209 protein-coding genes and 3 tRNA genes (2 of these 212 running past the window's edge) are annotated in these 229,648 nt (G+C 65.4%); 127 read left to right on the top strand and 85 right to left on the bottom strand.

The window, feature by feature from the left end; all coding sequences use genetic code 11:
- Both JQ617_RS23270 and JQ617_RS23265 read left to right on the top strand, forming a co-directional pair.
- Nucleotides 1–538: part of an ABC transporter substrate-binding protein coding region (locus tag JQ617_RS23270; protein ID WP_212028292.1), annotated on the top strand (this coding region is incomplete at its 5' end). Its footprint begins 500 nt before the window's first position; the window shows 538 of its 1,038 annotated nt.
- 181 nt (nt 539–719) lie between these two features.
- Nucleotides 720–1,946 (top strand): ABC transporter substrate-binding protein, encoded by a 1,227-nt coding sequence (locus JQ617_RS23265; protein ID WP_212028291.1) that lies wholly within the window; start codon nt 720–722, stop codon nt 1,944–1,946.
- 164 nt (nt 1,947–2,110) lie between these two features.
- Here JQ617_RS23265 and JQ617_RS23260 read toward each other — a convergent pair whose 3' ends face one another.
- Complete coding sequence (locus JQ617_RS23260; RefSeq protein WP_142252093.1) at nt 2,111–2,536, bottom strand: DUF1330 domain-containing protein; 426 nt, start codon at nt 2,534–2,536, stop codon at nt 2,111–2,113.
- A 166-nt stretch (nt 2,537–2,702) separates the two neighbouring features.
- Between JQ617_RS23260 and JQ617_RS23255 the strand changes: the two genes are divergently transcribed.
- The 3 genes from JQ617_RS23255 (at nt 2,703) to JQ617_RS23245 (ending at nt 7,240) form a co-directional block, all read left to right on the top strand.
- Nucleotides 2,703–4,925: a transglycosylase domain-containing protein gene (locus JQ617_RS23255; protein ID WP_212028290.1), complete on the top strand. Its 2,223-nt coding sequence runs from the start codon at nt 2,703–2,705 to the stop codon at nt 4,923–4,925.
- Between the two features lie 514 nt (nt 4,926–5,439).
- Entirely contained in the window at nt 5,440–6,105 is a 666-nt protein-coding gene (locus tag JQ617_RS23250; RefSeq protein WP_212028289.1) for a hypothetical protein, read from the top strand.
- 376 nt (nt 6,106–6,481) lie between these two features.
- Nucleotides 6,482–7,240: a calcium-binding protein gene (locus JQ617_RS23245; RefSeq protein WP_212028288.1), complete on the top strand. Its 759-nt coding sequence runs from the start codon at nt 6,482–6,484 to the stop codon at nt 7,238–7,240.
- A gap of 196 nt (nt 7,241–7,436) precedes the next feature.
- On the opposite strand, the gene JQ617_RS23240 is transcribed toward JQ617_RS23245, so the two are convergent.
- From JQ617_RS23240 to JQ617_RS23225, 4 genes are all read right to left on the bottom strand, one after another.
- Nucleotides 7,437–8,276 (bottom strand): M48 family metallopeptidase, encoded by an 840-nt coding sequence (locus tag JQ617_RS23240; protein ID WP_212028287.1) that lies wholly within the window; start codon nt 8,274–8,276, stop codon nt 7,437–7,439.
- 216 nt (nt 8,277–8,492) lie between these two features.
- Nucleotides 8,493–9,821: a polyhydroxyalkanoate depolymerase gene (locus JQ617_RS23235; protein WP_212028286.1), complete on the bottom strand. Its 1,329-nt coding sequence runs from the start codon at nt 9,819–9,821 to the stop codon at nt 8,493–8,495.
- Between the two features lie 121 nt (nt 9,822–9,942).
- Nucleotides 9,943–10,761 carry an ABC transporter permease gene (locus tag JQ617_RS23230; protein ID WP_212028285.1) on the bottom strand — a complete coding sequence of 273 codons (819 nt, stop codon included), beginning with the start codon at nt 10,759–10,761 and terminating at the stop codon, nt 9,943–9,945.
- A 130-nt stretch (nt 10,762–10,891) separates the two neighbouring features.
- Nucleotides 10,892–11,695 (bottom strand): ABC transporter ATP-binding protein, encoded by an 804-nt coding sequence (locus JQ617_RS23225; protein WP_212028284.1) that lies wholly within the window; start codon nt 11,693–11,695, stop codon nt 10,892–10,894.
- Nucleotides 11,696–11,801: 106 nt separating this feature from the next.
- On the opposite strand from JQ617_RS23225, the gene JQ617_RS23220 reads away from it, so the two are divergent.
- Nucleotides 11,802–13,121: an ActS/PrrB/RegB family redox-sensitive histidine kinase gene (locus JQ617_RS23220; RefSeq protein ID WP_212028283.1), complete on the top strand. Its 1,320-nt coding sequence runs from the start codon at nt 11,802–11,804 to the stop codon at nt 13,119–13,121.
- Between the two features lie 103 nt (nt 13,122–13,224).
- Nucleotides 13,225–13,779 carry an ActR/PrrA/RegA family redox response regulator transcription factor gene (locus JQ617_RS23215; protein ID WP_008141807.1) on the top strand — a complete coding sequence of 185 codons (555 nt, stop codon included), beginning with the start codon at nt 13,225–13,227 and terminating at the stop codon, nt 13,777–13,779.
- Nucleotides 13,780–14,067: 288 nt separating this feature from the next.
- Here JQ617_RS23215 and JQ617_RS23210 read toward each other — a convergent pair whose 3' ends face one another.
- Entirely contained in the window at nt 14,068–14,559 is a 492-nt protein-coding gene (locus tag JQ617_RS23210; RefSeq protein WP_212028282.1) for an MmcB family DNA repair protein, read from the bottom strand.
- Nucleotides 14,560–14,687: 128 nt separating this feature from the next.
- Here JQ617_RS23210 and JQ617_RS23205 point away from each other — a divergent pair, with 128 nt between their 5' ends.
- Entirely contained in the window at nt 14,688–16,385 is a 1,698-nt protein-coding gene (locus tag JQ617_RS23205) for an alpha-amylase family protein (protein ID WP_212028281.1), read from the top strand.
- A 168-nt stretch (nt 16,386–16,553) separates the two neighbouring features.
- Here JQ617_RS23205 and JQ617_RS23200 read toward each other — a convergent pair whose 3' ends face one another.
- Nucleotides 16,554–18,155 (bottom strand): alpha-amylase family glycosyl hydrolase, encoded by a 1,602-nt coding sequence (locus tag JQ617_RS23200; protein ID WP_212028280.1) that lies wholly within the window; start codon nt 18,153–18,155, stop codon nt 16,554–16,556.
- A gap of 268 nt (nt 18,156–18,423) precedes the next feature.
- Between JQ617_RS23200 and JQ617_RS23195 the strand changes: the two genes are divergently transcribed.
- Both JQ617_RS23195 and JQ617_RS23190 read left to right on the top strand, forming a co-directional pair.
- Complete coding sequence (locus JQ617_RS23195) at nt 18,424–19,542, top strand: vWA domain-containing protein (RefSeq protein ID WP_212028279.1); 1,119 nt, start codon at nt 18,424–18,426, stop codon at nt 19,540–19,542.
- 97 nt (nt 19,543–19,639) lie between these two features.
- Nucleotides 19,640–20,308, top strand: a complete 669-nt coding sequence (locus tag JQ617_RS23190) for an MBL fold metallo-hydrolase (protein ID WP_145657320.1) — start codon at nt 19,640–19,642, stop codon at nt 20,306–20,308.
- A gap of 61 nt (nt 20,309–20,369) precedes the next feature.
- Here JQ617_RS23190 and JQ617_RS23185 read toward each other — a convergent pair whose 3' ends face one another.
- Nucleotides 20,370–20,738 carry a winged helix-turn-helix transcriptional regulator gene (locus JQ617_RS23185; protein ID WP_145657322.1) on the bottom strand — a complete coding sequence of 123 codons (369 nt, stop codon included), beginning with the start codon at nt 20,736–20,738 and terminating at the stop codon, nt 20,370–20,372.
- A gap of 140 nt (nt 20,739–20,878) precedes the next feature.
- Here JQ617_RS23185 and JQ617_RS23180 point away from each other — a divergent pair, with 140 nt between their 5' ends.
- Nucleotides 20,879–21,184 carry a hypothetical protein gene (locus tag JQ617_RS23180; protein WP_249157374.1) on the top strand — a complete coding sequence of 102 codons (306 nt, stop codon included), beginning with the start codon at nt 20,879–20,881 and terminating at the stop codon, nt 21,182–21,184.
- 183 nt (nt 21,185–21,367) lie between these two features.
- Here JQ617_RS23180 and JQ617_RS23175 read toward each other — a convergent pair whose 3' ends face one another.
- Nucleotides 21,368–22,540 carry an extracellular catalytic domain type 1 short-chain-length polyhydroxyalkanoate depolymerase gene (locus tag JQ617_RS23175; RefSeq protein ID WP_212028277.1) on the bottom strand — a complete coding sequence of 391 codons (1,173 nt, stop codon included), beginning with the start codon at nt 22,538–22,540 and terminating at the stop codon, nt 21,368–21,370.
- 141 nt (nt 22,541–22,681) lie between these two features.
- On the bottom strand, nt 22,682–24,094 hold the full coding sequence (locus JQ617_RS23170; protein WP_212028276.1) for an MFS transporter: 1,413 nt from the start codon (nt 24,092–24,094) through the stop codon (nt 22,682–22,684).
- A gap of 149 nt (nt 24,095–24,243) precedes the next feature.
- Here JQ617_RS23170 and sthA point away from each other — a divergent pair, with 149 nt between their 5' ends.
- The 3 genes from sthA (at nt 24,244) to JQ617_RS23155 (ending at nt 28,976) form a co-directional block, all read left to right on the top strand.
- A complete protein-coding gene (gene sthA, locus JQ617_RS23165) occupies nt 24,244–25,635 on the top strand; it encodes a Si-specific NAD(P)(+) transhydrogenase (RefSeq protein ID WP_212028275.1) in 1,392 nt (463 codons plus the stop codon).
- Between the two features lie 595 nt (nt 25,636–26,230).
- Complete coding sequence (locus tag JQ617_RS23160; RefSeq protein WP_212028274.1) at nt 26,231–27,463, top strand: LLM class flavin-dependent oxidoreductase; 1,233 nt, start codon at nt 26,231–26,233, stop codon at nt 27,461–27,463.
- A 139-nt stretch (nt 27,464–27,602) separates the two neighbouring features.
- The gene (locus JQ617_RS23155; RefSeq protein ID WP_212028273.1) at nt 27,603–28,976 is read left to right on the top strand and encodes a cytochrome P450; all 1,374 of its coding nucleotides are present in this window, start codon (nt 27,603–27,605) and stop codon (nt 28,974–28,976) included.
- Nucleotides 28,977–29,280: 304 nt separating this feature from the next.
- On the opposite strand, the gene JQ617_RS23150 is transcribed toward JQ617_RS23155, so the two are convergent.
- The gene (locus tag JQ617_RS23150) at nt 29,281–30,120 is read right to left on the bottom strand and encodes an SDR family NAD(P)-dependent oxidoreductase (RefSeq protein WP_212028272.1); all 840 of its coding nucleotides are present in this window, start codon (nt 30,118–30,120) and stop codon (nt 29,281–29,283) included.
- A gap of 179 nt (nt 30,121–30,299) precedes the next feature.
- Here JQ617_RS23150 and JQ617_RS23145 point away from each other — a divergent pair, with 179 nt between their 5' ends.
- The 14 genes from JQ617_RS23145 to JQ617_RS23080 all read left to right on the top strand — a co-directional run bounded on the left by JQ617_RS23145 (nt 30,300) and on the right by JQ617_RS23080 (nt 49,309).
- Nucleotides 30,300–31,265, top strand: coding sequence for a sensor histidine kinase (locus JQ617_RS23145; protein WP_212028271.1), 966 nt, complete (start codon nt 30,300–30,302; stop codon nt 31,263–31,265).
- Nucleotides 31,266–31,608: 343 nt separating this feature from the next.
- Complete coding sequence (locus JQ617_RS23140) at nt 31,609–33,345, top strand: putative bifunctional diguanylate cyclase/phosphodiesterase (RefSeq protein ID WP_212028270.1); 1,737 nt, start codon at nt 31,609–31,611, stop codon at nt 33,343–33,345.
- 286 nt (nt 33,346–33,631) lie between these two features.
- Entirely contained in the window at nt 33,632–35,071 is a 1,440-nt protein-coding gene (locus tag JQ617_RS23135; RefSeq protein ID WP_212028269.1) for a sigma-54 interaction domain-containing protein, read from the top strand.
- A gap of 195 nt (nt 35,072–35,266) precedes the next feature.
- Nucleotides 35,267–36,577, top strand: a complete 1,311-nt coding sequence (locus JQ617_RS23130; protein ID WP_249157372.1) for an MFS transporter — start codon at nt 35,267–35,269, stop codon at nt 36,575–36,577.
- A 109-nt stretch (nt 36,578–36,686) separates the two neighbouring features.
- Nucleotides 36,687–38,723 carry an acyl CoA:acetate/3-ketoacid CoA transferase gene (locus JQ617_RS23125; RefSeq protein ID WP_212028267.1) on the top strand — a complete coding sequence of 679 codons (2,037 nt, stop codon included), beginning with the start codon at nt 36,687–36,689 and terminating at the stop codon, nt 38,721–38,723.
- A gap of 105 nt (nt 38,724–38,828) precedes the next feature.
- Nucleotides 38,829–40,013 carry a substrate-binding domain-containing protein gene (locus JQ617_RS23120; protein WP_212028266.1) on the top strand — a complete coding sequence of 395 codons (1,185 nt, stop codon included), beginning with the start codon at nt 38,829–38,831 and terminating at the stop codon, nt 40,011–40,013.
- Between the two features lie 171 nt (nt 40,014–40,184).
- Nucleotides 40,185–40,949 carry an ABC transporter ATP-binding protein gene (locus JQ617_RS23115; RefSeq protein ID WP_145657346.1) on the top strand — a complete coding sequence of 255 codons (765 nt, stop codon included), beginning with the start codon at nt 40,185–40,187 and terminating at the stop codon, nt 40,947–40,949.
- Nucleotides 40,946–41,668 carry an ABC transporter ATP-binding protein gene (locus tag JQ617_RS23110; RefSeq protein WP_212028265.1) on the top strand — a complete coding sequence of 241 codons (723 nt, stop codon included), beginning with the start codon at nt 40,946–40,948 and terminating at the stop codon, nt 41,666–41,668. The genes JQ617_RS23115 and JQ617_RS23110 overlap by 4 nt, the downstream gene beginning before the upstream one ends.
- Nucleotides 41,665–42,675: a branched-chain amino acid ABC transporter permease gene (locus tag JQ617_RS23105; RefSeq protein WP_212028264.1), complete on the top strand. Its 1,011-nt coding sequence runs from the start codon at nt 41,665–41,667 to the stop codon at nt 42,673–42,675. Before JQ617_RS23110 ends, JQ617_RS23105 begins: the two co-directional genes overlap by 4 nt.
- On the top strand, nt 42,672–43,757 hold the full coding sequence (locus tag JQ617_RS23100; protein ID WP_208608612.1) for a branched-chain amino acid ABC transporter permease: 1,086 nt from the start codon (nt 42,672–42,674) through the stop codon (nt 43,755–43,757). The genes JQ617_RS23105 and JQ617_RS23100 overlap by 4 nt, the downstream gene beginning before the upstream one ends.
- A 175-nt stretch (nt 43,758–43,932) precedes the next feature.
- Nucleotides 43,933–47,043 carry a bifunctional diguanylate cyclase/phosphodiesterase gene (locus tag JQ617_RS23095; protein WP_212028263.1) on the top strand — a complete coding sequence of 1,037 codons (3,111 nt, stop codon included), beginning with the start codon at nt 43,933–43,935 and terminating at the stop codon, nt 47,041–47,043.
- Nucleotides 47,043–48,098 (top strand): sensor domain-containing diguanylate cyclase, encoded by a 1,056-nt coding sequence (locus JQ617_RS23090; RefSeq protein WP_212028262.1) that lies wholly within the window; start codon nt 47,043–47,045, stop codon nt 48,096–48,098. The genes JQ617_RS23095 and JQ617_RS23090 overlap by 1 nt, the downstream gene beginning before the upstream one ends.
- Nucleotides 48,099–48,157: 59 nt before the next feature.
- A tRNA-Arg gene (locus tag JQ617_RS23085) sits at nt 48,158–48,234 on the top strand.
- Between the two features lie 292 nt (nt 48,235–48,526).
- The gene (locus JQ617_RS23080) at nt 48,527–49,309 is read left to right on the top strand and encodes an alpha/beta fold hydrolase (protein WP_212028261.1); all 783 of its coding nucleotides are present in this window, start codon (nt 48,527–48,529) and stop codon (nt 49,307–49,309) included.
- Between the two features lie 160 nt (nt 49,310–49,469).
- Here JQ617_RS23080 and JQ617_RS23075 read toward each other — a convergent pair whose 3' ends face one another.
- Together JQ617_RS23075 and JQ617_RS23070 are read right to left on the bottom strand one after the other, a co-directional pair.
- Nucleotides 49,470–49,679, bottom strand: coding sequence for a hypothetical protein (locus JQ617_RS23075; protein WP_063685958.1), 210 nt, complete (start codon nt 49,677–49,679; stop codon nt 49,470–49,472).
- A 94-nt stretch (nt 49,680–49,773) separates the two neighbouring features.
- Nucleotides 49,774–50,217 carry a TspO/MBR family protein gene (locus JQ617_RS23070; RefSeq protein ID WP_212028260.1) on the bottom strand — a complete coding sequence of 148 codons (444 nt, stop codon included), beginning with the start codon at nt 50,215–50,217 and terminating at the stop codon, nt 49,774–49,776.
- A gap of 43 nt (nt 50,218–50,260) precedes the next feature.
- Between JQ617_RS23070 and dinB the strand changes: the two genes are divergently transcribed.
- Nucleotides 50,261–51,361, top strand: a complete 1,101-nt coding sequence (dinB, locus tag JQ617_RS23065) for a DNA polymerase IV (protein ID WP_212028259.1) — start codon at nt 50,261–50,263, stop codon at nt 51,359–51,361.
- A 106-nt stretch (nt 51,362–51,467) separates the two neighbouring features.
- Complete coding sequence (locus JQ617_RS23060) at nt 51,468–52,880, top strand: sensor histidine kinase (protein ID WP_212028258.1); 1,413 nt, start codon at nt 51,468–51,470, stop codon at nt 52,878–52,880.
- 53 nt (nt 52,881–52,933) lie between these two features.
- Here JQ617_RS23060 and JQ617_RS23055 read toward each other — a convergent pair whose 3' ends face one another.
- From JQ617_RS23055 to JQ617_RS23045, 3 genes are all read right to left on the bottom strand, one after another.
- Entirely contained in the window at nt 52,934–53,227 is a 294-nt protein-coding gene (locus JQ617_RS23055; protein WP_063685952.1) for a hypothetical protein, read from the bottom strand.
- Between the two features lie 205 nt (nt 53,228–53,432).
- Complete coding sequence (locus JQ617_RS23050) at nt 53,433–53,726, bottom strand: DUF1330 domain-containing protein (protein ID WP_063685950.1); 294 nt, start codon at nt 53,724–53,726, stop codon at nt 53,433–53,435.
- Nucleotides 53,727–53,751: 25 nt separating this feature from the next.
- Nucleotides 53,752–54,441, bottom strand: a complete 690-nt coding sequence (locus tag JQ617_RS23045) for a DNA-3-methyladenine glycosylase I (protein ID WP_212028257.1) — start codon at nt 54,439–54,441, stop codon at nt 53,752–53,754.
- A gap of 214 nt (nt 54,442–54,655) precedes the next feature.
- Here JQ617_RS23045 and JQ617_RS23040 point away from each other — a divergent pair, with 214 nt between their 5' ends.
- Nucleotides 54,656–55,483 (top strand): metallophosphoesterase family protein, encoded by an 828-nt coding sequence (locus tag JQ617_RS23040; RefSeq protein WP_063685946.1) that lies wholly within the window; start codon nt 54,656–54,658, stop codon nt 55,481–55,483.
- Here JQ617_RS23040 and JQ617_RS23035 read toward each other — a convergent pair.
- The 5 genes from JQ617_RS23035 to JQ617_RS23015 form a co-directional block, all read right to left on the bottom strand.
- Nucleotides 55,422–55,907 carry a Crp/Fnr family transcriptional regulator gene (locus JQ617_RS23035; protein WP_063685944.1) on the bottom strand — a complete coding sequence of 162 codons (486 nt, stop codon included), beginning with the start codon at nt 55,905–55,907 and terminating at the stop codon, nt 55,422–55,424. The two genes, JQ617_RS23040 and JQ617_RS23035, sit on opposite strands and share 62 nt — an antisense overlap.
- 78 nt (nt 55,908–55,985) lie before the next feature.
- Nucleotides 55,986–56,528, bottom strand: coding sequence for a GNAT family N-acetyltransferase (locus JQ617_RS23030; RefSeq protein ID WP_212028256.1), 543 nt, complete (start codon nt 56,526–56,528; stop codon nt 55,986–55,988).
- A 121-nt stretch (nt 56,529–56,649) separates the two neighbouring features.
- Nucleotides 56,650–57,390 carry a di-trans,poly-cis-decaprenylcistransferase gene (locus tag JQ617_RS23025; protein ID WP_212028255.1) on the bottom strand — a complete coding sequence of 247 codons (741 nt, stop codon included), beginning with the start codon at nt 57,388–57,390 and terminating at the stop codon, nt 56,650–56,652.
- Nucleotides 57,391–57,420: 30 nt separating this feature from the next.
- Entirely contained in the window at nt 57,421–57,795 is a 375-nt protein-coding gene (locus tag JQ617_RS23020; RefSeq protein ID WP_063685938.1) for a winged helix-turn-helix domain-containing protein, read from the bottom strand.
- Nucleotides 57,782–58,399, bottom strand: coding sequence for a hypothetical protein (locus JQ617_RS23015; RefSeq protein ID WP_063685936.1), 618 nt, complete (start codon nt 58,397–58,399; stop codon nt 57,782–57,784). The genes JQ617_RS23020 and JQ617_RS23015 overlap by 14 nt, the downstream gene beginning before the upstream one ends.
- A 199-nt stretch (nt 58,400–58,598) precedes the next feature.
- Between JQ617_RS23015 and JQ617_RS23010 the strand changes: the two genes are divergently transcribed.
- The gene (locus tag JQ617_RS23010) at nt 58,599–59,843 is read left to right on the top strand and encodes a S1C family serine protease (protein ID WP_212028254.1); all 1,245 of its coding nucleotides are present in this window, start codon (nt 58,599–58,601) and stop codon (nt 59,841–59,843) included.
- A gap of 200 nt (nt 59,844–60,043) precedes the next feature.
- Here the strand turns inward: JQ617_RS23010 and JQ617_RS23005 are convergent, their stop codons facing one another.
- From JQ617_RS23005 to JQ617_RS22980, 6 genes are all read right to left on the bottom strand, one after another.
- Nucleotides 60,044–60,781, bottom strand: a complete 738-nt coding sequence (locus JQ617_RS23005; protein ID WP_212028253.1) for a DUF899 domain-containing protein — start codon at nt 60,779–60,781, stop codon at nt 60,044–60,046.
- Between the two features lie 19 nt (nt 60,782–60,800).
- Nucleotides 60,801–61,145: an SRPBCC family protein gene (locus JQ617_RS23000; protein ID WP_249157370.1), complete on the bottom strand. Its 345-nt coding sequence runs from the start codon at nt 61,143–61,145 to the stop codon at nt 60,801–60,803.
- Nucleotides 61,145–61,597: an ArsR/SmtB family transcription factor gene (locus JQ617_RS22995; protein WP_249157369.1), complete on the bottom strand. Its 453-nt coding sequence runs from the start codon at nt 61,595–61,597 to the stop codon at nt 61,145–61,147. The genes JQ617_RS23000 and JQ617_RS22995 overlap by 1 nt, the downstream gene beginning before the upstream one ends.
- Nucleotides 61,598–61,697: 100 nt before the next feature.
- Entirely contained in the window at nt 61,698–61,952 is a 255-nt protein-coding gene (locus JQ617_RS22990) for a DUF3551 domain-containing protein (RefSeq protein ID WP_212028251.1), read from the bottom strand.
- Between the two features lie 124 nt (nt 61,953–62,076).
- Nucleotides 62,077–62,349: a DUF3551 domain-containing protein gene (locus tag JQ617_RS22985; RefSeq protein ID WP_212028250.1), complete on the bottom strand. Its 273-nt coding sequence runs from the start codon at nt 62,347–62,349 to the stop codon at nt 62,077–62,079.
- Nucleotides 62,350–62,497: 148 nt separating this feature from the next.
- Nucleotides 62,498–63,472 carry a Bug family tripartite tricarboxylate transporter substrate binding protein gene (locus tag JQ617_RS22980; protein ID WP_212028249.1) on the bottom strand — a complete coding sequence of 325 codons (975 nt, stop codon included), beginning with the start codon at nt 63,470–63,472 and terminating at the stop codon, nt 62,498–62,500.
- Between the two features lie 124 nt (nt 63,473–63,596).
- On the opposite strand from JQ617_RS22980, the gene JQ617_RS22975 reads away from it, so the two are divergent.
- Both JQ617_RS22975 and JQ617_RS22970 read left to right on the top strand, forming a co-directional pair.
- Nucleotides 63,597–64,007, top strand: a complete 411-nt coding sequence (locus tag JQ617_RS22975; RefSeq protein WP_212028248.1) for a VOC family protein — start codon at nt 63,597–63,599, stop codon at nt 64,005–64,007.
- A gap of 232 nt (nt 64,008–64,239) precedes the next feature.
- The gene (locus JQ617_RS22970; RefSeq protein WP_212028247.1) at nt 64,240–65,817 is read left to right on the top strand and encodes an AMP-binding protein; all 1,578 of its coding nucleotides are present in this window, start codon (nt 64,240–64,242) and stop codon (nt 65,815–65,817) included.
- A gap of 128 nt (nt 65,818–65,945) precedes the next feature.
- On the opposite strand, the gene JQ617_RS22965 is transcribed toward JQ617_RS22970, so the two are convergent.
- Entirely contained in the window at nt 65,946–67,040 is a 1,095-nt protein-coding gene (locus tag JQ617_RS22965) for an HD-GYP domain-containing protein (protein WP_212028246.1), read from the bottom strand.
- 321 nt (nt 67,041–67,361) lie between these two features.
- On the opposite strand from JQ617_RS22965, the gene JQ617_RS22960 reads away from it, so the two are divergent.
- The 4 genes from JQ617_RS22960 (at nt 67,362) to JQ617_RS22945 (ending at nt 70,046) form a co-directional block, all read left to right on the top strand.
- Complete coding sequence (locus JQ617_RS22960; protein WP_212028245.1) at nt 67,362–68,126, top strand: alpha/beta fold hydrolase; 765 nt, start codon at nt 67,362–67,364, stop codon at nt 68,124–68,126.
- Between the two features lie 18 nt (nt 68,127–68,144).
- Nucleotides 68,145–68,480 (top strand): hypothetical protein, encoded by a 336-nt coding sequence (locus tag JQ617_RS22955; RefSeq protein ID WP_212028244.1) that lies wholly within the window; start codon nt 68,145–68,147, stop codon nt 68,478–68,480.
- 240 nt (nt 68,481–68,720) lie between these two features.
- On the top strand, nt 68,721–69,395 hold the full coding sequence (locus tag JQ617_RS22950) for a dienelactone hydrolase family protein (protein ID WP_212028243.1): 675 nt from the start codon (nt 68,721–68,723) through the stop codon (nt 69,393–69,395).
- Between the two features lie 171 nt (nt 69,396–69,566).
- The gene (locus JQ617_RS22945) at nt 69,567–70,046 is read left to right on the top strand and encodes a hypothetical protein (RefSeq protein WP_212028242.1); all 480 of its coding nucleotides are present in this window, start codon (nt 69,567–69,569) and stop codon (nt 70,044–70,046) included.
- 1 nt (nt 70,047) lies between these two features.
- On the opposite strand, the gene JQ617_RS22940 is transcribed toward JQ617_RS22945, so the two are convergent.
- From JQ617_RS22940 to JQ617_RS22930, 3 genes are all read right to left on the bottom strand, one after another.
- Nucleotides 70,048–70,782, bottom strand: coding sequence for a polysaccharide biosynthesis/export family protein (locus JQ617_RS22940; protein ID WP_212028241.1), 735 nt, complete (start codon nt 70,780–70,782; stop codon nt 70,048–70,050).
- Nucleotides 70,783–71,016: 234 nt separating this feature from the next.
- The gene (msrA, locus tag JQ617_RS22935; protein WP_212028240.1) at nt 71,017–71,673 is read right to left on the bottom strand and encodes a peptide-methionine (S)-S-oxide reductase MsrA; all 657 of its coding nucleotides are present in this window, start codon (nt 71,671–71,673) and stop codon (nt 71,017–71,019) included.
- A gap of 175 nt (nt 71,674–71,848) precedes the next feature.
- A complete protein-coding gene (locus JQ617_RS22930; RefSeq protein WP_063685908.1) occupies nt 71,849–72,166 on the bottom strand; it encodes a hypothetical protein in 318 nt (105 codons plus the stop codon).
- A gap of 361 nt (nt 72,167–72,527) precedes the next feature.
- Here JQ617_RS22930 and rpsT point away from each other — a divergent pair, with 361 nt between their 5' ends.
- The 16 genes from rpsT to JQ617_RS22850 all read left to right on the top strand — a co-directional run bounded on the left by rpsT (nt 72,528) and on the right by JQ617_RS22850 (nt 92,640).
- The gene (rpsT, locus tag JQ617_RS22925; protein ID WP_027563963.1) at nt 72,528–72,794 is read left to right on the top strand and encodes a 30S ribosomal protein S20; all 267 of its coding nucleotides are present in this window, start codon (nt 72,528–72,530) and stop codon (nt 72,792–72,794) included.
- Between the two features lie 1,245 nt (nt 72,795–74,039).
- Nucleotides 74,040–75,452, top strand: coding sequence for a chromosomal replication initiator protein DnaA (dnaA, locus tag JQ617_RS22920; protein WP_063685906.1), 1,413 nt, complete (start codon nt 74,040–74,042; stop codon nt 75,450–75,452).
- A 268-nt stretch (nt 75,453–75,720) separates the two neighbouring features.
- Nucleotides 75,721–76,839: a DNA polymerase III subunit beta gene (gene dnaN, locus JQ617_RS22915; RefSeq protein ID WP_063685904.1), complete on the top strand. Its 1,119-nt coding sequence runs from the start codon at nt 75,721–75,723 to the stop codon at nt 76,837–76,839.
- A 54-nt stretch (nt 76,840–76,893) separates the two neighbouring features.
- Nucleotides 76,894–77,181: a GIY-YIG nuclease family protein gene (locus JQ617_RS22910; RefSeq protein ID WP_212028239.1), complete on the top strand. Its 288-nt coding sequence runs from the start codon at nt 76,894–76,896 to the stop codon at nt 77,179–77,181.
- 46 nt (nt 77,182–77,227) lie between these two features.
- Nucleotides 77,228–78,364: a DNA replication/repair protein RecF gene (gene recF / locus JQ617_RS22905; RefSeq protein ID WP_212028238.1), complete on the top strand. Its 1,137-nt coding sequence runs from the start codon at nt 77,228–77,230 to the stop codon at nt 78,362–78,364.
- A gap of 119 nt (nt 78,365–78,483) precedes the next feature.
- Entirely contained in the window at nt 78,484–79,227 is a 744-nt protein-coding gene (locus tag JQ617_RS22900) for a hypothetical protein (RefSeq protein ID WP_212028237.1), read from the top strand.
- 136 nt (nt 79,228–79,363) lie between these two features.
- Nucleotides 79,364–81,523, top strand: coding sequence for a hypothetical protein (locus tag JQ617_RS22895; protein ID WP_212028236.1), 2,160 nt, complete (start codon nt 79,364–79,366; stop codon nt 81,521–81,523).
- 135 nt (nt 81,524–81,658) lie between these two features.
- The gene (locus JQ617_RS22890; RefSeq protein WP_212028235.1) at nt 81,659–82,354 is read left to right on the top strand and encodes a hypothetical protein; all 696 of its coding nucleotides are present in this window, start codon (nt 81,659–81,661) and stop codon (nt 82,352–82,354) included.
- A 274-nt stretch (nt 82,355–82,628) separates the two neighbouring features.
- A complete protein-coding gene (gene gyrB / locus JQ617_RS22885; RefSeq protein ID WP_063685894.1) occupies nt 82,629–85,064 on the top strand; it encodes a DNA topoisomerase (ATP-hydrolyzing) subunit B in 2,436 nt (811 codons plus the stop codon).
- A 275-nt stretch (nt 85,065–85,339) separates the two neighbouring features.
- Nucleotides 85,340–85,978, top strand: coding sequence for a phospholipid scramblase-related protein (locus JQ617_RS22880; protein WP_145657403.1), 639 nt, complete (start codon nt 85,340–85,342; stop codon nt 85,976–85,978).
- A 104-nt stretch (nt 85,979–86,082) separates the two neighbouring features.
- Nucleotides 86,083–86,550, top strand: coding sequence for an inner membrane protein YidI (yidI, locus tag JQ617_RS22875; RefSeq protein WP_212028234.1), 468 nt, complete (start codon nt 86,083–86,085; stop codon nt 86,548–86,550).
- A 219-nt stretch (nt 86,551–86,769) separates the two neighbouring features.
- Nucleotides 86,770–88,065, top strand: coding sequence for a UDP-N-acetylglucosamine 1-carboxyvinyltransferase (gene murA, locus JQ617_RS22870; RefSeq protein ID WP_212028233.1), 1,296 nt, complete (start codon nt 86,770–86,772; stop codon nt 88,063–88,065).
- A 621-nt stretch (nt 88,066–88,686) separates the two neighbouring features.
- The gene (locus JQ617_RS22865) at nt 88,687–90,081 is read left to right on the top strand and encodes an MATE family efflux transporter (RefSeq protein ID WP_212028232.1); all 1,395 of its coding nucleotides are present in this window, start codon (nt 88,687–88,689) and stop codon (nt 90,079–90,081) included.
- The gene (locus JQ617_RS22860; RefSeq protein WP_212028231.1) at nt 90,078–90,566 is read left to right on the top strand and encodes a DUF2867 domain-containing protein; all 489 of its coding nucleotides are present in this window, start codon (nt 90,078–90,080) and stop codon (nt 90,564–90,566) included. Before JQ617_RS22865 ends, JQ617_RS22860 begins: the two co-directional genes overlap by 4 nt.
- Nucleotides 90,563–91,213 carry a 2-hydroxychromene-2-carboxylate isomerase gene (locus JQ617_RS22855; protein ID WP_212028230.1) on the top strand — a complete coding sequence of 217 codons (651 nt, stop codon included), beginning with the start codon at nt 90,563–90,565 and terminating at the stop codon, nt 91,211–91,213. Before JQ617_RS22860 ends, JQ617_RS22855 begins: the two co-directional genes overlap by 4 nt.
- A gap of 107 nt (nt 91,214–91,320) precedes the next feature.
- Nucleotides 91,321–92,640 carry an SMI1/KNR4 family protein gene (locus JQ617_RS22850; RefSeq protein WP_212028229.1) on the top strand — a complete coding sequence of 440 codons (1,320 nt, stop codon included), beginning with the start codon at nt 91,321–91,323 and terminating at the stop codon, nt 92,638–92,640.
- A 245-nt stretch (nt 92,641–92,885) separates the two neighbouring features.
- On the opposite strand, the gene JQ617_RS22845 is transcribed toward JQ617_RS22850, so the two are convergent.
- Nucleotides 92,886–94,001 (bottom strand): FUSC family protein, encoded by a 1,116-nt coding sequence (locus JQ617_RS22845; RefSeq protein WP_212028228.1) that lies wholly within the window; start codon nt 93,999–94,001, stop codon nt 92,886–92,888.
- A 119-nt stretch (nt 94,002–94,120) separates the two neighbouring features.
- Here JQ617_RS22845 and JQ617_RS22840 point away from each other — a divergent pair, with 119 nt between their 5' ends.
- Nucleotides 94,121–95,488 carry an MmgE/PrpD family protein gene (locus tag JQ617_RS22840; RefSeq protein WP_212028227.1) on the top strand — a complete coding sequence of 456 codons (1,368 nt, stop codon included), beginning with the start codon at nt 94,121–94,123 and terminating at the stop codon, nt 95,486–95,488.
- Nucleotides 95,489–95,684: 196 nt separating this feature from the next.
- Here the strand turns inward: JQ617_RS22840 and JQ617_RS22835 are convergent, their stop codons facing one another.
- From JQ617_RS22835 to JQ617_RS22825, 3 genes are all read right to left on the bottom strand, one after another.
- Nucleotides 95,685–97,112, bottom strand: coding sequence for a serine hydrolase domain-containing protein (locus JQ617_RS22835; RefSeq protein ID WP_212028226.1), 1,428 nt, complete (start codon nt 97,110–97,112; stop codon nt 95,685–95,687).
- A gap of 147 nt (nt 97,113–97,259) precedes the next feature.
- Nucleotides 97,260–98,321 carry a helix-turn-helix domain-containing protein gene (locus tag JQ617_RS22830; RefSeq protein ID WP_212028225.1) on the bottom strand — a complete coding sequence of 354 codons (1,062 nt, stop codon included), beginning with the start codon at nt 98,319–98,321 and terminating at the stop codon, nt 97,260–97,262.
- Between the two features lie 57 nt (nt 98,322–98,378).
- Nucleotides 98,379–98,945 carry a GNAT family N-acetyltransferase gene (locus JQ617_RS22825; protein WP_212028224.1) on the bottom strand — a complete coding sequence of 189 codons (567 nt, stop codon included), beginning with the start codon at nt 98,943–98,945 and terminating at the stop codon, nt 98,379–98,381.
- Nucleotides 98,946–99,010: 65 nt separating this feature from the next.
- Here JQ617_RS22825 and JQ617_RS22820 point away from each other — a divergent pair, with 65 nt between their 5' ends.
- From JQ617_RS22820 to JQ617_RS22810, 3 genes are all read left to right on the top strand, one after another.
- A complete protein-coding gene (locus JQ617_RS22820) occupies nt 99,011–99,928 on the top strand; it encodes a pirin family protein (RefSeq protein WP_145657422.1) in 918 nt (305 codons plus the stop codon).
- Nucleotides 99,929–99,991: 63 nt separating this feature from the next.
- Nucleotides 99,992–100,906 carry a phosphoribosylaminoimidazolesuccinocarboxamide synthase gene (locus JQ617_RS22815; RefSeq protein ID WP_212028223.1) on the top strand — a complete coding sequence of 305 codons (915 nt, stop codon included), beginning with the start codon at nt 99,992–99,994 and terminating at the stop codon, nt 100,904–100,906.
- A 257-nt stretch (nt 100,907–101,163) separates the two neighbouring features.
- Entirely contained in the window at nt 101,164–103,380 is a 2,217-nt protein-coding gene (locus JQ617_RS22810; protein ID WP_212028309.1) for an SLC26A/SulP transporter family protein, read from the top strand.
- A 9-nt stretch (nt 103,381–103,389) separates the two neighbouring features.
- On the opposite strand, the gene JQ617_RS22805 is transcribed toward JQ617_RS22810, so the two are convergent.
- From JQ617_RS22805 to JQ617_RS22795, 3 genes are all read right to left on the bottom strand, one after another.
- Complete coding sequence (locus JQ617_RS22805; RefSeq protein WP_212028222.1) at nt 103,390–104,955, bottom strand: winged helix-turn-helix domain-containing tetratricopeptide repeat protein; 1,566 nt, start codon at nt 104,953–104,955, stop codon at nt 103,390–103,392.
- A gap of 156 nt (nt 104,956–105,111) precedes the next feature.
- The gene (locus tag JQ617_RS22800) at nt 105,112–106,605 is read right to left on the bottom strand and encodes an NAD-dependent succinate-semialdehyde dehydrogenase (RefSeq protein ID WP_212028221.1); all 1,494 of its coding nucleotides are present in this window, start codon (nt 106,603–106,605) and stop codon (nt 105,112–105,114) included.
- Between the two features lie 106 nt (nt 106,606–106,711).
- A complete protein-coding gene (locus tag JQ617_RS22795) occupies nt 106,712–107,032 on the bottom strand; it encodes a hypothetical protein (RefSeq protein ID WP_063685845.1) in 321 nt (106 codons plus the stop codon).
- Between the two features lie 345 nt (nt 107,033–107,377).
- Here JQ617_RS22795 and JQ617_RS22790 point away from each other — a divergent pair, with 345 nt between their 5' ends.
- Both JQ617_RS22790 and JQ617_RS22785 read left to right on the top strand, forming a co-directional pair.
- Entirely contained in the window at nt 107,378–108,571 is a 1,194-nt protein-coding gene (locus tag JQ617_RS22790) for a serine hydrolase domain-containing protein (RefSeq protein WP_212028220.1), read from the top strand.
- A 93-nt stretch (nt 108,572–108,664) separates the two neighbouring features.
- Nucleotides 108,665–110,359 (top strand): AMP-binding protein, encoded by a 1,695-nt coding sequence (locus tag JQ617_RS22785; RefSeq protein ID WP_212028219.1) that lies wholly within the window; start codon nt 108,665–108,667, stop codon nt 110,357–110,359.
- A 176-nt stretch (nt 110,360–110,535) separates the two neighbouring features.
- Here the strand turns inward: JQ617_RS22785 and JQ617_RS22780 are convergent, their stop codons facing one another.
- A complete protein-coding gene (locus JQ617_RS22780; RefSeq protein ID WP_212028218.1) occupies nt 110,536–111,537 on the bottom strand; it encodes an adenosine kinase in 1,002 nt (333 codons plus the stop codon).
- 125 nt (nt 111,538–111,662) lie between these two features.
- On the opposite strand from JQ617_RS22780, the gene murJ reads away from it, so the two are divergent.
- The 17 genes from murJ (at nt 111,663) to trmB (ending at nt 127,161) form a co-directional block, all read left to right on the top strand.
- Entirely contained in the window at nt 111,663–113,195 is a 1,533-nt protein-coding gene (gene murJ / locus JQ617_RS22775; protein ID WP_212028308.1) for a murein biosynthesis integral membrane protein MurJ, read from the top strand.
- 81 nt (nt 113,196–113,276) lie between these two features.
- Complete coding sequence (gene trpS, locus JQ617_RS22770; protein WP_212028217.1) at nt 113,277–114,329, top strand: tryptophan--tRNA ligase; 1,053 nt, start codon at nt 113,277–113,279, stop codon at nt 114,327–114,329.
- A gap of 13 nt (nt 114,330–114,342) precedes the next feature.
- Nucleotides 114,343–114,738, top strand: coding sequence for a hypothetical protein (locus JQ617_RS22765; protein ID WP_212028216.1), 396 nt, complete (start codon nt 114,343–114,345; stop codon nt 114,736–114,738).
- 76 nt (nt 114,739–114,814) lie between these two features.
- Nucleotides 114,815–115,309, top strand: coding sequence for a universal stress protein (locus JQ617_RS22760; protein WP_212028215.1), 495 nt, complete (start codon nt 114,815–114,817; stop codon nt 115,307–115,309).
- Between the two features lie 181 nt (nt 115,310–115,490).
- Nucleotides 115,491–116,060: a NifU family protein gene (locus JQ617_RS22755; RefSeq protein ID WP_212028214.1), complete on the top strand. Its 570-nt coding sequence runs from the start codon at nt 115,491–115,493 to the stop codon at nt 116,058–116,060.
- A 143-nt stretch (nt 116,061–116,203) separates the two neighbouring features.
- On the top strand, nt 116,204–116,896 hold the full coding sequence (gene tsaB / locus JQ617_RS22750; protein WP_212028213.1) for a tRNA (adenosine(37)-N6)-threonylcarbamoyltransferase complex dimerization subunit type 1 TsaB: 693 nt from the start codon (nt 116,204–116,206) through the stop codon (nt 116,894–116,896).
- Nucleotides 116,893–117,378, top strand: a complete 486-nt coding sequence (gene rimI, locus JQ617_RS22745; protein ID WP_212028212.1) for a ribosomal protein S18-alanine N-acetyltransferase — start codon at nt 116,893–116,895, stop codon at nt 117,376–117,378. Before tsaB ends, rimI begins: the two co-directional genes overlap by 4 nt.
- 38 nt (nt 117,379–117,416) lie before the next feature.
- Entirely contained in the window at nt 117,417–117,872 is a 456-nt protein-coding gene (locus JQ617_RS22740) for a Fur family transcriptional regulator (RefSeq protein WP_011083619.1), read from the top strand.
- A gap of 79 nt (nt 117,873–117,951) precedes the next feature.
- On the top strand, nt 117,952–118,632 hold the full coding sequence (locus tag JQ617_RS22735) for an HAD family hydrolase (protein ID WP_212028211.1): 681 nt from the start codon (nt 117,952–117,954) through the stop codon (nt 118,630–118,632).
- 190 nt (nt 118,633–118,822) lie between these two features.
- Complete coding sequence (gene miaB / locus JQ617_RS22730; RefSeq protein WP_212028210.1) at nt 118,823–120,217, top strand: tRNA (N6-isopentenyl adenosine(37)-C2)-methylthiotransferase MiaB; 1,395 nt, start codon at nt 118,823–118,825, stop codon at nt 120,215–120,217.
- A gap of 64 nt (nt 120,218–120,281) precedes the next feature.
- Complete coding sequence (locus JQ617_RS22725) at nt 120,282–121,277, top strand: PhoH family protein (protein WP_212028209.1); 996 nt, start codon at nt 120,282–120,284, stop codon at nt 121,275–121,277.
- A gap of 82 nt (nt 121,278–121,359) precedes the next feature.
- Nucleotides 121,360–121,848 (top strand): rRNA maturation RNase YbeY, encoded by a 489-nt coding sequence (gene ybeY, locus JQ617_RS22720; RefSeq protein WP_502754889.1) that lies wholly within the window; start codon nt 121,360–121,362, stop codon nt 121,846–121,848.
- A gap of 1 nt (nt 121,849) precedes the next feature.
- Nucleotides 121,850–122,968: a hemolysin family protein gene (locus JQ617_RS22715; RefSeq protein WP_249157367.1), complete on the top strand. Its 1,119-nt coding sequence runs from the start codon at nt 121,850–121,852 to the stop codon at nt 122,966–122,968.
- Nucleotides 122,965–124,578: an apolipoprotein N-acyltransferase gene (gene lnt / locus JQ617_RS22710; protein WP_212028206.1), complete on the top strand. Its 1,614-nt coding sequence runs from the start codon at nt 122,965–122,967 to the stop codon at nt 124,576–124,578. Before JQ617_RS22715 ends, lnt begins: the two co-directional genes overlap by 4 nt.
- Before the next feature lie 219 nt (nt 124,579–124,797).
- Nucleotides 124,798–125,211, top strand: coding sequence for a helix-turn-helix domain-containing protein (locus JQ617_RS22705; protein WP_008131807.1), 414 nt, complete (start codon nt 124,798–124,800; stop codon nt 125,209–125,211).
- 85 nt (nt 125,212–125,296) lie between these two features.
- Entirely contained in the window at nt 125,297–126,454 is a 1,158-nt protein-coding gene (locus tag JQ617_RS22700; protein WP_212028205.1) for a M20 family metallopeptidase, read from the top strand.
- A complete protein-coding gene (gene trmB, locus JQ617_RS22695) occupies nt 126,451–127,161 on the top strand; it encodes a tRNA (guanosine(46)-N7)-methyltransferase TrmB (protein WP_212028204.1) in 711 nt (236 codons plus the stop codon). The genes JQ617_RS22700 and trmB overlap by 4 nt, the downstream gene beginning before the upstream one ends.
- Before the next feature lie 130 nt (nt 127,162–127,291).
- Here the strand turns inward: trmB and JQ617_RS22690 are convergent, their stop codons facing one another.
- Entirely contained in the window at nt 127,292–128,374 is a 1,083-nt protein-coding gene (locus tag JQ617_RS22690; RefSeq protein WP_212028203.1) for a DUF2336 domain-containing protein, read from the bottom strand.
- Between the two features lie 385 nt (nt 128,375–128,759).
- On the opposite strand from JQ617_RS22690, the gene rimP reads away from it, so the two are divergent.
- From rimP to infB, 4 genes are all read left to right on the top strand, one after another.
- The gene (gene rimP / locus JQ617_RS22685; protein WP_212028202.1) at nt 128,760–129,515 is read left to right on the top strand and encodes a ribosome maturation factor RimP; all 756 of its coding nucleotides are present in this window, start codon (nt 128,760–128,762) and stop codon (nt 129,513–129,515) included.
- Between the two features lie 2 nt (nt 129,516–129,517).
- Entirely contained in the window at nt 129,518–131,128 is a 1,611-nt protein-coding gene (gene nusA / locus JQ617_RS22680) for a transcription termination factor NusA (RefSeq protein WP_212028201.1), read from the top strand.
- Between the two features lie 23 nt (nt 131,129–131,151).
- Entirely contained in the window at nt 131,152–131,835 is a 684-nt protein-coding gene (locus JQ617_RS22675; protein ID WP_212028200.1) for an RNA-binding protein, read from the top strand.
- 69 nt (nt 131,836–131,904) lie between these two features.
- On the top strand, nt 131,905–134,619 hold the full coding sequence (gene infB, locus JQ617_RS22670) for a translation initiation factor IF-2 (RefSeq protein WP_212028199.1): 2,715 nt from the start codon (nt 131,905–131,907) through the stop codon (nt 134,617–134,619).
- Nucleotides 134,620–134,628: 9 nt separating this feature from the next.
- Here the strand turns inward: infB and JQ617_RS22665 are convergent, their stop codons facing one another.
- Nucleotides 134,629–134,856: a hypothetical protein gene (locus tag JQ617_RS22665; RefSeq protein ID WP_212028311.1), complete on the bottom strand. Its 228-nt coding sequence runs from the start codon at nt 134,854–134,856 to the stop codon at nt 134,629–134,631.
- Here JQ617_RS22665 and rbfA point away from each other — a divergent pair.
- The 4 genes from rbfA (at nt 134,776) to pnp (ending at nt 139,135) form a co-directional block, all read left to right on the top strand.
- The gene (rbfA, locus tag JQ617_RS22660; RefSeq protein WP_212028198.1) at nt 134,776–135,207 is read left to right on the top strand and encodes a 30S ribosome-binding factor RbfA; all 432 of its coding nucleotides are present in this window, start codon (nt 134,776–134,778) and stop codon (nt 135,205–135,207) included. The two genes, JQ617_RS22665 and rbfA, sit on opposite strands and share 81 nt — an antisense overlap.
- Nucleotides 135,204–136,322: a tRNA pseudouridine(55) synthase TruB gene (truB, locus tag JQ617_RS22655; protein ID WP_212028197.1), complete on the top strand. Its 1,119-nt coding sequence runs from the start codon at nt 135,204–135,206 to the stop codon at nt 136,320–136,322. Before rbfA ends, truB begins: the two co-directional genes overlap by 4 nt.
- Nucleotides 136,323–136,324: 2 nt before the next feature.
- The gene (gene rpsO / locus JQ617_RS22650) at nt 136,325–136,594 is read left to right on the top strand and encodes a 30S ribosomal protein S15 (RefSeq protein WP_018644188.1); all 270 of its coding nucleotides are present in this window, start codon (nt 136,325–136,327) and stop codon (nt 136,592–136,594) included.
- Between the two features lie 378 nt (nt 136,595–136,972).
- Nucleotides 136,973–139,135 (top strand): polyribonucleotide nucleotidyltransferase, encoded by a 2,163-nt coding sequence (gene pnp, locus JQ617_RS22645; RefSeq protein WP_063685795.1) that lies wholly within the window; start codon nt 136,973–136,975, stop codon nt 139,133–139,135.
- Between the two features lie 115 nt (nt 139,136–139,250).
- Here the strand turns inward: pnp and katG are convergent, their stop codons facing one another.
- Complete coding sequence (gene katG / locus JQ617_RS22640; protein WP_212028196.1) at nt 139,251–141,413, bottom strand: catalase/peroxidase HPI; 2,163 nt, start codon at nt 141,411–141,413, stop codon at nt 139,251–139,253.
- A gap of 113 nt (nt 141,414–141,526) precedes the next feature.
- Here katG and JQ617_RS22635 point away from each other — a divergent pair, with 113 nt between their 5' ends.
- The 5 genes from JQ617_RS22635 (at nt 141,527) to JQ617_RS22615 (ending at nt 145,535) form a co-directional block, all read left to right on the top strand.
- A complete protein-coding gene (locus JQ617_RS22635; protein ID WP_063685791.1) occupies nt 141,527–142,453 on the top strand; it encodes a hydrogen peroxide-inducible genes activator in 927 nt (308 codons plus the stop codon).
- 14 nt (nt 142,454–142,467) lie between these two features.
- Complete coding sequence (locus tag JQ617_RS22630) at nt 142,468–142,929, top strand: GNAT family N-acetyltransferase (protein ID WP_212028195.1); 462 nt, start codon at nt 142,468–142,470, stop codon at nt 142,927–142,929.
- 91 nt (nt 142,930–143,020) lie between these two features.
- Nucleotides 143,021–143,857, top strand: a complete 837-nt coding sequence (locus JQ617_RS22625) for a hypothetical protein (RefSeq protein WP_212028194.1) — start codon at nt 143,021–143,023, stop codon at nt 143,855–143,857.
- 6 nt (nt 143,858–143,863) lie between these two features.
- Nucleotides 143,864–144,823: a hypothetical protein gene (locus JQ617_RS22620; protein ID WP_249157366.1), complete on the top strand. Its 960-nt coding sequence runs from the start codon at nt 143,864–143,866 to the stop codon at nt 144,821–144,823.
- A gap of 115 nt (nt 144,824–144,938) precedes the next feature.
- Nucleotides 144,939–145,535, top strand: a complete 597-nt coding sequence (locus tag JQ617_RS22615; protein WP_212028193.1) for a glutathione S-transferase family protein — start codon at nt 144,939–144,941, stop codon at nt 145,533–145,535.
- 118 nt (nt 145,536–145,653) lie between these two features.
- Here the strand turns inward: JQ617_RS22615 and fabI are convergent, their stop codons facing one another.
- The 3 genes from fabI to fabA form a co-directional block, all read right to left on the bottom strand.
- Nucleotides 145,654–146,451, bottom strand: coding sequence for an enoyl-ACP reductase FabI (gene fabI / locus JQ617_RS22610; protein ID WP_212028192.1), 798 nt, complete (start codon nt 146,449–146,451; stop codon nt 145,654–145,656).
- Between the two features lie 138 nt (nt 146,452–146,589).
- Entirely contained in the window at nt 146,590–147,813 is a 1,224-nt protein-coding gene (fabB, locus tag JQ617_RS22605; protein ID WP_212028191.1) for a beta-ketoacyl-ACP synthase I, read from the bottom strand.
- A gap of 41 nt (nt 147,814–147,854) precedes the next feature.
- Nucleotides 147,855–148,376, bottom strand: a complete 522-nt coding sequence (fabA, locus tag JQ617_RS22600) for a bifunctional 3-hydroxydecanoyl-ACP dehydratase/trans-2-decenoyl-ACP isomerase (protein ID WP_212028190.1) — start codon at nt 148,374–148,376, stop codon at nt 147,855–147,857.
- Between the two features lie 345 nt (nt 148,377–148,721).
- Between fabA and irrA the strand changes: the two genes are divergently transcribed.
- Nucleotides 148,722–149,213 (top strand): iron response transcriptional regulator IrrA, encoded by a 492-nt coding sequence (irrA, locus tag JQ617_RS22595; RefSeq protein ID WP_063685778.1) that lies wholly within the window; start codon nt 148,722–148,724, stop codon nt 149,211–149,213.
- Nucleotides 149,214–149,394: 181 nt separating this feature from the next.
- Here irrA and JQ617_RS22590 read toward each other — a convergent pair whose 3' ends face one another.
- Nucleotides 149,395–149,925 carry an SH3 domain-containing protein gene (locus JQ617_RS22590; protein ID WP_212028189.1) on the bottom strand — a complete coding sequence of 177 codons (531 nt, stop codon included), beginning with the start codon at nt 149,923–149,925 and terminating at the stop codon, nt 149,395–149,397.
- Nucleotides 149,926–150,253: 328 nt separating this feature from the next.
- On the opposite strand from JQ617_RS22590, the gene JQ617_RS22585 reads away from it, so the two are divergent.
- Complete coding sequence (locus JQ617_RS22585) at nt 150,254–151,255, top strand: 2-hydroxyacid dehydrogenase (protein WP_212028188.1); 1,002 nt, start codon at nt 150,254–150,256, stop codon at nt 151,253–151,255.
- 47 nt (nt 151,256–151,302) lie between these two features.
- Here the strand turns inward: JQ617_RS22585 and JQ617_RS22580 are convergent, their stop codons facing one another.
- Entirely contained in the window at nt 151,303–152,214 is a 912-nt protein-coding gene (locus JQ617_RS22580; protein ID WP_212028187.1) for a LysR family transcriptional regulator, read from the bottom strand.
- A gap of 117 nt (nt 152,215–152,331) precedes the next feature.
- Here JQ617_RS22580 and JQ617_RS22575 point away from each other — a divergent pair, with 117 nt between their 5' ends.
- Entirely contained in the window at nt 152,332–153,339 is a 1,008-nt protein-coding gene (locus JQ617_RS22575) for an aldo/keto reductase (RefSeq protein WP_212028186.1), read from the top strand.
- Nucleotides 153,340–153,348: 9 nt separating this feature from the next.
- Here the strand turns inward: JQ617_RS22575 and JQ617_RS22570 are convergent, their stop codons facing one another.
- A complete protein-coding gene (locus JQ617_RS22570; RefSeq protein ID WP_212028185.1) occupies nt 153,349–154,152 on the bottom strand; it encodes a HesA/MoeB/ThiF family protein in 804 nt (267 codons plus the stop codon).
- A 229-nt stretch (nt 154,153–154,381) separates the two neighbouring features.
- On the opposite strand from JQ617_RS22570, the gene JQ617_RS22565 reads away from it, so the two are divergent.
- Nucleotides 154,382–155,740, top strand: a complete 1,359-nt coding sequence (locus tag JQ617_RS22565) for a serine protease (protein ID WP_212028184.1) — start codon at nt 154,382–154,384, stop codon at nt 155,738–155,740.
- Between the two features lie 186 nt (nt 155,741–155,926).
- Here the strand turns inward: JQ617_RS22565 and ggt are convergent, their stop codons facing one another.
- Nucleotides 155,927–157,606 (bottom strand): gamma-glutamyltransferase, encoded by a 1,680-nt coding sequence (ggt, locus tag JQ617_RS22560; RefSeq protein WP_212028183.1) that lies wholly within the window; start codon nt 157,604–157,606, stop codon nt 155,927–155,929.
- A gap of 244 nt (nt 157,607–157,850) precedes the next feature.
- Here ggt and JQ617_RS22555 point away from each other — a divergent pair, with 244 nt between their 5' ends.
- A complete protein-coding gene (locus tag JQ617_RS22555) occupies nt 157,851–158,591 on the top strand; it encodes a nucleotide-binding protein (protein WP_212028182.1) in 741 nt (246 codons plus the stop codon).
- Between the two features lie 467 nt (nt 158,592–159,058).
- On the opposite strand, the gene JQ617_RS22550 is transcribed toward JQ617_RS22555, so the two are convergent.
- Nucleotides 159,059–159,613 (bottom strand): GNAT family N-acetyltransferase, encoded by a 555-nt coding sequence (locus JQ617_RS22550; protein WP_212028181.1) that lies wholly within the window; start codon nt 159,611–159,613, stop codon nt 159,059–159,061.
- A 6-nt stretch (nt 159,614–159,619) separates the two neighbouring features.
- Nucleotides 159,620–160,501 carry a bifunctional DNA-formamidopyrimidine glycosylase/DNA-(apurinic or apyrimidinic site) lyase gene (gene mutM / locus JQ617_RS22545; RefSeq protein ID WP_212028180.1) on the bottom strand — a complete coding sequence of 294 codons (882 nt, stop codon included), beginning with the start codon at nt 160,499–160,501 and terminating at the stop codon, nt 159,620–159,622.
- An 81-nt stretch (nt 160,502–160,582) separates the two neighbouring features.
- Here mutM and ubiE point away from each other — a divergent pair, with 81 nt between their 5' ends.
- The 11 genes from ubiE to trxA all read left to right on the top strand — a co-directional run bounded on the left by ubiE (nt 160,583) and on the right by trxA (nt 177,873).
- Nucleotides 160,583–161,344, top strand: coding sequence for a bifunctional demethylmenaquinone methyltransferase/2-methoxy-6-polyprenyl-1,4-benzoquinol methylase UbiE (ubiE, locus tag JQ617_RS22540; protein ID WP_212028179.1), 762 nt, complete (start codon nt 160,583–160,585; stop codon nt 161,342–161,344).
- Nucleotides 161,341–162,915, top strand: coding sequence for a 2-polyprenylphenol 6-hydroxylase (ubiB, locus tag JQ617_RS22535; protein ID WP_212028178.1), 1,575 nt, complete (start codon nt 161,341–161,343; stop codon nt 162,913–162,915). Before ubiE ends, ubiB begins: the two co-directional genes overlap by 4 nt.
- 56 nt (nt 162,916–162,971) lie before the next feature.
- Complete coding sequence (coaBC, locus tag JQ617_RS22530; protein WP_212028177.1) at nt 162,972–164,423, top strand: bifunctional phosphopantothenoylcysteine decarboxylase/phosphopantothenate--cysteine ligase CoaBC; 1,452 nt, start codon at nt 162,972–162,974, stop codon at nt 164,421–164,423.
- Nucleotides 164,420–164,878 (top strand): dUTP diphosphatase, encoded by a 459-nt coding sequence (gene dut, locus JQ617_RS22525; RefSeq protein ID WP_063685751.1) that lies wholly within the window; start codon nt 164,420–164,422, stop codon nt 164,876–164,878. Before coaBC ends, dut begins: the two co-directional genes overlap by 4 nt.
- A gap of 373 nt (nt 164,879–165,251) precedes the next feature.
- Nucleotides 165,252–167,756: a sensor histidine kinase gene (locus JQ617_RS22520; RefSeq protein ID WP_212028176.1), complete on the top strand. Its 2,505-nt coding sequence runs from the start codon at nt 165,252–165,254 to the stop codon at nt 167,754–167,756.
- Nucleotides 167,753–169,276, top strand: a complete 1,524-nt coding sequence (gene tsaE, locus JQ617_RS22515) for a tRNA (adenosine(37)-N6)-threonylcarbamoyltransferase complex ATPase subunit type 1 TsaE (protein WP_212028175.1) — start codon at nt 167,753–167,755, stop codon at nt 169,274–169,276. The genes JQ617_RS22520 and tsaE overlap by 4 nt, the downstream gene beginning before the upstream one ends.
- 86 nt (nt 169,277–169,362) lie before the next feature.
- Nucleotides 169,363–169,680 (top strand): PilZ domain-containing protein, encoded by a 318-nt coding sequence (locus JQ617_RS22510; RefSeq protein WP_063685744.1) that lies wholly within the window; start codon nt 169,363–169,365, stop codon nt 169,678–169,680.
- A 141-nt stretch (nt 169,681–169,821) separates the two neighbouring features.
- Nucleotides 169,822–170,544 (top strand): nucleotidyltransferase family protein, encoded by a 723-nt coding sequence (locus tag JQ617_RS22505; protein WP_212028174.1) that lies wholly within the window; start codon nt 169,822–169,824, stop codon nt 170,542–170,544.
- A 289-nt stretch (nt 170,545–170,833) separates the two neighbouring features.
- A complete protein-coding gene (gene addB / locus JQ617_RS22500; RefSeq protein WP_212028173.1) occupies nt 170,834–173,980 on the top strand; it encodes a double-strand break repair protein AddB in 3,147 nt (1,048 codons plus the stop codon).
- Entirely contained in the window at nt 173,974–177,483 is a 3,510-nt protein-coding gene (gene addA, locus JQ617_RS22495) for a double-strand break repair helicase AddA (protein ID WP_212028172.1), read from the top strand. Before addB ends, addA begins: the two co-directional genes overlap by 7 nt.
- A 69-nt stretch (nt 177,484–177,552) precedes the next feature.
- The gene (gene trxA, locus JQ617_RS22490; RefSeq protein WP_008540017.1) at nt 177,553–177,873 is read left to right on the top strand and encodes a thioredoxin; all 321 of its coding nucleotides are present in this window, start codon (nt 177,553–177,555) and stop codon (nt 177,871–177,873) included.
- 74 nt (nt 177,874–177,947) lie between these two features.
- Here the strand turns inward: trxA and JQ617_RS22485 are convergent, their stop codons facing one another.
- The 13 genes from JQ617_RS22485 to aroA form a co-directional block, all read right to left on the bottom strand.
- On the bottom strand, nt 177,948–178,361 hold the full coding sequence (locus JQ617_RS22485; protein WP_212028171.1) for an SRPBCC family protein: 414 nt from the start codon (nt 178,359–178,361) through the stop codon (nt 177,948–177,950).
- 112 nt (nt 178,362–178,473) lie between these two features.
- Nucleotides 178,474–179,214 (bottom strand): metallophosphoesterase family protein, encoded by a 741-nt coding sequence (locus JQ617_RS22480; RefSeq protein WP_212028170.1) that lies wholly within the window; start codon nt 179,212–179,214, stop codon nt 178,474–178,476.
- Between the two features lie 102 nt (nt 179,215–179,316).
- Nucleotides 179,317–180,660, bottom strand: coding sequence for a bifunctional folylpolyglutamate synthase/dihydrofolate synthase (locus JQ617_RS22475; protein WP_212028169.1), 1,344 nt, complete (start codon nt 180,658–180,660; stop codon nt 179,317–179,319).
- Nucleotides 180,657–181,598, bottom strand: coding sequence for an acetyl-CoA carboxylase, carboxyltransferase subunit beta (gene accD, locus JQ617_RS22470; RefSeq protein WP_063685730.1), 942 nt, complete (start codon nt 181,596–181,598; stop codon nt 180,657–180,659). Before accD ends, JQ617_RS22475 begins: the two co-directional genes overlap by 4 nt.
- A gap of 89 nt (nt 181,599–181,687) precedes the next feature.
- Nucleotides 181,688–182,524 (bottom strand): tryptophan synthase subunit alpha, encoded by an 837-nt coding sequence (gene trpA / locus JQ617_RS22465; protein WP_212028168.1) that lies wholly within the window; start codon nt 182,522–182,524, stop codon nt 181,688–181,690.
- Nucleotides 182,521–183,735 (bottom strand): tryptophan synthase subunit beta, encoded by a 1,215-nt coding sequence (gene trpB / locus JQ617_RS22460; RefSeq protein ID WP_212028167.1) that lies wholly within the window; start codon nt 183,733–183,735, stop codon nt 182,521–182,523. Before trpB ends, trpA begins: the two co-directional genes overlap by 4 nt.
- Nucleotides 183,732–184,391, bottom strand: coding sequence for a phosphoribosylanthranilate isomerase (locus tag JQ617_RS22455; protein WP_212028166.1), 660 nt, complete (start codon nt 184,389–184,391; stop codon nt 183,732–183,734). Before JQ617_RS22455 ends, trpB begins: the two co-directional genes overlap by 4 nt.
- Before the next feature lie 65 nt (nt 184,392–184,456).
- Nucleotides 184,457–184,849, bottom strand: a complete 393-nt coding sequence (locus JQ617_RS22450) for a lipopolysaccharide assembly protein LapA domain-containing protein (protein ID WP_063685723.1) — start codon at nt 184,847–184,849, stop codon at nt 184,457–184,459.
- Nucleotides 184,850–184,920: 71 nt separating this feature from the next.
- Entirely contained in the window at nt 184,921–185,226 is a 306-nt protein-coding gene (locus JQ617_RS22445; RefSeq protein ID WP_007598410.1) for an integration host factor subunit beta, read from the bottom strand.
- A gap of 170 nt (nt 185,227–185,396) precedes the next feature.
- Nucleotides 185,397–186,377, bottom strand: coding sequence for a signal peptide peptidase SppA (gene sppA / locus JQ617_RS22440; protein WP_212028165.1), 981 nt, complete (start codon nt 186,375–186,377; stop codon nt 185,397–185,399).
- Between the two features lie 293 nt (nt 186,378–186,670).
- Nucleotides 186,671–188,377 carry a 30S ribosomal protein S1 gene (gene rpsA / locus JQ617_RS22435; RefSeq protein ID WP_027561579.1) on the bottom strand — a complete coding sequence of 569 codons (1,707 nt, stop codon included), beginning with the start codon at nt 188,375–188,377 and terminating at the stop codon, nt 186,671–186,673.
- Nucleotides 188,378–188,645: 268 nt separating this feature from the next.
- Nucleotides 188,646–189,284: a (d)CMP kinase gene (gene cmk, locus JQ617_RS22430; RefSeq protein WP_063685720.1), complete on the bottom strand. Its 639-nt coding sequence runs from the start codon at nt 189,282–189,284 to the stop codon at nt 188,646–188,648.
- Nucleotides 189,281–190,654, bottom strand: a complete 1,374-nt coding sequence (aroA, locus tag JQ617_RS22425) for a 3-phosphoshikimate 1-carboxyvinyltransferase (RefSeq protein ID WP_212028306.1) — start codon at nt 190,652–190,654, stop codon at nt 189,281–189,283. The genes cmk and aroA overlap by 4 nt, the downstream gene beginning before the upstream one ends.
- A 134-nt stretch (nt 190,655–190,788) precedes the next feature.
- Here aroA and JQ617_RS22420 point away from each other — a divergent pair, with 134 nt between their 5' ends.
- A complete protein-coding gene (locus JQ617_RS22420; protein ID WP_063685718.1) occupies nt 190,789–191,196 on the top strand; it encodes a TIGR02300 family protein in 408 nt (135 codons plus the stop codon).
- Between the two features lie 97 nt (nt 191,197–191,293).
- Nucleotides 191,294–191,369 (top strand) — tRNA-Ala (locus JQ617_RS22415).
- A gap of 123 nt (nt 191,370–191,492) precedes the next feature.
- Here the strand turns inward: JQ617_RS22415 and JQ617_RS22410 are convergent.
- A complete protein-coding gene (locus tag JQ617_RS22410; protein ID WP_212028164.1) occupies nt 191,493–191,951 on the bottom strand; it encodes a MarR family winged helix-turn-helix transcriptional regulator in 459 nt (152 codons plus the stop codon).
- A 155-nt stretch (nt 191,952–192,106) separates the two neighbouring features.
- Here JQ617_RS22410 and JQ617_RS22405 point away from each other — a divergent pair, with 155 nt between their 5' ends.
- The 8 genes from JQ617_RS22405 to JQ617_RS22370 all read left to right on the top strand — a co-directional run bounded on the left by JQ617_RS22405 (nt 192,107) and on the right by JQ617_RS22370 (nt 199,544).
- Nucleotides 192,107–192,532 (top strand): organic hydroperoxide resistance protein, encoded by a 426-nt coding sequence (locus JQ617_RS22405; RefSeq protein WP_212028163.1) that lies wholly within the window; start codon nt 192,107–192,109, stop codon nt 192,530–192,532.
- A 174-nt stretch (nt 192,533–192,706) separates the two neighbouring features.
- Complete coding sequence (locus tag JQ617_RS22400; protein ID WP_212028162.1) at nt 192,707–193,909, top strand: CaiB/BaiF CoA transferase family protein; 1,203 nt, start codon at nt 192,707–192,709, stop codon at nt 193,907–193,909.
- 396 nt (nt 193,910–194,305) lie between these two features.
- Nucleotides 194,306–195,622, top strand: a complete 1,317-nt coding sequence (ugpB, locus tag JQ617_RS22395; RefSeq protein WP_212028161.1) for a sn-glycerol-3-phosphate ABC transporter substrate-binding protein UgpB — start codon at nt 194,306–194,308, stop codon at nt 195,620–195,622.
- A 48-nt stretch (nt 195,623–195,670) separates the two neighbouring features.
- Entirely contained in the window at nt 195,671–196,552 is an 882-nt protein-coding gene (gene ugpA, locus JQ617_RS22390) for a sn-glycerol-3-phosphate ABC transporter permease UgpA (protein ID WP_212028160.1), read from the top strand.
- On the top strand, nt 196,552–197,400 hold the full coding sequence (gene ugpE, locus JQ617_RS22385) for a sn-glycerol-3-phosphate ABC transporter permease UgpE (RefSeq protein WP_212028159.1): 849 nt from the start codon (nt 196,552–196,554) through the stop codon (nt 197,398–197,400). The genes ugpA and ugpE overlap by 1 nt, the downstream gene beginning before the upstream one ends.
- A gap of 13 nt (nt 197,401–197,413) precedes the next feature.
- A complete protein-coding gene (locus JQ617_RS22380; RefSeq protein ID WP_212028158.1) occupies nt 197,414–198,499 on the top strand; it encodes a sn-glycerol-3-phosphate import ATP-binding protein UgpC in 1,086 nt (361 codons plus the stop codon).
- Between the two features lie 296 nt (nt 198,500–198,795).
- Nucleotides 198,796–199,221, top strand: a complete 426-nt coding sequence (locus JQ617_RS22375; RefSeq protein WP_063685702.1) for an Hsp20 family protein — start codon at nt 198,796–198,798, stop codon at nt 199,219–199,221.
- Between the two features lie 50 nt (nt 199,222–199,271).
- Nucleotides 199,272–199,544 carry a BQ00720 family protein gene (locus tag JQ617_RS22370; RefSeq protein ID WP_063685700.1) on the top strand — a complete coding sequence of 91 codons (273 nt, stop codon included), beginning with the start codon at nt 199,272–199,274 and terminating at the stop codon, nt 199,542–199,544.
- A 162-nt stretch (nt 199,545–199,706) separates the two neighbouring features.
- Here the strand turns inward: JQ617_RS22370 and JQ617_RS22365 are convergent, their stop codons facing one another.
- The 10 genes from JQ617_RS22365 to JQ617_RS22320 form a co-directional block, all read right to left on the bottom strand.
- On the bottom strand, nt 199,707–202,823 hold the full coding sequence (locus JQ617_RS22365; RefSeq protein WP_212028157.1) for an autotransporter outer membrane beta-barrel domain-containing protein: 3,117 nt from the start codon (nt 202,821–202,823) through the stop codon (nt 199,707–199,709).
- A 793-nt stretch (nt 202,824–203,616) separates the two neighbouring features.
- Nucleotides 203,617–204,729 carry a tetratricopeptide repeat protein gene (locus JQ617_RS22360; protein WP_212028156.1) on the bottom strand — a complete coding sequence of 371 codons (1,113 nt, stop codon included), beginning with the start codon at nt 204,727–204,729 and terminating at the stop codon, nt 203,617–203,619.
- 137 nt (nt 204,730–204,866) lie between these two features.
- Nucleotides 204,867–205,328 carry a PTS IIA-like nitrogen regulatory protein PtsN gene (gene ptsN, locus JQ617_RS22355; RefSeq protein WP_063681444.1) on the bottom strand — a complete coding sequence of 154 codons (462 nt, stop codon included), beginning with the start codon at nt 205,326–205,328 and terminating at the stop codon, nt 204,867–204,869.
- A 232-nt stretch (nt 205,329–205,560) separates the two neighbouring features.
- Nucleotides 205,561–206,172: a ribosome hibernation-promoting factor, HPF/YfiA family gene (hpf, locus tag JQ617_RS22350; RefSeq protein ID WP_063685693.1), complete on the bottom strand. Its 612-nt coding sequence runs from the start codon at nt 206,170–206,172 to the stop codon at nt 205,561–205,563.
- 168 nt (nt 206,173–206,340) lie between these two features.
- Nucleotides 206,341–207,966: an RNA polymerase factor sigma-54 gene (gene rpoN / locus JQ617_RS22345; RefSeq protein WP_212028155.1), complete on the bottom strand. Its 1,626-nt coding sequence runs from the start codon at nt 207,964–207,966 to the stop codon at nt 206,341–206,343.
- Between the two features lie 89 nt (nt 207,967–208,055).
- The gene (gene lptB / locus JQ617_RS22340) at nt 208,056–209,078 is read right to left on the bottom strand and encodes an LPS export ABC transporter ATP-binding protein (RefSeq protein ID WP_212028154.1); all 1,023 of its coding nucleotides are present in this window, start codon (nt 209,076–209,078) and stop codon (nt 208,056–208,058) included.
- Nucleotides 209,079–209,288: 210 nt separating this feature from the next.
- Nucleotides 209,289–210,029, bottom strand: coding sequence for an LptA/OstA family protein (locus tag JQ617_RS22335; RefSeq protein WP_212028153.1), 741 nt, complete (start codon nt 210,027–210,029; stop codon nt 209,289–209,291).
- 5 nt (nt 210,030–210,034) lie between these two features.
- Complete coding sequence (lptC, locus tag JQ617_RS22330; protein ID WP_212028152.1) at nt 210,035–210,766, bottom strand: LPS export ABC transporter periplasmic protein LptC; 732 nt, start codon at nt 210,764–210,766, stop codon at nt 210,035–210,037.
- Between the two features lie 143 nt (nt 210,767–210,909).
- Nucleotides 210,910–211,524: a ribonuclease D gene (locus JQ617_RS22325; RefSeq protein WP_145657532.1), complete on the bottom strand. Its 615-nt coding sequence runs from the start codon at nt 211,522–211,524 to the stop codon at nt 210,910–210,912.
- Between the two features lie 101 nt (nt 211,525–211,625).
- On the bottom strand, nt 211,626–212,951 hold the full coding sequence (locus JQ617_RS22320) for a UbiA family prenyltransferase (protein ID WP_212028151.1): 1,326 nt from the start codon (nt 212,949–212,951) through the stop codon (nt 211,626–211,628).
- A 278-nt stretch (nt 212,952–213,229) separates the two neighbouring features.
- Here JQ617_RS22320 and JQ617_RS22315 point away from each other — a divergent pair, with 278 nt between their 5' ends.
- On the top strand, nt 213,230–214,501 hold the full coding sequence (locus JQ617_RS22315; protein ID WP_212028150.1) for an MFS transporter: 1,272 nt from the start codon (nt 213,230–213,232) through the stop codon (nt 214,499–214,501).
- Nucleotides 214,502–214,534: 33 nt separating this feature from the next.
- On the opposite strand, the gene JQ617_RS22310 is transcribed toward JQ617_RS22315, so the two are convergent.
- The 3 genes from JQ617_RS22310 to JQ617_RS22300 form a co-directional block, all read right to left on the bottom strand.
- Nucleotides 214,535–214,828, bottom strand: coding sequence for a type II toxin-antitoxin system RelE/ParE family toxin (locus JQ617_RS22310; protein ID WP_212028149.1), 294 nt, complete (start codon nt 214,826–214,828; stop codon nt 214,535–214,537).
- Nucleotides 214,829–215,038, bottom strand: a complete 210-nt coding sequence (locus JQ617_RS22305) for an addiction module protein (RefSeq protein ID WP_212028148.1) — start codon at nt 215,036–215,038, stop codon at nt 214,829–214,831.
- Nucleotides 215,039–215,268: 230 nt separating this feature from the next.
- A tRNA-Leu gene (locus JQ617_RS22300) sits at nt 215,269–215,355 on the bottom strand.
- A 149-nt stretch (nt 215,356–215,504) separates the two neighbouring features.
- Between JQ617_RS22300 and JQ617_RS22295 the strand changes: the two genes are divergently transcribed.
- Nucleotides 215,505–216,470, top strand: a complete 966-nt coding sequence (locus JQ617_RS22295; RefSeq protein ID WP_212028147.1) for a complex I NDUFA9 subunit family protein — start codon at nt 215,505–215,507, stop codon at nt 216,468–216,470.
- A 155-nt stretch (nt 216,471–216,625) separates the two neighbouring features.
- Here the strand turns inward: JQ617_RS22295 and JQ617_RS22290 are convergent, their stop codons facing one another.
- The 3 genes from JQ617_RS22290 to JQ617_RS22280 all read right to left on the bottom strand — a co-directional run bounded on the left by JQ617_RS22290 (nt 216,626) and on the right by JQ617_RS22280 (nt 219,735).
- Nucleotides 216,626–217,366: an SDR family oxidoreductase gene (locus JQ617_RS22290; RefSeq protein WP_212028146.1), complete on the bottom strand. Its 741-nt coding sequence runs from the start codon at nt 217,364–217,366 to the stop codon at nt 216,626–216,628.
- Nucleotides 217,367–217,369: 3 nt separating this feature from the next.
- Complete coding sequence (locus JQ617_RS22285; protein ID WP_212028145.1) at nt 217,370–218,695, bottom strand: FAD-binding oxidoreductase; 1,326 nt, start codon at nt 218,693–218,695, stop codon at nt 217,370–217,372.
- A 233-nt stretch (nt 218,696–218,928) separates the two neighbouring features.
- Complete coding sequence (locus tag JQ617_RS22280) at nt 218,929–219,735, bottom strand: undecaprenyl-diphosphate phosphatase (protein WP_212028144.1); 807 nt, start codon at nt 219,733–219,735, stop codon at nt 218,929–218,931.
- A gap of 169 nt (nt 219,736–219,904) precedes the next feature.
- On the opposite strand from JQ617_RS22280, the gene JQ617_RS22275 reads away from it, so the two are divergent.
- The 3 genes from JQ617_RS22275 (at nt 219,905) to JQ617_RS22265 (ending at nt 222,848) form a co-directional block, all read left to right on the top strand.
- Nucleotides 219,905–220,597: a glutathione S-transferase family protein gene (locus JQ617_RS22275; RefSeq protein WP_212028143.1), complete on the top strand. Its 693-nt coding sequence runs from the start codon at nt 219,905–219,907 to the stop codon at nt 220,595–220,597.
- Nucleotides 220,598–220,693: 96 nt separating this feature from the next.
- Entirely contained in the window at nt 220,694–221,851 is a 1,158-nt protein-coding gene (gene queG, locus JQ617_RS22270) for a tRNA epoxyqueuosine(34) reductase QueG (RefSeq protein ID WP_249157365.1), read from the top strand.
- A gap of 208 nt (nt 221,852–222,059) precedes the next feature.
- Complete coding sequence (locus JQ617_RS22265; protein WP_212028141.1) at nt 222,060–222,848, top strand: acyl-CoA thioesterase domain-containing protein; 789 nt, start codon at nt 222,060–222,062, stop codon at nt 222,846–222,848.
- Nucleotides 222,849–223,006: 158 nt separating this feature from the next.
- Here the strand turns inward: JQ617_RS22265 and JQ617_RS22260 are convergent, their stop codons facing one another.
- Both JQ617_RS22260 and JQ617_RS22255 read right to left on the bottom strand, forming a co-directional pair.
- Nucleotides 223,007–223,474: a nuclear transport factor 2 family protein gene (locus JQ617_RS22260; RefSeq protein ID WP_212028140.1), complete on the bottom strand. Its 468-nt coding sequence runs from the start codon at nt 223,472–223,474 to the stop codon at nt 223,007–223,009.
- Between the two features lie 200 nt (nt 223,475–223,674).
- Nucleotides 223,675–224,475, bottom strand: a complete 801-nt coding sequence (locus tag JQ617_RS22255; RefSeq protein WP_212028139.1) for an alpha/beta hydrolase — start codon at nt 224,473–224,475, stop codon at nt 223,675–223,677.
- A 246-nt stretch (nt 224,476–224,721) separates the two neighbouring features.
- Between JQ617_RS22255 and infC the strand changes: the two genes are divergently transcribed.
- The gene (infC, locus tag JQ617_RS22250; RefSeq protein WP_082884999.1) at nt 224,722–225,261 is read left to right on the top strand and encodes a translation initiation factor IF-3; all 540 of its coding nucleotides are present in this window, start codon (nt 224,722–224,724) and stop codon (nt 225,259–225,261) included.
- Nucleotides 225,262–225,502: 241 nt separating this feature from the next.
- On the opposite strand, the gene JQ617_RS22245 is transcribed toward infC, so the two are convergent.
- The gene (locus JQ617_RS22245; protein ID WP_063685651.1) at nt 225,503–225,907 is read right to left on the bottom strand and encodes a hypothetical protein; all 405 of its coding nucleotides are present in this window, start codon (nt 225,905–225,907) and stop codon (nt 225,503–225,505) included.
- A 274-nt stretch (nt 225,908–226,181) separates the two neighbouring features.
- Between JQ617_RS22245 and rpmI the strand changes: the two genes are divergently transcribed.
- Together rpmI and rplT are read left to right on the top strand one after the other, a co-directional pair.
- Nucleotides 226,182–226,382: a 50S ribosomal protein L35 gene (gene rpmI / locus JQ617_RS22240; protein ID WP_008539890.1), complete on the top strand. Its 201-nt coding sequence runs from the start codon at nt 226,182–226,184 to the stop codon at nt 226,380–226,382.
- Between the two features lie 79 nt (nt 226,383–226,461).
- Nucleotides 226,462–226,821 (top strand): 50S ribosomal protein L20, encoded by a 360-nt coding sequence (gene rplT, locus JQ617_RS22235; RefSeq protein ID WP_063685649.1) that lies wholly within the window; start codon nt 226,462–226,464, stop codon nt 226,819–226,821.
- Between the two features lie 8 nt (nt 226,822–226,829).
- Here rplT and JQ617_RS22230 read toward each other — a convergent pair whose 3' ends face one another.
- A complete protein-coding gene (locus JQ617_RS22230) occupies nt 226,830–227,243 on the bottom strand; it encodes a hypothetical protein (RefSeq protein ID WP_212028305.1) in 414 nt (137 codons plus the stop codon).
- A 151-nt stretch (nt 227,244–227,394) separates the two neighbouring features.
- Between JQ617_RS22230 and pheS the strand changes: the two genes are divergently transcribed.
- The 3 genes from pheS to pheT all read left to right on the top strand — a co-directional run.
- On the top strand, nt 227,395–228,477 hold the full coding sequence (gene pheS, locus JQ617_RS22225; RefSeq protein ID WP_212028138.1) for a phenylalanine--tRNA ligase subunit alpha: 1,083 nt from the start codon (nt 227,395–227,397) through the stop codon (nt 228,475–228,477).
- 131 nt (nt 228,478–228,608) lie between these two features.
- Complete coding sequence (locus JQ617_RS22220; protein ID WP_349630639.1) at nt 228,609–229,058, top strand: endonuclease domain-containing protein; 450 nt, start codon at nt 228,609–228,611, stop codon at nt 229,056–229,058.
- Nucleotides 229,055–229,648: the beginning of a phenylalanine--tRNA ligase subunit beta gene (pheT, locus tag JQ617_RS22215; protein ID WP_212028136.1), read on the top strand. Its footprint extends 1,815 nt past the window's final position; the window shows 594 of its 2,409 coding nt (coding positions 1–594); the start codon lies at nt 229,055–229,057; the stop codon falls past the right edge of the window. Before JQ617_RS22220 ends, pheT begins: the two co-directional genes overlap by 4 nt.

The following is a 229,648-nucleotide window of genomic DNA, read 5'->3' as shown; positions in this document are numbered from 1 at the left end:
CGCCGATCTTTTCTACGATGCCTCGACACCGAAGTTCGCGGCGCAAGCCATCAAGAAGGTGGCCGAGCTCGGCTGGAACCCCGTGCATATCCTCGACATCAATGCGAGCCCGATCTCGGCAACGCTCAAGCCGGCCGGCCTCGACATCTCCAAGGGCATCATCTCGACCCAGTACGGCAAGGAGCCTGGCGATCCCCAGTGGAAGGACGATCCCGGCGTGAAGGCCTTCTTCGCCTTCATGGACAAGTATTTTCCCGAAGGCGACAAGCTCAACACGGTCAACACCTACGCCTATTCGGTCGCCGAACTGCTGACGCAGGTGCTGAAGCAATGCGGCGACGACCTGTCGCGTGAGAACGTGATGAAGCAGGTCGCCAACATCAAGGGCTACAGCCCGAGCCTCGCGCTGCCAGGCATCAAGATCAACACCGGACCGAACGACTACCGCGTCAACAAGCAGATGCAGTTGATGAAGTTCAACGGCGAGCGCTGGGAGCTGTTCGGACCGATCATCGAGGACACCGGCCCGTCGGGCTAGTTAAGACTTCGTAGGGTGGGTTAGACGCGTCTGCGCGAAGCGCCGGCGCCGGCGTCACCCACCCTACGAACGCCCACCTTGCGTCGCAGCAACGCCTCCTCCACACTCGCCCTCAGCGATGGCATCGGACGCACAATGCGCCCGCAAGACCATCTGCAATAACAGACTGAGGGAATTGCGAATGAGGAATGGAATGCTGCATCTGGCCATGGCAACGGCGCTGACCCTGGCGCTGTCGATCTCTGCGGCCAATGCCCAGAAAAAATACGATCCGGGCGCCAGCGACACCGAGATCAAGGTCGGACAGACCATGCCGTTCTCGGGACCGGCGTCGGCCTATTCGTCGATCGGCAAGACGCAGGCCGCCTATTTCAAGATGATCAACGATCAGGGCGGCATCAACGGCCGCAAGATCAATTTGATCCAGTATGACGACGCCTATTCGCCGCCCAAGGCGGTGGAGCAGATTCGCAAGCTGGTCGAGAGCGACGAGGTGCTGCTGACCTTCCAGATTATCGGCACGCCCGTGAATGCTGCGGTCCAGAAATATCTCAACGCCAAGAAGGTGCCGCAGCTGTTCGCGGCGACGGGCGCCTCCAGGTTCACCGATCCGAAGAACTTCCCGTGGACCATGGGCTTCAATCCCAATTACTTCGTCGAAGGCCGGATCTACGGCCAGTACATCCTGAAGGAGCATCCGAACGCCAAGATCGGCGTGCTCTATCAGAACGACGACCTCGGCAAGGACTATCTGAACGGCCTCAAGGCCGGCCTCGGCGACAAGGCCGCCAAGATGATCGTGACCGAAGCGTCCTACGAAGTCTCCGATCCGACCGTCGATTCGCAGGTCCTCAAGATCAAGGACGCCGGCGCCGATCTGTTCTACAGCGCGACGACGCCGAAGCAGGCCGCGCAGGCGATCAAGAAGATCGCCGAGATGGGCTGGCATCCGGTGCAGATCGTCGACATCAACGCGACCTCGGTCGGCGCGGTGCTGAAGCCAGCCGGCTTTGACGCCGCCAAGGGCCTGATCAGCGTCAATTACGGCAAGGAGCCGCTCGATCCGACCTGGAAGGACGACGCCGGCATGAAGCGGTATTTCGACTTCATGGCGAAGTATTATCCTGACGGCGACAAGGACTCGAACTTCAACACCTACGGCTACAGCACCGCGCAGCTTCTGGTGCATGTGCTGAAGCAGTGCGGTGACGACCTGACGCGCGAGAACGTCATGAAGCAGGCGGCCTCGGTGAAGGACTTCGCCACCGACACCGCGCTGCCCGGCATCAAGGTCAACACCTCGCCAACCGACTACCGCGTCAACAAGCAGCTTCAGATGATGAAGTTCAACGGCGAGCGCTGGGAGCTGTTCGGCCCGATCCTGGAGGATGCGGGTCCGGCGGGTTAGTTCTCTCGCCGTCATTCCGGGGCGATGCTCCAGCATCGAACCCGGAATCTCGAGATTCCGGGTTCGGCTCTGCGAGCCGCCCCGGAATGACTGAGCAAGAAGGCGTGGATGGCCGGGTCAAGCCCGGCCATGACGAGGGAGGGAGAGCGGCGCGCCTTTGCCCCCTACTCCGGTATCTCCCCAAAGTTCTTCCCCACCGGCAGCACGGCGTGCCGGATCAGCCGCGAGTCCTCCACCGCGGCCTGCCGATGCTTCACGGCTTCGCGGTAGACCGGGTCGCGGATCATCTCGACGAAGGCCGCGACGCTCGGATACTCCGCGATGAAGCAATGGTCCCAGCGCTCGTCCTGCGGGCCGATCAGCATCAGCTCGAATTTGCCCTGCCAGACGATGCGGCCGCCCAGGCGTTCGAACACCGGGCCGCTCTCGCGGCCATAGGCGGCATAGGCCTCCGCGCCGCTGGCCTTGCGGCCGTCGGGATAGGCCGCCTCTTTGCGCAGGCGCACCAGGTTGAGCATGTGGATCGGGCCCGGGCGGTCGTTCTCCCGGAACTGCGCAAAAATCTCCTTGGTCGGATCGATATGGCCCATGTGCGCTCCCTCATTTTATGCCCGCGATCCTAGTCCTGCGGCCGGCGAAGCGGAACTGCGGCGGGCGAATGCCGCATCTCCTAATCGCGCGTTAACGCCGGGGTAACCCGGCCTTAAACAGCGACCGCTAGCGTGCGGCGGGGCGGGCTGACCGGGCGTTTTGCGTATGGCGTGGGGAAAGAAGAAGGCTGGGCGGAAGGAGCCGTTGTTCGGCTTGCCTGCTGCGCTCGCCGATCTGCGCCTGACGGCCGCGGACCGCGTTCCCGGCGGCGGCGACGACAAGCCGAAGAAGCCAGCGAAATCATCCGCCAAGCGCAAGAGCGAGGAGGCCGGCGACGAACCGCCGCCGCGCGAGCGCAAGGCACAAGCCAGCCGCAGCGGCGCCAAGCGGCGCGCGAAATCCGGTGGCGGGTTCGGCCTCGGCCGCCTCGTCTATTGGGGCGCGGTGCTGAGCCTGTGGGGCGTCATCGCCGTGATCGGCGTCGTGATCTATGTCGGCGCCCACCTGCCGCCGATCCAGTCGCTGGAAATTCCAAAGCGTCCGCCGACGATCCAGATCGTCGGCATCGACGGCAGCATGCTGGCGCAGCGCGGCGAGATGGCCGGCGCCAATATCGCGCTGAAGGATCTGCCGCCTTATCTGCCGAAGGCCTTCATCGCCATCGAGGACCGCCGCTTCTATTCGCATTTCGGCATCGATCCCGTCGGCATCCTGCGCGCCCTCGTCACCAACGTCATGCATCGCGGCGTGTCGCAGGGCGGCTCGACCCTGACGCAGCAGCTCGCGAAAAACCTGTTCCTGACCCAGGAGCGGACCATGCAGCGCAAGCTGCAGGAGGCGGAGCTGGCGATCTGGCTGGAGCGCAAGCACTCCAAGGACGAGATCCTTGAGCTCTATCTCAACCGCGTCTATTTCGGCTCCGGCGCCTACGGCGTCGAAGCCGCCGCGCAAAAGTATTTCGGCAAGTCGGCGAGGAGCGTCACCGTCGCGGAGGCCGCGATGCTGGCCGGCCTCGTCAAATCGCCCTCGCGCCTTGCGCCGAACCGCAATCCCGAAGGCGCCGAGGCGCGCGCGCAGATCGTGCTCGCGGCGATGGCGGATGCGAAGTTCATCACGGACGCGCAGGCGCAGGCCTCGATCGGCCATCCCTCCTACAATGTGAAGCCGGCCGGCGCCGGCACGGTCAATTATGTCGCCGACTGGATCGGCGAGGTGCTGGACGATCTGGTCGGCCAGATCGACGAGAGCATCAAGGTCGAGACCACGATCGATCCGAAGCTGCAGGGCGTGGCGGAAGCCGCCATCATCGACGAGCTCGCGGCCAAGAGCGTGAAGTTCAACGTCAGCCAGGGCGCGCTGGTGGCGATGACGCCCGATGGCGCGGTGCGCGCCATGGTCGGCGGGCGGAACTATTCCGAGAGCCAGTATAACCGCGCGGTCACGGCGAGGCGCCAGCCGGGCTCCTCGTTCAAGCCGTTCGTGTACCTGACTGCGCTCGAGCAGGGCCTGACGCCCGACACCATGCGCCAGGACGCGCCGATCGAGGTCAAGGGCTGGAAGCCCGAGAACTACACCCATGAATATTTCGGCGCGGTGACGCTGACCCAGGCGCTGGCGATGTCGCTCAACACCGTCGCGATCCGCCTCGGCCTCGAGGTCGGGCCGAAGAACGTGGTGCGCACCGCGCATCGGCTCGGCATCTCCTCCAAGCTCGAGCCCAACGCCTCGATCGCGCTCGGCACGTCCGAAGTCTCGGTGGTCGAGCTGGTCGGCGCCTATGCACCCTTCGCCAATGGCGGCTTCGCGGTGGCGCCGCATGTCGTGACGCGGATCAGGACGCTCAGCGGCAAGCTGCTCTACATGCGCCAGCCCGAGGAGCGCAGCCAGGTCATCGACCCCCGCTATGTCGGCATGATGAACACGATGATGCGGGAGACGCTTATCTCGGGCACCGCCAAGAAAGCGGAGATCCCCGGCTGGCCGGCGGCCGGCAAGACCGGCACCAGCCAGGATTACCGCGACGCCTGGTTCATCGGCTACACCGCCAACCTCGTCACCGGCGTCTGGCTCGGCAATGACGACAACTCGCCGACCAAGAAGGCCACCGGCGGCGGCCTGCCCGTGGAAGTCTGGTCGCGCTTCATGAAGACGGCGCATGAGGGCGTGCCGGTGGCGAACCTGCCGAGCTCGCCCGGCGGCTGGGGCCTGTCGAACCTCGCGCAGGCGGCCTCGCAGGTGTCGCCGCCGACGCCGGCCGCGCCCGGACCGGCACCGGTCGGCAATGGCGGCTATCGCCCGCCGCCGCCCACGCGCGCCAATGTGCGGCCGGAGCCTGCGGCGGGTCTCGACGGTTGGCTGATGGACCGGCTGTTCGGCGGGAATCGGTAAGCGTTGATGTGAGGTCCGAGAGGCCTCAAAACAAAACTGCGAAAACAACCCCATGCACAGTAGACGGTGATCGCCGGCGCGATGCGCGGCTGATGGTGCGAAGCGTTTGATACGGCGATGCTAATCGAGCGAGACGCGCAATCGTCGCGAAGTGTGGCGAAAATCGAGCGAAGCGTTGGACGCAGCGCCACCCGCCACCGTCATTCCCCGCGAAGGCGGGGAATCCAGTACGCCGCAGCTTCTCGGCTAAGCAACAACTGTCTCTGGAATACCGGATTGCCCGCCCCAATGCGCAAGTGCGCACAAGGCGAGCAATGACACCGCGTGTTGGGCTAGCACCCGCATCCCTCGCACCACCGCTTCGGCAAATCCTGCCTAGCGCGGCAAGAATCTCCGCGGCCGGAACATCACCGAACGCCAAAACATCAGTCTCTTCAAGCTTCCGACACCGGCCCGGGATTTGCTCTCCTAGGTTGAGTCCCGAACATTCGGGTTTAGTGGGAAGGAGCGTTCCATGATTACAGGCCTGTCCAGCGCGGCGTTGCCCCATCTTCGTCCTGCATCGACGTCCGGTTCCAATGCGGCATCGACGCCGGGTCTCCAACCGTTGGAGCCGACTGCAACGGATGATGCGACCGGCAACCCCGGAATAAACGTCTCCCAACTGAAACCACTGCAAGGTGCCAAGCCGATATCGGTGGCGGACAATCCGGTCCTGCGCGACCTCATGGCAACGAACTGGCTGACCACCCACGGCGCGAGCGCCGGTCAACCTTCCGTCTCGGACGATGCGCCTGAGAACACCTATGCTCAGGTCAAGGTCGGCGGCAAGGTGGTCGCCACGCTCTACAATGGCGGGTCTTCGACGATGACCAACGAGGCCGCCGCGAAGATCGGCAAGCTGGAGGATCCTCCAGGTCTGGGAGGACCGGATCTGGCGCAGTGGCGGGCCGATCAATACGCCGCACGGCTTGGCGGCACCGTCGAAAAGGCGTCCACCGCGATCACGCAATCGCAATGGACGCCGCGCCAAAGCAGCTCTGCGACCTATAGCCGCGAGCAACTCGATGCCGCCTTTCAGGCGATGCTGGCCGAGGGCCAGAAGAGCGCCATGCAACTGCAATCGTCCTATCTCGCCGCACGCTCGCAGCCGGGGACAAGCGCAGATATCAGCGCCTGAGCTGCGCCGAGGCATGATCCGGAAAGCCTGAAGCGGTTTTCGAAAAGATCGTGCCTGGGCAACGACCTGACGCGCGATGGCGATTCATTTTTCGAATCTCATCGCGCTGTCGCGGCTTCAACGCGCACGCAGTGACTCGCGATATGATCTGCTCGCCAACACCTTCCGGAACGCGCTGGAACGACACTGACGGCAATACCCATTGCCCGCCTCGACTCAATGACGTGCATATAATTGAATAAACTACTTTTAGTTGACTCCCTCTTTGCTCGTGAATACCGATGATGCGCGCTGTAGTGGATGGACACGAACATGTCGCCGGATCGGGCACTTGCAAGTGCCAGCCGCTGCACGGTCACTCGCAAATGAGGATCACATGGCAGTCTGGAATGGCAGTAGCGGCAACGATCTCATCGACTGGAGCACGCATCCACTCGACGGAACCGGCGATACCGGGCACTCGATGAACGGTTTTGGCGGCGACGATCAGATCAAGGGAAGCAATACCCTTTCGAACATCATCGACGGCGGGACCGGCAACGATCGCGTCACCGGCGGCAATGTTTCCGACATCCTGCTCGGCGGCGACGGTAACGACACGCTGATCGGCAATGGCGGCAACGACAACCTGACCGGCGGGATCGGCAACGACATCCTTTATGGCGGGGCCGGTGCGGACGTCGTCCGCGGCAATCAGGGCGACGACGAGTACCAGATCCGGATCAGCGATGCGGGCATCGACACCGCCGCCGATGACCTCAGCGCCTCCAATTCCACCGGCTTTGGCGGCGGTACGTCGGACTATATCCACGTGCTGGACAGCGCGGGATCGACCCTGATGCTCTACCATATCGGCAACGACCTGCTGGTCACCAACGCGGCCGATGTCGCCGATGGTGTCATCAACAGCGGCGTATCGATCTACAATTTCTTCCTGGGCGGCAACAACGTGATCGAATACGCCATCGGCAGCGACGGCGCCGGCTACAACCTGACGACGCTGCTCTCGCCGTCGCCGCTGGCCAAGGCGGCGGAGTTGGATGCAACCCTGGCGGACCACGCCCCGGTGACGTTCGCAGGCCAGGAGGTGCAGCAAGTGCACGCGCTGCCGCTCCAGCACGATCTTCTGGTCTAGCTCCGAAACCACGATTTGCCGAATGCCGGCGACCGGCCGATCACTCCGATCGGCCGGTCGTTGGCGCTTCAGCGCAGTTCGCGAGCGGGGAATCCGGTGCGCCGTGGCGTCTCGGCTCGACAACAACCGGCTCTGGAATACTGGGTCGCCCGGTCAAGCCGGGCGACGACAGTGAGTGTGGAGTTGGCCGCCCGGCCTAATCCTCGACGCCGTAGCGGTGCAGGTCGTTGCCGTGGGTGTCGAGCCACTTCTTGGCGCGCTCCATCGAGGGACACACCTTGCCGCAGACGCGCCAGAAGCGCGCCGAGTGGTTCATCTCGACGAGATGGGCGACCTCGTGGGCGGCGAGGTAGTCGAGCACGAAGGGCGGCGCGAGGATCAGGCGCCAGGAGAACGACAGCGAGCCGGCCGAGGTGCAGGAGCCCCAGCGGCTGGACTGGTCGCGGATCGAGAGGCGCTTGACCCTGACGCCGAGCTCGCCCGCATAGGCTTCCGCCGAACGCTGCAGGTCCTTGCGCGCCTCGCGCTTGAGGAAGTCGCTGACACGGCGATCGACATGATCGAGACCGCCGGCGACGCAGAGAATCTTCTCGCCGCTGTCGCGCGTCTCGGTCCACACCGTGCCGCGGGTACCCGCGCGATGAACGATGCGATGCGGCGTGCCGCGAAGCGGTATCACTGTGCCAGGCTGAAACGGCGCGGCCTTCGGCAGACGGCCGAGACGCGCAGCGATCCACGCACCGTGACGCGACGCGAAGTCCTTGGCTTCGGCGAGCGTGCCGCGCGGGGGGATCGTCAGAATGGCTTCGCGATCGCTCGGATGGATTCTGAGCGTGTAACGCCGCGCTCGGCGGTGTCTTCGCAGGCGAATCGCAAAGAATTGCGATCCATGAGTGATGACGAGGGTCTTCGGTTCGTGGGGCCGCCGATAAAGGAGCGCGCGTGTGGCCATGTCTGTCAGTCCGGGAAGCAGGAGTTCGCCCGGATTCTGCCATAACCGCCGCCAGGGAAAGCGCTCGGCGCAAAAACAAATCATTTGCCCAATATACAGGGGTCAGGCGTCCGGGAGACCCTACAGACTGGGGTTGGAACCGGCTTTTTTCGCCCCCGCTGGACGCATGCAACACCCCCAAGGGCTGAGGGATGACTCACTCCTAGATCGCTACCCAGATACCTCGAATCTGGCGGGAACCAGGCCCTCCGGAACCTGCCGGAAGGCCTGAATTTTCGACGGAAAAGCCGAAACCGAAGCTTATTCGGCTGCGAGAGCCTGCAACGAACTCGGATTCGCAGCGGAGACCATGAAGTCGTGAATCCGCGGCACGATCTCCGACTTGAAACGCGATCCGTTGAACACGCCGTAATGTCCAACGCCCTTCTGGACGTAATGAACGCGGCGATGATCGGGAATCGAGCTGCACAGACCGTGCGTTGCTTCGGTCTGACCGAGGCCCGAGATGTCGTCGTTCTCGCCTTCGACCGTCATCAATGCAACGCGCGTGACCTTGGAAGGATCGACGCGGGTTCCACGATGGGTCATCTCGCCCTTCGGCAGCGAGTGCTTCACGAACACGGTGTCGACGGTCTGCAGGTAATACTCGGCGGAGAGATCCATCACCGCGAGATATTCGTCGTAGAAGTCGCGATGCTTGTCCACGAGGTCGCCGTCGCCCTTCACCAGATTGGCGAACAGCTGCTTGTGGGCGTCCATATGCCGATCGAGGTTCATGCTGATGAACCCGTTGAGCTGCAGGAAGCCGGGATAGACGTCGCGCATCATGCCCGGATGCGGGAACGGCACCTTGGTGATGACGTGGTTGCGGAACCAGTCGATGCCGCGCTCCTGGGCGAGGTTGTTCACGCCGGTCGGATTGCGGCGGGTATCGATCGGGCCGCCCATCAGCGTCATCGAGGTCGGCACGAAGGGATCGCGCCGCGCTTCCATGATGGAGACGGCGGCGACGACGGGCACGGAGGGCTGGCACACCGCCATGACATGGGTGTTGCCGCCGAGGACGTGCAGCATCTCGATGACGTAGTCGATGTAATCGTCGAGATCGAAGCGGCCTTCGCTGAGCGGCACCATGCGGGCATCGGCCCAATCGGTGATGTAGACCTCATGCGCGGGGAGGAATGCCTCGACCGTGCCACGCAGCAGCGTCGCATAGTGGCCGGACATCGGCGCCACGATCAGCACGCGCGGCTGCGGGCTGCGCAGCGGACGGGCGAACTTGCGATCGAAGTAGAGCAGTTTGCAGAACGGCTTTTCCCAGACCGGGCGGACCTCGACGGGGACGCGGATGCCGTTGACCTCGGTGTCGTTGAGGCCCCATTCCGGCTTGCCGTAGCGGCGCGTGGTGCGCTCGAACAGTTCGCAGGCCGCGGCAACCGATTTGCCGACTTCGGTGCGGGCCCAGGGATTGAGGGGATTCTGAAACAGCAGCTTGGTCGCGTCGGTGACGGCACGTGCCGGATTGAGGGAGGCCTGGGCCATCTCGTACATCCAGTACATCGGCGTCGTCAGGACCGGACTGCCTTCTGCAGCCAGGGGCGGCGCGCCGCCAAACTCACCAATAGGCATCGTTATATTCCTCTTCGCATCGCAGCATACTGCCGAATGCGTAATATTGCGTCAATGCACGGTTCCGTACATCTACGTGGTGGAGACGGTTAAATCGGGCTGAATCCACGGGAAAGTGACGTTATTCGCCACCCGACAGCAGCGAGCCGTGCCTCCTGGCGCTGCGCAAAAGGGCAAGGAATGCCCAAAAAGAAGCGGCCAAAAGTACGGCATTGATCGCTAACGCCTGCAGCATCAGATCGATCCTGAAGGTGTTCTCGATCAGCAGCGCGCGCATGCCCTCGAACACGTAGGTCGGCGGCAGCGCCCAGGCGGCATATTGCAGCCAGACCGGCAGCACGCTGACGGGATAGTAGATGCAGGCCAGCGGCATGACCGCGAACATCAGCGTCCAGACGATGCTCTCGGCGCCCAGACCGTTCCGCAGCACCAGCCCCGACACGAAGATGCCGACCGACCAGCTGGTGAAGATCAGATTGCAGAAGAAGGCGATCAACGGCAGGCCGAGCGCATAGACGTTGAAGTGAAACAGCAGCAGCGCGATCAGCGTCATCGGGATGACGCCGATGGCGAGCCGGATCAGGCTCATGACCATCAGCGACAGCAGAAACTCGATCGGCTTCAACGGGCTCATCATGAGGTTGCCGAGGTTGCGCGCCCACATCTCCTCCAGGAAGGAGATGGAGAAGCCGAGCTGGCCGCGGAACAGGATGTCCCAGAGGATGACGGCGCCGATCAGCGTGCCGCCGGCACGCGCGAAGAAGCTGGCGTTTTCCGCGATGTAATACTGAATGAAACCCCAGGTGATGACCTGCAGCGCCGGCCAGTACAGCAGCTCGAGCAGCCGCGGCCAGGACGACAGCAGCAGGTACCAGTAGCGCAGGATCATCGCACCAATGCGGTGCGGGGCGATGCCGCGGTGGAGGGAGATGTCGGTCATGGCTGCGATCCGTAGCTCGGATGGGACCTGTAGCCCGGATGGAGCGCAGCGCAATCCGGGATTCGTGCCACAAGCGACGGGGGTCCCGGATTGCGCTGCGCTCCATCCGGGCTACGTCCACGGCTACGGTTCATTTCGCCGCCTCCGTCGCACCGTTCGCCCGGCCGCGGGCAACATCCAAAAACACCTCTTCCAGCGTGGTGCGGTTGTAGCGGGCCATGATCGCGTCCGGCGTGTCGTCGTCCTCGATGCGGCCGCGCTTCATGATAATGACGCGGTCGCAGAGCCGCTCGACCTCGAGCATGTTGTGCGAGGCGAGCAGAATGGTGGCGTTGTGGTCGCGGCGGTAACGCTCCAGATGGCCCCGCACCCAATCGGCGGTGTCGGGGTCGAGCGAAGCCGTCGGCTCGTCCAGCAGCAGCAATTCCGGCTGGTTGATCAGCGCTTTCGCCAGCGCGACGCGGGTCTTTTGTCCCGCGGAGAGCTTTCCGTTGGCGCGGTCGATGAAATCGGTGAGGTCGAGATCGTCGGCGAGCTCGGCGATGCGGCTTGCGAGGTTCTTCACCGCGTAGAGCTTGCCGAAGATGGTGAGATTTTGCCGCACCGTCAGCCGCATCGGCATGTCGACATAGGGGCTCTCGAAATTCATCCGCCCCAGCACGGCCGCGCTCTCCTCGGGCATGCGATGCCCGAGCACCCGCACGCGGCCGGAGGTCGGCAGCACCAGGCCCATGATCATCGCGATGGTCGTGGTCTTGCCGGCACCGTTGCCGCCGAGCAGCCCGGTAATGCTGCCGCGCGGCAGCGAAAAGGAGATATCGTCGACCGCGCGGGTCTGCTTGTAGACCTTGACGAGATGATCGACCGCGATCGCCGCGGAGGAAGTGTGCTCCGCGACAGTCGGCCGACTTGAAGCCTGCTCATTCTCGGTCATGCTGGGCGTTCTTCTGCTATTGCAGCTGATAGCGCAAGGCTTGTAATCGGGGTGGTTCCGCGAGCCCAGCGTTTGTGATCCAGAAGGCACCGCCACATTGGCCGATATGACTGAAATTGCCGCTTCCGACTTCCGCCCTGCGCAGCGGCATATCCGCCTCGACACCATCCTGCGGCTGCGCTGGCTCGCGGTGCTGGGCCAGCTCGCCGCGATCTTCATCGTGGCGCAGGGGCTGGAGTTCAACGTCGAGATCGTCCCCTGCGTCAGCATCATCGCGCTGTCGGCCGCGCTCAATCTGGGCCTGCAGACCGCGGCCAATCCGATGCACCGGCTGGAGCCGATGCAGGCGGCCGGCCTGCTGGCGCTGAACATCGTGGAGCTGGCCGCCCTGCTGTTCTTCACCGGGGGCCTGCAGAACCCATTCTCGTTCCTGTTCCTCGCGCCCGTGCTGATCTCGGCCACGGCGCTGCCGGCCCGCTTCACCTTCGGCCTCGGCGTGCTGGCCGTCGCCTGCGCCTCGATCCTGTTCTTCTTCCACCTGCCGCTGCCCTGGGATTCCGACGATCCCCTGGTGCTGCCGCCGATCTATCTCGTCGGCGTCTGGCTCTCGATCGTGCTCGCGATCGGCGTCACCAGCCTCTACTCCTTCCAGGTGACCGAGGAGGCGCGCAAGCTCGCGGACGCGCTGGCCGCGACCGAGCTGGTGCTGACGCGCGAGCAGCATCTGACCCAGCTCGACGGCCTCGCCGCCGCGGCCGCGCACGAGCTCGGCACGCCGCTCGCGACGATCTTCCTGATCTCGCGCGAGCTGGAGAAGACGGTGAAGGATCCGAGCTTTGCCGCCGACCTGAAGACACTGCGCGAGCAGACCCAGCGCTGCCGCGACATCCTCAGCAAGATCACCCAGCTCTCCACCGACGCGCCGTTCGACCGCATGAAGCTGTCGGAGCTGATCGAGGAGGTGGTGGCCCCGCACCGCGATTTCGGCGTCGAGATCAAGGTGCGGATCGCGGTCGCCGCCGCCGCCGAGCCGGTCGGATCGCGCAATCCGGCGATCCTCTACGGCGTCGGCAACATCGTCGAGAACGCGGTCGATTTCGCCCACACCACCGTCGAGGTGAACGCCTGGTGGAACAAGGACACGATGGAGCTCTTGATCTCCGACGACGGCCCCGGCATTCCCCCTGATATCCTCAACCGGATCGGCGAGCCTTATCTGTCGCGGCGGCGCACCCTGGATGACGGCGGCGGCGAGCGGCGCGGCCTCGGATTGGGCGTGTTCATCGCCCGCACCCTGCTCGAGCGCACCGGCGCCAAGGTCTCGTTTACCAACCGGATCTTCCCGGAACACGGCGCGGTGGTGCAGATCACGTGGCCCAGGCAGCGTTTTGAGGCTATCGAGACCCTCGAAGAAACAATAGGATAGACCGCGACCTTGCGTCGCACGAAGGCCCCGATCGACTATAGGCGGCCTTGGCGGCGCCCGATTGCGGCGCCATATGTAGATGTGCAGGAGAGAGGACAACACCTTGAACGCCATCGCCGAACTGAACGAACAGACCGACCGCTCGCTTCTCATCGTGGAGGACGACAAGCCGTTTCTGGAGCGCTTGTCGCGCGCGATGGAGACACGCGGCTTCGCGGTGACATCGTGCGACACCGTCTCGGACGGCCTCGCGCAGATCGGCAAGGCAGCGCCCGCATTCGCGGTGGTGGACCTCAGGCTCGGTGACGGCAACGGCCTCGACGTGGTCTCGGCGCTGAAGAAGAAGCGCCCGGATGCACGCGCGATCGTGCTGACCGGCTACGGCAACATCGCAACCGCGGTGACCGCGGTGAAGATGGGCGCGATCGACTATCTCTCGAAGCCCGCGGATGCCGACGACGTCGTCGCCGCGTTGCTGTCGACCAGCGCGGAGAAATCCGAGCTGCCGACCAACCCGATGTCGGCCGACCGCGTCCGCTGGGAGCACATCCAGCGCATCTACGAGATGTGCAACCGCAACGTCTCGGAAACCGCGCGTCGCCTGAACATGCACCGCAGGACCCTGCAGCGCATCCTGGCCAAGCGCGCGCCGCGTTAAGTTTTCGCCGGCTCTCTTGCCCCGGACGCAGCGCAGCACGAAGTGATGCGCTGCTGAGCCGGGGCCCATTCTTCTTGGAGAGCGAGAAGCTGCGTCAGCGTACTGGGTCCCGGCTCTGCGCAGCAGCGTAAGAACGCTGCAGCGCGTCCGGGACACGAGAGCATCCTATCGCGGTTTCGTAGGGTGGGCAAAGGCGCGAAGCGCCGTGCCCACGATGTGCCTCGATAGATAGAGGTGGTGGGCACGCTTCGCTTTACCCACCCTACGGCACCTGCGTTCGCGGCGCCGCTACTCCCAGAAATCCGCGTGGCCTTGCGGATCGACCAGGCGGTTGATCCTGAGCGCGGCCGCCATCGCGAAACGCACCGTCATCTGCTTGCGCGTCGGCGCGGGCAGCTTGTGCTCGGGCGCCTCGCACTGCAGGTGCGCGCCGTAGGCGTCGGCGATGATCAAGCCGGTGTCTTGCGGAAAGATCTCGCAGGGCAGATCCTGCGTGAAGGCAAAGAACAGCCGGTCGCAATGGGCGCGGTATTCGTGCCATTTCTGGTCGGCGCGCAGATCCTCCACCGACGACTTGATCTCGACGATCCAGATCTCGCCGCGCTCGTTCAGCGCCACCAGGTCGGCGCGCCGGCCCGACGGCAGCGGCAATTCGCTGATGCAGGAAAAGCCGAGCGAGCGCAGCAGCCGCGAGGTTCCGCGCGCGATGGCGAGCGCCGTCTCCGACTGGCGCCGATCCGGCGGCGGCACGAGGGCGATGTTGCGGGCGGTGTTGTCCATGGCGGGGAGGATAGCCGATTCCGGTGGCCTCGTCATTCCGGGGCGAGCATGTCGGCCCGCGGAACCTCCCCTCCCCCAATCGCTTATCACGCAGCCGCCGCACCTCGGCGGAACCACCGAGGCTGCGCATGATCGATGATCTCTGGTACAAGAACAGCGTGATCTACTGCCTGTCCGTCGGCTCCTACATGGACGCCAACGGCGACGGCGTCGGCGACTTCAAGGGCCTGCTCCGCCGGCTCGATTATCTGCACGGGCTCGGCATCACCACGATCTGGCTGATGCCGTTCCAGACCTCGCCCGGCCGCGACGATGGCTACGACATCGCCGATTATTACAGCGTCGATGCCCGCTACGGCACGCTCGGCGATTTCGTCGAGTTCACCCATGGCTGCCAACAGCGCGGTATCCGCGTCATCATCGACCTCGTGGTCAATCACACCTCCGACCAGCACCACTGGTTCAAAGAGGCGCGGCGCGACAAGAACTCACCCTATCGCGACTGGTATGTGTGGTCGGACAAGAAGCCGGCCGGCGCCAACAAGGGCATGGTGTTTCCCGGCGTGCAGAAATCGACCTGGTCGCGGGACAAGGAAGCTGGCGCGTATTACTTCCACCGCTTCTACGATTTCCAGCCCGACCTCAACACTTCGAACCCGCATGTGCAGGCGGAAATTCTCAAGATCATGGGCTTCTGGATCCAGCTCGGCGTGTCCGGCTTCCGCATGGATGCCGTCCCCTTCGTGATCTCCACCAAGGGCGCCAAGGTGAAGAAGCCGGTCGAGCAATACGACATGCTGCGCGCGTTCCGCGAATTCCTGCAATGGCGGCAGGGCGACGCCATCATTCTCGCCGAAGCCAACGTGCTGCCGGAAACCGACATGGAATATTTCGGCAGGGATGCCGACCGCATGCACATGATGTTCAACTTCCACGTCAACCAGCATCTGTTCTATGCGCTGGCGTCGGCGGATTCCCGTCCCCTCGCCAAGGCGTTGAAGGCGACGAAGCCGCGGCCGGCCACGGCGCAATGGGGCCTGTTCCTGCGCAATCACGACGAGCTCGATCTCGGGCGGCTGACCAAGGCGCAGCGCGACACCGTGTTCAAATCGTTCGGCCCCGACAAGGACATGCAGCTCTACGACCGCGGCATCCGCCGCCGCCTCGCGCCGATGCTGGGCGGCGACCGCAGGCGGCTGGAGCTTGCCTACAGCCTGATGTGCACGCTGCCGGGAACGCCCGTGATCCGCTACGGCGACGAGATCGCGATGGGTGACGATCTCTCGCTGCCCGAGCGCAATTGCGCGCGGACGCCGATGCAATGGTCGACCGAGCCGCATGGCGGCTTCACCAAGAGCGACAAGCCGGCCTGCCCCGTCATCGACAAGGGACCGTACGGCTATCCGCACGTCAATGTCGCCAAGCAGCGGCGCGATCCCAACTCGATGCTGAACTGGACCGAGCGCATCGTGCGCATGCGCAAGGAAGTGCCGGAGATCGGCTGGGGCGATTTCACGGTCATCCCGACGCGCGATCCCGCCGTGTTCATCATGCGCTACGACTGGCGCAACAATTCCGTGCTGTTCGTGCACAATCTCGACGAGAAGCCCCGCGAGACCGCGTTCTCGACGGGGCTGTCGGGCGAGGCCGGCGCGCACCTGATCAACCTGCTCGCGGAAGACCACAGCCACGCCGACAAGCGCGGCCAGCATCGCGTCGTGCTTGAGCCCTACGGCTACCGCTGGTACCGCGTCGGCGGGCTGGACTATCTGCTGAAGCGGGGCGACATCGACGAGAGCAGGGCGGGGAACAAGCATCCGGGGTGATGTCGAGATGCCGCAGTTTGCTCCGCCGTTCAACGATCGTCATTGCGAGCGCAGCGAAGCAATCCAGAATCTTTCCGCGGTGACAGTCTGGATTGCTTCGCTGCGCTCGCAATGACGGGGAGATAGCGGCGGCTTTCTCCTCCGCCGTCCTTTTGGCGAAGGCGACGGCTAGGTTGCCGGCTGCACAATCACCCCCTCATTGCCGCGCAGATCCAGCACGCCCTCGAGCTTCTCGCCCTCGCGATCGAGGAACGTCGACAGCAAGATCTCGCTGCCGAACCTGATCGCGCTGGTGGTCACCGCGATCGGGTCGGGCCCGAGATTGAGCACTGCGATCACCGACTTGCCTGCGGCCTCGCGGCGATAGATCAGGAGGTCGCCTTGCGCCGAGATCGGGTGATAATCGCCCGCGACCAGCGGCGGGCAATCGCGCCGCAGCGCGATCAGGCGCTTGTAGAGATTGAGGATCGAGCGCGGATCGGCTTCGAGATGGGCGACGTTCTCGCGGATGTGATCCTCGGGCAGCGGCAGCCATGGCCTCGCCTGCGAGAAGCCGGCGAAGTTCGAGCCGTCCCATTGCATCGGCGTGCGGCAGCCGTCGCGCCCGACGCCGATGCCGGGCACGTTCTTCTCGAAGGGATCGCGTACGTCCTCGGGCGCGATCGCGAGCTGGTGCATGCCGATCTCGTCGCCGTAATAGAGCGTCGGCGTGCCGCGCAAGGTCAGCAGCAGCATGGCGGCGACACGCGCCTGCTCGGGCCCGACGCGGCTCGCCACGCGCGGCCGATCGTGGTTGCCGAGCACCCAGTTCGGCCAGGCGCCTTTCGGCAGCGCCTTCTCGTAGTCCTCGACGATCTTCTCGATCGAGCGCGCGCTCCAGAAGGTCGAGAGCAGCGCGAAGTTGAACGGCATCTGCGCGCCGGTGAGGTCGTTGCCGTAATAGGCCATGAGCCGATGCAGCGGCAGATAGATCTCGCCGATCAAAACGCGGGCGGAATACGCATCCGTGACGCGCCGCATCTCGGCGATGACGTCGTGCACCTCGTCCTGGTCGGTGGAGTATTGCGTCAGGATCTTCTCGTTCGGCGGCCGGCCCTCGACGTAATGCGGGTTCGGCGGGTTGTCGCGGAAGTCGGCGTCCTTGATCAGGTGCCAGATCACGTCGACGCGAAAGCCGTCGACGCCCTTGTCGAGCCAGAACCGCATCGCATCGTAGATCGCGGCGCGGACGTCGGGATTGCGCCAGTTGAGATCCGGCTGCTGGGCGAGGAAGGCGTGGTAATAATATTGGCCCGTGGTCTCGTCGAATTGCCAGGCGCTGCCGCCGAACTCGGACAGCCAGTTGTTCGGCACGCCGCCATCGGGCGCCGGATCGCGCCAGATGTACCAGTCGCGTTTGGGATTGTCGCGCGAAGACCGGCTCTCGACGAACCAGGGATGCTGGTCGGAGGTGTGGTTCGGCACGAGGTCGAGGATCAGCTTCAGACCGTTGTCATGCGCGGCGGCGAGCAGCGCGTCGAAATCGTCCATCGTGCCGAACAGCGGCTCGATGCCGGTATAGTCGGAGATGTCGTAGCCGAAATCGGCCATCGGCGAGGGAAAGATCGGCGACAGCCAGATCGCGTCGACGCCGAGCGACCTGACGTAAGGCAGACGCTGCAGGATGCCGGCGAGATCGCCGACACCGTCGCCGTCGCTATCCTGATAGGAGCGCGGATAGATCTGATAGAAGATGCCGTCGCGCCACCAATTGTCGTCGCTCTGAGCCAAGATCGTCCCCCGAATGCGCCTCGCGCCGGAAGCAACGCGGGATCGCGCCAACGGTTCACACAAAAGTTCCCGCCGGGGATCGAGACCAACAGGGCTTTGGGACGGCTCTGTGACGTGCGCGGCGGCGATCATGTCGCCCGGGTCCGCAAAGCGCGATTCCGCCCGGAAAGGCCGCAATACCGGGCGAGTCCGGCCATTGTTCCGGCTTCAGCCGACCGCGATGCCAGTGGAACCTCGGTTCCGAGGGACGAAACCACTGGAGGGACCCATGAGGTCACGCATCACATTGTGCTCGCTCGCCTTCGCTCTCGCCGCCCTGCCGCTCTCGGCCGGCCTCTCCCCCGCCACCGCCAAGCCGACCGTCGAAGTCGCCTTCGTGCTCGACACCACCGGTTCGATGGCGCGCCTGATCGAAGGCGCCAAGCGCAAGATCTGGTCGATCGCCACCGCGATCGTCGATTCCAACCCGGACGCCGACATCCGCATGGGCCTCGTCGCCTATCGCGACATCGGCGATGACTACGTCACGTCGAAGATCGAGCTCACCCGCGACATCCAGGATCTCTACGCCAACCTGCTGGAGCTGAAGGCGCGCGGCGGCGGCGACTGGCCCGAAAGCGTCAACGAGGCGCTCGACGTCGCCGTCAACAAGCTGCAATGGACGCCGGGCGGCGACGTCAGGCACATCGTGTTCCTGGTCGGCGATGCGCCGCCGCACATGGACTATACGCAGGACACCAAATATCCGACGACGCTCAGCGTCGCCCGGCAGAAGGACATCATCGTCAACGCCGTGCTCGCCGGCGATGCCCGCGATACCGAGCGGGTGTGGCGCGACATCGCGCAGATCGGCCAGGGCCGCTTCATCCCGATCCCGCAGGACGGCGGCCAGATCGTGGTGATCGAGACCCCGTACGACCAGGACATCATCATCCTGCAGCAGCAGCTCAACGGCACCGTGATTCCGTACGGCCCGCGCGAGATGCAGAAGCGGACCGAGATGAAGGTGCAGCAGCAGGCGAGCGTAGCGGCGTCCGCACCGTCAACGGCCACCGACATGGCGAGCTATATCAGCAAGCGATCTGCATCGACCTCGGAAGCCGTCACCGGCGGCGGCGATCTCGTCGCCGATGCCGCCAAGGGCAAGACCAGCGTCGCCACTGTGGCCGACGCCGACCTGCCCGAAAAGCTGCGCGCCATGAAGCCGGAGCAGCGCGAGGCCGAGGTCGCCAAACAGGTCGAGCAGCGCAAGGCGCTGAGCGAGAAGCTCGCCGCGCTGGTCGCCAAGCGTGACAAGTACATCGCCGATCAGGCCGTGAAGTCCCCCAAGACGTCCTCTTTCGACGGGGTCGTCCGGGAGACGCTGAAGGCGCAGATCACGCGGTAACAGGAACGCCCGGGAACGGTCCGTTTCGAACGGGCCGCTCCCGGCCTCGCACGAATCTTTTGCTTGGCGGCATGGCAAAAATCGGCATTGTGGCGCCATGACCGAGCAAAATGACAATCAACCCAAGGCGGGCGCGATCATCGTTCCCGTGACGCTGTTCGAGCAGAACTGCACCATCATCTGGGACGAGCCCAGCAAGAAGGCCGTGGTGATCGATCCCGGCGGCGACGTGCCGAAGATTCTGGAGGCGATCAAGCAGACCGGCGTCACCGTGGAGAAGATCTGGCTGACCCACGGCCATATCGACCATGTCGGCGGCGCTGCCGACTTGCGCGATGCGTTGAAGGTGCCGATCGAGGGCCCGCATCAGGCCGACAAGTTCCTGCTCGACAACGTGGTCGAGAGCGGCGCGCGCTTCGGCATGACCGGGGTGCGCAATTTCGCGCCGGACCGCTGGCTCGAGGAAGGCGAGACCGTGTCGATCGGCGATCTCACGTTCGACATCTTCCACTGCCCGGGCCATTCGCCCGGCAGCGTGGTGTTCTTCAACAAGGATCTGCGCTTTGCCCATGTCGGCGACGTCCTGTTCGCGGGCTCGGTGGGACGCACGGACCTGCCCGGCGGCAGTCACGCGACGCTGATCAACTCGATCCTGACAAAACTGCTGCCGCTCGGCGACGATGTCGGCTTCATCTGCGGCCACGGTGCCGGCTCGAGCATCGGCCAGGAGCGGATGACCAATCCGTTCATCACCGGCGAGATGTAGGACTTTATTGTTTGAGCATGATCTGATCAGAAAACCGCTTCACACTTTTCCGGATCATGCTCTATTCGGCGGCGTCTGCGAACGCCGCCGTCTCGCTCAGATTACGCTCGCCCCATTCGCGGATCGCCGCGACGACGGGCACGAAGCTCTTGCCCTTGCGGGTCAGGCGATACTCGACCTTCGGCGGTACCTCGCCGAAATCCTTGCGGTCGATCAGGCCGCTCTCCGTCAGCGCCTTCAATTCGCGGCTGAGCACGCGCGGGGTGATTTCCGCACTGCCGCTCGCGCCGCGCAGCAGGCCGCTCCTGATCTCGCCATAGCGGCGCGGGCCGTCTTTCAAGTCCCAGACGATGCGGAGCTTGTACTTGCCGCTGATCATCTTCTGAAACGCCGCGACCGGACAGGTGCGCTGCCGAATTGCCTTCGCCATGTCGTCTCCTCCACGAGCAACCAGCAAGCGAAGAGGATAGGAGCAGCAGCGAGAAAGTCCATACTATCAATTTTGTCCATACTTGCAGGATCGCCCGCAAGGCGCAGATGATGACGCACATGACGAACAGGGAGCGTCACATGAAGCACTTCATGATCCGATACGAGTTCAAGGACGGCACGACGGAGGAATGGCACCGGGAGATCGGCCGCTTCATCAAGGCGATCGACGGCGATCCGGAACTGAAGGGACGGATCTCCTACCGCGTCCTGAAGGTCCGCGACGGCGGCAGCTATTTCCACCTCGCCGGCGCCGCCGACGAGGACGCGCAAAAGACGCTGCAATCGCGGGAGTTCTTTAGGAATTATCAGGCGATGACGCGGAAGGTCGCCGGCGGCGAGGTGACGGTGACGCCGATCGAGGTGATCGACGCGACTTCAAGCTAGGGACCGAGCGGGCAACCGCGAACTCCCCCTTACCTCTCCCGCTTGCGGGGGAGGTCGGCGCGAAGCGCCGGGTGGGGGCTCTATCCTCATCGGGAGTGTCCCATTGCGGAGCCACCCTCTCCCCGGCCCTCCCCCGCAGGCGGGGGAGGGAGCGCACCGCTCGCGCCGCGAGCGCTTGCCCTCTTACTTCATCAACCCCGCGGCGGTGAGCGCGCGGGTGATGATCTGGCCGAGGTCGAAGCCGCGAGCTTCCGGCTTCGGCTCGGCGGGATCGGCGACCTTCGCGCGGATCGAGCGGGCGAGATGCGGGGCGGGCGAGCGCGACGGCTTTCCGGCTGCGGCCGGCTTTGCCTCGGCCTTCTTCGCGGCGTCCGGAATCCATCCGGTCAGGCCGAAGAACTTTGCGATGTGGTAGGACGAGGAGATACCGGCCTCGATCAGGAACGCGCCTTCCATGCCGTAGCGCTGATCGTTGTCGGCAAGGCCGAGCGGGGTACCGTGCGCCATGTCGGTGATGGCGTAGGACTCGACCAGCGTCTCGCCGTCCTTGTTCCACCAGGCCTGACGCGGATAGCCGTCGACATTGGTCTCCGCCATCGGTACGGCGGGCAGATCATGCAGGTCGAGCCATTGCTTGACGATCTCGTTGGCATTGCCGGGATTGACGGTGCGGTCGGCGCTGCCGTGCCACACCGAGACCTTCGGCCATGGCCCGCGATGATCGGAGGCGCGCCGCACGAAATCGCCGAGCTCGCGCTCGGGCCGCTGCGGCGAATGAAACATGCCGTCGAGCGCCTCGCGCAGATTCGACGCGATGCCGTAGGGCAGGCCGGCGATGATCGCGCCGGCGGCGAAAACTTCCGGATAGGTCGCGAGCATCACCGACGTCATGCCGCCGCCCGCGGACAGGCCGGTGATGAAGACGCGCTTGGGATCGATGCGATGCGCGTCCGCCATATGCGCGATCATCTCGCGGATCGAGCGCGCTTCGCCGCTGTCACGCGCGGTGTCTTCCGGATTGAACCAGTTGAAGCAGGTGTTGCCGTTGTTGATGCGCTGCTGCTCGGGCATCAGCAGCGCGAAACCGTAGTGCCGCGCGAGCGTCGACCAGCCGGCGCCGAGATCGTAACCGGCCGCCGTCTGTCCGCAGCCATGCAGCACGACGACGAGCGCGCGCGGCTTCTGCAGCTGCGCCGGCACGAACGCGAACATGCGCAGATTGCCGGGATTGTCGCCGAAGCCCGTGACCTCTTCCAGCGGGCTGGATGAATCGGGGCTGCGGCCGAACTCGGCAAGGCGCAGACCGTCCAGCTTCGGCAGACGTCTCAACAGATCGACATTTCTGGCTAACGACACGGCAAGTTCCTGGTGGGCGGCTTTCAACGTTAAGCACCACCAGATAGTTGCTGCGTTGCAAAATAAAAAGACCGTGCGCTGTCGATCTCGCGAAAATCACTGGAAATTCAGCGGAAATCCGCACGTATTAACCGCAATGCCTCAACTTGATGCAGATGCGCGGCGCATCCACGTCAGAAATGCGATGCATGTCATGATTAACGTCACAAACAGCGCGAGCGAGACGAGAAATCCTGCGCGCGCTGATTGCAACGACTCGATCGCGAAGAATACCGCGCCGATTGCGGCCACTCCGGCCGCATTTCCGATCTGCGCCGTGGTGCCGTACATGCCGGAGGCAGAGCCCGCAGCGACAGGTTTGACAGTCGCGAGCACCGCACCGGAGAGCGGCGCCATCACCAGACCTTGCCCGTATCCGAAGATGCCCATGGTCAGCGCGAGCGCCATCGGCGTCGGCGCTTCCACATAGAACGCAAGACCCGCGAGCGCCGCGAGGCCCACGATCTGCAACGCGCAGCCTTCGATCAGGACCTTGGTGCCGCGATGCCGCGCGCGTGCGCCGCTGTGGCGTGACGCCACGACGAATGCGACGGCAAGTGGAATGCAGGCGAGGCCGGCCGTGAGCGGCGGAATCTTCAGCCCGCGCTGCATGAACAGCGTCATGACCAGATAGAACGAGAGATTGGCAAGGAAGAAAAAGAACGCAGCGCCGAGCCCGCGCAGGAAGGCGGCATCGGACATCAGCGAGAGATCGATCAGCGGCATGCCGCCGGCGCGCGCCACCTTATGCTCGAGCCTTGGGAATGCGACGAGGATCACAGCCCCGACCACCATCACGGCCCACAACCACGGCGCCCAGCCGACATCGTGGCCGAACAGCAGCGGCCCGATCAGGCACAGCAATCCCGCGAACAGCACGACGCTGCCCTTGACGTCGAGCCTGGTCCCGGCCCGTCGCGGCACCGACGGCATGATGCACCAGGCAGCAAGCGCGATGACGAGGCCGCAGGGCACGTTGACGAAGAACACCGAGCGCCAGCTGCTGCCGGCGAGATCGAGCGTCACCAGAAGCCCGCCGAGCAGGAAGCCCGCGGCCCCGGCAAGCCCGAGCACGATGCCGTAGACGGCGAAGGCGCGGTTGCGCGTCTCGTCGGTGAACAGCAGGTGCAGCGTTGCCAGCACCTGCGGCACCATCAGCGCCGCGGTCGCGCCCTGCGCTAGCCGCGCGACGATCAGCTCGACGCCGGACTGCGCAAGGCCGCACCACAGCGAGGTCGCCGTGAAGCCGAGCACGCCGGCCAGAAAGACGTTCCTGGTGCCGTGGATGTCGCCGAGCCGCCCGCCGGTGACGACCAGCGTCGCATAGGCGATCAGATAGATCGCGATGACGGATTCGATCTGCGCCGGGGTCGCGTGCAGGTCGACGGCGATGGTGGGAATGGCGACGTTCACGATGAAGGCGTCGACGCCGAACATGAACTGGGCGGCGACGACGGTCGCGAGCACCCACCAGCGGCGGGTCGAATCGATTGGTTTTGTGACGGTTTGATGCATTTTCGCACGAGCCTTCCGCGATATATTTGCGCGCAAGGCTCGCAGATCGGCGTCATCCGCGCGATTACCTCGGAGGTAGGACTTGCTGCATTGGCCCGATTGCTGCATGGCAATTCCTGCTGGTTTCTGCGGGCTCGGAAGTCTTCCGGATGTACGACTACGACATGGTGGTGATCGGCTCGGGCCCGTCGGGGCGCCGGGCCGCGGTGCAATGTGCCAAGCTCGGCAAGTCCGTGCTGGTGGTGGAGAAAGGCCGGCGGGTCGGCGGCGTCTCGGTCCACACCGGCACCATTCCGTCGAAGACGCTGCGCGAGACCGTGCTCAACCTCTCCGGCTGGCGCGAGCGCGGCTTCTACGGCCGCTCCTACCGGGTGAAGCAGGATATCGCGGCCAGCGACCTCATGACCCGGCTGCAGAAGACGCTCGATCACGAGGTCGAGGTTCTCGAGCACCAGTTCAGCCGTAACCTCGTGCGCACGGCCAATGGCGAGGCGCGCCTCGTCTCGCCGCACGAGGTCGAGATCACGAGCTCAATCGGCGAGACCAGGACCGTGTCCGCCGCCTTCATCCTGATCGCGTGCGGCACGCGCCCGTTCCGGCCCGACTATGTGCCGTTCGACGGCACCACCGTGCTCGACAGCGACGAGATCATCGAGCTGCCGAAGCTGCCACGCAGCCTGGCCGTGATCGGCGCCGGCGTGATCGGCGTCGAATATGCCACCATCTTCAGCGCGCTCGACGTGCCCGTGACCCTGATCGAGCCGCGGCCGACCTTCCTCGATTTCATCGACAAGGAATTGATCGACGAATTCATGCACGAGCTGCGCGACCGCAACGTCGCGCTGCGGCTCGGCTCCAAGGTGACGTCGATCGAGAAGAATGCGCAGGGCCACATCGTCACGCATCTGTCGGACGGCCGGCACGTCACCACGGAGATGCTGCTGTTCGCAGCCGGCCGCGTCGGCGCCACCGACCGGCTCAACCTCGAAGCCGCCGGCATCGCCGTCGACCATCGCGGCCGCATCAATGTCGATCCCGTGACCCTGCAGACCAGCGTGCCGCACATCTACGCCGCCGGCGACGTGATCGGCTTTCCGAGCCTTGCTTCGACCTCGATGGAGCAGGGCCGCGTCGCCGCCTGCCACGCGCTCGGCATGGAGCCGCTGGCGCCGCCGGAATTTTTTCCCTACGGCATCTATTCGGTGCCGGAGATCTCGACCGCCGGCCTCACGGAAGAGGAGGTGCGCGCGCGCGGCATTCCCTACGAGGTCGGCATCGCCCGCTTCCGCGAGACCTCGCGCGGCCACATCATGGGGCTGAACAGCGGCATGATGAAGATGATCTTCTCGACCAAGACCCGCCGCCTGCTCGGCGTGCACATCCTCGGCGAAGGCGCCACCGAGCTGATCCATATCGGCCAGGCCGTGCTCAACCTCAAAGGCACGATCGACTATTTCATCCAGAACACGTTCAACTATCCTACGCTGGCCGAGGCGTACAAGATCGCCGGCCTGGATGCGTGGAACAGGATGACGCGGTAGGGGGCGGGCTTTCGCCTCTCCCCGCACGCGGGGAGAGGCCGGAATTCAAACGCCGTTTGAATTCCGGGTGAGGGGGACTCTCCGCGAGTCGCGCTGTCCATTGCGACGGTGCTCTCTCAACACGTCATTGCGAGCGCAGCGAAGCAATCCAGAATCCCTCCGCGGAAACACACTGGATTGCTTCGCTGCGCTCGCAATGACGGCGTGGGGGACATCTCGCGAAGCCAACGATCTCTGTTCCCGCGGAGACAGGCCCCTCACCCCAACCCTCTCCCCGAAAGAACGGGGAGAGGGAGAAGAGACACCACCGCGCTCGCCTCTCGTCATGCCCGGGCATAGCCGTCCGAAGGACGGCGTCGCTTCGCTCGCCTATGTCCCGGGCATCCACGTTCTTGGCACCGCGACACAGGTCGTGGATGGCCGGGACAAGCCCGGCCATGACGGTGTGGAAGCGTCTGCACGCAAGTCTGCGTGAGGGAGAAGCATCACGCATGCCTGCATTCCGCTGCGCGGGACATCGCGTGATTGCGTTCGTGCGATCGGGCACGTAGCTTTGCGCCACCAACAAACAGAAAATTCAGCCGGAGAGAACGCCATGGCGCGCCTGAAGTTCGGAGCCTTTCTTGCCCCGCATCACCCGATCGGGGAGCATCCGATGCTCCAGTTCCGGCGCGATCTGGATCTCGTCGAGCAGCTCGACGCGCTCGGCTATGACGAGTTCTGGTGCGGCGAGCACCATTCCTCCGGCTGGGAGATGATCGCCTCGCCCGAGATGTTTCTGGCCGCGGCCGGCGAGCGCACCAAGCGGATCAAGCTCGGCACCGGCGTGGTGTCGCTGCCCTACCACCACCCGTTCAACGTCGCCCAGCGCATGGTGCAGCTCGACCACATGACCGGCGGCCGCGCCATCTTCGGCTCCGGTCCCGGCGCGCTGGCTTCCGACGCGCACACGCTCGGCATCGACCCGATGACGCAGCGCGACCGCCAGGACGAGGCGATCGGCGTGATCCGCCGCCTGTTCAACGGCGAGCGCGTCACGGCGAAGAGCGACTGGTTCACCATGAACGACGCCGCGCTGCAGATCCTGCCGCTGCAGGAGGAGATGCCGTTCGTGGTGGCCTCGCAGATCTCGCCCTCGGGCATGACGCTCGCCGGCAAATACGGTTGCGGCATCATCTCGCTGGGATCGATGACGACGCAGGGCCTGATGTCGCTGCAGCAGCAATGGCAGTTCGCCGAGGATTCCGCCAAGAAGCACGGCACCAAGGTCAACCGCGCCGACTGGCGCGTGCTGCTGACCTTCCACGTCGCCGAGACCCGCGAGCAGGCCCGCCGCGAGGCCGGCGCCGGGCTGATGCGCTGGCACAACGAATATAATGTCGGCACGCTGCAGCGGCCGGGCCTCACCGCGTTCTCCTCGCCGGACGAAGCCGTGGACAAGACCGCCTTCGTCGAGGGCGCCGCGTCCACCATCGGCACGCCCGACGATCTCGTCAAAACCATCAAGAACGTGATGGAGGTGTCCGGCGGCGTCGGCGCCATCATCGGCTTCGTGCACGACTGGGCCAATCCGGAAAATACGCGCCGGAGCTGGGACATGGTGGCGCGCTACGTCGTGCCGGAGATCAACGGCTATATCGACGGCCTGCGCAGGTCGCAAAAATTCGTGATCGAGAACCGCGCGATCTTCGAGCGCGCGGGACAGGCCGTGATGGCCAAGATCATGGAGAACGAGAAGGCCGCCGAGGCGCTGAAGGTCACCGGCCCCGGCCGCGTCGCCATTCCCGCCGTCAACGCGCCGGATCTGCAGAAGGCGGCGAAGGGATAGGTCGCCGAATTATCTCCGCGAGTCGTCCCGGCGAAGGCCGGGACGACAAAAGCCTGACGATTTTGTGCGCGGGACGGCCGCAGCGTCATCGTGACAGGATGTGCTATGCTGTCCGGGACAGCCTACCGGAGCAATCGTCATGTCGATGCAGAATGTCGCCCCTGCGCTTCCGTTCACCGCGCCCCGGCGTAACGAGCTGACGCACATCCCCGGCGACGAGGGCTGGCCGGTCATCGGCAAGACCTTCCAGGTGCTGGCCGACCCCAAGGGACATATCGAGGCCAATGGCGCCAAGTACGGCCCGGTCTATCGCACCCATGTGTTCGGCGAGACCAATGTCGTGATGCTCGGGCCCGAGGCCAACGAGCTCGTGATGTTCGACCAGCAAAAGCTGTTCTCGTCGACGCATGGCTGGAACAAGGTGCTTGGCCTGTTGTTTCCGCGCGGACTGATGCTGCTCGATTTCGACGAGCACCGGCTGCACCGCAAGACGTTGTCGGTCGCGTTCAAGTCCGGACCGATGAAGTCCTATCTCAGCGATCTCGATCGGGGCATCTCCGCGCGCGTCGCGCAGTGGAAGGCGCACCCCGGCGAGATGCAGCTTTATCCGGCGATGAAGCAGCTCACGCTCGATCTGGCCGCCGCATCCTTCCTCGACGCCGACATCGGGCCGGAGGTCGACGAGATCAACCGCGCCTTCGTCGACATGGTCGCGGCCGCCGTCGCCCCGATCCGCAAGCCCCTGCCCGGCACGCAGATGGCCGCGGGCGTGAGAGGGCGCAAGCGCATCGTCGCCTATTTCCGCGAGCAGATCCCGCTCCGCCGCGGCAATCACGGCGGCGACGATCTGTTCTCGCAGCTCTGCCGCGCCACCCACGAGGACGGCGCGCTGCTGTCCGAGCAGGACATCATCGACCATATGAGCTTCCTGATGATGGCCGCGCACGACACGCTGACCTCGTCGCTGACGTCTTTCATCGGCGAGCTCGCCGCAAATCCCGACTGGCAGGACAGGCTGCGCGCCGAGGTCCTGGCACTCGGGCTCGCCCCGGATGCGCCCACCACCTTCGACGACCTCGCCAAGATGCCGCTGTCGGAAATGGCGTTCAAGGAAGCGCTGCGGATCAAGCCGCCGGTGCCCTCGATGCCGCGCCGCGCGATGCGCGATTTCACCTTCAAGGGATTCACGATCCCCGCCGGTACCGCGGTCGGCGTCAATCCGCTCTATACGCATCACATGAAGGACATCTGGCCGGAGCCGGACCGCTTCGATCCCATGCGCTTCACCGAAGAGGCGCAACGCAACCGCCACCGCTTCGCCTGGGTCCCGTTCGGCGGCGGCGCGCATATGTGCCTCGGCCTGCACTTCGCCTATATGCAGGCGAAATGCTTTGCCCGTCACTTCCTGCAGAACATCGAGGTGTCGCTGGCGCCGGGCTACAAGCCGGACTGGCAGATGTGGCCGATCCCGAAGCCTCGGGATGGGCTGAAGGTGATGATGAAGGCGGTTTAGCGGCGGCTTTCGTGTCCCGGACGCGCTGCAACGCGGAGCGTTGCTGCGCAGAGCCGGGACCCAGGATCTTGCGACACTTTCAGTTCGGAGAGATGGGCCCCGGCTCTGCAGCGCATCGCTGCACCGGACGATGCTTGGCATCGCCGGGGAAGCGCTGCGCTGCGTCCGGGGCACGAGACCTCACCGGGATCGCAGGTCTCGTAGGGTGGGCAAAGGCGCGTAGCGCCGTGCCCACGATCTCGCGCGATGAGAAGCAGTGGTGGGCACGCTTCGCTTTGCCCACCCTACGGCACCGTCCCCGCCGCTACGCCCCCTGATCGAACGCGTTGCGCAAGGCGGCCAGGCCCTGCTGCTGCTGGGTCCAGTTGCGGCCGCTGGTCATGGCGCCGTCGATGACGAGGTCGTGGCCGTTGATGAAGCTGGATTCGTCGCTGGCCAGGAACACCGCCGCATGGGCGATGTCGTCGGGCAGGCCCGCGCGCGGGATCGGCTGGGCGGTCTTGTAGACATCGCGCATCACTGCCGGCGTCTTCTCGGCGGCTTCGGTCGACAGGCCCAGCGCCTTGCCGAAAATGCCGGTCGCGATCGCGCCGGGCGAGATCGAGTTGACGCGGACGTTGGACTCGCCGAGTTCCATCGCCACGCATTTGGTGAGATGGATCACCGCGGCCTTGGCCGCACCGTACACCACCGATGACGAGAAGCCGGCAAGACGGCCTGCGATGCTGCCATTGTTGATGATGCTGCCGGATCCCTGCTTCTTCATGTAGGGCGCGGCGTGCTTCATGCCGAGCATGACGCTGCGCACCAGGGTCGCCATGGCCGCGTCGAAGCGCTCGACCTCGAGGCCTTCGATGCCGCCGGTCTGCGCCGGGCCGCCGGCATTGTTGAACAGGCAGTCGATGCGGCCGAATTTTTCCACCGCCAGCGCGATCAGCGCCTGCATCTGGGCTTCGACCGTCACGTCGGTCTGGCGGAAGACGCAGGCGGCCCCGAGCTGCTTCGCCAGCGCCTCGCCTTCCGGTATGCGCCGCCCGGCGATCACAATTTTGGCACCTTCGGCAACGAAGACTTCCGCAGTCCGCAATCCGATGCCGCTCGTCGCGCCCGTGATCACCGCCACCTTGCCGTCAAGCCTGCCCATTTGATGCCCCTGCTTTCGAACCCTTCGCTGCCAAGCGGCGCACACCGATCCATGACGGTGCTGTTACAGCCGGCGCCGCGACGGCCACTATTCCTGCCGGCTTCCGACAAGGCAAGCTTTGCTTGCGCGCCCGAGATGCGTAACATTCAGGGCGAACGCACGTCGCAACCGGGCCGTTCATGGAGAAATTGATCGAGGAGTTTCGCAAGGGCTGGCAGGGCGTGGCACCGCCATCGCTCGGCCTGAGCATCGGCTTTGCGGCCGCCTGCCTGCTGGTTGCGACGCTGGCGCGCTGGGGCCTCGCGCATGTCCGGCCCGACGTCTATTTCACCCCGTATTTCCCGGCCGTGTTCTTTGCGGCCGCGTTCGGCGGCTTCCGCATCGGCATCATCACGGCGATCGTCGGCGGGGTGCTCGGCGTCGTCGTCAATTTCAGCGATATCGTCGCCGATAACGCGCGATTCGCCCTGCTGGCGCTCTATTGGGCGGTCTGCGCGCTCACCATCTGGGGCGTCGAGCACTATCGCTCGCTCCTCGTCGAGCAGCGGCGGATCTCGAAACGCCTGATCGAGGAGGAAGACTATCGCAAGCTGCTGGTCGACGAGCTGCAGCACCGGCTGAAGAACAAGCTCTCGACCGTGCACGCCGTGATCCATCAGGTGCTGCACGACCAGCCGCAGGTCTGGGCCCGGATCGATCCACGGCTGCGGTCGCTGGCCACGACCGACGATCTGATCTCGCGGATCGACAAGGCGGGCTGCGACATCCGCGATCTCCTGATCTCCGAGCTCGGGCCCTACGGCCATGTCCGCTTCACCCTCAATGGCGACCGGCTGTTCCTGCCGCCGAAGCTGGCGGTCACGCTGTCATTGATGTTTCACGAGCTCGCCACCAACGCCGGCAAATACGGCGCGTTCTCCGCCCCGCGCGGGCTGCTGCAGGTGTCATGGACCGTCAGCGACGATCGCCTGACCATCACCTGGGACGAAACCGAAGGGCCGAGCGTCGACAAGGTCTCCGAGCCCGGCTTCGGCACCAAGCTGCTGAAGTCGGCGCTCTCGGCTTTCGACGGCAGGACCGAGATCTCGTACCTGAAGACGGGACTCCATTGCATCATGCAGTGCCGGATCCCGAAGAACGGCTAGTTCATGACGAGGTTCACCTCTCCCGCTTGCGGGAGAGGTCGGCGCAACGCGCCGGGGGAGGGAGCACACCTCTCAAGTCGCTACATTTGCCGACCTTGCCACCTTTCGATTCAGTGCAAGCTCGTCCTGAACGCGACTCGAAACAAGCGAAAGCCACACGCGCGCTGGCTGCGCAGTTTCGCTTGCCGCGTTGACCCTCTGTTAATGACGATTTTCTGCGCGCGTCGGATCGACGCAAAACACCCCCGTATTTCTCCGGACCCCTTAACCAAACTTAAGAGGGAACTGCGCATGATCGCGTGCATTGCAAAGGCGCGCTGAAACAACAAGATTCATGACTTCTATGAACGACAACAAATATTCCGGCGCGAGCGAAGCCGAACTCGGATTCCTCAAGGAAATCGTTAGAATGCTGCCTGCCGGCCTGACCGTGCAGGATGCGCAAGGACAGCTTCTGCTGGTTAACGATGCCGCCGCCGCCCAACTCGGCATGGACGGCAGCCGTCCCTCGCCGGATCTGGCGCCGCGCCGCGAAGCCTGCCGCCAGGCGCTGAGCGCCGGCCAGGCCGTCGTCACCGAGGAAGCCCTGCACGAGGGCGCCGCGCGCCAGGTGCTGCTCACCACCCATCGTCCGGTCAGCCTCGGCGGACGCGAGCTCCTGATCTCGGCCTCCTCCGACATCACCGAGCAGAAGAACTTCGAGGACCAGCTGTTTCGCTCGGCCTATTTCGACGAGCTGACCGGCCTGCCCTCGCGCCGCGTGATCGAGCATCGCGCAAACAGCCTGCTGGCGCGCGATGGCGGCAGCGAGCCCTTCGCGCTCGCCTTTCTCGACGTCGACAATTTCAAGCACATCAACGACTATTACGGCCACGCCGTCGGGGACGCGCTGCTCGTCGAGCTGTCGAAGCGGCTCGGGCGGGACCTGCGTGATTCCGACATGCTGTCGCGCATCTCCGGCGACGAATTCCTGCTGCTGCTCTCGCCGATCCAGAGCCAGGAGGAAGTGGCCGAGTTCATGCAATCGACGCTGGAGCGGCTGACCGCGCCGTTCTTCATCGATCATTCGGAAGTCTTCGCCTCGACCTCGGTCGGCATCAGCCTCTATCCCGACCACGGCCGCAGCTTCGAGACGCTGCGGCAGAACGCCGACATCGCGATGTATCGCATCAAGAACAACGGCAAGGGACTGGCCGCGTTCTTCGACGCCAGCATGGAGCGCGAGGCGCTGGCGCGCACCAAGATCGAGCAGTCTCTGCGGCTCGCCATCCTGGAGAAGCGCTTCTGCTGCGCGTTCCAGTCCAAGGTCGACATCCGCACCCAGGCCGTGAAGGGTATCGAGGCCCTGGTGCGCCTGCGCGACGACGAAGGCGTGATCCAGGCGCCCGGCTCGTTCATCAACCTCGCCGGCGAACTTGGGCTGATCGACGAGCTGACTCATCTGGTGCTCGCCGAGATCGTCAAGTCGATCGACCTGATCAACGGCACCTTCGGCGCGGAAGCGACCATCAGCATCAACGTCGCCGCCAAGCAGGCCGGCAATCCCGAGTTCATGCGCAGCTTCGCGCAGGCGCTGGACCATACCGGCTTTCCGCAGCGTTTCATGATCGAGTTGACCGAGGACGCCTTCGTCGCCAAGAATCATTTCCAGTCCGAGATCCTGCCGATGTTCCGCAAGCTCGGCGTCGGCATCTCGATCGACGATTTCGGCACCGGCTATTCCTCGCTCTCCGCGCTCGCCGACATCACCGCCGACGAGATCAAGATCGACCGCTCCTTCATCACCGACATCCATAAGCGCCCGCGCAGCCAGGGCATTTTGCGCGCGATCGAATCCCTGAGCGAGGCGCTCGGCATGACCGTGATCGCCGAAGGCCTCGAATCCTACGAGGAGCTGGCCTACCTGCAGGCCGCGACCAAGATCCGCTACGCGCAGGGCTATTATTTCTCGCGGCCGATCTTCCTGGAGGAGCTGAAGCTGGCAACGCCGGTCTCCAGCGAATCCCGCCCCGGCGTCGCCAGCCGCCCGATGCAGCAGAACCGCCAGGGCTATTCGCGCGCGAGCGCGTATCGCAGGTAGGCAGGCTCCAAAATCTACGTTCCGTCATCCCCGCGCGAGCGCGTAGCGCTCGTCGCTGGAGGCGCGAGTGGCGCGATGCAAAGCATCGCGCCGGGAGCCTCGAAGGATGTACGGCCGAGATGCCGGCCGGGCCGTCGCCCTTCGAGGCTCGCTGCGCTCGCACCTCAGGGTGACGGGGATGGATTACGGGCGACAAGATACCGGCATTAACTCCATCGTGTTGATTCCCCCTTTGAAATCGCTGCCCTTTTGGTAATACACAGGCGGGCTTCCCGCGAGGCACGCCATGTCGATCCCTTCCTCCATCAGCGATCCCGCCTATCTCCGTGCGCGCGCGATGGAGACGCTGTTCGAACGGCTGGAGAACCTCTGCGAGGGCGCGATCGCGATCGACCGCGGTGGGCGCGTCGTCTACGTCAACGAGAAATATCTTTCCTCGCTGGGCCTCACGCACACCGCGGAAGCGCTCGGCCGGCCGATCGAGGAGATCATCCCGAACAGCCTGATGCGGAAGGTCGCCGAGACCGGCGAGCCGATCCTGCTCGACATCATGGAGCTCGGCGGCGAGCAGCTCGTGGTGACGCGCATGCCGATCGAGGACGAGAACCGAAAGGTCATCGGCGCGATCGGCTTCACGCTCTACGACCATCTGGAGAGCCTGAAGCCGCTGCTCGCCCGCGTCACCCAGCTCGAGAGCGATCTGCGGCTGGCGCGGCGGCAACTGTCCAACGCCCGCGCGGCGCGCTTCACCTTCGCCGATTTCGTCGGCACCACGCCCGCCATCGCGCAAGCCAAGGAGCTCGCCGGCCGCGCGGCGCGGCAGAGCGTCACCGTGCTGCTCACCGGCGAGACCGGCACGGGCAAGGAGATGCTGGCGCAGGCGATCCACAATGCCTCCTCGCGCGCGGACAAGCCGTTCGTCAGCGTCAACGTCGCTGCGATCCCCGAGACCTTGATCGAGTCCGAATTCTTCGGAACCGCGCCCGGCGCCTATACCGGCGCCGACCGCAGGGGGCGCGAGGGAAAATTCCGCATCGCCGACGGCGGCACGCTGTTCCTCGACGAGATCGGCGAGATGCCGCTGCAGCTCCAGGCCAAGCTGCTCCGCGTGCTGCAGGAGCGCGAGATCGAGCCGCTCGGCTCGGACAAGATCAGCAAGGTCGACGTCCGTGTCATCGCCGCGACCAATGTCGATTTGCGCAAGCGCGTCAGCGACGGCGCATTCCGGCCGGATCTCTATTACCGCCTCAACGTGCTCTCGGTGGACCTGCCGCCGCTGCGCCAGTGCCTGGACGATCTCCCCGACATCTGCACCCGGCTGCTCGACGACATCAGCGCCTCCGGCGACTATTTCAAGGCGAAGATCACGCCGAGCGCGCTGGCCGCGCTCGCCCGCTACGACTGGCCGGGCAATGTCCGCGAGCTCCGCAACATCCTCGAGCGCGCGCTGATCCTCAGCGATTCCGGACGGCTGACCGGCGACGATTTCGTCCGCATCCTCCCCGTCGGCACCGACATCAGGCCGGCGGCACCGGTGCGGCCGGCCGGTCTCGTCGTGCCCTATGCCGAGGCGGAGGCCGAGTTCGAGAAGCACACGCTCGAGCAGGCGCTCGCCGCCAGCAACGGCCAGATCACCGAGGCCGCCAGGATGCTGCAGATCTCGCGCGCCACCTTCTACAAGAAGCTCGCCAAGTTCGGCCTCGCCGCGGGACCCGCCGCCGTCTGAGTTTCGAGACTCGAACTGTCCGGAGTCTCGGATTCCTGACACGGCATTTTGCGCGTCGTCGCGCGCCGTTTCGCTGAATCTGCTGTGTTTTCCGGCATTTTGCGCAAACCCGTGGCATCTGGCGCGGAGCTTGCTCTTCGCTTTGCACAATGACGCGTGCTGCACACGCGCATTCGCAACCAGGGAGGACGCAAGATGAGTGAAGCGATCTCGGTCCATCAGCTTCAGACGAGACAGCCCTCGCACGTCACGGTCGCCACCGCGAGCCTGATCGGCACGGCGATCGAGTGGTACGACTTCTTCCTCTACGGCACCGCCGCGGCGCTGATCTTCAACAAGCTGTTCTTTCCGACCTTCGACCCCATGATGGGAACGCTGCTGGCGTTCGCGACCTACGCGCTCGGCTTCATCGCGCGCCCGCTCGGCGGCGTCGTGTTCGGTCACTACGGCGACAAGATCGGCCGCAAGACCATGCTCTATCTGACGCTGCTGATCATGGGCGCGGCGACCGCGGCGATCGGCTTCCTGCCGACATATGAAACCGCCGGCATCTGGGCCGCGATCCTGCTTGTCGCCTGCCGGCTGATCCAGGGCTTCGGCCTCGGCGGCGAATGGGGCGGCGCGGTGCTGATGGCGGTCGAGCACGCGCCCGCGGACAAGAAAGGCTTCTACGGCAGCTGGCCGCAGCTCGGGGCGCCGCTCGGCCTCGTGCTCGGAACGCTGGTGTTCTCGGTGGTGTCGGCGATGCTGACCGACGCGCAGCTCTACGCCTGGGGCTGGCGTATCCCGTTCCTGTTCTCGATCGCGCTGGTGCTGGTCGGCCTGTGGATCCGCTTCACCATCGCGGAATCGCCGGAGTTCCAGAAGGTCAAGGACACCAAGCAGGAGGTGAAGATGCCGATCCTCGAGGCGATCAGGATGTATCCCAAGAACATCCTGCTCGCGATGGGCGCGCGCTTCGCCGAGAACGGCTTCTTCTACATCTACGCGACCTTCGTGCTCGCCTATGCCACGCAGTCGCTCGGCATGAACAAGCAGGACATGCTCAACGGCGTGCTGATCGGCGCGGCGATCGAGACATTCACCATCCCCGCTTTCGGCGCGCTCTCCGACAAGGTCGGGCGGCGGCCGGTCTACATCTTCGGCGCGGTGTTCTCGGCGCTGATGTCGTTCCCGCTGTTCATGCTGCTTGCGACCAAGAACCCGCAATATGCCTGGATCGCGATCGTGCTGGGCCTCGCCATCGGCCATGCCGCGATGTACGGGCCGCAGGCGAGCTTCCTGTCGGAGCTGTTCGGCACCAAGGTGCGCTATAGCGGCGTCTCGCTCGGCTACAACCTCGCCTCGATCTTCGCCGGCGCGCTGTCGCCGCTGATCGCGACGGGCCTGATGACGGCCTATGCGCCGGCGACCTGGCCGATCTCGCTCTACATGATCGCGCTCGCGATCATCACCATCGTGTCGGTCTATTTCGCCACGGAAACACGCAAGATAGTGCAGTCCTGACTGTCCTGATGCTGCACCCAATCGCGAGGAGCAACCTGTTCCAGGGCCGCTCCTCGCGATATGATCGACGACAACAACGGCATGCGGTCCAGGGATCGGGAGGAACGCCGTGAGCCAGCACCCAGCTCTGCCTTACTTGCGGAACTCCGAGAAGGGCAAGGTCGTCTCGGCGGCCGAGGCCGTCATGCTGATCCGCGACGGCGACACGGTGGCGACCGGCGGCTTCGTCGGCATCGGCTTTGCCGAGGAGATCGCGATCGCGCTGGAGGAGCTCTATCTCTCCAACGAGGGCGATGCGCCCTACACGCAAGGCAAGCCGCGCAATTTGACGCTGGTCTATGCGGCGGGCCAGGGCGACGGCAAGCACCGCGGCCTCAATCATTTCGCGCATGAGGGCCTGGTCCGCCGCGTGATCGGCGGGCATTGGGGCCTTGCGCCGAAACTGCAGCAGCTCGCGATCGCCAACCAGATCGAGGCCTATAATCTGCCGCAGGGCGTGATCACGCATCTGTTCCGCGACATCGCGGCACGCCGGCCCGGCCACATCACCCGCGTCGGCATGGGCACCTTCGTCGATCCCCGGCACGGCGGCGGCAAGCTGAACGCGCGCACCACCGAGGACATGGTCGAGCTGATCACGCTGCGCGGCGAGGAGTGCCTGCTCTACAGGACGTTCCCGATCCAGGTCGGGATCATCCGCGCCACGACCGGCGATCCCGACGGCAATCTCACCATGGAGAAGGAGGCGCTGACGCTGGAGGCGCTCGCCATCGCCATGGCGGCGCATAATTCCGGCGGCATCGTCATCGCCCAGGTCGAGCGCGTCGCCGAGAGCGGCAGCCTCAATCCGCGCCAGGTCAAGATTCCCGGCATCCTCGTCGATTGCGTCGTGGTGGCGAGGCCCGAGAACCACTGGCAGACCTTCGGCACACAATATAATCCGGCCTTCAGCAGCGAGATCCGCGTCCGCGCAGCTTCCCTGCCCGTGATGCCGGTCAGCGAGCGCAAGATCATCGCCCGTCGCGCCGCTCTCGAGCTCAAGGCCAACAGCGTCGTCAATCTCGGCATCGGCATGCCCGAGGGCATCGCCTCGGTCGCCAACGAAGAGCGGATCATCGACCTCATCACCTTGACGGCGGAGCCGGGGGTGATCGGCGGCATCCCGGCGAGCGGCATCGATTTCGGCGCGGCGATCAACACCCAGGCGGTGATCGACCAGCCCTACCAGTTCGACTTCTACGACGGCGGCGGCCTCGATGCCGCTTTCCTCGGGCTCGCCCAGGTCGACCGCGCCGGCAACCTCAATGTCAGCAAGTTCGGGCCCAAGCTTGCGGGCGCCGGCGGCTTCATCAACATCAGCCAGAATGCCAAGGAGGTCGTCTTCGTCGGCACCTTCGGCGCGGGCCGTCAGCGCATCGCAGTGAATGACGGCAAGCTCGTCATTCTCGACGAGGCGAAATCGCGCAAATTCGTCGACAAGGTCGAACACGTCACCTTCAGCGGACCGTTCGCCGCCGCGCGCCGGCAGCGCACGCTCTATGTCACGGAGCGCTGCGTGTTCGAACTCAGGCCCGACGGGCTCGAGCTCACGGAGATCGCGCCTGGCATCGACATCGAGCGCGACATCCTGCGCCTGATGGATTTCAAGCCGCTGATCCCGCGCGATCCCGCGCTGATGGACGCCCGCATCTTCGGCGACGGCCTGATGGAGCTGCGCGAGCGCCTGCTCACCATCCCGCTCGACCAGCGCTTCACGCTGGACGAGCAGCAGAACATGTTCTTCGTCAATCTGGAACGCTATCCGCTGCGCAGCAAGGCGGAGATCGACACCATCGCTGAGATCGTCGAGGCAAAGCTCGCGCCGCTCGGCCGCAGGGTCTACGCCATCGTCAATTATGACAACTTCACGATCCTGCCGGAACTGATGGACGATTACTCGGCCATGGTGCGCAGCCTGGTCGACCGCTTCTATTCCGGCGTCTCGCGCTACACCACGTCGGGCTTCCTGCGCATCAAGCTCGGCGAAGCCCTGGAGAGGCGCGGCGTCGCGCCGCATATCTTCGAGAGCGCGGAGGAAGCGCAGTCGGATCGGCGTCAGGCCGAGGGAGCCGACGTATCGCGCACCACGCGGCAAGCCCAAAAATGATGCATGCTCGAAAGGCCGACTCGTTCGGCCGGAGGTTCAATTGCAATGTTCGTAGCGTTGTGCAAATCGCTGTTGCCGAGAAACTTTGAATCAGGAGGGACCATCGTGCGTCGATCATTCATCATAACAACAACCATCCTCGCCCTCGCCGCGAGCACCTCCGCGCGGGCCGACGACCTCAAGGTCGCGCTGATCTACGGCAAGACCGGCCCGCTGGAAGCCTACGCCAAGCAGACCGAGACCGGCCTGCAGATGGGCTTCGAATACGCCACCAAGGGCACCATGACGCTCGACGGCCGCAAGATCGTCGTCATCACCAAGGACGACCAGGGCAAGCCGGACCTGTCGAAGGCCGCGCTCGCCGAAGCGTATCAGGACGACAAGGCCGACATCGCGATCGGCACGACCTCGTCGGCCGCGGCGCTGGCGATCCTCCCCGTCGCCGAAGAGAACAAGAAGATCCTGATCGTCGAGCCCGCGGTCGCGGACCAGATTACCGGCGAGAAGTGGAATCGCTACATCTTCCGTACCGCGCGCAACTCGTCGCAGGACGCGATCTCCAACGCGGTCGCGATCGGCAAGCAGGGCGTCACCGTCGCGACGCTGGCGCAGGACTATGCGTTCGGCCGCGACGGCGTCGCCGCGTTCAAGGACGCGCTCGCCAAGACCGGCGCGACGCTCGCTGCGGAAGAATATGCCCCGACCTCGACCACCGACTTCACCGCCGTCGGCCAGCGCCTGTTCGACGCGCTGAAGGAGAAGCCCGGCCGCAAGGTGATCTGGGTGATCTGGGCCGGCGCCGGCAATCCGCTGGCAAAACTCCAGGACATGGACCCGAAGCGTTACGGCATCGAGCTTTCCACCGGCGGCAACATCCTGCCGGCGCTCGCAGCCTACAAGGGCCTGCCCGGCATGGAAGGCGCGACCTACTACTACTATGACATTCCGAAGAACCCGGTGAACGACTGGTTCGTCGCCGAGCACCAGAAGCGCTTCAACGCGCCGCCGGACTTCTTCACCGCGGGCGGCTTCGCCGCTGCGATGTCCGTCGTCGCCGCCGTCACCAAGGCGAAGTCGACCGACACCGAGAAGCTGATCACCGCGATGGAGGGCATGGAGTTCGATACGCCGAAGGGCAAGATGGTGTTCCGGAAAGAGGACCATCAGGCGCTGCAGAGCATGTATCACTTCAAGGTCAAGGTCGATCCGAACGTCGCCTGGGCCGTGCTCGAGCCGGTGCGCGAGCTGAAGATCGAGGACATGGACGTTCCCGTCAAGAACAAGCGGTAGGTGCCTTGCTTCACCTCTCCCGCTTGCGGGAGAGGCCGGGAGAGGGCTCTCACCTCTTGGGGGCTCTCGCCGGCGGAGACACCCTCTCCCCTACCCTCCCCCGCAAGCGGGGGAGGGGGCGCAGCTTGATCCGCGGATACATCTTCCTCTCATCAATTTACTCGACCTCCCATGACGCTCACCCTCGAAACCCGCGACCTCACCATCCGCTTCGGCGGCCATGTCGCGGTCAACAACGTCACCTGCACGTTCCGCCCGGGCGAGCTCACCGCCATCGTCGGGCCGAACGGCGCCGGCAAGACCACCTATTTCAACCTGATCTCGGGCCAGCTGCGCGCTTCACACGGCAGCATCCTGTTCGACGGTACCGACATCACCCAGCACTCCGCGCCGCTGCGGACTCGTGCGGGCCTCGGACGCGCGTTCCAGCTGACGAATCTCTTCCCGAACCTGACGGTCGAAGAGAACGTCCGCCTCGCGGTGCAGGCGGCTGATGGCACCCATTACGACATGCTGCGGCCGTGGATGGTCCGACGCGACCTGATCGCGCGCGCCGACGCCATCCTCGACCAGGTCGCGCTCGGCAATCGCCGCGGCGTCGCCGCGACCGCGCTGTCGCACGGCGACCAGCGCAAGCTCGAGGTCGCCCTGATGATCGCGCTGGAGCCGAAGGTCTTCATGTTCGACGAGCCGACCGCCGGCATGAGCATCGACGAGGTCCCTGTTGTCCTCAACCTGATCGCACAGCTCAAGCAGGACAGGAGCAAGATCATCCTTCTGGTCGAGCACAAGATGGATGTGGTGCGCTCGCTCGCCGACCGCATCATCGTGCTGCATAACGGGCAACTCGTCGCCGACGGCCCGCCGGCCGAGGTGATCGCCTCGCCGATCGTGCAGGAAGCCTATCTCGGCGTCGCACCGAAGAGTGCCGCATGACCGATCTCCTGAAGCTCTCCGGCGTACACACCCATATCGGCCGCTATCACATCCTCCAGGGCATCGACCTCGCAGTCCCCCAGGGACAGGTCACGATGCTGCTCGGCCGCAACGGGGCCGGCAAGACCACCACGCTGCGCACCATCATGGGCCTGTGGCAGGCCTCGTCGGGCGAGATCAGCCTCGCAGGCGAGCGCATCGAAAGCCGCGCCACGCCCGACATCGCCCGGCTCGGCGTCGGCTATGTGCCGGAGAGCATGGCGGTGTTCTCCGACCTCACGGTGAAGGAGAACCTCGTCCTCGCCGCCCGCGACGCGCCGATGGACGACAAGCAGCTGGAATGGATTTTTGGTTTCTTCCCGGCGCTGCGCCGGTTCTGGCTGTCGCGCGCGGGAAGCCTCTCGGGCGGACAGAAGCAGATGCTGTCCATCGCCCGCGCGATCGTCGAACCGCGAAAACTGCTGCTGATCGACGAGCCGACCAAGGGCCTGGCACCCGCCATCGTGATGGCTCTGATCGAGTGCCTGAAGGAGATCAAGCGCAAGGGCGCCACGATCCTCCTGGTCGAGCAGAATTTCTTTGCCGCCCGCGAGCTCGGCGACAACGTGCTCGTCATGGACAACGGAAAAATCGTCCACCGCGGCGAGATGGCGGCGCTCGCCGCCGACGTGCCGCTGCAAGAGCGGCTGCTCGGCCTGAGCCTGGAGGCGCATCAGTGACTGAAATCGCCGCAAACGATCCGCTGCCGAAGCCGAAGCGCGATATCGCGCCGATCCTGCTGCCGATCGCGGTCGCGCTGCTGATGATCCCGCTGATCGGATCGACCTCCTCCTGGCTGACGCTGACCGCGGCGAGCCTCGCGATGGGCATGATGATCTTCATCATGGCCTCGGGCCTGACGCTGGTGTTCGGCCTGATGGACGTGCTGAATTTCGGCCACGGCGCCTTCATCGCCGTCGGCGCCTATGTCGCGACGCTGGTGCTGGCGCCGTTCGCGGCCTCCATCCAGGCGGATTCGCTCTGGATGAATCTCGCGGTATTGGCCCCGGCCGCGCTGCTGTCGATGGCCGTGTCGGGCGCGCTTGGCCTGGTCGTCGAGCGCGTGCTGATCCTGCCGGTCTACGGCCAGCACCTGAAGCAGATCCTGATGACGACGGGCGGGCTCATCGTCGCCGAGCAGACGCTCTATGCGCTGTGGGGACCGCAGATCATCCCGATGCCGCTGCCGGCCTCGCTGCGCGGCTCGTTCATCCTCGGCGACGTCGCGATCGCCAAATACCGCGTGCTGGCGATGCTGATCGGGCTCGCCGTCTTCATCGCGATCCAGCTCGTGCTCAACCGCACCAAGCTCGGCCTTTTGATCCGCGCCGGCGTCGAGAACCGCGAGATGGTCGAGGCGCTCGGCTATCGCATCCGCCGGCTGTTCCTCGGCGTGTTCATGACGGGCTCGGCGCTCGCCGGCCTCGGCGGCGTAATGTGGGCGCTCTATCGCGAGCAGGTCCACGCCTCCATGAGCGACGACCTCACCGTGCTGATCTTCATCGTCGTCATCATCGGCGGCCTCGGCTCGATCGGCGGCTGCTTCATCGGCGCGATCCTCGTCGCCATGGTCGCCAATTACGGCGGCTTCCTGGTGCCGAAACTCGCCCTCGTCTCCAACATCCTGCTGATGGTCGCCATTCTGATGTGGCGGCCGCGCGGCCTCTATGCGGTGACCAGTCGATGATGATTCTTTCGGGCGATCCGCCGAAGAGCCGCGTCCTCACGCTTGTTCTCCTCGTCATCATCCTGGCGCTGGCGGCGACGCCGTTCCTGTTTCCGGGCGCCAAGGCGCTGAACGTCGCGGCCAAGATCTGCGTCTTCGCCGCGCTGGTCGCGTCCTACGACCTGCTGCTCGGCTACACCGGCTCGGTGTCGTTCGCGCACACCATGTTCTACGGCATCGGCAGCTACGCCATCGCGATCGCGCTGTACGGCATGGGGCCGAACTGGGCGGCGGTCGCAACCGGCATCGTCGCCGGCCTGCCGCTCGCCGCGCTGCTTGCGCTCGCCATCGGCCTGTTCTCGCTGCGCGTCGCCGCGATCTTCTTTGCCATGATCACGCTCGCGGTCGCCTCCGCCTTCCAGGTGCTGGCCTCGCAGCTGTCCTGGCTGACCGGCGGCGAGGACGGCCGCAGCTTCCAGCTGCCCGAACTGCTCCGCCCCGGCACGGTGCTGATTTCCAAGAACCTGTTCGGCTTCGAGATCAACGGCCGCATCCTGACCTTCTACCTGGTGTTCGCGATCTCGGCGCTGATGATCCTCGGTTTGCTGCGCGTCGTGAACTCGCCGTTCGGACGCGTGCTGCAGGCGATCCGCGAGAATCGTTTTCGCGCCGAGGCGCTCGGCTTTCGCACCGTGTTCCACCTGACCTACGCCAATTGCCTCGCGGCGCTGGTTGCCGCCGGCGCCGGCATCCTGAATGCATTGTGGCTGCGCTATGCGGGTCCCGACACCTCGCTGAGCTTCTCCATCATGCTGGACATCCTGCTGATGGTCGTGATCGGCGGCATGGGCACGATCTATGGCGCCATCATCGGCGCCACCATCTTCATCCTCGCGCAGAACTATCTGCAGTCGCTGATGGGCGTCGCCTCGAAGGCGGCGAGCGAAGCCGGCCTACCGCTGCTGCCGGGGCTGCTGCATCCCGATCGCTGGCTGCTGTGGCTCGGGCTGCTCTTCATCGCCAGCGTCTACTTCTTTCCGACCGGCGTGGTCGGCCGCCTGCGCAGTGGCGGCGGCGACAAGAGCAAGGGCGCCTCGCATTAAGCTCCGGTTAACGATGCAATGCAGCGATCACTGCACGCATCGCACAACCGGCGCGTGATTCCCGCCCCGCTGCATAAGCGCGTCCCCGTGCAACCGGATTAATGCTTAGGTAACTGGTTTTCCTAAGGTTTGCGCCATTTGTGGGGTGTATTCATGTCCCTCCAGGGAGGGGGGAATGCGTCGGGTCTTTGCAAGGATCGCAGCGGGAATATCCCTAGTCGCCAGAGGCGGCTGGGAGGCAGCGATTCGCCGTGGACCCGTGCTGTGGCTGACCCTCTGCGGCGTGCTGCTGGTCGCCGGGATCTTCGCCGTGACCGCCATGGCCGTCGGCGAGTTTCGCGAGCGTACGCTGACCAATCGCGAGCGGGAGCTGGAAAACACGGTGCAGCTGATCGCGCGGCACTTCGACCAGCAGTTCGTCGATTCCGACGTCGTCGCCGCCGACCTGATCGGGCAGATGAACCTGCCGGAGATCACCTCGGCCCAGATGTTCCGCGAGCGCATGTCGGGGCCGGCCGCGAACCAGATGCTGCGCAGCAAGATCAGCTCCGTCTCCTACCTCGGCGACATCGCGATCTACGACGCCGACGGCGAGTTGATCAACTGGTCGCGGAGCCAGCCGCTGCCCAAGATCAGCGTGTCCTCACGCACCTACTTCCAGACACTCAAGTCCGACCCGATGTCCGAGCCGGTGCTGCTGGAGTCCGTCCGCAGCTTCATCATCGGCAAATGGACCACGATCGTCGCGCGGCGGCTGAGCGGTGCCGACGGCACCTTCCTCGGCGCGATGGTCCGGCGGATCGATCCGGACAGCTACCAGAGCTACTTCGCATCCGTGGCGCTTGCCGAGGGCACGGCGATCTCGCTGTTCGACCGCGAAGGCAAGATGCTGGCGCGCTACCCGCATGTCGAAGAGCTGATCGGCAGGAATTTCAAGGACGCGCCGCTCATGCGCAAGATGCTGAGCGACGGCGGCCGGCACACGCTCCGCGTCAAGGGACCGATCGACGGCGAGGATCGCCTCGGCTCGGCCGCCTCGCTGAAGCATTTCCCCCTCATCATCGTCGCCACCAACAAAACGGATGCCGCGCTTGCCGACTGGCGGCAGCAGACCGGCTTCATGGTCACGACGGCCGCGCTCTCGGCCACGGTGATCGCGCTGATCCTCTATCTGATCATCCGGCAGATCCACCGGCAGAACCGCGAGGCCCAGCAGCGGATCGAGGCGGAGCGCCTGCGGCTCGACACCGCCCTCAACAACATGTCGCAGGGCCTGATCCTGTACGACGCGAACGGCTACATCGTCACCTGCAATCGCCGCTATGCCGACATGTTCGGCCTGTCCCATGACGTCATCAAGCCCGGCTGCCATATCCGCGAGGCCATGCAGCATCGCAAGGACCGCGACGCGTTCGGCGGCGACGTCGAATCGTTCTGCGCCGACGTGATGCGCGTCGTCGCCGAGGGCACGGTCTCCACCAGGATCCACGAGCTGCCCAACGGCCGCGCCTTCCAGGTCATCAACACCCCGCTCGCGCAGGGCGGATGGGTCGCCACGATCGAGGAGATCACCGAGCGGCGCAATCTGGAGCAGGAACGCGACCGCAACTACATGTTCCTGCGCGAGATCATCGATCACATTCCCTCGCAGATCACGGTGAAGGACGCCCGGACGCGGCAATATCTGCTGGTCAACCGGACCGCCGAGGAGCAGTTCGGCCAATCGCGCGAGGACATCGTCGGCAAGACCCCTTCCGAGATGTACCCGGCGGACGCCGCCAGGATCGTCAACGAGGACGACAGCCGGGCGCTGCAAGCCACGAACGGGCTGTTCATGGACGAGCATGCCTGGCAGAGCCAGACCAAGGGGCTGCGCTACATCACCTCGACCCGGATCGGGATCCCCGACAAGTCGGGCGAGCCGCGCTACCTCATCAGCGTCGTCGAGGACGTCACCGAACGGCGGCGCGCGCACGAGAAGATCGCGCACATGGCGCATTACGATGCGCTGACCGACCTGCCGAACCGCACGCTGTTCCGCGAGCAGATCGAGCGCGAGCTGGCGAAGGTCGCGGGCGGCGAGCAATTCGCGCTGCTCTATATCGACGTGGACGAGTTCAAGGGTATCAACGATTCGCTCGGCCATCACGTCGGCGACGAGCTGCTGAAGGCGATCGCGACCCGCCTGCGCGGCTGCCTCAAATCGGGCGACCTGATCGCACGGCTCGGCGGCGACGAATTCGCGGTGATCCAGACCGGGGTGCGGTCCTCCGCCGACGTGCTGTCCTTTGTCACGCGCATCTACGAGGCGATCCGCCAGCCCTATCATTGTCTCGGCCACCAGCTCTCCACCGACGCCAGCATCGGCATCGCGCTGGCGCCGCAGGACGGCGCCGATCTCGACCAGCTCATCAAGAACGCCGACCTTGCGATGTACGGCGCCAAGGCTTCGGGCCGCCGCACCCACCGCTTCTTCGAGCCCGAGATGGACGCGAGCGCCAAGGCGCGCCTGACCCTGGAGCAGGATCTGCGCCAGGCGCTGGTCAATGGCGGCTTCGAGATCCACTATCAGCCGCTGGTCGATCTGCGCTCCGGCGAGGTCTCCGGCTGCGAAGCGCTGCTGCGCTGGCGCCATCCCGAGCGCGGCATGGTCTCACCGGTCGAGTTCATTCCGATCGCCGAGGACACCGGCCTGATCAACGAGCTCGGCGACTGGGTGCTGCGCACCGCCTGCAACGAGGCCGCGACCTGGCCGGCGCATATCCGCGTCGCGGTCAACGTCTCGCCGGTGCAGCTCAAATGCGACACGCTGGCATTGCGGATCGCGGGCGCGCTCGCCGCCTCCGGGCTTGACCCGCGCCGGCTCGAGCTCGAGATCACCGAGGCCGTGCTGATCCGCGACGACGAGGCGGCGCTCTCGATCCTGCACCAGCTTCGCGCGATCGGCGTGCGCATCGCGCTCGACGATTTCGGCACCGGCTATTCCTCGCTGAGCTATCTGAAGCGCTTCCCGTTCGACAAGATCAAGATCGACCGCTGCTTCGTCGCCGACATCGCCGAGACGAGCGGCGCGCCCGTGATCGTGCAGGCGGTGGTGAACATCGCCGCCGCCAGCAACATGACCACGGTCGCCGAGGGCGTCGAGACCGAGGCGCAGCGCGAGCTGCTGCGCAGCCTCGGCTGCACGGAGATGCAGGGCTATCTGTTCAGCGCGCCGAAGCCGGCCGCCGAGGTGCGCAAGCTGTTCGGCGCGGGCGGCACCGTGCCGGTGGCGGCGGTGGCCTGATGGCAAAGCCAGGCAAGATCGCGGCGAAAGCCGTCGACGTCGCGGACTCCTACGCCGTGCGGCTGATGCAGCACCTGGTGGTGCCGACCTTCGTGATCGATCCGAAGCGGCGCGTCGTGATCTGGAACAGGGCCTGCGAGCGGCTGACCGGCGTTGCGGCCTCCGAGGTGATCGGCACCAGCAAGCACTGGCAGGCCTTCTACGAGACCAAGCGCCCCTGCCTTGCCGATCTGGTCGCGCTCGATCGTCCCGAGCAGCTGCCGGAATTCTATTCGGAATATGCCGCGCGCGGCCATAACGGGCTCGGCTTCTCCGCGGAGAACTGGTGCGTGATGCCGAAGCTCGGCAGCCAGCTCTATCTCGCCATCGACGCCGGCCCCATCCACGACGAGGCCGGAAACCTGATCGCGGTGGTGGAGACGCTGCGCGACCTCACCGACCAGAAGCGCGCCGAGATGGCGCTGAAGGAGCTCGCCACCAAGGACGGGCTCACCGGCCTTGCGAACCGCCGCGCCTTCGACCAGCAGCTGATGAGCGAATGGGAGCGCGCGCAGCGCACGCAGAAGCCGATGGCGCTGCTGTTCGTCGACGTCGATCATTTCAAGCTGTTCAACGACCGCCACGGCCACCAGAGCGGCGACGAGTGCCTGCGCGCGGTCGCCACCGTCGTCAGCGGCCATGCGGTTCGCCCGCTCGACCTCGCCAGCCGCTATGGCGGCGAGGAGTTCGCGCTGATCCTGCCGGAGATGGACTGCGACGCCGCCTGCGCCATCGCCGACGAGATCCGCATCGCGGTCATGGCCTTGAGGATCGCCCATGGCGCGAGCGGGGCCGGCGACCACGTCACCCTCAGCGTCGGCGTTGCCAGCCACATTCCCGGCGAAGCCGACGGCAGCCCCGACCGGCTGCTCGGCGCGGCCGACCAGGCCCTCTATGCGGCCAAACGGCTCGGCCGCAACCGCGTCATCTGCACCGAGCGCCTGCTCGCCGAATTCGCCGGCCTCGGAAGGGATATCGCGCAGGTTCCTGGCCGGACGGCCCGCAAATCAGCCTGACCGAAGCCGCCGGAAGCGGTTGCCCGCCCCCCGCCAATCGGCTAAATGAACCCTCGACTGCACCCGTAGCTCAGCTGGATAGAGCGTTGCCCTCCGAAGGCAAAGGTCACACGTTCGAATCGTGTCGGGTGCGCCACTTCGGTCCGAAACCGGGCACTCCAAAAAACTTCCCAATTCTGCGTCGGGCGACGTCGGTCGCACCGCGGCTCGTTATTCGTCACCGCATAGCCTAGAGCAGGGAAGACCTTTCCGGCCAGCCTCGGCGCAGCAAAGAACCGCATCGTATCTCCGGCAGGAATGCTTCGTGGGCCGCAGCATGATCGCACCGCGGCGAACCCGTCGTGCCCATCTTTATCAGTCGCGCGGCGCCGGTTAGATTGAGCCTCGTCAGAGACGCCTGGACGTGTCCGTGAATATGGAGATGACCCATGAAGCTCGCGCATGACGGCATCCAGCTCTCCTTCGACATCGCCGGCGCGGGACCGCTTCAATTCCTGTTCGTCCATGGCCTTGGTGGGGATCGCACGCATTTCGCGCCGCAGATGGAGTATTTCGCCGGTCAAGGTCGGGCGTTGAATGCCGAGCTGCGGGGGCATGGCGAGAGCGACAAGCCTCAACAGGCGTATTCGATCGAAGGCTTCGCCGATGATCTCGTCTTTCTCTGCAACAGCCAGCAGATTACAAAGCCGGTCATCGTGGGGCAGAGCATGGGTGGCAACATGGCGCTCGAAATCGCCGCCCGCTATCCGGACTTTCCTGCAGGCCTGGTGCTGCTCGATTCAGGAGTGCTCTTCCCTGCTTCGGCAGGAACGGTGTTCGCCGAGTATCTGGAGGGTTTGAAGGGCGCGAATTTTACGGACGAGGTGCGGAGAATTGTAGCGGACTCCTGTCTGCCAACCGACCGATGCCGCCCGCATGTCGAACAGACTTTTCTGGCGACGCCACAGCACGTGCTGGTGTCCACGTTCACAAGTCTATTCCCATGGGATGTGCATCGGGCGCGTGAGTGCGCCGAGGCGTGCCCGGTCCCGGTGCTCTACATCGAAGCGGCCCACCGGCTCGCGGATCTCGATCGTTTCGCGGCGCTTTGCCCGCAACTGGTCACGGCTAAGGCCGTCGGCTCCGGGCATTTCCTGTCGCTGGAGGTGCCGGAGCAGATCAATCCGATGATCGACCGGTTCATCTCGCTCTACGTGAGGGGCGGCCAGTAAGCTTTGTCGTGGCCGGGCAGTGAACGGCAATTGGCGGTCCGACGTGCGTGCGGACATGTTCGCGTGTCGCCGAGTGCCATATCATGGTGCCACGGAAGCATTGGGGCCTATCTTCGACGTCCGTGGCGCGCCAGTCCTCTCGCAATATTCACACCGGCATCTATGTCAGCATCGAGATGATCGTCTGGATCTGGTCGGTGGCAACCGTCACCAGTCCGTCATATGACGTGTGGCCATGCGCGGCAGCGTTCAGGATGCATTCGGCGACGGCCGCTTTCAGGCCGAACACCGATTGATGGGCCGGTACGCTCGCCATCACGGTCTCGAGGGCCTGGCGCATCGTCTGAACGAGTTCGGAGCTGTATTGCATGGTCTGTCCTCCGCACACTCATATGGCGCTGCACGCGTGGACCTGCCACTCACAAGCCTGAGACTGTGCTTTGAACCCATCGAAACTCGAAGCCTCAATTCAAACGCCAGATCGCCGCATTGAGGGTGCCGGCGAAGGCGACCCACGCTGCGTAGGGCACGAACAACGCGGCGGCCAGTTTGTCGCGTGACGTCTCGATTACGATGTAGGCCACGATCGTCATGAACAGCCCGACGAGGATGACGAGCGCGGCTCCGATCTGGTGCATCGTGAACATCACCGGAGACCAGGCGAAATTGAGCGCGAGCTGTGCGAACCAGACCAGCATCGCCTTGCCCGATGGGTCGCGGCGGAAGGTCCGCCAGCCCGCAACGGCGATCATGATGTAGAGGATCGTCCATGCCACCGGAAACGCCCAGTTCGGCGGCACGAAGCCCGGCTTGGCGAGGCTCGCATACCACGCCCCGGGAAGATTGGTCGCCCCGATCAGCCAGCCGATGCCGACCACGCCCACCACGAAGACCAGCAACTGAACCATCCATCACCTCGCGCATCTCGTTGCACAATTGTATCATCATTCCATGAGCGATTCCGGCACGGTCACGGGCGACGCCGCGCCCGTGCGCAAGATCATCCATATCGACATGGATGCCTTCTATGCGTCCGTGGAACAACGCGACAATCCGGAGCTGCGCGGCAAGCCGGTCGCAGTCGGCGGCTCGGCGGAACGCGGCGTCGTCGCGGCGGCCAGCTACGAGGCCCGCAAGTTCGGCGTCCGCTCGGCGATGCCGTCAGTCACGGCGAAGCGGCAATGCCCCGAGCTGATCTTCGTCAGGCCGCGCTTCGAGGTCTACAAGGCGATCTCCAGGCAAATCCGCGAGATCTTCGCCGAGCACACGCCTGTCATCGAGCCGCTGTCGCTGGACGAAGCCTATCTCGACGTGACGGAGAACCTGCAAGGCATCCCGCTGGCGCGGGACGTCGCATTGCGCATCCGGGAGAAGATCAAGGCCGAGACAGGCCTCAACGCCTCGGCCGGCATCTCCTACAACAAGTTTCTGGCAAAGCTCGCCTCCGATCACCGCAAGCCCAACGGCCAGTTCGTGATCTCGCCGGAGATGGGGCCCGCCTTCGTCGAGACGCTGCCGGTCGGCAAGTTTCACGGCATCGGCCCGGCGACGGCCGCGAAGATGAATGCGCTCGGCCTGTTCACCGGCCTCGACATCCGCAACCAGACGCTGGAGTTCATGAACGCGAATTTCGGCAAGTCGGGTGCCTATTATTACTGGATCTCGCGCGGCGTCGACGAGCGGCCGGTCCGGGCCAACCGGATCCGCAAGTCGATCGGCGCGGAGACGACATTCTCGATGGACCTCGACGCCTTCGACGCGCTGGCGGCCGAGCTCAGGCCTCTCGTCGACAAGGTCTGGCGCCATTGCGAGACCACCGGCAACCGCGGCCGCACCGTCACGCTGAAGATCAAGTTCGCCGATTTCGAGATCATCACGCGGAGCAGGTCCGCTACCTCCGCAGTCGCAGGCCGGGACGAGCTGGAGCGGCTGGCCGCCGGCCTGCTCGAAATCGAGATGCCGTTGCCCAAGCGCGTCAGGCTGCTCGGCGTATCGCTGTCCTCCCTGCAGGACGGGGACGATACGGAACCTCAGCTGACGCTGGGCATTTGAACCGGCCTCCGCCGGCCCCGGCAAACGCGACATCTTTGTCCGCGACGCGGGCCGCCGACCTGTCGTAGAGACAGCGGATACCTTTTCTTTTGCCATCGATGCTGGAATGCTTGCCTTATTGATACGCTTGGGATTGCGCTTCGAGGACCGGATCGAGGAGCGGCGGTTCGTCGACCAGTATGTCCGGGGCAGCCTCGGGTGGACGCAGATCGCGATGCTGCTCGGCGCCGCCACCTATGCCGGCTACACGCTGTGGGATTGGGTGCTCTACCCCGAAGTGGTCCCGACCACGCTTGCGATCCGCGGCGGCACCGCCCTGTTCATCCTGCTGCCGCTGACCGCGCTATTGTCGCGGCGGTGGATGAAGCCGTGGGCGGAGACGATCTTCCTCGTCTATTGCGTCATTCCCGGCTGCATCCTGCCCAGCATCTACCTGGTGCTGCCGTCCGGCTTCACCTTCGCCGCGCCCGGCATGATGATGATCATCCTGTTCGTCTCGACCATGCTGCCGTTGCGGATCGGCTCGCTGGCGATCTTCTGCCTGCTGTCCTGGGTGGCGCTGATCGTCGCCGAGACGTTCGCGCCGACCCTGCCGATGGGCCTGCGGTTCATCAACCATTCCCTGGTTGGCAACGCCTACGCACTGTCCCTCTATGCGGTCGCGGCGCGCGAATACCGGGCGCGGAAGCAGTTCCGGACATCCGAGGCGCTGCAACGGGAAAAGGAGCGCTCGGAGAAATCGCTGCGCGATCTGCGCGCGACCCAGGAGCACCTCGTTCAGGCCGAAAAGCTCGCCTCGCTCGGGCAATTGGTGGCGGGTGTCGCCCACGAGGTCAGCACCCCGCTCGGGCTCGCACTGACGACCTCGACGACGATGCAGACCGACCTGCAGGCCATGGCCGACGCATTGAACGGAACGTCGGTGCGGCGGTCCGATCTCACCAGGGGAATTGACCGGCTGAGGCAGGGGCTCGACCTGACCTTCGACAATCTGCACCGCGCATCCGAGATGGTGCACAGCTTCAGGCAGGTCGCAGTCAACCAGGCCGACGAGGACCGGCGCACGTTCGAGCTCAAGGATTGGCTGTCGGAGCTGATGTCCAAATTGGGACCGCTGCTGTCGCACCATGCCCTGGCGGTCGACGTCGCGTGTCCGCCGGGGATCAGGCTCAACAGCTATCCGGGTGCGCTCGCGCAGGTCATCAGCAACCTCGCGCTCAATACCGCCGGGCACGCCTACCCGGACAAGCAAGGCGGCCGGTTTGCGATCGCGGTCAGCCAGCCTGAACCGAATTCGGTTCGCCTCCTCTGCACCGATGACGGCATCGGCATCCCCGACGAGCTGCAGGCGCACATCTTCGATCCGTTCGTCACGACGAGCCGCGAACGCGGCAATGCGGGCCTTGGTCTGCACATCGCGTTCAATCTGGTCGCGTCATCGCTCAACGGCCGCCTGCGGCTGGAGAGCAAGACCGGGCCGGGAACTCGGATCGCCATCGAGATCCCGGTCGATGCGTGACGGCGACGGGCTGCAAGCCCGCCGCCGATGACAGTCCGGTCCTGCTGGGCCGCTCAATGCTTCATATGCTCGAACACCACGATCACGCCGGTCGGCTCGGGCTCATGCGCCATCAGGCGCGTCAAATCCGCATCACTCCAGTCGGCGAGACTGACGACCTCGCCGCTCTGGCGATCCACGCCCGGCGAAGGGGTTGGCTCGAGGACCTTCAGTCCCATCTCGTCGACGAAGAAGGTGTGCTCGCCGAACATGCTGTGAAGCTGGGGCATCGCCGGATGCTCGTCGGGCAGCACCTGGGCGCCGAGCTGGTTGACGGTCTGCTTGACCTGTTCGGATGTAAGCTTCATGCGCTGCTCCGTTGCTGTCGTATCGGGTTTCATTGAGATGAGCCGGAGCGAGCGTTCCCTGCGCCCGTGTTCGCCTGGCTCAACTCCCGAACGGGTGCTGCGCACAAATGTTCCTGTGAAATGTTTTTCGTGATCGCGCGTTGCATCTGCCGCGCTCGCGGCACGAGATCGCCACACGAAGTGCACGATCTCGCGCCGGATGGCGCTATTCGGCGGCTTCGACGATCCGGATGTCGCGGTCGGCGCCGTCGCCGAGCAGATCGTGCGCGGCTTTGTAGGCCGGGCTCTCATAGGCCGCCCTGGCGCTCGCGACGCTGTCGAACTCGATGAGCACGACGCGTTCCATCTGGCCGTGCTCGAAAGCAGCCGCCGGCATGCCGCGCGCGAGCACGCGGCCGCCAGCCGCTTCGATCGCCGGACGTGACAGTTTTGCGTAGGCCGCCATGGCATCGGGATTCTTGATCGCGCGGTAGGTGGCAACCCAATAGGCTTTGGCCATTATTGTTCTCCTGGTTTTTCGTGGCTTAGTGTTCGCTGCGGTTCTCGCCGACCGACAACGCGCAGATCCGTGACAGATAGGTGTAGGGCAGACCGGTCTCCTCCGCCCAGGCGTTGAATTGCGCCTGCACTTTCGCGAGGTCGCCCTTGGACTTCACCTCTTCGGCGATATCGAGGCCGGCATCGCGCAGGCAGGCAACGACATCCCTGGAGGTGACGAAACCGTCCCAGCCGACGAAGCGCAGCAGCATCTGGCCGGTATTGCCGCCCAAGCGACTGCCGCGCTTGGTGAGGAGGTCGAGCAGGCCGACCTCGTTGGAGGCCGGCCATTGCGCCAGAAACCTGCCGAACGTGCCGTGCTCTTTGGCAATCTCCTGAATGAAGGCGGCGTTGTCGCGCACCGACATGATCTTGGCGCCGTTGCGCACGATGCGGGCGTCGCGCAGCAGGCCTTCCCAATAATCCTCGGGCTGGAAAGTCAGCTTGGCCGGCTGGAAACGCAGGAAGGCCGCTTCGAAGCCGTCCCATTTCGAATCGATCACGCTCCAGGCGAAGCCCGCGCAAAACACCCGCTTCGTCATCTCGGCGAGGATCCGGTCGTCGCCGAGCTTCGCCAGACGCTTCAGGTCAGGCTTGTCGGGCATCAGCTTTTCCAGCGCCTTGGGCCCGCCCTTGCGCTTCTCGGCACGGGCACGAATGGTCTTGAAGGAGGTCATGTGGACACGGCTGTTGAGGAGCGGTCACGACAGCAGAATTCGGCGATCTGGTCCAGCCTTCGCGGTTGCCCGGCCCCTCTTGCGCTCCACGACGCGCCGCAGCATGCTGCCGCCCGTTGGATTGACGTGATGGGGCAGCCGGGCTGGTCTGCTTCTTGCTTTATGTCGTTTGGAATTCCCTGACATTTTTTGATCTCTCGCCAACGGATTTCCAATGCGCTGCCTGGTCGTCGCCGACCTGCACTATTCATTGCCGCAGCTCGACTGGCTGGTCAGCGCGGCACCGCAATTCGACCTCCTGATCTTCGCCGGCGATGCGCTCGACATCGGCTCGATGGTCGATTTTCGCGCGCAGATCGTGGTGGTGAAAAAATACCTCGCGCTACTGGCTGCAAAGACCCGCGTGATCCTCTGCTCCGGCAATCACGACCTCGACGAGCGCAATGCCGAGGGCGAGAAGATCTCGCGTTGGATCTCGGAAGTGCGCGACCTCGGCATCGCCTGCGATGGCGACAGCGTCACCATCGGCGACACCCTGTTCACGGTCTGCCCGTGGTGGGACGGGCCGCTGGTGAAGCAGCGCCTCGTCGAGCAGTTGCGCGAGGCCGCAGCCATCCGGCCGCCGCGCTGGATCTGGGCCCATCATGCGCCGCCGGCGGAATCACCGACGAGCTGGGGCGGCAAGCGCTTCTTCGGCGATGTCGAGCTGGTGCAGTGGATCATGCAGTACCAGCCGTCGATGGTGATCTCGGGCCATGTGCATCAATCGCCCTTCATCGCCAATGGATCGTGGTTCGACCGGCTGGGCCAGAGCTGGGTCTTCAACACCGGTCTGCAACCCGGCCGTCCCCCGACCTACATCGTGCTGGATCTCGATGCGGACAAGGCGTTCTGGCTGGCGGCAGGCGAAGCGCAATGGATCGACCTTGCCGCGCCGCTGAAGCGGCCCGCCGCTCCGATCGAGACGCCGCCCGACTGGCTCACATCCTTGGATCAGATTGCCGATCCGAGCCTGGCGAGACCTCAAGTGGCGGCAGGTTGATCATGCTCTGAAGCACCTCACCGACCATGGCCAGGTGCGTGCCATGTCCGGCATATTGCCGCTTGAGATCGGCAAGATAGGTGTTGGCGACGTTGAGCCGCTGCGCCAGCATTTTGGCGATCAGCAGCGCGATGCCCGGCTCGCGCTTGAGGAACGAGGCCGCGTCCTCGAACTCATAGATGACGGCATCGGAGCAGGCGCGCACCGTCGCGGTATGCGGCTGGCCCAGCAGCACGGACATCTCGCCGAGGATAGCGCCGGGCTCGGTGACGGTGGCGACCACCATTTCGCCCTTGAGGACCTCGAGCTTGCCCTGCATCAGCACATAGAGATGGCCGCTGGTGCCGCCCTCTGTGACGATGAGCGTGCCGGCTGCGACCTGCCGTTCCGTTCCGCCGGTGCAATAATCCAGGACTGCGCGCATCTCGCGAAAGCTCCAATCGCCGGGGATACCCAGCATAGAACTAGAGCACGATCCGTGCCAGGCGGCAAATCAACACCGCTACGGCCGGAGCGAGAGGCGCTTGGCGAGATGAACCGACTGCCAGTCGCCGAGCCCGGTATCGCTGAATCCGGCTTTCCTCGCGAGGCCGCGCATCTCGGCATTGGTCCGCGCCGTCTCGCCGGCGATCATCTCGTGGCCGAGATCGATCGCCCGCGTCTCCATCGCATTCAGCATCTGCAAGCCGAAGCCCATGCGCTGGAAGGCATCGGCGACCGAGATGGCAAACTCGCCGTGCCGCGCGGCGGCATCGTAGGCATAGTGGGTTTCGCCGATGATCGTGCACCGTCCCGCCTGCCTGAACTCGGCGAACAGCGTGAAATGATCGGTACGATCGGTCTTCGCCAGGCATTGAGCCGCAACGACGGCGAGATCGGCACGCGCGCCCATGAAACGCTTGTTACGCGATGTCGGGGAAAGGCCGGTGAAATAAACCGACAGGCTCTCCAGATCGGAGCTACTCGCGGGCCTGATGCAGACCACGCCGTCCGCTTCGGCCAGTTCAACCGGCCGGGCGACGGCCTCGGGAAACTGCTGGGACATGCATGACGCTCTCGGCAGGTTGCGTGGACCGCACACCTAACCGAGACCGCGCACTGCCGGCTTGGACATCGCTGCCAATCATGCGGCCGGAAACGAACAGATCGCTTCCCTGTGCCGTGCGTCACACACGGGAGAGCGACGGCACCTCGTCCGGCAGGATGGCCTGCAGGCCACCGAAGCGGCGCTCGCGATTGTGGAAGGCGGCGAGCGCCTCTGCGAGATCGCCGCCATCGAATTCGGGCCACATCCGCTCGGTGAAGTGCAGCTCGGCGTAAGCGCCTTCCCAGAGCAGGAAGTCGGACAGACGCTTTTCGCCCGAGGTGCGGATGATGAGATCGACATCGCGCAAGCCAGGCTCGCCGGTGACGAGTTGCGAGAACGCCTCGCGGGTCAGGCTGGTCAGCGCCGCCGCCTTCGCCGCGGCGTTGAGGATGGCGTCGCGCGCGGAATAGTCGACGGCGATGCGCACATGCAGCGTGTTGCCCTGCGCTGTCGCCTCTTCGGCGCGCGCGATCGCATTGGCGATGCCGTCTGGCAGGCGGTCGCGGCGCCCGATCACGGAGAGACGCACGCCGTTCCTGACGAGGCTCTGCACTTCGTTGGCGAGATAGAAGCGCAGCAGGGTCATCAGCGCGGCGACCTCGGCCTTGGGCCTGCGCCAATTGTCGGTGGAGAAGGCATAGAGCGTCAGCGTGCCGATGCCCTGCTTGGGCGCGGCCTCGACGATGCGGCGGATGGTTTCGACCCCGGCCTCGTGGCCGCGCACGCGCGACAGGCCGCGCCGCGTGGCCCATCTGCCGTTGCCGTCCATGATGATGCCGACATGAAGCTTCTCGTTGCGGGACGTGATGTCACTTTGCATTGCAAAGTCTCCGGTCAAAAAAGGGGAAGATCAGGTCGAGACGATGCCGAGGCGGCCGAGCGGCGGCGCCTCGCGGCCGGCGGCCTTGGCGGCGTCGCGCACCAGCCGTTCGAGCACGGCGAGATAATCGAGGAAGCGGCGGCGGCCGGCCTTGGTCAGGCGGCAGGTGGTGTGCGGGCGATTGCCCTCATAGCCCTTGGTGACCTCGACGAGACCGGCCTCCTGCAGCACGGCGAGATGCCGGCTGAGATTGCCGTCGGTGAGGCCGCAGAGCTGCTTGAGGTCGGCAAATGCCAGCCCCTTGGGATGGGCCATCAGCGAGGTCAGGAGCCCGAGCCTCGCCTTCTCGTGGATCACGCGGTCGAGCCCCTCGTAGGAGAAAGGTGCGCTCTCAGTCTTCGACATCGTTGTCTCCGGACGCGAAAAACAGAATGCCCGCCATCACCGACTGCCCGATCACGAAAGGCAGCCCCATGGTCCATGGCGACAGCGTGTGGGTGCGGCTCGCGAGCACGACGACCGCAAAACCGGACACGAAATACCAGGCTCCGGCGAGCGCGACGGTGCGCGGCAGCGAACGGACCGAGGCGAAGATGCCGAGCGACACCAGGATCTGCCAGAGCCCGGGCAACAGCCACAGCGTCTCGCTCGCGAATTTCCACATCACCACCGCAAGCAGCACGCCGGCAACGCCCGCGGGCAGGAACTGCTCGACGGCCTGGTGGATCATGGCGTCGGCGAGGCCGGAATGATGACGGCGCGAGCGCGCGCGCATCTCGATCCCGATCATCAGGCCGGACAGCACGGCGGCGACGAGCCAGCCGAAGAAGAAGCCGACCGGCTCGCTGGTGGGGTCGCCGAGCAACCAGAATTGCAGACTCGCGGTGAGCAGCGCGACGGCGCCGGTGGCCGCCATCGTGGCCGGGCCATAACCGCGAAACGCGGTGCCGGCCGCGATCTGGCTGCGGATCGCCACGATGTCAGCCAGTGCCTTGTCGAGATCGCGCATCGGCAACGCCAAAACCTCGCTCCGCCACGTTTTCGGGATCGCTTGCCCCGTCACTTTGTATCGCAAAGTATATAGGATTGCAAAGTAATGGCAAGCCGGAAAGTCGCGACGAGGAGCCCCGGCCCGGCCAGACAACTGTCGGTTGCGCTGCCGCACCCACCGCGGATAAGATGTGTCCCAAAGCGTTCCGGGGGGAAGTATGTGGCTTAAGTCATTGGTTGTTGCGTCTTTGTTGCAGGTGGGCGTCGCCGGCATCGCGCATGCGAAAGGACCGTTCGGCAGCGTCAATGTCGGCAATTGGATCGGCGGCGCTTTCAGCAATGACGAGACCGGCGCCTTCTCTCATTGCGCCGCGACGACGCCCTACGCCAACGGCGTCATCCTCGTCGTGAGCCAGAATTCCGCCGGCACATGGTCGCTCGCCTTTGCCAGTCCCAGCTACCGCTTCAACAAGGGCGAGAACGCCGCGATCGACGTGACCTTTGACGGGCAGGAGCAAGCCAGGCTGTACGCCACGGCGTATCAATCCAACATGCTCACGGCCGTCATGCCGCTGAATGTCGTGCGTACGTTTCAGAAGGCGAGCCTGATGGTGGCGACGGCCGGCCGCGCCGTTCTGAATTTCGATCTGACCTCGACCGGGCCGGTGATCGCCGCATTGGCCAATTGCGTGACCAAGGTGAAAGCCGACGGGCTCGACAAGGCCGGCGACTTCACCAAGGGCGCGGCCAAGCCGGCGGCGGCAGCGGAGAAGCAGGCGTCTCCGCCGGCCCGCAGCAAACCTGCCAGGGCCAGCAGCGGCACCGGCTTCGTGGTGAGCGGCAGCGGACACATCGTCACCAACCACCATGTGATCGACGGCTGCGTCGGTGACATCAAGGGCAATCTCACCGGCGAGGCTGCGATGGTGCTGCGCGTCGTGTCGAGCGATGCCAACAACGACCTCGCTCTCTTGCAGGCGCCATCGACGACGACCTTCAAGGACTTCGCCCGGATCCGCGACCGCTCGATCCGCTCCGGCGATTCCGTCATCGCGATCGGTTTTCCCTTCCATGGCCTTCTGAGCTCGGATTTCACCGTGACCACCGGCATCGTCAGCTCGCTCAGCGGCATGCGCAACGATTCGCGTTTCCTGCAGATCAGCGCGCCGGTGCAGCCGGGCAACAGCGGCGGGCCGCTGTTCGACGCCGCCGGGCAGATCGTGGGCGTGGTCACCGGAAAAATTCCGGCGCTGCGCATCGCGGCTGCGACCGGCAACATTCCCGAGAACATCAACTTCGCCATCAAGACTGGTGTGCTGCGCGACTTCCTCGACAATTCCGTGGTGCCCTATCAGACCGCCGAGCCGAAGGCCGAGCTCAAGACCACCGACATCGCCGGCAACGCGCGGCCGTACACGATGCTGATCTCGTGCAACGCGACGGAGCAGGACGCGAAAAAATAGGGAGCTGGGGTGCAGCTCGCCCCGTCGCCCTCCGCTGTCATTCCCCGCCACCGGGTCTCGCCTTCGGCGAGCCCGATGACAGGCTCCAGCGGGGAATCCAGTACGCCGCGGCCTCTCGATTCATCACGGCCGGCTCGGAGTACTGGATCGCCCGGTCAAGCCGGGCGATGACACCTTTGATGGGGCTGCAGTGTGCCCCCTCACCCGTGGCAGCACGCAGCCTTCGTCGCCTGCGGCTCATACTGGTCGCGCAGGCGGACCCAGTCCATCGGATAGGGCAGGCCCTCCTCGTGACGGCCGAGCGGCGTCAGGTCGAGATATTGATAGGCGGCGTTCATCATGTCGAGGCCGCGGGCGAAGCAGGAATAGGTGTGGAAGATCTCGCCGGCCTCATTGCGATAGAACACGCTGATGCCGGGCAGCTCGGGCCCATAGATCGGCGTCGTGCCGAAATTGTACATCGGCTGTCCGGTCGCGATCTCGTCGGATGAGAACGTCACGCCGTAGTCGCGGTTGAAATCGTTGCCGCCCGAGGAGACCCAGTCGAAGGTCCAGCCCATCCGCGTCTTGAAGGCTTCGAGCTTTGCGCTGGGTGCCAGCGAGACCGCGGCCATGGACGTGTCCCGCGCAGCCAGATGCGGCACCATCCGCTCGTAACCGTCTGCCCAGAACGAACAGCTCTTGCAGGCCGCGTCCCAGTCGGGCGCGAACATCACATGCTGGACGACGAGCTGCGGACGCCCCCTGAAGAGATCGCCGAGCGTCACCTTGCCGTCCGGTCCGTCAAACACATAATTCTTGTCGACCTTGACCCAGGGCAATGCGCGGCGTTCGTCGGCAAGCCGTTCGCGGACCTGCGTCAACTCCTTCTCATGGGCGAGAAGCGCCTTGCGCGCGGCGATCCATTGCTCGCGCGAAACGATCTGATGTTGCGGCATCGCATGCTCCTTTCGGGATTCAGGCAACGAAGGCATCGAGCTTGTCGAGGAACGAACTCCAGCCGCGCTGATGGTTGTCGCGCGCGGTCTCGTCGGCGAACTGGGCATGGTGGAACACCATCAAGGTGCCGGCACTGTCCGGCTTGAACGAGATCGTCACCAGCGATTCACGTTCCGGCGTCGAATGCCAGGCCCAGGTGAAGACCAGACGCTCGTTCGGGACGACCTCGCGATAGAGGCCGCCGGCCTCGAAATACTCGCCGTCATCGCCGACGAAGCTGATGCGAAAGCGGCCGCCGGTGCGGACGTCGAGCTCGGCCTGAACGCTCGCGGGCTTCATGTTCGGCGGCCCGAACCACTGCATCAGCTGTTCGGCTTGCGTCCAGGCGGCGAAGACTTTTTCCGGCCGCGCGCGGAGCCGGCGCGTGAGCGTGAGGCTCGGGCGCTCCGCGGCTCGTTCAGTGGCGTTGACGGCTGGGTTGGCCATGGCTCTTCCTCCACAAAGGCGGCAAGACGGTCGAGATTGTCGGACCAGAACTGGGCGTAGCGATTGAGCCAGTTCATCGCCTGCTCCATCGGCTGCGCGGTGAGCCGGCAGGTGACCGTGCGTCCGGTCTTCTCCCGCACGATCAGGCCCGCATCCGTCAGCACATCGAGATGCTTCATGATCGCCGGCAACGAGACCGGGAACGGTGCGGCCAGCTCGCTGACCGACAGGCCGTCCCGCTCACCGAGACGCGCGAGCAAGGCCCGCCGCGTCGGGTCGGACAGTGCCGCAAAGGTGCGGTCGAGCGTCTCGTCTCTATACTTAACCATATGGTTTAGTATAGGCGCGAACGCAAATGCGTCAAGCCGGAACCCGCGCGCTCGGGGCCGCACGACTGCGTGATCGGGACGGAAGGCTACCGGCGGCGGCTTAAGAGGGTGGAACGTGCCGGCCGCGCAGCGCTGGCGCAGGCGGCGGTCGCGCGATCGCGGCAGGGTTCGGTCCGCAAAAACCTTTACGGCCGGATGCGCTCAGCTGGCATTGCTCGCGGGTCTGATAGGAGCAGTCGCCGGGATAGCCGTATTCCGAATCCTGAATGCACCACGCGTAATCCGCGCGCGCCGGACTGCCGCCGGCGAGCCATACGAGAACTATGATCCCGAGTACGAATTGCGCCTTCCGCATGACCGATCTCCCAGGTTCGCCGCGCGACATGCGACCTCACAGAGAGAAAGGCTTGCGGAGCCGATTTATTCCGGAGCGGCCACGCGAAAAGGCGCTGCTGCGGTTTCGTGGCGTTCGCGCCTGGCTAGTACGGTGCGACGGGCCGCTTGCGCCGGTGCGGCCGCGGTTGCGGCTCCGGCTGCAGGCCGTAGGCAAGGCGCGGATTGCGGTCGCAGAACAGCAGGCGGCCGGACACGCTGGCCTGGCACTGCTCCAAGGTGCTGTAGGCGCATTCGCCGGGATAGTCGTATTCACCGCCCTGGGCGCACCATGGATAGTCGCGGGCCGCCGCCGGCGTGACGGTGACGAAGCCGGCGAGGACGCCCAGCGTCAGGAGCGCCAATTGCGTCTTGCGCATGATCCGAACTCCTTTTCACGGCGCGTAGCCAAGGCACCATTTACATCAGGTTTCGTGGCGCCGTTTTATTCCAGATCGAGCCGGCAGCGTAGCAAAGAAAAAGCCCTGCCGAACGGCAGGGCTCCACTCTCGGGTCATCACAAGATCGCTACTCGACCTTCAGGCCGGCGAACTCGACGACCTTCTTCCACTTCTCGGTTTCGGCCTTGATCTCCTCGCCGAACGCCTCGGGCGTCTGCACGCGCGGCTCGCCGCCGAGCTCGACCAGACGCTTGGTCATGTCGGGCTCCTTCATCAGCGTGTTGATCTCGCTGTTGAGCTTGGCGATGATCTCCTTCGGCGTGTTCTTCGGCGCACCCATGCCGAACAGCGCGCTGGCCTCGTAGCCCTTCACGGTGTCGGCGATCGGCTGCACGTCGGGCAGCTGCGACGAGCGCTCCGCGGTGGTGACGCCGATCGCGCGCAGCGAGCCGGAACGGATGTGCTGGATGATCGAAGGCATGTTGTCGAAAATCACCTGCACCTGGCCGCCGAGCATGTCGGTGATCGCGGGCGCAGCCCCACGATAGGGCACGTGCTGCATCTTGCAGCCGGTCATCGCCATGAACATCTCGCCGGACAGATGCACCGAGGTGCCGTTGCCGGACGAGGCCATGTTCACCTTGCCGGGATTGGCCTTCACGTATTCGATGAACTCGGCGACGTTCTTGGCCGGCACGTCCTTGTTGACGGTCATCACGTTCGGCACGCGCTGGAACGATGCGACCGGCGCGATGTCGCGCACGAAGTTGAACTTGAGGTTGGTGTAGAGCGAGGCGTTGATGAAGTTGGCCGGATTGACCAGCTGCAGCGTATAGCCGTCGGGCTCGGCGTTGACGACCGATTCGGTTCCGATGTTGTTGCCGGCGCCCGGCTTGTTCTCGATCACGAATTGCTGGCCGAGCTTCTCCGACAGACGCTGGCCGATCAGCCGCGCCAGGATGTCGGTGGCGCCGCCCGGCGGATAGCCGACCACCCATTTCACCGGCCGGGACGGATAGTCGGCGGCAAAGGCCTTCGACAGCGGGGTGGCTGCAAGCGGACTGGCGGCGAGCAGGCCCAGCGCGGTACGGCGAGTGATCATCTCAAGGGTTCTCCCAGTGTTGTTCTTGAAGGCCGGATAGCTTGAAAGTGGCGTCGGCGTGGTTGTAACAAAGCTTGCGGAGCGCGGAAAGTGCAGCTGGCGCATCACGACGAAAGGATGAGGCATGCCGGTCAAGGTCGAAGCCCTCGATCATCTCGTGATCAATGTCACCGACGTTGCCGTGACCGCCGAGTGGTACCGCAGGATTCTCGGCATGGAAGTCAAGGTGTTCGACCCCGGCGGCGGCAAAGCGCCGCGGACTTCCCTTCAATTCGGTAACCAGAAGATCAACGTCCGGCCGCGCGATGCCGACAAGGTCGAGTGGTTCACCGCGGATCATCAGACCGCCGGCAGCGAGGATCTGTGCTTCCTCACCTCGGCGACGCCCGACGAGGTGGTGGCGCATCTGAGGGCACACGGCGTCGCCATCGAGGAAGGCCCGGTTCCCAAGCAGGGCGCCCGCGGGACGCTGCGCTCGGTCTATTGCCGGGATCCCGATGGGAGCCTGATCGAGATATCGTCGTACGAGGCTTGAGGCCGGAAGCGCCACGCTGCCAGCCCCATCGTCATTGCGAGCAAAGCGAAGCAATCCAGACCGCCTCCGCGGTTGCAGTCTGGATTGCTTCGTCGCAAGGGCTCCTCGCAATGACGGGGAGAGAGCGCGGACTGCCCTCCCCCCGATTTGCGCCCCGCGTCCTCCGATGGCAGGAAGACGCAATAAACAAAACGCAGCCGCCAGCAAGATGCAGGCTGCAACGGGGGGAGCCATGCCAGTTCATCAGACCGCAGCCGGAATCGTGGGTCCGTTCGACGGGCTCGACGTGCCCTGGCTCCTGCAGATGCGCGCCGAGATCCGGCGTGATCATCCGTTCCTGATCTGGGCACCGTTCGACGCGCCGGCGCGGCGCTGGAGCTATGGCGAGTTTCACGAGCGGGTCGGCGCGCTCGCGGCGGGGCTGGCCAAGCGCGGCGTGAAGCCGGGCGAGTACGTGCTCATTCACCTCGACAATTGCATCGAGGCGCTGCTGGCCTGGTTCGCCTGCGTCGAGCTCGGCGCCATCGCGGTCACCACCAACACGCGCTCGGCACCGGCCGAGGTCGCCTATTTCGCCGATCATTGCGGCGCCGTCGCCGCGATCACGCAGCCGGCCTATGCGGAGATCGTCGCGCAGAACTGCTGTAACATTCGCTGGATGGCGGTGACCTCGCATGATGCCGGCGCGACTGCGCAAGCGGTCTCGCGCGGCGACAGCTTTGAATCGTTATTCGCAGACAGCGCCGATCGCCCGCGGCGCGCGACCGATCCGCTGGCGCCGTGCAGCGTGCAATACACTTCGGGCACGACGTCGCGCCCCAAGGCGGTGCTGTGGACCCACGCCAACGCGCTCTGGGGCGCCAAGATCAACGCCGCGCATGAGAACCTGCATGCGAGCGACGTGCACCAGGCGTATCTGCCGCTGTTCCACACCAACGCCCTCGCCTATTCCATGCTGGCGACGCTGTGGGTCGGCGCCACCTGCGTGATCCAGCCGCGCTTCTCCGCGAGCCGGTTCTGGGGCGTCGCGCGCGAGCACGGCGCGACCTGGACCTCGACGATTCCGTTCTGCATGAAGGCGCTGCTCGAGCAGGAGATCCCGAAGGACCATAAGTTTCGCCTGTGGGGCACCGCGATCAACGAGCCGCCGGCCTTCGCGGCGTTCGGCGTCAAGATGATCGGCTGGTGGGGCATGACCGAGACCATCACCCACGGCATCGTCGGCGAGGTCGACCAGCCCAACATCCCCATGTCGATCGGCCGCGCCGCGCCCGAATACGAGATCCGCATCACCGATGACGACGGACGGCCGACCGAAATCGGCGGCACCGGCAACCTTGCAATCAAGGGCATTCCCGGCCTGTCGCTGTTCGCCGAATATCTGCACAACGAGAAGGCGACGCGCGAAAGCTTCGACGAGCACGGCTTCTTCCTCACCGGAGACCGCGTCGACCGACTGCAGAACGGCTTCATCAAGTTCGGCGACCGCGCCAAGGACATGCTGAAGGTCGGCGGCGAGAACGTCGCGGCGTCCGAGATCGAGCAGGTGATCGCAGTGGTGCCGGGCGTGCGCGAGGCCGCCGTCGTGGCGAAGAAGCATCCGATGCTGGACGAGGTGCCGGTCGTGTTCATCATCCCGCATGGCGGCGTCGCGGCTGCGCCGCTCGATTTCCATGACCGCGTGATGGAAGCCTGCCGCGCCGGTCTCGCCGACTTCAAGCTGCCGCGCGAGATCCATCTCGTCGACGACATGCCGCGCTCGACGCTGGAGAAGGTGGCGAAGGCGGAGCTGCGGAAGATGGTGGGGTGAGTTCGTAGGGTGGGTTAGCCGAAGGCGTAACCCACCGGCTTCGTTCGGCAGACGCTGAGGCATGGTGGGTTACGCCTAGCGTCCGCGCTTCGCGCAGTCGCGAGGCTAACCCACCCTACAGCATCAACTCAGAACGACCCCAGCGCAACCGGGCGGAAGGCCTGCAGCAGCTGCTGGTCCAGCTTGCCACCCATGCCTTCCATCATCGTGAACGCACGCGAGTGCGTGAACGGCATGCGGTAGGCGCGCTTCTCCACCAGTGCGGCGTAGATGTCGACGATGGTCGTCAGGCGCACGATGTCGCTGATCTGGTTCGACGACAGGCCATTGGGATAGCCGCTGCCGTCGAGGAATTCGTGGTGGTGCAGCACGACGTCGAGCATCTCCGGCGGGAAGCCGCCTTGCGCGGCGAGCGCGTCATAGCCGCGGCGCGGATGCTCGCGGACCTCGGCCATCTCCTCGTCGTTGAGCTTGCCGGGCTTGTCGAGCAGGTTCGAGGGAACGAAGGCCTTGCCGACATCGTGCAATAGCGCGGCACGGGTCAGGCGGCGCTGGTCGTCCTCGCGCATGCCGAGATGCTGCGCGAAGGCGACCGCAAAGCCGGTGACGAAGAGACAATGGCGGTAGCTGCCGACGTGATGGCAGCCGACCGTGGTGAGCCATTCGCGCAGCGAGGAGTGCTTGATCGCCTTCAGGATCTTGCTCTCGGCGGCGATGACGTCGTCGAAGGTCAGAGGCACGCCGAGCGGCAGCTTCTCGAACATCTTCGCCAGCACCGCATGCGCCGCCTCGACGCCGCGGTTGAGCGTCTTGCCGCGATCGGTCGCGTCATAGGTCGCGGTGTCCGGGAACGCAGCGCGGATGCGCTGCAGGATGTCCTCGGGCCGAAGCGGCCGCGAGATCGTGTCGGTGGCGCCGAGCGCCCAGGCCTGCATGGTGCCGTGATGCAGGGCATCCGCAAGCACGAACAGGCGCGGCATCGAACGATAGGCGTCGCCGCGCAGCTTGTTGCGCACCCTCTGCACGCTCTCGGGCGAGCGCAGGTTGATATCGACGACGAGGCCGGAGAGATCGCGCGACGGCTGCTCGGGGATGTCCTGCGTCGTCACCGTCGAGACATCGCCGACCGCCTTCAGGATGCTGGCGAGCTCGGTGCTCTCGTCGCTCCGGTCGGAGGCGAGCAGAAGCCGGCGTTTGGCGGCGGATTTGACAGAGGCGTTCATGGCTTCCCCAAAGCACTGAGGGCACGGGTCGGGATTTGGCATCAGCCTAAGCCGGATCAGGTTCTCCGGGCCTTAAGAGGCGTACTCAATGGAACCCTTCGGAACCGCACGCAATTTTAGGGATTTCGGCCTGCACGGCCGGAATAGCAAAGTGCGAAAACAACCCCATGCACAGTAGGCCGAGCATTGTAATTGCTGGGGTTTTTCGAGCGCGAGGAACGGCCAAGGCCATCAAGCCTCATCCGGCCCATGCGCCGGGGCCAGTCGCGCCATCGAAACGATCCCGGCTAGAATGAAAGCGAAAACAAGAAGGGTGGAAACATGCCAAGGGTCGATCGGGACGGCGTCAGCATCTATTACGAGGTCCATGGCGAGGGCCCGCCATTGCTGCTCACCCACGGCTACTCCTCGACCTCGGCGATGTGGCACGGCCAGGTCGATGCGCTCGCGAGAGGTCACAAGCTGATCCTCTGGGACATGCGCGGCCACGGGCAGTCCGACTACCCCGACGATCCCGCGGCTTACAGCGAAGAGCTGACCGTCGGCGACATCGCGGCGATCCTCGACGCGGTCGGCGCGCCGCGCGCCATCATCGGCGGCCTCTCGCTCGGGGGTTACATGTCGCTCGCCTTCTATCGCGCGCACCCGGCGCGTACCCGCGCGCTGCTGATCATCGACACCGGCCCCGGCTTCAAGAAAGACGATGCGCGCGAGGCCTGGAACGCGCGGGCGCTGACCACCGCGGGCAAGCTCGACCAGGAAGGGCTCGCGATGCTGAAATCCGCGACGCGCGAGCGCGCCACCGCGAGCCATCGCAACGCCAAGGGGCTGGCGCTGGCCGCACGCGGCATGCTGACCCAGCGCGATGCGCGCGTGATCGAGCTGTTGCCCGACATCGGGGTGCCCAGCCTGATCGTGGTCGGCGCCGACGACACGCCGTTCCTCGCCGCGTCCGACTACATGGCGGCAAAAATTCCCGGCGCACAAAAGGTCGTGATTCCCGCCGCCGGACACGCCGTCAACATCGATCAGCCGCAGGCTTTTGTTGACGCGGTGGTGCCTTTCCTGAAGAACTTGCCGGCATAGGCAGAAGGATCCCAGGCAATGAAGCGTGCGATGGTGGTTGCGGGCACAATGTTGCTGTCGATGTCCGCGCAGGCCGAGCCGTTCGGTGCGCCGCCAGCGCGCCAGCCCTTCGTCACGACCTTGTCGAACAACACGCCGCTCGCCTTCGGCATGGATGCCGAGCAGACCTCGCGCGCCCTGGGGCAGACGCTGCAATATGTGCGTGGACGCCCCGGCAACGAGATCTATCTCGCGCTCCGCAACATCGGCGGCAGCGGGCTGATCCCCTACCGCCACCGCCTGTTCCTGCAGTTCCGCCACGGACGGCTGGCGGGATGGAAGGAGGATTACGGCGAGAACTGGATGTGGGAGTAGTGGTGGCTGTTCATGACGCAAAGAGACCGTATCCGCGTTGTCGTGCACTGAAGTTGCCACGTCGTCATGGCCGGGCTTGTCCCGGCCATCCATGATCTTTCGCGCGACACCGAGAACGTGGATGCCCGGGACATAGGCGAGCGAAGCGACGCCGTCCTTCAGACGGCTATGCCCGGGCATGACGAGTTCGCGGAGCCGACAGAATTCTCAGTCGACAACCAACCAAGAAGGACAACCCGCGTGGGACAAGACATCAAGCTGACGGCTTCCGACAATTTCCAGCTCAGCGCCTATCGCGCCGATCCCGTGGGCACGCCGAAGGGCGCGGTGGTGGTGATCCAGGAGATCTTCGGGGTCAATCACCACATCCGCTCGGTCTGCGACCGCCTCGCCAAAGAAGGCTATGTCGCGATCGCGCCGTCGATCTTCGACCGCACCACTCCGAACTTCCAGTCCGGCTATACGCCCGACGAGATCGCCGAGGCACGCAAGTTCGTCGCCAATCCGGACTGGGCCGCGATGCTGCGCGACACCCAGGCCGCGATCGATGCGGTGAAGACCGTCGGCCCGGTCGGCATCATCGGCTTCTGTCTCGGCGGCAGCGTCGCTTTCGTCGCCGCGACGCGATTGACCGGCCTGAAGGCCGCGATCGGCTATTACGGCGGCGCCGTCGTGCGCTTTGCCGATGAAAAGCCGAAAGTGCCGACGCAGCTGCATTTCGGCGAGAAGGACGCCGGCATCCCGCTGACCGATGTCGAGACGGTCAAGGCGAAGCGACCGGACGTCGAGGTCTTCGTCTATCCCGGCGCCCAGCACGGCTTCCATTGCGACGAGCGGCCGAGCTACGACAAGGCGAGTTCCGACATCGCCTGGCCGCGCAGCATGGAATTTTTCGCGAAGCATTTGCAGAAGTAGCGCCTGACGTCATGCGCGGGCTTGACCCGCGCATCCATCAAGCGAAGCTTTGCCCATGTCGATGGATTGCCGGGTCAAGCCCGGCAATGACACCTCGGAAATCGGGTGGCTGCAGCCTGACACCCGGCGATAGAGCTGGCCGAACACGCCAACTCACGCCGGGAGATTGTCATGCAGCAGGCCAATACGAACATCGTCATCCGCAATCCGTTCGGAACCATGGACGTTCCGGCGCCGAACGATCGAGACGTCATGGACTATGCCGCAACGGCAACGCTTGCCGGCGATGCGGCCGATCTCAACGCGGCGGCGTGGGCTTCCATCGCGACGCCGTCCGATCGGCTCGAAGGCGTCTGGGCCAGCCGCTGGAATGGCGGTGCGGATCCGACGATCGCCGGCGATACGCCGGAAGCCTGGAAGGACGGACGCGCGGACGTGCGGGTTGCCGGCGAGCGAATCTATCTGCGCTTTGACTGGGACCATGGCCGCCGGCACGGGCTGATCGACGCTGCGCGCGAGGGCTCGCGGCTGGTCGGCAAATACATCAACCTGACCAATCCCGCGATCATGCGGCCGTGGGTCGGGCGCGTGGTCGATGCCGACAGGATCGACGGATGTTTTCCGAACGGGCGGCTGGATTTCAGGCGGTGAGCTAGAACCAGCGCTCGCCGACGAACACGGTGTCGCCCGGCGCCAGGGGAGTGCCGAGCGGCACGACGGCGCGCATGGAGCCGCCGTTCTCGGTGTGCGTGACGGTGACCACATCGCGCTTGGCGCGCGGCGAGAAGCCGCCGGCGATGGCGACGGCGCTTTCGACCGTCATGTTCGGCACGTAGGGATATTGGCCGGGCGCGGAGACTTCGCCGAGGATGAAGAACGGACGGTAGGTGTCGATCTCGACGGCGACCGAGGGTTCGCGGATGTAGCCGTTGCGCAGGCGCGCGGCGATCTCGCCGGCGAGCCCTGCGGTGGTGCGGCCGCGCGCAGGCACCGCGCCGATCAGCGGCATGGTGATGGAGCCGCCGGCATCGATGGCGTAGCTGTTGGTGAGACCTTCCTGGCCGTAGACCACGACGCGGAGCTTGTCGCCGGCATCGAGGTGGTAGGACGCGTCGTAGCGCACCGGCCCCGCCATCGGCCCGGCGTAGCCGACCGGCATCGGCGCGGGCGCAGAGGCGAAGGAGTTGCTGAGCGCGGCGATGGCACCGCCGCCGCTGTTGGCAACGACGACGGGCGGCGCTCCGTAGGGCTGGCCATAGGCCATGGAGTCGAGATCGGGGCGGGGCTGGACCATCGCGACAGGGCCGGCGGTCTGCATGCAGCCGCCCAGGGCCAGCGCGGCGGACGCTGCCAAGATCGACCATCGAAACGCGCGTGCAACCGGCACAGGACCCATCCCTCGAAACGAGATGCCCCAGTGATGCACCGGTTATGGTTAATAAAGGGTTGAGGGGCGATAAGGCGCGGTGCGCCCCTCTCCCGCTTGCGGGAGAGGGCTGGGGAGAGGGTATTTCCGCGATGGGATACTCGCCCAGAGGATAGAACCCTCACCCGCATTGCATCTCCGATGCAATGCGACCTCTCCCGCAAGCGGGAGAGGTGCACCGAGTTCGTGGCGAGTTTACGCGCTCACGCCGACGCCGATGGGACAGGACACGCCGGTGCCGCCGAGGCCGCAATAGCCGGCGGGATTCTTCGCCAGATATTGCTGATGGTAATCCTCGGCGAAATAGAACTCGCCGGCCGGCGCGACCTCGGTGGTGATGGCGCCGAGACGTTTCGCTGCAAGCGCCTTCTGATAGAGCGCCTTCGACTCCTCGGCAGCCTTCTTCTGCGCATCGCCATAAGTGTAGATCGCGCTTCGATACTGCGTGCCGACGTCGTTGCCCTGGCGCATGCCCTGCGTCGGATTGTGGCTCTCCCAGAACGTCTTCAACAGGCGCTCATAGGAGATCTTCTTCGGATCGAACACGACCAGCACCACTTCGGTGTGGCCGGTGCGGCCCGAACAAGTCTCTTCATAGGTCGGGTTCGGCGTGTGACCGCCGGCATAGCCGACGGCGGTCGTATAGATGCCGTCGCCGAGCTCCCAGAACTTGCGCTCGGCGCCCCAGAAGCAGCCGAGGCCGAACACCGCCTGCTCGAGGCCGGCAGGATAAGGCGGCTTCAACGTGTTGCCGTTGACGAAATGGAAGGTCGCGGTCGGAATGGCTTGCGCACGGCCCGGCAGCGCTTCCGCTGCGCTCGGCAATGCGGTGGTCTTGCGCATGAACAGCATGATGGGTCTCCGCAACGAGCGGTTCGTCGCGTGAGCCAGTTGCTCAGGCGGCGCGCTCGCGATCAGGTGGGAATATAGGTGTCTACGCAGGAACCGGCAGCGTTGTTACGCCGCGCTCGGCGCGATGCTCAATCCCGGCGGGAATTGAATGGTCAATCCCGGCGGGAATTGAAGGTCAATCCCGGGAATAGCCGATCAGCGGCTTGCGCGGCCGGAACAGCAGCATCAGCAGAATGCCGAGAATGCCGAGGACGGCGAACACCGGCTGGTCCAGCACGAGGCGGATCACCGAGGTCCAGAGCCAGGGCGCCTTGGCCTCGACCCAGGTCCGGAACGCGGTCTGGCTGGCCTGGTTGATGTCGTTCCAGAATTGGCCGAACCGGGTGAATTTGAGGGTCTGGTCGGCAACCCAGCGGGCGCCGTCATAGACCATGAAGATGAACCCGCCGGCCAGCAGCAACAGCCCGATCAGTCGAAAAAAGCCGCGGATCATGCCCCACCCTATACGGCCGTCCGATCGGACGCGCCCTGGAAATGCCGTCAGCCAATAGCCGCAAGGCGGCAGAAATTCAACCTCTTCAGGACGTTACGGCGCCCGTCCAGCCCGCTAAAGGGCGGTTTTCCAGCCCGGAAAGCGTTGACGGTGCCACAGACCCTCTCTATAAGGGCGCCAACTGGCGGCGGGCGCAATCCTGCCGCCGCTGTTCTTTGAGCAGTTGCAGGCTGTTTAGGCCTCATGTTCCGGGGACGGCCCAGCAACCGAACACCCTAAATCCGAGCGTCGATTCCGCGGTCAAGCAAGCCGGCGCTACCCGACCAAGACGCGACCGGTACCCGCAAAGGATATTGAGACCATGGCCAATACCACTTCCGCCAAGAAAGCGACGCGCAAGATCGCCCGCCGCACCGCCGTCAACAAGTCGCGCCGCACCCAGATGCGCGGCGCCGTGCGCACTGTCGAGGAAGCCATCGCGACCGGCGACCGCGCTGCCGCCGTCAAGGCGCTGGCGAATGCCGAGCCCGCGCTGATGCGTGCCGCGCAGCGCAACATCATTCACAAGAACAACGCCAGCCGCAAAGTCTCGCGCCTCACCGCGCAGATCGCCAAGCTCGCCAAGTAAGTTGCGACATCATCTGATCGGTTGATCCGGTCAGCACGACAAAGAGCCCGGCATCGCGCCGGGCTTTTTTGTTGCCCGTCATATTCACGCAACCATCCATCCGCGTCGCAATCTCCACGTGGAAGAATTGCCTCGTCCGCATTATGATGCGCTCCGTAGTTTTACTGCGGGAGTTTTTGCAACAGCGGAAACCCTCACACTGCGTTGCGAAAAACCCCTGCGGCGCGGGGCTAAGATGAATCCTGGCGGGCAGAAGTTCTGCACACCGTAGATTCACCGGAACACTACTGCCGGTGGAGTTACCCTCCGAAACGAGACTCAAAAAGCGATGTCTCGCTAATCACTTATCGACATAGCGATCACAAGCATTTGGAAAATTCCCCGGCGCGTCGCGCGCGTGACGCTTTTGTAAAAAATTTTTGGCGGCGAGCGAGAATTGTCACATGAGACGCGCCGTTTTCGAATCTGTGCACGAATCCAAAAACTTGCTTCGTAACCTGTGAACAAGTCCCGCGCGGCGTTAACGCTGGTCAAGTTTTTAGATGCCTCAAGTGTGAATCAATTTCGTTGCGAGTCTTTCCGCATAGTGTATTCCTTAAGTCGTCAGCGGCGCCCACGATCTTGAGACCAGCGCGGTATCGGAAACGGGGCGAGCGTGCAAATCGGCGGCGGTGTGCACGTTGGCGACGCATCAACAAGCGATAGTCGGTTCACAACCCACATCACGTGGGAACGGTAGATCTTTGTCTGAATGTCTCCAAGCAGGATGTTTCGCATCCTGCTCGCGCCAGGCGCAAACGAGAGACGTCGCGAAGCTACCCCGGCACGCATGAGGGCGAAGTCGAGCGGACGACACGTACACGGGCAGGCATCCGCGAGATCAATACGCCGCGGGTGACTTATGGACACGCAGGACCTTGTCGTGAGCAATCACGGCAGGACGGGGAGGTATCATGTCTTACGGACTCAACGCGGTATTGAAACACGTCTCCTACTCGAACGATGCCGGTTTAGATCAGTCCGACCTCCAGCCTCCCGCGTGTGACGGAGCGCAGAGTACGCGCTGACCTCGCGAACCCTCCATCTCTGACATCGCTGACCGGACGCGGCGTTCTCGCCGAACGGTCGAGCCATGCCTGACGATGGGGCTCGCTCTGAGGTCGCACCATGCCAGAAACCCTGATGGCAGGAACTCTGCATGGCGCTCACCACGCAACTAAATCTCTCAAGAGAAGTTTTTTGACGATGAATACATCGGAACAGGATCGCTGGTCGCGCGTGAAGAACCGGCTGCGCTCGAACGTTGGCGAAGACGTCTATACGAGCTGGTTTGCCCGCATGGATCTGGAAGGCGTGCAGGACGAGAGCGTGCGGCTCTCGGTTCCCACGCGCTTCCTGAAGAGCTGGATCCAGGCTCATTATGCCGAGCGCGTGCTGTCGTGCTGGCAGGCCGAGATGCCCGAAGTGCACCGCATCGACCTCACCGTTCGCTCCGCGGTGCGCCCGGTGGTGCAGCCGAAGGAAGCGCCCGCGCCGGTCGAGGCACGCCGCGTGCCGGCCCCCGAGCTGCGCTCCACCGCGACCGCGCCGGTCTCGGCCAATCATGATGCGCTCGGCGGCTCGCCGCTCGATCCGCGCCTGACCTTTGCGAGCTTCGTCGTCGGCCGCTCCAACACGCTGGCCCATGCGGCCGCGCGTCAGGTCGCCGAGGGTCGCCGCGGCGATCCCGTCATGTTCAACCCGCTCTACATCCATGCCGGCGTCGGCCTCGGCAAGACGCATCTGCTCCAGGCCGTGACCTGGGCCGGCAATTCCGGCAACGAACGCAAGGTGCTGTATCTCACCGCCGAGAAGTTCATGTACGGCTTCGTCGCCGCGCTGAAGACGCAGACGGCGCTCGCCTTCAAGGAAGCGCTGCGCGGCATCGACGTGCTCGTCATCGACGACCTGCAGTTCCTGCAGGGCAAGTCGACGCAGGCCGAGTTCTGTCACACGCTGAACGCGCTGATCGACGCCGGCCGCCAGGTCGTGATCGCGGCCGATCGCCCGCCGTCCGATCTCGAGAGCCTGGACGATCGCGTCCGCTCGCGGCTTGCCGGCGGCCTCGTGGTCGAGATGGGCTCGCTCGGCGAGGAGCTGCGCCACGGCATTCTCAAGTCGCGCGTCGCAGCCGCCCGCGCCCACCATGCAACCTTCGACGTGCCGGAGGAGGTGCTGCATTATCTCGCCCGCACCATCACCCATAACGGCCGCGATCTCGAAGGCGCCATCAACCGCCTGCTGGCGCATTCCAAGCTCAACAACCAGCCGGTGACGCTGGAGATGGCCGAGCGCGAGGTGCGCGACCTGGTCCGGCCGCAGGAGCCGAAGCGGATCAAGATCGAGGACATCCAGCGCGTCGTGGCACGGCAGTACAATGTCAGCCGCTCCGACCTGCTCTCCTCGCGCCGCACCGCCAACGTGGTCCGCCCGCGCCAGGTGGCGATGTACCTCGCCAAGACGCTGACCCTGCGCTCGCTGCCGGAGATCGGCCGCCGCTTCGGCGGACGCGACCACACCACGGTGCTGCACGCGGTCCGCAAGATCGAAGCGCTGGTCTCCAAGGACACCGCGCTGTCGGAGGAAGTGGAATCGCTGAAGCGCCAGCTTCAGGAATAAAGGCCTAGGCCTCCTGCCATTCTCCCGCCGCCCCGGCCACGCCTGGGCGGCGGTTTTCGTTCGGGCGGTAAATCGTGGGAATCGTGCGGAACTGCCCCCCGATCCCTTGAATCCGGGGGCCATCCGAGCCACCTTGCGCGACCCTGACGGCTTTGGTCATATCGGCTGGATGATCCGGCCTGTCGGGGTCATCGGTGCCGCGGCGGGCTTTTTGGGGCGCCCGGCTTTTCCAACGTTAGGTTTCCTTGGGGATCGGGCGAGTAGTGCAATGAAGGTTACGGTCGAACGCGCGCAACTCCTGAAGTCATTGGGCCATGTCCACCGCGTGGTCGAGCGCCGCAACACGATCCCGATCCTCGGCAACGTGCTGGTGCGGGCCGAGAATGCCAAATTGTCGCTGAAGGCGACCGACCTCGACCTCGAGGTGACCGAAACGCTGGCGGCGGAAACCGCGACCGCCGGGTCCACCACCGTGCCGGCGCACATGTTCTACGACATCGTGCGCAAGCTGCCCGACGGCTCGCAGATCGTGCTGGAAGCCGACGGCGACCGCGCCGTGCTGGCGATCCGCGCCGGCCGCTCGCGCTTCACGCTGCAGACGCTGCCGGAGAACGATTTCCCGGACCTGGCCGCCGGCGACATGTCGCATTCGTTCTCGCTCGCCGCCAAGGACATCAAGCGGCTGATCGACCGCACCCAGTTCGCGATCTCGACGGAAGAGACGCGCTACTATCTCAACGGCATCTATCTGCACGCCGCCGGCACCGCGAAGGCCGCGACCCTGCGCGGCGTTGCCACCGACGGCCATCGCCTCGCCCAGCTCGACCTCGTGCAGCCCAAGGGCGCCGAGGGCATGCCCGGCGTGATCGTGCCGCGCAAGACGGTCGGCGAGGTGCAGCGCCTGATCGAGGACACCGACGCCGAGATGACGATCGAGCTGTCGCAGGCCAAGATCCGCTTCACCATCGGCAACGTCGTGCTGACCTCGAAGCTGATCGACGGCACCTTCCCGGACTACGGCCGCGTCATTCCGCAGGGCAACGACAAGGAGCTCGTCGTCGACAAGAAGGATTTCGAGAACGCGGTCGATCGCGTCTCCACCATCTCCAGCGAGCGCGGCCGTGCGGTAAAACTGTCGCTGTCGGCGGGCAAGCTGGTGCTGTCGGTGACTAACCCGGATTCCGGCAGCGCGACCGAAGAGCTCGAGGTCGAATACGCCTCCGACGCCCTCGATATCGGCTTCAACTCCCGCTATCTGCTCGACATCGCCGCCCAGATCGAAGGCGACGTCGCAACGCTCAGGCTCGCCGATCCCGGCTCGCCGACCCTGGTGCAGGACAAGGACGACAAGAGCGCACTGTACGTGCTGATGCCGATGCGGGTGTGACGATATTTCTCCTCTCGTCATGGCCGGGCTTGACCCGGCCATCCATCGAACCAGATGACCTATTGGGTGTACATCCTAGCCAGCAAGCCCGGTGGAACACTCTACATTGGCGTCACCAATAATCTGATCAGACGCGTCTACGAGCACCGTGAAGGCCTGGCGGACGGCTTCACCAAACGCTACGGGGTGAAGACCCTGGTTTATTTCGAGGCACACGACACGATCGCCGCTGCCATCCAGCGCGAAAAGAACATGAAGCACTGGTCGCGCGAGTGGAAGATCGATCTGATCGTGAAGAGCAATCCCGCGTGGCAAGACTTATATGATGAAATTGCCCGCTGACGCGGGCGATGGATTGCCGGGTCAAGCCCGGCAATGACAAGGCAACATGACCCCCTCCCGCATTCATCGCCTGACGCTGACGCATTTTCGCAATTATCGGGCGGCGGGGCTCGAGACGGCGGCTGACATGGTGGCACTGGTCGGGCCGAACGGGGCGGGCAAGACCAATTGCATCGAGGCGATCTCGTTCCTGTCGCCGGGCCGGGGCCTGCGGCGCGCCACGCTGGAGGACGTCGCGGACAACCAGGGCGACGGCTCCTGGGCGGTGTCGGCGCAGGTCGAGGGCGCGCTGGGGCTGGCGACGCTCGGCACCGGCATCGAGCCGCCGCGCGCGGACAGCCCGGTGAGCCGGCGCGTCCGCATCGACCGCGAGCCCGTGAATTCCGCGGCCAGCTTCGGCGACCACATCCGCATGGTGTGGCTGACGCCGGCGATGGACGGGCTGTTCATGGGCACGGCCTCCGAGCGGCGGCGCTTCTTCGACCGCCTGGTGCTTGCCATCGACAGCGATCATTCCAGCCGCATCAACGCGCTCGAACGCTCCCTGCGCTCGCGCAACCGCCTGCTTGAGACCCGCAATTACGACGACCATTGGTGCGACGCGATCGAGCGCGAGACCGCCGAGCTTGCCGTCGCGGTCGCCGCCACACGCGGCCAGACCGCCGCGCGCCTGACCGGCATGCTCAACGCGCGCGCGCAAGCCTCCGCGTTTCCGTCCGCGCACATCGCGCTCGACGGCTGGATGGAGAACGCGCTGCTGAGCGAGACCGCGACGTCGGTCGAGGACCGCTACCGCCAGATCCTGCGCGACAACCGCGCGCGCGATGCGATCGCCGGCCGCACCACCGACGGCCCGCATCTCACCGATCTCCAGGTCGTCTATGCGCCGAAGAGCATGCCCGCGCGCGACGCGTCCACCGGCGAGCAGAAGGCGCTGCTGATCGGCCTCGTGCTGGCGCACGCCACGCTGGTCGCGGAGATGACCGGCATCGTGCCGCTGCTGCTGCTCGACGAGGTCGTCGCCCATCTCGATCCCAACAGGCGCGCTGCGCTGTTCGACGAGCTGCGCAAGCTCGGCGCGCAGGTGTGGCTGACCGGCGCGGACCCGGCTGCGTTTGCCGAGATCGGCGCGGGCGGCGAAGTCTTTGACGTCGAGAGCGGACGGGTTTCGGCGCGGCGCTAGACTTCGCATTGAACCCGAGCGTTTTCCGTCGCGACTAGCTGCCAGAGGCCGCGCCGACGGTGTCGCAGCCGTTGCTATCGCGACGTCCTTGAAGCGCGCGATTCCCTTGGAGAGTGACAATGCGAACGGTAAGGACCGGGGCGCACGCCCCGGCACGATGGCGGGCGTTTGCGTGCGGCCTCGCTTTCCTCGGCATCTGCATGTTCGCGGCAAGCAGCAGCGCCCTGGCGCCGCATCTGTCGGCGCTATTCTCGGGCGAGCTCACGCCGGATCCCGAGGCCAAGCTGCCCGCGCCGACCCGTTTCAGCTACAGGGGCACCCACACCACCGTGGTGAGCGGCATCGAGGCTCCGCTCCGCACGAGGCTCGAGGCCACCGTGCCGGCCGAGCTCGGCGACGTGCTCGCCTTCTACCGCACCCAACTCGGCAAGCTCGGCTGGCAGGAGACGCATGACGGCGCGGTGATCGCCGCCGACCGCGTGCAGCTCGCGTTCGCCTCGCCGCTGGGACCGGCGCTGCTGGAGCTCCAGCGCAAGGACGGCAGCACCGCGGTCGAGCTCGTGCAGAAGAATGCGGACACGGCGACGAAGGCGAACGTCATGCCCGAACCCGGCCAGGCCAAGGTGGTGTTCAGCAATATCGCCGAGACGGACGCCGTGCTCACGATCGATGCGCGGACCGTCACGCGGGCCCGCGGCACCAATGCCGTCGCGCTGGATCTGCCGCCCGGCAAATATCCTTACGAGGTGACCGTGCCGGGCCATCCGGCCCAGGCCAACACCCTCGTCATTGCCGCCGGCGATACCTGGGAGCTCACGGTGGGACGCGACGGCGACGCGTGGTCACCGCTTCACCTGTATTGAGCCTCCCGCGACCGCCCCCTACCCGGTTGAACCTGCCCGGTTCCTGCCGCGACTTCTGATCTGAGGCCGCGCCGACGGTGTCGCTGCCTGCGAATGCGCGAGGGATCGACCCCGCGCGAAATCCAGGAGTTTTGCGATGGCGATGATCAAGCGCGGGACGCAGGTCCCGGCTCGCTGGCGGCTGCTTGCCTGCGGGCTTTTCCTGATGGCGAGCTGCTCGATTGCGGCCGCCGCGGACGAGGGCATCGTCGACGTCCATGCGCTGCCGCAGCTCGAGGGCGCCGTGGAGGACACCTCGCGCCCCGATCCCTATCGCGTCGAATATCGCATGCCGACGCCGGAATCGGTGACGTCGCCCGCGGTGAAGAAGATGCTCAGCGCGGCCGGCTGGGTGCCCTATCTGCGCCCGCTGGAGGAGAAGAGCACCACGCTGAATTTCAAGAAGGGACGACAGGGCCTGTCCGTGCATTTCACGCAAGCGCTCGGCCGGCCCGACCAGTCCGTGGTCTATTACTCGACCGACCGGATCTACGGCAACGTGCCGTTCCCCGACGGCGCGAGCGAGATCATGTTCGACGGCACGCGGCCCTATCTCGGCTGCATCGCCGCGACCGCGCTCGATGCGACGGCGGACTTCTACAAGAGCCAGATGGATGCGATCGGCTGGCAGAAGCTCACGCCGGACACGGCGGCGCGCTGGACCACGAGCCTGGACGAGACCGTCCCGAACGGCGTGCGCGCGTTCTACGCCCATCCCGACAGCGAGGTCACCGGCTTCTACAGGCAGAAGCCCGTCATGCTGACGCTGACGCGCCGAGACGACGGCCGCACCAATGTCGACATCCGCGTCGCGCCCTTCGCGTTGCCCGCCGACCTCAAGGCCGACAGCGATCTGGCCGGCCTGCCGCGGCCGAATCCGACCAAGTCGGCCAAAAGCCTCGGCGGCGCGTCGTCCGCCAAGCGCGAAATGTCGGCCGCGGTGATGGCCGATCTGCCCGCCGTGCTCGCCTTCTACCATCGTGAGCTCGCTGCGCGCGGCTGGCAGGAGAACGGCAGCGTACCGCTCGCCGCCGGCGACGAGGTCGCCATCAAGGTCTCCAACGCCGAGGAAACCGGCGTGCTGCGGATCGGCCGCAAATATGATTTCACCATGGTCAGCATGGCGACCCAGCTGACGGAAGCCGCGCTTGCGGCCCGGCTCAAGGCCAAGAAGGAAGCCGACGAGCGTTTCTTCAAGGACGCCGAGATCGCGGCCAAGCAGGTCATCGCTGCCGACGAGGCACGCCGCAAGGTGCAGGCAGCCGCGCTGTCCGATGCGCCGCTCAATGCGCTCGCCGACAGCAAGACCCCGGTGCCGCTGCCGGAGAACGCCGAAGGCGTGAAGTTCGAAGGCGGCGACGGCAGCCTCGAATTCTCGTCCGCCTCGAGCGTGAAGGCGCTGACCGCGTTCTACCGGGCCTCGCTGAAGCCGATGGGCTGGAACGAGCGGCCCTCGGTCATCAACCAGCCCAACATGGCGATGCTGGAGTTTGCCAAGAGCGGCAAATCGATCTCCTTCACGGTGATGCAGATGGGCCCCAAGGTGCGGGTCAGCGCCGAGGGATCGGGCCTCAAAATGGCCGTCGCCAAGCCTGCGGTCGACAAGCCTGCGGAGGTGCAGGCCAAATCGTCCGAACCGCTCAAGCCCGACACAGAGTCCCAATTGCCCGTGCCGACGCAGCGCTCGTCCACCTCGCTCGCCACCACCAAGCTGCCGGGCACGGAGATGCCGTTCCGCCGCGAGCTGGAAGCGAGCGTCCCGGCACCGCTCGGCGATGTGCTGGCGTTCTACCGCACCGAGCTCGGAAAGCTCGGCTGGCAGGAAAAGACCGACGGCGCGGCCGTGTCCGCGGAGCGCGCGCAGATCGACTTCACTTCGCCGCAAGGCCCGGCCGTGCTCAAGCTCGGCCGCGCGAAGGGCGAGACCACGGTCAACCTCGCACAGAAGAATCCGGAGGCCGCGACCAAGGCCGACATCATGCCGAAGCCCGGCCAGGCCCGGGTGATGTTCGGCAATATCGGGCCGAAGGAAGCCTCGCTCACGATCAACAAGCAGACCATCAAGATCGCGGCCGGCGCCGGCGGGCCGCAATCGCCGAAAGGCCCGATGCTCGACCTCGCGCCCGGCACCTACCAGTACGCGCTGCGCACGCCCGGACGTCCGGCCCGCAGCGAGACCCTCACGGTCGCCGCCGGCGATGCCTGGGGCCTGATGGTGGGCCCGAGCGGCGACGTGCTGCCGTTGCAGATGTACTGAACCCGCCGACTGTGCCTGTACCGGCCAGGTTGAACCTGTCCGGTTCGCGGGGCGACTAGTGATGGCGGCGGCGACCGTGTCGCAGCCACTGCCTTGCGCGAGGAGCGCGAGGCGCGACATCCCTGGAGAGTGGATATGACGACGGCAAGGCTCGGGACGAAGGTCCCGGCGCGATGGCGGCTGTTGGCGTGCGGCCTCTTGCTTCTTGCAAGCTGCTCGCAGGAGCCGCTGACCGCAGCAGACCCCCACGCCGACATGCCGGTGCCGAAGCGATCCAGCCACGGAAATTTCGGCACCACCAAGGTGGACGGCATCGAAGTCCCGCTCCGGCTCGAAGTCAAAGCCCAGGTGCCCGCAGAGCTCAGCGACGTACTCGCCTTCTACCGCGCAGAGCTCGGAAAGCGCGGGTGGCAGGAACAGCCTGAGGGCGCGATGGTCGCCGCCGATCGCGCTCGGCTCACCTTCGCCTCCCCAAAGGGGCCGGGCACGCTGAAGCTTGGCCGCGCCAAGGGCGAGACCACGATCGAGCTGGTGCAGCGGAATACCGAGGCCGCGGCCAAGGCCAACTTCCTGCCGATGCCAGGACAGGCGCGGCTGATCTTCGGCTATCTTGTGCCTGATGTGGCCTCGCTGACGATCAACGATCAAACCATCGAGATCGCAGGCGGCGTCAATCACCCGCAGATGCTGGATCTGCCGCCCGGCACATATCCCTATGCGCTGCAGGTGTCCGGCCATCGGCTGCGCTCCGACACCATCACCGTGGCCGCAGGCGAGACCTGGTCGCTCAGGTTCGATGACGACGACAGGAAATCGGACCAGATCTACTGAGCCCGGCGCCCTGTTTCCGGGCACTCCGGAACAGCCCTCCGCACCCCGCAAAATCCACGCCTTCGAGGAGGCGAAACTGCCTCTCGAATCGGCCTTTTTGCAGGGCCCGAAATCGGCCTCCGGACGCCTTGAAAACCGGCCCAAAAACCCCATTTAGTCAAAGGGTTGCTGGGAGATACTTTGCGCTAGGCGCAAGCCCTCTTTCGTGGCACAAATAGCTCGCAAATCAGCGCCTTTTGCGCCGTTGATTCGGGCGACATTTCGAAGGCCTCTCATGACAGAACCTGCTCGGCAGCCCGCTGCCGAAAACGAGCCCTCCAATCCGAGCGAATACGGTGCGGAATCGATCCGCGTGCTCAAGGGTCTCGATGCCGTCCGCAAGCGCCCCGGCATGTATATCGGCGACACCGACGACGGCTCGGGCCTGCACCACATGGTGTACGAGGTCGTCGACAACGCGATCGACGAAGCGCTGGCGGGCCACGCCACGCGCGTCGATGTCGTGCTCAACGCCGACAATTCCGTCACCGTGCGCGACGACGGCCGCGGCATTCCCGTCGACATCCACAAGGGCGAAGGCATCTCGGCGGCCGAGGTCATCATGACCCAACTCCACGCCGGCGGTAAGTTCGACCAGAACTCCTACAAGGTTTCCGGCGGTCTGCACGGCGTCGGCGTCTCCGTCGTCAACGCGCTGTCGAGCAAGCTCGGCTTGCGCATCTGGCGCGACGACAAGGAGCACTACATCGAGTTCGCCCATGGCGATGCGGTCGCACCGCTGAAGGTGGTCGGCGACGCGCCGGGCCGGCGCGGCACCGAGGTGACGTTCCTCGCCTCGACCGAGACGTTCAAGAACGTCGAATATGATTTCGCCACGCTCGAGCATCGCCTGCGCGAGCTCGCCTTCCTCAATTCCGGCGTCAACATCATCCTCTCCGACATGCGCCATGCGGTCGAGAAGCGCGAGGAGATGCACTATTCCGGCGGCGTCGAGGAGTTCGTCAAATATCTCGACCGCAACAAGAAGGCGCTGGTGCCCGCGCCGATCATGGTGCGATCGGAAGCCAACGGCATCGGCGTCGAGGCCGCTCTGTGGTGGAACGACAGCTACCACGAGAACGTGCTGTGCTTCACCAACAACATCCCGCAGCGTGACGGCGGCACCCATCTCGCCGGCTTCCGCGGCGCGCTGACGCGCCAGGTCAACGGCTACGCCGAGGCCAACGCGAAGAAGGAAAAGATCGCGCTGACCGGCGACGATTGCCGCGAAGGCCTGACGGCCGTGCTGTCGGTGAAGGTGCCGGACCCGAAGTTTTCGTCGCAGACCAAGGACAAGCTGGTGTCCTCGGAAGTGCGTCCCGTGGTCGAGAACGTCCTCAACGAGGCGCTCCAGGCCTGGTTCGAGGAGCACCCGAGCGAAGCCAAGATGATCGTCGGCAAGGTGATCCAGGCCGCCGCCGCCCGCGAAGCCGCCCGAAAGGCACGCGAGCTGACGCGCAAGAGCCCGCTCTCGGTCTCCTCGCTGCCCGGCAAGCTCGCCGACTGCCAGGAAAAGGATCCGGCCAAGTCAGAACTCTTCATCGTCGAGGGTGACTCGGCAGGCGGCAGCGCCAAGCAGGGCCGCAACCGCGAATTCCAGGCCGTGCTGCCGCTGCGCGGCAAGATCCTCAACGTCGAGCGCGTCCGCCCGGACAAGATGCTGTCGTCCGAGCAGATCGGCACGCTGATCACCGCGCTCGGCACCGGCATCAGCGATGAGTTCTCGGTCGACAAGCTGCGTTATCACAAGATCATCGTGATGACGGACGCCGACGTCGACGGCGCCCACATCCGCACGCTGCTGCTCACCTTCTTCTACCGGCAGATGCGCGACATCATCGACGGCGGCTATCTCTATATCGCCCAGCCGCCGCTCTATAAGGTCAGCAGAGGCAAGTCCGAGCAGTACCTGAAGGACGAGCGGGCGCTGGAAGATTATCTGATCGACGCCGGTCTCGACGACTGCGTCTACATCCCCGGCAACGGCGGCGACCGCTCGGGGCGCGACCTGCGCGCGCTGGTGGACGATGCCCGCGTGGTCCGCAGCATCCTGCGCAATCTGCACAGCCGCTATAACCGCAAGGTGGTCGAGCAGGCCGCGATCACCGGCGTGCTGAACAAGTCGGTTTACGGCAACCCCGAGAACGCCACGGCCGCCGCGCAGTACATCGCGACCCGGCTGGACAGCCAGGCCGAGGAGGTCGAGCGCGGCTGGGTCGGCCAGTTCGTCGAGGGCCAGGGTTTCCTGTTCGAGCGCACCGTGCGTGGCGTCAAGGAAGCCGCCATCATCGACGACGCGCTGCTCGGCTCGGCCGAAGCCCGCAAGCTCGACGAGTACGCATCCAAGCTCCAGGACGTCTACGCCCGCTCCGGCAAGCTGCGGCGCAAGGACTCTGAGCACGTGGTGCACGGTCCGTCCGACCTGTTCGAGGCGGTCACCGATTCCGGCCGCAAGGGCATCACGCTGCAGCGCTACAAAGGCCTCGGCGAGATGAACCCGGAGCAGCTGTGGGAGACCACGCTCGACACCGAGGTGCGCTCGCTGCTGCAGGTGAAGGTCAAGGAGGTCGACGAGGCCGATGACATCTTCACCAAGCTGATGGGCGACGTGGTCGAGCCGCGTCGCGACTTCATCCAGGAACATTCGCTCAGCGCGACGATCGATATCTGAGATCGGCTGGATTTGGGCGCGCCATCGCCAAGCACTCGCTGCAACCTCTCCCGCTTGCGGGGGAGGTCGCGCCGAAGGCGCGGGTGGGGGCTTTCTCCTCTAGGGGATGTCCTCCGCATATTTCGGCAATCCCACTGCGGAAGCACCCTCTCCCCTGCCCTCCCCCGCAAGCGGGGGAGGGGGCGCACCGCCTTCAAGGCAACACCTCCCCCTGAACCTCCCCACCTGCCATCGCGACAAAATGGCGTAGCCGGCACCGGGAGAGGTCCGAACGCATGTTGTCGACTTTAGCTGGCCAGCGCCAAATGTACGTTCAGCAGGCCTTCGAACTGGCCGAGCTGTTCGGCTTCGAGACCCGCAACAAATACCGCATCCGCGATGAGAACGGTCGCGATCTGCTCTATGCGGCTGAACAGCAAAAGGGACTTCTCGGTTTCCTGTGGCGCCAGGCATTTGGGCATTGGCGCTCTTTCGAGATCCATTTCTTCGACAACACCCGGCAGCCGGTCATGCGCGGGGTTCATCCCTTCCGCTGGTTCTTTCAGTGCCTGGAGCTGCATTCGCGCGACGGCCGCCTCATCGGAACCATCGAGCGTCAGTTTTCGATTCTCACCAAGAGCTTCCATGTGATCGATGCGCAGGGGAGAGTGGTGCTTGAGGTCAGTTCGCCATTTTGGCGCGTGTGGACGTTTCCGTTCATGCGCGGAGCGCAAGAGCGCGCGCGCGTCGCGAAAAAATGGTCTGGCCTCGGCTCTGAACTGTTTACAGACCGCGACAGTTTTCTCGTGGAATATTTGGAACCCGGCCTGACCGAAGATGAGCGAGCGCTGGTTCTCGCAGCTGCGATCTACATCGATCTCATGTTCTTCGAAGTCAAAGGCGAGGGCGGCGCGATCAATTGGCTGCGCAATTGAAGCGCCTCGCGGCAACATCAGACGTCCCCTGAACCTCGCCAGTCGCCATCGCGACGAAACGGCATGACCCCGCAAGGCCAATTCCGGCCGGGGAGTGTCACGCCATGACCGCCTCTGCAACGACCAGTTCCGCCGTGCCATCCCGCCGTCTCGGGATCATCGGCAGCATCGTCGGCGTGCTGGCACTGATGGCGGCCGTGCTGCCGCACTGGGTCGTGCCGATGGTATTTCCGCCGCCGCCGGCGGATCAGGTCATCGTCGACACCGGGCATCGCATCAAGGACCGCGTGATGGCGCGGGTGAAGGGCGTCGAGTACCAGGCGCCGAAGATCGAAAAATCCGCAGGCCGAAGCTGGAGCGAAGCCGCGTCCGCCACCGCGATCTCGCTCGGCCTGCTCGCCATCCTGCTCTCGGTGCTCTCGCTGATCTCTAGGGAGGAGCGGCTCCTGGCCGGTGTCGCCGCCCTGCTCGGCACCGGCGCCATCGCGATCGAAATCTCCTTCGTCATGATCGGCGCGCTGATCCTGATCGCAATCCTCTACGTGGTCGGCAATATCGTCGGCCTGCTCTAGGGCCGCTGGCCACAAGCCCCCGTCCTCATCCTGAGGAGTCCGCTGAAAGCGGGCGCCTCGAAGGATGGCCGCAGGCGAGAGCCGGGCCTTTCATGGTTCTCCCGGCGGTGCGAAGCCGGTCCTCGTACCCGGCCAGCGCAATTGCTACCGCGCGCAATTCCCTATAGTTTCCGCCCGAAACAGGCCCCGCCCCACCCCATCAGGACAGCGAGAATCCATTTGGCGCCCATCCAGTACATCGTCGAGGGCGGTCACCGGCTCTCGGGCTCGATCGAGCCGTCCGGCAACAAGAATTCGGCGCTGCCGATCATCGCCGCCGCCCTGCTCACCGAGCATCCGGTGACGCTGGAGAACGTGCCGCGGATTCGCGACACCGAGACGCTAGTCGAGCTGATCCGCTCCGTCGGCGCCGCGGCGGAATGGACCGCCCGCAACACGCTCCATATCCACGCCAAGAGCATCAGCGCGGCCGACCTCGACCCCGAGCTGTGCGTGCGCATCCGCGCCTCGATCCTGCTCGCCGGCCCCCTGCTCGCCCGCTGCGGCGAAGTGATGCTGCCGCCGCCCGGCGGCGACGTCATCGGCCGGCGGCGGCTCGACACCCATGTGCTGGCGCTCGAACAATTGGGCGCGAAGGTCACCGCGACCGACCGGCTCGAATTCCGCGCTGCCAAGCTCGCCGGCGCCGACGTGTTCCTGGACGAGCCCAGCGTCACCGCGACCGAGAACGCGCTGGTCGCGGCGGTCGCCGCCGACGGCGTCACCTATTTGCGCAACGCCGCCTCCGAGCCGCATGTGCAGGACCTCGCCAATTTCCTGGTCGCGCTCGGTGCGAAGATCGAGGGCATCGGCACCAACACCATGATCATCCATGGTCCCGCGACGCTCGGCGGCGCGACCTACCGGATCCAGCCCGACCATATCGAGGTCGGCTCGCTGATCGGCCTTGCCGCCGTGACGCGCTCGCCCTTGCGCATCACGCGCGCCGGCGTCGAGCATCTGCGCTCGATCCGCATGGGCTTCGAGCGTCTCGGCATCGTCTGCCGGGTCGAGGGTGACGATCTCATCGTGCCCTCCAACCAGACCTTGAAGATCCAGGACGATTTCGGCGGCCACGTGCCGAAGCTGGAAGACCAGCCCTGGCCCGCCTTCCCGGCCGACCTGATGTCGATCGCGATCGTCACGGCCACGCAATGCGAGGGCGTGATCCTGATGTTCGAGAAGATGTTCGAGTCCCGGATGTTCTTCGTCGACAAGCTGATCGCGATGGGCGCGCGTATCGTTCTCTGCGATCCTCATCGCGCCATCATCGCAGGTCCGAGCCGGCTGCACGGCGCGACCATGACCTCGCCCGACATCCGCGCCGGCATGGCGATGCTGCTCGCGGCGGTCTGCGCCGAAGGCACCTCCACCATCAACAACGCCGACCAGATCGAGCGCGGCTACGAGCGCATCGAGGAACGGCTGAACGCGCTGGGCGCGAAGATCAAGCGCGTGCCGGAGCGGAAGGGCTGATCTCCGGCTCCAATATGGAAACGGTCTCGTGCCCCGGACGCGGCGCAGCACGCAAGTGATGCGCCGCTGAACCGGGGCCCATGCTGCCGAAAGCTCCGAGCGTAGCTACCGGGTCCCGGCCCTGCGGAGCAGCGCCATAGCGTGTCGAAGACGCGCGTAAACGCGCTTTTTGGCGCTGCACCGCGTCCGGGACACGAGAGCACGGCATCGTAGGGTGGGCAAAGCGCAGCGTGCCCACCATTTTCAGACCGTGGGCACGGCGCTAGCGCGCCTTTGCCCACCCTACGATATCGAGCGAGCGCACAGAGCGCAGGCCATATTTTCTTGAAATTGGTTTCAAAGCCCGGACGCAGTTGAAGCTTTCCTCTCCCTTCTCCCCTTGCGGGAGAAGGTGGCATAGGCGGCCTACGGCCGCCGTTCTAAAGGACGCCGAAGCGGAGCTTCGGCGATGGCGCCGGATGAGGGGTTCTCTCCGCGTGCTCGAACTCCAAGATGAGTTCGCGGGTAGAGAACCCCTCACCCGTCTCGCCGCTACGCGGCGATCCACCCTCTCCCGCAAGGGGAGAGGGTCAGAGAGCACAGGCCATGTTTTCGTCGCTCGGCCGTGCTATGCACCCCGCCATGCTCGACACCGTCCAACAACATTCGCAGCCGCAAGCCGGCGTGCCACGGGGGCTTCTCGCCGAAGAGTTCGTCGAGACGCTGCGGCTGGCCGTGCCGATGATGCTGACGCAGCTCGGGCAGATCGCGATGATCACGACCGATCTCGCGATGATCGGCCATCTCGGCGAGAGCGCGGTCGCCGCGGCGGCGCTGGCGCATACGGTGTATTTCGTCAGCTTCACCTTCGGGCTTGGCTTGATGTCCGCGGTATCGCCACTGGCCGCGCAGGCGTTCGGCGCCGGCGATGTCCGGCGTATCCGCCGTTCCCTGCGCGTCGGACTGTGGGTCGCGCTGCTGATCTCGCTGCCGATGATGGCCTCGCCGCTCTATGGCGAGCAGATCCTGCTCGCGCTCGGCCAGGCGCCGCAATCGGCTGCGCTGGCGCAGCGCTATCTCAACGGTCTCGCCTGGGGCATCGCGCCGGCGCTCGGCTTCATCGCGCTGCGCAGCATGATGAGCGCGGTGAACCGGCCGCAGGCGCCGCTGTGGATCACGGTCGCCGCGATCCCGATCAACGCCGTGCTGGTCTATGCGCTGATCCACGGCCTGTTCGGCCTGCCGGAGCTCGGCCTGTTCGGCGCGGGGCTTGGGACCACGCTGGTCAATCTCGGCACCTTTCTCGCCGCGCTCGCCATCGCAGGGCTGCGCAAGCCGTTTTCCGACTATCGTCCGCTCGCCCATCTCTGGCGGATCGATTGGCCCCTGATGCGCCAGCTCGTCGCGGTCGGCGCGCCGATCTCGTTTTCGCTGCTGCTGGAATATGGCCTGTTCTCCTCGGCCGCGCTGCTGATGGGATTGATCTCGACCACGGCGCTCGCCGCGCACCAGATCGCGCTGCAGGTCACCGCCGTGCTGTTCATGGTGCCGCTGGGCATCGGCATGGCGGCGACGGTGCGCGTCGGCCATGCCTTCGGCCGCGGCGACATGATCGGCTTAAGGCGCGCGGGCCTGGTCGCGGCCGCGCTCGGGGTCGCCTTCGTCTCGACCCTGACCGTCGCCATCGTCCTCGGCCGCTACCAGCTCGGCCGGTTGTTTTTCGGCAGCGGCGAGGCCAGCGCGGCAACGGTCGAGCTGACCGCGACATTGCTGCTGGTCGGCGCCACCTTCTTCATCGCCGACGGCCTCCAGACCATCATGGGCGGCGCGCTGCGCGGCATCAACGACACCAGGATGACGCTGGTGTTCGCGGCAATCGGCTATTGGTGCGTCGCCTTTCCCGTCGCGTGGCTATTGGCTTTCAACGCCCATCTCGGCGCGGTCGGCGTCTGGATCGGATTCTCGGTCGGCTCGTTCGTCTATGCCGGCCTTCTGGTCTTGCGCTTCCGGATGCTGGCGCGCAGACTGGCGGGATGACCGGACAGGTTCGCGAAATCGCCCCCAATGTCGACGCCGGCGCGGTGCTGGCCGGCGCGCAGTTCATCGACGCGTTTCGCGTCGACATCGGTGCAGCGGCGGTCAACGCCCGCGAGGCCTGCACGCGGATGGTCTTGAACGAGCCGGGCTGGATCAGTGCGCTGGTGCGCCTGCGCAACATTCTCGTCACGCCATTCGGCCTGAAGAAATCGGGTGAAGGCGCGCCCGCGCCCGGCGGCCTGATCGGGCTGTTTCCAGTGTTGAGCGAGACGCCGGAGCGGCTGATCGCCGGCTTCAATGATTATCACCTCGATTTTCGCATTGTCGTGGACGTGGCCGGGGATGCACCGAGCCGCGAGGTCACATTGACCACGCTGGTGAAGACCAACAATCTTCTCGGTCGAACCTACCTCTTGATCATCACGCCGTTCCACAAGGTCGTGGCGCGCAGCATGATCGGGGGGATCGCGGAGCCGGTGCGATGACGCTGTCCGTCGACCTCTTCTACTCCTACCGCAGCCCCTTCAGCTATCTGGCGCTGCCCAAGACATTGAAGCTCGTCGCGGAGTATGACCTCGCGGTCAATCTGCGTCCGGTCTATCCGCTCGCGGTCCGCGTGCCCGGCTTTTTCAAGAAGGCCAGCCCGAACTTCATCCGCTACGTCGTGCTCGACAGCACGCGCGTGGCGCAGCACGAAGGCATTCCATTCCGCTTTCCGAGGCCCGATCCGATCGTGCAGGACAAGACGACGTTCGACGTCGCGGCCGAGCAGCCCTATATCCATCGCCTGACCCGGCTCGGCGCCATGGCGCAACTCGAGGGACGCTCACTCGCATTCACCGACGCGATCGCGCGCGTGCTGTGGGACGGTTCGGTCGCGGGCTGGAACGAGGGCGACCATCTCGCGCAAGCCGCCGGGAAGGCCGGCTTTGATCTTGCCGCCATGGACGCCGCGATCACTGCCGATCCCGATCGCTACGAGCAGGTGATCGCGGAGAACGAGAAGGACCACGCCGCGTCGGGCCATTGGGGCGTGCCGACCTTCGTGTTCGAGACCGAGCCGTTCTTCGGCCAGGACCGCATCGACCTCCTGGTCTGGCGCATGGCGGCGAAAGGGCTGGCGAGGCGGTAAAGCCCTGCTTCGCTCGAAAGCGCTTTAGCCCGCCGACGTGAACCGATATCTCCAGGCGCACGACTGAAACGTGGTGCCCCGATGCCGGCGGCGCCTTCGGAGGTCGCATGCATCTGGCAAAATTCTTCCACCGTCCGCCCGGCGACGACGATCGCGAGCTGATGCTGATCCCGGGTCGCGACCCCATGGTGATCGGCGTCCACATGAACTGGAAGGGCGATCCCGATTCGAACGAATTCCTGCGCAAGACATTTTCCGGCATCGCCGACGCGGCCTCGGCGTTTCGCCGTCACGTCGCCGATCTCGTCGCGGCCGGCTATGTCGAGACCGGCCACACCGATTACACGCTGCGCGACCTGCCGCCCGATCCACAAGCCAAGCCGGACTGGCAGAAGGGCCTGGACGAGCTGATGATCCTGGCGCTCGCCGCGCCGATGGACGAGCAGGCACGGCAGCTCGAGGCGCTCAGGGGCACGGCGGCGGAGCATGAGCCGCTCTATCTCTGGCATGCGGCGCGTCGCAGCTCCTCTGCCGAGGACGACGCGGCACGGACAGTGCGCCTCGCCGAGCAGGCGCGCGACACGCTGCTTGCACGGCGCGCCGCCGGACAGCCGCATTATGCGTGGTCCATCTACGAAGGCGATCTCGAAGGACGCATTCTGGAATTGCTGAGCGACGCCCAGCTCGAGGCCGGCAATCCCGACGCCGCGCTGAAGACGATCGAGCATCTGTGCAAGGTCGCACCGGACCAGGAGCGCATCATCAAGCGCGCCGAGCTGCTCTGCGGCTATTTTCCCGAGCGGCAGGAGGAAGCCTTCGACGATGCCTATCAATGGTCGCGGTTCGGCGGCTACGAGGACATCATGGCGCTCCCCGGCTATGCCGAATATGAAGCACGGCGCAAGGCGACAAAATCCGCCAAAGGTTGGCGCTGGAAGCGCGGCACGCCCGCCAGCAAGGCCGATGTCAGCGCCGCCGAAGAGGCGCTCGGTGTCCGGCTGCCCCAAGACTATCGCAATTTCCTGCTGAAGCGCGGCGAGGCCGAGCTGCTGGTGCGGCTGCCGGAATCCTCCTCCGAGCTGCGCTTCTATGCACCTGGCGAGCTCGCCACCCAGCAGCGCAATGTGCTCGACTTCATCGCCCATTCCGAGGACGAGCTCGAAGAGGCCTGCGCCTATTTCCGAAAGGAGTACGGCGTGTCGCTGAAGCATCTGGTGCCGGTCGCCGAGCCCTCGCAACTCAGCCGCTGCCTGCTGCTCCATGTCGAGCCCGGCGAGCGCTATGGCCAATGCTTCCAGTGGGACCATGACGGCGCATGGGAGCTGGAGCAGGAGCAGCCGAGTTTTGAAATCGCGCTGAAGGCGCTGACGGATGGCATCGCGCAGCGCGATTCGACGCAGCTCGCGTTCTTCGATCTAAGCGCTTGATGGAATGAGGCGCGGCTGATCCTCCGAAGAAGGTGTGTTCCCTCCCCCCTTGCGGGGGAGGGCTAGGGAGGGGGGTAGCCCAGCAAAAGGTGCCGGTTGAAGCATCGAGGATGACTGCGCGACGGAGAGAGTCCCCGCGTGGTACCCCCCTCCCTGCCCCTCCCCCGCAAGGGGGGAGGGAACGGAGAGAGCGTCGCTGCCGGTCGAACGCGGTTCGGTTTCAATTCACAACGCTTCAGCCCGGTTCACTCCGCCACGCGCACCGACTTGTCGCTTGCGGCTTCCGACCATTCGCCGACGACGCGGTCGAGATCGCAGAGATTCTGGTGCATCTGCTCCAGCGAGAAGCCGAGCGCGAAGAAGCGTTCGGCGGTGTCGCCGGGCTGGCCGCGGATCAGGCCGTCCTGGCGGACCGACGCGACCGCCTCGGCGTAGTGCTGGAGCGCGACGTGGACGGGATGGATCGGCGGCGCGCCGGCGCCTTCGCGCAGCGCGCTGGCTGCCGAGCGCAGGAAGCGCGCGATCACGGTCGAGACCTCCGTGAGCGGGCCTGCGAGCCGCGTCTGCACCTCGGCCGGCAGCGGCACCACGGTGGCGCGGCCGATCATCACGACGTCGTGGCGCAGCCGCAGCACGGTGCGCAGCAACGGCCCGGTGTCGGGCCCGCTCGACAGCCGCACCGCGCGCTCGCGCTCGGCCTCGGCACCGATGGCATTCATGCCCACCATGGCCGTGCCGATACCGTCCTGGATCCGGTGCAGCGCGTCGTTGTCGCGGCCGCGCGTCAGGCCCGCGAGCAGCTCGGTGAAGGCATCGGCGATCAGCTCGAGCAATTGTGCCGCGGCGGCCCGGATCTGCCGCACCGCGCGCGAGGGCAGCACCAGGAACGAGACCAGCAAGCCGGTGATGGCGCCGACGCCCACTTCGCTGACACGGTCGATCGCCGAGGCCATGGGATCGGAGTGATGCATGGTCGGGACCAGCAGCACGATGATCGCGGTCACCGTCGCCGCGTTGAGGCTCGGGTTGATCGCGGCCACGAAGGCGAGCGGCGCGACCGCCAGCACCAGCAGCGCCAACAGGCCCACCTCGGTGGAATAAGGGATCAGGACCGCGATGGCGCCGCCATAGATGGCGCCGCCGATGGTGCCGAGCACGTAGTCGCGCGTCGCCTTCAACGAGCGGCCGACGCTCAACTGGGTCACGATCAGCGAGGTCAGCACCGCCCAGAGCGGCAGCAAGAGATGCAGCGCGGTGGCGATGGCATAGGCCGCGGTCGCGGCGACCGTGACCCGGATCGCGAGGCCCAACTGCGTGCGCCGCGCCCGGACCCGCTCGAACACCTTCCCTGCGAATGCCATGCTCGACTGTCCCGGTCCGATCCCAAATCACCAAAAGCATGGCTGATGCCCGCGGCCGCAAGGCCGCTTGAAAGGCCAAATCAGCCCGCCTAACTTGCGCGCCAAAACGAGGAAACACGATGGCCCACGAAACCGCAACGCTCGCCGCCTATGTCTTCAATCTGAAATACCAGGATATTCCGGCGGAGGTGCTGGAGCGCGCCAAGGTGCTGACGCTGGACTTCCTCGGCAGCGCCATCCGGGCGCGGCGCGAGGCGGAATCCACCCCGTCGATGCTGAAGATGCTGGAGGCGCTGGCGCTCGACACCAAGGGCGAGTCCACCGTGTTCGGCGACACCAAGACCTGGACCCCGGCGGTGGCGGCGCTGCTCAACGGCGCGCTCGGCCATTCCCTCGACTTCGACGACACCCACGCCGATTCCTCGCTGCATCCGAGCGCGCCGGTGGTTCCGGCCGCCTTCGCGGTCGGCGAGATGGTGGGCGCCTCGGGCCGCGACGTGCTGACCGCGATCGTCGCGGGCTATGAGGTGTGCTGCCGGCTCGGCAATGCGCTCGACCCGACCTCGCATTATGCGCGCGGCTTCCATCCGACCGCGACCGCCGGCACCTACGGCGCGGCGGCGGCCGCGGGCAAGCTGTTCGGCCTGTCCGAGACGCAGCTCGTCGCCGCGTTCGGCGTCTCCGGCAGCCAGGCCGCGGGCTCGCTGCAATTCCTGGTGAACGGCGCCTGGAACAAGCGCTACCAGGTCGGCGCCGCCGCGATGAACGGCGTGATCGCCGCAACGCTGGCACGCAACGATTTCGTCGGCGCGACGGAATCGGTCGAGGGCAAGCACGGCCTGCTCGCCGGCTACACCGACGATGCGCATCCCGACAAGGCGGTCGCCGGCCTCGGCAACACCTACGAGACCATGAAGATCGGCGTGAAGCCGTATCCGAGCTGCCGCTACACTCATGCCGCGATCGACGCGCTGATCGCGATGCGGCGCGAGCACAATCTGACGCCGGACCAGGTCAAGCGCGTCGAGATCGGCCTGCACCGCAACGGCATCACGCTGACCGGCGATGCCGCGACCAAGCGGCATCCGACGTCGATCGTCGGCGGCCAGTTCTCGATGTTCTTCACCGGCGCGCTCGCGCTCGATCAGGGCTCGTTCGGCTGGGACGATTACAACCGCCTTGGCGATGCCGCCATCGACGCGCTCGCCGACAAGTTCGACGTGGTGCAGGACGACCGGCTCGAGGTCGGCCGCACCCATCCGTTCGGCGCCCGCGTCAGCATCACCACCGACGACGGCGTACATGAGCGGCTCTATGCCGATCCCTCCGGAGAGGCGACCTCGTTCCCCGACGCGCAGGCGATGCAGCAGAAGTTCTTGACGCTGGCGCGTCCGGTGCTGAACGCGCGCGCGGAGAAATTCGCGGATGCAATCATGACGCTGGAGCGGTTCGATCGCGTGACGAAGGCGACGGAATTGGGGAGGTAGCAAATTCTCGCGGCGCAGACGGTGCACCCTCTCCCCTTGCCGGAGAGGGTGGCTCGCCGCGTAGCGGCGAGTCGGAGAGGGGTCTCTCTCCGCGGACACCTTCACAGAGTTGGGTTCGCGGACAGATACCCCTCATCCGGCGCTTCGCGCCACCTTCTCCCGCAAGAGGAGAAGAAAGAGCAGCGCTCCGCTCCTCTCAATCCGCACCCGCCATTTTCCCCTTCTCTCGTGTCGCGGCCACCACGTCGCGCACCAATTCGAACACGCCGTCCGCTTCCGGCGGGGTGTTCGGCGAGCGGCCCAACCGCACGATCACCAGTTTCTCCGACGGGATCACGATGGTGTATTGCCCGATCGTGCCCTTGGCGAAAAAGGCATCGCGCGGCCAGCCGTGATGGACGCGAAACTTCGCGCCAAAACTGTCGCCCTGGTTGGTCCAGAAGCCGGCGCCGATGCCGACCCATGCATTGGGCGTCGCCGTCGCCGAATAGTTCACCCAACCTTCGGGCAGGATGCGCTTGCCGCCGACAACGCCCTCGTTGAGGTAGAGCTGGCCGAAGCGCGCCCAGTCGAGTGCGGATGCGAGCATCTCGCCGGAGCCCTCGATCGTGCCTGCAGCGTCGAGCTGAAGCGTGACGTTGTTCATGCCGAGCGGCGCGAACAATTCGCGGCGCGCAAAGCGGAGCGCGTCAGCGGGCTTGCCGCCGGCGGCATCGCGGAGCAGATGCGCGAGGATGACGAAGTTGCCGTCGTGATAATTCCACACCGTGCCCGGCGCGGTCGCAAGCGGCGCGCGCTCGGCAAAGCTCGCCATATCGTCCTCGGCGTATTTCATGGTGTTGACCGGCTCGAGCACGGAGCCGAGCGAGGCCTGCAGCGAGCTGCCGAGCGCAAGGCCCGCGGTGTGACGCAGCAACTGGTCGACAGTGATCGCATGGCGCGGATCATCCGGATTTTGCCAGGCTGCGACGGGCGCGGGCCCGTCGAGCGTCAATTTACCCTGGCGCACGAGAATGCCCAGCAATGCAGACATCACCGACTTCGTCATGGAGAAGCCGAGCAGTTGCGTCTCCGGTCCGATGCCGTCGGCATAGCGCTCGGCAATGACGCGGCCGTCCTTCATGACGACGATGGCGCGGGTGCGGCGATAGGGCGGCTGCGCGGGCTCGGCGAAGGCGCGGTCGAGCGCGGCTGCCAGGACCTCGCTTTGCGGGGCCACGATCTTCGGACCGGCGATCTCGGGGAGCAACGTGGGCTGCTTATCGTCAGGCGGCAACGCAACGGCGGCGACCCCCTGGCCGTGCTCGAGCGCGCAACCAAGTCCTTCACGATAGACGGCATGGCTGCGGCCGATCCCGAACAGGGACACCGTGACATCCTTGTGCGTGCGATCGACTTGAAAATCCATCGCCCGGGTGAGCAGCCCCGCGCCCGGCATCGCGTCGATGGTCTCGGCGAGGTCGCGCACGGGATCGAGGCCGGAGACGAACACCTCCGAACAGAGCGTGTGGGCGATGAATCCAGTCGCAACCCTGGGCACGTCGCGGGCCCGCGCCATGCCGAACGCGAGGGCGGCACAGGCGATGGCGGTGGTGACAAGGAGGATCTTACGGCGACGGGTCACCGGCTTTTCTCCGGCTGCGGGGTGTGTGCCGGAGAGCGAGCCGGATGCGGGCGATACGCGCTCGCCGGATTTGGAAATCGGCCTCGTCGAAACTGATCGGGGCTAGTCGATTTCGAAATTCATAAACGATTCCAATGATATGGAAATCTAGACCGGATCGGCCTTGAGCCGCCGGTACTCCGTCGGCGTCACCCCGGTCACCGCCTTGAAGGCGCGGTTGAAGGGACCGAGCGACTGGAAGCCGGCGTCCATCGCGATGGTGATGACGGGAACCTCGGCTTGCGTGGGATCGGCGAGCGCGGCCTTGGCTTCCTCGATCCGGTGGTTGTTCAGGAACACATTGAAATTGCGATAGCCGAGCCGCTGGTTGATCAGCCGGCGCAGCCGGTATTCGGGAAGTTTCAGCCGGGTGGCCAATACGCCGATGGTGATGTTCTCCTGGCGGTAGATCCGCTCGTCCGCCATCAGGCGCATCAGGGCGTCGACGAGCTTTTGATCGGCGGAATCATCGGCCGCGGGCTGACTGAAAATAGTCGGCGGCGCAGGCTCCGCCGCGGCCTGAAACAGACCTGCGCCATCAACGCGCATCATGGCATAGACGATCGCCGCGACAGTGCAGGCGAGCACGCCGGCATTGATGGTTTCGGCGACGGCGCCGACGTGCTGGCCGGCGACGGCGATCTGGAGCACCGCATTCAGCCCGCCATAGAGCGCGATGGCGCAGACGATGAAGACACGAACGCGGCGGCGGCGCTCGACCAGGTCGGCCGGCCAGGAGGCGATCATCTGTCCGACCGCAAGGGCGATGAAACCCAGCACGATCAGATTGATCAGCGTCACCGAGAGCCGCATATGGCCGCTGGGTGCGATCCAGACACAGCCTGCGAAGCTGAAGGCCATCACCAGCGCCCAAACCCCTCCGTGCCACCAGCGGAGGCGAAACTCATCGTCGAACAGGGAGCGTGTGAACAGCCAGAACACCACGATGGTGCCGGTCGACAATGCGATCAGCGGGGCACGCCACAGCGGGATCCGCGACGTGACATCCAGCGAATAGCTCACCGTATGCGCGATCGTGCTCAGTGCGAAGGCCGCACCGAGGCGGGCGGCCAGCACATTGCGAAAATCATGTAACAGCGACGCCGCCAGCACCAGCAGCAGTGCGACGCTGGCAGCGCGAAACGCGAGCTCGAGATTGGTCAGCAGCATCCGCCGGTCCGGTTGTCCATGCCGCGAACTTAGGTCAGATCGGACAGCGATTCAATTTCACCGCCGCCAATCGGCGCGCGTGGTGATCCAGGCATCCGCAGGCTTGCCGAACAGATCGATCTCCCGATCCTTCCGCGCGCCCAGGCTGCGCGCCACGGCTTGCGACGGTGCGTTCGCGCTCTCGATGCAATGCATGATCTCGTCGATCTCAAAACTGTCGAACGACCAGTCGATCGACGCCCGGGCGGCTTCGACCGCATAACCCCGGCCGCGAAATTCCGGGGCGATGCCCCAGCCCACTTCGAAGGCGGGCCAGCCCGGCGGACACCATGGACCCACGCGCCCGGCATATTTGCCGCTCGCCTTTTCCTCGACCACGAACATGCCGAAGCCGTAGAGCGCCCAATGCCCGGATATCACGGCCGCGTTACGCCAGCCGGCAATTGCGGTGGTGACCGGCTTGCCGTCCGCGGCGATGAAGCGCGCCGTGCCGGGATCGCTCAGCATCGCCGCATTCGGAGCGATATCGCTCGCGCGCCATGGCCGCAGAACAAGGCGTTCTGTCTCGATTTGGGGACCCGAGGCCTGAAGCAGCACGGCGCCGGGCTTGAGCGGCGGAATCATCACGCGTCTCCCGTTTTCAGCATTGTTCTGCTACGATCATACCAGCAAGAAAACAGGAGTTCACCATGAGCTGGCAACCTTCCAACGATCCCGTGCTCGGCGATCCCATGTCCTGCGATGCGCTCGATCTCGTCATCGTGCCGCGCACGCGCGACCTCGGCGACGGATTTCAGGTGCGGCGCGCGCTGCCGCATGGCAAGCGGCAGATGGTCGGCCCCTTCATCTTCTTCGATCATTTCGGGCCCGTGCAGTTCGTCTCCGGCAAGGGCATGGACGTGCGGCCGCATCCGCATATCGGGCTCGCCACCGTCACTTATCTGTTCGACGGCTCGATCATGCACCGCGACAGCGAGGGCAACGTCCAGGAAATCGCGCCCGGCGCAATGAATCTCATGACGGCCGGGCGCGGCATCGCCCATTCCGAGCGCACGCCGGATGCGCAGCGCGCCTCGGGCCAGAAGATGCTAGGCCTGCAGAGCTGGATCGCGCTGCCGGCCGGCTCCGAGGAGATCGATCCCTCGTTCCAGCACTACGGCGCGGGCGATCTGCCGATGATCTCCGAACGCGATTTCACCGCGCGGGTGATCGCGGGCTCGTCGTTCGGCATCAAATCGCCTGTGACGATGGTCTCGCCCTGGTTCTACACCGAAGTCACGGCCGCCGCCGGCGCAAGCGTGCCGCTCGACCCCGATCATGAGGAGCGCGCGATCTACATCGTGGACGGCGAAGTCGAGATCGCAAACGAGCGCTATGAGGCGCCGCGACTGCTGATCTTCCGCCCGGGTGACCGCATCACCGTGAAGGCGCTGAAGGCGACGCGGATGATGTTTCTCGGCGGCGATGCGCTGGAGGGGCCGCGCCACGTCTGGTGGAATTTCGTCTCCTCCAGCAAGGAGCGGATCGAGCAGGCCAAGCAGGACTGGAAAACCGGCCGCTTCGCCGCGGTTCCGCAGGAACATGAGTTCATTCCGCTGCCGGAATAGGCTAATCCGGTCTCCGGCCGCACCATCTGGCGCGGCCGGATTCTCTGCCCGAAAGATCTGCCGATGACAGCCATGCTCTCCAGCGACCTGCCCCTGACCAAGATCGGGCGCGGCAAGGTGCGCGATATCTACGCCGTCGACGACGACCGCCTGCTGCTGCTTACCACCGACCGCATCAGCGCCTTCGACGTCGTGATGGGCGAGACCATTCCGATGAAGGGCGCGGTGCTCACGCAGATCAGCGCGTTCTGGTTCAACAGGCTGGAAGGCGTGGTGCCGCATCACATGATCAGCGCCGACACCGACGAGATCATCGCGGCCGTGCCGGCGTTGAAGCCGCACCGCGCCGAGATCCTCGGCCGCGCCATGCTGTCGCGCCGCACCACCGTGTTTCCGATCGAATGCGTGATCCGCGGCTATCTCTCGGGCTCGGCCTGGAAGGAATATGCCGCCTCGGGCACGCTCGCCGGCGAGAAGCTGAAGGCGGGTCTCGTCGAGAGCGAGAAGCTGGAGCCGTCGATCTTCAGCCCGGCGACCAAGGCCGAGACCGGCCATGACGAGAACATCACCATCGCGAAGATGCGCGAGGTCGTCGGCGACGACGTCGCCTACACGCTCGAGAGCATGACGCGCGCGGTCTACACGCTCGGCGAGGAGCTGGCGCGCGAGCAGGGCATCATCATCGCGGACACCAAGTTCGAATTCGGCCGCGACAAGGACGGCCGCATCATCCTGATCGACGAGGTGATGACGCCGGATTCGTCGCGCTTCTGGGCAGTCGATGCCTACAAGCCCGGCCAGCCGCAGGCGAGCTTCGACAAGCAACCCTTACGCGACTATCTCGACGTCGAGCGCCGCGCCGGCCGCTGGAATGGAGACGCCCCACCCCCGCCGCTGCCGGCGAGCGTGGTGGATGCGACCAGCAAGCGGTATCTGGAGGCATATCGGCGGGTGACGGGGCAAGAGCTGAAGATCTAGGGCGGCTCTCGTTGTCCTCCCGGCCCCCGTGCGCAATTGCGCACTAGGCCGGGACGACATCGAGCTACCTTGGCGCCAGCATTCACCGCGGCGCGCATCACGACTTTTCCCTCAACCATATGATCGAGCATTCACACGGCACCCTCACCGGGCCGCCGCAAAAACTGTCGGATATTTCATAGGTCCAAGAATCCCTTTGCGCTAAGCCCGTGTTCGTCTACGTCTCGGACGAGATTTTCAGGGGCGAGCGCATCCGCGTGACCGATCCAGCAATTATCTTGAGCCCGGCTCCCCGAGCCAATCCATCTCTGAAGCGTGCGCTGAATGACATATTGGGCGGCAGCGCCGCGAGCGTCCTGACCGTCACGTTCGGGCTGTCCTACGCGCTGCTGATCTTCGCCGGCCCGCTCTCGCCCTATCTGTCCTACGGGATCACGGCGACTTTCGTCAGCTCCGCCGTGCTTGCGGCCATCGTCGCACTTGGCAGCTCGCTCCCCTTCGCGGTCGCCGCCCCCGACAGCTCGACCGCCGCCGTCACGGGCATTCTGGCGGCCTCGCTGGTCGAACGGATCGAGGCGGCCAACCTCTCGACGCCGCTGCTCTCGCCGGTGCTGATCACGCTCGGCCTGTCGACGGTGCTGACCGGAATGGTGCTGTGCGGGCTGGGGCTGACGCGGATGGGCCGCGCCATCCGCTATGTGCCCTACCCCGTGGTCGGCGGCTTCCTCGGCGCCACCGGACTCCTGATCGTGATGGGTGCGATCCGCGTCATCACCGATCATCCCGTGCAGTTCACGACGCTGCTGCGCTTCACCAACACCACCACATTGCTGGAGCTCGGCGCCGCATGCGCCATGGCGCTGGTGCTGTATCTCACCTGGCATCGCTCGCGCAGCCCGTTCGGACTGCCGATCATCCTGGTCGCCGGCGTGCTCACGGCGCATCTGGCGTTCTGGGTCACGGGCGTCCCCCTCGGTGAGGCCCGCGCGCTGGGCTGGACCTTCCAGCCGCCGCCGCAGGCCGCCTTCATGGTGCCATGGCACGCCGACGCTCTCATTCATTATCCCTGGTTCGCCGTGCCCGACCTGCTCGGCAACCTCGTCGCCGTGATCTTCGTCACCGCCTCGAGCACGCTGTTCAACACCACCGGCATCGAGGTCGCCGTGCACCGCGAGGCCAATCTCGAGCGCGAGCTGAACGTCACCGGCGCCGCCAACATGCTGACCGGCGTGCTCGGCGGCTATGCCGGCTGCGTCTCGATCAGCCGCTCGATCCTCAATTTCAGCAGCGGCGGCCGCGGGCGCCTGTCCGGTCTCACGGTCGCGGCGATGTCGCTGCTGATGCTGGCGGTGGCGCCGGATCTGCTCGGCTTCATCCCGAAATTCGTGCTCGGCGGCCTGCTGCTCTATCTCGGCGCCGACCAGCTGCACAAATGGATCATCGAATCGCGCAAGCGGCTGTCGAAGCTCGAATATCTCTCGCTGATCGCCATCATCGCAATCATCGTGGTCTGGGGTTTCGTGCCGGGCATCCTGATCGGCGTGATCATCGGCTGCGCCACGTTCGCGTTCAGCGCCGCAAGGGTCGAGTCGATCAAATACAGCTTCGACGGCTCGGAATACCGCTCCTCGCTCGATCGCTCGCGTGACGACCAGGAGGTGCTGCTGGCCCATGGCGGCAAGATCCAGGGCCTCAATCTGCAGAGCTATCTGTTCTTCGGCTCGGCCAACCGGCTCTACCAGCACGTCAAGCGGCTGCTGCAGGAGCGCCCCGAATGCCGCTATCTGCTGTTCGACTTCAAGCTCGTCACCGGCGTCGATTCCTCGGCCGCCTACAGCTTTGCCCAGATCAAGCGCAGCGCGCGCGACCTCGGCGTCGAGCTGATCCTGGTGCACCTGTCGGCCGCCGCCGAGAAGGTGCTGCGCTCCAGCGACTTCATCGGCGAGGGCGTCACCATCATCCCCGAGCTCGATCACGCGCTGGAATGGTGCGAGAACGAGATCATCTCCCAGCATCAGGACCTGGCGCAGGAGGAGGCCTCCTTGCGCGACTGGTTCGCGCGCCTCCTCGAGAGCGAGAGCGACGCCGACGAGCTGATCCGGCGCTGCCAGCGCATCGAGGTTACGGCCGGCGAGATCATCGTGCGGGCCGGCGATCCCGCCGATTCCATGCATTTCATCCTCGACGGGCGCGTCGGCATCATGGTGCCCGCCGACGACGACCGCACCACGCGCGTGCGCAGCCTCGGGCGCTACACCACGATCGGCGAGATGGGCCTGGTGTCACAGGCCCCGCGCAGCGCCACGATCCAGGCCGAGGTCGACAGCGTGCTCTACGTGCTCAACACGCATCAGTTCGATGAGATCAAGGAAGAAGATCCCGTGCTCAGCCACAAGCTGCTGACCTATTTCGTGTCGGTAATGGCGGAGCGGCTGACGTTCGCGAACCGGACGATCGCGGTGCTGCGGCGGTAGGCCGGAAGCCTATTCAGGCAACCCCGCCTTCCGAAGGCCCTCGGTCAGAAGCTTCGCGTTCGATTGCGCGGTGCGGGCCAACCACGCGGATATCGTGAATGAGGGATCGGTTTCAAGCAGATGCGCCGCCGCCTCGAATGCCTCCGGATCGCATCCGAGATGGGCGTATGCGGACGCAAGGCAGCGGTAAGCCGAGGCATAGGAAGGATTCTGGCGCCGGGCCTTCTTTCCCGCCTCGACCGCCTCGTCAAAGCGGCCCAGCTCAATCAGGGCCATCGACATCCCGGTAAATACCACGTGCAGCACCGGGTCTACCGGGCTCATGCGCAAGGCACGTTCGAAGCTTCGAATTGCTTCCGCGTGCAACCCCGCCATCCTGTAGACATGACCTCGGCAACTCAAGGTGTGGAATGCATTCGGGTTGAGCGCGACCGCCCGGTCCGCCATTTCGATCTCGGCTTCACCAGCGCCGACCATGACCGCCAGAATGAAGCTGACCCATGCCAGGACGTCCGCGTCATTGTCATCGACGCTCAATGCCAACCGGGCAAGCCGGATTGCTTCCTGGCGCTCGAATCGAGGGTCGGCGGCGAAACCAAAGGCAACTTTGAGTGCGTGACAGTTACCAGCCAGGCAGGCAACCGCGCCGAATTGAGGGTCGAGTTCCAAGGCACGATGAGCCAGCCTTATCGCCTCGGCGAACCCTTCGCCGTTCATCGCGTAGAACGCGCGCACGGCCCGGAGGTAATAATCATATGCGGTGAGATTCTCGGGTCGCCGCCGCGTCGCCATTGAAATTTCTGTCTGGAGCAGCTTTGGCTGAATGGCGGAGATCACGGCGACCGTGATTTCGTCCTGGAGAGCGAAGATGTCCGTCAGATCGCGCTCGAATCTATCCGCCCACATATGTGCTCCGGTGGCGACGTCGATCAATTGCCCCGCGATGCGAATTTTTCCGGAGGCCTTGCGCACGGAACCCTCGAGCACATAGCGCACGCCAAGCCTGCGCCCGACCTCCTTGATGTCCACAGCTCGGCCCTTGAAGGTGAAACTCGAATTTCGCGCGATCACGAACACGGTCTTGAACCGTGAGAGGGCCGTGATGATCTCCTCCACCATTCCGTCGGCAAAATACTCCTGCTCGGGATCACCGCTCATGTTCTCGAACGGCAAGACGGCGATTGAGGGCTTGTCGGGAAGCGGGAGCGTGGTTTCCTTGAGGTCAATATCGCGGCTTGAGATCGCCGCCGAGCCCGGAGGCTCGGTTACCTCGCGAACCACGCCGACGAAGCGGAAGCCCCTGCGTGGCAATGTCTTGATGAGGCGCTGTTCGTCGCCGGTGTCGCCGATCAGGCTTCGGGCTGCGTTCAGGCGCGTGGTCAGCGCCGCATCGGATACGACGCGTCCATTCCAGACAGCCTTGACGAGGTCGTCCTTGCTGACGACGCGTTCGCGGTTGCGGATCAGGTAATCGAGCAGATCGAAAACCTGAGGCGTTGTGGGCAGCACGTCAGCGCCGCGGCTCAACTCGCGCCGCTCGGTGTCGAACACGTAGTGCTCGAACAAATAGCGCAATGGACATTTCCCCCGGTTGCCCTTCGAGGCCGTCTAAGCGCGGTTCCGACGCGAAAAGAATAGGCCTCCGGCGAGGAAAATGTAAGCCGCCCATCATGCGCGCCTTGCTGCGTCACGGCATCCCGTGCTCGAGCTCGCAGCGTATGAAATCGCGCCCTACACCCCCGCCATCATCACGTATTTGATCTCGACATATTCTTCCATGCCGTGACGGGAGCCCTCGCGACCGAGGCCGCTCTCCTTGACGCCGCCGAAGGGTGCGACTTCCGTGGTGATCAGACCGGTGTTGACGCCGACCATGCCCGACTCCAGCGCTTCGGCGACGCGCCAGACGCGGCCGAGATCGCGGGAATAGAAGTACGAGGCGAGACCGAACGGCGAGGCGTTGCACATCGCGATGACGTCGGCCTCGTCCTTGAAGCGGATCACCGGCGCGAGCGGGCCGAAGGTTTCCTCCTGCGACACCAGCGAGTCCGCCTTGACGTCGGCGAGCACCGTCGGCTCGAAGAAGGAGCGGCCGAGCTCGCTGCGCTTGCCGCCGGTGACGATCTTGGCGCCGCGCTTGACCGCGTCGGCGATGTGGCGCTCGACCTTGTCGATCGCCTTCATGTTGATCAGCGGGCCCTGCGTCACGCCGCTCTCGGTGCCGTCGCCGATCTTCATCGCCGCGACCTTCTTCGACAGCTTCTGCACGAACTCGTCGTAGATCTTGTCCTGGGCGTAGATGCGGTTGGCGCAGACGCAGGTCTGGCCCATGTTGCGGTATTTCGAGACGATCGCGCCTTCGACGGCGGCATCGATGTCGGCATCGTCGAACACCACGAACGGCGCGTTGCCGCCGAGCTCGAGGCCGAGCCGTTTCACGCCGACCGAGGCCTGCTGGTAGAGGATCTTGCCGACGGCGGTCGAGCCGGTGAAGCCGACGAAGCGCACCGCGGGATGCTCGCACAGCACCTTGCCGATCGGCGGCGCATCGCCGGTGACGATGTTGAGCACGCCCTTGGGAATGCCGGCCTTCTCGGCGAGCGCGGCCAGTGCCAGCGCCGACAGCGGCGTCTCGTTGGCGGGCTTGAGCACCACGGTGCAGCCGGCGGCCAGCGCCGGCGAGACCTTGCGGGTGATCATCGAGTTCGGGAAATTCCACGGCGTGATCGCGCCGCAGACGCCGATCGGCTGCTTGATCGCGAGCAGGCGCGCATCGGCGCGCTGGGTCGGAATGGTCTCACCATAGACGCGGCGGGCTTCCTCGGCGAAGAACTCGATATAGGCGGCGCCGATGTCGACCTCGCCGAGCGCCTCGGAGAGCGGCTTGCCCTGCTCGGAGGTGAGGATCAGCGCGAGGTCCTCGCGGTTGGCCGTGATCAGCTCGAACCATTTGCGCAGCATGTTGGAGCGCTGCTTGGCGGTGTGCTTGGCCCAGGCCGGGAACGCGCGCTCGGCGGCTTCGACCGCTTTGGTCGTCTCGGCCGCGCCAAGCTGCGGCACTTTGGCAAGCTCGATGCCGGTGGCGGGATTGTTGACGGCGAAAACCGGCGCGCCGACCCAGGCGCCATCGATGTAGCAGGCTTCCTTCAGCAGCGAGGGGTCCTTCAGCCGGTCGCGCAGGGTGGCGGTGGCTTGCGGGGCGCGGGCGGCGGCAGTCGGGGTCATGGCGTTCTCCCAGGGGCGATCGGATCGGCCCGGAATATAGGGACAGACGGTGCGCAATGCACCGTCCCGCAACGTACATCTGATGGGAGCTAAACTGACAGCGGCCTTAGGCCGCGCCGCTCATATAGGTCTCGCGCCGGCCGATCATGCGCTCGGCGGCGGCCTTGGCGTCGGCCTTCGAGGAGGTCGCGCAGGTCCGGTATTCGAGATCGGGAACGTCGGAGGTGTCGCGGCGGCCGAACCAGCTCTTCGAACCGACCGGCAGCAGCGCCAGCGACTGCGCCAGATTGTCCACGGCGCCGAAGGAATAGAGAGCGCCGGTGCCGGCGACGCGGACCTCGTAGATGCCGGGCGAGATTGGCGCCTCGAGATTGTCGCCCCGTCCGGGACGGGGATAGCGCTTCCATTCGCTCCAGGTCGAAATCATTTGAGGTCCCCTCGCGGCCGATGGCCGCCAAATTTACATCAAGTCTTAAGGTCGGCCGCGAAGCGGGCCGAGAGTTTGAACGTCGCAACGCACAAAATGTTTCAAGTGCTTCAAAACACCGAAAACATATCGCCACAGCCCATCCACGGTCACTGCGAAGTGCCGCCATCCACCGCAGATTGTGACGGACTGTTGCAGTTCAGCCGTCCTTGTCGTCCTGCGCACGGCGCATGTCGTCAAGTCACGACATCGCGACCGGCTCACAGGTAGAGAGGCTTGCCGCCTGCGACCTGCGGGAGGACAATCCGGATGCTTCCAACAATAATCAAACCGGAGGAAACGCGCATGCGAAGCCAGGCTCAGATCGACGAGATTCTGCGCAAGACAACCGAGGCAAAGGACATTCCCGGCGTGGTCGCGATTGCCGCCAGCGGTAACGAAGTCCTCTATCAGGGCGCGTTCGGCAAGCGCGACCTGTCGAAGCCGGACGCGATGACCGCGGATAGCGTGTTCTGGATCGCCTCGATGACGAAGGCGGTGACGTCGGCGGGCGCGATGCAGCTGGTCGAGCAGGGCAAGCTGTCGCTGGATGCGCCGATCGGAGAGCTGCTGCCCGATCTCGCCAAGCCGCAAGTGCTCGAAGGTTTCGACGCCAAGGGCGAGCCGAAGCTGCGGCCGGCCAGGGGCGCGATCACGCTGCGCCAGCTCATGACCCACACCGCCGGCTTCTGCTACGACATGTGGAACGGCGAATTCGCGCGCTACATGGAGAAGACCGGCACGCCCGGCATCATCACCTGCCAGAACGCCGCGCTGAAGACACCTGTCATGACCGACCCAGGCACGCGCTGGGAATACGGCACCAACATCGATTTCGTCGGCAAGGCGGTGGAAGTCGCCAGCGGCAAGAAGCTTGACGCCTACCTCCGCGACAACCTGTTTGCGCCGCTCGGAATGTCCGACACCGGCTTCAAGATCAGCGACGACATGCGCAAGCGTCTGGTCGGGATGCATGCCCGCGGCGAGGACGGCCAGCTCGCCGCGATCCCGTTCGAGCTCGAGCAGAATCCGGAATTCCACATGGGTGGCGGCGGCCTCTATTCGACGGCGGCCGACTACATCAAGTTCACCCAGATGATCCTGAACAAGGGCCGCGGCAACGGCAACCAGCTGTTCAAGCCCGAGACGATCGCCATGATGGGGCAGAACCAGATGGGCGATCTCACCATGGGCAAGCTGACCACGGCCGCGCCGATGTACACCAACGACGTCGATCTCTATCCGGAGCAGGTCAAGAAGTGGGGCCTCAGCTTCATGATCAACACCGCCAAGACCGCTGAAGGCCGCAGCGCCGGCAGCCTCGCCTGGGCCGGCCTCGCCAACACCTACTACTGGATCGATCCGGCGCGCGACGTCACCGGTGTGATCCTGATGCAGCTGCTGCCGTTTGCCGACGCGAAATGCCTCCAGGCGTTCGCGGGCTTCGAGCGCGGCGTCTATGCCGGGCTCGATGCGGGGAGCGGACAGAAGGCGGCGTAAGAGCCTGGCTTTCACCACGCGTCATGGCCGGGCTTGTCCCGGCCATGACGACGGAGAAAGCGTGCCGACGTTCCTTGACGAGAGGATTTTGATTTGGCGGACAAGAGTGACAGTTACGTTTGCGGCGTCTCGGACACGCCACTGCTCGGCGACACCATCGGCCGCAGTCTCGACCATGCGGTGCGACGCTGGGGCAAGCGCGAAGCGCTGGTCTCGCCCAGCCATGGTGTGCGATGGACATGGGCGGAATTCGCGGAGCGGGTCGAGGCGCTCGCCGCCGGCTTTCTCGCGCTGGGTCTTGCGCGCGGCGAGCGGATCGGCATCTGGTCGCTGAACCGGCCGGAATGGACGTTGACCCAATTCGCCGCCGCCAAAGCCGGCCTGATCCTGGTGACGATCAATCCCGCCTACAGGCTCAGCGAATTGGAATTCGCGCTGAAGAAAGTCGGCTGCGCCGCGATCGTCACCGCCACGTCGTTCAAGACCAGCCAGTACATGGAGATGCTCAACACGCTGCTGCCGGAGCTCGCGGGTTCGACGCCGGGGAAGCTGCAGGCAGCGCGGCTGCCGGAGCTGCGGATGGTGATCCAGATCGGCGGCCCCGCGGCATCCGGGACGATCCCGTTCGAGGACGTCGCGCGCATGGGCGTCTCCGAGCATCGCGAACAGCTCGCCGCGCTCGGTGCTGCGCTTCAGTTCGACGATCCCGTCAACATCCAGTTCACCAGCGGCACCACGGGCTCACCGAAGGGCGTGACGCTGACGCACCACAACATCCTCAATAACGGCTATTTCACGGGACGGGCGATGCGCCTGACGGAAGCGGATCGCATCTGCATTCCCGTGCCGCTCTACCACTGCTTCGGCATGGTGATGGGCAACCTCGCATCCGTCACGCTCGGCACGACCATGGTCTATCCCGGGGAAGGTTTCGACCCGCTCGCGACCCTGCGCGCGATCGAGCAGGAGAAATGCACGGCGCTGTATGGCGTGCCGACCATGTTCATCGCGGAGCTCGATCATCCCGAATTCAGGAATTTCAACCTGAAATCGCTGCGCACCGGCATCATGGCGGGCGCGCCCTGCCCGATCGAGGTGATGAAGCGCGTCAACAGCGAGATGAACATGGGCGAAGTCACCATCGCCTATGGCATGACCGAGACCAGCCCGGTCAGCTTCCAGAGCGCGACGGACGACCCGCTGGAGCGACGCGTCTCCACCGTCGGGCGGATTCATCCGCATGTCGAGGTGAAGGTCGTCGATCTCGAGGGCAGAATCGTCAAGCGTGGCGAACGCGGCGAGCTCTGCACCCGCGGCTACAGCGTCATGCTCGGCTATTGGGAAGAGAAGGAAAAGACCGGCGACGTGCTGGATGCCAACGGCTGGATGCACACCGGCGATCTCGCCACCATCGACGTATCAGGGTATTGCAACATCGTCGGCCGCATCAAGGACCTCGTGATCCGCGGCGGCGAGAATCTCTATCCGCGCGAGATCGAGGAATTTCTGTATCGTCACCCGAAGATCCAGGACGTGCAGATCTTCGGCGTCGCAGACACCCGTTACGGCGAGGAGCTCTGCGCCTGGATCCGCGTCAAGCCGGGCGAGACGCTGACCGCCGAGGAGGTGCGCGCCTTCTGCGACGGCCAGATCGCCCACAACAAGATCCCGCGCTACGTCGAGTTCGTCGACGAATTCCCGATGACCGTGACCGGCAAGATCCAGAAATTCGTGATGCGCGATGCGGTGGAGCAGCGGCTCGGATTGAAGGCGGCGAAGACGGCGTGAGGGGGCAGAAGCTCCCACCACACGGCGACTGTCATCCCCCGCGAAGGCGGGGGATCCAGTACGCCGTGGCTTCTCGGCTTAACCGCTGACGTCTCGGAGTACTGGATCGCCCGGTCAAGCCGGGCGATGACAATTGTGAACGCGGCGCGCGCCGGCCTCACGCCATCAGCGAAACCCTAAACCGTCAGCCCGCGCTGCTGGGCCAGCTCCTTCAGCGAGACCTGCGGGCGCGCGCCGATGTGCTGGATCACTTCGGCGGCCGCGAGTGCGCCGAGCTCGCCGCACTGCTTGTGCGCGAGGTTGCGCGATAGACCGTAGAGGAAGCCTGCGGCGAAGAGGTCGCCGGCGCCGGTGGTGTCCACCAGTTTCGTGATCGGCGAGGCCGGCGCGGCGACGGCGTCGGTCGGGGTCACCACCACGCAGCCCTTCTCGCTGCGGGTGACGACGCCGAGCTTGACGTCGCTGCGCAGCTGCTTCAGCGCGGTGTCGAAGTCCGAGGTCATGTAGAGCGAATGCAGCTCGGACTCGTTGGCGAACACGATGTCGACGGTGCCGTTCCGCATCAGACCCAGAAACTCGTCGCGATAGCGATCGACGCAGAAGGAATCCGACAGCGTCAGCGCCACCTTGCGCTTGGCGTCATGGGCGATCGTGGCCGCCTTGACGAAGGCGTCCTTGGCGTTCTTGGGGTCCCAGAGATAGCCCTCGAGGTAGACGATGCCGGCGGAGGCGATCTCGGCCGGGTCGATGTCGGCGGGCGACAGATCCTGCGCGGCGCCGAGATACGTGTTCATGGTGCGCTCACCGTCGCCGGTGACCAGGATGTAGGAACAGCCGGTGGCGGGACCGTCCTTGGCGGCGGGGGTGTTGAAGGCGACGCCGGCTGCGCGGATGTCGTGGACATAGAGCTTGCCGATCTGGTCATCCTTGACCTTGCCGACATAGGCCGCGCGTGCCCCCAGGCTGCCGATGCCGACGATGGTGTTGGCGGCGGATCCCCCCGAGACTTCCGTGGCCGGGCCCATGTCCTTGTAGATGGCGGCGGCCCGGGCCTCGTCGATCAGGGACATGCTGCCCTTGGTCATGCCGTGCTTGGCCAGAAAGGCCTCGTCGGTCCTGACCAGCACGTCGAACAGCGCGTTGCCAATGCCGAGAACGTCATATTTCACGTCAGCCATTCACCTTGATCCTGTTTGGCGGATTGCGATTGCCGGAGAAATCCGCTTCCTGTCGGCCTGAAATCTGGCTCGCGGCCTATCACGACCGGCCCTGCCCGGGCAAGCAACGGTATTATGTCCACCCGATGATCCGCTCCTTCCTGACAGTTTCGACGGGAACGCTGGCCTCGCGGCTCCTCGGCTTTGCGCGCGATTCCATGATCGCGGCCCTGCTCGGCACCGGCGCGGTGGCGGACGCGTTCCTGGCGGCGTTCCAGCTCGTCAACGTGGTCCGGCGGCTGCTCAGCGAGGGGGCCCTCAACGCAGCGCTGATCCCGGCCTGGCTGCGCGTCCGGGACCGCGACGGCGAAGCGGCGGCATCCGCCTTCGCGGGCCGCGTGCTCGGCACCGTCAGCGTGGCCCTGATCGCGATCTCGGCCGTCATCGCGCTGGCGATGCCGCTGATCATCACGGTGATCGCGCCCGGCTTCCTCGGCAGCAGCACGCTCGACATCGCCGTCGCCAATGCGCGGCTGATGCTGCCCTATCTCGCCTTCGCCGGCCCCGTCACGGTGCTGATGGGACTGCTCAACGCGCAGGGACGCTTTGCGCTGACGGCATTCTCGCCGCTGCTGTTCAACATCGCGCTGATCGCCGCGATCGCTGTGCTGCTCCTCGGGCATGCTGACGCAGCGTTCGCGGCGTGGATGCTGGCGGCCACGGTCGGCATCGCCGGCCTGCTGCAACTGCTGATGCTGCTGTCGCAGCGGAGCGCCGATCTGGCGACGCCGTTGCGTGCAAGCTTCGACAAGGAGATGCGCGGCTTCTTCGCCAAGGCGATTCCCGGCATGATCGCAAGCTCGGGCCCGCAATGGCTGATAGTCGCGGGCGCGATCATCGCCTCCGCCACGCCATCGGCCGTGTCATGGCTCTATTTCGCCAACCGCCTGATCGAGCTTCCGCTCGGCATCGTCGGCGTCGCCATGGGCACGGTGCTGGTGCCGGAGCTGACGCGGGCCGTCACCAGCGGCGACCGTGACGCGGTGGCACATGCGGAATCGCGCGCGCTGGAGCTTGCGACCGGGCTGGCGCTGCCGGCGACGCTCGGCCTGATCGTGCTGGCCGAACCGATCGTGCGGCTGCTGTTCGAGCACGGCGCGTTCGGCGCGGACGACAGCACTGCGACCGCCCGCGCGCTGGTGTGGCTGGCGCTGGGGCTGCCGGCGCATGTGCTGATCAAGGCGCTGTCGCCGGCCTTCTTCGCCCGCGGCGACACCATGGCGCCGCTGCTCGCCACGGCCAAAGGCTTTGTGGTCGCGGTCGCCCTCGCCGTGCTGCTCGGTCATTTCTACGGCGCCAGCGGCATCGCCGCGAGCATCGCGGCCGGGGCCTGGAGCAGCGCGCTCTCCCTGCTCCGCAAGGGCACCGGCGAGTTCGGCTTCTCGGTCGACGCCGCCGCGCGAAAACGGCTGCCGCGGATCGTGCTCGCCGCCGCGGCCATGGGCGCCCTGCTCTGGCTGACCATCGGTCTCGTGCCGTCAGAGGCGCATGGCCTGATCCGCTTCGTCGTGCTGGGCCTGCAGATCGGGGCGGGGATCGCCGTCTACGCCGTGCTCCTCCAGGTCCTCGGCGCGGCCTCGTGGCGCGAGGCGGCCGCCGCCCTGAAGCGGCCCGCCTGAACCGGCCGGACCAGCGAATTACCCTTGACGGGGCAGCGCCGCTGTTGGAAACGACGGCGAATACCTATGGGAAGGCCGACCATGCCATTCGTTGAACGGGTTTTTTCGGGCGTCCAGCCGACGGGCAATCTGCACCTCGGCAACTATCTCGGCGCCATCGTCAACTTCGTGAAGATGCAGGAAACCCACAACTGCATCTATTGCGTCGTGGACATGCACGCGATCACGCAGGGCGTGGACGTCTGGGGCGGCCCGGTCGAGCTCGCGCGCAACACCCGCGAGGTCACCGCGGCGTTCATCGCCAGCGGCATCGACCCGAAGAAGCACATCGTGTTCAACCAGAGCCAGGTCTCGGGCCATTCCGAGCTCGCCTGGATCTTCAACTGTGTCGCGCGCATGGGCTGGCTCGGCCGCATGACCCAGTTCAAGGAGAAGGCGGGCAAGGACCGCGAGAACGCCTCGGTCGGTCTGTTCGACTATCCCGTGCTGATGGCCGCCGACATCCTGCTCTATCGCGCCACCCACGTTCCCGTGGGCGAGGACCAGAAGCAGCATCTCGAGCTCTCGCGCGACATCGCGCAGAAGTTCAACAACGACTTCGCCGATTCCATTCGTGCCCAGGGCGCCAATGACGGCCTGTTCTTCCCGCTGCCGGAACCCCTGATCACGGGCCCGGCGACGCGCGTGATGAGCCTGCGCGACGGCACCAAGAAGATGTCGAAGTCGGATGCCTCCGACAATTCGCGCATCAACCTCACCGACGATGCCGACACCATCGCGCAGAAGATCCGCAAGGCGAAGACCGATCCGGAGCCGCTGCCGACGGAAGAGAAGGGCCTGGAAGCGCGCCCCGAGGCCGACAACCTCGTCGGCATCTTCGCCGCGCTCTCCGGCCGCTCCAAGGCCGACGTGCTCCGTGAGTTCGGCGCCGGGCAGTTCTCCAGCTTCAAGAACGCGCTGGCCGAACTGTGCGTGACCAAGCTCGCGCCGATCGCCGGCGAGATGAAGCGCCTCGTCGCCGACCCCGGCCATATCGACACCATCCTGAACGAGGGGTCCGACCGGGCCCGCGCCATCGCCGACGAGACCATGAAGCTCTCGAAGGACATCGTCGGGTTCATCCGCCGCCGATAGAGAGACCGCATCGATGAGAGCGCCGGACCTTCACAGAGACGGCTGGCGCCTCAACGATGGCGAGGAGCGGCACCGCGAGGCGCCCGCGACGTTTCAGATTCCGGACCTGGCCCTCCGCAAGATGCTCCGGGTGGGCGATTACGCCAAGTTGATCTTCGAGATCACCGTCGAGGGCGACGAGCATCCGGCCGTCGAACGGATGTGGGTGATCATCCGCGAGCACACGCAGGACGGCTATGTCGGCATGCTCGCCAACCAGCCGCATTCGATCGCCGAGAACGATGAATTCTGGCACGGAACCGAGCTTCCGTTCGAATACCGGCATATCATCGCGGTGCAGCCCGGCGACGCCGAGAGTGTCGCGGCTGCAAAGGCGCCGGCGCCGATTCCCTGGGACCGATCGGCCTGACCGCGATCATTGACGCCGCTTGTCGAAAGCGGCCACGGCGTGGCAGCATATCGGTCCTGCACATTCCGGGACATGCATGACCAGCAAGCGACTTTGCTTCGAGCCGGGTCACAAGCCCAAATGCCTCGTCATCGTCGACGACAGCGCCGAATGGGATCGCGCGGTCTATTACGCCAGCCGCTGGGCGATCCGCGCCGGCGGCGGCGTGGTGATGCTGCGCATCATCGAGCCCGAGGAGCAGACGCAGGAATGGCTTGGTGTCGCCGAGATCATGCGCGCCGAGGCACATGAGGCCGCCGAAGCCGCGCTCGACCGCGCCGCCGGGAGAGCCAACGGCATCGCTGCGATCACGCCGGAACGGGTGATCCGCGAAGGCGCGGCCATGGAACAGCTGCTCGCGGTCATCGACGAGGACCCTGATATCGCCATGCTGGTGCTCGCCGCCAATCCCGGCGCGGAGGGCCCAGGCCCCCTGGTCTCGCTGCTCGCGCACGCGCTCGGCACGTTCCCGGTGCCGGTGACGGTCATTTCGGGCGCCCTGAGCGACCAGAGCGTGGATTCGCTGTCGTAGTTCAGGGGCCCGTCATGCCCGGGCTTGTCCCGGGCATGACGACGCACAGGCCTTTGGCCCCCTAACCCGCTGAAATAACAGCGAAACAGCCTCGATCCCCCTTGATCGTGCGTTCCCCATCGCCATCTGCTAGGGAAGAGAGCACGCGCCGGCCTTGAACCGGCGACGTCTGGAGAAAACCATGTTCATTCAAACCGAAGCGACCCCCAATCCCGCCACGCTGAAGTTCATTCCCGGCCGCGTCGTGACCGACGGCAATCCCATGGAATTTTCGAGCCGCGAATCGGCCGTGCGTTCGCCGCTGGCCGAAAAGCTGTTCGACGTGCCCGGCGTCACCGGCGTGTTCTACGGATCGGATTTCATCACCGTGACCAAGGCGAGCGGTGAGTGGCAGCAGCTCAAGCCCGCGATCCTCGGCGCCATCATGGAGCACTACATGTCCGGCGCGCCGCTGCTCGCCGACGGCGCGGCCGAGGGCGATGTCGATCTCGACGACGAGGACGAGTTCTTCGACGAGGCCGATGCCGAGACGGTCGACATGATCAAGGACCTGATCGAGACCCGCGTGCGGCCGGCGGTCGCCAATGACGGCGGCGACATCACCTTCCGCGGCTTCAAGGACGGCGTCGTCTATCTCAACATGAAGGGCGCCTGCTCCGGCTGCCCGTCATCGACCGCCACGCTCCAGCACGGCATCCAGAATTTGCTGAAGCACTTCGTGCCCGACGTGGTCGAAGTCCGGCCGATGTGAGCCGGACGCCAGATGCTCAAGTACCGTCATGCCCGGCCTTGTGCCGGGCATCCGCGTTCTTGGGGCGGCAAAGGGGTGGATGGCCGGGACAAGCCCGGCCATGACGACGAGCATTCCGTGACGGATGATGCTACGATCGTTTCATGCTGATCCTCGCCATCGACACTGCACTTGAGGCGTGCGCGGCCGCCGTGCTCGACACCGACGCCGGCGAGCTCCTCGCCCAGGAATCGCAGCTCATGAAGCGCGGCCATGCCGAAGCGCTGATGCCGATGATCGCGCGCGTGATGCAATCGGCCAATCTCGCCTTCACCTCGCTCGACCGCATCGCCGTCACGGTCGGCCCCGGCAGCTTCACCGGCCTGCGCGTCGGCATTTCCGCGGCGCGCGGCCTTGCGCTCGCGGCGAAACGGCCGGCGGTCGGGCTGACGACACTGTCGGCCTATGCCGCCGCCGTCGTCGGCCAGAGCAAGCCGGCGCCGGTGATTTCCGCGATCGATGCCCGCCACGATCACGTCTATTTCCAGATCGTCGCAGGCGACGGCAGCCCGCTGGTGCGGCCCGCTGTCGCGCCCATCGACGAGGCGATCGCGGCCTCGCAATTCGGCGCGCCGCATCTGGTCGGCAATGCCGCGAGCATCCTCGCCGATCGATGGCCGAAGGATGCGCCGCAGCCGGTCGCGGTCGACGCGCAAGCTGCGCCCGACATCGGCTGGGTCGCCTGGCTTGGCGCCGCCGCCGATCCCGAGACGGCGTCGGCGCGGCCGTTCTATCTGAAGGCGCCCGACGCAAAGCCGGCCGCAGCTCCTCAGTTCGCACAAGCCGCAAGCTCATGATCGGATGGCTGTTGGAATGGTGGCACGGCGGCACCGCCGCCGTCGAACCCGCGTCGGCGCGCGATGCCGCGCGGCTGGCGCAACTTCACGGCGCCTCCTTTGCGCACGGCTGGGGCGAAGGCGAGTTCGAGGGCATGATGAGCGAGCGCAACACGCTCGTGCACCGGCTGCGCCTCGGCCGCAAGACGATCGGCTTTGCGGTATCGCGCATCGGCGCGGACGAGGCGGAGATTCTCTCGATCGCGGTCGACCAGGGCAGTCGCGGGCGCGGGCTCTCCCGCACGCTGCTGATGACCCATCTCGGCCATCTCGCAGGCCGCGGCGTGCGCACGATATTTCTCGAAGTTGAGGAAAATAACCAGCCGGCCCGGCGGCTGTACGACCGGGCCGGATTCATGGTGGTCGGACGCCGCGAACGCTACTATAAGCAGCCGAACGGGGAACAATTGAACGCCCTTCTGATGCGGCGTGACTTGTCGTAACATTGATGGCAGAAAGCGCCCCCTCAGGCAGACAGATCATGACCGCACTGAAACCTTCTTCTGCATCCAAGGCGTCCGGCATCGAGGCGCGCTGTGCCGCAACCGGCATGCGCATGACCGAGCAGCGCCGCGTCATCGCGCGCGTGCTCGCGGAGGCGGTCGATCATCCCGACGTCGAGGAATTGTACCGGCGCTGCGTCGCCGTCGACGACAAGATCTCGATCTCGACCGTGTATCGCACCGTCAAGCTGTTCGAGGATGCCGGTATCATCGAACGCCATGATTTCCGCGAGGGCCGCGCGCGATACGAGACGATGCGCGACAGCCATCACGACCATCTCATCAACCTGCGCGACGGCAAGGTGATCGAGTTCACCTCCGAGGAGATCGAGAAGCTGCAGGCGGAGATCGCCCGCAAGCTCGGCTACAAGCTGGTCGATCACCGGCTCGAGCTCTATTGCGTCCCGCTCGACGACGACAAGCCGACGTCCTAAGCGGCATGATCTCCGCGCAAACGCGTTCCGCGCTTGCCGCGCGGGATAACCGCTTCACACTTTTCCGGATCATGCCCTAGTGCCCATCGATCTCATCATCTTCGATTGCGACGGCGTGCTCGTGGACAGCGAGGTCATCTCCTGTCGCGCGCATGCGAATGCCCTGACCCGGCACGGCTATCCGATCACCTCGGAGCAGGTGTCGAGGCGCTTCCTCGGCCGTTCGACAAAACAGGCCAATCTCGAGATCGAGACCGAGCTCGGCCGCCAGCTGCCGGAGGCCTATCACGGTGATCTCCAGGACGAGCTATTCCGCTCGTTCGAGGCCGATCTCGAAGCGATCCGCGGCATCCACGACGTGCTCGATGTGGTGACGCAAGCGGTCTGCGTCGCGTCGAGCGGTTCGCATCAGCGCATGCAGGTGAGTCTCGGGAGCACCGGCCTCCATGAGCGCCTCGCGCCAAACATCTTCTCGTCCTCGCAGGTGAAGAACGGCAAGCCCGCGCCCGACCTGTTCCTGTTCGCAGCGAACCAGATGGGCGTGGCGCCGGAGCGCTGCGTCGTCATCGAGGACAGCCTCGCCGGCATCGCCGGCGCGCGGGCGGCGGGCATGACCGTGTTCGGCTTCTGCGGCGGCAGCCATTGCGGGGACGGCCATGCCGAGACGCTGCGTCAGGCCGGCGCCAACCTGACCTTTGCCGACATGCATCAGCTCCCCGAGCTGGTCCGGCGGGTCGAGGCGGAGGCCCTGGCGGGCTGATTTCAGCCCCTTGCCGTCATTCCGGGGCACGCGCCGAGCGCATGAACCCGGAATCCGGAGGTTTTGGCGCGAGATTCCGGGCTCGCGACTGCGCCGCGCCCCGGAATGACGGCACCAAGCCCCCAATCGCTGGATTTTCGGCCCTCCAGCCTATATTTGAGGGCCGTCCTCCACCGCCATTTCGGGTTCCATGACGCCGCCGCGCAAGCTGCACATCAAATCATATGGCTGCCAGATGAACGTCTACGATGCCCAGCGCATGGTGGACACGCTGGCGCCGGAAGGATTCGTCGAGACTGATAGTGCCGAGGAGGCCGACCTCGTCATCCTCAACACCTGCCATATCCGCGAGAAGGCCTCGGAGAAGGTCTATTCTGAGCTCGGACGGCTACGTGTCGCCAAGGACGAGGCTGCGCGCGAGGGTCGCGCGATGCAGATCGCCGTCGCAGGCTGCGTGGCACAGGCCGAAGGCGGCGAGATCACGCGCCGCGCACCCGTCGTCGACGTCGTGGTGGGACCGCAGAGCTATCATCACCTTCCCGAGCTTCTGAAACGCGCGCGCGACGAAGGCCGCGCGATCGAGGCCGAGTTTCCCGCGGCGGACAAATTCGGCTTTCTGGCCCAGCCAAAGCCCGACGCGATCCGCGCGCGCGGCATTTCCGCGTTCGTCACGGTGCAGGAGGGCTGCGACAAGTTTTGTACGTTCTGCGTCGTGCCGTACACGCGGGGTTCGGAAGTCTCCCGCCCCGTCGCGAAAATCGTCGACGACGTGAAGCGCCTTGCCGACAACGGCGTGCGCGAGCTCACGCTGATCGGGCAGAACGTCAACGCCTATCATGGCGAGGGACCGGACGGAAAAACCTGGCCGCTCGGCCGCCTCCTCGAGCATCTGGCGACGATTCCCGGCATCGCGCGGCTGCGCTATTCGACCAGCCATCCCCGCGACGTCGATGACAGTTTGATTGCGGCCCACCGCGATCTCGCGGCCTTGATGCCGTTCGTGCACCTGCCGGTGCAGTCGGGCTCGGACCGGATTCTGGCCGCCATGAACCGGAAACATACCGCCGATGATTATCGGCGTGTCATCGACCGTTTCCGTACCGCTCGCCAAGACATTGCTTTTTCATCGGATTTTATCGTCGGCTTCCCCGGCGAGAGCGAGCAAGATTTTCTCGCCACACTCGCGCTTGTCACGCAAATCGGCTACGCTGCGGCTTATTCGTTCAAATACTCCGCCCGGCCGGGAACGCCGGCCGCGGATATGCAGGAGACGGTGTCCCCCGCCGAGATGGACCAGCGATTGGAGCGGCTCCAGGAACTGATCGACAGCCAGCAATCGGCCTTCAACAAGGCTGCGATTGGCTCAACGGTCGACGTGCTGTTCGAGCGTCCGGCGCGCAAGGACGGCCAGATCGTCGGCCGCACCGCCTTCCTCCAGCCCGCCCACGTCATGGCCTCGACCGACATCATCGGACAGATCCTGCCCGTGCGAATCGACAGCCTCGAACGCTACAGTTTCCTCGGCGAGCTCGCGACGGCGCGCAATGTGCGCGAGCCCGCTTTATCGCAAGCCATCGGAGCCTGAACCCTTGCCAAAAAGCGCATCGGATTCGTCTTCTATCGCTCCCAGCCGCAAATTTGATCGCGACATGCAAGTTCCGCCCGAGACCCAGGTCGTCATCGACTTCGACGACAACCGCGCCGCTTCCGCGCTGGTCGGCCCCTATGGCCAGCACCTCGCGCAGATCGAGCGGCGGCTCGGCGTCGTCGTCGATTCCAAGGGCAACCACATCACCATCGGCGGCACGCGCGACGGCTGCGACGCCGCGCGCCGCGTGCTGGAGATGCTCTACGCACAGGCCGTGAAGGGCCAGGATCTCGACCAGGGCGAGGTCGAAGGCGCAATCCGCGCGGTGATCGCGCAAGGGTCCCTGTTCGAGTTCGACGCCAAGTCGGCGAAATCGACCTTTGACAGCATCAATTTGCGCAAGCGCCCGGTACGTGCGCGCACCGCCGCGCAGGACTCCTACATCCGCGCGCTGAAGCGCCATGAGCTGGTGTTCGGCATCGGACCCGCCGGTACCGGCAAGACCTGGCTCGCCGTGGCCCATGCCGCGCAGCTGTTCGAGCGCAAGGAGGTCGACAAGATCATCCTGTCGCGTCCGGCGGTGGAGGCCGGCGAGCGGCTCGGCTTCCTGCCTGGCGATCTCCGCGAGAAGGTCGACCCCTATCTGCGCCCGATCTACGACGCGCTGTACGACCTCATGGACGCGCGCATCGTCGAGCGCGCGCTGCAGACCGGCGAGATCGAGATCGCGCCGCTCGCCTTCATGCGCGGCCGCACGCTGACCAATGCCGCCATCATCCTGGACGAAGCGCAGAACACCACGTCGATGCAGATGAAGATGTTCCTGACGCGTCTGGGCGAGAACAGCCGCATGATCGTGACGGGCGATCCCTCGCAGATCGATTTGCCGAACGGCCAGACCTCGGGTCTTGCCGAGGCAACGCGCCTCCTGGGCGGCGTCGAAGGCATTGCTCAGGTTCATTTCAAAGCCGAGGACGTGATCCGCCACGAGCTCGTGGCGCGGATCGTCGCCGCCTATGAAGGTTCGCCGCAGCGGCCGGCCACGGATAAATCCTGACGGGACAACAGCCGGACCATACGGGCGCGGACACGGCGCCTGATCGTTCCGAACAAAGACAATGTCACACCCCAACCTTCCCATGACCGAGGTCCTCGTCGTTGCCGATTGCTGGCAGCGCGAACCTGATTCCGAAGCCGTGATCCAGCGCGCCGTCGCCGCCGCCGCCGAGAGCGTCGACGAGGACGTCGCCGACGCCGAAGTGGCGGTGATGCTGACCGATGATTCCGGCATCCGCACCCTCAACAGCAACTGGCGCGGCATCGACAAGCCGACCAACGTGCTGTCGTTTCCCGCGCTCCAGCCGGAGGGTGAATGGAAGGAAGGCGATGCGCCGCGCATGCTCGGCGACATCGCGATCGCCTACGAGACGATGCGGCGCGAGGCGGACGAGGAACACAAGCCGTTCGACCATCATTTGAGCCATCTCGCCGTGCACGGGTTCCTGCATCTGATCGGCTACGATCACGAGAACGACGACGACGCCGAGGAGATGGAAGCGCTGGAAACGCGGATCCTGGCGCATCTCGGCATCCCCGATCCCTATGCCGACCGCACGGGGACGCACTGAGATGCCCGACTCCGAGCCAACCCACGACAATCCGCGCAACACGGCCAATCTGCCGGCCGTGGTGACGCCCGGCGAGGTGCTGCGCCCAACCGCCGAAGGCTGGCTGCTGCGCGCCATCCGCACGCTGTTCGGCTGGAAGGCCGGCTCGGTGCGCGACGATCTGCAGGTCGTGCTCGACGCCACGACGCCCGACGACACCGGCTTCTCCGCGGTCGAGCGCACCATGCTGCGCAACATCCTCGGCCTGCACGAGCGCCGCATCGCCGACGTCATGGTGCATCGCGCCGACATCATCGCGGTGAAGCGCGACATCCCGCTCGGCGAATTGATGGACCGCTTCGAGAGCGTCGGTCATTCGCGCCTCGTGGTCTACAACGAGACGCTCGACGATCCCGTCGGCATCGTCCACATCCGCGACCTGCTCGCCTTCATGACGGCGCGGGCGCGCGTGTCGGAAGCCACCAAGACCAAGCGCAAGAAGCCGCCGCCGGCCGGGCTCGATTTGAAAGCCGTGGACCTCGCGCTGCCGCTCGAGGACGCACGCATCATCCGCAAGCTGCTCTACGTGCCGCCGTCGATGCGGGCGATCGACCTGCTCGCGCAGATGCAGGCGACGCGCATCCACCTCGCGCTGGTCGTGGACGAATATGGCGGCAGCGACGGGCTGGTCTCGATCGAGGACATCGTCGAGCAGATCGTCGGCGAGATCGACGACGAGCACGACAGCGACGAGCCGCCCTCGATCGTGCGCCTGCCGGACAACGCCTTCATTGCCGATGCCCGCGCCAGCCTCGACGACGTCCGCGAGGTGATCGGCGCGGACTTCGTCACCGGCGAGGCCGGCGAAGAGGTCGAGACGCTCGGCGGTTATCTCGTCAGCTTCGTCGGGCGCCTGCCGGTGCGCGGCGAGGTGATCTCGGGCCCCGGCAATTACGAGGTCGAGGTGCTCGACGCCGATCCGCGCCGCGTCAAGCGGCTGCGCATCGCGACGCGCAAGGAACGGCCGGCGCCGCGCACCCAGCGCGAGAGCCGGCGCCGCGAGGCCACGCCGGAGAGCAACCAGCCGCCGTCGAGTGACACGCCGACCCCGCCGCCGAGCGACGGGACCGGCCCGCAGTGAGAGCGTTCCAGCGATTCAAGCAGATTGCGCTTGCCATCATCCTGACCTGGGGATGGAAGCGCGCGCTCATCGCCATCGCGTGCGGCGCGCTGTCGGTGCTTGCGCTGGCGCCGTTCAATTTGTTTCCCGTGCTGTTCATCACGTTCCCGGTGCTGGTCTGGCTGATCGACGGCGCCGGCGCCGGACGATATGGCGGCGTGCCGGCCGCAGCGCTGACCGGCTACTGGTTCGGGCTCGGCTATTTCGTGCCCGGCCTCTACTGGATCGGCTACGCGTTCTTCGTCGACGCCGACGTCTTCGCCTGGCTGACGCCCTTCGCCGTGCTGGGACTGCCGGCCTATCTCTCGATCTTCACGGCGCTTGGCTTTGCGCTGGCGCGCCTGCTCTGGACCAAGAACGCCACGCGCGTGCTCGCGCTCGCAGCAAGCCTCACCATCAGCGAATGGCTGCGCGGCCACGTGCTGACCGGCTTTCCCTGGAACGCGTTCGGCTATGCGCTGTCCGAGCCGCTGGCGCTGGCGCAGACCGCGTCGCTGATCGGCCTGTGGGGCATGACGTTCCTGACGGTCGCGATCTTCGCAAGCCCGGCAGCGCTGATCGACCGCACGCCCGATCGCAGCATTGCGTGGCGAGCACCGGCCGCGGCAATCGCGCTTCTGATTGTCATGAGCATCTTCGGCGCGATCCGCCTGTCGCTGCATCCGACCACGATGGTCGCGGGCGCCAAGCTGCGCCTGATGCAACCGAACCTGCAGCAGGACGCGAAGTTCAACTATTCCGCCAAGGCGGAGGTGATGAAGAAATACCTCGCGCTGTCGGACCGCGCCTCCGGGCCGCAATCGACCGGCGTGCGCGATGCCACCATCCTGATCTGGCCGGAATCGGCGTTTCCGTTCTTCCTCACGCGCGAAGCCGACGCGATGGCGCAAATCGCCGACCTGCTGCCGAAGGGCACGGTGCTGATCACCGGCTCGGTCCGCGCGCCCGATCTGCCGCGCGGCACGCCGATCACGCGCGCGTATAATTCGATCTACGTGATCGACCATGACGGCAGCGTGCTCTCGGTCTACGACAAGCTCCATCTCGTGCCGTTCGGCGAGTTTCTTCCCTATCAGGATCTGATGGAGAAGCTCGGCTTCGAACAACTCACGCGCGTGCGTGGCGGTTTCATTCCGGGGACCGTGCGTCACGCACTCAACGTGCCGGACGCGCCGAGCGCATTGCCTCTGATTTGCTACGAGGCGATCTTTCCCGGTGAGGTTGCCGGACGCAACGAACGTCCAGGCTGGATCGTGAACCTCACCAATGACGGCTGGTTCGGTATCTCGACCGGTCCCTACCAGCATCTCGAGCAGGCGCGAATGCGCGCGATCGAGCTCGGATTGCCGCTGGTCCGCTCCGCCAATACCGGCGTCTCCGCCGTGATCGATCCGGTCGGGCGAACAATCGCCAGTCTCGGTCTCGGAATCGAAGGCATTTTGGATGCAAGCCTGCCCGCCGCGATCCCGCCGTCCGTCTATGCGCGGCTCGGCGACGTGCCCGCAGCCATGCTCGTCGCCCTGGCCGTGATTCTCGCGATGCGCCGACGTGTTGCCAAACGGCACCCCTGATTTCGCCACTGCCGCGACGGCGGCCGGAATCCTTTGACAACCGTAGTCCCACGGTTGACGACTGCACCCGGGTTCCTCATTCTGCATCCGCTGCGAAAGACAGTGGGCGTTGCTAAATTTCTCCGCAATGTTTCCCAATAACAGGGTTTGATTTTTACGCTGCTGGCACCTGAGGCATCCAATCGATTGCGCTGAAGGTGGTGTTTGGAGGCTGAGGAAATGTCGAAAGCGCCCAACCCTGTTGACAAATATGTCGGCAGCCGCGTGCGTATGCGCCGCATCATGTTGGGCATGAGCCAGGAGAAGCTCGGTGAGGCTTTGGGCCTGACTTTCCAGCAGATCCAGAAATACGAGAAGGGCACGAACAGGGTCGGCGCGAGCCGCATCCAGCAGATTGCCGAGATTCTCCAGGTGCCGGTGTCGTTCCTGTTCGAGGGCGGACCGAGCGGCGTGGCCGGGCCGGATGGCTTCGCCGAAGGCGCTTCGCCCTCTTATGTCTCCGACTTCCTCGCGACCTCCGAAGGTCTCGCTCTGACCAAGGCGTTCACGCGAATCACCGATTCGAAAATGCGCCGCTCGATCGTCGATCTCGTCGAGCAGATCGCCGCCCGCGAGGGCCCCGACAAGCGCTGAGGCGCCATCTCATTCCGATTTGAGGCTGCGCCAAATCTGGCCTATGTCGTCATTTGCGGCCGCGTCATGATGCGCGCCGTCACGGATGATGCGATTCAAAGGCATAGATGCGCCCATGGCGAGCTCCAACTGGTTCGATACCCAAACTATTCTCGACGGCATCCAGCGCTGGGTGGAGATCGAGACGCCGACCGAGGCGCCTGACCAGGTCAACAGACTGGTGTCGCTGGTCGCGGATCAGTATCGCGATCTACCCGTCACGCTCGAGCGCGTCGCCGGCATCGACGGCTGCGGCGATCATCTGCTGGCCCGCTCGACCTGGGGCCAGGAGCAGCCGGGCATCCTGGTGCTGAGCCACCTCGATACCGTTCATCCCCTCGGCTTCATCGAGCGCCTTCCGTTCAAGGTCGAAGGCGACAGCGCGTTCGGCCCCGGCATCTACGACATGAAGGGCGGCGCCTACATCGCCCATCACGCCTTTGCCGCGCTCTGCGCCGGCGGCGATCGTTCGCCGCTCGGCATCACCCACATGTTCACCTCCGACGAGGAGATCGGCAGCCCGACGTCGCGGGCGCTGATCGAGAAGGAAGGACGCAAGGCCAAATACGTGCTGGTGACGGAGCCGGCGCGCGACGGCGGCAAGATCGTCACCGGACGCAAGGGCGTCGGACGCTTCCAGGTGTTCATCAAGGGCGTACCCGCACATGCCGGCTCGCGGCCCGAAGACGGCCGCAGCGCGGTGCGCGAACTCGGCAACGTCATCCTCGCGCTGGAAGGCATGAACGATCTCAAGCGCGGCGTCACCGTGAATGTCGGCGTGGTGCGCGGCGGCACGCGTCCCAACGTGACGCCGGAAGAGGCCTATGCCGAAGTCGATCTGCGCGTGCCGAGCTTCACTGATGCGGACGAGTTCGTGGGCAAGATTCTGGGGCTGACGTCGAAGACCGAAGGCGTGACCGTCAAGGTCACGGGTGAGCTCAACCGCCCGCCTTACGAGAAGGGCAATGCGGGCGCCTCGCTCTACGAGCATGCGAGGTCGCTCGCCACCGAGATCGGCTTCGAGCTGATCGACACCTATACCGGCGGCGGCTCCGACGGCAATTTCACCGCCCCGCACACGGCGACGCTCGACGGGCTCGGCGTCGACGGCAAGGGCGCGCACACCCATTATGAGCAGCTCTACGTCTCCTCGCTCGCACCGCGCGCGCGGCTGCTCCACCGCCTGTACCAGACGCTGCGATGAGCGAGCGCAAATCGGATCCCGATCGTGACGACAGCGAGCGCGCGTTCTTCGGGCGGCGCAAGGGCCACAAGCTCAGGCAGCACCACGCTGAGCTGATCGACCATCTGCTGCCGCATCTGTCGCTCGACATCGCGCGCGAGGCGCCGAGCGATGCCCGTGAAATCTTCGATCCCGCGGCCAACGATGTCAGGCTCGAGATCGGCTTCGGCGGCGGCGAGCATCTTGCGGCGGAAGCGCGGCACTTCGCCACGACCGGCTTCATCGGCTGCGAGCCCTATGTCAACGGCATGGCAAAAATCCTCGCGCAGATCGAGGCGGCCAACATCGCCAATATCCGCCTGTTCGCAGGCGACGCCGCCGAGCTGCTGGCCTGGCTGCCGAAGGCTTCGCTGTCGCGGATCGACCTGATCCACCCCGATCCCTGGCCGAAGCGGCGGCACTGGAAGCGGCGCTTCGTGCAGGACCGCACGATTGCCGCGATGGCGCGCGTGCTGAAGGTCGGCGGCGAATTCCGCTTCGTCTGCGACATCGACGATTACTGCGCCTGGACGCTGTCGCATCTTGCGCGCTCGCCGGATTTCAAATGGCTCGCGGAGCGCGCCGACGATTTCCGCCAGCCATGGGACGGCTACACCATGACGCGCTACGGCCGGAAGGCCACGCGCGAAGGCCGCAAGACGACGTATCTGCGGTTCAGGCGGACCTAAAGCTCTTCGCATCCATCCGCGATCGTCATGCCCGGGCTCGTCCCGGGCATCCACGTACTTACTTTCTATCGTCGCGAGAACGTGGATGGCCGGGACAAGCCCGGCCGTGACGACAAAGACTGTACTTTGACTAGATCGTCTGCCGGTTGCGCCAGAAATTCACGACGCGTTCGGCCGTCGTCGGCATCAGGCGCGTGAAGTTCATGCGCGCGGCCTCGATATCCGCATCGGCAGGGGTGCGGTTGGGACCGTACCAGAGCAGGATCAGCGCGCGGACAGTCGGCCAGCCGAGATTGAGCACGCGGCCGAGGATCAGGATCGGATCGTAACGATCGCCTGCGATCAGACGGTCGAGGATCGAGATGCGGATGCCGGTCATCGCCGAGAGCGAGGCGATCGATTCCTCGTATTTGTGTGCCTTGGCGAAGCCGAGCAGCGCGCTCTCGCCGAGATGGCCCTCGCGATGCAAGGTCAGCACGGTGCGCTGCGCGCCGGAGAAATCGCGCCGCGGCCCCGGCGGCAATGCGGCCTCCTCGATTGCGGCCATCGCGCGCTTGATCTCGACCTGGCGCACGGGATTGACCACGCTGGAGAGGCGGCGGCGGATGACGTCGAGCGTGCCGTCGAGAAGCTCTTTCAGATGCTCGCCGGAGAGATCCGTGCGCTGGCCGATCTTGAGCGTCAGCACGCCGTCCTGTGCGGCACGCTTGACCAGCTCGGAATAGCTGCCCGGCGAAAACACCGCGCCGGCATTGCCCGCGGCGCGACGCACGACGTCGCGATCGCCGCGCTCGATCAGCACGTCGGTGACGACGGCCGGCAGGACGGGGCGTTCCGTCATCGCGAGCAGATGTCCCTGGCCCTTCAGGCGCGCGATCTCGACCAGCGCGGCATCGTCGAGCACGGGCGAGCGGCGCAGCACGGGGCCCGCCACCATGATCTCGTTTTCGCGCGCGAGCTGGTTCACCAGATGCGGTGGCGCGTTGTCCAGCCGCGAGAAGCGCTCGGCGAGATCGACGCGCGAGGTGAGCTCGGCATGCGGCACGAGATCGATCAGCAGATCGTCGAAGAGGTCGATGAGCTCGGGACGGAGCCTTTCGGGATCCTGGAAGAACAGCTCGGCGATGGCACGCGCGATCTCGCCACGGCGGCGTGGATCGCCGCGTTTGACGATAGCGTCCAGTCCAGGAATGAGCGACGTGGCAACGGTCATGAAAACGCAAACTCGTATGGGGCACGCCGCGGGTGCGCCCTTGGTCCAAGCCGCCCCACAATCAGGGAATTTAGGCCTCGGAGATGAAAGAAGCGTTGCGCGGAAGCCCGCAAACCGGGCGCAAAAAGCCCGATCCGGCCCGCGATGGGCCTTGTCCGGGGGAGCGGAAAGGGCTATATCAGCGCCAATTCATCTTCTCATACGATCCGCGTAGTGAGAGTGGGCCCGAAAGGACCCGCTCTTTTTTATTACCTGAACGCGGGTTGGCGGAAGATCCGGCCCGACGCGCTGTCGGGAGAGTTCCGAAGCGGGCTTTGAAGTCTTAACCAGGCCTTAACCCACGCGTTAACCCAAGCCTTAACCATCGAGCGCCTTGACCCCTGATATGACCGAACCGAACACTGGTTCCACGGATGCCGAATTGCTGGCCGAGCCGAGGCTCGTGGTCGAGCCGGGCGTGGCGGCACGGGTGTCTGCGGTCGCGGCTCCCGTGCTCGAAGGCATGGGCTACCGCCTGGTGCGTATCCGTATCTCCGGGGAAGCCGGCTGCACCGTGCAGATCATGGCCGAGCGGCCGGACGGCTCGATGCAGCTCGAGGATTGCGAGGCGATCTCGCGGGCGCTGTCGCCCGTGCTCGACGTCGCCGACCCCATCGATCGCGCCTATCGCCTCGAGATCTCCTCGCCTGGGATCGACCGTCCGCTGGTGCGCCGTTCCGATTTCGAGCGTTATTCCGGCCATCTGGTGAAGGTCGACATGGCGGTCGCCCATGAAGGGCGCAAGCGATTCCGCGGCACCCTCGGTGCCGTCGAAGGCGACCGCGTGCATCTGCATCGCGACGACGCCAAGGCCGGCGACGATACCGACGTTCTCCTGACGATGGAGGATATCGGCGAGGCGCGGCTGGTGCTGACCGACGAGCTGATCGCGGAGTCCATGCGCCGCGGCAAGGCCGAAGAGCGCCAGATGCGCCGGGATCTCGGCCTCGAGCCGCCGCTGGCACCGCACGCGAAGATCGGCGAAAAAGCCGCCAGGGGCACCAAGCCGAAAAAGAAGCCGGCCCCGACCAATACGAAGAAACATCGCCTTGCCGCCGAACGCGCGCGGCGCGGCGAGATCGAGCCTGACCAAGGAGACTAGCCATGGCAGTCAGCGCCAATCGACTTGAATTGCTTCAGATCGCCGATGCCGTCGCACGCGAGAAATCGATCGACCGCGGCATCGTCATCGCGGCGATGGAGGACGCCATCGCCAAGGCCGCGCGAGCCCGTTACGGCAGCGAGACTGACGTTCACGCCGAGATCGACCCGAAGAAGGGCGAGCTGCGGCTGTCGCGCCACATGCTGGTCGTCGACAAGGTCGAAAACCATTCCAACCAGATCTCGCTGGTCGATGCGCAGCGCGCCAATCCCGGCGCCCAGGTCGGCGACACCATCGCCGACACCCTGCCGCCGCTGGAATACGGCCGCATCGCCGCGCAGTCCGCCAAGCAGGTGATCGTGCAGAAGGTGCGCGAGGCCGAGCGCGACCGCCAGTACCAGGAATTCAAGGACCGCATCGGCGACATCGTCAACGGCGTCGTCAAGCGCGTCGAATATGGCAGCGTGATCGTCGATCTCGGCCGCGGTGAAGCCATCATCCGCCGCGACGAGATGCTGCCGCGCGAAGTGTTCCGCAACGGCGACCGCGTCCGCGCCTACATCTTCGACGTCCGCCGCGAGACGCGCGGCCCGCAGATCTTCCTCTCCCGCACCCATCCGCAGTTCATGGCGAAGCTGTTCGCGCAGGAAGTGCCGGAAATCTATGACGGCATCGTCGAGATCAAGGCGGTTGCCCGCGATCCGGGCTCGCGCGCGAAAATCGGCGTGATTTCCCGCGATTCCTCGGTGGATCCGGTCGGCGCCTGCGTCGGTATGCGCGGCTCGCGCGTGCAGGCCGTGGTGAACGAGCTGCAGGGCGAGAAGATCGACATCATCCCGTGGTCGCCCGACATCGCGACCTTCGTGGTCAACGCGCTGGCGCCGGCGGAAGTCTCCAAGGTCGTCATCGACGAAGACCGCGAGCGCATCGAGGTCGTTGTCCCCGACACCAACAACCAGCTCTCGCTGGCGATCGGCCGCCGCGGCCAGAACGTGCGTCTGGCCTCGCAGCTCACCGGCTGGGACATCGACATCCTGACCGAGCAGGAGGAATCGGAGCGCCGCCAGGCCGACTTCGAGAACTCCACCCGTGTCTTCATGGAATCGCTCAACGTCGACGAAGTGGTCGGCCAGCTGCTGGCGTCCGAAGGCTTCACCTCGGTCGAGGAGCTCGCCATGGTGGACGTCAAGGAACTCGCCGGCATCGAGGGCTTCGACGAGGAGACCGCGCAGGAACTCCAGAACCGTGCCCGCGAATATCTCGAGCAGCAGGAAGCCGAGCTCGAGGCCCGGCGCAAGGAGCTCGGGGTCGAGGACGCCCTCAAGGACGTGCCCGGCGTCACCTCGAAGATGCTGGTGAAGTTCGGCGAGAACGACATCAAGACCGTCGACGACCTCGCCGGCTGCGCCACCGACGATCTGGTCGGCTGGACCGAGCGCAAGGAAGGCGGCGAACAGACCAAATTCCCGGGTGCGCTCGACGGTATCGAGATCTCCCGTGACGATGCCGAAGCGATGATCATGCAGGCCCGCGTCAAGGCCGGCTGGATCACCGAGGCCGATCTCGCCAAGCCCGCTGAAGAGGCTGAGGCGACCGAAGATCAGCCGGCTTAAGGGCGAAGGAGAATGTCGCCCGGATGCTCGCAGACACTGACCACGATCTTGACCATGGCCCGCGGACCGAAAGGTCCGCGACCATGCGCATGTGCGCGGTCAGCCGGCAGGTCCGGCCGATCGACGAGCTGATCCGCTTCGTGGTCTCGCCGCAAGGCGACCTGGTTCCCGATCTCAAGCGCAAGCTGCCCGGACGCGGCATGTGGGTCACCGCCTCGCGCGAGGTGGTTGCGGAAGCCGTCCGGCGTCACCAATTTAGCAAGGCCTTCAAGCGCGAGCTGCGCATTTCCCAGACGCTTCCCGCCGACATCGAGGCGCTCCTGGTCAGGAGCGCGACGGAAGCTCTTGGAATCGCCGCCAAGGCGGGCCAGATCGTGGCCGGCTTCGGCAAGGTCGAGAGCGCCCTGCGGGAAGGCACGGCCGAGGTCCTGATCCACGCCAGTGACGGGGCTGCGGACGGAATCCGCAAATTGGACACTCTGGCACGTCAAAATGCCGGGAATCGCGGCGCCAAGCCGCAGATTCCCGTCGTCACCGCACTGAAATCGTTAGAATTGGATTTGGCACTAACCCGGTCAAATGTGATACATGCTGCGCTGCTCGCGGGCCCGGCGAGCAAGTCATTCCTGTCACGTAGCCAGATGCTGGTCCGATACCGGATGGCGGACGATGACAAGACTGCCGAAAAGCACGGCCAGGATTTCTGAGAGACACGACGAACCGATCTGACGGTGCGGCAACGCACAACACTGATAAATCAGGATTAGGACTGCTGAATGGTTGATACCAAGACCCCTGGCGACAAGAAGCTGAGCGTTCCGAGCAAGACGCTATCGCTCAAGCCGCGCGTCGAAACGGGCACCGTGCGCCAGAGCTTCAGCCATGGCCGCAGCAAGCAGGTCGTGGTCGAGAAGCGCGGCAAGCGTCGCATCGACGGCACACCTGAGCCGCACACGCCTGAGGTCGCTGCCAAGCCGGCGCCGGCCGCACCTGCTCCGTCGCGCCCCGCTCCGCCGCCCCCGCCGCGCAATGCCGGTTCCGGCGTCGTGCTGCGCACCCTGACCGAGGACGAGCGCTCCGCCCGCGCCAGCGCGCTGGCCGATGCCAAGGTGCGCGAAGTCGAAGAGCGCCGCCAGGCCGAGGAAGAGGCCCAGCGCCGCGCTGTTCGCGAAGCCGCTGAACGCGCCGAGCGCGAGGCCGCCGAATCCCGCCGCAAGGCCGAGGAAGAGCGCCACCGTCACGAGGACGAAGCCAAGCGCAAGGCCGAGACCGAAGCCAAGAAGCGTTTCGGCGAAGGCGAACAGCCGGCGTCCGCTCCGCGTCCGGCGGCTGCGGCCCCGGCCGCTCCCGCGCCACGTCCCGGCGCGCCTGCAGCGCGTCCTGGCGCCGCCACGACCACCACGGCACGTCCTGCAACCACGACCGCGCGCCCCGGCACGACGACGGCGCGACCGACCGGCGGCCCCCTGGGCCGCGCTCCGGGAGTTGCGGCTGGCCCCGACGAGGACGATGGTCCGCGCCAGATCCGTCGCGGTCCCGGTGGCGCCGCGCGTCCCGCGGCGGCTCCCAAGACCACCCACAAGCCCGGTCCGCAGAAGGAACGCGGCCGCCTGACCGTCGTCACCGCGCTCAATGCCGATGAGGTGCGCGAGCGCTCGATCGCCTCGTTCCGCCGCCGGACCCAGCGCCTGAAGGGTCACGCCTCGAACGAGCCGAAGGAAAAGCTCATCCGCGAGGTGACGATTCCGGAAGCGATCACGATCCAGGAACTCGCCAACCGCATGTCCGAGCGCGCGGTCGACGTCATCCGCATGCTGATGAAGCAGGGCGCGATGCACAAGATCACCGACGTGATCGACGCCGACACCGCGCAGCTGATCGCCGAAGAGCTCGGCCACACCGTCAAGCGCGTTGCCGCCTCCGACGTCGAAGAGGGCCTGTTCGACCAGGTCGATGATTCCACCGACACCGAGACCCGTTCGCCGGTCGTGACCGTGATGGGCCACGTCGACCACGGCAAGACCTCGCTGCTCGATGCGCTTCGTCATGCCAACGTGGTGTCCGGCGAAGCCGGCGGCATCACCCAGCACATCGGCGCCTATCAGGTGCTGTCGCCCGAGAGCGGCAAGAAGATCACCTTCATCGACACGCCCGGCCACGCCGCGTTCACCGCGATGCGCGCCCGCGGCGCCAAGGTCACCGACATCGTCGTGCTGGTGGTCGCGGCCGATGACGGCGTGATGCCGCAGACGATCGAAGCTATCAACCACGCCAAGGCGGCGCGGGTGCCGATCATCGTTGCCATCAACAAGATCGACAAGCCCGACGCCAAGCCCGAGCGCGTGCGCACCGAGCTGCTCCAGCACGAGGTGCAGGTGGAATCCTTCGGCGGCGACGTCGTCGACGTTGAGGTGTCCGCCAAGAACAAGACCAATCTCGACAAGCTTCTCGAGATGATCGCGCTGCAGGCCGACATTCTCGAGCTGAAGACCAACTCGGAGCGTCCGGCCGAGGGCACCGTGATCGAGGCCAAGCTCGACCGCGGCCGTGGTCCGGTCGCCACCGTGCTGGTCCAGCGCGGCACGCTTCGTGTCGGCGACATCATCGTCGCCGGCGCCGAGATGGGTCGCGTTCGCGCGCTGATCTCGGATCAGAGCGAGACCGTGCGTGAGGCAGGTCCTTCGGTGCCGGTCGAGGTGCTCGGCTTCAACGGTCCGCCGGAAGCCGGCGATCGTCTCGCCGTGGTCGAGAACGAAGCCCGCGCCCGCCAGATCACCAGCTACCGCGCTCACCAGAAGCGCGAGAACGCGGCTGCCTCGATCTCCGGCATGCGCGGCTCGCTCGAGCAGATGATGTCGCAATTGAAGACGGCGGGCCGCAAGGAATTCCCGCTGATCGTCAAGGCCGACGTGCAGGGCTCGCTGGAAGCCATCCTCGGCTCGCTGGAGAAGCTCGGCACCGACGAAGTCGCCGCTCGCATCCTGCATGCCGGCGTCGGCGGCATCTCGGAATCCGACGTGACGCTCGCGGAAGGCTTCAACGCCGCGATCATCGGCTTCTCGGTTCGTGCCAACAAGGAGGCCGCTGCGGCCGCCAAGCGCAACGGCATCGAGATCCGCTACTACAACATCATCTACGACCTCGTGGACGACGTGAAGAAGGCGATGAGCGGCCTGCTCGCGCCGACCTTGCGCGAAACCATGCTGGGCAATGCCGAGATCCTGGAGATCTTCAACATCTCCAAGGTCGGCAAGGTCGCCGGCTGCCGCGTCACCGACGGTACCGTGGAACGCGGCGCCAATGTGCGCCTGATCCGCGACAACGTCGTCGTGCACGAGGGCAAGCTGTCGACGCTGAAGCGCTTCAAGGACGAAGTGAAGGAAGTCCAGGCCGGCCAGGAATGCGGCATGGCCTTCGAGAGCTACCACGACATGCGCGCAGGCGATGTCATCGAGTGTTATCGCGTGGAGACGATCCAGCGCTCCCTGTAAGTCCAAATCTTACCGAAGCGACTGGATCTTTTTTGAGCTGAAATAGCGGGAGTGCGATGGCCGGATTTTTTCCGGCCATCGCACCGCATTCGTTTCAACAGGAAAAATGACAATGCCCGTGTCCCAAACGCGGTCATGACGAGGTGATTTTCGACCATGCCACGGCATCATCAGAAGAAGAGTTCCGCGCCCGGCGGCTCGCAGCGCCAGCTGCGCGTCGGCGAGCAGGTTCGCCACGCGATGGCCGAGATTCTGGCGCAAGGCAATGTGCATGATGCGGACCTCGAAGGTCACATCATCACCGTGCCGGAGGTGCGGATGTCGCCCGATTTGAAGCTCGCGACCGTTTACGTGATGCCGCTCGGTGGACGCGACACCGAGGTCGTCATCGCTGCGCTCGAGCGCAACAAGAAATTCCTGCGCGGCGAAGTCGCGCGGCGCGTTAACCTGAAATTTGCACCTGACATTCGCTTCCGCGTCGACGAACGATTCGACGAGGCGGAACGGATCGAGAAGCTTTTGCGAACACCTGCGGTGCAAAAGGACTTGGAACAGGATCCGGATACGGATCGGGAAGAAGAGCAATGACGATGGACCCCGCTCACGGCACGATCGACGGCAACGACGCCGATCAGCGCGATGTGCAGAAAAATAATTTTGCGGAGATGGGCGGCAATTCTCAGCCGCATCAGGAGCCGCGCCGCGTCAACAACGATCCGCGCGCCAAGCAGCAGAAGGGCAACCAGGTTCGCCGCGACCGCCGCGACGTCCATGGCTGGGTGGTGCTCGACAAGCCGATCGGCATGACCTCGACGCAGGCGGTGGCCGTGCTCAAGCGCCTGTTCAACGCCAAGCGCGCCGGCCACGCCGGCACGCTCGACCCGCTCGCCTCCGGCGGCCTGCCCATCGCGCTTGGCGAGGCCACCAAGACGGTTCCCTTCGTGATGGACGGCCGCAAGCGCTACCAGTTCACCGTGTGCTGGGGCGAGGAGCGCGACACCGACGATATCGAGGGCCGGGTTACCGCGACCTCCGACCAGCGCCCGACCCGGGAGGCCATCCTGGCCCTCCTGCCCCGCTTCACGGGGGTGATCGAGCAGGTCCCGCCGCGCTATTCGGCGATCAAGGTCCAGGGCGAGCGCGCCTATGACCTCGCCCGCGACGGCGAGGTCGTGGAGCTGGCCCCCCGTCCGGTCGAGATTCATCATTTAACCCTTGTGGATCAACCGGATAACGACCGGGCCGTGTTCGAGGCCGAGTGCGGCAAGGGCACCTATGTCCGGGCCCTGGCCCGCGATATGGGCCGGATTCTCGGCACTTTCGGCCATATCTGCGCGCTCCGGCGGACCCTGGTCGGCCCATTTGGCGAAAACGACATGATTCCGCTGGATCAGTTGGAGGCTTTGTGCGATAGAGCCGCGTCCGGCGAGGGTAGCCTCGCGGACGCGCTTATGCCCGTTGAGACCGCGCTGGACGACATCCCGGCACTGGCCGTCACTCGGGCTGATGCGGCAAGGCTCCATCGGGGCCAAGCCGTTTTGTTGCGCGGACGGGATGCGCCCACAAGTAGCGGCACAGTCTATGTCACGGTGGCAGGCCGTCTTTTGGCGCTTGCTGAAGTTGGCAATGGCGAAATCATCCCCAAGCGTGTGTTCAACCTGACCGGCTTGACTGCCTCAACCGGTCGCAACGAGAGAAATTGACGATGTCGATTGCCGCAGAACGCAAAGCGGAAGTCATCAAGACGAATGCCACCAAGGCCGGCGACACCGGCTCGCCCGAGGTTCAGGTCGCGATCCTTTCGGAGCGCATCAACAACCTGACCAACCACTTCAAGACCCACGTGAAGGACAACCATTCGCGTCGCGGCCTGCTGAAGCTGGTCTCGACCCGCCGCTCGCTCCTCGACTATCTCAAGAAGCGGGACGAGGCGCGTTACAAGGCGCTGCTCGAGAAGCACAACATTCGTCGTTAAGAGCTACTGCGCGCGCCAACGGCGCGCGTTTTCGCGCGTAGTTTCGAACGAAAGCGCTTATTTAAAGGTTTTTGATCGAGGCTGCGTGCGCGTCGGGTGCGAGCCGACAAGGATTCGCATCCGGGGCATGAAGGGCGAAGACCGCGAGTGCGGTGTTCGTATTCGTGCCGACTGACAGTCCAGCAGCAATCCGGCGGCTGGGCACAACGGGCAAGGCGCCCGTATGACCCGAAAGGATGGACGCCATCCGACATCCAAAAACCATGGCAGGATCGCAGGACGCTGATCGCCCGCTTCGATCAGCATCCCGCAATCTTGCGCATGGTTTTTGTTTTTCGGCGCCGTCCCTTCTTTCGAGAACCATGAAAGAAGACATCTATGTTCAATAAGCATTCGGTCGAGATCGACTGGGGCGGACGCCCTCTCAAGCTCGAAACCGGCAAGATCGCCCGTCAGGCCGACGGCGCCGTCATCGCCACCTACGGCGAGACCGTGGTGCTCGCCACCGTCGTCGCGGCGAAGGCGCCGCGCGAAGGCGTCGACTTCCTGCCGCTGACCGTCGACTACCAGGAGAAGACCTACGCCGCGGGCCGCATTCCCGGCGGCTATTTCAAGCGCGAGGGCCGTCCGACCGAGAAGGAGACGCTGGTCTCCCGCCTGATCGACCGTCCGATCCGTCCGCTGTTCGTCGACGGCTGGCGCAACGAGACCCAGGTGATCGCCACCGTGCTGTCGCACGACATGGAGAACGATCCTGACATCGTCGCGCTGGTGGCATCGTCCGCTGCGCTGACGCTCTCCGGCGCGCCGTTCAAGGGCCCGATCGGCGCCGCGCGCGTCGGCTTCGCCAATGACGAGTTCATCCTCAACCCGACGCTCGACGAGATGGTCGACACCCAGCTCGACCTGGTCGTCGCCGGCACCGCCGACGCCGTGCTGATGGTGGAATCGGAAGCCAAGGAGCTGAACGAGGACATCATGCTCGGCGCCGTGATGTTCGGTCACCGCCACTTCCAGCCGGTGATCAACGCGATCATCGAGCTCGCCGAGAAGGCCGCCAAGGAGCCGCGCGAAGTCACCGTGATCGACAACGCCGCGCTCGAGAAGGAGATGCTCGGCATCGTCGAGCAGGAGCTGCGCGCCGCCTACGCCATTCCGGTCAAGCAGGACCGTTACGCCGCAGTCGGCAAGGTCAAGGAAAAGGTGATCGCCCACTACTTCCCCGAGGGGCAGGAGCCGAAATACGACAAGCTGCGCATCAGCGCCGTGTTCAAGGAGCTCGAGGCGAAGATCGTTCGCTGGAACATCCTGGACACCGGCAAGCGCATCGACGGCCGCGATTCCAAGACCGTCCGCAACATCGTCGCCGAAGTCGGCGTGCTGCCCCGTGCCCACGGCTCGGCGCTGTTCACCCGCGGTGAGACGCAAGGTCTGGTCGTCACCACGCTCGGCACCGGTGAGGACGAGCAGTACATCGACGCGCTGTCGGGAACGTACAAAGAGACGTTCCTGCTGCACTACAACTTCCCTCCCTACTCGGTCGGTGAGACCGGCCGTCTCGGCGGCACCAAGCGCCGCGAGATCGGCCACGGCAAGCTCGCCTGGCGCGCGATCCACCCGGTGCTGCCGCCCCATCACGAGTTCCCGTACACGATCCGCGTGGTCTCGGAGATCACCGAATCGAACGGCTCGTCCTCGATGGCTTCGGTCTGCGGCGCTTCGCTCGCGCTGATGGATGCCGGCGTTCCGTTGAAGCGGCCGACCGCGGGCATCGCGATGGGCCTGATCCTCGAAGACAAGCGCTACGCGGTTCTCTCGGACATCCTCGGTGACGAGGACCATCTCGGCGACATGGACTTCAAGGTCGCCGGCACGGAGCAGGGCATCACCTCGCTCCAGATGGACATCAAGATCGAGGGCATCACCGAAGAGATCATGAAGGTGGCGCTGGCCCAGGCCAAGGATGGTCGTATCCACATCCTCGGCGAGATGGCCAAGGCGCTCACCAACGCCCGCGCCGAGCTCGGCGAATATGCGCCGCGCATCGAGACCTTCAAGATCGCCACCGACAAGATCCGCGAAGTGATCGGCACCGGCGGCAAGGTGATCCGCGAGATCGTCGAGAAGACCGGCGCCAAGGTCAACATCGAGGACGACGGCACCGTGAAGGTCGCTTCCTCCGACGGCGAGGCGATGAAGGCCGCGATCAAGTGGATCAAGTCGATCGCGTCCGATCCGGAAGTCGGCCAGATCTATGACGGCACCGTTGTCAAGGTCATGGAGTTCGGCGCTTTCGTGAACTTCTTCGGCTCCAAGGACGGCCTCGTCCACATCAGCCAGCTCGCCTCGGCGCGCGTGCAGAAGACCTCCGACGTCGTCAAGGAAGGCGACAAGGTCAAGGTCAAGCTGCTCGGCTTCGACGATCGCGGCAAGACCCGCCTGTCGATGAAGGTGGTGGACCAGACCACCGGCGAAGACCTCGAAGGCAAGGACAAGGGCGGCGAGGGCGAGAAGGCCCCGCGCGAAGCCGCCGGCGAGTAAGTCTGGCGACATCGAGAAAAAACGAAGGGCGGCCGAAAGGCCGCCCTTTTTGTTTGTGCTGTTCTGCAAGCGTGCTGCGCTCCCTCTCCCGCGTGCGGGAGAGGGAGCGGCAACATCACGCAACGATGTCGAACCGGTCGAGGTTCATCACCTTGGTCCAGGCCTTGGCGAAGTCCTTGACGAACTTCTCCTTGGAGTCCGAGGTGGCATAGACCTCGGCGAAGGCGCGGAGCTGCGAGTGCGCGCCGAAGATCAGATCGGCACGGGTGCCGGTCCACTTCACCGCGTTGGTCTTGCGGTCGCGAGCCTCGTAGCTGCCGTCGGCCACCGGCGTCCACTGCGCGCTCATGTCGAGCAGGTTGACGAAGAAGTCGTTGCTCAGCGTACCCACCTTGGCGGTGAATGCGCCGTGCTTCGAGCCCGCATTGGCGCCGAGCACACGCAGGCCGCCGACCAGGACGGTCAGCTCGGGGCCGGTGAGCTTGAGCAGCTGCGCGCGATCGATCAGGGCTTCTTCCTCCTGCAGGAACTGCTGCCGCTTGGAGACATAGTTGCGGAAGCCATCGGCGCGCGGCTCGAGCGGCGCGAACGAGGCGACATCCGTCTGCTCCTGCGAAGCATCCATGCGGCCCGGCGTGAACGCAACCTTGACGTCGACGCCGGCATCCTTGGCGGCCTTTTCGACCGCGGCAGTGCCCCCGAGCACGATCAGGTCCGCAAGCGAAACCTTCTTCGCGCCGGCCGAAGCGTTGAAGTCCTTCTGGATCGCTTCGAGCTTGCCGAGCACCTTGGACAGCTGGGCCGGCTGGTTCACCTCCCAGTCCTTCTGCGGAGCAAGGCGGATCCGCGCGCCATTGGCGCCGCCGCGCTTGTCCGAGCCGCGGAACGTCGAGGCCGACGCCCAGGCGGTCGAGACCAGCTCGGAGACCGAGAGGCCCGAAGCCAGGATCTTGCTCTTCAGCGAGGCGATGTCCTGCTCGCTGGCCAGCTCGTGGTTCACGGCCGGAATCGGATCCTGCCAGATCAGCGTCTCCTTCGGCACCAGCGGGCCGAGATAGCGCTGGATCGGGCCCATGTCGCGATGGGTGAGCTTGTACCAGGCGCGGGCGAAGGCGTCCGCGAACTGATCCGGATGCTCCAGGAAGCGGCGCGAGATCTTCTCGTAGGCGGGATCGAAGCGCAGCGACAGGTCCGTCGTCAGCATGGTCGGCCGATGCTTCTTCGACTTGTCGAAGGCGTCAGGGATGACGGCGTCGGCGCCCTTGGCGGTCCACTGGTTCGCACCGCCCGGGCTCTTCGTCAGCTCCCATTCGTAGTTGAACAGGTTCTCGAAGAAGTAGTTGCTCCACTTCGTCGGGGTCTGCGTCCATGTCACCTCGAGACCGCTGGTGATGGAATCGCCCGCGAGGCCCGATGCGTGCTTGCTCTTCCAGCCGAGGCCCTGCTCTTCCAGCGCGCCCGCTTCCGGCTCGGGTCCCACCAGCGACGGATCGCCCGCGCCATGGGTCTTGCCGAAGGTGTGGCCGCCGGCGATCAGCGCGACGGTTTCCTCGTCGTTCATCGCCATGCGGAAGAAGGTCTCGCGGATGTCCTTGGCAGCGGCGACCGGATCCGGCTTGCCGTTCGGGCCTTCCGGGTTGACGTAGATGAGGCCCATCTGCACGGCGCCGAGCGGCTCGGCGAGCTGACGCTCACCGCTGTAGCGCTCATCGCCCAGCCAGGTGCCTTCCGGACCCCAATAGAGCTCTTCCGGCTCCCACACGTCGGCGCGGCCGCCGGCGAAACCGAAGGTCTTGAAGCCCATCGATTCCAGCGCGACGTTGCCGGCGAGCACCATCAGATCGGCCCAGGAAATCTTGCGGCCGTATTTCTGCTTGATCGGCCAGAGCAGACGGCGCGCCTTGTCGAGGTTGGCGTTGTCGGGCCAGCTGTTCAGCGGCGCGAAACGCTGCTGACCGGCACCGGCGCCACCGCGCCCGTCGGTGATGCGGTAGGTGCCCGCGCTGTGCCAGGCCATGCGGATCATGAGACCGCCATAGTGACCGAAGTCGGCCGGCCACCATTCCTGCGAATCCGTCATCACGGCGGTCAGGTCCTTGACGACCGCGTTCAGGTCGAGCGACTTGAATTCCTTGGCGTAGTCGAAATCCTTGTCCATCGGGTCGGACAAGTCGGAATTCTTGTGCAGTACCTCGATGTTGAGCTGGGTGGGCCACCAGTCGCGGTTCGCGCGCGTGGGTTTTCCGCCCGAAAACGGGCACTTTGAAGAGTCGTCCATGATTACCTCCTCTGGTGGCGTCCGACGGCGCCTTTGACCAGGTAGAACCACTCTAAGCGCCCCCTCCTATCAGGTGAAGTTGACTTTAGTGATCGCTGCGATAGGATTTTCTTATGATCAATCTGACGCTGCGCCAGCTCCGGTATTTCGATGCGCTGGCGCGTCACGGCCATTTCGGCCGCGCGGCTGAATCCTGTTCCATCTCGCAGCCGGCCCTGTCGATGCAGATCAAGGAACTGGAGGAGACGCTCGGCGGCCTGCTGCTGGAGCGCAGCGCGCGGCAGGTCGCCCTGACCCGGTTCGGCGAGGAGCTCGCCCAGCGCGTCCGCGACATCCTGCGCTCGGTCGACGAGCTCGGCGATTTCGCCCGGGCCTCGCAGGACCGCTTCGCCGGGCGCCTGCGCATCGGCATGATCCCGACGATCGCGCCCTATCTGCTGCCCAAGATCACCAAGAACCTCACCCGCATGCATCCGGAACTCGACATCCGCGTGCGCGAGACGATGACGCCGCGGCTGATCCAGGAGCTGGTCGAAGGACGGCTCGACACCGCCATCGTCGCGCTACCGGTGTCGGAGCCCTCGCTGACCGAGGTCGCGCTGTTCGAGGAAAAATTCCTGCTGGTGCGGCCGGGCGCGGACGAGGGAACGCCGGCCCCCTCGCGCGAGATGATGCGGGAGATGCGGCTCTTGCTGCTCGAGGAGGGACACTGCTTCCGCGATCAGGCGCTGTCGTTCTGCAACATGCAATCGGCGCCGCCGCGCGAGATGCTGGACGCCAATTCGCTGTCGACGCTGGTGCAGATGGTGAGCGCCGGCATCGGCGTGACCCTGATTCCCGAGATGGCGGTGCCGGTGGAGACGCGATCGGCCACGGTGTCACTGACGCGCTTCCGCGACCCCGAGCCCTCACGCACCATCGGCATGGTCTGGCGCAAGACCAGCCCGCTGGCGCGGCAGCTGCTGCAGATTTCCGAGGTGGTGTGCCTGTCGGCCGGCAAGGCGCGGCCGAAGCAAGTGGCGCGCAGCCAAAGGGCCTAGGCAGAAGAACACCAATGTCTGAACTCATCATCCGCCCCGCCCGCGCTGAGGAATATGACGAGATCGGCCGGGTCTGGATGGAGAGCTGGGTTTCGACCGGGCTCGGCGAAACGAGCGATTTCCTGTTGGCGAATCTTCGCGCACGCATCAGGCGGGAGATGGAGAACGGCTGGAGCCTGTTCGTCGCCGACGACAACGGCACCATCGCCGCGATGCTGGCGCTGCATCTGCCGAAGCTTTACCTCGACATGCTGTTCGTCGGTCCCGCCTATCAGGGCCAATCGCTCGGGCGAAAGCTGCTCGCCTTCACGCGCACGCAAATGCCCGACGAGATGCACCTGCGCTGCGTCCGCGAGAACGAAAAGGCCTGGCGCTGGTACGAGCGCGAAGGTTTTGTGTTCGAGAAGCAAGAGATCGAGCCGTCGAACGGGTTCGTGATGAAGTATTATCGGTGGAGGCGGCAGCCTGCCGGATAGACGACGACCTCCGGATGCAGCTTGCGGTTGTCACGATCCCCACCTAGTGTGGCAGGACTGATGACTTCCTGCCTCTGATCTCCCGGAATCCATGCTCCGCATTGCTGTCTCGCTGATCGTGCTCTCGTCCATTTGGACCTCGGCAGTCGCGCAAACTCCTCCAACACCCGCCGCGCCTCCCGCTCGGACTGCGGCACCGGCCAAGCTTGCGGTCAAGAAGGCAGCGCCGAAGGCCAAACCTGCTGCACAGCAGCCGGTCGCGGCGGAGAGCGGCCCGTGTCAGATCGGCGTCATTTCCGCGATCGGAGACCGTTTCTCGGTGCAGCACGTCGGCCTTACGATGTTCGGCAACGAGTTTTTGGAGGCGCCGATCGAGACGTGGGGCATTGATGATCTGTTCGTCGCGAGGGTTCGCGCCGCTGCTCCCGGCACTGCTGTCCGAAAGATCGCTTACGCAAACGGAGCCTTCAAGCCCTACTATCATCCGGAAGCGAAACTGTTCCGAAATGACCGCGACGACCTGACGACCCTGGTGCGGCAGATCGCCGGAGCTGCAAATTGCGAACGCTACGTCGTAGCTACGAAAGCCCGCGTTTCGGTTGATGGCACCAATCAGTCAGTCGAGGGCCTCGGGGTCTACAAGAATTGGGCGAGCCCTTCCGGGCGCGGCGTCGTAGTTGCCTATTACCGTATCAACGTTTTTGACGGACGGACTTTCGACATCCATCGAGCGCCCACCCGGAGCTTCGGAGATGTGCTTGCTTCGAGTTTTTCCAACAAGAACGACAATATGCAAATCCTCAACAATCTCGAGTTTCCCAAGACTCCTGAACAGGTGACCAACAGTGCATTGCTGCGTGACAGCACGCGCAGCCTGCTCACGGCTCAGTTGGACAAGTATCTACCCGCATACATCAAGGGCGAGTAAGCCCCCTTGCCGACGGGACCCGACAAAGGATATCGCTCGTCCGCTTCCTGCGGCTGGGCCGCATTTGACATTCTGGCCCGACTGGTCGTCGTTGCGGCTGCCCTGTGGTGCTTTTCGACATCTGCTTCGGCGCAGACCAAATCGGGACCACCAGGGACGCAGACGGCAGGACCGGCCGTCAAGCAAGTCAACAACAAGTCGACTACGGGGCGCGGAGCGACGGGCAAGCTCGCTCCCGTGGCCGGCGGCCCCTGCGACTTCGGTGTCGTCGTCACCACCGGCGATGAGTTCACCGTGCTGACGACCGGGTTGACCATATTTCAGTACAAGACGATGGTGGTCCCGATCCCAGGCTGGGGACTCCAAGAACTGATCTTCGCGCGGACCCGCGCCGCGATTCCTGCCGGCGTGTCCGTCCTGAGAATACCCTTCAACCCGGCGAAATTTCCTCCCCGCGATGAGTCCAAGGACACGTTGAAGGACAGGTTGTTCCACGATCCCGACGCGGAGCTGGCCGGATACATGCGCGAGGTCGTGAAAGGAACGAATTGCCGGCACTACATCCAGATCCTCAATGCAGTCAGCCCTATCGGGTCATCGAAATACACGGTCCGCGGCTTCGGCATCCTCAACCAGGATGTGGTGCTCGGGCGTCGCATCTTTCTCTACGCCCTGGCGTTCATCCGCATCTTTGACGGGCGCGACTTCTCCGTTGTCAGACAGAGCTCTGCGCTGATCAACATGCAGCATTCCCTGGCGGTGCAGAGGCTTCTGGGCAAGCAACTCGGCGGCCCCTATCGCGAACTACCCGCAGAATCATTTCCAGCGCGCCCTGAAGATGCCGCCGCCGATCCCGCGCTACGCGACGGCGTACGCGCCATGCTGACGGAAAGCCTCGACAAGACGCTGCCACTCTTGCTTGGACTTCGTCGAGCAGCACGCCAAAGCGACACCGGGGAACGTTGACCCACATGTCGTTCACGCCGCCTGGCTTCTGCCTAGGCGTAGTGCGTTGCGAATGCACGCCGAACGCGCCATGAATCGCGCGCTACAGGCCTTCCGCCGCTGAAAGGATCCCGTCATGATCAAGCTCTATTGGTCGCCCCGCTCGCGCTCGTTCACGACGCTCTGGCTGATGGAGGAGAGCGGCCTGCCCTATGAGCGCGTGCTGACCGACATCTCGAGCGGCGCGCAGAAGGCGCCGGATTATCTGAAGATCAATCCGATGGGCAAGGTGCCGGCGCTCAGCGATGGCGAGGCCGCGCTCGGCGAAGCGGCCGCGATTTGCGCCTATATCGCGGACCGCTATCCCGAGACGAAGCTTGCGCCCGCGGTGACCGATCCGCGCCGGGCGCGCTATCTGCAATGGCTGTTCTTCTCGCCGAGTTGCATCGAGCCGGCGATCATCCAGATCTTCACCAAGATCGAGATTCCGACCTCGACCGCGGCCTGGGGCAGCGCGGTGCAAGTGTTTGATGTGCTCGAGGCCGCGCTTGAGAAGGGACCATGGATTCTCGGCGACGAATTTTCAGCCGCCGACATCACGATCGGCTCGGGGCTGAATTTCGCTGTGCGCCTGTTCAAGATGGTGCCGTCGCGCCCGGCCTTCGACGATTATCTCGCGCGCTGCATGGCACGGCCGGCATTCCAGCGCGCGGAGAAGATCGCGGCGGGCTGAAAGCAGCTCTCGTAGGGTGGGCAAAGCGTAGCGTGCCCACGTCTTCTACTTATCGCGATCGCAGGGAAATCGTGGGCACGTCGCTAACGCTCCTTTGCCCACCCTACGGCAGCCCCGTCTATTCGGCCTTCAAATCGTCCGGCCGCGGCATCAGCACGATGTTGTAGCCGGAATCGACATAATGGATTTCGCCGGTGACGCCGCCGGAGAGGTCCGACAGCAGGTACAGCGCCGAGCCGCCGAGCTCGTCGAGCGTGACGCCGCGGCGGAGCGGCGAGTGCTTCTGCATGAAGGCGAACATCGCGCGCGCCTCGCCGATGCCGGAGCCGGCGAGCGTGCGGATGGGTCCGGCCGAGATCGCGTTGACGCGAATGCCGCGCGGCCCGAAATCGGAAGCGAGATAGCGCACGGAAGCTTCCAGCGCCGCCTTGGCGACGCCCATCACATTGTAGTTCGGCATCGATCGCTCGGAGGCGCCGAAGGTCAGCGTGATCATGCTGCCGCCCTCGGTCATCAACTCGGCGGCGCGCTTTGCCACTTCCGTGAAAGAGAAGCAGGAGATCACCATGGTGCGCGAAAAGTTCTCGCGGCTGGTGTCGGCGTAGCGGCCCTTCAGCTCGTTCTTGTCGGCAAAGCCGATCGCGTGGATGACGAAGTCGAGCTTGCCCCACTTTTCGCGCAAGGCCGCGAACGTGGCGTCGACGCTGGCGATGTCCTCGACGTCGCACGGCAGCACCAGATCGACGCCGAGCTGCTCCGCCAGCGGCTTGACGCGCTTGCCCAGGGCCTCGCCCTGGAAGGTGAAGGCAAGCTCGGCGCCATGGGCATGAAGCGTCCGCGCCATGCCCCACGCGATCGAATGATCATTGGCGATGCCCATGATCAGACCGCGCTTGCCTTTCATCAAACCTTCCATTGCCTGATGGCTCCCATTATTCCGGCGTCATGCCCCGCGAAGGCGGGGCATCCAGTATTCCGAGACAGCTGTGCTGAGTCGAGAAGCCGCAGCGTACTGGATGCCCCGGTCAAGCCGGGGCATGACAGCATGCTTGGCTCACACATCCATCCGGCTGAACACCAGCGTGGCGTTGGTGCCGCCGAAGCCGAACGAGTTCGACAGCACGGTGCCGACCTTCACGTTGTCGATGCGCTTGCGCACGATCGGCATGTCCGCGAACACCGGATCGAGCTCCTGGATGTGCGCGCTCTCGCAGATGAAACCGTTGTTCATCATCAGCAGCGAGTAGATCGCCTCCTGCACGCCGGTGGCGCCGAGCGAGTGGCCGGTCAGAGCCTTGGTCGCCGAGATAGGCGGACACTTCTCGCCGCTGCCAAACACGCGGCGGAGCGCGTCGATCTCCGGCGGATCGCCGGCCGGGGTCGAGGTCGCGTGCGGATTGATGTAGTCGACCTTGGTCTTCACCGTCGACAGCGCCATGCGCATGCAGCGCTCGGCGCCTTCACCCGACGGGGCGACCATGTCGTAGCCGTCCGACGTCGCGCCATAGCCGACGATCTCGCCGTAGATGCGCGCGCCGCGGGCCTTGGCATGCTCGAGCTCTTCCAGCACCAGCACACCGGCGCCGCCGGCGATGACGAAGCCGTCGCGGTTGACGTCATAGGGACGCGAGGCGGTCGCGGGCGTGTCGTTGTACTTCGAGGACATCGCGCCCATGGCGTCGAACAGCACCGAGAGCGACCAGTCCAGCTCCTCGCAGCCGCCGGCGAAGACGACATCCTGCTTGCCGATCTGGATCGTCTCATAGGCATTGCCGACGCAGTGGTTCGAGGTCGCGCAGGCCGAGGAGATCGAATAGTTCACGCCCTTGATCTTAAACCAGGTCGCGAGCGTCGCCGAAGCGGTGGAGGACATCGCCTTCGGCACTGCAAACGGCCCGACGCGCTTCGGCCCCTTGGTGCGGGTGATGTCGGCGGATTCGACGATGGTGCGGGCCGAAGGTCCGCCCGACCCCATGATGATGCCGGTGCGGATGTTGGAGACTTCGTCGGGCGACAGACCGGAATCCTGGATCGCCTGCTCCATCGCGATGTGATTCCACGCCGCGCCCTGACCGAGGAAGCGCATGGCGCGGCGATCCACCACCGTCGAGGGATCGAGCGTCGGCTCACCTTGCACCTGCGAACGGAAACCGAGCTCGGCATATTTCTCAGCCCGCGAAATGCCCGACTTCGCCTCGTGAAGGCTCGCAAGCACTTCCTGGGTGTTGTTTCCGATGGACGAGACGATGCCCATCCCGGTGACCACAACCCGCCTCATGACAGCCTCGCCTAAATCGTTGTCTTTCTTGGTGATGCGCTTCAGCCCAGGCTCGTGCCCTGCTTGAACAGGCCGACCTTCAGATCCTTCGCGCGATAGATAATCTGGTCATCGACCGAAAGCCACCCGTCGGCGATACCGAGCACGAGCTTTGACCGCATCACGCGCTTGATATCGACGTTGTACACAACCTTGCGGGCCTCGGGCAGCACCTGGCCGCTGAACTTCAGCTCGTTGAGACCGAGCGCGCGACCACGGCCTTCGCCGCCGGTCCAGCCCAGATAAAAGCCGACCATTTGCCACAGCGCATCGAGGCCGAGGCAGCCGGGCATCACGGGGTCGTTCTTGAAGTGGCAGCCGAAGAACCAGAGGTCGGGCTTCACGTCGAGCTCGGCGCGCACCACGCCTTTGCCGTACTCGCCGCCATCGTCGTTGATTTCAGTGATGCGGTCGAACATCAGCATCGGCGGCAGCGGCAGCTGGGCATTACCCGGGCCGAACATCTCGCCGCGCGCACATGCCAGCAAATCCTCGTATTCGTAACCGTTGCGCCTGTTCAGCATGCACGAGCCTCTGTTCAAATGCCGCTTGAGCGGCGTTCTTTGGCGAAAATGGGCCCCGTCCGGAGAGCAACGCCAATTGCCGTCGTCGGGCGCAACTCCCGCAAGCCCCGGATGGACTGCGGACCGGGCCACCGCCCGGTTGCGCCAAAATCGGCTAAGCGGAACCGCGGGCTCTCTAACACAGGCTATTTCGGTGGCAAAGCGCTGTCATGAAGGTAAAATGACGGTCGTCTCGCTCGGTTCCAAGCCTGATTAGAACCTCTCTAGTTGCGAGAAACTTGCATCTGCATCTTTCTATTCTTATATTGCAGAGAGATATTGTTCACGCGTGCCCGAAATCTGGAAATGAGCGAGAATACCGCGCCCCATCACGACGACGAGGCCCATGCCGCGGCCCTCATGTCCGGCCGCCAGCCGGCCCTGACCGGTTGCCCCTGGCACGACGTCAATGAAATGCTCCAGTCCGCCGGGCTCCGTCCGACGCGCCAGCGCATGGCGCTGGGCTGGCTCCTGTTCGGCAAGGGTGCCCGCCACCTGACGGCCGAAATGCTGTACGAGGAAGCCACGCTCGCCAAGGTTCCGGTGTCGCTGGCGACCGTCTACAACACGCTGAACCAGCTCACCGATGCCGGCCTGCTCCGCCAGGTCAGCGTGGACGGCACCAAGACCTATTTCGACACCAACGTCACCACCCACCACCACTATTACCTCGAGAACAGCCATGAGCTGGTCGACATCGAGGACCCGCATCTGGCGCTGTCCAAGATGCCGGAGGTGCCGGAGGGTTACGAGATCGCGCGCATCGACATGGTCGTGCGCCTGCGCAAGAAGCGCTGAGATCGATCCAAACTGCTGAATTCTGCCGTCATGGCCGGGCTTGTCCCGGCCATCCACGTTTTTGGACCAGGCGCGAAGGACGTGGATGCCCGGGACATAGGCGAGCGGAAGCGACGCCGTCCTATGGACGGCTAAGCCCGGGCATGACGCTGGAGCGACAGCTTGCCCGCTGCCTATAGCGTCAATTCACCTGTTCGTCCGAATAGACGCCCCAGAGGCGTTCCTGCTGGATCCAGCCGTCAAAACCGTTGCCGGTGACGCGGCACCAGTTTGCAGTGCACTTCTTCACCGTCGTGACGACGCCGGCCTGGAGCCTGGCCGCAACCGCGCTGTCGGGATCGGCCCGGTCGTAGATCGGTGCGAGGTCGTCCTTGTGCTTCATGGTGACCACCGCAGTGCGGCGGCCCGACAGCAGCGAGTGATAGACCCAGCCCTCGGAGCCCTCGGAATCGCGCACCCGGCGCCAGTTCTCGAACTCGGCGGTGATTTCGACCGGCAGGCCGGCGCGGGTATAGACCCAGGCCACGTCGTTGTCCTTGGTCGGGCCGGCGCGGACGTTGACGTGATCCGACTTGAGGCTGACATAGCGCGGCACCGGCAGGCCGCTGGTGGTCTGCGGGGTAGTATCCTTCGCCGAATGCGAGGGGCCGACCGAGGCGCTCCACCAGGTGCAAACGAGCGCCATCACCGAACAAAAACGCCCCAACGCCATCAACCCGTCTCCTGTCGGGGACCCGGCCAGGCCGCATCCCCACCCCAAAACCACAATGCCTGCCGCACCGGTCCCCTGACCCGCCCCACGCGGGTGTTCCGCCAAGCCTTGACCCGTGGTTCTTGTCTTGGCCCGGCCTTCTGCTAGAGAGGACGAGCACTTGAACAACCAGTTTGCCCCGATTTTCCAGCCTGGAAATGTCGGGAGAGCTTGAAGGAAACGCCGGGGACGACACGGCAAGGGCAGTGTCGAACAACCGGGTTAATGAGGCCTGAACAGCCGTCCTTTGGCGACAGAGGCGGCCTCTCACGCCTCATGAGAGCAGGACATGTCGGTGAAGAAAAAGCCCCTCGTCGTCGTGACGCGCAAGCTGCCGGATTCGATCGAGACGCGCATGCGCGAGCTGTTCGACGCGCGGATCAATCTCGATGACACGCCGCTGTCGCCCGGGCAGCTCGCCGAAGCCGCGCGCACCGCCGACGTGCTGGTCCCGACCGTCACCGACCACATCACCGCCGACATCGTCAATCAGGCGGACTGCAAGCTGAAGCTGATCGCCAATTTCGGCAACGGCGTCGACAATATCGACGTCGAGGCCGCGCATGCCCGCGGCATCACCGTCACCAACACGCCGAAGGTCCTGACCGAGGACACCGCCGACATGACCATGGCGCTGATCCTGGCCGTGCCGCGCCGGATGATCGAAGGCGCCTCGATCCTGACCGAGGGAAAACCGTGGGCCGGCTGGTCGCCGACCTGGATGCTCGGCCACCGCATCGGCGGCAAGCGTCTCGGCATCATCGGCATGGGCCGCATCGGCCAGGCGGTCGCGCGCCGCGCCCGCGCCTTCGGCCTGCAGATCCACTATCACAACCGCCGTCCCGTCGCCCCGAAGATCGCCGAGGAGTTAGGGGCGACCTATTGGGAAAGCCTCGACCAGATGCTGGCGCGGATGGACATCATCTCCGTGAACTGCCCGCACACGCCGGCGACCTACCACCTGCTCTCGGCGCGGCGGCTGAAGCTGATCCGCAAGGACGCCTACATCGTCAACACCGCGCGCGGCGAGGTGACCGACGAGGACACGCTGATCAAGCTGATCGAGGGCGGCGAGATCGGCGGCGCCGGCCTCGATGTCTACGAGCACGAGCCCGCGGTGAACCCGAAGCTGGTGCGGCTCGCCAAGGCCGGCAAGGTGGCGCTGCTGCCACATATGGGCTCGGCCACGATCGAGGGCCGCGTCGAGATGGGCGAGAAGGTGATCATCAACATCCGCACCTTCCTCGACGCCCACAAGCCGCCGGACCGCGTGCTGCCGAGCATGCTCTGAGGCTTCGGTTTTCACGCGCCACAATCTCATCTCCTCATCCTGAGGATCTACTGTCTCCGCGTTTCGCGCTTGCGCCATTCGCTAACGAAATCGATGAAAGCCCGCAGCGCCGGCGGCGTCTGGCGCCGGCTCGGATAATACAGGAACGGGCCGGGAAACGGCTCGCACCAATCCTCCATCAGGCTGACCAGCGCGCCGGACTTCAGGGCATCGCCGACATAGCCGTCGAGCGTCGCCCAGACGCCGGCGCCGTCGAGCGCGGCGCGCATCGCAAGGCCCATATTGGTCGAGATCAGTTTTGCCGGCGGATCGACCTTCACGACCTGGCCGGCCTTCTCGAACTCCAGATCGTGCATGACGCCGCTCGAGTAACGCGCGCGGATGCAATCGTGCTCGAGCAGATCCTTCGGATGAAGCGGCCTGCCGCGACGCGCGATGTAATCGGGCGCTGCGACGACGACATAGCGCTGCGGGCCGCTGAGCGGGATCGCCACCATGTCCAGCGCGAGATGCTCGCCATAGCGCACGCCGGCGTCGTAGCCGCCGCTGACGATGTCGACGAAGCCGCTCTCGGACACGATGTCGAGATCGACCTGCGGATGCGCGGCGAGGAACGGGCCGGCCATCGGCGCCAGCACGAGATCGACCGCCGGTGGCGGCGCGTTGATGCGCAGCCGGCCCGAAGCGACCTCGCGCAGACCCCGCACTTGATCCAGGGCATCGCCGACATCGCGCAGCGCAGGCGCCACGCGCGACAGCAGCAGCTCGCCGGCTTCCGTCAGCGCGACACTGCGGGTGGTGCGGTTCATGAGGCGGACGCCGAGGCGCTCCTCGAGGTCCCGCAGCCGCTGGCTGAGGCTCGACACCGACACGCGCATGTCGACCGCCGCGCGCCGGAAATTGCGGGTGCGGGCGACCGCCACGAAGGAATCGAGATCGCGCAGGTCGGGATCGGCCATTGTTCGATATAATGAACAAGCCGTTCCACATTGTCCAGCTTATCGCAGCAATGGGGCAGGCGCATATCAACCCTCGTCAGGCGGCCCGATCGGCCGCCGCTTTCGAGGAGAGCCATCATGGAACAGCGCAAACTCGGTTCGACCGGCCCCAATGTGTCCGCCCTTGGCCTCGGCTGCATGGGCATGTCGGAGGTCTATGGTCCCGCCGATCGCGGCGAAGCCATCGCCACGGTCCACGCCGCGCTCGATGCAGGGATCACGCTGCTCGACACCGGCGATTTCTACGCCATGGGTCACAACGAGATGCTTTTGCGCGAGGCGCTCGCGAATGCGCCGCGTGAAAAGCTGCAGCTCAGCGTCAAGTACGGCGCGCTGCGCGGCCCCGCCGGCGAATTCGCCGGCATGGACACGAGGCCAGGCGCGACCAAGAACTTCCTCGCTTATTCGCTGCAGCGGCTCGGCACCGACTACATCGACGTCTACCGCCCGGCGCGGCTCGATCCCAACATTCCCATCGAGGAGGCCATCGGCGGCATCGCCGATCTCGTGAAGGCCGGCTATGTCAGGCATATCGGCCTCTCCGAGGTCGGCTCCGACACCATCCGCCGCGCCCATGCCGTGCATCCGATCGCCGATCTCCAGATCGAATATTCGCTGATCGAGCGCGGCATCGAGCGCGACATCCTGAAGACCTGCCGCGAGCTCGGCATTGCCATCACGGCGTACGGCGTGCTGGCGCGCGGCCTGATCAGCGGCCACTGGTCGAAGGATTCAGGCAAGGCCGGCCGCGACTACCGGCTGATGACGCCGCGTTTCCAGGGCGCGAACCTCGACGCCAATCTCGCGCTGGCGGAGCAGCTGCGCGCAATCGCCGGCGAGATCGGCGCCACGCCGGCGCAGGTCGCGATCGCCTGGGTCGCAGCGCAGGGCAAGGAGATCGTGCCGCTGGTCGGCGCGCGCACCCGCAATCGTCTCACCGAGGCGCTCGGCGCAACGAAGGTGACGCTGACGCAGGCTCATCTCGCAACACTGGCCAAGGCGTTTCCGCCTGATGTCGCCGCCGGCACGCGCTATGCCGCCGAGCAGATGGCGCATCTCGACAGCGAGAAGCCGGCTAGCGCCTGAGCGCTATAATCAATCGCGATGGGCGCTGAGATCGGTGATCACGGGCCCGTCGCCATTGAGCGGATTGGCGGGATCGCGCCCATAGCGCAGCGTCTCGAAGCGCATCGCGCGCGCATCGATCATCAAGAGGCGGCCGACGAGGCCGTCGCCGAAACCGACGATCTCGCGGATCGCTTCCAGCGCCATCATCGAGCCGAGCACGCCGGCAAGCGCGCCCATGACGCCGGCCTCGGCGCAGGCCGGCACCGTGCCGGGCGGCGGCGCCTCCGGGAACAGGCAGCGATAGGTCGGATTGAACTCACCCTGCTCGTTGGTCTCGTGCGCGCGGATGGTGGTGAGCGAGCCGTCGAAGGTGCCGAGCGCCGCCGTGATCAGCGGCCGCTTCGCGAAGAAGCAGGCGTCCGAAACCAGATAGCGCGTCGAGAAATTGTCGGAGCCGTCGAGCACGAGGTCGTAATCGCCGATCAGGCCGAGCGCATTGTCGGCATTGAGCCAGGTGGCGTGGCCGACGAAGCGCACATGCGGATTGAGCGCCGAGATGCGCTCGGCCGCGCTCTCGACCTTGTGGCGGCCGATGTCGGGCGTGGTGTGAATGACCTGGCGCTGCAAATTGGACAGCGAGACCACGTCGTCATCGACCACGCCGAGCGTGCCGACACCGGCAGCGGCCAGATACATCAGGGCGGGCGCACCGAGCCCGCCGGCGCCGATCACGAGCACAGAGGCTTTCTTCAGCGCGGCCTGGCCGGGGCCACCGACATCGCGCAGCACGATGTGGCGGGCATAGCGTTCGAGTTCGTCCGGGCTCAGCATCGTACGTTCCTCTCAACCCTCATGGTGAGGAGGCGCGAAGCGCCGTCTCGAACCATGAAGGCCCCGATCTCGCCCGTGACCATCCTTCGAGACGCGGCCTTTTGGCCGCTCCTCAGGATGAGGGCCTGGGTGCTTGGCTCGCTCACGAGCCTGAACCAGCGCAACATTGTTCGCGACCAACGAGATGTGCTTCAATGGCACTGCGTTCAATGGGCTGGCTGGATTTGTCATGAGATCGATGCTTGCGGCAACACTGATGTTGGCCTCTGCCACAGGCGCGAACGCCCAGATGACGGCGCCGCAGGTCCCCGGCACCAAGCCGAAAACGGTCCAGACCGTGCCGATCAAGCCGCCCGCCCTCCAGACGCCCTCGGAGACGGCCGATGCCATGGCGCAGGCCGAGCGGCTGTCGCTGCAGTCCGACCTCGCCTGGGTCGGGCAATATAACGGCGCCATCACCGGCGACGTCAGCGAGCGCATGGTCAACGCCATCAAGGAATACCAGAAGGCCAAGGGCGGTAAGCCGACCGGCGTGCTCAATCCGCAGGAGCGCGCCGGCCTCGCCGAGACCGCAAGGCGGAAGCAGGACAGCGTCGGCTGGAAGATCGTGATGGAGCCGACCAGCGGGGCGCGGCTCGGCATTCCCGCAAAGCTGGTGCCGCAGCAGGCGAGCGACGGCAACGGCTCGAAATGGACCTCGCCGACCGGAACCGTGCAGGTGCTGCTCAGCCGCCGCAAGGAGGCCGGCCCGACCACGGCAAAGCTCGCGGACGCCGAGAAGAAGGAGCCCAACCGCAAGGTCGACTACACCGTGGTGAAGCCCGACTTCTTCGTGCTGTCGGGATTGCAGGGCCTGAAGAAGTTTTACGTGCGCGGCACCTTCAAAGGCGACGAAGTCCGCATCATGACGATCCTCTACGACCAGGCGATGGAGAACACGGTCGAACCGGTCGTGATCGCGATGTCGAGCGCGTTCAACGCATTTCCGTCCACCCCGATGGCCGGGCCGCCGCCGCGCAAGAACGTCGAATACGGCACCGGCGTCGTCGTCAGCGACGACGGTGCGATCCTGGCCGACCGCCTCGTCACCGACAGCTGCCTTGCGATCACCATCGCCGGCTATGGCAATGCCGACCGCCTCGCCGAGGACAAGGAGCACGATCTCGCGCTGCTGCACATCTATGGCGCGCGTGGCCTCAAGCCGCTCAGCCTCGCCAGTGGTGCGGCGAAGACGAGTGTCGACATCATCGGCATCGCCGATCCGCAAAGCCAGGGCGGCGCAGCCGGCGTGTCGAGCGCCAGGGGCGCGCTCGCGCCGGTCACATCGAGCGATTCCGCGCTGTCGCCGCCGCCTGCCGTCGGCTTTTCCGGCGGCCCCGCGATCGACGGCGACGGCAAGTTCGCCGGCATTGCGCTGCTGAAGCCGGCGATGGTCGCGGGCCCCGCGACATCGGTACCGTCCTCGCAGGCCGTGATGATCTCCGCGGAAACGGCGCGCGACTTCCTGAAGGCAAACGGTGTCGGCGCGAACGGCACGTCCACCGACGCCAAGGCCGCCGTCGTGCGCGTGATCTGCGTGCGGAAGTAAGTCAGGCCACGAGCACAACTCTCGTGTCCCGGACGCGCCGCAGCGTGCAACGATGCTGCGCAGAGCCGGGACCCATGCATCCACAAACTCCGAACGCGAAGTTTCTGGGCCCCGGCTCTGCAGCGCACCGCACCGGACGATGCTTCGCATCGCCGGAGGCGCTGCGCTGCGTCCGGGGCACGAGAGTTAGGCAAGCCTGAACCTGATCCCGGCCTTCGCGAGCCCGCCCGACATTCCCACCGGCGTGCCGTCCGCACGCCAGCAGGCGGCGCCGGTCATGGTGCCGTCGTCGTGGAAGGCAATTCCATTCATGCCGCCGGCGACGGTCGCGACCGGCTGCACCTTGTGGCCGAGCGCCGCGAGCCTCGAACGCACGCTCTCCGGCACCGCCTGTTCGACCTCGAGCGCGTTGCCCTCGCTCCAGACGCGCGGCGCCTCGACCGCTTCCTGCAGGCTCATGCCGTGGTCGATCAGATTCACCAGCGCCTGCATCGCGCTCGGGAAGATGCGTTTTCCCCCGGGCAATCCGAGCGCATAGCGCAGCTTGCCGTCACGCAGCGCCATCATCGGCGACATCGAGGTCGTCACCCGCTTGCCCGGCGCCAGCGACAGCGCGTGGCCCGGACGCGGGTCGAACAGGTTCATGTAATTGTTGGCGATGGCGCCAAGGCCCGGGATCATGATCTTGGCGCCGAACAGATTGTTGATGGTCTGCGTGGTCGCGACCACGTTTCCAAAAGCGTCCGCCGCCGTCATATGCGTGGTGTGCGCGCCTTCGAGCTGCGTCACGCCGGCACCGAAAGCCTGCGCGCGCGCCGGATCGATGGCGCGGCGGCGCTCCTCGGCATAGGCCTTCGAGGTCAACTTCTCCACGGGCACGCCGACATAGGCAGGATCGCCGCTGGCCGCAGCGCGATCGGAGAAGGCGATCTTCAGCACCTCGGCGAGATAGTGGATGGTCTCCGGCGTGCCGAAGCCGAGCCCGCCGATGTCGTAGCCCTCCAGGATGTTCAGCATCTGCGCGATATGCACGCCGGACGCGGCCGGCGGCGGCGGCCCGAGAATGGTCCAGCCGCGATAGTCGGCGCGGATCGGTTGCCGCTCGACCGTCCTGTAAGCCGTGAGGTCATTGCGGCGGATGAAGCCGCCGGCCTTCTCCATGTAGTCGGCGAGGATGTCGCCGAGCGGCCCCTCATAGAGCGCGGTCGCGCCGTGGTCGGCGATATAGCGCAAGGTTTCGGCATATTCGGCCTGCACCACGCGCTCGCCGACCTTGAGCGGCTCGCCGTTCGGGAGAAAGATCGCCGCAATCGGCTTGTCCTTGCGCATCTCGGCGGCGCTCTCGCTGATGCACTCGTGCAGGTATGGCGTCGTCGCATAGCCGCGCGCGGCATGCTTGATCGCAGGCTGCATCACATCGGCAAGGCTCATGGTGCCGAACCTTTGCAGCGTCTCGCACCAGGCCTTGAGCGAGCCCGGCACCGCGACGGCCTTCGGCCCGTTGAGGTTCTCGTTGCCGACGGTGTCGAACACGTCGTGGGCCGAGCCAGGCTTCGACGTATAGGTGGTGTCGCGCACCGCCGCCGGGACCGTGCTCTGGCCGTCGATGAAGCGGTGGCTGCCGTCGGCGAGGCGGATATGGGCCATGCCGCCGCCGATGATGCCGACCATCATCGGCTCGACCACGGTCAGCGTGAACAGGGTGGCGATCGCGGCATCGATGGCATTGCCGCCGGCGGCCAGCATCTCGGCGCCGGCGCTGGAGGCGAGCGGATGGTTGCTGACCACCATGCCGCGGCTCGAGACCGCCGGCATCTTCTGGCAGTCAAAGGTGGTTGCCGTCCGGTCGCGCCAATTGCCGCTCATGCTCGTCCCTCTCGCATTCACAGCGCGAGCACATCACAGGCACAACTACGGGTCCAGTATTGGTACGGATTAGCTGGCATTCCCGATTCTGCCATCATCGTTAGCGTTGATTCGGACATCCGCGGTCCCCTTTGGACCGGGCAGGGCACGTCCTGAGCGAGAAGAGCTCAGCATCGAGAAGCGATGCACGTTCGCGTGTGGCGTTACCCCAAAGACCCAGGCATTCCAAAGGATTCAACTTCCAATGCATACGATCGTACTGGCCACCCAAAAGGGTGGCAGCGGCAAGAGCACGCTTGCCATCGGCCTCGCGCTGGCGGCCAAGCAGGCCGGCTTCACCGTCCGCCTGATCGAGACCGACCCGCAGGGCACCCTCTCCAACTGGCAGCGCCGCCGCGACAATGACGACATCGTCGTCGAGCCGATCTATCACGCCGCCGATATCGAGCCGCGCCTGAAGATGCTGGCCGACAGCGGCCTCCAGCTCGCGATCGTCGACACCGCCGCCGGCCTGTCCGCCGCGACCACCGCCGCGATCCGCCATTCCGATCTCTGTCTGATCCCGGCCCGCCCGAGCGTCGCCGACATCGAGGCGACCGTCTCGACGCTGAGCGTCGCGCGCGCCTGGAAGCGGCCCTATAGCTTCGTGCTGAACCAGACCCCGATCCGCGGCCAGCGCATCGACAATGCCGCGGGCGCTCTCGCCGAGGAGGCCGCGCTCGATCTCGCCGAGGTGCTCGCGCGCCCGCTGATCGTGATGCGCAACGACCATCAGGACTCGCTCGCCAGCGGCCTCGCCGTCAGCGAGTTCGCGCCGAACGGCAAGTCGGCTGACGAGATCCGCGGCCTCTGGCGCTGGGTCGAGACCCGGCTCGAGCTCGAAGCCACGACCAATGTCCTGATCGACCAGGTCATCTCGGCGGCCGACGGCATGCTGCACATCGCCGACCTCGCGACCGACGAGACCACGACCCTGGCGTCCTGAGCGGGGCGATCGCCCGGACGACAGCCGGCCCTTTTCCATCCGGAAGGGCCCCAGCGACGAAGCAATTCGGCCACCAGCCCGGCCGGATTGCTTCGCTTCGCGTTGACGGGGGAGTCAATCCACCCGTCATTGCGAGCGCAGCGAAGCAATCCAGAATCCCGCCGCGGAGACAGTCTCGATTGCTTCGTCGCAATGACGGAGTCTGTTGCCGGACTTCGGGCTCAAGCTGCGAACTCGCTCTCGTAGCCCGGATGGAGCGCAGCGCAATCCGGGACGCCTGCATCCGTTGAGCGAAGGCCCCGGATTACGCTGCGCTCCATCCGGGCTACGGCACTTCGCGGTCTTATGCACTCACCCGTCCGTCATGCCCGGGCTTGTCCCGGGCATCCACGTCTTGGCTACAGCGAAGAAGAACGTGGATGGCCGGGACAAGCCCGGCCATGACGCCGAGAATCATCGCCCTTCAATCACGACCTGCCGCGCAGCCAGGCCTCACGCCGCACGATCCATTTCTCGGATCGCGCCTGTCCGCCGTGATGGGCGAGCTCGATGAAGCCGACGAACTCTGCACCAGTCTTCTGCTTGACCCGCCGCGAAGCCTCGTTGGTGGCCGCGTTGCAGACGTAGAAATGATCCAGGCCGAGCGTGAGGAACGCAAAATCGTTCACCGCGGTAATGGCCTCCGTCATCAAGCCACGGCTCCAGTAAGGCTCGGCCAGCCAGAAGCCGCGATTGCCTTTTGCACCGTCGGCATAGGGGCGGAAATGAATGTTCCCGATGGCCTCGCCATCGCTGCCTTTCAGCACGAGGACCCAATGATAGAGAGCCTCGCCGGCTGAGATTTTGTCGAGCTGTATTCTGACGAAGGTCTCCGCTCCATCGGCCGGATACGGCCAGGGCACGACGGCCGCGAGATGCCGGATGATGTTCCAATTGTCGAAATGGCGCTGGATCGCCGGCACGTCGGACAGCGCGAGCGGGCGCAGGATCAGCCGTTCGGTTTCAAGCTGCGGCGTCTGCATGGTCCGCTATTTCTGACATTTCGGGCACCAGAAGGTCGAGCGGCCGTTCTGGGTGAAGCGCTTCACGGTACCGCCGCAGCGCGGCGTCGTGCATGTCTCCCCCTCGCGGTCATAGACCTTGAAGGAGTGCTGGAAATAGCCGAGCTCTCCGGTGGTCTGGCGATGGTCGCGCAGTGACGATCCACCGGCCTTGATGGCATCGTTCAGCACGGTGTGGATCGCGCCGACCAGACGCTTCGCATGATCGGTCGGCTCGCCCTTCTTCGTCGACAATGTCGCGGCAATGCGCCGCGGCGACAGATGCGAGCGGTGCAGCGCCTCGCAGACATAGATGTTGCCAAGCCCTGCCACGACGCGCTGGTCGAGCAGCGCGGCCTTCAGGCTGGTGGCCTTGCCCTCGCAGGAATGCGCCAGCATCGCGGCGTCGAATTCGTTGCCGAGCGGCTCGGGTCCGAGCCCGCGCAGCAGCGGCTCGTCCTCGAGCGTATTGCGCGCGATCACTTTCATGTAACCGAAGCGGCGCGGATCGTTGAAGACGATGTCGGCGCCCGAGGACATCCGAAACAGCACGTGGTCGTGCGCGGAATCCTTGGCCTTCGGATAGTGAAACTCGCCGGGCTGACCCTCGTTGTCCGGCTTGATGACGCGGAACGAGCCCGACATGCCCAGATGCATCAGCAGCACGTCGCCGGAGCCGAGATCGGCCATGAGATATTTTGCACGGCGTCCGAGGCCCGTGACGACCTGCCCCTGGAGCCGGGCCACGAAGTCGGGCTGGAAGGGGAAGCGCAGGTCCGGCCGGCGGGCCTCCGCAACCACGATTTTCGCACCCTCCATGACGGGCTGAAGGCCGCGGCGGACTGTCTCGACTTCGGGCAATTCAGGCATGGTCAGGCATTCACCTTATGAGGGCGGTGTGATAGCGCCATTGCGGCGGGCAGGCTATGGTCCGCCCTGTGGAGTAGAGTAATGGATCGGCCGGGCGAAACCACGCATTTTGGCTTCAAAGACGTTCCCCTGGGGGACAAGCAGACGCTGGTGAACGATGTGTTTCACAGCGTGGCGTCGCGCTATGACCTGATGAACGACCTGATGTCCGGTGGCCTGCACCGGGTCTGGAAGGACATCATGATCAACGCGCTGGACCCGCCGAGGAGCGACCGGCCGTTTGCCCTGCTCGACGTCGCCGGCGGTACCGGCGACATCTCGTTCCGCGCCGCCAAGGCGGCAGGCCCGGGCTTCCATGCCACCGTCTGCGACATCAATTCCGACATGCTCGCGGTAGGCCGCGAGCGTGCCGCCAAGCGCCATCTCGAGACCCAGGTCGATTTCGTCGAGGGCAACGCCGAATCGCTTGGCTTCGCCGACCGCAGCTTCGACGCATATACGATCGCTTTCGGCATTCGCAACGTGCCGCGGATCGACCTTGCGCTGAGCGAGGCCTATCGCGTGCTGAGGCCCGGCAGCCGCTTCCTGTGCCTGGAATTCTCGACCGTCGAGATGCCCGGCCTCGACAAGATCTACGATCTGTTCTCGTTCAAGGTGATCCCGCCGCTCGGCCGCATGGTCACGGGCGACGCCGAGTCCTATCAATATCTCGTCGAATCGATCCGCAAGTTTCCGAAGCCCAACGCCTTCGCCGACATGATCCGCGACGCCGGCTTCTCCCGCGTGAGCTGGCAAACATTGTCCGGCGGCATCGTCGCACTGCATTCGGGCTGGCGTTTGTGATCTCTGCCATCACCCACATTGCGCGCCTGATCCGCGCCGCGTTCGTGTTTGCGCGCGAGGGCGTGTTCGGCTCGGTCGATCCGAGCCTGGTGCCGCCGCCCGGACAGCTCGCGCTGAAGCTTGCGCGCATCGTCGAGCGCCGCGGCGTCAAGCAGGGCCCCCGGATCTCGCGCGCGCTGACGCGGATGGGCCCGGCCTATCTCAAGCTCGGCCAGTTCCTGGCAACGCGCCCCGACGTGGTCGGCTTCATCATGGCGCGCGACCTCGAAAGCCTTCAGGACCGGCTGCCGCCGTTTCCGCAAGCAGAAGCGGAAGCCGCCATCGCGACCTCGCTGGAACGGCCGCTGAAGGATGTCTTCGTGACCTTCGGCCCGCCGGTGGCGGCGGCCTCGATCGCCCAGGTGCATCGTGGCGAGGTGCTGCGCGACGGCATTCGCAAGCCCGTCGCGGTGAAGGTGCTCAGGCCGAACGTGGCCGCGCGTTTCCGCCGCGACCTCTCGGATTTCTTCTTCGTCGCACACAAGGCCGAAGCCTATTCGTCCGAAGCGCGGCGGCTGCGCCTGATCGAGGTCATCAACACCATGTCGCGCTCGGTCGCGATGGAGATGGACCTGCGGCTGGAAGCAGCGGCGCTGTCGGAGATGGCGGAAAACACGCAGGGCGATCCCGATTTCCGCGTGCCCACCGTCGACTGGGACCGCACCACGCACAACGTGCTGACGATGGAGTGGATCGACGGCATCGCGCTGAACGATCACAAGCGCCTCGCGGAGGCGCAGGTCGATCTGCCCGATCTCGGCCGCAAGGTGATCCAGAGCTTCCTGCGCCATGCGCTGCGCGACGGCTTCTTCCACGCCGACATGCATCCGGGCAATCTGTTCCTCGATGACGCCGGCCGCCTCGTCGCGGTCGATTTCGGCATCATGGGCCGGCTCGGCATGAAGGAGCGGCGCTTCCTCGCCGAGATCCTGCTCGGCTTCATCACCCGCGATTACCGCCGGGTGGCGGAAGTGCATTTCGAGGCGGGCTATGTGCCCGCGCACCATTCGGTCGAGAATTTCGCGCAAGCCATCCGCGCCATCGGCGAGCCCATCCACAACCGCACCGCCGAGGAGATCTCGATGGCGCGGCTCTTGACGCTGCTGCTCGAGGTCACCGGCCTGTTCGACATGACGACGCGGCCCGAGCTGATCCTGCTGCAGAAGACCATGGTGGTGGTCGAGGGCGTCGCCCGCGGCTTCGATCCCAGGCTCGATATCTGGAAGGTCGCCGACCCCGTGGTGCGCGAATGGATCGAGCGCAATCTCGGCCCGATCGGCCGGGTGCAGGGCGCGATTGCCGGCGGCGGTGACATCGCGCGCGTGCTGATGCGCATGCCCGACATCGTGCAGCGCTCGGTGGCGGCGCTGGAGCAGCTCGAGACCATGACCCGGGAGGGCATCCGCCTGTCGCCGGAGAGCATCGCGGCCATGGGCCGCAGCGAGGGCCGCAAGAACCGCTGGCGCACGGTGGCGCTCTGGATCATCGCGGCCACCTTCATCGGCATCCTGATCGCCGTCCGGAATCTGTGATTGCACTGCAATCACGGCGGTGATAGCATCGCTATCATTCCGTGCTGGAGGGCGTCATGGCAAGCCTGACCATCCGCAAGCTCGACGAGGGCGTCAAAACCTATTTGCGCCTGCGCTCGGCCAGAAACCGCCGATCGGTCGAGGAAGAGGTCCGCATCATCCTGGGCGAGCTGATCCAGGGCCATGAGGAGCCGCTGACGCCGATGGCCGCTCCGCCGGACCACGCGCCGGCGCCTGTCTCCCAGCGCACCGGCGCCGTCCCAGAGGCCAGCGTCACCCTGATCATCGGCGGCGGCATCGCGGCCTACAAGTCGCTCGACCTGATCCGCAGGCTGAAGGAGCGCCGCATCGAGGTTCGCTGCGTGCTGACCCAGGCCGCGCAGCAGTTCGTCACCCCGCTGGCGGTCAGCGCGCTCTCGCATGAGCGCGTCTACACCGACCTGTTCGACCCCCAGAGCGAGTTCGACGCCGGCCATATTCGCCTGGCGCGCGACTGCGACCTGATCGTGGTGGCGCCCGCGACCGCGGATCTGATGGCGAAGATGGCGAACGGCCATGCCGACGACCTCGCCAGCGCCATCCTGCTCGCCACCAACCGCAAGATCCTGCTGGCGCCGGCGATGAATCCGCTGATGTGGAATAACGCTGCGACCCGCCGCAACGTCACGCAGCTTCGGCGCGACGGCGTGGTGCTGATCGGGCCCAATTCCGGCGAGATGGCGGAAGCCGGCGAAGCCGGCGTCGGCCGCATGTCCGAGGCGATCGAGATCGCCACCGCGGCCGAGCGCCTGCTGCGGCCGCCGGTGCCGAAGCCGCTCGCCGGCAAGCGCGTGCTGATCACCGCAGGGCCCACGCACGAGCCGATCGATCCCGTGCGCTATATCGCCAACCGCTCCTCCGGCAAGCAGGGCTTTGCCATCGCCGCCGCCGCGCAGGCCGCAGGCGCCGAGGTGATTCTGGTCAGCGGCCCGGTCGATCTCGACGATCCCACCGGGGTCACCGTCAAGCACGTGGAATCGGCGCGGCAGATGCTGGAGCAGGTGCAGGCCGCGCTGCCCGCCGACATCGCGATCTTCGCCGCCGCGGTGGCCGACTGGCGGGTCGCCAACGAGGGCGAGCAGAAGCTGAAGAAGACCTCGGCCGGCATGCCGCCGCTGCAACTGGTCGAGAACCCCGACATCCTCGCCACGATCTCGAAGCTCGCTGAAAAGCGCCCGCCGCTGGTGATCGGCTTTGCCGCCGAGACCGAACATCTCATCGACAACGCCAAGTCCAAGCTCGCCCGCAAGGGCTGCGACTGGATCGTCGCCAACGACGTCTCGCCCGCCACTGGCGTGATGGGCGGCGACCGCAACACGGTTCACCTCATCAGCCGCAAGAATGGTGAGAAGGACGGCGAGATCGCAGTTGATTCCTGGCCCGTGATGACCAAGGAACAGGTCGCCGTCGAACTGGTCGCGCATGTCGCCAAGAGCGTGACCGGCAAATCCCTGGAGCCCACATCTTGAGCACGAAGGTCACCGTCGAGCTGCAACGCCTCGCCCATGCCGAAGGCCTGCCGCTGCCGGCCTATCAGACTGCGGACGCCGCCGGCCTCGACCTGATGGCGGCGGTTCCGGACGCCGAGCCGATGACGCTCGCCCCTGGGCAGTATGCGCTGGTGCCGACCGGCCTTGCGATCGCACTGCCGCCCGCGCACGAGGCGCAGGTGCGGCCGCGCTCGGGGCTGGCCGCCAAGCACGGCGTCACCGTGCTCAACACGCCGGGAACCATCGACGCCGACTACCGCGGCGAGATCAAGGTGATCCTGATCAATCACGGCAGCGCGCCGTTCGTAATCAAGCGCGGCGAGCGCATCGCGCAGATGGTGATCGCCCCCGTGCTGCAGGCCGCGCTGGTTCCGGTGGCGACCTTGTCCGCCACCGATCGCGGTGCCGGCGGCTTCGGCTCGACCGGGCGCTAGCTGAACTGCGCGTTGGTTACACCTCTCCCGCTTGCGGGAGAGGTCGGCACGTAGTGCCGGGTGAGGGTTCTTTCCTCTGGGGGAGTGTCCCGTTGCGGCGACACCCTCTCCCCAACCCTCCCCCGCAAGCGGGGGAGGGAGCGCACCGCGGGAACGACTCGCCCAATCTTCATTGCCGCTAACGCACGGCAATCCCAACCGAATCACCCGAAGAATTACGTACGTCCGGAACCGCGCGGCCGGCATTTTTTTGGGGCCGCGTTTGCGTTCACGATCTGGACTCTTACCGGTGGAGTCACGGTGGGGGTATTGTCTTTTGATTCGCGTGCGGCGGGGGTCGCCGCGCGTAAATCCGTGCGGTCTTGGGGCAACTATGTCAGGCGTGATCGTGTCGATGCGTCGGACGCTGCTGTCGTGCACATCTTTGGTGCGCAACAGCTTGTTCGGAGGCGCTCTTGCGGCGGTGCTGCCGGCTGCGCCGGCCGAGGCCGCCGACCTCATCGACACCCTCTCCACATTGCTGGACTTCAACCGGCAGGAACTCGCGGTGCTCGCCACCGCGCTGGCCCTGCTCGGCTTCTCGGTCGTGGCCGCGATCCTGCTGATGCGCACGCGCGTGCGCACGTCGAAGAACGAGGCGCAGCTGCGCGCGCGAATCGGGGAACTCCAGCTCCAGGCCGACCGCTTCGGCGCGCTGCTGTTCGCTGAGCCGCAGATCCTGATCTCATGGCCGGCCGGCGACAATCGCGCGCAGATCTCCGGCGACATCTCGATGGTGCTGCCGCGCGATTCCTCGCCGCAGCGCGTGCTGGCGTTCGGAACCTGGCTGCCGCCGGAACCCGCGTTGCAAATGGACCATGCCGTCGATGCGCTGCGCGACCGCGGCGACGGCTTCCAGCTGACGCTGACCACCGCGCATGGCCACACGCTGGAAGCCATCGGCCGCGCCATCGGCGGTCAGGCCATCGTCCGGATCCGCGAGCTCTCCGGCCTGCGGCGCGACCTGGCCGAAACCAATCTGCGCTACAAGGCGCTCTCGGACGAGACCGAGATGCTGCGCGGCTTCGCCGCCGCCGCGCCGTGGCCGATCTGGGCAAAGGGCGATAACGGCGCGCTCACCTACGCCAATCCGGCCTATGTCCGCGCCACCGAGGCGACCAGCATCACCGACGCGCAGGAACGCAAGCTCGAGCTGCTCGACAGCGCCGACCGCACCGCGCTGGAGCGCGGACTGAAGGATGCGGCCGGCTTCACCTCGCGGCTGCCGATCGTGATCGGCGGCGAGCGGCGCATGTACGACGTCCGCGCCGTCAATGTCGGCAGCGGCAGCGTCGGCGTCGCAATCGATGCCAGCGAGGCGGATGCGCTGAGCTCGGCACTGGTGCGGATGGCGGAGGCGCATCGCCGCACGCTGGACCAGCTCTCCTCCGGCGTCGCCGTGTTCGACGGCCAGCGCCGGCTCGCCTTCTATAACGATTCCTACCGCCGGCTGTGGGACCTCGACCGTACCTTCCTCGACGCCAACCCCGACGATTCCAGCGTGCTCGACCAGCTTCGCGCCGCGCGCAAGCTGCAGGAGCAGCCGGACTTCCGCGCCTGGAAAGCCAAGCTGCACGAGGCCTATCGCGCGGTCGAGGCAGCCAAGGACACCTGGTACCTGCCCGATGGCCGCGCGCTCTCGGTGGTCACCACGCCGAACCCGGAAGGCGGCGTCACCTATTTGTTCGACGACGTCACCGAGAGCCTTGACCTCGCCCGCCGCTTCGACGGCATCGTCCGGGTCCAGCGCGAGACGCTGGACAGTCTCGCCGAGGGCGTCGCCGTGTTCGGCAGCAACGGCAAGGCGCAGCTCTTCAACCCGGCCTTCGTCCGGATGTGGAAGCTATCGAGCGATGCCATGCGCGACGAGCCGCACATCCAGACCGTCGAGGGCTGGTGCCATCAACTGTTCGACGATCCCGTGGTCTGGCGCCAGATCCGCGAGGCCATCACCTCGATCGAGAACCGCGCCGACGTGCCGCTCAAGCTGGAGCGCAAGGACGGCAGCGTGCTCGACGGCATGATCCGGCCGCTGCCCGACGGCGCCACCATGCTGACGTTCCAGGACATCACCGACACCGAGAATGTCGAGCGCGCGCTGCGCGAGCGCAACGAGGCACTGGAGACCGCCGACCAGATGAAGGTGGATTTCGTCCACCACGTCTCCTACGAGCTGCGCTCGCCGCTCACCACCATCATCGGCTTCGCGCATTTCCTCAGCGACCCCTCGACCGGGCCGCTGACGCCGAAGCAGGCCGAATATCTCGACTACGTCACCAAATCGACCAACGCGCTACTGGCGCTGACCAACAACATTCTCGATCTCGCCACCATCGATGCCGGCGCGATGAAGCTGGAACTCGGGCCGGTCGACGTCAGCAAGACCATCGAGCTGGCCGCCGAGGGCATCCAGGACCGCCTCGCCACCGACCGCATCCGCCTCAAGGTCGAGATCGCGCCCGACGTCGGCAGCTTCGTCGGCGACGAGAAGCGCGTGGTGCAGGTGCTCTATAACCTCCTCGCCAACGCCGTCGGGTTTTCTCCACAGGATTCCACCGTCGGCATCAGCGCGCGTCGCACCGAACGCAGCGTGGTCTTCACTGTGACAGATTCCGGGCCTGGGATACCTGCCGACATGAAGGACAAGGTGTTCAACTGGTTCGAAAGCCGCTCGCAGGGCTCGCGTCACCGCGGCGCCGGGCTCGGCCTGTCGCTGGTGCGCTCCTTCGTCGAGCTGCATGGCGGCAAGGTGCGGGTGGATTCGATCGTCGGCCGGGGCACGGTCGTGATCTGCGACTTCCCGACCGACCAGGCGGCGCATCGCGACGCCGCCGAATGACCGAACCAACCACCTTCTCCGTCGCGCTTCACAACGAGACGGCCACCGCGCAACTGATGGCCGATCTCGCCCTACTGGTCGGCCCTGGTGACGTCATCACCCTCACCGGCGATCTCGGCGCCGGCAAAACCGCGGCGGCCCGCGCACTGATCCGCTATCTCGCCGGCGACGACGAGCTGGAAGTGCCGAGCCCGACCTTCACGCTGGTGCAGGGCTATGAGCTGCCGCCGTTTCCGGTGATGCATGCCGACCTCTACCGCGTCGAGGACGAGAGCGAGCTCGAGGAGATCGGGCTGTCGCCACTCCCCGAGGCAACGCTTGTGCTGATCGAATGGCCGGAGCGGGCGCCGTCGGCGATGCCCGCGGATCGCATCGACATCGCACTGACGCATCGGCCGGCGCTGGGCGCAAATGCGCGCGCCGCCGACATCACCGGCCACGGCAAGGCCGCCGCGACTGTGGCGCGGCTGCAGGCGCTGCGCGAATTCCTCGATACGTCCGGCTACATGGATGCAACGCGCCGGCGCATGGCGGGCGATGCCTCGACACGCTCCTATGCGCGGCTGCTGCGTGACGACGAGGTCGTCATCCTCATGAACTCGCCGCAGCGCCCCGACGGCGCCGCGCTTTACAGCGGCAAGTCCTACAGTGCCGCGGTGCATCTCGCCGAGAACGTCAGGCCCTTCGTCGCCGTCGACGAAGGCCTGCGGGCGCTGGGAATCTCGGCGCCTGCGATTCATCATTTCGATCTCGGCCAGGGCTTCCTGATCAGCGAGGACTTCGGCAGCGAAGGCGTCATCGAGGGCGATCCGCCGCGACCGATCGCCGAACGCTACGAAGCCGCGACCGACGTGCTGGCCGCGCTGCACGGCAAGACGCTGCCGGAGACACTGCCGCTCGATGGGCAGACCTACGACATCCCCGTCTTCGACATCGAGGCGATGCTGATCGAAATCGGATTGATGCCGGAATGGTACCTGCCCGATCGCAACGCGCCGTTGAGCGACGAGAAGCGCGCCGAGTTCTTTGCGATGTGGCGCGAGCTGCTGAAGAAGCCGCTTGCGGCGCCGCGAACGTGGATCATCCGCGACTATCACTCGCCCAATCTGATCTGGCTCGCTGACCGCTCCGGCACCGACCGCGTCGGCGTGATCGACTTCCAGGACACGGTGCTCGGCCCGCGCTCCTACGACGTAGTCTCATTGCTGCAGGACGCACGTATCGATGTGCCCGAAAACGTCGAGCTGACGCTGCTGTCGCGCTACATCAAGTCGCGGCGCGCAGACGATGCGGGCTTCGATGCCGCCGGCTTCGCCGAGCTCTACGCAATCATGTCGGCGCAGCGCAACACGCGCCTGCTCGGCACCTTCGCGCGGCTCAACCGCCGCGACGGCAAGCCGCACTATCTGCGTCACCAGCCGCGGATCTGGACCTACCTGCAGCGCTCGCTGGCGCATCCCGCACTCGGCCCTCTGCGCGACTGGTACCTGGCCAACGTGCCGCCGCCCCAACAAGCCTGATTCGGGCCCGATTTACCGGCTGTTAGCCAAGGCATCGCTATTCTCGCGGCCAGGCAGCCGGACAAATACGGGCTGGAGCGGGGCAGATGGCGGTAAAGACGGACCAGCGCGGCAATAGCCGGGTTGTTTTCGAACGCGGGATACCGGCCCAGATGATGGGAATCGACGGCACCTGGCGGCGCGACTGCACCATGGAGGACGTCTCCGAGAGCGGTGCCAAGCTGACCATCGACGGATCGGTCGAAGGCCTGCATCTGAAGGAGTTCTTTCTCCTGCTGTCCTCCACCGGACTCGCTTACCGGCGCTGCGAGCTGGCCTGGGTCAATGGCGACCAGATCGGTGTCAACTTCCTGAAGATTGGCGACAGGAAGAAAAAGGCGCGTTCCACCGCCGTTGGGGCGTAACGGCAACACCCGTCGCACAACCGTCACGGCGGGTGGTTAAGGCGGTTGAGACGCGGTGCGGCTGGTGCCGTCCCGTGCTAGGATTTGCTGCAAACGCGAAACCAGCGGGTTCAAGAGAGAAGAGTTCTGAGAAGGCAAAGGATGTCCGTCAAGCCGACCAAAGCCATGGTGCTCGCCGCAGGTTTCGGCCTGCGCATGCGTCCGTTGACGGACAAGATGCCGAAGCCGATGGTGCCGGTCGCCGGTCAGCCGCTGCTCGACCACGTGCTCGACAAGCTCGGCCAGGCCGGCGTCAGCGAGGCCGTGGTCAATGTGCACTACCTGCCGGACCAGATCATCAACCACACCGCATCGCGCCAGCTTCCGCACGTAACCATCTCGGACGAGCGCGACCAGGTGCTCGGCACCGGCGGCGGCGTGGTCAAGGCGCTGCCGCTGCTCGGCGACGCGCCGTTCTTCCATGTCAATTCCGACACGCTGTGGATCGACGGCGTGCGCTCCAACCTGACGCGGCTTGCCGAGAACTTCGACCCCGAGCGCATGGACATCCTGCTGCTGATGGCGCCGACCGCCACCAGCATCGGCTATAGCGGCCGCGGCGATTACGGCATGCTGCCCGACGGCGCGCTGCGCAAGCGCAAGGAGAAGGAAGTCGTCCCGTTCGTCTATGCGGGCGCTGCCATCCTGTCGCCGTCGATCTTCAAGGATGCGCCGCAGGGCGAGTTCTCGCTGACCAAGATGTTCGACCGCGCCAACGAGCAGGAGCGGCTGTTCGGCCTGCGCCTCGACGGCGTCTGGATGCATGTCGGCACGCCCGATGCGGTGCACGCCGCCGAAGAGGCGTTTCTGGAGAGCGTGGCGTAGGGCCAGCCCCGAAGACGGTGCCGTAGGGTGGGCAAAGCGAAGCGTGCCCACGCATTTTTTGTGATCGAGAGAGAACGTGGGCACGGCGCTGTCGCGCCTTTGCCCACCCTACGGGACTTCCCGTCATTCCGGGGCGCGCGTGAGCGCGAACCCGGAATCTCGAGATTCCGGGCTCGATGCTCCGCATCGCCCCGGAATGACGGCGGGAGAACGGGGACGACTCCCTCCCGCCCCATGACCATTCGCGCGCGGCTCCCTATATTGCCGTGATTCCCGAATCAGGCAGTCCATGCGCGTCTTCAGCGTTCCCATCTCAGTTCCGTTCCTGCGCACGGTCGTCACCGCCCTGCTTGACGGCCGGCTCGTCGAGGGATTCGAGGCGCGCAAGGAACCGGCGCGGCTGGCCGACGCGACGCTGTACCTGCCGACACGGCGCGCGATGCGCGTTGTCCGCGAGATCTTCCTGGACGAGATGCAGGCGGATGCGGTGGTGCTGCCGCGCATTGTCGCGCTCGGCGACATCGACGAGGACGAGCTCGCCTTCGCCGACGAAGGCGAACAGTTCTCGACCAACGCCCCGCTCGACATTCCGCCTCGGCTTGACGAGCTGGAGCGGCGCCTGACGCTGGCGCAGCTCGTCGCGGCCTGGGCCAAGGGCCCGGTGCTGGCGCCGCTGGTGGTCGGCGGACCGGCTTCGACGCTCGCACTCGCCGGCGACCTCGCGCGGCTGATCGATGACATGGTCACGCGCGGCGTCGACTGGAGTGCGCTCGACGGCCTCGTGCCTGATAACCTCGACCGCTACTGGCAGCACTCGCTCGAATTTTTGCGCATCGCGCGGGTCGCCTGGCCCCATCATCTCGCCGAGATCAACCGCATCGAGCCCGCGGCAAGGCGCGATATGCTGATCGCTGCCGAAGCAAAACGGCTGACCGCGCATCCCCATGGCCCCGTGATCGCGGCGGGATCGACCGGCTCGATGCCGGCCACCGCCAAATTCCTTCATGCGGTCGCCGCGCTGCCGCACGGCGCGGTGGTGCTGCCGGGCCTCGACACCGATCTCGACGACGATGCCTGGCGGACCATCGGCGGCGTGCGCGACTCGCTCGGCAAGTTCGCAGAGCATCCGGCCTCGAACCATCCGCAATATGCCATGCACGCGCTGCTGCAACGCTTCGGCATCAAGCGCAGCGACGTCGAGATTCTGCAGCCGCCGGCTGAAGGCGGCCGCGATATCCTCGCATCCGAATCGATGCGGCCCTCCGCGAGGACGGAAGTCTGGCACGACCGGCTGAAGCAGCCTGACGTCGCCGCGAAGACTTCGGGCGGCATGAAGAACCTCGCGGTCGTCGAAGCCCCCAACCCCGAGATGGAGGCGCTCGCCATCGCCATTGCGATGCGCGAGGCGCGGCACCTCGACAAATCGGCGGCGCTGGTGACGCCGGATCGCGCGCTGGCGCGGCGGGTGATGGCGGCGCTGACACGATGGGATCTCGACTTCGACGATTCCGGCGGCGACGTGCTGATGGAAACCTCGGCCGGCGTCTTTGCGCGCCTTGTGGCAGAGGCCGCGACAAAGGGCCTGGAGCCACCGACGCTGCTGGCGATGCTGAAACATCCGCTGTGTCGGCTCGGCCGCGCGGCGGGCGCGTGGAAATCGGCGATCGAAGCCCTCGAGCTCGCGATCCTGCGCGGCACACGCCCGCCTGCGGGCACCGCCGGCCTGTTGCGCGAATTCAACCGGTTTCGCGACGAACTCGCAAAGCTGTGGCGCAGCGAGGTCTCCGCGCTCCACCGGGCCGAGCCGCGCGCGCGTCTGAAGGCCGAGGATCTCGATCGCATCCAGGCCCTGATCGATGCCCTGCAAAAGGCACTGGCGCCGATCGAGAGCCTGCCGCCGCCAAAGCCATACGACTTCGCCGAGCTCGCGCATCGCCATCGCGAGATCATGATTGAGCTGTCGCGCGACGAGCAGGGTATCCCGCTCGCCTTCGAGGAGCGCGAAGGCCTTGCGCTGGCCGGCGCCTTCGACGATCTCCTGCGCGGCGGCACGACCAGCGGATTGATGGTGCCGCTGCCCGACTATTCCGATGTGTTCCAGACCGCCTTCGGCGACCGCGCAGTGCGGCGACGCGACAGGCCGGGCGCGCGCCTGCAGATCTACGGCCCGCTGGAATCGCGCCTGATGCAGGCCGACCGCGTCATCATCGGCGGCCTGATCGAAGGCGTGTGGCCGCCGGCCCCGCGCATCGATCCCTGGCTCAGCCGGCCGATGCGGCACGAGCTGGGGCTCGACCTGCCGGAGCGCCGCATCGGCCTCTCCGCGCACGACTTCGCGCAGCTGCTCGGCGGCGACGAGGTGATCCTCACCCATTCCGCCAAGGCCGGCGGCGCGCCGGCGGTCGCCTCGCGCTTCCTGCATCGGCTGGAGGCGGTGGCGGGCGACGAGCTCTGGAAGGCGGCCGTGCGCGCGGGCGAGAAATACGTGCAATTCGCGGGCGCGCTCGACCAGCCCGCCGAGGTCACGCCGATCAAGCAGCCGGAACCGCGCCCGCCGCGCGCGACGCGGCCGCTGAACATGTCGGTGACCGCGATCGAGGACTGGCTGCGCGATCCCTACACGATCTACGCCAGGTACATCCTGCGGCTCGATGCGCTCGATCCCGTCGACATGCCGCTGTCGGCCGCCGACCGCGGCTCGGCAATTCACGAAGCGATCGGCGAATTCACGGAAACCTATGCAACGCGCCTGCCCGCCGATCCCGCCCGCGTGCTGCGCGCGATCGGCGAGAAGCATTTCGCACCGCTGATGGAGCGACCCGAGGCGCGCGCGCTGTGGTGGCCGCGCTTCCAGCGCATCGCGCGCTGGTTCGGCGAATGGGAGACAGCGCGACGCGACGCGATCGGAGCGATCAATGCGGAGACGCGCGGCGAGATTTCGATCCAGCTCGATGCCGCGCGCAGTTTCCGCCTCTCCGCGCGTGCCGACCGCATCGAGCGGCGCCAGGGCGGCAGCTATGCCATTCTCGACTACAAGACCGGCCAGCCGCCGACCGGCAAGCAGGTCCGCATGGGCCTGTCACCGCAGCTGACGCTGGAAGCGGCAATCCTGCGCGAGGGCGGCTTCCCTGATATCGACGCCGGCGCGTCGGTGAGCCAGCTCGTCTATGTCCGCCTCAGCGGCAACAACCCGCCCGGCGAGGAACGCATTCTCGAACTGAAATACAAGCAGGGCGACGAGCCGCAGCCGCCGGACACCGCAGCTGCGGAAGCGCGCGCAAAACTGGAGGCGCTGATCCGCGCCTTCGACGACGAGAACCAGCCCTACACCTCGTTGAACCTGCCGATGTGGGCGAACCGCTACGGCACCTATGACGACCTCGCCCGGATCAAGGAATGGTCTGCGGCCGGCGGCCTGGGGATCGAGGAATGGTGAAGCTGCCGCGCCCGATCCCGGACGAGGTGCGTGCCCGACAGGCGCGCGCATCCGACCCGACCGCGTCGGCCTTCGTGTCGGCCAATGCCGGATCGGGCAAGACGCATGTGCTGGTGCAGCGGGTGATCCGCCTGTTGCTGTCGGGCGTGCCGCCGGAAAAGATCCTCTGCATCACCTTCACCAAGGCGGCCGCCGCCAACATGGCCGAGCGCGTGTTCACCACGCTCGGGCACTGGGTGACACTGGACGATACCGGGCTCGACGCCGCGATCCGCGCCGTCGGCATCCCGCATCCTGATCGAAAACTGCGCCGCGACGCGCGAAAACTGTTCGCCTGCGCGCTGGAGACGCCGGGCGGATTGAAGGTGCAGACCATTCACGCGCTGTGCACGCGCCTGCTCCAGCAATTTCCGTTCGAGGCCAATGTCCCCGCGCGCTTCTCGGTGATCGACGAGCGCGACCAGACCGACATGATGGAGCGCGCCAATCTGAAGGTACTGCTGGAGGCCGCGCGCGATCCCGACAGCGTCACCGGCCGCGCGCTGCTGACGGCGATGGCGAACGCCGCCGACGTCACCTTCAAGGAGGTCGTGCGCGAGGCTTGTCTGAGCCGCGATCATTTCATGGCCTGGACCGATGAGGCCGGCAACGCGGAAGCGGCGGCGGCGCAGATGGCGGCCGTGCTCGGCGTCGAGGCCAGCGATCGCATCGAGGACGTCGAGACCGAGATCCTCGACGGCCCTTACTTGCCGCGCTCGCGCTGGGACGACATCGCGTTCGCGCTGGAGGACGGCAGCAAGTCCGACAACGACCAGGCGGGCCGGCTTCGCGAAGCGAAGGTATTCTCCGGCGCAGCCCAGGTCGATGCTTATCTCGGAGTCTTCCTCACCGACGAGAAGCTGCCGCGCAAGGCGGTGCTGACCAAGAAGTTCGGCGACAACAACCCGTCCGTCGCGCGCCTGTTCGAGAACGAGGCACAGCGCATCAGCGGACTGGTCGAGAAGCGCCGTGCCGTGACCATGCGCGACCGCACCGCGGCCCTGCTGCACATCGCGACCGCGGCTGCAGCGAACTATCGCCGCGAGAAGCAGGAGCGCGGGCTGCTCGACTACGACGACCTCATCGACAAGACGCTGGCGATGCTCAATCGCGTCTCTTCGGGCTGGGTGCATTACAAGCTCGACCGCGGCGTCGATCACGTGCTGATCGACGAGGCCCAGGACACCAGCCCGCGACAATGGGACATCGTCGCGCACATCATCTCCGAATTCACCGCCGGCGAAGGCGCGCGCGAGGGTCTCAACCGCACCATCTTCGCCGTCGGCGACGAGAAGCAGTCGATCTTCTCGTTCCAGGGCGCCGACCCCCACGAATTCGACACGCGCAAGCGGGAGCTGGACCGCAGGTTCAAATCTGCCGGGCTGAAGTTCGATCCGGTCGCCTTCACCTATTCGTTCCGCTCGGGTGCCGCGATCCTGCACTCGGTCGATCACGTCTTCCGTGAGCCCCAGATCTACAAGAGCATCCATTCGATCGACATCGGCCACCCCCTGCATAACTCGCTGAGCGACGCCGGCCCCAGCGTCGTCGAGCTCTGGGATCTCGCGGAAGCCGACGACCGGCAGGAGATCGAAGGCTGGCGCGCGCCGTTCGACGGCGTTGCCGCCACCAGCCCCGAGGTCAAGCTCGCCCGCCGCATCCAGGCCGAGATCAAGCGGCTGGTCGAGAGCGGCACGCTGACCGGGCACGAAGGCGAGCGCCGGCCGCTGCGCTATGGCGATATGCTGATCCTGGTGCGGCGCCGCGGCAACGCGTTCGATGCCGTGATCCAGGCGCTGAAGCACGCCAACATCCCGGTCGCCGGCGCCGACCGGCTGAAGCTGACCGAGCACATCGGCATCATCGACCTGATGAACCTTGCGGACGCGCTGCTGCTGCCGCAGGACGACCTCGCGCTCGCGGTGGCGCTGAAGAGCCCGCTGTTCGGGCTCGACGACGACGATCTGTTCCAGCTCGCGTGGGATCGCAAGGGATCGCTGCGCCGTGCGCTCGGCGAGCATGCGGTTGGAAACGAGAAATTCGCGACGGCGTTGCGGCGGCTGGAGGCTTGCGAGATCCGTGCGCGCGAGGAGACGCCGTTCGCCTTCTATGCCTGGCTGCTCGGCGGCGACGGCGGCCGTGCCCGCATCCTGCGCCGGCTCGGCCACGAGGCCAATGACGCGCTCGACGAGTTTCTCGAGCTGGCGCTGAACTACGAGCGCAAGGCGCCGGCCTCGCTGCAGGGCTTCATGGCCTGGCTGCGTTCGGCCGACACCGAGGTGAAGCGCGACATGGAGATCTCGCGCGACGAGGTGCGGGTGATGACCGTGCATGGCGCCAAGGGCCTGGAGGCTTCCGTCGTGTTCATGGTCGACACCACGTCCTCGCCGGCGGACTCGCAGCGACTGCGGCTGATCCAGGTGCCGCGCGGCAATGGCGGCGAGGTCGTGGTCTGGGCCGGCCGCAAGGCGGACGATCCCAAGCCGGTCGTCGAGGCCCGCAAGGCGATGATCGAGGAGACCGAGGACGAGTATCGCCGGCTGCTCTATGTCGCGATGACGCGCGCGGCCGACCGGCTGATCGTCGGCGGCTGCATGCCCGGCAACATGAGGACGGTGCGCAAGCTGAGCTGGTACGACCTCATCGACACCGGTCTCTCAGGCTCGGGCCTCGACAAGCAGACGATCGAGACGCCGCTCGGCAAGGTCACCCGATTCGCCCGGCCGGAGGACGTCGCGGCGCTGGGCACGCCGGCGAAATCCGTGGACCAGACGATCGCGTTGCCGGACTGGCTGAGGACGCCCGCGCCCCGCGAGACCGGCGATGAGGATCTTGTCCGCCCGTCCGGCCAGTCGGCCGAGGATGGCCGCAGCGTACGTTCCGGCGAATCGGTGCAGTCCCGCGCACTGGCGCTGCAGCGCGGCACGCTGGTGCACCGTCTGCTGCAATCCCTGCCCGACCTCGGCCCCGAGCGCCGGCGCGAGGCCGCGCTCGGCTTCATGCTGCGCAACGCCCCGGACTGGCCGGAGGCCGACCGCATTGCGCTCGCCGACAAGGTGCTCGCCTTGATCGGCGAGCCGCGGTTTGCCCCGGTCTTTGCTGCCGGCAGCCGGGCGGAGGTCGCCATTGCCGGCCGGCTGGACCGGCCGGGCGGCACGCCGGCACTGGTGTCGGGGCAGATCGACCGGCTGGTCGTGCGTCCGGACGAGGTCCTGATCGTCGATTTCAAGACCAACCAGGCCGCTCCCAAGAGCGCCGCCGAGGCGCCTGCCGCCTATGTCCGGCAGCTCGCGCTGTACCGGGCGGTGCTGGCGCGGCTTTATCCCCAAAAGCCGATCCGGGCGGTCCTGCTCTGGACCGAGGCCCTTGAATACATGGAGATTTCGGCCCCCGCGCTGGACGCGGCGCTGGCATCCCTTCATCTCGGTGTGAGCGTCCTTGACCCGGCAAGGGGCCGTTCATAGGTTCAGCCCATGATCCCGGGCGCGATTCCCAAGCGCGCCGATTCTCTTTCAACCGAGTGAGGTACTCCAATGGCCGTTAGCAAGGTTTCCGACGCCGATTTCGAAGCCGAAGTGCTCAAGGCGAACGGCCCCGTGGTCGTCGATTTCTGGGCCGAGTGGTGCGGCCCCTGCCGCATGATCGCACCCGCGCTCGACGAGATCGCCGGCGCGATGGGCGACAAGGTCAAGATCGTGAAGCTCAACGTCGACGAGAGCCCGAAGACCGCGTCCAAGTACGGCGTGATGTCGATCCCGACCCTGATGATCTTCAAGGGCGGCGAGATGGCCTCTCGCCAGGTCGGCGCGGCGCCGAAGGCGAAGCTCCAGCAGTGGATCACGTCGGCGGTCTGATCCGCGGCGCATTCTGATTTCGACGACGGCCGGCGAAAGCCGGCCGTTTTGTTTTGCCTGGTGCCCGGCGACGTCTAGGCTTCCGCGAGCTTGGCGAGGCTTGCGAGGACCTCTGGAAAATCCGACGCGACGGCCGGACCAATCTCGGCCGCTTGCGGCCCGCTGGCGTCGACGGCGTAGACGATGCGCGTGCGTGCCGAGCCAAGCGGCTCGATGCGATGGGCGACCTTGATGACGAGATCGCCGACCCGCGTTTCGTCGACGAAGCACGCGTTCTCGCGAACCTCGATCAGTTGCGAGCGCAGCGCCTCCTCTCCGGGCGGCTTCATCGTGAACCAGGTGCCGGCCGCGAACGGTCCATCGATCGCGATCTCTTCGATGCCCGCGTTCCAGGTTTTCCAGCCGGAGACATCGCGAAAGATGCGCCAGATCGTCTCGGCGGCTGCCGACGTCTCGATCGCATATTCGTGCCGCCAGACATCGTCCATGGCGCCGCTCCCTTTTTATATGGTTATAGCGTAGCCCGGATGGAGCGAAGCGTAATCCGGGAATCGTGCCAGCAGTGACGGCGGCCCCGGATTGCGCTGCGCTCCATCCGGGCTACGAGATCCAGCCCGTCGCAAGCGCGCTCGCCAGCTCCGGCTGGTTGTTGCGGCGTGCGAGCGCGGCCATGGTTTCATGATCGTACGCGACGTGGCGGAACGTCACCTGCCAATTGCCGCCGGTCAGCTCGAGGATCGCGTAGCGCGCGTGCGGCGTGCCGGCTTCGACGACATGCGGAAATGGATGCACGTCGCGATAGCCGGGGCTGCCGACGCTGCCGGGATTGACGATCAGGCGGCCGTCGCGAAGTTGCGCCGCGCGGGCGAGATGGGTGTGAGCGCACAGGATCAGCGATTGCGTGATGCCTTGCGCGAGCTGCTCGATGCGGTCGAGCGGCGATAGCGCCACGGTGCCGTCGGGATGCACGGTGTCGAGCCAGTAGATTTCGTCGTCATTTGGCGTCGCGTGGCACAGGAAAACCTGCTCGCGAAACACGCGCGTCATCGGCAGCGCGCGCAGCCAATCGAGTTGCGCGGCGTCGAGCTGCGCATGCGCGGGGCGATCCCACGAGCCCATCTTCTCCGGCGGACGATCGAGCAGATAACGGTCGTGATTGCCGAGCACGTGCACGGCATCGAGCTTCATCAGGATCTCGATGGTACGCCGCGCATCGAGCGGGCCGCTCAGCATGTCGCCGAGATTGACGATGTCGGCGACGCCCTGTGCGCGGATGTCGGCGAGCACCGCCTCCAGCGCGAGATAGTTTCCGTGGACGTCGGCGATCGCGGCAAAACGCATTGGGATTCCTGTAGCCCGGATGGAGCGAAGCGTAATCCGGGGCCTTGAGGGCGTGTGGCGAGATCCCGGATTGCGCTTCGCTCCATCCGGGCTACGCAACCTCTATGCAGGAGGCGTGCCGTTGAGGCCGAGCACATGGCCGGCGAGGTACAACGAGCCGGTGATCAGGATCCGCGGCGGCACCTCGTAGGCCAGCTTCGACAAGGCGCGCAGCGCGGCCTCGATGCCGGGCGCGATCTCGACGCGCATGCCGAGGCTGCGCGCGGCGTCCGCCAGGCGGTCGACCGGCATCGCGTTCTCGGTATCGGGGATCGGCACCGCGACGATGTGGCGGGTGAGGCCGGCGAAATTGGCGAGGAAGGCCTGCGCATCCTTGTTGGCCATCATGCCCGCGATCACCACCAGTGGCCGCGACACGCGCTCCTCGAGATCGCCGAGCGCGGCGGCCGCGACGCGCCCGCCTTCGGCATTGTGGCCACCGTCGAGCCAGATCTCAGAGCCCTGCGGTCCCCAGGACAGCAGCTCGCCCGAGGTGATGCGCTGCATCCGCGCCGGCCATTCGGCGCCGACGATGCCGGCTTCGAACGCGGCGTGGTTGACCTTGAAGGTCGGAATCGCGCGCAGCGTCGCGATCGCAAGGCCGGCATTGTCGAACTGGTGGCGGCCGAACAGGCGCGGCGCTGCAAGGTCCATCAGGCCGCGGTCGTCCGAGTAGACCAGCCGCCCGTGCTCGACATTGACGTGCCAGCTCTCGTTCGCCGCAAACAGCGGCGCCCGCATGCGCTTCGCCTGCGCCTCGATCACCGCCATCGCCTCGCCCGACTGCTCGGCGCAAATCACGGGCACGCCGCGCTTGATGATCGCGGCTTTCTCGGCGGCGATCAGTGTCAGCGTGTCGCCGAGGAAATCCATGTGGTCCATGCTGACCGGCGTGATCACGCAGGCCGCCGGCGTCTCGACCACATTGGTCGAATCGAGCCGGCCGCCGAGGCCGACTTCGAGCAGCACCACATCGGCCGGGTTCTGCGCGAATAGATGAAACGCCGCTGCGGTCTTCAGCTCGAACACGGTCGCGGGCTCGCCGGCATTGACGCGCTCGACCTCTTCGAGCGCCGCGCGCAGCTCCTCGTCATCGACGAGCACGCCGCCACCGAGGCGGCCGAGCCGAAAGCATTCGTTGATGCGGACGAGGTAGGGCGAGGTGTAGGCGTGGACGCGCAGGCCGGCCGCCTCCAGCGTCGCGCGCAGATAGGCGAGCGTCGAGCCCTTGCCGTTGGTGCCGGCGATGTGGATCACCGGCGGCAGCTTGCGTTCGGGGTGACCGAGCCGCTCGAGCAGGCGGTGCATCCGCTCGAGGCCGAGATCGATGCGCTTCTGATGCAGCGCCGACAGCCGCCCGATCAATTCGCCGAGCGGTGTCTTCGGGCTGTCAGAGGACGCGTTCACGCGTGCGGCGCGGCCGGCGCCGTTTCGGCGGCCGATACGATCTGCGCCGGGCTCGTCACCGGCTGCGTCGGCTTCGATGCGCCTTCCAGCGCCGGCGCCTTGGTCAGCAGACGGCAGAGCCGCGCCAGCGTCGGACGCAGCTCGTGGCGATGCACGACCATGTCAACCATGCCATGCTCTTTCAGGTACTCGGCGCGCTGGAAGCCTTCCGGCAGCTTCTCGCGGATGGTCTGCTCGATCACGCGCGCGCCGGCAAAGCCGATCAGTGCGCCGGGCTCGGCGATCTGCACGTCGCCGAGCATCGCGTAGGACGCGGTGACGCCGCCGGTGGTCGGATTGGTCAGCACGACGATGTAGGGCAGCTTTGCCTCGCGCAGCATCTGCACCGCGACGGTGGTGCGCGGCATCTGCATCAGCGACAGGATGCCTTCCTGCATGCGCGCGCCGCCGGACGCGGCGAACACGATGAACGGCGACTTCTTCTCGACCGCGAGCTCAAGCCCGCGCACGATGGCCTCGCCCGCGGCCATGCCGAGCGAGCCGCCCATGAAGTCGAAATCCTGCACGGCGACGACGACGGCGGCGCCTTCGAGCTTGCCGTAGCCGACCTTGATCGCGTCATTCAGGTTGGTGCGCGCGCGCGCATCCTTGACGCGATCGACGTATTTCTTCTCGTCGCGGAACTTGAGCGGATCAGGCGTAACCTCGGGCAGCGCAACGTCGAACCAGGTCTCGTTGTCGAAGATCGACTTCAGACGCGCCACCGCGCCCATGCGCATGTGGTAGTTCGAGCCGGGAATGACGAACTGGTTGGCCTCGACGTCCTTGTAGAACACGAGCTGTCCGGAATCCGGGCACTTGATCCACAGATTCTCCGGCGTCTCCCGCCGCAGCATGTTGCGGATCTTCGGCCGGACCACATTGGTAAGCCAGTTCATGGTTTGCTCCGATGTGCGAACCCGCTGGGGCTCGCCTGAAGGGATATATGGCCGCCGGACCTAGCCCCGGCAAGCCGTCGTCTTGCGGCCTATTCCGCCGCCTGCTGCGCGCCCTTGACGCCCCGGGCCAGGGCCGCCGTCAGCTCGGCCACGGCGTTGACGGTTTTGGCGGTCGCGCGGCCCTCGGCGTCGAGGCTGTTCTTGAGCGCATCGACCAGCGCGGTGCCGACCACCGAACCATCGGCCTTCTCGGCGATGGCGCGGGCCGCCTCCGGCGTGCGGATGCCGAAACCAACGCAGATCGGCAGCTTGGTATGCCGCTTGATGCGCGCGACGGCGTCGCCGACGACATTCGCGTCCGCCGCCGCCGCACCGGTGATGCCGGCGATGGAGACGTAATAGACGAAGCCCGACGTGTTCGCGAGCACCGCCGGCAGCCGCTTGTCGTCGGTGGTCGGGGTCGCCAGGCGAATGAAGTTCAGGCCCGCCTTCAGCGCGGGAATGCAGAGCTCGTCGTCTTCTTCCGGCGGCAGATCGACGATGATCAGGCCGTCGACGCCGGCGCTCTTGGCATCAGCCAGGAATTTGTCGACGCCGTAAATGTAGATCGGATTGTAATAGCCCATCAGCACCAGCGGCGTGACGTTGTCGGCCTTGCGGAAGTCGCGCACGAGATCGAGCGTCTTCTTCAAGGTCATGCCGACCTTGAGCGCGCGCAGACCTGCGGCCTGGATCGACGGACCATCCGCCATCGGATCGGTGAAGGGAATGCCGAGCTCGATGACGTCGGCGCCTGATGTCGAGAGCGCCTTGACGATCTCGAGCGACGTCTTGGGATCGGGATCGCCGGCCATCACATAGGTGACGAAGGCCGCGCGGCCCTCTTTCTTCAGCTCGGCGAAACGGGTGTCGATACGCGTGGTCACTTCTTGCCCCTCAGGATGTCGCCGACCTGCGGGACGTCCTTGTCGCCGCGGCCGGAGAGATTGACGACCATCAGGTGGTCCTTCGGCCGCTTCGGTGCGAGCTCCATCACCTTGGCGATGGCGTGCGCGGGCTCGAGCGCGGGGATGATGCCTTCGAGCTTCGACAGCAGCTGGAACGCGGCAAGCGCCTCGTCGTCGGTCGCGGACAGATAGTTCACGCGGCCGACCTCGTGCAGCCAGGAATGCTCGGGGCCGATGCCGGGATAGTCGAGGCCGGCCGAGATCGAATGCGCGTCCTGGATCTGGCCGTCGGCATCCATCAAGAGATAGGTGCGGTTGCCGTGGAGAACGCCGGGGCGGCCGCCCGCGATCGAGGCCGCATGCAGCTGCGTGAGCCCGTGGCCCGCGGCTTCGACGCCGAAAATCTCGACGGAGGAATCATCGAGGAACGGATGGAACAGCCCCATCGCATTCGAGCCGCCGCCGATGCAGGCGACGAGCGAGTCCGGCAGGCGGCCTTCGATCTCCTGCATCTGCGTCTTGGTCTCGTTGCCGATGATCGACTGGAAGTCGCGCACCAGCGTCGGATAGGGATGCGGACCCGCGACCGTGCCGATGCAGTAGAAGGTGTTGTGCACGTTGGTGACCCAATCGCGCAGCGCCTCGTTCATGGCGTCCTTGAGCGTGCGCGTGCCCGACTGCACCGGGACCACCGTGGCGCCCAGCATCTCCATGCGGATGACGTTGGGCTGCTGCCGCTCGACGTCCACGGCGCCCATATAGACCACGCATTCGAGGCCGAAGCGCGCGCACAGCGTCGCGGTGGCAACACCGTGCTGGCCCGCGCCGGTCTCTGCGATGATGCGCTTCTTGCCCATCCGCCGCGCCAGCATGATCTGGCCGAGCACGTTGTTCACCTTGTGCGAACCGGTGTGATTGAGCTCTTCGCGCTTCAGGTAGATCTTGGCGCCGCCGAGATGCTCGGTCAGGCGCTCGGCGAAATACAGCGGCGAGGGCCGGCCGACATAGTTCTTGAGGTAGCCGTTCATCTCGGCCTGGAAGGCCGGATCGGCCTTGGCCGCGGTGTAGGCCTTTTCCAGATCGAGGATCAGCGGCATCAGGGTTTCGGCGACGAAGCGGCCACCGAAGATGCCGAAATGACCGCGCTCGTCGGGACCGCTGCGGTAGGAGTTTGGTTTGGCGATGTTCATCGGACGCTCAACTCTTGACTGGCGCGCGCGGCGCGAATGAAGGCCTTGATCAGCTCGGGGTCCTTGACGCCCGGGGCGCTCTCGACACCGGAGGAGACGTCGACGCCGCCGGCGCGGGTGACGCGGAGGGCTTCGGCGACGTTGCCGGCATCCAGCCCGCCCGAGACCATGTAGGGCAATTTGAGATCGAGATTTTCCAGCAGGTGCCAGTCGAAGGGTTCGCCGAGGCCACCGGGCCGCGTCGCGTCCTTCGGCGCACGCGCATCGAACAGGATGCGGTCGGCGACCGCGGCATAGCCGGGCAGCACGGCGAGATCGGCCGCGGTTGCGACCGGCACCGCCTTCATCACGGGGCGGCCGAACTTCTGCTTGATGTCGCGCAGGCGGGCGACGCTCTCCTTGCCATGGAGCTGGAAAATGTCCGGCGACAGCGCGTCCATGATGTTGTCGAGCGTGGCGTCGTCGGCATCGACCGTGAGCGCCACTGTCAGCGCGCGCCGCTTCACCTGGCGGCCGAGGTCCCGGCCCGTTTCCAGCGTGAGGTGCCGCGGCGAGGGCGGAAAGAACACGAACCCCACCATGTCGGCACCCGCCTCGAGCGCCGTTTCGAGCGTCTCGCGCGTGGACAGGCCGCAGATTTTGACGAGCAGGGACATGGTCTCAAAGCGGGTGGCGGCCGCAAGCGGCGGCCCGGAAACGGGTTTTTCGGTCGGGGCCGCTTCTACAACGTCGCGCGCTGCTTGTCTCGCCCGATGGGCCCGTAAAGGCCGGCCCCGGCGGGAACGGGGAGGCGCTGGGGCTCCGGCCTTGCGGCAGCCACCTGGGCCCGCAGATCGGCCAGTTCGCCCCTCGCAGTCCGGGCATCCGCCTCGTTCCGGCGCGCGGCGCGCCGCCAGCGCCGCTGGCCGAACCAGACGGCCAAGCCGCCCACGACAACCCCGATGGCGGCGGTCAGGATCAGGAGCAGGAACAGCGGCAGCGTCACCGAGAACGAGGGGTCGCTGGAGACAAAGGGATCGAAGGAGACCGTGACGAAATGCCGGTTGGCCACGGCAAAGGTCACCAGGATCAGGCCCAGCGGGATCACGATCAGCGCGGTCAGAAACTTTCGCATCTCGCTTCGCTCGCCTTGAATCAAGCCAGCGGCCGCATCGCTCGCGACCGCAAAAACCCCTGGCGCCGGCCTTAGTCCGGGGCGCCGGGATCCGGATGGTCGCGGTTCAGCCGCTCGCGCATTTCCTTGCCGGTCTTGAAGAACGGAACGCTCTTCTGGTCGACGGGCACATGGGCGCCGGTGCGGGGATTGCGCCCGGCGCGCGCCGGGCGATGCTTGACCGAGAAGGCACCGAAACCGCGCAGCTCGACGCGGTCACCGCGTGCGAGGGCCGCTACGATCTCTTCGAGAATCGCATTCACAATGTTCTCGACATCCCGCTGGTACAGATGCGGGTTGTGCTCGGCGATACGCTGAACAAGTTCGGATTTGATCATCGAGAGATAGGACCCGGGAGCGTGCGGATGACCATTTCCGTGAAAATACTGTGATCTGTCAAGACGCTAAATCAAGGTTGAGCGTCGTGAAATTGCGTGACAAATGCCGAAAAAGCGGGCTGCCCCGACACGCGCAGCGCGAGAAAACCTTCGGGAACTCGCCTGTCTGTTCAGTTTGACGCGGCCGGCTGCCACAACGCCAGCATTCCATCCATTCCGAACCGGTCAACCGCCTGCGCGACGCCGGTTTGTCCGATTTGATGCGCAATCGAGCCCAAACCAAGCGCTTCCAGTGTCACGGCAGCGGCAGTCTTGAGGAACGGCAGGTCGCCAAAACGCGGCTGCAGCTTGTAGTCGCGCACGGAAAGGCCCTTCTTGACGCCCTTCTGCTCGACCAGCCAGGTCACCGCCGTCTTCTCGTCGCCGATCTGATCGATCAGCTTGAGATCGATCGCCTGCCGGCCGGTGAAGACGCGGCCGTCGGCCACTTTCTCGAGCTGCGTGTCATCCATGCCACGCCGTTCCTTCACCAGTCCCTTGAACCAGGCGTAGGAATCCTTCACCAGCGCATCGAGCGCGGCACGCGCTTCGGGGCTTGTCGGCTCGAAACCATTGGGCGCAGCCTTCAGCGGCGAGGATTTCACCTCCTCGACCTTCACGCCAATGGTCTTCAACAGCTCGGTGACGTTGGGATACTGGAACAGCACGCCGATCGAGCCGACCAGCGAGCTCTGCTGCGCGATGATGTGGTCGCTCGCGATCGCAGTGATGTAGCCGCCGGAGGCGGCGAGGCCCTCGACCACGACGACGAGCGGCTTCTTCGCCTTGAGCCGCACGAGCGAGTCATAGAGCTGCTCGGAGCCCGCGGTGGTGCCGCCCGGCGAGTTGATGTGAACGATGACGGCGGCGGCCTGCGAATTCTCCAGCCGCTCCAGCGCCTGCGTGCGATCGGAATCGCTACGGATCAGGCCCTCGATCTGGACCCGCGCGATCGAACCGGCGGATGCGAACGTGCCGCGCGCACCGGGCGTTGCGATCAGCGCAAAGCTCGCGATCGCCGCGATCGCGATCAGCGCGGCCGCCACGCGCCAGAACGTCAGCTTGCGGCGAATCCTGCGGCGATCGACGATGATGTCCGAATCGAGCGACATCGGAATGTCTCCAAATGAAAGGCCGTGCGCGTTGTGCCGTCACAACGTGAGCATTGGCTTAGCTGGATACATCAATTGCGGCGCAATTTGAAGAAATGAAGGCTTGGGGGAGCCCCGTAGCCCGGATGGAGCGAAGCGTAATCCGGGGTCTTCGCGCCGCGGAAGGGCTTTCCCGGATTGCGCTTCGCTCCATCCGGGCTACGGGCACTTACCCGAGGACGACAGCGCGGTATGCCGCCCAACAAAAAAGCCCCGGCTTGCGCCGGGGCTTCCCTGTCAGCGAAACGTTTCGCTTACTTGCTGTCGCGGTTCTTGAGCGCGGTGCCGAGGATGTCGCCCAGCGTCGCACCCGAATCCGAGGAGCCGTACTGTGCGATGGCTTCCTTCTCTTCGGCCACTTCGAGCGCCTTGATCGACACCTGGACCTTGCGGGCCTTCTTGTCGAACTGGATCACGCGGGCATCGACCTTCTCGCCGACGGCGAAGCGTTCGGCGCGCTGGTCGTTGCGGTCACGCGCGAGCTCGGAGCGCTTGATGAAGGTGGTGAAGTCGGTACCGGCGATCTTCACCTCGATACCGCTCTCCTTCACTTCGAGCACTTCGCAGGTCACGACCGCACCCTTCTTGACATCGCCCGGCTCGGCGAAGGGGTCGCCTTCGAGCTGCTTGATGCCGAGCGAGATACGCTCCTTCTCGACGTCCACATCGAGCACCACGGCCTTGACCATGTCGCCCTTCTTGTAGTTGTCGATCACCTGCTCGCCCGGAAGCTTCCAGTCGAGGTCGGAGAGGTGGACCATGCCGTCGACGTCGCCCTCGAGACCCAGGAACAGACCGAACTCGGTCTTGTTCTTGACCTCGCCCTCGACCACCGAACCGGTCGGGTGACCTTCGACGAAGACCTCCCACGGGTTGCGCATGGTCTGCTTGAGGCCGAGCGAGATGCGGCGCTTGACGGAATCGACTTCCAGCACCTGCACGTCGACTTCCTGCGAGGTCGACACGATCTTGCCGGGGTGCATGTTCTTCTTGGTCCACGACATCTCGGAGACGTGGATCAGGCCTTCGATGCCCGGCTCGAGCTCGACGAACGCACCGTAGTCGGTGATGTTGGTGACGCGGCCGGTGAAGCGGGCACCCAGCGGGTACTTGGCTTCGATACCCTGCCACGGATCGTCCAGCAGCTGCTTCATGCCCAGCGAGATGCGGTGCGTCTCGTGGTTGATCTTGATGATCTTGACCTTCACGGTCTGGCCGATCGAGAGCACCTCGGTCGGGTGGTTGACGCGGCGCCACGCGATATCGGTGACGTGCAGCAGGCCGTCGATGCCGCCGAGGTCAACGAACGCACCGTAATCGGTGATGTTCTTGACCACGCCGTCGATGACCTGACCCTCTTCGAGGTTCTGCACCAGCTCCTGGCGCTGCTCGGCGCGGGTCTCTTCGAGAACCGTGCGGCGCGACACTACGATGTTGCCGCGGCGGCGGTCCATCTTGAGGATCTGGAACGGCTGCGAGTTGTTCATCAGCGGCGCGACGTCGCGGATCGGACGGATGTCGACCTGCGAGCGCGGCAGGAACGCAACGGCACCGTCGAGGTCGACGGTGAAGCCGCCCTTGACCTGGTTGAAGATGACGCCGTTGACCTTCTCGTTGTTCTGGAAGGCCTTCTCGAGCTTGCCCCAGCTCTCTTCGCGGCGCGCCTTGTCGCGCGACAGCACGGCTTCGCCGAGGGCGTTCTCGATGCGATCGAGGAACACTTCGACCTCGTCGCCGACCTTGAGCTCGGAGTCACGGCCGGGGCCGGAAAATTCGCGAAGGGCAACGCGGCCCTCGGTCTTCAGGCCGACGTCGATGACGGCCATGTCTTTTTCAATTGCAACCACCTTGCCCTTGACGACCGAGCTCTCCTGCAGGTTGCCACCTGCGAAGGACTCGTCGAGCATCGCGGCGAAATCGTCACGCGACGGGCTATAGGTATCAGCAGAAGTCGAAGCCATTTGTTCTCCAGTTGCGGATGTCTTGCCGGCCGTTGGGTTCATGGGCGCATCGCACACGCAGTGTCGGAAGGTCCGCAAGACCTTCGAGCGACCGCTCGTTGCTCCGCCCCTGAAGGCGAAACAGCGGAAGCGGGCCGGCAGGGCCCGCGCGTTCGATACGTGGAAATCTGTTGTCCGGAGCCTGGATCGCACCGGTCCCGAAACGAAGGACCTGATGTATCGACCTCAAAGAGCGGGAGCGGGCACTTCCTCCAATGACGGCGGCGGCTTAACCCCGCGACCGGCCCGCTCGGACGGCCTCGATAATGTCGATGGCGGCCCGGACGCCGCCTTCTATATCCAGTTGGGAGTTATCTAGCAAGTAAGCATCCGAGGCCGGTTTTAAAGGCGCAATCGGCCGGTTCTTGTCGCGTTCGTCGCGTCGGATGATGTCGGCGAGCACGGCCGCTTCGTCGGCCTCCTCGCCCCTGGCCCTCGCCTCCATGGTGCGCCGGCGGGCGCGGACCTTGGGGTCGGCGACAACGAAAATCTTCACATCGGCATGGGGGCAGATCACGGTTCCAATATCCCGGCCGTCCAGCACGGCCCCGGGCGGATCGGCGGCGAATTGCCGCTGGAAATTGACCAGGACCTCGCGGACCCTCGGGATCGCCGAGACGATCGAGGCGCCCTCGCCGGCCTCCTGGGTCTTCAGGGCGGGATTGCCGAACTTTTCGGGATCGAGCTCCAGGGCGGCCTGCACCGCGGCCGCCTCGTCCCGGAGATCATGACCGGACTGCGTGAGGGCATAGGCCACCGCGCGGTAGATCACGCCGGTATCAAGATGACGATAGCCGTAATGGTGGGCGAGACGCTTGCCGAGCGTGCCCTTGCCCGAGGCCGCGGGCCCGTCGATCGCGATAATCATGAAAACTCGGCCCCTAGCGAACGCATCATCGGAATGAAATCCGGGAAACTGGTGGCGATGAAGGCGGTGTCGTCGACGGTCACCGGCTGGTCGGAGGCGCAGCCCATCACCAGCGCCGACATCGCGATGCGATGATCCATGTGGGTGGCGACAGTGCCGCCGCCGGGGACATGGCCGCGGCCCTCGACGATCAGATCGTCGCCGGAGATCTCGACCTTGACGCCGTTGACGCGCAGCATCGCGGCGGTGGCCTCCAGGCGATCGGATTCCTTGACGCGCAGCTCCTGCAGGCCGCGCATGATGGTCGTGCCCTCGGCGAACGAGGCCGCTACCGCCAGCACCAGATATTCGTCGATCATCGAGGGCGCGCGCTCCGGCGGCACCTCGACGCCGCGCAGCTTCGAGGCCCGCACGCGCAGCTGCGCCATCGGCTCGCCGGCATCGCCGCGCACGTCGCTTTCCTCGATGGAGGCGCCCATTTCGCGCAGCGTGGTGAACAGGCCGGTGCGCAGCGGATTGGTCATGACGTCGGACAGAACGACATCCGAGCCCTCGACGATCAGCGCAGCGACAATTGGGAATGCGGCCGACGAGGGATCGGCGGGCACGACGACATTGGCGCCATGCAGCTCAGCCTGGCCGACCAGCGTGATGCGGCGGCCGTGCTGGCCTTCCTGCACCGAGGTGATGTCGGCGCCGAAGTGCTTGAGCATCAGCTCGGTGTGGTCGCGGCTGGCCTCGTTCTCGATGACCGTGGTGGTGCCCGGCGCGGCGAGGCCCGCCAGCAGCACCGCCGATTTGATCTGGGCCGAGGCGACCGGGGTCTTGTAGGTGATCGGCAGCGGATCGCGCGCGCCCTGGAGCGTCAGCGGCAGGCGGCCGCCCTCGCTCCCGGAGGTGACTTTCGCGCCCATCTTTTCCAGGGGATCGAGGATCCGGCGCATGGGGCGGCTGCGCAGCGAGGCATCGCCGTCGAACACCGCCGAGATCGGGCAGCCGGCGACCGCGCCCATGACCAGCCGGCAGCCGGTGCCGGAGTTGCCGAAATCCAGCGCCACCTTGGGCTGGGCAAAGCCACCGACCCCCACGCCGTTGACCTTCCAGGCGAAATCGCCGGTGCGTTCGACCCTGGCGCCCAGCGCCTGCATCGACTTGGCGGTGTTGAGGACGTCCTCGCCCTCCAGAAGGCCCGAAATCCGGGTCTCGCCGACCGCGAGCGCGCCCAGGATGAGGGCGCGGTGGGAGATCGACTTGTCCCCGGGCACCCGTACTTTCCCGGTCAGGGGACCACTGGCGCGAGACTGGAGCGGCCTCGGTTGGTCGGAATGGGTCAAGATTGTGTCCTTGGATAGGCCCCTGGACGCATCCATCGGGCTGGCGCGCAGGTACCACATGGTCTGCGTCCCGTCACGGGCATGTCGTTCTCCCGTAATGCGCTATTGACAGCGGGCCGCCAACTAGCCAAGTGAAGCACCGCTTTTCAGACATTCCCAGGATTCCTGCCGTGGCCAAGTCCGAACTCGGAACCAAACGTATTTGCCCGACCACGGGCAAGAAATTCTACGACCTCAACAAGAATCCGGTGATCTCGCCCTATACCGGCGAAGTGGTGCCGATCGCGCCCGTGGCGCCGGCCCGCGTGCCTCGCGGCGCCGAGGCCCGCCACGCAGCCGCCGCCGACACCACGCCGGAGCCGGCGGAGGTCGAGGAGGTCTCGCTCGAGGAGGCCGACGCCGAGGAGAACACCGGCAAGGTCAAGGCTGCCGTGCCCGAATCCGAGGACGATATCGAGGTCGACGAGACCATCGACGACGACGATGACGACGATTCGACCTTCATTGCCGACGAAGAAGAGGGCGATGAGGACGTGACCGACATCATTGGTGATGTCGGAGGTGATGAAGAGACTTGAGATCAGCCCTGATCTGTGAAAAAGGGTGCACCGCGCGAGTCGCTTAGAGCGCTCGCCGGCCGGGATGGATCCCCCAGGATCCTTCCATCTGGACTTAGGGGCCATAGCTCAGCTGGGAGAGCGCTTGCATGGCATGCAAGAGGTCGGCGGTTCGATCCCGCCTGGCTCCACCAGCCTTCGCTCGCTTCGCGAGCTTCGGCTGGGCAAGCCTAGGGAAGTCCCTCGTAGCGAAGTGAGCGAAGGCTGCCTCGCCGAAGCCCGCAGGGCGAAGGCGGGCTTTGAAACTAAATCGCGCCCTACTCCCCGATCACCGCATTCAGCCGGTCCCTGAGCGCGACGATCTCGTCCTTCATCGTCACCAGCTCCGACACCGAGCAGTCCGACGCCGCCAGGATCGACTGCGGCACGGCGCGCGCCTTTTCCTTCAGGGCGTGGCCCTGCGGCGTCAGCGAGATCAGGACCTGGCGCTCGTCCTCGCGCGAGCGGGTGCGCCTGACGAGATGGGCGGCCTCGAGGCGCTTGAGCAGCGGGGTCAGCGTGCCCGAATCCAGGAACAGTTTTTCGCCGATATCCTTGACCGGCACGTCGTCGCGCTCCCACAGCACCAGCATGACCAGATATTGCGGATAGGTCAGGCCGAGCCGGTCGAGCAGCGGCTTGTAGACGCGGTTGAAGGCGTGCGCGGCGGAATAGACCGCGAAGCAGATCTGGTTGTCGAGCTTTTGCGGATCGAAGGTCGGTGATTTCCGGGCCATAGAGAATCTCACGGGTTTCTCCCATTCTGGGGCCGACCGGCGGCACATTCAATTGCGAACAATTAAATGTGAGGCATGCCGAATTAGATTGCGCACAATCTAATTGCCTGCCATAAAGATCGCACCCCAACCCGCAAGGACCCGAGGAGACGACAATGTCCGTGAACGTGCTCTACAAGACCAGCGCAAAAGCCACCGGCGGCCGCGACGGCCATGCTGCGACCCTCGACGGCGCGCTCGACGTCAAGCTGACCACGCCGAAGGAGCTCGGCGGCGGCGGCGGTGCCGGCAACAATCCCGAGCAGCTGTTCGCGGCCGGCTATGCCGCCTGCTTCATCGGCGCGATGAAGTTCGTGTCCTCGCAGGGCGGCCCCAAGGTTCCCGCCGACGTCTCCGTCACCTCGACCGTCGGCATCGGCCCGCGCTCCGAGGGCGGCTTCGGCCTCGACATCGACCTCGCCGTCTCGCTGCCGGGCCTCGCCCGTGCGGAAGCCGAGGCGCTGGTCGCCAAGGCGCACCAGGTCTGCCCGTACTCCAATGCCACGCGCGGCAATGTCGACGTTCGCCTGACGGTCGTCTGATCCGACGGTGAATTGGCTGGCCCGGGATCCCCCTCGGGCCGGCCGCTTTAGTTGATTTCCCACATTGCGGGATTGCGCGACGGCCGTGCATGCGGCCCTACGCGGCAGCCCATTGCTGGCTCAAAAAAACCTCGCTAGGCCTGTGCTCAAATATCGACACAGGGAAGCGACGGCATGACTGAAGCAGCATTGGGCGCAATGAGCGGACTGCGCGTCATCGATCTCACGCGCGTGCTCGGCGGTCCCTATTGCACCCAGATCCTTGCCGACCACGGCGCCGACGTGATCAAGGTCGAGCCGCCCGCAGGCGACGAGGTGCGCGAATGGGGCCCTCCCTTCCATGAGGAGGACGCGGCCTATTTCGTCGGCATCAACCGCAACAAGCGCTCGATCGGCCTCGACCTCGCCTCCGAAGGCGGCCGAATCGTGCTGCTCAAGATGCTCGAGACGGCCGACGTCCTGATCGAGAATTTCAAGCCGGGTACGCTGGAGAAATGGGGCATCGGCAACGATGTGCTCAGCAAGAAATTCCCGCGCCTCGTGCATTGCCGGATCTGCGGCTTCGGCGCCGACGGCCCGCGCGGCGGCAATCCCGGCTACGACGCCATCATCCAGGCCATGACCGGCATGATCGCGGCGACCGGCTCGCCCGAGAGCGGCCCGATGCGGATCGGCGTGCCGCTGGTCGACATCACCACCGGACTTTACGCGGCGATCGGCATCCTCATGGCGCTGTCGGAGCGGCAGCGCTCCGGCAAAGGCCAGTTCCTGGAGACGACGCTGTACGAGACGGGCCTTGCCATCATGCATCCGCACACCGCGAACTACTTCATGCATGGCAAGCCGCCTTCGCTCACCGGCAACGAGCATCCGAACCTCGTGCCTTACGCGATCTTCCCGACCAAGACCGACAACATCTTCATCGGCGTCGGCAACGACGGCACCTTCCGCAAGCTCGCCAAGGAGATCGGCAAGCCCGAGCTCGGCACCGATCCGCGCTTTGCCCGCAACAAGGACCGCATCGCCAACCGCGAGGCGCTGCGCGCGGAGCTTGCCGCCGTGTTCAGCCAGCACGAGGCCGAGCCGCTGTGCAATCGCCTGCTCGCGGCGGGCCTGCCTGCCGGCCCGGTGCAGAAGATCGACCAGGCCCTGACCAACCCGCACACCATCGCGCGCGGCGATATCATCGAGAAGGACTGGTACAAGGGCGTTGCCTCGCCGATCCGGCTCGATCGCAGCAAGCCGAGCCTGCGGCGCGTGCCGCCGAAGTTCAGCCAGCACGCGGCCGAGGTGCTGGGCGAGTTCGGCTACTCCCAGGCCGAGATCGACGCGATGGTCGAGAAGGGCACCGTCTGCGGCCCCGAACGCAAGCGCTAGGATTTCACGCGTAGGCTTCAGTGCCGGCATAACGTCGGTGCGCTCCCTCCCCCACCTGCGGGGGAGGGTCGGGGAGAGGGCGTCCCCGCAATGGGACAATCCCCTCGAGGATAGAACCCTCACCCGCGCCTTCGGCGCGACCTCTACCGCGAGCGGGAGAGGTTTTCGAGTTCGCGGCCCGGACGCCGCTCACCAAACATAATGCCGCAGTGCGGCGCGACCCACGCGCGTGCACCGCGAACGGCTACGGCTGTCTGCGGCGCATTCGCCTATTTGACGGCTTCCCTTTTCCAGCGCTTGCCGCTTTCGTTTCGGCCGCTTACACAGTCATGTGAACGTCATATGGCGCTGCTAGCGCAAGCGCTTCTCGATTGACGGGCAAGGGAGGTTTTCTTGATGGCTCTTCGACATTTTGGCGCGGCTGCTGCTGTTGCACTCACGGTTGGACTCGGCGCCTCGCCGGCCCTGGCCGTCACGGAAATCCAGTGGTGGCACGCGATGACCGGCGCCAACAACGACGTCATCGTCAAGCTCGCCAACGACTTCAACGCATCGCAGACCGACTACAAGGTGATCCCCACCTACAAGGGCAACTACCCCGATACGATGAACGCCGGCATCGCCGCGTTCCGCGCCGGCAACGCCCCGCACATCATGCAGGTGTTCGAAGTCGGCACCGCGACCATGATGGCCGCGACCGGCGCCGTGAAGCCCGTCTACAAGCTGATGGCGGACGCCGGCGAGAAGTTCGATCCGAAGAACTATCTGTCCGCGATCACCGGCTATTACTCGACCTCGAAGGGCGAGATGCTGTCCTTCCCCTTCAACTCGTCGTCGACCGTAATGTGGGTCAATCTCGACGAGCTGAAGAAGGCCAATGTCGAGATCCCCAAGACCTGGCCCGAGGTGTTCGAGGCCGGCAAGAAGCTGAAGGCGGCCGGTCACGACACCTGCGGCTTCTCCGGCTCCTGGGTCACCTGGGTCAATCTCGAGCAGCTCTCGGCCTGGCACAACGTGCCGCTCTCCAGCAAGGCCAACGGCCTCGACGGCTTCGACACCGTGCTCGAGTTCAACGGACCGCTCCAGGTCAAGCATCTCGAGAACCTAGTCGAGCTGCAGAAGACCAAGGTCTACGACTATGCCGGCCGCACCAACACCGGCGAAGGCCGCTTCACCTCGGGCGAATGCCCGATCTACCTGACCTCGTCGGCGTTCTTCGGCAACGTCAAGGCGCAGGCCAAGTTCAACTTCACCGCGGTGCCGATGCCGTATTATCCGGACGTCAAGGGCGCACCGCAGAACTCGATCATCGGCGGTGCTTCGCTCTGGGTGATGGGCGGCAAGTCGGCCGACGAATACAAGGGCGTCGCGAAGTTCCTGACTTTCCTCTCGGACACCGATCGCCAGGTCTACATCCACAAGGCCTCGGGCTATCTGCCGATCACCAAGGCGGCCTACGCCAAGGCGAAGGAAGAAGGCTTCTACAAGGATCAGCCCTATCTCGAGACCCCGCTGATCGAGCTGACCAACAAGGAGCCGACCGACAATTCGCGCGGCCTGCGCCTCGGCAACATGGTTCAGCTGCGTGACGTCTGGTCGGAGGAGATCGAGCAGGCTCTGGCCGGCAAGAAGACCGCCAAGCAGGCTCTCGACGCCGCCGTCGAGCGCGGCAACACCATGCTGCGGCAGTTCGAAAAGACCGCCGTGAAGTAAGGCGACTGGCGGCAGGCCGGCCACCCGGCCTGCCGCTCTCGGGGCATCATGCAAAAGCAAGCCATTTTCCAATCGAAGCTATTGCCCTACGCGCTGGTTGCGCCGCAGCTCGCGATCGTCCTGATTTTCTTCTATTGGCCGGCCCTGCAGGCGGTGATCCAGTCCTTCCTGCTGCAGGACGCCTTCGGCCTGTCGACGACCTTCGTCTGGTTCGACAATTACATCGAGCTGTTCAAGGACCCCGCCTATTTCGAGGCGATCGTCCGCACATTCTTCTTCTCATTCGCCATCGCGATCTCGTCGCTGTCGTTCGCGCTGCTGCTCGCGGTGATGGCCGACAAGCCGCTGCGCGGCTCGATGCTCTACCGCACGCTGCTGATCTGGCCCTATGCGGTGGCGCCGCCCGTGGTCGGCGTGCTCTGGATCTTCATGCTGCATCCCTCGCTCGGGGTGGTCTCGCGCTACTTGCGCGCCGCCGGCGTCGACTGGAATCCGCTGCTTGACGGCAACCAGGCCGCAGGCCTGATCATCCTCGCCGCCGCGTGGAAGCAGATCTCCTACAACTTCCTGTTCTTCCTCGCCGGCCTGCAGGCGATCCCGAAGAGCGTATTCGAGGCCGCCGCGATCGACGGCGCGCGCCCGATGCGGCGGTTCTGGACCGTGACCTTCCCGCTGCTGTCGCCGACCATCTTCTTCCTGCTGGTCGTCAACATCGTCTACGCCTTCTTCGACACGTTCGGCATCATCGACACCATGACCCGCGGCGGTCCCGGCACGTCGACCGTCACGCTGGTCTACAAGGTCTATTCCGACGGCCTGCTCGGCGGCAATCTCGGCAGCTCGGCGGCGCAGTCGGTGATCCTGATGATCATGGTCATCGTGCTCACCGGAATCCAGTTCCGCTTCGTCGAACGCAAGGTGACCTACTGATGGTCGAGGACGAGGGTATCCGGCGCTACGTCGCCCATTTCATCCTCTGGATCGGGATCGCGATCGTCGCGTTCCCGGTCTATATCGCGATCGTCGCCTCGACCCAGGACAACGCGCTGATCGCCAACGGGCAGATGTCGCTGCTGCCGGGTGGCCACTTCTTCGAGGTCTACTACCAGACCATCTTCGTCGGCACGAGCGGCTCGACCCGCGAGCCCGTCGGCAACATGATGCTCAATTCGCTGGTGATGGCGCTGGCGATCGCGATCGGCAAGATCGCGATCTCCATCATCTCGGCCTATGCGATCGTGTATTTCCGCTTTCCGTTCCGGATGTCGATCTTCTGGATCATCTTCATCACGCTGATGCTGCCGGTCGAGGTGCGCATCTATCCGACATACAAGATCGTCGCCGATCTGCACATGCTCGACAGCTATGCTGGCCTCGCTTTGCCGCTGATCGCATCCGCCACCGCGACGCTGCTGTTCCGCCAGTTCTTCATGACGGTGCCAGATGAATTGCTGGAGGCCTCGCGCATCGACGGCGCCGGCCCCTTGCGCTTCTTCTGGGATACGCTGCTGCCGCTGTCGCGCACCAACATGGCCGCGCTGTTCGTGATCCTCTTCATCCTCGGCTGGAATCAATATCTCTGGCCGCTGCTCATCACCACCCGCGACGACATGCAGACCATCCAGGTCGGCATCCGCAAGATGATCACCACCACCGACGCGCTGACCGAATGGCCGATCGTGATGGCGACCGCCGCGCTGGCCATGCTGCCGCCGGTGTTCGTCGTCGTCGTCATGCAGAAATTGTTCGTGCGCGGCCTGGTCGAGACGGAAAAGTAACAAGCGAGTTTTCATGGCCAACGTTACCCTGCGCAACGTCCGCAAGACCTACACCGGCGGCTTCGAGGCCATCAAAGGCGTCAACGTCGATGTCGCGGACGGGCAGTTCTGCGTGCTGGTCGGCCCCTCCGGCTGCGGCAAGTCCACGCTGCTGCGCATGGTCGCAGGCCTCGAGACCGTCACCGGCGGCGAGATCGACATCGGCGGCCGCGTCGTCAACCAGGTCGAGCCCGCCGATCGCGACATCGCGATGGTGTTCCAGAACTACGCGCTCTATCCGCATATGAGCGTCTACAACAACATGGCCTACGGCCTGCGCAACCGCGGCATGGCCGAAGCCGAGATCAAGACCCGCGTCGAGGAAGCCGCGCGCGTCCTCGAGCTCTCCGCGATGCTGGAGCGCAAGCCGCGCCAGCTCTCCGGCGGCCAGCGCCAGCGCGTCGCCATGGGCCGCGCCATCGTGCGCCAGCCGAAGGTGTTCCTGTTCGACGAGCCGCTCTCCAACCTCGACGCCAAGCTGCGCATTTCGATGCGCGTCGAGATCCGCAAATTGCAGCGCCGGCTCAACGTCACCTCGATCTACGTCACCCACGACCAGCTCGAGGCGATGACGCTCGCCGACATTCTCGTCGTGATGAACGGCGGCCAGGTCGAGCAGGTCGGCAATCCCCTGGCGATCTACGAGAAGCCGGCGACCACCTTCGTCGCCTCCTTCATCGGCGCGCCGCCGATGAATTTGATGTCGACGCGCGCCGACGAGATCAAATCGCAGCTCGGCGGCAGCGCCGCCGATGCCGGCATCGTCGGCATCCGCCCGGAGGATTTCGCCATCACCGACCAGACGCCCGCCGGCGGCGTCGCCCTGCCGCTGACCGTCGAGGCCATAGAGCGCGTCGGCGCCGAAACCTTCGTTTACGGCTCGCGCCAGCATGAGGACCAGCGCGTCGCCGCCACCCCGGGCGAGCTGCCGCCCGGCGAGATCATCGTCCGTATCCCCGGAACCGAGGCGCCCGCCATCGGCGCGAGGATCCGGGTCGCCGCGGTTCGCCAGAAGCTGCATTTGTTCAGCGGCGACGGACGGACGCGGATCGAGGCCTGACCGGTTCCGAAGGGCCCCACGCTCAAAAGTTCGAAAACAACCCCATGCACAGTAGAAGGGGTGCTGTTTTCATTGGGATAAATCGGCTCACCGATTCGTCATGCCCACCCTTGCGGGCCCACCACGAATTGTAAGCATTTTGTGCGATGGCAGAGGGGGTGGGCGGCAGGAGCGGCCATCCACAGCCCCCGGCTACGTCCTTGAACCACCACAGGGATATGCCCATATTGCTGACCAAGGGGTGCCTTCATCGGGCCCCGAAACACCAAAGTCGCTTCGAGAGGACTTTGTAAACTATGTCTCGTGTTCCCACGCTTTCCAGTCCGTTCCTTCTGGGCTTCGACGAGATCGAGCGCGTGCTCGACCGCGTCGTCAAAGGCGCCGACGGCTACCCTCCCTACAATATCGAGCGGTGCAACGGCGCGGACAACCAGCCCGAGCGTTTGCGCATCACGCTGGCGGTCGCCGGCTTCACCCGCGACCAACTCGATGTAACCATTGAGGAAAACCAGCTCGTGATCCGCGGGCGGCAGCAGGACGACAAGGCCCGGCAATACATCCATCGCGGCATCGCCGCGCGCCACTTCCAGCGCACCTTCGTGCTGGCGGAGGGGATGCTGGTGCTGGGTGCGGATCTGAAGAACGGGTTGTTGTCGATCGACCTGGCCCGGCCTGAACCGGAGAGGATCGTTAAGACAATCGCTATCAATGAGCACGAATAATGGAACGAGTAGCGGACTCGACCGCTTAGTTCGTTAGAGGAGTCGAGACCATGAGTGAAGGTCACGTTGCGTTCGAATTCGAAGCCAAGAACGTCTCCCCGGAGACGCTGGCAACCCTGGGCGAAGGTCACATCGCCTATGTGAAGCAGATCCGCTCCGAGGATGTGCCGGACCTGTTTCCCGAGGCGCCCAAGATTGCGCCGGGTCTCAAGCTTTTTGCGCTCCACGCCGCCGACGGCACGCCGATCATGCTGACCGACAGCCGCGAAGCCGCGGTCGCGAATGCCTGGAGCAACGAGCTGCAGGCGGTGAGCGTGCACTAAAGCACGCGCGGATCGCATCATTGGAATTTTGGCGGGCATGCCTTCACACGAAGGCGTGCCCGTTTTGTTTTGTAAGATGAAGGCTCCGCGTCGTCATTGCGAGGCTATCGCGTCCTCAGCTCTCGTGTCCCGGACGCGACGCAGCGCGATGCGCCGCCGCTCTCACCACGCGTAGCGCACCACGCCCTTGCCGGCGTAGCTGCGCGTGACGTTCGAGAACTCGCCTTCGAACGTGCCGGCCGCGGACCAGCCGGTCGCCCACTTCTTTTCAACCGACGCCGTGACGAGCGCCGAGTCGGCGGCTTGCGCCGCGCCATTGACGACGAAGCTCGAACCGGGCAGCGCCTGGAAGGTCGCGCCGATCGCGCGATCGGGATTGAAATCGTGGGCCCAGGCGAGGCGGCCGCGCAGGGTGGCGATGCCGTCGGCCATGGCGAAGGACTTGTCGGTGCGCAGGCCTAGCTCGCTGCGGGTGTCGGTGACGCTCTTCGAGGCGTAGCTCAGGGCGAAGGTGTTATTGCCGGTCACCGCCTGCTCCGCATAGGCGGGCAGATCGAACGTGGTGAATTGGGCTGCCGCGTAAGGCGTGAGGCCGACGCCGCCGATCACGGGGGCGACGAAGCGATAGCCACCTTCCAGCCGGCCGGAATACGCATTCGCGTTGAAGCGCGCCTGGAGATGATCGAGGCCTGCGATGGTGACATTGCGATCGGTGGTGATGTCCTGCCAGCCATAGGCGAGCGCGCCCGTGACATAGGCCGCACCTGCATTGTGGCGCACGAAGGCGCCGGCCTGGAACAGGTCGGAGCGGCCGGTGCCGCCATTTGCCACCGAGAAGCTTGTGCCACCGCCGGCGAGCGCGAAGCCGGCCACGGTGTTCGGCGAGAACCAGTAATCGGCGCCCGCGGTCGCGCCCGCGATGCGGCTGGTGGCGGCGTTGGAGCCGAGCGTCGCGTTGCCGTCGGTGGTCTGCGAGCCGCCGAAGCCGGCCGCCCACACATTCCAGCGCTGTTCGAAGGACTGCACCGGAGCTTTACGATAGATCGCGGCGTAGGCGTCACGCTCGGCGCCGGTACGCTTGCGGCCGCCGGCATAGGCGAGCGCGTCGCTGTCGTCAGCCGCATAACCCGTCGCGCCACTGGGCGAGCGCGGATCGTCGCGTCCGGCCACGAACGGATCGGTCAACAGGCCCAGGAACATGTTCATCGCATTGAACGTGGTCTGCTGTGTGCCGGTCGCGGTCTCGCCCGAGACCTGCGTCAGCGCATTGAGCAGAGGGGTGCCCGAAAGCGCGAAAAGCGCATTGAAGCTGGCCGGCATCGCAGCGCCGCCGAGCAGCGCACCGTCGATTCCGGCCGCGACGTTCCGCTGATTGATGTTGGCATTGCCCGGCAGCGAGGACGAGAGCGTGCCGGCATCAAGCGTCAGCAGCACGTCGTTGCCGACATAGCTCAGCCGCGCGTTACGGGCAAAGCTGTTGGCGGCGAGGAATTCGGCGCCGGTGAAGCTGCCGCTCACCGTGCCCGCGCTCATGATCGTGTAGGTCGTCGTCGCCGCCACCCGCGTCAGCGGATCCACCACCACCTTGCCATTGATGCTGGCGACGCCCGTGACGATGGTCTTGTCGGAGGTCGCGCCGGAGACCTGCACCAGATAGGTCGAGGCCGCCGTCATGGTCAGGCTCGCTGTGGTCAGCGTGCCGATCGAATTGCCCGGCGCCAGAGTGCCGCCATTGATGGCGACGGCACCGAGAATGCCGTTGCCGCCGAGCGTGCCGCCGGCATTCACCGCGAGGCTGCTGGCCGAGGAAAGATCGCCGTTCACCGCCAGCGTACCGCCGTTCACCGTCACCGGTCCGACATAGGTCGCGGTGCCCGTGAGCGTCCAGTTGGACGACCCCGTCTTGTCGAGCAGCGCCCACCCGGTCGATATCTGGCCGACGTCGAAACTGTTGCTCCCGCTGCCCGCGAAACGGAAGGTGTCCGTGCCGTGGCCGATCGCGAGGCCGACGAGCTTTGCGTTCGACCCGTCCATCACGAGGAGGTTATTGCTGCCGGAACCGAAGCGCACCGCGGTGCCGGTGAGGCCCGTGATGCTGCCGGCATTGATGACCGTCGAGACACCGGCCGTGAGCGTGCTGACCCCACCCACGTTACCGATGATCGTGCCGCTGTTCGCGATCGTGACATTGCCCGTCGAGGAAAATGCTCCAATGCCGACACCGCCGCCACTGTTCCATGTGCGCAAGGTCGCGGCCGATCCGATCGTGACGTTGATGGCGCCGCTGCTCGACCCCACACTGATGGCGTTCGAGCCAGGAAAGTTTGAGCGGACCGTGCCGCCGGTGACGGTCACCGTATTGGTTCCGGCTTGCGTGCTGGCCAACACGCCTTCGCCAGCGCTCGACGTCACGTCCCTGGAGATGGTCACGGTCGACGTGCCCGCACCAGCAACCGACGTCACGATGGCAATCCCGCCGGAGGAGATGACGCCGTCACGTGCAATCACGATATTGCCGTTGCCGCCGGACGCCGTCGCGTGAATGCCCTGGCCGCCCGCGGTGATCGCGCCGCTTCCGGTCACCGTCACGTCGCCGCCACCGCTTGCTGCCGCGCTGATGCCGAGGCCCGACGTCACGCTGCCGCTGCCGCTGACGGTCACGCTGCCGGTACCGCTGGTCGCAGCGTCAATGCCGGTGCCTCCGGCGCCGGTAGTCACGCTGCCGTCGCTCGTGACAAGCACGGAGCCGCTGCCTGTATTGGAGGCACTGAGCGCCGTGCCAGCGGCCGTGTTGATGACGCTGCCGCTGCCCGAGTAGCTGACGGCCCCGCCGTTGCCGACAAGGCCGATTGCGGAGACAGCCGCCTGGTTCGTCGTCACGACGCCGCTGTTGGTCATCGTGATGGCCCGGCCGGAGCCGGTCGGAGCAAGCTGAAGACCGAACCCGTTGACGGTGGTGCTGGCGGTCACGGTGCCGATCATATCGGCATTGAACGATTGCACCCGGTCGTTGGTCGCGGCGTTCGGGCTGGTGCTGTTGGTTGTATTCGCGGTCGTGATCGTGCCGCCGGGCGCGTCGCATAGCACGGTGACCGGGCTGGAGCCGCTGGTCGAGCAGGATTGCGCCAGCGCGCGCCCCGGATGGCCGGCGATTACCGCAACGAACACGCCCGCGACGGCCGTGCTCGCAAGCAACGAGCCACGCCGTTTCGGCGCATCAAGATCGATCGGCGATGAAAGGACGCGCGGCACACCCTGCGCCGGACTCTGTTTCGACATGCCCCCACCAGCGTTTGTGCCGCCGTATCGGCTGAATATTGGAGGCCTTGCCGGCAGATGACTGGAGATTGCAGGGGGCACGTGGCGCCCGCAAGGTGTGCCACCAGATCCGCTACCAATTCACTTTTTCTGTGTCCGACCGGACACAGTGTTAGCGCCGCGCGCTCGTCCCGGGGGCGGCGCATTCCAGGTGGCGGCCGGTCTTCGCCCTAGCCTCGTGCCGGAGCCTTGGACCCAGCGGGATCGCAAACTCATGGACGGACCATTCAGAATATCCCGGCGAATGCGTCTCCAATCTGGCGGCGATCTACGACCCCTACCGGCGCGCCGACGATGCCTGGCGCTCCGGCGAAGGGTTGCGGCGGGCGGGATTGCCGGAATGAAGGCATGCCCGTTTTCATTTTGACGCGATGACGTTCCCCATCGTCGTTGCGAGCGCAGCGCCTTGTCCGCCGAAGCCTTGGCGAAGGCGGAAGCAATCCAGAGTCTTTCCGCGGCGACAGTCTGGATTGCTTCGTCGCAAGAGCTCCTCGCAATGACGGTGGTGGGATATCCGCGCTCGCAATGACGGAGTGTGAGGCTGCAGCACACTCTGCTCTCGTGTCCCGAACGCGACGCAGCGCGAAGCGATGCGGCGCAGAGCCGGGACCCAGAAAGCAGCACGCTCGATGCGGCGACATGGGCCCCGGCTCTGCAGCGCACCGCTGAAGAAGCGCTGCGCTGCGTCCGGGGCATGAGAGCGGAGAATGTCCGCTCGCAATAAAGACGCTGCAGCGCAGCCCGCGGCACGCCGTCACTTCACAAAGCCAAGCCCTTCGCGCGCCGTGTCGACGGCCCATTTCTCGGTCGGTGGCAGCGCGAGCACGCTGTTGAAGTCCGCGCGCGCATGCTTGTAATCCGACATCAGCATGTAGAGGAGGCCGCGATTGGCCAGCGCGGTCTGGCTTTTTGGATCGAGCCGGATGGCCTCATTGTAGTCGGCGAGCGCGCGGTCGTGCTGTCCGAGGTCGCGAAACACGCCGGCGCGATCGTTATAGGCCTCCGAATCTCGCGGCTGTAGCCGGATCGCTTCGCCGAGATCGGCAAGAGCGCGTTTGTCGTCGCCCTTCCTGTGCAGGACGACGCCTCGAATGCGATAGGCCTTCGGGAAAGACGGCGTCATTCTGGTGACGTCATCCAACTCCCTGATAGTGCCGTCGGTGTCATCCTTGTTCAGGAACACGATGGCCCGGCAATAATGGCCGCCGGCACTTCCAGGCTCGAGACGGACGGCGCTGTCGCAGTCCTCCAGGGCTGCATCGACCTCGCCCTTGTTGAGACGAACATTGCTTCGCAGCTCGTAGGGCCAGGCAGCCGCCGGATTCCGCTGCATCGCCTCGGTGTAATCGGCGGCGGCGCGATCGGCGTCGCCCTTCACCGCATAGACCTGCCCGCGCATCATAAGCGCACGGTAGGCCTGCTTGGGGCTGCGCTCGATGGCCTCGGTGAAGCCGGCGATCGCGAGATCGAAATCGCGGTGATTGAAATATTCCTCGGCGCGCGAGGTGTAGGGCGCGCCATAGTCGGGATCGAGGCGGATGGCCTCGTTGTAGTCGGCCATCGCGCGATCGCGGTCGCCCTTGGCGGAATAGGCGCGGCCGCGGCAATGATAGGCACGCCCGAAGTTCGGATCGATCCGGATCGCAGCACTGCAATCGTCGAAGGCGCGATTCCAGTCCCGCTTGAGATAGTAGGCTTCGCCGCGCAGCTCGTAAGCGGCCGCATTGGCCGGATCGGCCGCGATGATGTCGGTCTTCTCCGCGATGACGCGGTCGTTGGATGCCCCGTCAGCGCGGGCCACCGCCGTGGCGGCGATGGTGACGGAGCAAAGCAGACCGAAAACCCGGCCGATCGAACAGCAATTCATATCTGAAAAATTCCTGCGCCGAATCCTTGAGGTCGCGTCGTGCGCAACCGATCGGGACGTGTGCGAACTCGATCGACAGCGCCCGGCTGCCAATATGTCGCAGACGGCGCGGCGCGGGTTCGAAGGGGCGGGAAGAACTAAGCCGCGGTCGCCGGCGGCAGGGCCAGCACCGAATAGATCGCCTGGGCGTCGCGCGAGGCGCGGAGCTTCTTGGCGATGTCCTGGTCGCGCAAGAGGCGCGCAATGCGGGCGAGCGCCTTGAGGTGATCGGCGCCGGCGCCTTCGGGGGCGAGCAGCAGGAAGACGAGATCGACCGGCTGGCCGTCCATCGCCTCGAAATCGATCGGGCGATCGAGGCGCGCGAACAGGCCGAAGATCTTTTCCAGCTTGGGCAGCTTGCCGTGGGGGATGGCGACGCCGTAGCCGACCGCGGTGGTGCCGAGCTTCTCACGCTGCAGCAGCACCTCGAACACCGCACGCTCGTTCTGGCCGGTGAGCTCGGCAGCCTTGGCTGCCAATTCCTGGAGCGCCTGCTTCTTGCTGTTGACCTTCAATGCCGGAAGTATCGCCTCGGGGGCGACCAGATCGGTAATCGGCATGGAAGTGTTCCGAGGTGAATTAAACCGTCAGGTTCCGAATTGGCCTGCTCGGTTGAACCGAGCGCGGCCGGCGTCAAGAAGGTGAAGCAGGAGCGGGACTTAGCCCAAGTCCCGCTTACATCCTGATGTGGGGCGCTTCTACTCCAACGCAATCCCGGTGCCAACTCCTGCGTGCGGCTTTGCCCCGGTCATTGTTAAGGCCTGCGGGTCGTACGGGGGCCGGGTTTCGGCCCTAGCCGCCCGCCTTGCCGTCCGGTTTGGCCCCCGGCGGGTCGATCCAGCCCACATTGCCGTCGGCCCGGCGGTAGATGATGTTCACCCGGCCGCTGGAGCCATGCTGGAACACCAGGCAGGGCGCGCCGCTGAGGTCGAGTTCCATGACGGCCTCGCTCACCGACATCTGCCTCAGGGAGGTGGTGGCCTCGGCGATGATCACGGGGCTGTAGCCGGTGACCTCCTCCTCGTCCTCCCCCTCGCCCGGGGCTTCGAGCACATAGGCCGTGGCATCGAGCGCGGCCAGCGCCGCACTGGCGACATGGGCCTTGCGGGCCGAGCGGTCCTTGAGGCGGCTCTTGTAACGCTTGAGGCGCTTCTCGATCATGATCAGCGCCTGATCGGCGCTGGCATAGGCGTCCGGCGCATTCGAATCGGCCTCCAGCGTAATGCCGGAGTCCAGATGCAGCGCGCAGTCGGTGCGGAAGCCGAAGCCGTCCTTGCTGAGCGTGATGTGGCCTGAATAATTGCCGTCGAAATACTTGCGCAGGACCTCTTCAGTCCGGTCGGTCACGCGGCCGCGCAGGGCCTCGCCGACACTGACGCTCTTGCCCGAAATCCGAAGAGTCATGTGATGCCTCGCTTGGTTTGCACCCGGCCATGATGACACGTCATCGCGGCCGGGGTTGTTCCCTGCGCATGATCTTTTCGGAAAACCACTATGCGCTTTTCCGGATCATGCGCGTGCTTGGATCGGTCGTAGGGGGAGTGAGAGTAGCGCGATTTGGCGCCAGCGCAATCAGGCCGGTTCGGTGTTGCGGGAGCGGTCGGACATGGCGGTCGAGAGGACGTTACCAAGGGCGCTCTGCTTGTCGCGGCGGCGTTGCACCGAGGATGGAATGCGCATGGCTTCGCGGTACTTCGCGACCGTGCGGCGGGCAATATCAATGCCCGAAGCGCGCAAGCGTTCCACGATCGTATCATCGGACAGGATCGCGGAGGGCTCCTCCGAATCGATCAGCTGCTTGATGTGGTGGCGCACGGCTTCGGCCGAATGCGCCTCGCCGCCGTCGGCCGAGGCGATCGAGGCCGTGAAGAAATATTTCAACTCGAATGTGCCGCGATTTGTCGCCATGTACTTGTTGGCGGTGACGCGCGACACCGTGGATTCATGCATCTGGATGGCGTCGGCGACGGCCTTCAGATTCAGCGGCCGCAGATGCGCGACGCCGTGGGTGAAGAAGCCGTCCTGCTGGCGCACGATCTCGGTTGCAACTTTCAGGATGGTGCGGGCGCGCTGGTCGAGCGCGCGCACCAGCCACGTCGCGTTCTGCAGCGCGTCGGTGAAATAGGACTTGTCGCCGTCCTTGCCGATCTTCTTCGACAGCTCGGAATAGTAGGTCTGGTTGACCAGCACGCGCGGCAAGGTGTCGCTGTTGAGCTCGACATGCCAGCCGCCGTCCGGACCCGGACGGACATAGACGTCGGGCACCATGGTCTGCAGCCGCGCCGAGCCGAACTTCATGCCGGGCTTGGGATTGAGACGGCGGATCTCGCCGATCATGTCGGCGATGTCCTCGTCGTCCACGCCGCAGAGCTTGCGCAGGGACGCGATGTCGCGCTTGGCGAGAAGATCGAGATGCTCGACCAGGGCCTGCATGGCCGGGTCGTAACGGTCGAGTTCGCGCAGCTGGATCGCCAGGCATTCGCTCAAATTGCGCGCGCAGACGCCGGGCGGATCGAATTTTTGCAGCACGGCGAGGACGTCCTCGACGTCCTTCTGCGACGCGCCAAGGCGCTCGGCGGCCTGGCCGAGATCCGGCGGCAGATAGCCGGCCTCGTCGACGAGGTCGATGAGGTACTGGCCGATCATGCGCTGCGCGGGCGCGGTGAAGGCGACCGAAAGCTGCTCGGCGAGATGGTCCGACAGCGTGGTCTCGGCAGCGACGAAGGCCTCGAGATTGTAGTCTTCATCGCCGGAGGCGCCGCCGCCCCATTCGGTATAGGTGGTCGGGGCCGCGTCCTGGGCGTTGCGCGCCGCGGCCTCGGCCGGCTCCTCGGAGAAGACGTTGTCCAGGCCCGTGTCCAGGGTCTGCTCGATCTCGGCGCGGGTGCCGAGATCCTTGCTCATCCATTCTTCCTGGCCCGGCTCGAAGGCATCGGCCGTGCCGCTGAAGCCGTCATCGCCCCCCTGACTGCCTGAATCTTCGCCATCGTGATCGCTGAACTGGCCGGCCTCGGCCTGGGCCTCCACGGGGGCCTCGTCGCTGGCCCGTTCCAGCAGGGGGTTACGCTCGAGTTCCTCCTCGACGAAGGTCGTGAGATCGAGATTCGACAGCTGCAGCAGCTTGATCGCCTGCATCAGCTGCGGCGTCATGACCAGCGACTGCGATTGCCGGAACTCTAATCTCTGCGTAAGCGCCATCTAACAAGAACCGTTCCCGAAATTGGTCCGATTCTTGCTTATCTTAGTCCCGGGCCGATGTACACGGCTTGACGAAACCGAAAAAAGGGCTAGAGGCGGAATTCCTCGCCAAGGTAAAGGCGGCGAACGTCGGGATCGGCGACGATCTCTTCCGGGGTACCCTCGGTCAATATCTCACCGGCATAGACGATATAGGCGCGATCGGTCAGGCCGAGCGTCTCGCGCACATTGTGGTCGGTGATGAGCACGCCGATGCCGCGATTGGTGAGATGGCGGACCAGATCCTGAATGTCGCCGACCGCGATCGGATCGATGCCGGCGAAGGGTTCGTCCAGCAGCATGTAGTTCGGCCGCGTCGCCAGCGCGCGCGCGATCTCGACGCGGCGGCGCTCGCCGCCCGACAGCGCGATCGACGGTGATTTCCGCAGGCGCGTGATGTTGAACTCGTCGAGCAGCGAGTCGAGCTGCTGCTCGCGCTTCTTGCGCGAGGGCTCGACCACTTCGAGCACGGCACGGATGTTCTGCTCGACCGTGAGGCCGCGGAAGATCGAGGCTTCCTGCGGCAGATAGCCGATGCCGAGCCGCGCGCGCTGATACATCGGCAGCTTGGTGACGTCGTGGCCGTCGAGCTCGATCGCGCCGCGATCGGCCTTGATCAGGCCGGTGATCATGTAGAACACGGTGGTCTTGCCGGCACCGTTGGGGCCGAGCAGCCCGACCGCCTCGCCGCGGCGCACATAGATGCTGACGCCGCGCACGACCTGGCGGCTGCCGAAGGCCTTTTCCACGCTATGCACAGCCAGGTAGCCCGGCCGCTTCAAGAGCTGCGGCCCGCCGGCGCCGTTCGGCCTTGCCGCGGCCCTGACCGGATGGACCGCCTGGGCCCGCGGCGGCTCGGGCTGGTAGTCGACCTGATAGTCGTCTTGATAGCCGCCCTGATACTGGTCGGGCGCATGCATCGGCTGGTCGCGGGCAATCGGCGGCGCATCCCGCACCGGGCTCGCCACGAGGCCGCCGACGCTGTCACCGAGTGTGGTGATGTCCTGACGCGCAAATCCTGGCCGGCCGCGCTTGGCGGGGCGCCGACGGAACATGCTGAAGAGATCGACCATCCCCGCCTTCTAACCTTTCGCGGCATTCGCGCGATCTGCCGCCCCGGCTTTGCGATTCGCCGACGCAGCATGAATGAAGGGATGTCTCATGCCCAATGAAACACGCCCGGTAAGCGGCGGACCCCGCTTCGAAAGCCCTGCGCGCTAGATACAGTCTCGCCGGGCAAGCTTCAACCTCGGATCGGGAGCATCCGCAACAAGTCCTTGAAGTTACTTCGGTTTACTTGCGCCGGGCAGCTGCAGAGGCGACCCCGCGGCAGGCTTGCCGCCCGGCCCGCCGGAGCCGCAATCATTGTTGCCGCCCTGCGGCAGCAGGGCCTGCACCCGGCCGCTGTCGGATTCCACGCGCGACACGCCCGTGGTCATGTCGACCATCAGACGGTCGCCGCGCAGCACGTTCTTGCACTGCGTCAGGACCACCTGGCCGGCCGGGCCGCCGCCGAGCATGGTGATGAGGTTGGTCTTGGTGTCGAACACGGCGGTCTCGCCGGTCACCACCTGGTCCTTCTGGGTGACGACGACATTGCCGCGCGCCTCCAGCCGCTTGATCGACGAGGCGCCGCCGGGACCCGGTGTCGCCGACTGCATCGGCGCTCCCTTGGCGCTGGCGCCCTTCGCCGCCGGCTGCGGCGCGGCCGGCTTGTCGCCACCGCCGGATTCGTAGAACACCACCAGCGTCTTCGAGGTCATGGTGGTGTCGCCCTGCACGACCTTCACATTGCCGGCGAAGGTCGCTTCCTTTTTCTTGTCGCGCATCTCGAGCGATGCGGCCTCGATCTGGATCGGCTGATCGCGGTTCTGCGAGAAACCCTGCATCGCGTTCGGCACGCCCTGCATCGTGCTCTGCGCGATCGCGGCACCGCCGGCGAGCAACGCGACGCCGAAGGCCAGCGCGGCCGCACCGATGATGGCGCGCCGCTTGTCGTCGTTGCGCGGAAAAAGACCGATCATGAAAATCACTTTGAATTGGCAGACTTGTTCTGGGGCGTACGTGTCTTCACGGGCGCAGGCTCAGGCGGCGCGGGCTGAGGCGCGGCGCCGTCGTCCAGCTTGTCGAGATGCATCACCACATTGCCTTCGAAGCGGATGAGATCGCCGCCTTCCGTGATGCGCAGGCGATCCGCGGTCAGCGTGCCGTTGGTCAGCTTGACGTCGACACGCTCGTCCGAGGAGACCGTGCCCTTGCCCATGTCGACGAAGGCCGAGTTCAGCCGCGCCTCATAGCCGGTCGAGGTGCGCAGGAAGATGTCCTTGTGCAGGTCGAGCTGCTGCTGCTTGTTGTCGAAGCGGCCGTTGCGGGCATCGAGGAAGAGGGTGGACTGATCCTCCATCAGCACCTTCGCGCGCAGATCGTGGAGATCGACATGATCGGGGTCGGTGATGTCCTGCGTTGCGGTCTTGGCCCAGAGCTCGTAGGGCCGCCGGTCCGGCGTGTAACCGGCAAGGTGCGGCGATTCCATGGTGATCTTGGTGCCCGACACCACCAGGTTTCCGGAATCGAGCGGCAGCTTCGGCATGATCATGCGGAACGGATTGAAGATCGAGACGCCGACGATGACGGCCAGGGACATCAGCACCGCGCCGGGAACTGCGACGCGCAGAATCCGCACCAGGCGGCTGTGGCGTGCCGCGCTGGCAAACTTCGCCGCAAGCGCGGCGTCGTAGGTGGGATTCTGGGCCGAGTTCACCGCTGCTCCAGCGTGTCGCTAACCTTGTCCAGGCGAAGGCGCCCATTGTACCCGGCGCCGCCGAAATATGCAGCCCGCGACAGGCCGTTACGAAAGTGTCCGAAACGGGGCGGCAGCCTCAGGCTTACCACCGCGCACGGCCTTCACGAATGCGCGAAAATGTCCTCTTCCTCCCAGCCCTGGAGGTCGAGCAGGGCGCGGGTCGGCAGAAACTCGAAACAGGCCTTGGCAAGCGCGGTGCGGCCTTCCCGCACCAGCATGGCGTCGAGCCGCTCGCGCAGGGCATGCAGGTGCAGCACGTCGGAGGCGGCGTAGGCGAGCTGCGGCTCGGTCAGGCTGTCGGAACCCCAGTCGCTGGACTGCTGCTGCTTGGACAGGTCGACATTGAGCACCTCGCGCACGAGGTCCTTCAGGCCGTGGCGGTCGGTGTAGGTGCGGGTCAGGCGCGAGGCAATCTTGGTGCAATAAATCGGCCCGGTCATGACGCCGAAGGTCTGGTACAGCACCGCGACGTCGAACCGCGCGAAATGGAAGATCTTCGTGATGGCGGGATTGGCCAGGAGGGCCTTGAGGTTCGGCGCGTCGGTGTGGCCCTTGGGGATCTGCACCACGTCGGCGCTGCCGTCGCCGGGCGAGAGCTGCACCACGCAGAGCCGGTCACGGTGGGGGTTGAGCCCCATGGTCTCGGTGTCGATCGCCACCGCTCCGGTGTAGCGGGACAGGTCGGGCAGGTCGCCGCGGTGCAGGCGTACGGTCATGGTGTTTCAAAACCTCGGGTCGAATGGGTCTGTCGGCAGAATAGGCTCATTTCGGATTGCCCGCGATGTAACCACTCGGGGCAGGCCACGCAAGCGTCCGCTCAGATCGCGGCCAGCATGATGCAGATCATCGCCGCGACCGCGGTGCGGCTCGGACCGTCACGGAAGGCGTAGATGATCGGATCATCCGGCATCTCGCGGCGATGCGCCATCATCAGGGCGCGGCCGAACCAGTACAGCAGCAGCGGGGTCATCAGCCACAGCAGCCAGGGGCGGCTGTAGAGCGGCGTCACCGCGGTTGATGACACATAGAGCGAGAACACGGTCACCGCGTTCATCGCGCTCGCCGCCGCCATCGCCGCGATGATCTGCAGGTCGGTGACCCTGTAGTCGCGATTGGAGGGATCGGCGAGGCCGGCGCTCTCGCGCATGCTGAGCTCGCTGAAGCGCTTGATCAAAGCGAGCGAGGTGAACACGAACAGCGAGAAGATCAGCAGCCATTCCGACAGCACCACGCCGACGCCGACGGCGCCGGCGACGATACGCAGGCTGTAGAGGCCGGCGAGCGTGACGACGTCGACCAGCATCTTGCGCTTGAGCACGAGCGAATAGGCGATGGTGGTGGCGAGATAGGCGCCGAGCACGCCGAGGAAGAGCGGCGAGATGAAGAGGGAGGCTGCGACCGCGAACAGCCACAGCGCGGGGATCGCAAGCAGCGCGGACGAGATCTTGAGATCACCGGCCGCGAGCGCGCGGTGGCGCTTGGTCGGATGCTGCCGGTCCGCGGCGAGATCGAGCAGATCGTTCATCAGATAGGCGCCGGAGGCGCAGGCCGAGAAGGCCAGGAACGCCAGCAGCGCGTAGCCGAGCGTCGCAAAATTCATCTGGTGCGCGGTCAGCGCCGGCACGAACACCAGCGTGTTCTTGGCGTATTGATAGACCCGCAGCGCCTTCGCCCAGGTCTTGAAACCTGCACGGCTGCTGCTTCGGCTGTCGATGCGTGCGATCGAGGCGCGATCGAACGGCAGGGTGTCGCCGGCTGCGAGATCGGCCGGCGTGACGACGCCGTCGAAGCCGAGATGCGCCGCGATCGCCGCCGCATGACCGGCGAAGCGGCCCGCGACGAGATAGATCTTCTCACCCCGTGCCCGCGCCGCCAGCGCCTGGTTCAGCACATCGGAATCATAGGGCACGTGAGCGTAGTCGATCCTGGCCCGTGCCAGGATCTCGGTGAGCGCCGCCATGCCCGCTTGTCCGCCCGCGCCGAAGCGGGCCAGCATGCGTCCGGGGCTGGAGAACAGTGCCTCCATCAGCAGCTCGGAGCGCAGCAGGGCGCCTTCGAGATCGATCACGAGCGTCCGCGCCGCCGCCACCGTCGCCGACGGCTCGGGCACGCTGGAAACGTACTGCCGGGCAGGCTGCTCCATCCGAAAACGCTCTATTGACCGCGAACCAACCGGCTCCAAGAAGCTGAGAGGACCGGGGAGCAGGGAAATGGACGCCCGCGAGCCTAGGGGGCATTCGCTAAGGGCGGCTTAATTCGGCCGGACGAGGGAGCCGCCCGGGCCGCCGGGCTGTTGCCCGGATCCCACAACCGGGCGGGAGCTTCGTGTTCCGGCACAGCTTTTGGCGTGCGCCCCGTGGACATCGTTCCGGCCCACCCTATCTGCCAATGTCTCTCCCCACTCGCGATGAACCAGGTGCCATGACCGAACGGACGCTCGCCGCGCCTCTCGACGACCAACCGCAAACCCAGCGCGGCTTTTCGCGCTACCAGTCGCTCCTCATCGCGCTGCTGGCGTTCACGCAGTTCACGATCATCCTCGACTTCATCATCATGTCGCCGCTCGGCGCCATCCTGATGCCGGCGCTCGACATCACGGCCGCCCAGTTCGGCGTCGCGGTGTCGGCCTACGCATTCAGCGCGGGGCTTTCAGGCATCCTCGCCGCCGGCTTCGCCGATCGCTTCGACCGCAAGCGGTTGCTGCTCTTCTTCTATGTCGGCTTCACGCTCGGCACCCTGCTCTGCGCCATGGCGCAGAACTACCATGTGCTGCTGATCGGCCGGATCGTCACAGGATTGTTCGGCGGCGTGATCGGCTCGGTGGTGCTGGCCATCATCACCGATTTGTTCGCGCTGCACTTGCGCGGCCGCGTGATGGGCTTCGTGCAAACCGCGTTCGCCGCAAGCCAGGTGCTCGGCATTCCCGCCGGGCTGTTTCTCGCCAATCACTGGAGCTGGCAGGTCTGCTTCGTCGCGATCGTCGGCCTGTCGATCGTCACGATCGCCGTCATCGCCTTCGTGATGGAGCCGGTCGACGCGCATCTGAAGCTGAAGCAGGACCGAAATCCGTTCCGCCATCTGATCGCGACGGTGTTCGAGCCGCGCTACACGCTGGCCTTCGCGGTCACGACGCTGCTCGCGACCGGCGGCTACATGCTGATGCCGTTCTCCAGCGCCTTCACCGTGCACAATCTCGGCATCGACATGCTGCATCTGCCGACGATCTATCTCGTCTCCGGCCTGTTCAGCATCGTCACCGGGCCGCTGGTCGGCCGCGCCAGCGACGCGTTCGGCAAATATCCGACCTTCGTGTTCGGCTGCGCGATGACCGTAATCATGGTGCTGATCTACACCCATCTCGGCCACGTCTCGCTCACGACCGCGATCACCGTCAACGTGCTGATGTTCATCGGCATCTTCTCGCGCATGATCCCGTCGCAGGCGCTGATGTCGGCGATCCCCGACCAGAGCCAGCGCGGCTCCTTCAGCGCGGTCAGCGCCTCGCTGCAGCAGCTCTCCGGCGGCCTCGGCTCGGTGCTCGCCGGCGCGATCATCGCGCAGGCGGCGGACGGCTCGCTGATCCATTTCGACCGGATCGGCTACGTCGTCGTCATGACGACCCTCATCACGCTGGTGATGATGTATTTCGTGCAGAGGGCGGTCGCGGAGCGGGCTGGGAAAAGCGTGGTGTGAGGGGGAGGCCTGACGCTTTAGCGATCCCTGGAGCTACGAGCGGCGTTTCCAAATCAGGGGATCACGACTCGTGTGAAACACCGCAACGACATAGACGGCATCCTGCGTTTCACGAAACACCAGAATGTAGGGGAAACGTCGAAGCAAAGCGCGGCGGGTATTCTTCGAGGTCGGCGGAAACTGCTTTGGATTCTCCGCGACCCGGTTCAGCGCGGCGCGCAAGGCATCGCGAAATTGCGGTACAACATGCGGAGCGTGAGTGTCGTACCAGCGGACGGCATCGGCAAGGTCGGCTCGCGCCGCTTGCGTAAATAGCAGCCGGGCCACTTATCGTGACCGGCGATCAAGCTCGGCTTCAATGTCTTCCCAGGGAACTGCTTCACGGCGGTCCGCATCAAAAGTCGCAAGCCGACGATCGAGCTCGGCTTCCTGCGCCGGGGTCAACCGTACGTCAGCCGCGGAGAGGCTGTCCCAGAGCTCGCCAATGAGGTCGAGCCGTTCCTTCGGCGTCAGGCGACTAATGTCGAGTGTTGCCATCGTCCCGAATCCCTTCGGCCCTTTTGCCAACGAGATCACAATCCTAAAGGGTCCGTCGAGACCAATATCGTTGTCGTCGCGTCCAATGGGAAGAAGGCGTCAGCCGGGCACCGATCGATTCTTGGCGATCGGGTCCGCAACATTGTTGCGCATCAGGCCCTTCAGGGCCGCGTCGGGTGACCGCCCGCTAACCTTGGGATTGCGCCTCGAGGGGCATCCAAAGAGAAAAATGGTGCCCAGGAAAGGACTCGAACCTTCACGGCCGTTAAGCCACTGGCACCTGAAGCCAGCGCGTCTACCAATTCCACCACCTGGGCATGCCGTTTGGGGCACGGAGGCGGTTACTACGGTTCGGTGACGCCGTTGTCAATTCATGCTTGGCCGGTTTTGGCGATGCGGATTGCGCATCGCAAACCGGCCCGGTAGAAGCCTGATATCACGCACTCTTCCTGCAGGATTGGCTCCCATGGCATCGAATCTGGAAACTCTCGTCACGGTTTTCGGCGGATCGGGGTTTTTGGGCCGGAATGTCGTCCGCGCGCTGTGCCGGCGGGACTACCGGGTCCGTGTTGCGGTGCGGCGGCCGGAACTAGCCGGATACCTCCAGCCGTCGGGCAAGGTCGGCCAGGTCCACGTCGTCCAGGCCAATCTGCGCTACCCGGCCTCGGTCGAGGCGGCGCTGCGTGATTCGGACATCGTGATCAACCTGGTGGGCGTGCTGGCCGAGGGCGGAGCGCAGACCTTCGACGCCGTCCAGGCCAAGGGCGCCGAGACCGTCGCCAAGGCGGCCGCGGCGGCCGGGGCGCGCATGATCCACGTCTCCGCGATCGGCGCCGACGCCGAATCGCCCTCGCGCTACGCCAAGGCCAAGGCGGCCGGCGAAGCGGCGGTGCTGGCCGCGGTGCCGTCGGCCACGATCTTCCGCCCCTCCGTGATGTTCGGCCCCGAGGACCAGTTCACCAACCGCTTCGCTGCGCTGGCGCGGATGTCGCCGGTGCTGCCGCTGATCGGCGGCGAGACGAAGATGCAGCCGGTCTATGTCGGCGATGTCGCCACCGCGATCGCCGATGCCGTCGACGGCAAGGCCAAGGCCGGCGCGACCTACGAGCTCGGCGGGCCGGAAGTGCTGACCATGCGCGAGATCATCGAGGCGATCCTGGAAATCACCGACCGCCAGCGCATGCTGGCGCCGCTGCCGTTCGGCCTCGCCCGCTTCCAGGCCAATTTCCTGCAATTCGCCCCCGGCGCGTTCAAGCTGACGCCGGACCAGGTCACGCTGCTCGAGCGCGACAACATCGTGTCGGATGCGGCGAAGGCCGCGGGCCTGACGCTGGACGGCCTCGGCATCACCGCCGATTCGCTGGAAGCGATCGCCCCGCAATATCTCTGGCGTTTCCGTCCGCAGGGCCAATTCCAGCGCAAGAGCGCGTAACGGCCCTTTCTCTCCGCCGTCATGGCCGGGCTTGACCCGGCCATCCGCGTCTTTCTTCGCGACACCAAGAACGTGGATGCCCGGCACAAGGCCGGGCATGACGAGTTCGTAGGGCGAGCGAGGCGAGGGAACGCACAGCCGCCGCGGCTGCGGTCTCAAAACTTCAGCTTCTTGAACACCGCCTCGGGCAGCGTCTTGATGATCAGCATCACCAGACGCCATTTGCCGCTGACATAGACGACGTCGGTTTTCTTCTCGACGGCGGCAAGGATCGCATCGCCCACGACCGGCGCCTCGACGGTGAGCGGGCCGATCAGCTTCATGCCCTCCGTCATCTTCGTGCGCACGAAGCCGGGCTTCACGGTGACGACGTGGACGCCGCCGCGGCTGGCGCGGGCTCGCAAGCCGGACAAGAAAGCGGAGAAGCCGGCCTTGGCCGAGCCGTAGACATAGTTCGAGGCGCGGCCGCGATCGCCGGCGACGGACGACACGCCGACAAGCGTGCCGCTGCCGCGCCCCAGGAATTTTTCCGCGAACAGGCCGAGGATCAGCGACGGTCCCTCGTAATTGGAGCGCATGATCGTGGTGGCGTGCGCGAGATCGCTCTGCGCGCTCTCCTGCGTGCCGAGCAGGCCGACGATCGAGATGACGACGTCGGGCAAGGCCGGAAGGCCGCCGACGAAGCCGTCGAACGACGCCGTGTCGAGCACGTCGAATGTGAATGTGCGCGCCTCGACATTGTAGCGCGCGCGCAGGTCCGCCGCGTCGGGCTCGAGCGCGGCAACGTCGCGGCCTGCGAGGCCGACATCGTAGCCCGCCTTGGCAAAGGCGCGCGCGGCAGCGCGGCCGATATCGGAGGAACCGCCGAGCACCAGAACAGTCTTGCGTGACGTCACGGCCTAGACCTCATCGAACAGGCGTTGGGAAAGTTTCGAGCGGATGACCCCATCGGGATCGAGCGCCTTGCGGATCGCGTTGAAGCGCGACAGAGCGGGATAGCCGGCCTCGAACGTCGCGCGCGACTGGCGCGCGTCCTTGGCAAGGTAAAGCCTTCCACCGGCGGCCACGACCAGGCGGTCGATCTCGTCGAGGAAGTTCAGGATGTCGCCCTTGACCGGGAAATCCAGCGCGAGCGTGTAGCCGGGCAGTGGAAACGACAACAGGCCGTCGCCCTGGCCGAGCTTCTTGAGCACTGCGAGGAAAGAAGCATCGCCGCGCCGGGCGACGCGATCGAGGATCTCGCCGAGCACGGCGCGCGCGCCGTCTTGGGGAATCACGCATTGGTGCTGCAGGAAGCCGCGCCTGCCATAGATGCGGTTCCAGTCGGCGATCGCGTCGAGCGGGAAGAAATACGGATAGAGCGAGACCACATGGCTGGTGCCGGCGCGCCGCGCGCCCATGCGGTAATAGAGCTCGTTGAAGGCGCGGATGCTGGTGCGGTTCAGCGTCATCGACGGCAGATCGATCGGCACGCTGAGGCCCGGCTTCTTGCCGGGGGGAAATGCATCGGCGCCGTCGGCAAGTTCGCCTGTTGCGGCGTGCTCGCCGAGATAGATCAGCGAGCGGCCGAGATTTTGCCCGCGCGCGGCGCAATCGATCCACGCCACCGAATAGGTCGCGGCATCGCCGGCATCGAGCGCGCGCATCGCCGCGTCGAGATCGGATGCGGAGATCACCCGCTCGCGGATCCACCCGGTCTCGACCGGCCGCAGCCGCATCGTCGCCTCCAGGATCACACCGGTGAGGCCCATGCCGCCGACGGTCGCGAAGAAGGCATCGGAATTTTGTTCGCGCGAGATCTCGATGGTCTCGCCCTGCCCGGTGCGCAGCAGGATGCTCTCGACATGGCGGCCGAAGCCGCCCTCGCAATGATGGTTCTTGCCGTGGACATCGGCGGCGATGGCGCCGCCGACCGACACGAAGCGCGTGCCGGGCACGACGAAGGGCAGGAAGCCGCGCGGGCCGAAGGTGTCGATCAAGTCAGCCAGCAGCACGCCGGCTTCGAGACGGATGCGGCCGGTTGCGGGATCGAACCACCTGATGCGGTCGAACCCGGTCATTCCGATCGTCCTGACCGCGCCGATCGCGGCATCGCCATAGGCGCGGCCGTTGCCGCGCGCCACGGAGCCGGCCGCCACGGCCTCGCCCACCGCCTCGAACGAGCGCGGGCGCAGCACGTCGCTATCGACGACCGGGAAACGCCCCCAGCCGCTGACGAGGGTCATGGTTCAGCTCCTGCGCCGGGCGCGCGCCGCCCTGGCCAGGAAACTGCCTACCGGTCAAAAGCTGATATTGCGTTGAGGCTGTCGGCTAGTTTCGGAGAAGTTAACGGCCGGGCGCGGGCGCAAGCCGCGCAGCCCGGATGGAGCGGAGCGCAATCCGGGGCCGACAGCGTTTGTGGCACGATCCCGGATTACGCTTGCGTTCCATCCGGGCTACGGGCTGCGGACGGTAGATCTTACCGTCCAAGCGCCAGCGCGATCAGGCCGAGCGTACCGACGATGACGCGCCACCAGGCGAACACCGCAAACCCGTGGCGGGTGACGTAACCCAGGAACGTCTTGACCACGATGATCGCGGTGATGAACGACACCACGAAGCCGATCGCGATGATGCCCATGTGGTCCATCGTCATCTCGGAGCGGTTCTTGTAGAAATCGTAGGCGAACGCGCCGATCATGGTGGGAATGGCGAGGAAGAACGAGAACTCCGCCGCCGCGCGCTTGTCGGCGCCGAGCAGCATCGCCGCGACGATGCTGGCGCCGGAACGCGACACGCCCGGGATCATGGCCACGCACTGCGCGATGCCGATATAGAGATACATCAGCAGCGGAAACTTGGTGGCGTCGTGCTCGCGCGGCTTGAGGTCGAGCTTGTCGATCCAGAGCAGGATGGCGCCGCCGACGATCAGCGTGAAGCAGACGACCCAGGGATTGAACAGCACGCTCTTGATGTACTTGCCGGCGACGAGGCCGACGACGACAGCGGGCAGGAACGCGACCAGCACGCCGATCACGAAGCGCCGCGAATAGGTGTCGCCCGTGAAGAAGCCGACCACGACGTCCCACAGTTTCCTGAAATAGAGGCCGACGATCGCGAGGATCGCACCGAGCTGGATCAGAACGGTAAACGAATCCCAGAACGCGCCCTCGCCGAGATGGAAGAAGCGCTCGGCCAGCAGCAGGTGGCCGGTCGAGGACACGGGAAGGAACTCGGTCACACCCTCGATGATGCCGAGGATCACTGCCCGTATTGCATCTGACATATTTACGGTCCATTTCCGCTGGAAAAGCGGGGCTCTTCTCGCCTATTCCCCCTTCTCTCGCAATCGCAAAATGCGCCATCACGCTCTTGCTTCGCGGTTTTGAAGGACTAGTGTGGCGCCGCACAAACATTGATGGATTCTTAAGCACCATCAAATAGTCAAAGGCTTCATGTTTACGCTGTTTCATCATCCGTTCTGCCCGCATTCGCGCTTCATCCGACTGATCGCGGGCGAATACGGGCTCGACCTCAAGCTGGTCGAAGAGCGCAGCTGGGAACGGCGCGAGGCATTTCTGCTGCTCAATGCGGCGGGAACGACGCCTGTCCTGGTGGATGACGAGCAGCCGCCGATCCCGGGCGCGGCCATCATCGCCGAATATGTCGACGAGGCCTATGGCACCGGCATGGGACCCAAGCGTCTGATGCCGGACACAATCGGCGAGCGCGTCGAGGTGCGCCGCCTGATGGCCTGGTTCAACGAGAAGTTCTTCGAGGAGGTCTCGCACCCGCTGGTGACCGAGCGCATCTACAAGCGCTTCATGAGCGAGGAGAATGGCGGCGGCCCGCCCTCGGCCGACGTGATGCGCGCGGCCAAGGCCAACGTGCGCTATCATCTGGCCTATATCGGCTGGCTGGCGCAGACGCGCAATTTCCTCGCCGGCGACCGGCTCACTTACGCGGATCTCGCCGCCGCGGCGCATCTCTCGGCGATCGACTATCTGGGCGACGTGCCATGGAGCGAGGACGACGCAGCAAAGGCGTGGTACGCGCGGGTGAAATCCCGCCCGTCGTTCCGTCCGCTGCTGAGCGAATGGCTGGCCGGCGTGCCGGCGTCGCGGACCTACGTGGACCTGGATTTCTGATGAAGGTCGTCATGCCCGGGCTCGTCCCGGGCATCCACGCACTTTCTATTTCTGTGACTGCCGAGCAAGGTCGTCATGGCCGGGACGAGCCCGGCCATGACGACCGTGGATACATTGGTGAACAGATCCGGCATCGACATTAATCGACTCCGTGCTGCGCTGGATGAGCAAGCGCGCGCGCTCGGCTTCGACTGCATCGGCATCACGGCGCCCGGCACGATCGAGAAGGCCGGAGCGCATTTTCTGGAATTCATCGCCGCGGGCGGACATGGCGACATGGACTGGCTCGCCGCGCAGCCGGAGCGCCGGGTCGATCCGCGCGGGCTGTGGCAAGACGTGCGCAGCGTGATCATGCTCGGCGTCAATTACGGCCCCGACTCCGATCCGCTGGCGATCCTGCAAGAGCGCACGCGCGCGGCGATCTCGGTCTATGCGCAGGGCGACGACTATCACGACCTGATCAAGAAGCGGCTGAAGGCGCTGGCGCGCTGGCTGGTTGCGGCCGCGCCGAGCGAAGTAAAAGTGTTCGTCGACACCGCGGCGGTGATGGAGAAGCCGCTCGCGCAAACCGCGCATCTGGGCTGGCAGGGCAAGCACACCAATCTCGTCTCGCGCGAGTTCGGCTCCTGGCTGTTTCTCGGCGCGATCTACACCACGCTGGAACTGCCGCGCGATGACGCCGAGATCGATCATTGCGGCTCGTGCCGGGCCTGCCTCGACATCTGCCCGACCGCGGCGTTTCCCGCGCCCTACAAGCTCGATGCGCGGCGCTGCATCTCGTATCTCACCATCGAGAACAAGGGACCGATCCCGCACGAATTCCGCAACGCCATCGGCAACCGCATCTATGGCTGCGACGATTGCCTCGCGGCATGCCCGTGGAACAAGTTCGCGCAGGAGGGGCGCGAGGCAAAACTCGCCGCGCGCGACGAGCTGCGTGCGCCGGGTCTTGCGGAGCTCGCACGACTTGATGACGCCGCGTTCCGCGCGCTGTTCACGAAATCACCGGTGAAGCGCATCGGCCGCGACCGGTTCTTACGGAACGTGCTGATCGCGATCGGCAACTCGGGCGAGGTGACGCTGGCGGAGGAAGCGCGGCGATTGCTGGAGGACGCAAGCCCGCTGGTGCGCGGGGCTGCGGTGTGGGCGCTCGGACAGTTGGTGACGCGGGAGGAGTTTGCGGCGCTTCGCGCAAACGCCATTGCCGACGAGCGCGACGACAGCGTCCGTGAGGAGTGGCAGACCGCCGCCTAACCCTCGGTGTCATTCCCCGCCTTGTGCGCGCTTGCGCACTGGGGCGGGGAATCCAGCACGCCGCGGCTTCTCGATTCCATCACTGCCGTCGGAGTACTGGATCGCCCGCCTTCGCGGGCGATGACATCGTTGTTGTGGCCACGGTGTGCGCCTCACCACCCTTGATTTCCCCATCCATTCCCGCAAAGTCGCGCGCATGACAGCAAACATGCCTTTCTTCACCCGCGAGGGCGCTACATTCCATCCGACGGAAGTCGCGAACGGTCCATGGGACCCGAAATCGCTGCACGGACGCGTCATCGTCGGCCTGCTCGGCTTTGCCATCGAGGAGCGCCATTCCGGTCCCGAATTCGTGCCGGCGCGGCTCACCGTCGACATGTTCCGCCTGCCGACCATCGACAAGCCGATCGAGGTGACGACGCGGCTGGTGCGTGACGGCCTGCGCATCCGCGTGGTCGAGGCGGAATTATTCTCCGGCGGCGTCAGCATGGCGCGCGCTTCGTGCCAGCTGCTGCGCAAGACGCAGAATCCCGACGGCAATGTCTGGTCGCCGCCGAACTGGGACGTGCCGAAGCCAGCAGACATTCCAAAACCCACCGATCCCCGGCTCGGCATGAACGGCAAATGGACGACGCGCCCCATCGTCGGCCACATGGGCTCGCTCGGCCAGCGCCGGCTGTGGATGAGCGAGGTGCGCGAGCTGGTTGCCGGCGTGCCGATGACGCCGTTCGTCCATGTCGCCACCGGCGCGGATTTCGCCAGCCCCTTTGCCAATGCCGGCGACAAGGGGCTCGGCTACATCAACAGCGACGTGACGATCTATCTGCACCGCCTGCCGGTGACGAACTGGATCGGCTTCGACGTGGTGAACCACCAGGCCACCGAGGGCGTCGCGATCGGCGAATGCTGGCTCTACGACGAACAGGGCCCGATCGGCACCGCCACGGTCGCCGCGCTGGCGCAGCGCAAGCCGATGACGAAGGTGCCGCCGCCTTAGTTGGAATCGCAGACATCAGCCGCTTGCACCGCTGCGCTCCCTCCCCCCTTGCGGGGGAGGGTGGGGGAGAGGGGTAGCCACAAGCGAGATCTGAGTTCGTGGCCACCCCCCTCCCTGCCCCTCCCCCGCAAGGGGGGAGGGAATGAGAGAGCGGTGCATTACGCCAGATGCCGCTTCATCTCGCCCCGCGCCTTCAGCTCGGCGCCCTGCTTGGCGACGATCTTCGCGATCCGCTCCGGCGCGAACTTCAGATCGACGAACGCCGGCGCGGTGTTGGCGACCTCGTGGTAGTTCACGATCCTGCCGTCGCGCAGCGTCATGATCGCGACGCCCTCGAACATCGCCCGCGCGCCGTTCGCTTCCGGCAGGGTTGATCTGTAGCTGAAGGTGTAGCGCGCATAGAGCGTGGTGCCGTCGGACACGGGATCATGCATGTCCCAGCGGAAATCGGTCGCCGTGCGATAGAACCAGTCGTCGATCATCGCGGCGATCTTCTCGCGGCCCGCGAAGGCACCGTAGAAGACGTCGTGGTAGACGCCGTCCTCGGTGAAGAGGTCGGCGAACGCACGGCCGTTGCGCTGCTCGACGGCATCGCAGAAGGCGCGCAGCATGGCGGTGGCGGTCATCGGATTGCCTCCCGGTGTTCTTTGTTGTGCCCTCTCCCCTTGCGGGAGAGGGCAGCTCCGCTCGTTGACACGCATTCGCTCGGGTGAGGGGTCTGTCTCCGCAAGACCAGGTCTCATTTGAGCATGCGGAGACAACCCCTCATCCGGCTTCGCTTTGCGAAGCCACCTTCTCCCGCAAGGGGAGAAGGAAGGGAAACATCTCACCCGATCTCGGCCACCGCGGCAAGAATGCGCGCGATGTCCTGCGGGCGGGAGAGGCGGTGGTCGCCGTCCTGGATCAGGGTCAGCACGACGTCGTCGGCCGGCAGGCGATGCGTCAGCGCGAACGCATGCTGCCAGGGCACATCAGGATCCTGCGCGCCCTGCAGGATGCGGACGGGGCAGCCGAGATCGATGGCGCTGCCGAGCACGAGATGGTTGCGGCCTTCCTCGATCAGATTCCGCGTGATCGGATAGGGCGTGCCGTCGCCGTATTCCGACGGCCGCAGCCAGAAGCCCCTGGTCTCGATCTCCTTCTTCACCTCGGCCGGGAACGTCTTCCACATCAGCTCTTCGGTGAAGTCGGGCGCCGGCGCGATCAGCACGAGGCCTGCGAGCGAGCCCTTGCCTTGCTGTTTCTCTTGCCGCTTCCTGATCTCGCGCGCGAGCAGGAGCGCCATCCAGCCGCCCATGGAGGAGCCGATCAGGATTTGCGGGCCTTCACAGAACCGCTCGAACACCGCGACGCTGTCCTCGAGCCAGCTGCCGATGGTTCCATCGGCGAAATCGCCGCTGGATTCGCCATGGCCGGAATAGTCGAAACGGACCACGGCGCGGCCGTGGTCGCGGCCCCAGGCGTCGAGCGCCACGGCCTTGCCGCCCTGCATGTCCGACTTGAACCCGCTGAGCCAGACCAGGCCAGGGCCTTTTCCGGCGCGGCGGCGCACCGCGATCCTGCGTGCGGACGCGCCCTCGCCCAAATCGATGAAGTCGGGCACGGGATCAGGAATTGTGTCGGTCATGGAACGTTTACTCTGGCTGTGCGGTTTGAGCTGTCCGGGCTTGTTTTCGAAAGCACGGCGGGCATCGGCATTGCCCTTTGGGACGCTTGCGGAACAGAAACAACGTGTCTATGTCGGTCGGCGTGCCCAACCGTGACCAAAATGCCTCGCATTTGAGGGTTTTTCGACTGCGGTACGAGCGAGCTTGCCGCCAAACGCATCTTCCTTCAAAATAGGCCCTTCTTTCACAACTTTGGAGAACCACCCATTCGCCGTCCCAATAAAGCCCCGCCCGTTGCCAGCAAAGACGGGCCGCGCATCAATGATGATATTCGCAATGCGCAGATCCAACTGATCGATCAGACCGGTGACAACAAAGGCACGGTCGAGACCGTCGTGGCCATCCGCATGGCCCAGGAAGCTGGCATGGATCTGGTCGAGATTTCGCCGAATACCAGCCCTCCCGTCTGCAAGATCATGGATTACGGGAAGTACAAGTATTCCGCCCAGAAAAAAGCCGCCGAAGCCCGCAAGCGCCAGAAGATCGTCGAGATCAAGGAGATCAAGCTCCGCCCGATGATCGACGACCACGATTACGACGTGAAGATGCGCGCGATGCAGCGGTTCTTCGAAGAGGGCGACAAGGTCAAGATCACGCTGCGCTATCGCGGCCGCGAAATGGCGCACCAGGAGATCGGGACCAAGCTGCTGGACAAGATCAAGACCGACGTCGCCGAGCTCGCCAAGGTCGAGCAGGACGCGCGGTTCGAAGGCCGCCAGGTCGTCATGGTGCTGGCGCCGCGCTGACGGCAGTCGTCAGGACTTCAAGCGTTCAACGGCCCGTCCGGATCTCCGGCGGGCCGTTTTGTTTTGGTCGAGATGCGAGCCGCGAGCGCTGCGCCACCCTCTCCCGCTTGCGGGAGAGGGTGGCGCGAAGCGCCGGGTGAGGGCTTTCGCCTCTGGGGGACTGTCCCGTTGCGGAGGCACCCTCTCCCCAACCCTCCCCCGCAAGCGGGGGAGGGAGCGCACCGTCTGCTTGAAAACGATCTTACGTCCTGATCGCCTGCCAGGTTCCGCTGCACTGGTCTCCCATAATGATGCCCTTCCACGAGCCGGCGCCGTTCACGCCGGCGAGCCGGCCGCCGCCGGCCGCATGGGAGGCGCCGACCGAGACCTGGACCGCCACGGCGCCGCCACGGTTGATCCGGCCCGAGACCCGGCCGCCGCCGGCGGACGAGACCCGGCTGCCGGCAACGGTGAAGGGAACGCTGTAGCCGGAGCTGCAATTGCCCCGGGTGGTGGCGAAGGTGACGTTCCAGACGCCGTCATAGCCGCCGACGCGGGCATCGGCAGTCGAGGGCAGCCCGGCCGTGACGAGCACGGCGAGCAGCGCCAGATGGCGCGGGCGGACGACATCGGTCAGCGAGGAAAGAATTTGCGGGAAATGGGCCATTTTGGTCCTGCTTCTGGCGACAAGGCTTGGACATGAGGGGTGGCAACCTCCAATAGTCGGCGGGCAGGTTTCGGCGGTTCATCGTTGCCAATCGGCCTGTCCTCTGTCATAAGCCCAGCCTTCATCGCCCGGCTGATTAAGGGCTGCCGTGGCGGTGTTTCGTGCGGGTTTCGCGCTTGTTCGCAAAAACCTGAGCACAATCAACGCTCTAACGAGCATTTTTGACGGCCAGCCGCCTTCGCGGGCGGATTTCTTTGGCCATTAGGAGAGCCAAATGCCCAAGCTGAAGACCAAATCGGGCGCCAAAAAGCGCTTCAAGGTGACTGCCACCGGCAAAGTGATGCACGCCCAGCGCGGCAAGCGTCACGGCATGATCAAGCGGACGAAGAAGCAGATCCGTCAGCTCCGCGGCACCCGCGTGCTGTTCAAGACCGACGGCGACAACGTCAAGAAGTACTTCTTGCCGAACGCCTGATCGCGTCCACGATCATTGCATCCGTGCCGCGCATCCCGCGGCAATCCGATAACCAAAGTCATCTCTGAAGGATTTCGTCATGTCTCGCGTCAAACGCGGTGTGACCGCCCACGCCAAGCACAAGAAAGTCTACAAGGCCGCCAAGGGCTTCTACGGCCGCCGCAAGAACACCATCCGCGCCGCCAAGCCGGCCGTGGAGAAGGCCCAGCAGTACGCCTTCCGCGACCGCAAGCGTAAGAAGCGCACCTTCCGCGCGCTCTGGATCCAGCGCATCAACGCTGCCGTCCGTCCGTTCGGCATGACCTACAGCCGATTTATCGACGGCATGGCCAAGTCGGGCATCACCGTGGACCGCAAGGTGCTGTCGGATCTCGCGATCAACGAGCCCGCGGCGTTCCAGGCGATCGCCGAGAAGGCCAAGGCCGCTCTCGCAGCCTGAGGCTGACGCTAGCGGGCCTTCTGGCCCGCAGCCTTCAGCGCGCGTTGCGAATAGCGCTGGGCGACCTCCGCCCGGCAAAAAGCCGCGAACGAAAGATACATGGTGCCGGACTTGTTCCGGTACTTCTGGTCGCAAACGCGCATCTCGCGTTTGTAAGCCTGCTGCTGCGCCGTGTTGAGACCGGGCAGGAAGTCCGCCTCGCACTTCTTCTCGACGGCGGCGCCGAGCTGGACATCCCCGCTCGCGGTCAATTGGCAATCCCCGAACAGCTTCATCGCGCTTTCGCAGCTCTTCTGGGCGCCGATGGCCTCGACGACCTCGTCCAGCGTCATGGACTTGTCCATGCAGACCATGGCGCGCGCAGGGGTGCCGGCGACCGAGAGAACCACGACCAGAACGGCCAGACTGCATTTCGAAAGCATCACATAAAGTCTCCTCGTACCCCCGTTGGTCCCTCGCCCCCGCGCAAGGTTCAACCCAGCCGTTCCCAGCCCGAAATGACCGGCTTTTTGCTTGACGTTACGGCCTTCGGGCGGCGACAACCCAGCCGAATTTAGAGCCAAGGATTTGACTGTGTCCGACCTCGCAACGCTCGAAACATCCATCCTCGACCAGATCGCCGCCGCAGGCGATGAAGCCGCTCTCGAGGCGGTGCGCGTCGCAGCCCTCGGCAAGAAGGGCTCGATCTCGGCGCTGCTTGCCACGCTCGGCAAGATGTCGCCCGACGAGCGCAAGACGCAAGGCGCCGCGATCAACCTCGCCAAGGACAAGGTCACCGCGGCGCTCACCGCCCGGCGCGACGTGCTGAAATCGGCGGCGCTCGATGCGCGGCTCGCATCCGAAACCATCGACGTCACCCTGCCGCTGCGCGATGCGCCGGCGGAGGCCGGCCGCATCCATCCGCTGAGCCAGGTCTGGGACGAGCTGACCACGATCTTCGCCGACATGGGCTTCTCGGTCGCGGAAGGTCCCGACATCGAGACCGACGACTACAACTTCACCAAGCTGAACTTCCCGGAAGGCCATCCGGCGCGCGAGATGCACGACACCTTCTTCTTCCATCCGAAGGAGGACGGCTCGCGCATGCTGCTGCGGACCCACACCTCGCCGGTGCAGGTGCGCACGATGCTGACCCAGAAGCCGCCGATCCGCGTGATCTGCCCGGGCCGCACCTACCGCATCGATTCGGACGCGACCCACACGCCGCAATTCCACCAGGTCGAAGGCCTCGTCATCGACAAGCATTCGCATCTCGGCCACCTCAAATGGATCCTGCATGAGTTCTGCAAGGCGTTCTTCGAGGTCGACCACATCAACATGCGCTTCCGCCCGTCGTTCTTCCCGTTCACCGAGCCGTCGCTGGAAGTCGACATCCAGTGCCGCCGCGACAAGGGCGAGATCCGCTTCGGCGAGGGCGAGGACTGGCTGGAGATTCTCGGCTGCGGCATGGTGCATCCGAACGTGCTGCGCGCCTGCGGCATCGATCCCGACGAGTACCAGGGTTTTGCCTGGGGCATGGGCATCGACCGCATCGCCATGCTGAAATACGGCATCGCCGACCTGCGCCAGCTGTTCGACAGCGACGTCCGCTGGCTGTCCCATTACGGCTTCAAGCCGCTCGAAGTGCCAACGCTTGCGGGGGGATTGAGCTCGTGACGGCCGGCTGGGATACGATCGCACCAGCAGCAAGGACGCTCGGACTCGTGCCGGCGAAGACTCTCTCCGTTCCCTCCCCCCTTGTGGGGGAGGGTCAGGGAGGGGGGTAGCCGCGGATGCCGCACGCAGTTGTGAGCGAACGTCAGCGCAGCCGGGCCAAGCAGCTTCGGCGAGCGATGACCCGCGCCGAAACACTGCTGTGGCGCTATTTGAAGGCTAACCGTATGGATGGTGTCGGCATCCGTCGCCAAACTCCGATCGGAAGCTATATCGCCGATTTTGTGTGCTTCTCGTCGAAGCTCATCATCGAGCTCGATGGAGAGTCCCACGATTTCGAGGAACGTCGGAAGAAGGATGAGCGTCGCGACGCTTTCTTCGCAGCCGAGGGCTTTCAGGTTCTGCGCTTCACCAACGATCAGGTGATGACGAACCTTGAGGGAGTTGTTGAGACAATTCGCCAGGCCACTTCAGCCGGAGCCCGCGGCTCACCCCCCTCCCTGACCCTCCCCCACAAGGGGGGAGGGAACACTAGCACCGACCAAAGTAACTCCACCGACAAGAGCCGAGGCACACAGCCATGAAATTCACCCTCTCCTGGCTGAAGGATCATCTTGAGACCGACGAGCCGCTGGACAAGCTCGCCGACAAGCTCACCATGATCGGACTCGAGGTCGAGAACATCGAGGACAAGGCGAAGGCGCTGAAGCCGTTCACCATCGCGAAGGTGATCTCGGCCGAGCAGCATCCGAACGCGGATCGCCTGCGCGTGTGCATGGTCGACACCGGTGACGGTGGCGCGCCGGTGCAAGTCGTGTGCGGCGCGCCGAATGCGCGCAGCGGTCTCGTCAGCGTGTTCTCGCCCCCCGGCACCTACATTCCCGGCAAGGACATCACGCTCGGAATCGGCACCATCCGCGGCGTCGAGAGCCGCGGCATGCTGTGCTCGGCGGCGGAGCTGCAGATCTCCAACGACCATGACGGCATCATGGAATTGCCGGCGGACGCGCCGATCGGCGCCGGCTACGCCGAATGGGCCGCGCTCGGCGATCCCGTGATCGAGATCAACCTCACGCCGAACCGGCAGGACTGCACCGGCGTGCACGGCATCGCGCGCGACCTTGCCGCCGCCGACATGGGCAAGTTCAAGGACCCGACGATCAAGCCGATCAAG

Source organism: Bradyrhizobium sp. KB893862 SZCCT0404 (assembly GCF_018130885.1).
GTDB classification, from domain to species: Bacteria; Pseudomonadota; Alphaproteobacteria; order Rhizobiales; family Xanthobacteraceae; genus Bradyrhizobium; species Bradyrhizobium stylosanthis.
The sequence above is the reverse complement of the archived record's forward strand: the minus strand, read 5'-3'. Positions and strand labels throughout refer to the sequence as shown.

Bases quoted from the DNA above. Each gene is read 5' to 3' on its own strand.
- JQ617_RS23265 (WP_212028291.1), top strand. From the start codon at position 720: ATGAGGAATGGAATGCTGCATCTGGCCATGGCAACGGCGCTGACCCTG.
- JQ617_RS23260 (WP_142252093.1), bottom strand. From the start codon at position 2,536: ATGGGCCATATCGATCCGACCAAGGAGATTTTTGCGCAGTTCCGGGAG.
- JQ617_RS23255 (WP_212028290.1), top strand. From the start codon at position 2,703: ATGGCGTGGGGAAAGAAGAAGGCTGGGCGGAAGGAGCCGTTGTTCGGC.
- JQ617_RS23250 (WP_212028289.1), top strand. From the start codon at position 5,440: ATGATTACAGGCCTGTCCAGCGCGGCGTTGCCCCATCTTCGTCCTGCA.
- JQ617_RS23245 (WP_212028288.1), top strand. From the start codon at position 6,482: ATGGCAGTCTGGAATGGCAGTAGCGGCAACGATCTCATCGACTGGAGC.
- JQ617_RS23240 (WP_212028287.1), bottom strand. From the start codon at position 8,276: ATGATTTGTTTTTGCGCCGAGCGCTTTCCCTGGCGGCGGTTATGGCAG.
- JQ617_RS23235 (WP_212028286.1), bottom strand. From the start codon at position 9,821: ATGCCTATTGGTGAGTTTGGCGGCGCGCCGCCCCTGGCTGCAGAAGGC.
- JQ617_RS23230 (WP_212028285.1), bottom strand. From the start codon at position 10,761: ATGACCGACATCTCCCTCCACCGCGGCATCGCCCCGCACCGCATTGGT.
- JQ617_RS23225 (WP_212028284.1), bottom strand. From the start codon at position 11,695: ATGACCGAGAATGAGCAGGCTTCAAGTCGGCCGACTGTCGCGGAGCAC.
- JQ617_RS23220 (WP_212028283.1), top strand. From the start codon at position 11,802: ATGACTGAAATTGCCGCTTCCGACTTCCGCCCTGCGCAGCGGCATATC.
- JQ617_RS23210 (WP_212028282.1), bottom strand. From the start codon at position 14,559: ATGGACAACACCGCCCGCAACATCGCCCTCGTGCCGCCGCCGGATCGG.
- JQ617_RS23205 (WP_212028281.1), top strand. From the start codon at position 14,688: ATGATCGATGATCTCTGGTACAAGAACAGCGTGATCTACTGCCTGTCC.
- JQ617_RS23195 (WP_212028279.1), top strand. From the start codon at position 18,424: ATGAGGTCACGCATCACATTGTGCTCGCTCGCCTTCGCTCTCGCCGCC.
- JQ617_RS23190 (WP_145657320.1), top strand. From the start codon at position 19,640: ATGACCGAGCAAAATGACAATCAACCCAAGGCGGGCGCGATCATCGTT.
- JQ617_RS23185 (WP_145657322.1), bottom strand. From the start codon at position 20,738: ATGGCGAAGGCAATTCGGCAGCGCACCTGTCCGGTCGCGGCGTTTCAG.
- JQ617_RS23180 (WP_249157374.1), top strand. From the start codon at position 20,879: ATGAAGCACTTCATGATCCGATACGAGTTCAAGGACGGCACGACGGAG.
- JQ617_RS23170 (WP_212028276.1), bottom strand. From the start codon at position 24,094: ATGCATCAAACCGTCACAAAACCAATCGATTCGACCCGCCGCTGGTGG.
- sthA (WP_212028275.1), top strand. From the start codon at position 24,244: ATGTACGACTACGACATGGTGGTGATCGGCTCGGGCCCGTCGGGGCGC.
- JQ617_RS23160 (WP_212028274.1), top strand. From the start codon at position 26,231: ATGGCGCGCCTGAAGTTCGGAGCCTTTCTTGCCCCGCATCACCCGATC.
- JQ617_RS23155 (WP_212028273.1), top strand. From the start codon at position 27,603: ATGTCGATGCAGAATGTCGCCCCTGCGCTTCCGTTCACCGCGCCCCGG.
- JQ617_RS23150 (WP_212028272.1), bottom strand. From the start codon at position 30,120: ATGGGCAGGCTTGACGGCAAGGTGGCGGTGATCACGGGCGCGACGAGC.
- JQ617_RS23145 (WP_212028271.1), top strand. From the start codon at position 30,300: ATGGAGAAATTGATCGAGGAGTTTCGCAAGGGCTGGCAGGGCGTGGCA.
- JQ617_RS23140 (WP_212028270.1), top strand. From the start codon at position 31,609: ATGAACGACAACAAATATTCCGGCGCGAGCGAAGCCGAACTCGGATTC.
- JQ617_RS23135 (WP_212028269.1), top strand. From the start codon at position 33,632: ATGTCGATCCCTTCCTCCATCAGCGATCCCGCCTATCTCCGTGCGCGC.
- JQ617_RS23130 (WP_249157372.1), top strand. From the start codon at position 35,267: ATGAGTGAAGCGATCTCGGTCCATCAGCTTCAGACGAGACAGCCCTCG.
- JQ617_RS23115 (WP_145657346.1), top strand. From the start codon at position 40,185: ATGACGCTCACCCTCGAAACCCGCGACCTCACCATCCGCTTCGGCGGC.
- JQ617_RS23110 (WP_212028265.1), top strand. From the start codon at position 40,946: ATGACCGATCTCCTGAAGCTCTCCGGCGTACACACCCATATCGGCCGC.
- JQ617_RS23100 (WP_208608612.1), top strand. From the start codon at position 42,672: ATGATGATTCTTTCGGGCGATCCGCCGAAGAGCCGCGTCCTCACGCTT.
- JQ617_RS23095 (WP_212028263.1), top strand. From the start codon at position 43,933: ATGCGTCGGGTCTTTGCAAGGATCGCAGCGGGAATATCCCTAGTCGCC.
- JQ617_RS23090 (WP_212028262.1), top strand. From the start codon at position 47,043: ATGGCAAAGCCAGGCAAGATCGCGGCGAAAGCCGTCGACGTCGCGGAC.
- JQ617_RS23080 (WP_212028261.1), top strand. From the start codon at position 48,527: ATGAAGCTCGCGCATGACGGCATCCAGCTCTCCTTCGACATCGCCGGC.
- JQ617_RS23075 (WP_063685958.1), bottom strand. From the start codon at position 49,679: ATGCAATACAGCTCCGAACTCGTTCAGACGATGCGCCAGGCCCTCGAG.
- JQ617_RS23070 (WP_212028260.1), bottom strand. From the start codon at position 50,217: ATGGTTCAGTTGCTGGTCTTCGTGGTGGGCGTGGTCGGCATCGGCTGG.
- dinB (WP_212028259.1), top strand. From the start codon at position 50,261: ATGAGCGATTCCGGCACGGTCACGGGCGACGCCGCGCCCGTGCGCAAG.
- JQ617_RS23060 (WP_212028258.1), top strand. From the start codon at position 51,468: ATGCTTGCCTTATTGATACGCTTGGGATTGCGCTTCGAGGACCGGATC.
- JQ617_RS23055 (WP_063685952.1), bottom strand. From the start codon at position 53,227: ATGAAGCTTACATCCGAACAGGTCAAGCAGACCGTCAACCAGCTCGGC.
- JQ617_RS23050 (WP_063685950.1), bottom strand. From the start codon at position 53,726: ATGGCCAAAGCCTATTGGGTTGCCACCTACCGCGCGATCAAGAATCCC.
- JQ617_RS23045 (WP_212028257.1), bottom strand. From the start codon at position 54,441: ATGACCTCCTTCAAGACCATTCGTGCCCGTGCCGAGAAGCGCAAGGGC.
- JQ617_RS23040 (WP_063685946.1), top strand. From the start codon at position 54,656: ATGCGCTGCCTGGTCGTCGCCGACCTGCACTATTCATTGCCGCAGCTC.
- JQ617_RS23035 (WP_063685944.1), bottom strand. From the start codon at position 55,907: ATGCGCGCAGTCCTGGATTATTGCACCGGCGGAACGGAACGGCAGGTC.
- JQ617_RS23030 (WP_212028256.1), bottom strand. From the start codon at position 56,528: ATGTCCCAGCAGTTTCCCGAGGCCGTCGCCCGGCCGGTTGAACTGGCC.
- JQ617_RS23025 (WP_212028255.1), bottom strand. From the start codon at position 57,390: ATGCAAAGTGACATCACGTCCCGCAACGAGAAGCTTCATGTCGGCATC.
- JQ617_RS23020 (WP_063685938.1), bottom strand. From the start codon at position 57,795: ATGTCGAAGACTGAGAGCGCACCTTTCTCCTACGAGGGGCTCGACCGC.
- JQ617_RS23015 (WP_063685936.1), bottom strand. From the start codon at position 58,399: ATGCGCGATCTCGACAAGGCACTGGCTGACATCGTGGCGATCCGCAGC.
- JQ617_RS23010 (WP_212028254.1), top strand. From the start codon at position 58,599: ATGTGGCTTAAGTCATTGGTTGTTGCGTCTTTGTTGCAGGTGGGCGTC.
- JQ617_RS23005 (WP_212028253.1), bottom strand. From the start codon at position 60,781: ATGCCGCAACATCAGATCGTTTCGCGCGAGCAATGGATCGCCGCGCGC.
- JQ617_RS23000 (WP_249157370.1), bottom strand. From the start codon at position 61,145: ATGCAGTGGTTCGGGCCGCCGAACATGAAGCCCGCGAGCGTTCAGGCC.
- JQ617_RS22995 (WP_249157369.1), bottom strand. From the start codon at position 61,597: ATGGTTAAGTATAGAGACGAGACGCTCGACCGCACCTTTGCGGCACTG.
- JQ617_RS22990 (WP_212028251.1), bottom strand. From the start codon at position 61,952: ATGCGGAAGGCGCAATTCGTACTCGGGATCATAGTTCTCGTATGGCTC.
- JQ617_RS22985 (WP_212028250.1), bottom strand. From the start codon at position 62,349: ATGCGCAAGACGCAATTGGCGCTCCTGACGCTGGGCGTCCTCGCCGGC.
- JQ617_RS22980 (WP_212028249.1), bottom strand. From the start codon at position 63,472: ATGATCACTCGCCGTACCGCGCTGGGCCTGCTCGCCGCCAGTCCGCTT.
- JQ617_RS22975 (WP_212028248.1), top strand. From the start codon at position 63,597: ATGCCGGTCAAGGTCGAAGCCCTCGATCATCTCGTGATCAATGTCACC.
- JQ617_RS22970 (WP_212028247.1), top strand. From the start codon at position 64,240: ATGCCAGTTCATCAGACCGCAGCCGGAATCGTGGGTCCGTTCGACGGG.
- JQ617_RS22965 (WP_212028246.1), bottom strand. From the start codon at position 67,040: ATGAACGCCTCTGTCAAATCCGCCGCCAAACGCCGGCTTCTGCTCGCC.
- JQ617_RS22960 (WP_212028245.1), top strand. From the start codon at position 67,362: ATGCCAAGGGTCGATCGGGACGGCGTCAGCATCTATTACGAGGTCCAT.
- JQ617_RS22955 (WP_212028244.1), top strand. From the start codon at position 68,145: ATGAAGCGTGCGATGGTGGTTGCGGGCACAATGTTGCTGTCGATGTCC.
- JQ617_RS22945 (WP_212028242.1), top strand. From the start codon at position 69,567: ATGCAGCAGGCCAATACGAACATCGTCATCCGCAATCCGTTCGGAACC.
- msrA (WP_212028240.1), bottom strand. From the start codon at position 71,673: ATGCTGTTCATGCGCAAGACCACCGCATTGCCGAGCGCAGCGGAAGCG.
- JQ617_RS22930 (WP_063685908.1), bottom strand. From the start codon at position 72,166: ATGATCCGCGGCTTTTTTCGACTGATCGGGCTGTTGCTGCTGGCCGGC.
- rpsT (WP_027563963.1), top strand. From the start codon at position 72,528: ATGGCCAATACCACTTCCGCCAAGAAAGCGACGCGCAAGATCGCCCGC.
- dnaA (WP_063685906.1), top strand. From the start codon at position 74,040: ATGAATACATCGGAACAGGATCGCTGGTCGCGCGTGAAGAACCGGCTG.
- dnaN (WP_063685904.1), top strand. From the start codon at position 75,721: ATGAAGGTTACGGTCGAACGCGCGCAACTCCTGAAGTCATTGGGCCAT.
- JQ617_RS22910 (WP_212028239.1), top strand. From the start codon at position 76,894: ATGACCTATTGGGTGTACATCCTAGCCAGCAAGCCCGGTGGAACACTC.
- recF (WP_212028238.1), top strand. From the start codon at position 77,228: ATGACCCCCTCCCGCATTCATCGCCTGACGCTGACGCATTTTCGCAAT.
- JQ617_RS22900 (WP_212028237.1), top strand. From the start codon at position 78,484: ATGCGAACGGTAAGGACCGGGGCGCACGCCCCGGCACGATGGCGGGCG.
- JQ617_RS22895 (WP_212028236.1), top strand. From the start codon at position 79,364: ATGGCGATGATCAAGCGCGGGACGCAGGTCCCGGCTCGCTGGCGGCTG.
- JQ617_RS22890 (WP_212028235.1), top strand. From the start codon at position 81,659: ATGACGACGGCAAGGCTCGGGACGAAGGTCCCGGCGCGATGGCGGCTG.
- gyrB (WP_063685894.1), top strand. From the start codon at position 82,629: ATGACAGAACCTGCTCGGCAGCCCGCTGCCGAAAACGAGCCCTCCAAT.
- JQ617_RS22880 (WP_145657403.1), top strand. From the start codon at position 85,340: ATGTTGTCGACTTTAGCTGGCCAGCGCCAAATGTACGTTCAGCAGGCC.
- yidI (WP_212028234.1), top strand. From the start codon at position 86,083: ATGACCGCCTCTGCAACGACCAGTTCCGCCGTGCCATCCCGCCGTCTC.
- JQ617_RS22865 (WP_212028232.1), top strand. From the start codon at position 88,687: ATGCTCGACACCGTCCAACAACATTCGCAGCCGCAAGCCGGCGTGCCA.
- JQ617_RS22860 (WP_212028231.1), top strand. From the start codon at position 90,078: ATGACCGGACAGGTTCGCGAAATCGCCCCCAATGTCGACGCCGGCGCG.
- JQ617_RS22855 (WP_212028230.1), top strand. From the start codon at position 90,563: ATGACGCTGTCCGTCGACCTCTTCTACTCCTACCGCAGCCCCTTCAGC.
- JQ617_RS22850 (WP_212028229.1), top strand. From the start codon at position 91,321: ATGCATCTGGCAAAATTCTTCCACCGTCCGCCCGGCGACGACGATCGC.
- JQ617_RS22845 (WP_212028228.1), bottom strand. From the start codon at position 94,001: ATGGCATTCGCAGGGAAGGTGTTCGAGCGGGTCCGGGCGCGGCGCACG.
- JQ617_RS22840 (WP_212028227.1), top strand. From the start codon at position 94,121: ATGGCCCACGAAACCGCAACGCTCGCCGCCTATGTCTTCAATCTGAAA.
- JQ617_RS22830 (WP_212028225.1), bottom strand. From the start codon at position 98,321: ATGCTGCTGACCAATCTCGAGCTCGCGTTTCGCGCTGCCAGCGTCGCA.
- JQ617_RS22825 (WP_212028224.1), bottom strand. From the start codon at position 98,945: ATGATTCCGCCGCTCAAGCCCGGCGCCGTGCTGCTTCAGGCCTCGGGT.
- JQ617_RS22820 (WP_145657422.1), top strand. From the start codon at position 99,011: ATGAGCTGGCAACCTTCCAACGATCCCGTGCTCGGCGATCCCATGTCC.
- JQ617_RS22815 (WP_212028223.1), top strand. From the start codon at position 99,992: ATGACAGCCATGCTCTCCAGCGACCTGCCCCTGACCAAGATCGGGCGC.
- JQ617_RS22800 (WP_212028221.1), bottom strand. From the start codon at position 106,605: ATGACCCCGACTGCCGCCGCCCGCGCCCCGCAAGCCACCGCCACCCTG.
- JQ617_RS22795 (WP_063685845.1), bottom strand. From the start codon at position 107,032: ATGATTTCGACCTGGAGCGAATGGAAGCGCTATCCCCGTCCCGGACGG.
- JQ617_RS22790 (WP_212028220.1), top strand. From the start codon at position 107,378: ATGCGAAGCCAGGCTCAGATCGACGAGATTCTGCGCAAGACAACCGAG.
- JQ617_RS22780 (WP_212028218.1), bottom strand. From the start codon at position 111,537: ATGGCTGACGTGAAATATGACGTTCTCGGCATTGGCAACGCGCTGTTC.
- murJ (WP_212028308.1), top strand. From the start codon at position 111,663: ATGATCCGCTCCTTCCTGACAGTTTCGACGGGAACGCTGGCCTCGCGG.
- trpS (WP_212028217.1), top strand. From the start codon at position 113,277: ATGCCATTCGTTGAACGGGTTTTTTCGGGCGTCCAGCCGACGGGCAAT.
- JQ617_RS22765 (WP_212028216.1), top strand. From the start codon at position 114,343: ATGAGAGCGCCGGACCTTCACAGAGACGGCTGGCGCCTCAACGATGGC.
- JQ617_RS22760 (WP_212028215.1), top strand. From the start codon at position 114,815: ATGACCAGCAAGCGACTTTGCTTCGAGCCGGGTCACAAGCCCAAATGC.
- JQ617_RS22755 (WP_212028214.1), top strand. From the start codon at position 115,491: ATGTTCATTCAAACCGAAGCGACCCCCAATCCCGCCACGCTGAAGTTC.
- tsaB (WP_212028213.1), top strand. From the start codon at position 116,204: ATGCTGATCCTCGCCATCGACACTGCACTTGAGGCGTGCGCGGCCGCC.
- rimI (WP_212028212.1), top strand. From the start codon at position 116,893: ATGATCGGATGGCTGTTGGAATGGTGGCACGGCGGCACCGCCGCCGTC.
- JQ617_RS22740 (WP_011083619.1), top strand. From the start codon at position 117,417: ATGACCGCACTGAAACCTTCTTCTGCATCCAAGGCGTCCGGCATCGAG.
- miaB (WP_212028210.1), top strand. From the start codon at position 118,823: ATGACGCCGCCGCGCAAGCTGCACATCAAATCATATGGCTGCCAGATG.
- JQ617_RS22725 (WP_212028209.1), top strand. From the start codon at position 120,282: ATGCAAGTTCCGCCCGAGACCCAGGTCGTCATCGACTTCGACGACAAC.
- ybeY (WP_502754889.1), top strand. From the start codon at position 121,360: ATGACCGAGGTCCTCGTCGTTGCCGATTGCTGGCAGCGCGAACCTGAT.
- JQ617_RS22715 (WP_249157367.1), top strand. From the start codon at position 121,850: ATGCCCGACTCCGAGCCAACCCACGACAATCCGCGCAACACGGCCAAT.
- JQ617_RS22705 (WP_008131807.1), top strand. From the start codon at position 124,798: ATGTCGAAAGCGCCCAACCCTGTTGACAAATATGTCGGCAGCCGCGTG.
- JQ617_RS22700 (WP_212028205.1), top strand. From the start codon at position 125,297: ATGATGCGATTCAAAGGCATAGATGCGCCCATGGCGAGCTCCAACTGG.
- trmB (WP_212028204.1), top strand. From the start codon at position 126,451: ATGAGCGAGCGCAAATCGGATCCCGATCGTGACGACAGCGAGCGCGCG.
- JQ617_RS22690 (WP_212028203.1), bottom strand. From the start codon at position 128,374: ATGACCGTTGCCACGTCGCTCATTCCTGGACTGGACGCTATCGTCAAA.
- rimP (WP_212028202.1), top strand. From the start codon at position 128,760: ATGACCGAACCGAACACTGGTTCCACGGATGCCGAATTGCTGGCCGAG.
- nusA (WP_212028201.1), top strand. From the start codon at position 129,518: ATGGCAGTCAGCGCCAATCGACTTGAATTGCTTCAGATCGCCGATGCC.
- JQ617_RS22675 (WP_212028200.1), top strand. From the start codon at position 131,152: ATGCTCGCAGACACTGACCACGATCTTGACCATGGCCCGCGGACCGAA.
- infB (WP_212028199.1), top strand. From the start codon at position 131,905: ATGGTTGATACCAAGACCCCTGGCGACAAGAAGCTGAGCGTTCCGAGC.
- rbfA (WP_212028198.1), top strand. From the start codon at position 134,776: ATGCCACGGCATCATCAGAAGAAGAGTTCCGCGCCCGGCGGCTCGCAG.
- truB (WP_212028197.1), top strand. From the start codon at position 135,204: ATGACGATGGACCCCGCTCACGGCACGATCGACGGCAACGACGCCGAT.
- rpsO (WP_018644188.1), top strand. From the start codon at position 136,325: ATGTCGATTGCCGCAGAACGCAAAGCGGAAGTCATCAAGACGAATGCC.
- pnp (WP_063685795.1), top strand. From the start codon at position 136,973: ATGTTCAATAAGCATTCGGTCGAGATCGACTGGGGCGGACGCCCTCTC.
- katG (WP_212028196.1), bottom strand. From the start codon at position 141,413: ATGGACGACTCTTCAAAGTGCCCGTTTTCGGGCGGAAAACCCACGCGC.
- JQ617_RS22635 (WP_063685791.1), top strand. From the start codon at position 141,527: ATGATCAATCTGACGCTGCGCCAGCTCCGGTATTTCGATGCGCTGGCG.
- JQ617_RS22630 (WP_212028195.1), top strand. From the start codon at position 142,468: ATGTCTGAACTCATCATCCGCCCCGCCCGCGCTGAGGAATATGACGAG.
- JQ617_RS22625 (WP_212028194.1), top strand. From the start codon at position 143,021: ATGCTCCGCATTGCTGTCTCGCTGATCGTGCTCTCGTCCATTTGGACC.
- JQ617_RS22615 (WP_212028193.1), top strand. From the start codon at position 144,939: ATGATCAAGCTCTATTGGTCGCCCCGCTCGCGCTCGTTCACGACGCTC.
- fabI (WP_212028192.1), bottom strand. From the start codon at position 146,451: ATGGAAGGTTTGATGAAAGGCAAGCGCGGTCTGATCATGGGCATCGCC.
- fabB (WP_212028191.1), bottom strand. From the start codon at position 147,813: ATGAGGCGGGTTGTGGTCACCGGGATGGGCATCGTCTCGTCCATCGGA.
- fabA (WP_212028190.1), bottom strand. From the start codon at position 148,376: ATGCTGAACAGGCGCAACGGTTACGAATACGAGGATTTGCTGGCATGT.
- irrA (WP_063685778.1), top strand. From the start codon at position 148,722: ATGAGCGAGAATACCGCGCCCCATCACGACGACGAGGCCCATGCCGCG.
- JQ617_RS22590 (WP_212028189.1), bottom strand. From the start codon at position 149,925: ATGGCGTTGGGGCGTTTTTGTTCGGTGATGGCGCTCGTTTGCACCTGG.
- JQ617_RS22585 (WP_212028188.1), top strand. From the start codon at position 150,254: ATGTCGGTGAAGAAAAAGCCCCTCGTCGTCGTGACGCGCAAGCTGCCG.
- JQ617_RS22580 (WP_212028187.1), bottom strand. From the start codon at position 152,214: ATGGCCGATCCCGACCTGCGCGATCTCGATTCCTTCGTGGCGGTCGCC.
- JQ617_RS22575 (WP_212028186.1), top strand. From the start codon at position 152,332: ATGGAACAGCGCAAACTCGGTTCGACCGGCCCCAATGTGTCCGCCCTT.
- JQ617_RS22570 (WP_212028185.1), bottom strand. From the start codon at position 154,152: ATGCTGAGCCCGGACGAACTCGAACGCTATGCCCGCCACATCGTGCTG.
- JQ617_RS22565 (WP_212028184.1), top strand. From the start codon at position 154,382: ATGAGATCGATGCTTGCGGCAACACTGATGTTGGCCTCTGCCACAGGC.
- ggt (WP_212028183.1), bottom strand. From the start codon at position 157,606: ATGAGCGGCAATTGGCGCGACCGGACGGCAACCACCTTTGACTGCCAG.
- JQ617_RS22555 (WP_212028182.1), top strand. From the start codon at position 157,851: ATGCATACGATCGTACTGGCCACCCAAAAGGGTGGCAGCGGCAAGAGC.
- JQ617_RS22550 (WP_212028181.1), bottom strand. From the start codon at position 159,613: ATGCAGACGCCGCAGCTTGAAACCGAACGGCTGATCCTGCGCCCGCTC.
- mutM (WP_212028180.1), bottom strand. From the start codon at position 160,501: ATGCCTGAATTGCCCGAAGTCGAGACAGTCCGCCGCGGCCTTCAGCCC.
- ubiE (WP_212028179.1), top strand. From the start codon at position 160,583: ATGGATCGGCCGGGCGAAACCACGCATTTTGGCTTCAAAGACGTTCCC.
- coaBC (WP_212028177.1), top strand. From the start codon at position 162,972: ATGGCAAGCCTGACCATCCGCAAGCTCGACGAGGGCGTCAAAACCTAT.
- JQ617_RS22520 (WP_212028176.1), top strand. From the start codon at position 165,252: ATGTCAGGCGTGATCGTGTCGATGCGTCGGACGCTGCTGTCGTGCACA.
- tsaE (WP_212028175.1), top strand. From the start codon at position 167,753: ATGACCGAACCAACCACCTTCTCCGTCGCGCTTCACAACGAGACGGCC.
- JQ617_RS22510 (WP_063685744.1), top strand. From the start codon at position 169,363: ATGGCGGTAAAGACGGACCAGCGCGGCAATAGCCGGGTTGTTTTCGAA.
- JQ617_RS22505 (WP_212028174.1), top strand. From the start codon at position 169,822: ATGTCCGTCAAGCCGACCAAAGCCATGGTGCTCGCCGCAGGTTTCGGC.
- addB (WP_212028173.1), top strand. From the start codon at position 170,834: ATGCGCGTCTTCAGCGTTCCCATCTCAGTTCCGTTCCTGCGCACGGTC.
- addA (WP_212028172.1), top strand. From the start codon at position 173,974: ATGGTGAAGCTGCCGCGCCCGATCCCGGACGAGGTGCGTGCCCGACAG.
- trxA (WP_008540017.1), top strand. From the start codon at position 177,553: ATGGCCGTTAGCAAGGTTTCCGACGCCGATTTCGAAGCCGAAGTGCTC.
- JQ617_RS22485 (WP_212028171.1), bottom strand. From the start codon at position 178,361: ATGGACGATGTCTGGCGGCACGAATATGCGATCGAGACGTCGGCAGCC.
- JQ617_RS22480 (WP_212028170.1), bottom strand. From the start codon at position 179,214: ATGCGTTTTGCCGCGATCGCCGACGTCCACGGAAACTATCTCGCGCTG.
- accD (WP_063685730.1), bottom strand. From the start codon at position 181,598: ATGAACTGGCTTACCAATGTGGTCCGGCCGAAGATCCGCAACATGCTG.
- trpB (WP_212028167.1), bottom strand. From the start codon at position 183,735: ATGAACATCGCCAAACCAAACTCCTACCGCAGCGGTCCCGACGAGCGC.
- JQ617_RS22455 (WP_212028166.1), bottom strand. From the start codon at position 184,391: ATGTCCCTGCTCGTCAAAATCTGCGGCCTGTCCACGCGCGAGACGCTC.
- JQ617_RS22450 (WP_063685723.1), bottom strand. From the start codon at position 184,849: ATGCGAAAGTTTCTGACCGCGCTGATCGTGATCCCGCTGGGCCTGATC.
- JQ617_RS22445 (WP_007598410.1), bottom strand. From the start codon at position 185,226: ATGATCAAATCCGAACTTGTTCAGCGTATCGCCGAGCACAACCCGCAT.
- sppA (WP_212028165.1), bottom strand. From the start codon at position 186,377: ATGTCGCTCGATTCGGACATCATCGTCGATCGCCGCAGGATTCGCCGC.
- rpsA (WP_027561579.1), bottom strand. From the start codon at position 188,377: ATGGCTTCGACTTCTGCTGATACCTATAGCCCGTCGCGTGACGATTTC.
- cmk (WP_063685720.1), bottom strand. From the start codon at position 189,284: ATGATTATCGCGATCGACGGGCCCGCGGCCTCGGGCAAGGGCACGCTC.
- aroA (WP_212028306.1), bottom strand. From the start codon at position 190,654: ATGGATGCGTCCAGGGGCCTATCCAAGGACACAATCTTGACCCATTCC.
- JQ617_RS22410 (WP_212028164.1), bottom strand. From the start codon at position 191,951: ATGGCCCGGAAATCACCGACCTTCGATCCGCAAAAGCTCGACAACCAG.
- JQ617_RS22405 (WP_212028163.1), top strand. From the start codon at position 192,107: ATGTCCGTGAACGTGCTCTACAAGACCAGCGCAAAAGCCACCGGCGGC.
- JQ617_RS22400 (WP_212028162.1), top strand. From the start codon at position 192,707: ATGACTGAAGCAGCATTGGGCGCAATGAGCGGACTGCGCGTCATCGAT.
- ugpB (WP_212028161.1), top strand. From the start codon at position 194,306: ATGGCTCTTCGACATTTTGGCGCGGCTGCTGCTGTTGCACTCACGGTT.
- ugpA (WP_212028160.1), top strand. From the start codon at position 195,671: ATGCAAAAGCAAGCCATTTTCCAATCGAAGCTATTGCCCTACGCGCTG.
- ugpE (WP_212028159.1), top strand. From the start codon at position 196,552: ATGGTCGAGGACGAGGGTATCCGGCGCTACGTCGCCCATTTCATCCTC.
- JQ617_RS22380 (WP_212028158.1), top strand. From the start codon at position 197,414: ATGGCCAACGTTACCCTGCGCAACGTCCGCAAGACCTACACCGGCGGC.
- JQ617_RS22375 (WP_063685702.1), top strand. From the start codon at position 198,796: ATGTCTCGTGTTCCCACGCTTTCCAGTCCGTTCCTTCTGGGCTTCGAC.
- JQ617_RS22370 (WP_063685700.1), top strand. From the start codon at position 199,272: ATGAGTGAAGGTCACGTTGCGTTCGAATTCGAAGCCAAGAACGTCTCC.
- JQ617_RS22365 (WP_212028157.1), bottom strand. From the start codon at position 202,823: ATGTCGAAACAGAGTCCGGCGCAGGGTGTGCCGCGCGTCCTTTCATCG.
- JQ617_RS22360 (WP_212028156.1), bottom strand. From the start codon at position 204,729: ATGAATTGCTGTTCGATCGGCCGGGTTTTCGGTCTGCTTTGCTCCGTC.
- ptsN (WP_063681444.1), bottom strand. From the start codon at position 205,328: ATGCCGATTACCGATCTGGTCGCCCCCGAGGCGATACTTCCGGCATTG.
- hpf (WP_063685693.1), bottom strand. From the start codon at position 206,172: ATGACTCTTCGGATTTCGGGCAAGAGCGTCAGTGTCGGCGAGGCCCTG.
- rpoN (WP_212028155.1), bottom strand. From the start codon at position 207,966: ATGGCGCTTACGCAGAGATTAGAGTTCCGGCAATCGCAGTCGCTGGTC.
- lptB (WP_212028154.1), bottom strand. From the start codon at position 209,078: ATGGTCGATCTCTTCAGCATGTTCCGTCGGCGCCCCGCCAAGCGCGGC.
- JQ617_RS22335 (WP_212028153.1), bottom strand. From the start codon at position 210,029: ATGATCGGTCTTTTTCCGCGCAACGACGACAAGCGGCGCGCCATCATC.
- JQ617_RS22325 (WP_145657532.1), bottom strand. From the start codon at position 211,524: ATGACCGTACGCCTGCACCGCGGCGACCTGCCCGACCTGTCCCGCTAC.
- JQ617_RS22320 (WP_212028151.1), bottom strand. From the start codon at position 212,951: ATGGAGCAGCCTGCCCGGCAGTACGTTTCCAGCGTGCCCGAGCCGTCG.
- JQ617_RS22315 (WP_212028150.1), top strand. From the start codon at position 213,230: ATGACCGAACGGACGCTCGCCGCGCCTCTCGACGACCAACCGCAAACC.
- JQ617_RS22305 (WP_212028148.1), bottom strand. From the start codon at position 215,038: ATGGCAACACTCGACATTAGTCGCCTGACGCCGAAGGAACGGCTCGAC.
- JQ617_RS22295 (WP_212028147.1), top strand. From the start codon at position 215,505: ATGGCATCGAATCTGGAAACTCTCGTCACGGTTTTCGGCGGATCGGGG.
- JQ617_RS22285 (WP_212028145.1), bottom strand. From the start codon at position 218,695: ATGACCCTCGTCAGCGGCTGGGGGCGTTTCCCGGTCGTCGATAGCGAC.
- JQ617_RS22280 (WP_212028144.1), bottom strand. From the start codon at position 219,735: ATGTCAGATGCAATACGGGCAGTGATCCTCGGCATCATCGAGGGTGTG.
- JQ617_RS22275 (WP_212028143.1), top strand. From the start codon at position 219,905: ATGTTTACGCTGTTTCATCATCCGTTCTGCCCGCATTCGCGCTTCATC.
- queG (WP_249157365.1), top strand. From the start codon at position 220,694: ATGACGACCGTGGATACATTGGTGAACAGATCCGGCATCGACATTAAT.
- JQ617_RS22265 (WP_212028141.1), top strand. From the start codon at position 222,060: ATGCCTTTCTTCACCCGCGAGGGCGCTACATTCCATCCGACGGAAGTC.
- JQ617_RS22260 (WP_212028140.1), bottom strand. From the start codon at position 223,474: ATGACCGCCACCGCCATGCTGCGCGCCTTCTGCGATGCCGTCGAGCAG.
- JQ617_RS22255 (WP_212028139.1), bottom strand. From the start codon at position 224,475: ATGACCGACACAATTCCTGATCCCGTGCCCGACTTCATCGATTTGGGC.
- JQ617_RS22245 (WP_063685651.1), bottom strand. From the start codon at position 225,907: ATGGCCCATTTCCCGCAAATTCTTTCCTCGCTGACCGATGTCGTCCGC.
- rpmI (WP_008539890.1), top strand. From the start codon at position 226,182: ATGCCCAAGCTGAAGACCAAATCGGGCGCCAAAAAGCGCTTCAAGGTG.
- rplT (WP_063685649.1), top strand. From the start codon at position 226,462: ATGTCTCGCGTCAAACGCGGTGTGACCGCCCACGCCAAGCACAAGAAA.
- JQ617_RS22230 (WP_212028305.1), bottom strand. From the start codon at position 227,243: ATGCTTTCGAAATGCAGTCTGGCCGTTCTGGTCGTGGTTCTCTCGGTC.